195 protein-coding genes, 2 tRNA genes and 1 pseudogene (2 of these 198 running past the window's edge) are annotated in these 229,664 nt (G+C 60.9%); 122 read left to right on the top strand and 76 right to left on the bottom strand.

All coding sequences use genetic code 11. From position 1 onward, the window contains the following. The 5 genes in view from C0V76_RS10440 to C0V76_RS20215 are tightly spaced (at most 15 nt apart) and all read right to left on the bottom strand, a layout consistent with a single transcriptional unit that may run on beyond the window. A protein-coding gene (locus C0V76_RS10440) for a methyl-accepting chemotaxis protein (RefSeq protein ID WP_254048221.1) crosses the window boundary here: on the bottom strand, positions 1-1,567 show its 5' portion. 59 nt of this gene lie to the left of the window's left edge; 1,567 of the gene's 1,626 nt are visible here — the first part of the coding sequence; its start codon is at positions 1,565-1,567; its stop codon lies beyond the left edge, outside the window. A gap of 15 nt (positions 1,568-1,582) precedes the next feature. After that, entirely contained in the window at positions 1,583-3,607 is a 2,025-nt protein-coding gene (locus tag C0V76_RS10445) for a chemotaxis protein CheA (protein ID WP_101942349.1), read from the bottom strand. Continuing rightward, the gene (locus C0V76_RS10450) at positions 3,604-3,909 is read right to left on the bottom strand and encodes a lipid asymmetry maintenance protein MlaB (protein WP_101942350.1); all 306 of its coding nucleotides are present in this window, start codon (positions 3,907-3,909) and stop codon (positions 3,604-3,606) included. Before C0V76_RS10450 ends, C0V76_RS10445 begins: the two co-directional genes overlap by 4 nt. A gap of 14 nt (positions 3,910-3,923) precedes the next feature. After that, the gene (locus tag C0V76_RS10455) at positions 3,924-4,292 is read right to left on the bottom strand and encodes a response regulator (RefSeq protein ID WP_101942351.1); all 369 of its coding nucleotides are present in this window, start codon (positions 4,290-4,292) and stop codon (positions 3,924-3,926) included. 11 nt (positions 4,293-4,303) lie between these two features. Further along, a complete protein-coding gene (locus C0V76_RS20215; protein WP_101942352.1) occupies positions 4,304-5,455 on the bottom strand; it encodes a methyl-accepting chemotaxis protein in 1,152 nt (383 codons plus the stop codon). 269 nt (positions 5,456-5,724) lie between these two features. Here C0V76_RS20215 and C0V76_RS10465 point away from each other — a divergent pair, with 269 nt between their 5' ends. Then, on the top strand, positions 5,725-7,644 hold the full coding sequence (locus C0V76_RS10465; protein WP_101942353.1) for an ABC transporter substrate-binding protein: 1,920 nt from the start codon (positions 5,725-5,727) through the stop codon (positions 7,642-7,644). A 76-nt stretch (positions 7,645-7,720) separates the two neighbouring features. Here the strand turns inward: C0V76_RS10465 and C0V76_RS10470 are convergent, their stop codons facing one another. The 4 genes from C0V76_RS10470 to C0V76_RS10485 form a co-directional block, all read right to left on the bottom strand. Continuing rightward, positions 7,721-8,878, bottom strand: coding sequence for an oligogalacturonate lyase family protein (locus C0V76_RS10470; protein ID WP_101942354.1), 1,158 nt, complete (start codon positions 8,876-8,878; stop codon positions 7,721-7,723). Between the two features lie 154 nt (positions 8,879-9,032). Beyond that, positions 9,033-10,715 carry a TRAP transporter large permease gene (locus C0V76_RS10475; protein WP_101942355.1) on the bottom strand — a complete coding sequence of 561 codons (1,683 nt, stop codon included), beginning with the start codon at positions 10,713-10,715 and terminating at the stop codon, positions 9,033-9,035. Then, positions 10,712-11,317 (bottom strand): TRAP transporter small permease, encoded by a 606-nt coding sequence (locus C0V76_RS10480; protein ID WP_101942356.1) that lies wholly within the window; start codon positions 11,315-11,317, stop codon positions 10,712-10,714. The genes C0V76_RS10475 and C0V76_RS10480 overlap by 4 nt, the downstream gene beginning before the upstream one ends. Positions 11,318-11,390: 73 nt before the next feature. After that, positions 11,391-12,398 (bottom strand): TRAP transporter substrate-binding protein, encoded by a 1,008-nt coding sequence (locus C0V76_RS10485; protein WP_101942357.1) that lies wholly within the window; start codon positions 12,396-12,398, stop codon positions 11,391-11,393. A 902-nt stretch (positions 12,399-13,300) separates the two neighbouring features. On the opposite strand from C0V76_RS10485, the gene C0V76_RS10490 reads away from it, so the two are divergent. The 8 genes from C0V76_RS10490 to C0V76_RS10525 all read left to right on the top strand — a co-directional run bounded on the left by C0V76_RS10490 (position 13,301) and on the right by C0V76_RS10525 (position 24,697). After that, positions 13,301-15,334 (top strand): ATP-binding protein, encoded by a 2,034-nt coding sequence (locus tag C0V76_RS10490; protein ID WP_101942358.1) that lies wholly within the window; start codon positions 13,301-13,303, stop codon positions 15,332-15,334. Beyond that, on the top strand, positions 15,331-15,702 hold the full coding sequence (locus C0V76_RS10495) for a response regulator (RefSeq protein ID WP_101942359.1): 372 nt from the start codon (positions 15,331-15,333) through the stop codon (positions 15,700-15,702). The genes C0V76_RS10490 and C0V76_RS10495 overlap by 4 nt, the downstream gene beginning before the upstream one ends. A gap of 2 nt (positions 15,703-15,704) precedes the next feature. Continuing rightward, entirely contained in the window at positions 15,705-16,169 is a 465-nt protein-coding gene (locus C0V76_RS10500; protein WP_101942360.1) for a chemotaxis protein CheX, read from the top strand. 113 nt (positions 16,170-16,282) lie between these two features. Next, positions 16,283-17,911: a methyl-accepting chemotaxis protein gene (locus C0V76_RS10505; protein WP_101942361.1), complete on the top strand. Its 1,629-nt coding sequence runs from the start codon at positions 16,283-16,285 to the stop codon at positions 17,909-17,911. 89 nt (positions 17,912-18,000) lie between these two features. Beyond that, positions 18,001-20,394 (top strand): DNA topoisomerase IV subunit A, encoded by a 2,394-nt coding sequence (gene parC, locus C0V76_RS10510; RefSeq protein WP_101942362.1) that lies wholly within the window; start codon positions 18,001-18,003, stop codon positions 20,392-20,394. A gap of 137 nt (positions 20,395-20,531) precedes the next feature. Continuing rightward, the gene (locus C0V76_RS10515; RefSeq protein WP_101942763.1) at positions 20,532-21,134 is read left to right on the top strand and encodes a DJ-1/PfpI family protein; all 603 of its coding nucleotides are present in this window, start codon (positions 20,532-20,534) and stop codon (positions 21,132-21,134) included. A gap of 242 nt (positions 21,135-21,376) precedes the next feature. After that, positions 21,377-22,510 carry a pectate lyase gene (locus C0V76_RS10520; RefSeq protein WP_101942765.1) on the top strand — a complete coding sequence of 378 codons (1,134 nt, stop codon included), beginning with the start codon at positions 21,377-21,379 and terminating at the stop codon, positions 22,508-22,510. A gap of 87 nt (positions 22,511-22,597) precedes the next feature. Continuing rightward, entirely contained in the window at positions 22,598-24,697 is a 2,100-nt protein-coding gene (locus tag C0V76_RS10525; protein WP_158239210.1) for a YCF48-related protein, read from the top strand. Positions 24,698-24,894: 197 nt separating this feature from the next. On the opposite strand, the gene C0V76_RS10530 is transcribed toward C0V76_RS10525, so the two are convergent. Beyond that, positions 24,895-25,206, bottom strand: coding sequence for a YkgJ family cysteine cluster protein (locus tag C0V76_RS10530; RefSeq protein WP_254048222.1), 312 nt, complete (start codon positions 25,204-25,206; stop codon positions 24,895-24,897). A gap of 155 nt (positions 25,207-25,361) precedes the next feature. On the opposite strand from C0V76_RS10530, the gene imuA reads away from it, so the two are divergent. The 5 genes from imuA (at position 25,362) to C0V76_RS10555 (ending at position 32,994) form a co-directional block, all read left to right on the top strand. Then, positions 25,362-26,048 carry a translesion DNA synthesis-associated protein ImuA gene (gene imuA / locus C0V76_RS10535; protein ID WP_101942365.1) on the top strand — a complete coding sequence of 229 codons (687 nt, stop codon included), beginning with the start codon at positions 25,362-25,364 and terminating at the stop codon, positions 26,046-26,048. 3 nt (positions 26,049-26,051) lie between these two features. Next, positions 26,052-27,482 carry a DNA polymerase Y family protein gene (locus tag C0V76_RS10540; protein ID WP_101942366.1) on the top strand — a complete coding sequence of 477 codons (1,431 nt, stop codon included), beginning with the start codon at positions 26,052-26,054 and terminating at the stop codon, positions 27,480-27,482. Then, a complete protein-coding gene (locus tag C0V76_RS10545; RefSeq protein WP_305798471.1) occupies positions 27,479-30,664 on the top strand; it encodes an error-prone DNA polymerase in 3,186 nt (1,061 codons plus the stop codon). The genes C0V76_RS10540 and C0V76_RS10545 overlap by 4 nt, the downstream gene beginning before the upstream one ends. A 452-nt stretch (positions 30,665-31,116) precedes the next feature. Then, entirely contained in the window at positions 31,117-31,803 is a 687-nt protein-coding gene (locus C0V76_RS10550; RefSeq protein ID WP_101942368.1) for a bifunctional 4-hydroxy-2-oxoglutarate aldolase/2-dehydro-3-deoxy-phosphogluconate aldolase, read from the top strand. 90 nt (positions 31,804-31,893) lie between these two features. Beyond that, entirely contained in the window at positions 31,894-32,994 is a 1,101-nt protein-coding gene (locus C0V76_RS10555) for a sugar kinase (protein WP_101942369.1), read from the top strand. A 209-nt stretch (positions 32,995-33,203) separates the two neighbouring features. Here the strand turns inward: C0V76_RS10555 and C0V76_RS10560 are convergent, their stop codons facing one another. The 11 genes from C0V76_RS10560 to C0V76_RS19905 form a co-directional block, all read right to left on the bottom strand. After that, the gene (locus C0V76_RS10560) at positions 33,204-33,800 is read right to left on the bottom strand and encodes a PleD family two-component system response regulator (protein ID WP_101942370.1); all 597 of its coding nucleotides are present in this window, start codon (positions 33,798-33,800) and stop codon (positions 33,204-33,206) included. Positions 33,801-33,814: 14 nt separating this feature from the next. Continuing rightward, positions 33,815-38,935, bottom strand: a complete 5,121-nt coding sequence (locus tag C0V76_RS10565; protein WP_101942371.1) for an alpha-2-macroglobulin — start codon at positions 38,933-38,935, stop codon at positions 33,815-33,817. Between the two features lie 161 nt (positions 38,936-39,096). Further along, entirely contained in the window at positions 39,097-39,759 is a 663-nt protein-coding gene (locus tag C0V76_RS10570) for an alpha/beta hydrolase (RefSeq protein WP_101942372.1), read from the bottom strand. Next, positions 39,756-41,510: an NPCBM/NEW2 domain-containing protein gene (locus tag C0V76_RS10575; protein WP_101942373.1), complete on the bottom strand. Its 1,755-nt coding sequence runs from the start codon at positions 41,508-41,510 to the stop codon at positions 39,756-39,758. The genes C0V76_RS10570 and C0V76_RS10575 overlap by 4 nt, the downstream gene beginning before the upstream one ends. Before the next feature lie 20 nt (positions 41,511-41,530). Continuing rightward, a complete protein-coding gene (locus C0V76_RS10580) occupies positions 41,531-42,502 on the bottom strand; it encodes a glycosyltransferase family 2 protein (protein WP_101942374.1) in 972 nt (323 codons plus the stop codon). Next, positions 42,499-42,891: a GtrA family protein gene (locus C0V76_RS10585; RefSeq protein ID WP_101942375.1), complete on the bottom strand. Its 393-nt coding sequence runs from the start codon at positions 42,889-42,891 to the stop codon at positions 42,499-42,501. The genes C0V76_RS10580 and C0V76_RS10585 overlap by 4 nt, the downstream gene beginning before the upstream one ends. After that, on the bottom strand, positions 42,888-43,124 hold the full coding sequence (locus C0V76_RS19615) for a hypothetical protein (protein WP_143707399.1): 237 nt from the start codon (positions 43,122-43,124) through the stop codon (positions 42,888-42,890). The genes C0V76_RS10585 and C0V76_RS19615 overlap by 4 nt, the downstream gene beginning before the upstream one ends. Before the next feature lie 25 nt (positions 43,125-43,149). After that, positions 43,150-44,295 (bottom strand): pectinesterase family protein, encoded by a 1,146-nt coding sequence (locus C0V76_RS10590; RefSeq protein ID WP_101942376.1) that lies wholly within the window; start codon positions 44,293-44,295, stop codon positions 43,150-43,152. A 146-nt stretch (positions 44,296-44,441) separates the two neighbouring features. After that, positions 44,442-46,472: an ATP-binding protein gene (locus C0V76_RS10595; RefSeq protein WP_101942377.1), complete on the bottom strand. Its 2,031-nt coding sequence runs from the start codon at positions 46,470-46,472 to the stop codon at positions 44,442-44,444. 91 nt (positions 46,473-46,563) lie between these two features. Beyond that, positions 46,564-48,609 carry a YgiQ family radical SAM protein gene (locus tag C0V76_RS10600; RefSeq protein WP_216821726.1) on the bottom strand — a complete coding sequence of 682 codons (2,046 nt, stop codon included), beginning with the start codon at positions 48,607-48,609 and terminating at the stop codon, positions 46,564-46,566. Positions 48,610-48,810: 201 nt separating this feature from the next. After that, entirely contained in the window at positions 48,811-50,844 is a 2,034-nt protein-coding gene (locus C0V76_RS19905) for a methyl-accepting chemotaxis protein (RefSeq protein ID WP_158239211.1), read from the bottom strand. Positions 50,845-51,043: 199 nt separating this feature from the next. On the opposite strand from C0V76_RS19905, the gene C0V76_RS10610 reads away from it, so the two are divergent. Continuing rightward, positions 51,044-52,636 carry a rhamnogalacturonan acetylesterase gene (locus tag C0V76_RS10610; RefSeq protein ID WP_101942380.1) on the top strand — a complete coding sequence of 531 codons (1,593 nt, stop codon included), beginning with the start codon at positions 51,044-51,046 and terminating at the stop codon, positions 52,634-52,636. A gap of 67 nt (positions 52,637-52,703) precedes the next feature. On the opposite strand, the gene rlmF is transcribed toward C0V76_RS10610, so the two are convergent. Beyond that, positions 52,704-53,666 carry a 23S rRNA (adenine(1618)-N(6))-methyltransferase RlmF gene (rlmF, locus tag C0V76_RS10615; RefSeq protein ID WP_101942381.1) on the bottom strand — a complete coding sequence of 321 codons (963 nt, stop codon included), beginning with the start codon at positions 53,664-53,666 and terminating at the stop codon, positions 52,704-52,706. Positions 53,667-53,693: 27 nt separating this feature from the next. Further along, complete coding sequence (locus tag C0V76_RS10620; protein WP_254048223.1) at positions 53,694-54,878, bottom strand: PLP-dependent aminotransferase family protein; 1,185 nt, start codon at positions 54,876-54,878, stop codon at positions 53,694-53,696. A 62-nt stretch (positions 54,879-54,940) separates the two neighbouring features. On the opposite strand from C0V76_RS10620, the gene C0V76_RS10625 reads away from it, so the two are divergent. The 7 genes and pseudogenes from C0V76_RS10625 (at position 54,941) to C0V76_RS10650 (ending at position 59,896) form a co-directional block, all read left to right on the top strand. Then, entirely contained in the window at positions 54,941-55,384 is a 444-nt protein-coding gene (locus tag C0V76_RS10625) for a MarR family winged helix-turn-helix transcriptional regulator (protein WP_101942383.1), read from the top strand. 100 nt (positions 55,385-55,484) lie between these two features. Then, the gene (locus C0V76_RS10630; protein ID WP_101942384.1) at positions 55,485-56,591 is read left to right on the top strand and encodes an ABC transporter substrate-binding protein; all 1,107 of its coding nucleotides are present in this window, start codon (positions 55,485-55,487) and stop codon (positions 56,589-56,591) included. Between the two features lie 26 nt (positions 56,592-56,617). Continuing rightward, positions 56,618-57,250, top strand: a complete 633-nt coding sequence (gene upp, locus C0V76_RS10635; RefSeq protein WP_101942385.1) for a uracil phosphoribosyltransferase — start codon at positions 56,618-56,620, stop codon at positions 57,248-57,250. 57 nt (positions 57,251-57,307) lie between these two features. Beyond that, positions 57,308-57,649 (top strand): annotated as a pseudogene (locus C0V76_RS20105) (FKBP-type peptidyl-prolyl cis-trans isomerase); the annotation flags it as partial. Positions 57,650-57,670: 21 nt separating this feature from the next. Beyond that, on the top strand, positions 57,671-58,018 hold the full coding sequence (locus tag C0V76_RS20110; RefSeq protein ID WP_216821727.1) for an FKBP-type peptidyl-prolyl cis-trans isomerase: 348 nt from the start codon (positions 57,671-57,673) through the stop codon (positions 58,016-58,018). A 95-nt stretch (positions 58,019-58,113) separates the two neighbouring features. Further along, the gene (locus C0V76_RS10645) at positions 58,114-58,596 is read left to right on the top strand and encodes an aminoacyl-tRNA deacylase (RefSeq protein ID WP_101942387.1); all 483 of its coding nucleotides are present in this window, start codon (positions 58,114-58,116) and stop codon (positions 58,594-58,596) included. 31 nt (positions 58,597-58,627) lie between these two features. After that, positions 58,628-59,896, top strand: coding sequence for a hypothetical protein (locus C0V76_RS10650; RefSeq protein ID WP_101942388.1), 1,269 nt, complete (start codon positions 58,628-58,630; stop codon positions 59,894-59,896). Between the two features lie 3 nt (positions 59,897-59,899). Here C0V76_RS10650 and C0V76_RS10655 read toward each other — a convergent pair whose 3' ends face one another. From C0V76_RS10655 to zwf, 7 genes are all read right to left on the bottom strand, one after another. Beyond that, the gene (locus C0V76_RS10655) at positions 59,900-60,241 is read right to left on the bottom strand and encodes a hypothetical protein (RefSeq protein ID WP_101942389.1); all 342 of its coding nucleotides are present in this window, start codon (positions 60,239-60,241) and stop codon (positions 59,900-59,902) included. A 115-nt stretch (positions 60,242-60,356) separates the two neighbouring features. Beyond that, positions 60,357-61,448, bottom strand: coding sequence for a DUF748 domain-containing protein (locus C0V76_RS10660; protein ID WP_101942390.1), 1,092 nt, complete (start codon positions 61,446-61,448; stop codon positions 60,357-60,359). 49 nt (positions 61,449-61,497) lie between these two features. After that, entirely contained in the window at positions 61,498-61,875 is a 378-nt protein-coding gene (locus tag C0V76_RS10665; protein WP_101942391.1) for a hypothetical protein, read from the bottom strand. Next, the gene (locus C0V76_RS10670; RefSeq protein WP_101942392.1) at positions 61,872-62,957 is read right to left on the bottom strand and encodes an ATP-binding protein; all 1,086 of its coding nucleotides are present in this window, start codon (positions 62,955-62,957) and stop codon (positions 61,872-61,874) included. The genes C0V76_RS10665 and C0V76_RS10670 overlap by 4 nt, the downstream gene beginning before the upstream one ends. A 158-nt stretch (positions 62,958-63,115) precedes the next feature. Then, positions 63,116-63,538, bottom strand: coding sequence for a DUF4395 family protein (locus C0V76_RS10675; RefSeq protein WP_101942393.1), 423 nt, complete (start codon positions 63,536-63,538; stop codon positions 63,116-63,118). A gap of 129 nt (positions 63,539-63,667) precedes the next feature. After that, complete coding sequence (locus C0V76_RS10680) at positions 63,668-65,113, bottom strand: glycoside hydrolase family 5 protein (RefSeq protein WP_101942394.1); 1,446 nt, start codon at positions 65,111-65,113, stop codon at positions 63,668-63,670. Positions 65,114-65,265: 152 nt separating this feature from the next. Then, positions 65,266-66,744 carry a glucose-6-phosphate dehydrogenase gene (gene zwf, locus C0V76_RS10685; protein ID WP_101942395.1) on the bottom strand — a complete coding sequence of 493 codons (1,479 nt, stop codon included), beginning with the start codon at positions 66,742-66,744 and terminating at the stop codon, positions 65,266-65,268. Between the two features lie 108 nt (positions 66,745-66,852). Between zwf and C0V76_RS10690 the strand changes: the two genes are divergently transcribed. After that, positions 66,853-67,131 carry a cupin domain-containing protein gene (locus tag C0V76_RS10690; protein ID WP_101942396.1) on the top strand — a complete coding sequence of 93 codons (279 nt, stop codon included), beginning with the start codon at positions 66,853-66,855 and terminating at the stop codon, positions 67,129-67,131. Between the two features lie 26 nt (positions 67,132-67,157). Here the strand turns inward: C0V76_RS10690 and C0V76_RS10695 are convergent, their stop codons facing one another. Beyond that, positions 67,158-68,897 (bottom strand): sensor domain-containing diguanylate cyclase, encoded by a 1,740-nt coding sequence (locus tag C0V76_RS10695; protein ID WP_101942397.1) that lies wholly within the window; start codon positions 68,895-68,897, stop codon positions 67,158-67,160. 221 nt (positions 68,898-69,118) lie between these two features. Here C0V76_RS10695 and C0V76_RS10700 point away from each other — a divergent pair, with 221 nt between their 5' ends. The 3 genes from C0V76_RS10700 to C0V76_RS10710 are packed head-to-tail and all read left to right on the top strand — an operon-like array spanning position 69,119 to position 73,140. Then, positions 69,119-71,614 (top strand): ABC transporter permease, encoded by a 2,496-nt coding sequence (locus tag C0V76_RS10700; protein ID WP_101942398.1) that lies wholly within the window; start codon positions 69,119-69,121, stop codon positions 71,612-71,614. An 8-nt stretch (positions 71,615-71,622) separates the two neighbouring features. Further along, positions 71,623-72,372: an EI24 domain-containing protein gene (locus tag C0V76_RS10705; RefSeq protein ID WP_101942399.1), complete on the top strand. Its 750-nt coding sequence runs from the start codon at positions 71,623-71,625 to the stop codon at positions 72,370-72,372. Between the two features lie 3 nt (positions 72,373-72,375). After that, the gene (locus C0V76_RS10710; protein ID WP_101942400.1) at positions 72,376-73,140 is read left to right on the top strand and encodes a molybdopterin-binding protein; all 765 of its coding nucleotides are present in this window, start codon (positions 72,376-72,378) and stop codon (positions 73,138-73,140) included. A gap of 2 nt (positions 73,141-73,142) precedes the next feature. Here the strand turns inward: C0V76_RS10710 and speD are convergent, their stop codons facing one another. From speD to C0V76_RS10725, 3 genes are read right to left on the bottom strand one after another with little or no spacing between them, the layout of a single operon-like run. Continuing rightward, positions 73,143-73,529, bottom strand: coding sequence for an adenosylmethionine decarboxylase (gene speD, locus C0V76_RS10715; protein ID WP_101942401.1), 387 nt, complete (start codon positions 73,527-73,529; stop codon positions 73,143-73,145). 26 nt (positions 73,530-73,555) lie between these two features. Beyond that, the gene (gene bioA / locus C0V76_RS10720; protein ID WP_101942402.1) at positions 73,556-74,869 is read right to left on the bottom strand and encodes an adenosylmethionine--8-amino-7-oxononanoate transaminase; all 1,314 of its coding nucleotides are present in this window, start codon (positions 74,867-74,869) and stop codon (positions 73,556-73,558) included. Between the two features lie 56 nt (positions 74,870-74,925). After that, positions 74,926-75,690, bottom strand: coding sequence for a ParA family protein (locus C0V76_RS10725; RefSeq protein ID WP_101942403.1), 765 nt, complete (start codon positions 75,688-75,690; stop codon positions 74,926-74,928). Positions 75,691-75,837: 147 nt separating this feature from the next. Here C0V76_RS10725 and C0V76_RS10730 point away from each other — a divergent pair, with 147 nt between their 5' ends. Then, positions 75,838-76,284: a hypothetical protein gene (locus C0V76_RS10730; RefSeq protein ID WP_101942404.1), complete on the top strand. Its 447-nt coding sequence runs from the start codon at positions 75,838-75,840 to the stop codon at positions 76,282-76,284. On the opposite strand, the gene C0V76_RS10735 is transcribed toward C0V76_RS10730, so the two are convergent. Both C0V76_RS10735 and pgl read right to left on the bottom strand, forming a co-directional pair. Further along, positions 76,277-77,269: a glucokinase gene (locus C0V76_RS10735; RefSeq protein ID WP_101942405.1), complete on the bottom strand. Its 993-nt coding sequence runs from the start codon at positions 77,267-77,269 to the stop codon at positions 76,277-76,279. The two genes, C0V76_RS10730 and C0V76_RS10735, sit on opposite strands and share 8 nt — an antisense overlap. Next, entirely contained in the window at positions 77,250-77,933 is a 684-nt protein-coding gene (gene pgl / locus C0V76_RS10740; protein ID WP_158239212.1) for a 6-phosphogluconolactonase, read from the bottom strand. The genes C0V76_RS10735 and pgl overlap by 20 nt, the downstream gene beginning before the upstream one ends. A gap of 186 nt (positions 77,934-78,119) precedes the next feature. Between pgl and edd the strand changes: the two genes are divergently transcribed. Then, a complete protein-coding gene (edd, locus tag C0V76_RS10745; RefSeq protein ID WP_371460185.1) occupies positions 78,120-79,937 on the top strand; it encodes a phosphogluconate dehydratase in 1,818 nt (605 codons plus the stop codon). Between the two features lie 19 nt (positions 79,938-79,956). Here the strand turns inward: edd and C0V76_RS10750 are convergent, their stop codons facing one another. The 4 genes from C0V76_RS10750 to panC form a co-directional block, all read right to left on the bottom strand. Continuing rightward, complete coding sequence (locus C0V76_RS10750) at positions 79,957-80,715, bottom strand: hypothetical protein (protein WP_101942408.1); 759 nt, start codon at positions 80,713-80,715, stop codon at positions 79,957-79,959. After that, complete coding sequence (locus tag C0V76_RS10755) at positions 80,712-81,788, bottom strand: hypothetical protein (protein ID WP_101942409.1); 1,077 nt, start codon at positions 81,786-81,788, stop codon at positions 80,712-80,714. Before C0V76_RS10755 ends, C0V76_RS10750 begins: the two co-directional genes overlap by 4 nt. Beyond that, positions 81,785-83,278, bottom strand: coding sequence for a glycosyltransferase family 2 protein (locus C0V76_RS10760; protein WP_143707400.1), 1,494 nt, complete (start codon positions 83,276-83,278; stop codon positions 81,785-81,787). Before C0V76_RS10760 ends, C0V76_RS10755 begins: the two co-directional genes overlap by 4 nt. A 168-nt stretch (positions 83,279-83,446) precedes the next feature. Continuing rightward, complete coding sequence (gene panC / locus C0V76_RS10765) at positions 83,447-84,274, bottom strand: pantoate--beta-alanine ligase (RefSeq protein WP_101942411.1); 828 nt, start codon at positions 84,272-84,274, stop codon at positions 83,447-83,449. A gap of 221 nt (positions 84,275-84,495) precedes the next feature. Between panC and C0V76_RS10770 the strand changes: the two genes are divergently transcribed. Then, the gene (locus tag C0V76_RS10770; protein ID WP_158239213.1) at positions 84,496-86,844 is read left to right on the top strand and encodes a bifunctional diguanylate cyclase/phosphodiesterase; all 2,349 of its coding nucleotides are present in this window, start codon (positions 84,496-84,498) and stop codon (positions 86,842-86,844) included. Here the strand turns inward: C0V76_RS10770 and C0V76_RS10775 are convergent. Both C0V76_RS10775 and C0V76_RS10780 read right to left on the bottom strand, forming a co-directional pair. Beyond that, positions 86,777-87,439 (bottom strand): LysE family translocator, encoded by a 663-nt coding sequence (locus C0V76_RS10775; RefSeq protein ID WP_235943798.1) that lies wholly within the window; start codon positions 87,437-87,439, stop codon positions 86,777-86,779. The genes C0V76_RS10770 and C0V76_RS10775 overlap by 68 nt on opposite strands. A 5-nt stretch (positions 87,440-87,444) precedes the next feature. Next, positions 87,445-88,209, bottom strand: coding sequence for an outer membrane protein assembly factor BamD (locus C0V76_RS10780; protein WP_101942413.1), 765 nt, complete (start codon positions 88,207-88,209; stop codon positions 87,445-87,447). On the opposite strand from C0V76_RS10780, the gene rluD reads away from it, so the two are divergent. Continuing rightward, positions 88,196-89,176 carry a 23S rRNA pseudouridine(1911/1915/1917) synthase RluD gene (gene rluD / locus C0V76_RS10785; RefSeq protein ID WP_371460128.1) on the top strand — a complete coding sequence of 327 codons (981 nt, stop codon included), beginning with the start codon at positions 88,196-88,198 and terminating at the stop codon, positions 89,174-89,176. The genes C0V76_RS10780 and rluD overlap by 14 nt on opposite strands. On the opposite strand, the gene C0V76_RS10790 is transcribed toward rluD, so the two are convergent. Next, the gene (locus C0V76_RS10790) at positions 89,159-89,401 is read right to left on the bottom strand and encodes a hypothetical protein (protein WP_101942414.1); all 243 of its coding nucleotides are present in this window, start codon (positions 89,399-89,401) and stop codon (positions 89,159-89,161) included. The genes rluD and C0V76_RS10790 overlap by 18 nt on opposite strands. Positions 89,402-89,545: 144 nt before the next feature. On the opposite strand from C0V76_RS10790, the gene C0V76_RS10795 reads away from it, so the two are divergent. The 4 genes from C0V76_RS10795 to phaR all read left to right on the top strand — a co-directional run bounded on the left by C0V76_RS10795 (position 89,546) and on the right by phaR (position 93,638). Next, positions 89,546-91,282 (top strand): alpha/beta hydrolase, encoded by a 1,737-nt coding sequence (locus tag C0V76_RS10795; protein WP_101942769.1) that lies wholly within the window; start codon positions 89,546-89,548, stop codon positions 91,280-91,282. 96 nt (positions 91,283-91,378) lie between these two features. Beyond that, positions 91,379-92,119, top strand: a complete 741-nt coding sequence (gene phbB, locus C0V76_RS10800; RefSeq protein WP_101942415.1) for an acetoacetyl-CoA reductase — start codon at positions 91,379-91,381, stop codon at positions 92,117-92,119. 90 nt (positions 92,120-92,209) lie between these two features. Continuing rightward, positions 92,210-92,950 (top strand): beta-ketoacyl-ACP reductase, encoded by a 741-nt coding sequence (locus tag C0V76_RS10805; RefSeq protein ID WP_101942770.1) that lies wholly within the window; start codon positions 92,210-92,212, stop codon positions 92,948-92,950. Between the two features lie 139 nt (positions 92,951-93,089). After that, on the top strand, positions 93,090-93,638 hold the full coding sequence (phaR, locus tag C0V76_RS10810; protein WP_101942416.1) for a polyhydroxyalkanoate synthesis repressor PhaR: 549 nt from the start codon (positions 93,090-93,092) through the stop codon (positions 93,636-93,638). Positions 93,639-93,725: 87 nt separating this feature from the next. Here phaR and corA read toward each other — a convergent pair whose 3' ends face one another. Beyond that, the gene (gene corA / locus C0V76_RS10815; protein WP_101942772.1) at positions 93,726-94,829 is read right to left on the bottom strand and encodes a magnesium/cobalt transporter CorA; all 1,104 of its coding nucleotides are present in this window, start codon (positions 94,827-94,829) and stop codon (positions 93,726-93,728) included. 400 nt (positions 94,830-95,229) lie between these two features. On the opposite strand from corA, the gene C0V76_RS10820 reads away from it, so the two are divergent. From C0V76_RS10820 to C0V76_RS10830, 3 genes are all read left to right on the top strand, one after another. Beyond that, entirely contained in the window at positions 95,230-96,819 is a 1,590-nt protein-coding gene (locus tag C0V76_RS10820) for a Re/Si-specific NAD(P)(+) transhydrogenase subunit alpha (RefSeq protein ID WP_101942417.1), read from the top strand. Positions 96,820-96,832: 13 nt separating this feature from the next. Then, entirely contained in the window at positions 96,833-98,251 is a 1,419-nt protein-coding gene (gene pntB / locus C0V76_RS10825; protein ID WP_101942418.1) for a Re/Si-specific NAD(P)(+) transhydrogenase subunit beta, read from the top strand. A gap of 241 nt (positions 98,252-98,492) precedes the next feature. After that, positions 98,493-100,103, top strand: a complete 1,611-nt coding sequence (locus tag C0V76_RS10830) for an NAD+ synthase (RefSeq protein WP_101942419.1) — start codon at positions 98,493-98,495, stop codon at positions 100,101-100,103. Here C0V76_RS10830 and C0V76_RS10835 read toward each other — a convergent pair. The 4 genes from C0V76_RS10835 to hrcA all read right to left on the bottom strand — a co-directional run bounded on the left by C0V76_RS10835 (position 100,085) and on the right by hrcA (position 104,126). Further along, positions 100,085-101,569, bottom strand: a complete 1,485-nt coding sequence (locus C0V76_RS10835; protein WP_101942420.1) for a tetratricopeptide repeat protein — start codon at positions 101,567-101,569, stop codon at positions 100,085-100,087. The genes C0V76_RS10830 and C0V76_RS10835 overlap by 19 nt on opposite strands. Continuing rightward, on the bottom strand, positions 101,566-101,937 hold the full coding sequence (locus C0V76_RS10840) for a phage holin family protein (RefSeq protein ID WP_101942421.1): 372 nt from the start codon (positions 101,935-101,937) through the stop codon (positions 101,566-101,568). The genes C0V76_RS10835 and C0V76_RS10840 overlap by 4 nt, the downstream gene beginning before the upstream one ends. Then, positions 101,934-103,031 carry a ferrochelatase gene (gene hemH / locus C0V76_RS10845; RefSeq protein ID WP_101942422.1) on the bottom strand — a complete coding sequence of 366 codons (1,098 nt, stop codon included), beginning with the start codon at positions 103,029-103,031 and terminating at the stop codon, positions 101,934-101,936. Before hemH ends, C0V76_RS10840 begins: the two co-directional genes overlap by 4 nt. A 66-nt stretch (positions 103,032-103,097) precedes the next feature. Beyond that, positions 103,098-104,126, bottom strand: a complete 1,029-nt coding sequence (hrcA, locus tag C0V76_RS10850; RefSeq protein WP_101942423.1) for a heat-inducible transcriptional repressor HrcA — start codon at positions 104,124-104,126, stop codon at positions 103,098-103,100. A gap of 240 nt (positions 104,127-104,366) precedes the next feature. Here hrcA and C0V76_RS10855 point away from each other — a divergent pair, with 240 nt between their 5' ends. From C0V76_RS10855 to C0V76_RS10865, 3 genes are all read left to right on the top strand, one after another. Further along, positions 104,367-111,293: an S-layer family protein gene (locus tag C0V76_RS10855; RefSeq protein ID WP_101942424.1), complete on the top strand. Its 6,927-nt coding sequence runs from the start codon at positions 104,367-104,369 to the stop codon at positions 111,291-111,293. Positions 111,294-111,391: 98 nt separating this feature from the next. Beyond that, complete coding sequence (locus tag C0V76_RS10860) at positions 111,392-113,206, top strand: hypothetical protein (protein WP_101942774.1); 1,815 nt, start codon at positions 111,392-111,394, stop codon at positions 113,204-113,206. Beyond that, complete coding sequence (locus C0V76_RS10865; protein ID WP_158239214.1) at positions 113,196-114,884, top strand: FkbM family methyltransferase; 1,689 nt, start codon at positions 113,196-113,198, stop codon at positions 114,882-114,884. The genes C0V76_RS10860 and C0V76_RS10865 overlap by 11 nt, the downstream gene beginning before the upstream one ends. Positions 114,885-114,923: 39 nt before the next feature. Here C0V76_RS10865 and C0V76_RS10870 read toward each other — a convergent pair whose 3' ends face one another. The 3 genes from C0V76_RS10870 to C0V76_RS10880 are packed head-to-tail and all read right to left on the bottom strand — an operon-like array spanning position 114,924 to position 117,524. Next, positions 114,924-115,580 (bottom strand): FkbM family methyltransferase, encoded by a 657-nt coding sequence (locus C0V76_RS10870; RefSeq protein ID WP_101942426.1) that lies wholly within the window; start codon positions 115,578-115,580, stop codon positions 114,924-114,926. 29 nt (positions 115,581-115,609) lie between these two features. Continuing rightward, positions 115,610-116,350, bottom strand: a complete 741-nt coding sequence (locus C0V76_RS10875; RefSeq protein ID WP_101942427.1) for a hypothetical protein — start codon at positions 116,348-116,350, stop codon at positions 115,610-115,612. Positions 116,351-116,363: 13 nt separating this feature from the next. Further along, a complete protein-coding gene (locus tag C0V76_RS10880; RefSeq protein ID WP_101942428.1) occupies positions 116,364-117,524 on the bottom strand; it encodes a glycosyltransferase in 1,161 nt (386 codons plus the stop codon). Positions 117,525-117,669: 145 nt separating this feature from the next. On the opposite strand from C0V76_RS10880, the gene C0V76_RS10885 reads away from it, so the two are divergent. The 10 genes from C0V76_RS10885 to C0V76_RS10930 all read left to right on the top strand — a co-directional run bounded on the left by C0V76_RS10885 (position 117,670) and on the right by C0V76_RS10930 (position 127,798). Beyond that, complete coding sequence (locus C0V76_RS10885; RefSeq protein ID WP_101942429.1) at positions 117,670-118,557, top strand: NAD kinase; 888 nt, start codon at positions 117,670-117,672, stop codon at positions 118,555-118,557. Positions 118,558-118,584: 27 nt separating this feature from the next. Further along, positions 118,585-120,255 (top strand): DNA repair protein RecN, encoded by a 1,671-nt coding sequence (gene recN / locus C0V76_RS10890; protein WP_101942430.1) that lies wholly within the window; start codon positions 118,585-118,587, stop codon positions 120,253-120,255. Between the two features lie 99 nt (positions 120,256-120,354). Next, entirely contained in the window at positions 120,355-121,269 is a 915-nt protein-coding gene (locus C0V76_RS10895; RefSeq protein ID WP_101942431.1) for an alpha/beta hydrolase, read from the top strand. A 17-nt stretch (positions 121,270-121,286) separates the two neighbouring features. After that, positions 121,287-121,784, top strand: coding sequence for a heme-degrading domain-containing protein (locus C0V76_RS10900; RefSeq protein WP_101942432.1), 498 nt, complete (start codon positions 121,287-121,289; stop codon positions 121,782-121,784). Positions 121,785-121,853: 69 nt separating this feature from the next. Continuing rightward, positions 121,854-123,086 (top strand): MFS transporter, encoded by a 1,233-nt coding sequence (locus C0V76_RS10905; protein ID WP_101942433.1) that lies wholly within the window; start codon positions 121,854-121,856, stop codon positions 123,084-123,086. Between the two features lie 395 nt (positions 123,087-123,481). Next, the gene (locus tag C0V76_RS10910; protein WP_101942434.1) at positions 123,482-125,074 is read left to right on the top strand and encodes a GDSL-type esterase/lipase family protein; all 1,593 of its coding nucleotides are present in this window, start codon (positions 123,482-123,484) and stop codon (positions 125,072-125,074) included. Between the two features lie 149 nt (positions 125,075-125,223). Then, positions 125,224-125,299: transfer RNA gene (locus C0V76_RS10915), tRNA-Glu, on the top strand. 66 nt (positions 125,300-125,365) lie between these two features. Further along, a tRNA-Asp gene (locus tag C0V76_RS10920) sits at positions 125,366-125,442 on the top strand. Positions 125,443-125,565: 123 nt separating this feature from the next. Beyond that, a complete protein-coding gene (locus tag C0V76_RS10925; protein ID WP_101942435.1) occupies positions 125,566-127,200 on the top strand; it encodes a site-specific integrase in 1,635 nt (544 codons plus the stop codon). A gap of 298 nt (positions 127,201-127,498) precedes the next feature. Continuing rightward, a complete protein-coding gene (locus tag C0V76_RS10930) occupies positions 127,499-127,798 on the top strand; it encodes a helix-turn-helix domain-containing protein (RefSeq protein WP_101942436.1) in 300 nt (99 codons plus the stop codon). Here C0V76_RS10930 and C0V76_RS20445 read toward each other — a convergent pair. Further along, on the bottom strand, positions 127,743-127,916 hold the full coding sequence (locus C0V76_RS20445) for a hypothetical protein (RefSeq protein ID WP_371460187.1): 174 nt from the start codon (positions 127,914-127,916) through the stop codon (positions 127,743-127,745). The genes C0V76_RS10930 and C0V76_RS20445 overlap by 56 nt on opposite strands. On the opposite strand from C0V76_RS20445, the gene C0V76_RS20335 reads away from it, so the two are divergent. Then, positions 127,875-128,000 carry a hypothetical protein gene (locus C0V76_RS20335; RefSeq protein ID WP_256376404.1) on the top strand — a complete coding sequence of 42 codons (126 nt, stop codon included), beginning with the start codon at positions 127,875-127,877 and terminating at the stop codon, positions 127,998-128,000. The genes C0V76_RS20445 and C0V76_RS20335 overlap by 42 nt on opposite strands. Before the next feature lie 123 nt (positions 128,001-128,123). Here the strand turns inward: C0V76_RS20335 and C0V76_RS10935 are convergent, their stop codons facing one another. Beyond that, the gene (locus C0V76_RS10935) at positions 128,124-128,450 is read right to left on the bottom strand and encodes a helix-turn-helix domain-containing protein (RefSeq protein ID WP_371460134.1); all 327 of its coding nucleotides are present in this window, start codon (positions 128,448-128,450) and stop codon (positions 128,124-128,126) included. Positions 128,451-128,483: 33 nt separating this feature from the next. Here C0V76_RS10935 and C0V76_RS10940 point away from each other — a divergent pair, with 33 nt between their 5' ends. From C0V76_RS10940 to C0V76_RS19630, 6 genes are all read left to right on the top strand, one after another. Beyond that, complete coding sequence (locus C0V76_RS10940; protein ID WP_101942438.1) at positions 128,484-128,969, top strand: hypothetical protein; 486 nt, start codon at positions 128,484-128,486, stop codon at positions 128,967-128,969. Between the two features lie 1,308 nt (positions 128,970-130,277). After that, a complete protein-coding gene (locus C0V76_RS10945; protein WP_143707402.1) occupies positions 130,278-131,135 on the top strand; it encodes a hypothetical protein in 858 nt (285 codons plus the stop codon). Between the two features lie 179 nt (positions 131,136-131,314). Further along, entirely contained in the window at positions 131,315-131,629 is a 315-nt protein-coding gene (locus C0V76_RS20030) for a hypothetical protein (RefSeq protein ID WP_173893988.1), read from the top strand. Between the two features lie 227 nt (positions 131,630-131,856). Further along, positions 131,857-132,915, top strand: a complete 1,059-nt coding sequence (locus C0V76_RS10955; protein WP_143707403.1) for a SagB/ThcOx family dehydrogenase — start codon at positions 131,857-131,859, stop codon at positions 132,913-132,915. Beyond that, positions 132,912-133,973, top strand: coding sequence for a SagB/ThcOx family dehydrogenase (locus C0V76_RS10960; protein ID WP_101942441.1), 1,062 nt, complete (start codon positions 132,912-132,914; stop codon positions 133,971-133,973). The genes C0V76_RS10955 and C0V76_RS10960 overlap by 4 nt, the downstream gene beginning before the upstream one ends. After that, positions 133,966-134,559, top strand: a complete 594-nt coding sequence (locus C0V76_RS19630; protein ID WP_143707404.1) for a carbon starvation induced protein CsiD — start codon at positions 133,966-133,968, stop codon at positions 134,557-134,559. Before C0V76_RS10960 ends, C0V76_RS19630 begins: the two co-directional genes overlap by 8 nt. A gap of 190 nt (positions 134,560-134,749) precedes the next feature. On the opposite strand, the gene C0V76_RS20450 is transcribed toward C0V76_RS19630, so the two are convergent. Beyond that, entirely contained in the window at positions 134,750-135,022 is a 273-nt protein-coding gene (locus tag C0V76_RS20450) for a transposase (protein ID WP_101942442.1), read from the bottom strand. A gap of 6 nt (positions 135,023-135,028) precedes the next feature. On the opposite strand from C0V76_RS20450, the gene C0V76_RS20455 reads away from it, so the two are divergent. The 9 genes from C0V76_RS20455 (at position 135,029) to C0V76_RS11000 (ending at position 145,153) form a co-directional block, all read left to right on the top strand. After that, positions 135,029-135,619 carry a hypothetical protein gene (locus C0V76_RS20455; protein ID WP_143707405.1) on the top strand — a complete coding sequence of 197 codons (591 nt, stop codon included), beginning with the start codon at positions 135,029-135,031 and terminating at the stop codon, positions 135,617-135,619. 8 nt (positions 135,620-135,627) lie between these two features. Beyond that, entirely contained in the window at positions 135,628-136,362 is a 735-nt protein-coding gene (locus C0V76_RS10975; protein WP_101942444.1) for a class I SAM-dependent methyltransferase, read from the top strand. A gap of 24 nt (positions 136,363-136,386) precedes the next feature. Next, complete coding sequence (locus C0V76_RS19640; protein ID WP_143707406.1) at positions 136,387-138,165, top strand: hypothetical protein; 1,779 nt, start codon at positions 136,387-136,389, stop codon at positions 138,163-138,165. A 235-nt stretch (positions 138,166-138,400) separates the two neighbouring features. After that, positions 138,401-138,961 carry an aspartyl/asparaginyl beta-hydroxylase domain-containing protein gene (locus C0V76_RS10980; protein ID WP_101942445.1) on the top strand — a complete coding sequence of 187 codons (561 nt, stop codon included), beginning with the start codon at positions 138,401-138,403 and terminating at the stop codon, positions 138,959-138,961. After that, entirely contained in the window at positions 138,958-140,025 is a 1,068-nt protein-coding gene (locus tag C0V76_RS19645) for a hypothetical protein (protein WP_143707407.1), read from the top strand. The genes C0V76_RS10980 and C0V76_RS19645 overlap by 4 nt, the downstream gene beginning before the upstream one ends. After that, the gene (locus C0V76_RS10985; protein ID WP_101942446.1) at positions 140,000-140,503 is read left to right on the top strand and encodes a GNAT family N-acetyltransferase; all 504 of its coding nucleotides are present in this window, start codon (positions 140,000-140,002) and stop codon (positions 140,501-140,503) included. Before C0V76_RS19645 ends, C0V76_RS10985 begins: the two co-directional genes overlap by 26 nt. A gap of 166 nt (positions 140,504-140,669) precedes the next feature. Next, a complete protein-coding gene (locus C0V76_RS10990; protein WP_158239215.1) occupies positions 140,670-141,230 on the top strand; it encodes an aspartyl/asparaginyl beta-hydroxylase domain-containing protein in 561 nt (186 codons plus the stop codon). A 42-nt stretch (positions 141,231-141,272) separates the two neighbouring features. Beyond that, positions 141,273-142,904 (top strand): hypothetical protein, encoded by a 1,632-nt coding sequence (locus C0V76_RS19650; RefSeq protein WP_158239216.1) that lies wholly within the window; start codon positions 141,273-141,275, stop codon positions 142,902-142,904. A gap of 29 nt (positions 142,905-142,933) precedes the next feature. Further along, positions 142,934-145,153 (top strand): peptidase domain-containing ABC transporter, encoded by a 2,220-nt coding sequence (locus C0V76_RS11000; protein WP_101942449.1) that lies wholly within the window; start codon positions 142,934-142,936, stop codon positions 145,151-145,153. Here C0V76_RS11000 and C0V76_RS11005 read toward each other — a convergent pair. After that, positions 145,107-146,360 carry an HlyD family secretion protein gene (locus C0V76_RS11005; RefSeq protein WP_101942450.1) on the bottom strand — a complete coding sequence of 418 codons (1,254 nt, stop codon included), beginning with the start codon at positions 146,358-146,360 and terminating at the stop codon, positions 145,107-145,109. The genes C0V76_RS11000 and C0V76_RS11005 overlap by 47 nt on opposite strands. Before the next feature lie 72 nt (positions 146,361-146,432). Between C0V76_RS11005 and C0V76_RS11010 the strand changes: the two genes are divergently transcribed. After that, the gene (locus tag C0V76_RS11010) at positions 146,433-148,367 is read left to right on the top strand and encodes a cysteine peptidase family C39 domain-containing protein (protein ID WP_101942451.1); all 1,935 of its coding nucleotides are present in this window, start codon (positions 146,433-146,435) and stop codon (positions 148,365-148,367) included. Positions 148,368-149,022: 655 nt separating this feature from the next. Here C0V76_RS11010 and C0V76_RS11015 read toward each other — a convergent pair. Continuing rightward, a complete protein-coding gene (locus C0V76_RS11015; RefSeq protein ID WP_101942452.1) occupies positions 149,023-149,673 on the bottom strand; it encodes an FMN-binding negative transcriptional regulator in 651 nt (216 codons plus the stop codon). Between the two features lie 34 nt (positions 149,674-149,707). After that, positions 149,708-150,325: a DJ-1/PfpI family protein gene (locus C0V76_RS11020; protein ID WP_101942453.1), complete on the bottom strand. Its 618-nt coding sequence runs from the start codon at positions 150,323-150,325 to the stop codon at positions 149,708-149,710. Positions 150,326-150,416: 91 nt separating this feature from the next. On the opposite strand from C0V76_RS11020, the gene C0V76_RS11025 reads away from it, so the two are divergent. The 20 genes from C0V76_RS11025 to C0V76_RS11120 all read left to right on the top strand — a co-directional run bounded on the left by C0V76_RS11025 (position 150,417) and on the right by C0V76_RS11120 (position 172,569). After that, the gene (locus C0V76_RS11025) at positions 150,417-151,751 is read left to right on the top strand and encodes a PLP-dependent aminotransferase family protein (RefSeq protein WP_101942454.1); all 1,335 of its coding nucleotides are present in this window, start codon (positions 150,417-150,419) and stop codon (positions 151,749-151,751) included. A gap of 100 nt (positions 151,752-151,851) precedes the next feature. Further along, entirely contained in the window at positions 151,852-153,549 is a 1,698-nt protein-coding gene (locus C0V76_RS11030; RefSeq protein ID WP_101942455.1) for a GspE/PulE family protein, read from the top strand. Between the two features lie 11 nt (positions 153,550-153,560). Beyond that, entirely contained in the window at positions 153,561-154,781 is a 1,221-nt protein-coding gene (locus C0V76_RS11035) for a type II secretion system F family protein (protein ID WP_101942456.1), read from the top strand. 1 nt (position 154,782) lies between these two features. Continuing rightward, on the top strand, positions 154,783-155,250 hold the full coding sequence (locus C0V76_RS11040) for a hypothetical protein (RefSeq protein ID WP_101942457.1): 468 nt from the start codon (positions 154,783-154,785) through the stop codon (positions 155,248-155,250). A gap of 30 nt (positions 155,251-155,280) precedes the next feature. Then, the gene (locus tag C0V76_RS11045) at positions 155,281-155,754 is read left to right on the top strand and encodes a type II secretion system protein (protein ID WP_101942458.1); all 474 of its coding nucleotides are present in this window, start codon (positions 155,281-155,283) and stop codon (positions 155,752-155,754) included. Positions 155,755-155,815: 61 nt separating this feature from the next. Next, the gene (locus tag C0V76_RS11050; RefSeq protein ID WP_101942459.1) at positions 155,816-156,289 is read left to right on the top strand and encodes a Tfp pilus assembly protein FimT/FimU; all 474 of its coding nucleotides are present in this window, start codon (positions 155,816-155,818) and stop codon (positions 156,287-156,289) included. Then, positions 156,279-156,836, top strand: coding sequence for a prepilin-type N-terminal cleavage/methylation domain-containing protein (locus tag C0V76_RS11055; protein ID WP_101942460.1), 558 nt, complete (start codon positions 156,279-156,281; stop codon positions 156,834-156,836). Before C0V76_RS11050 ends, C0V76_RS11055 begins: the two co-directional genes overlap by 11 nt. Continuing rightward, the gene (locus tag C0V76_RS11060; RefSeq protein WP_101942461.1) at positions 156,820-157,632 is read left to right on the top strand and encodes a type II secretion system protein; all 813 of its coding nucleotides are present in this window, start codon (positions 156,820-156,822) and stop codon (positions 157,630-157,632) included. The genes C0V76_RS11055 and C0V76_RS11060 overlap by 17 nt, the downstream gene beginning before the upstream one ends. A 40-nt stretch (positions 157,633-157,672) precedes the next feature. Then, a complete protein-coding gene (locus C0V76_RS11065) occupies positions 157,673-158,125 on the top strand; it encodes an agglutinin biogenesis protein MshP (RefSeq protein WP_101942462.1) in 453 nt (150 codons plus the stop codon). After that, complete coding sequence (locus C0V76_RS11070; protein WP_101942463.1) at positions 158,122-161,016, top strand: DUF6701 domain-containing protein; 2,895 nt, start codon at positions 158,122-158,124, stop codon at positions 161,014-161,016. The genes C0V76_RS11065 and C0V76_RS11070 overlap by 4 nt, the downstream gene beginning before the upstream one ends. A 51-nt stretch (positions 161,017-161,067) precedes the next feature. Then, positions 161,068-162,009, top strand: coding sequence for an agglutinin biogenesis protein MshI (locus C0V76_RS11075; protein ID WP_101942464.1), 942 nt, complete (start codon positions 161,068-161,070; stop codon positions 162,007-162,009). Further along, positions 162,006-162,623: a PilN domain-containing protein gene (locus C0V76_RS11080; RefSeq protein ID WP_101942465.1), complete on the top strand. Its 618-nt coding sequence runs from the start codon at positions 162,006-162,008 to the stop codon at positions 162,621-162,623. The genes C0V76_RS11075 and C0V76_RS11080 overlap by 4 nt, the downstream gene beginning before the upstream one ends. After that, positions 162,620-163,282: a type II secretion system protein GspM gene (gene gspM / locus C0V76_RS11085; RefSeq protein ID WP_101942466.1), complete on the top strand. Its 663-nt coding sequence runs from the start codon at positions 162,620-162,622 to the stop codon at positions 163,280-163,282. The genes C0V76_RS11080 and gspM overlap by 4 nt, the downstream gene beginning before the upstream one ends. Further along, positions 163,267-163,620: a hypothetical protein gene (locus C0V76_RS11090; RefSeq protein ID WP_143707409.1), complete on the top strand. Its 354-nt coding sequence runs from the start codon at positions 163,267-163,269 to the stop codon at positions 163,618-163,620. The genes gspM and C0V76_RS11090 overlap by 16 nt, the downstream gene beginning before the upstream one ends. Beyond that, complete coding sequence (gene mshL, locus C0V76_RS11095; RefSeq protein ID WP_101942468.1) at positions 163,617-165,308, top strand: pilus (MSHA type) biogenesis protein MshL; 1,692 nt, start codon at positions 163,617-163,619, stop codon at positions 165,306-165,308. Before C0V76_RS11090 ends, mshL begins: the two co-directional genes overlap by 4 nt. Next, positions 165,305-165,982 (top strand): tetratricopeptide repeat protein, encoded by a 678-nt coding sequence (locus C0V76_RS11100; protein WP_101942469.1) that lies wholly within the window; start codon positions 165,305-165,307, stop codon positions 165,980-165,982. Before mshL ends, C0V76_RS11100 begins: the two co-directional genes overlap by 4 nt. A 40-nt stretch (positions 165,983-166,022) precedes the next feature. Continuing rightward, complete coding sequence (locus C0V76_RS11105; RefSeq protein ID WP_101942470.1) at positions 166,023-170,405, top strand: response regulator; 4,383 nt, start codon at positions 166,023-166,025, stop codon at positions 170,403-170,405. Positions 170,406-170,415: 10 nt separating this feature from the next. Continuing rightward, on the top strand, positions 170,416-171,576 hold the full coding sequence (locus C0V76_RS11110; protein WP_101942471.1) for a two-component system response regulator: 1,161 nt from the start codon (positions 170,416-170,418) through the stop codon (positions 171,574-171,576). 200 nt (positions 171,577-171,776) lie between these two features. After that, entirely contained in the window at positions 171,777-171,968 is a 192-nt protein-coding gene (locus tag C0V76_RS11115; protein WP_101942472.1) for a hypothetical protein, read from the top strand. 202 nt (positions 171,969-172,170) lie between these two features. Continuing rightward, on the top strand, positions 172,171-172,569 hold the full coding sequence (locus tag C0V76_RS11120; RefSeq protein ID WP_101942473.1) for a hypothetical protein: 399 nt from the start codon (positions 172,171-172,173) through the stop codon (positions 172,567-172,569). Between the two features lie 62 nt (positions 172,570-172,631). Here C0V76_RS11120 and C0V76_RS11125 read toward each other — a convergent pair whose 3' ends face one another. Genes C0V76_RS11125 through moaC form a run of 3 tightly spaced genes read right to left on the bottom strand, consistent with a single transcriptional unit; the run spans position 172,632 to position 175,076 of the window. Next, positions 172,632-173,084 (bottom strand): histidine phosphatase family protein, encoded by a 453-nt coding sequence (locus C0V76_RS11125; protein WP_101942474.1) that lies wholly within the window; start codon positions 173,082-173,084, stop codon positions 172,632-172,634. Between the two features lie 19 nt (positions 173,085-173,103). Then, positions 173,104-174,594 (bottom strand): CYTH and CHAD domain-containing protein, encoded by a 1,491-nt coding sequence (locus C0V76_RS11130; RefSeq protein WP_101942475.1) that lies wholly within the window; start codon positions 174,592-174,594, stop codon positions 173,104-173,106. Next, positions 174,594-175,076, bottom strand: a complete 483-nt coding sequence (gene moaC, locus C0V76_RS11135; protein ID WP_101942476.1) for a cyclic pyranopterin monophosphate synthase MoaC — start codon at positions 175,074-175,076, stop codon at positions 174,594-174,596. The genes C0V76_RS11130 and moaC overlap by 1 nt, the downstream gene beginning before the upstream one ends. A gap of 80 nt (positions 175,077-175,156) precedes the next feature. On the opposite strand from moaC, the gene C0V76_RS11140 reads away from it, so the two are divergent. Genes C0V76_RS11140 through C0V76_RS11155 form a run of 4 tightly spaced genes read left to right on the top strand, consistent with a single transcriptional unit; the run spans position 175,157 to position 178,836 of the window. After that, positions 175,157-176,617 carry a M48 family metalloprotease gene (locus C0V76_RS11140; RefSeq protein WP_101942477.1) on the top strand — a complete coding sequence of 487 codons (1,461 nt, stop codon included), beginning with the start codon at positions 175,157-175,159 and terminating at the stop codon, positions 176,615-176,617. 24 nt (positions 176,618-176,641) lie between these two features. Then, on the top strand, positions 176,642-176,869 hold the full coding sequence (locus tag C0V76_RS11145) for a sulfurtransferase TusA family protein (RefSeq protein ID WP_101942478.1): 228 nt from the start codon (positions 176,642-176,644) through the stop codon (positions 176,867-176,869). 16 nt (positions 176,870-176,885) lie between these two features. Next, positions 176,886-177,428: a YaeQ family protein gene (locus C0V76_RS11150; protein ID WP_101942479.1), complete on the top strand. Its 543-nt coding sequence runs from the start codon at positions 176,886-176,888 to the stop codon at positions 177,426-177,428. A 1-nt stretch (position 177,429) separates the two neighbouring features. Then, a complete protein-coding gene (locus C0V76_RS11155) occupies positions 177,430-178,836 on the top strand; it encodes a DNA recombination protein RmuC (protein WP_101942480.1) in 1,407 nt (468 codons plus the stop codon). A 150-nt stretch (positions 178,837-178,986) separates the two neighbouring features. Here C0V76_RS11155 and C0V76_RS11160 read toward each other — a convergent pair whose 3' ends face one another. Both C0V76_RS11160 and C0V76_RS11165 read right to left on the bottom strand, forming a co-directional pair. Continuing rightward, complete coding sequence (locus C0V76_RS11160) at positions 178,987-179,220, bottom strand: DUF1653 domain-containing protein (RefSeq protein WP_101942481.1); 234 nt, start codon at positions 179,218-179,220, stop codon at positions 178,987-178,989. 47 nt (positions 179,221-179,267) lie between these two features. Continuing rightward, positions 179,268-179,993, bottom strand: coding sequence for a ParA family protein (locus C0V76_RS11165; protein ID WP_158239217.1), 726 nt, complete (start codon positions 179,991-179,993; stop codon positions 179,268-179,270). A gap of 436 nt (positions 179,994-180,429) precedes the next feature. Between C0V76_RS11165 and C0V76_RS11170 the strand changes: the two genes are divergently transcribed. Further along, positions 180,430-182,280: a polysaccharide lyase family 1 protein gene (locus C0V76_RS11170; RefSeq protein WP_254048225.1), complete on the top strand. Its 1,851-nt coding sequence runs from the start codon at positions 180,430-180,432 to the stop codon at positions 182,278-182,280. 99 nt (positions 182,281-182,379) lie between these two features. On the opposite strand, the gene C0V76_RS11175 is transcribed toward C0V76_RS11170, so the two are convergent. Next, positions 182,380-184,140 carry an ATP-binding protein gene (locus C0V76_RS11175; RefSeq protein WP_158239218.1) on the bottom strand — a complete coding sequence of 587 codons (1,761 nt, stop codon included), beginning with the start codon at positions 184,138-184,140 and terminating at the stop codon, positions 182,380-182,382. A gap of 92 nt (positions 184,141-184,232) precedes the next feature. On the opposite strand from C0V76_RS11175, the gene htpG reads away from it, so the two are divergent. Both htpG and C0V76_RS19910 read left to right on the top strand, forming a co-directional pair. After that, on the top strand, positions 184,233-186,152 hold the full coding sequence (htpG, locus tag C0V76_RS11180) for a molecular chaperone HtpG (RefSeq protein ID WP_101942484.1): 1,920 nt from the start codon (positions 184,233-184,235) through the stop codon (positions 186,150-186,152). 211 nt (positions 186,153-186,363) lie between these two features. Beyond that, the gene (locus C0V76_RS19910) at positions 186,364-186,513 is read left to right on the top strand and encodes a hypothetical protein (protein WP_158239219.1); all 150 of its coding nucleotides are present in this window, start codon (positions 186,364-186,366) and stop codon (positions 186,511-186,513) included. A gap of 155 nt (positions 186,514-186,668) precedes the next feature. Here C0V76_RS19910 and C0V76_RS11185 read toward each other — a convergent pair whose 3' ends face one another. Both C0V76_RS11185 and C0V76_RS11190 read right to left on the bottom strand, forming a co-directional pair. Further along, positions 186,669-186,917 (bottom strand): SemiSWEET transporter, encoded by a 249-nt coding sequence (locus tag C0V76_RS11185; protein ID WP_101942485.1) that lies wholly within the window; start codon positions 186,915-186,917, stop codon positions 186,669-186,671. A 70-nt stretch (positions 186,918-186,987) separates the two neighbouring features. Further along, the gene (locus tag C0V76_RS11190; RefSeq protein WP_101942486.1) at positions 186,988-187,599 is read right to left on the bottom strand and encodes an HNH endonuclease; all 612 of its coding nucleotides are present in this window, start codon (positions 187,597-187,599) and stop codon (positions 186,988-186,990) included. Between the two features lie 469 nt (positions 187,600-188,068). Here C0V76_RS11190 and C0V76_RS11195 point away from each other — a divergent pair, with 469 nt between their 5' ends. Then, positions 188,069-188,296 (top strand): energy transducer TonB, encoded by a 228-nt coding sequence (locus C0V76_RS11195; RefSeq protein WP_101942487.1) that lies wholly within the window; start codon positions 188,069-188,071, stop codon positions 188,294-188,296. Positions 188,297-188,311: 15 nt separating this feature from the next. Here C0V76_RS11195 and C0V76_RS11200 read toward each other — a convergent pair whose 3' ends face one another. Then, the gene (locus C0V76_RS11200) at positions 188,312-189,493 is read right to left on the bottom strand and encodes an ATP-binding protein (RefSeq protein WP_101942488.1); all 1,182 of its coding nucleotides are present in this window, start codon (positions 189,491-189,493) and stop codon (positions 188,312-188,314) included. 1 nt (position 189,494) lies between these two features. Continuing rightward, the gene (locus C0V76_RS11205; RefSeq protein WP_101942489.1) at positions 189,495-190,178 is read right to left on the bottom strand and encodes a response regulator transcription factor; all 684 of its coding nucleotides are present in this window, start codon (positions 190,176-190,178) and stop codon (positions 189,495-189,497) included. A 244-nt stretch (positions 190,179-190,422) separates the two neighbouring features. Between C0V76_RS11205 and C0V76_RS11210 the strand changes: the two genes are divergently transcribed. Together C0V76_RS11210 and C0V76_RS11215 are read left to right on the top strand one after the other, a co-directional pair. Then, positions 190,423-190,935, top strand: a complete 513-nt coding sequence (locus C0V76_RS11210) for a Spy/CpxP family protein refolding chaperone (RefSeq protein ID WP_158239220.1) — start codon at positions 190,423-190,425, stop codon at positions 190,933-190,935. A gap of 479 nt (positions 190,936-191,414) precedes the next feature. Then, positions 191,415-192,053, top strand: a complete 639-nt coding sequence (locus tag C0V76_RS11215) for an EF-hand domain-containing protein (protein ID WP_101942491.1) — start codon at positions 191,415-191,417, stop codon at positions 192,051-192,053. 78 nt (positions 192,054-192,131) lie between these two features. Here the strand turns inward: C0V76_RS11215 and C0V76_RS11220 are convergent, their stop codons facing one another. Beyond that, on the bottom strand, positions 192,132-193,766 hold the full coding sequence (locus C0V76_RS11220) for a methyl-accepting chemotaxis protein (RefSeq protein WP_101942492.1): 1,635 nt from the start codon (positions 193,764-193,766) through the stop codon (positions 192,132-192,134). Positions 193,767-193,854: 88 nt separating this feature from the next. Next, complete coding sequence (locus tag C0V76_RS11225; protein WP_371460146.1) at positions 193,855-194,547, bottom strand: NUDIX hydrolase; 693 nt, start codon at positions 194,545-194,547, stop codon at positions 193,855-193,857. On the opposite strand from C0V76_RS11225, the gene C0V76_RS11230 reads away from it, so the two are divergent. The 18 genes from C0V76_RS11230 (at position 194,524) to C0V76_RS11315 (ending at position 213,594) form a co-directional block, all read left to right on the top strand. After that, on the top strand, positions 194,524-196,104 hold the full coding sequence (locus tag C0V76_RS11230) for a diguanylate cyclase (protein WP_101942494.1): 1,581 nt from the start codon (positions 194,524-194,526) through the stop codon (positions 196,102-196,104). The two genes, C0V76_RS11225 and C0V76_RS11230, sit on opposite strands and share 24 nt — an antisense overlap. Before the next feature lie 108 nt (positions 196,105-196,212). Next, a complete protein-coding gene (locus C0V76_RS11235) occupies positions 196,213-198,168 on the top strand; it encodes a diguanylate cyclase (RefSeq protein WP_101942495.1) in 1,956 nt (651 codons plus the stop codon). Positions 198,169-198,468: 300 nt separating this feature from the next. Beyond that, on the top strand, positions 198,469-198,783 hold the full coding sequence (flhD, locus tag C0V76_RS11240; protein WP_101942776.1) for a flagellar transcriptional regulator FlhD: 315 nt from the start codon (positions 198,469-198,471) through the stop codon (positions 198,781-198,783). Between the two features lie 17 nt (positions 198,784-198,800). Beyond that, positions 198,801-199,346: a flagellar transcriptional regulator FlhC gene (flhC, locus tag C0V76_RS11245; protein WP_101942496.1), complete on the top strand. Its 546-nt coding sequence runs from the start codon at positions 198,801-198,803 to the stop codon at positions 199,344-199,346. Between the two features lie 231 nt (positions 199,347-199,577). Further along, the gene (gene motA / locus C0V76_RS11250) at positions 199,578-200,432 is read left to right on the top strand and encodes a flagellar motor stator protein MotA (RefSeq protein ID WP_101942497.1); all 855 of its coding nucleotides are present in this window, start codon (positions 199,578-199,580) and stop codon (positions 200,430-200,432) included. 33 nt (positions 200,433-200,465) lie between these two features. After that, a complete protein-coding gene (gene motB / locus C0V76_RS11255; RefSeq protein WP_101942498.1) occupies positions 200,466-201,524 on the top strand; it encodes a flagellar motor protein MotB in 1,059 nt (352 codons plus the stop codon). A gap of 16 nt (positions 201,525-201,540) precedes the next feature. Further along, the gene (locus C0V76_RS11260) at positions 201,541-201,954 is read left to right on the top strand and encodes an Hpt domain-containing protein (protein WP_158239221.1); all 414 of its coding nucleotides are present in this window, start codon (positions 201,541-201,543) and stop codon (positions 201,952-201,954) included. Positions 201,955-202,081: 127 nt separating this feature from the next. Beyond that, the gene (locus tag C0V76_RS11265) at positions 202,082-202,951 is read left to right on the top strand and encodes a CheR family methyltransferase (protein WP_216821719.1); all 870 of its coding nucleotides are present in this window, start codon (positions 202,082-202,084) and stop codon (positions 202,949-202,951) included. 7 nt (positions 202,952-202,958) lie between these two features. Further along, on the top strand, positions 202,959-204,023 hold the full coding sequence (locus C0V76_RS11270; RefSeq protein ID WP_101942501.1) for a chemotaxis response regulator protein-glutamate methylesterase: 1,065 nt from the start codon (positions 202,959-202,961) through the stop codon (positions 204,021-204,023). 120 nt (positions 204,024-204,143) lie between these two features. Continuing rightward, positions 204,144-204,449, top strand: a complete 306-nt coding sequence (locus tag C0V76_RS11275; protein ID WP_101942502.1) for an STAS domain-containing protein — start codon at positions 204,144-204,146, stop codon at positions 204,447-204,449. 320 nt (positions 204,450-204,769) lie between these two features. Next, the gene (locus C0V76_RS11280; protein ID WP_101942503.1) at positions 204,770-205,735 is read left to right on the top strand and encodes a chemotaxis protein; all 966 of its coding nucleotides are present in this window, start codon (positions 204,770-204,772) and stop codon (positions 205,733-205,735) included. A 19-nt stretch (positions 205,736-205,754) separates the two neighbouring features. After that, entirely contained in the window at positions 205,755-206,702 is a 948-nt protein-coding gene (locus C0V76_RS11285; protein ID WP_101942504.1) for a chemotaxis protein, read from the top strand. Between the two features lie 17 nt (positions 206,703-206,719). Next, the gene (gene cheY, locus C0V76_RS11290) at positions 206,720-207,109 is read left to right on the top strand and encodes a chemotaxis response regulator CheY (protein ID WP_216821720.1); all 390 of its coding nucleotides are present in this window, start codon (positions 206,720-206,722) and stop codon (positions 207,107-207,109) included. A gap of 83 nt (positions 207,110-207,192) precedes the next feature. Then, positions 207,193-208,089 (top strand): protein phosphatase CheZ, encoded by an 897-nt coding sequence (gene cheZ, locus C0V76_RS11295; protein ID WP_101942505.1) that lies wholly within the window; start codon positions 207,193-207,195, stop codon positions 208,087-208,089. Between the two features lie 62 nt (positions 208,090-208,151). Beyond that, positions 208,152-210,080 (top strand): chemotaxis protein CheA, encoded by a 1,929-nt coding sequence (locus C0V76_RS11300; RefSeq protein ID WP_173893989.1) that lies wholly within the window; start codon positions 208,152-208,154, stop codon positions 210,078-210,080. Positions 210,081-210,221: 141 nt separating this feature from the next. Beyond that, complete coding sequence (locus C0V76_RS11305) at positions 210,222-211,487, top strand: RsmB/NOP family class I SAM-dependent RNA methyltransferase (RefSeq protein WP_101942506.1); 1,266 nt, start codon at positions 210,222-210,224, stop codon at positions 211,485-211,487. A gap of 12 nt (positions 211,488-211,499) precedes the next feature. Next, the gene (locus tag C0V76_RS11310) at positions 211,500-212,738 is read left to right on the top strand and encodes a mechanosensitive ion channel family protein (protein WP_101942507.1); all 1,239 of its coding nucleotides are present in this window, start codon (positions 211,500-211,502) and stop codon (positions 212,736-212,738) included. Between the two features lie 25 nt (positions 212,739-212,763). Beyond that, the gene (locus C0V76_RS11315) at positions 212,764-213,594 is read left to right on the top strand and encodes a mechanosensitive ion channel family protein (RefSeq protein ID WP_101942508.1); all 831 of its coding nucleotides are present in this window, start codon (positions 212,764-212,766) and stop codon (positions 213,592-213,594) included. Between the two features lie 72 nt (positions 213,595-213,666). Here C0V76_RS11315 and leuA read toward each other — a convergent pair whose 3' ends face one another. Both leuA and C0V76_RS19915 read right to left on the bottom strand, forming a co-directional pair. Beyond that, complete coding sequence (leuA, locus tag C0V76_RS11320) at positions 213,667-215,310, bottom strand: 2-isopropylmalate synthase (RefSeq protein WP_101942780.1); 1,644 nt, start codon at positions 215,308-215,310, stop codon at positions 213,667-213,669. 210 nt (positions 215,311-215,520) lie between these two features. Further along, positions 215,521-215,661, bottom strand: a complete 141-nt coding sequence (locus C0V76_RS19915; protein WP_158239222.1) for a hypothetical protein — start codon at positions 215,659-215,661, stop codon at positions 215,521-215,523. A gap of 131 nt (positions 215,662-215,792) precedes the next feature. Here C0V76_RS19915 and C0V76_RS11325 point away from each other — a divergent pair, with 131 nt between their 5' ends. The 5 genes from C0V76_RS11325 (at position 215,793) to C0V76_RS11345 (ending at position 221,570) form a co-directional block, all read left to right on the top strand. Beyond that, positions 215,793-216,248, top strand: coding sequence for a MarR family winged helix-turn-helix transcriptional regulator (locus C0V76_RS11325; protein ID WP_101942509.1), 456 nt, complete (start codon positions 215,793-215,795; stop codon positions 216,246-216,248). Then, on the top strand, positions 216,245-217,330 hold the full coding sequence (locus C0V76_RS11330; RefSeq protein ID WP_101942510.1) for an HlyD family secretion protein: 1,086 nt from the start codon (positions 216,245-216,247) through the stop codon (positions 217,328-217,330). Before C0V76_RS11325 ends, C0V76_RS11330 begins: the two co-directional genes overlap by 4 nt. Before the next feature lie 25 nt (positions 217,331-217,355). Then, positions 217,356-218,876 (top strand): DHA2 family efflux MFS transporter permease subunit, encoded by a 1,521-nt coding sequence (locus C0V76_RS11335; RefSeq protein WP_101942511.1) that lies wholly within the window; start codon positions 217,356-217,358, stop codon positions 218,874-218,876. 85 nt (positions 218,877-218,961) lie between these two features. Next, positions 218,962-220,374: an MBOAT family protein gene (locus C0V76_RS11340; RefSeq protein ID WP_101942512.1), complete on the top strand. Its 1,413-nt coding sequence runs from the start codon at positions 218,962-218,964 to the stop codon at positions 220,372-220,374. A gap of 152 nt (positions 220,375-220,526) precedes the next feature. Beyond that, on the top strand, positions 220,527-221,570 hold the full coding sequence (locus C0V76_RS11345; protein ID WP_254048236.1) for a DUF459 domain-containing protein: 1,044 nt from the start codon (positions 220,527-220,529) through the stop codon (positions 221,568-221,570). Between the two features lie 15 nt (positions 221,571-221,585). On the opposite strand, the gene C0V76_RS11350 is transcribed toward C0V76_RS11345, so the two are convergent. Then, positions 221,586-222,644 carry a hypothetical protein gene (locus tag C0V76_RS11350; protein WP_101942514.1) on the bottom strand — a complete coding sequence of 353 codons (1,059 nt, stop codon included), beginning with the start codon at positions 222,642-222,644 and terminating at the stop codon, positions 221,586-221,588. Between the two features lie 70 nt (positions 222,645-222,714). Further along, positions 222,715-222,921 (bottom strand): cold-shock protein, encoded by a 207-nt coding sequence (locus C0V76_RS11355; RefSeq protein WP_101942515.1) that lies wholly within the window; start codon positions 222,919-222,921, stop codon positions 222,715-222,717. Between C0V76_RS11355 and C0V76_RS19655 the strand changes: the two genes are divergently transcribed. Continuing rightward, positions 222,920-223,198, top strand: a complete 279-nt coding sequence (locus C0V76_RS19655) for a hypothetical protein (RefSeq protein ID WP_143707410.1) — start codon at positions 222,920-222,922, stop codon at positions 223,196-223,198. The genes C0V76_RS11355 and C0V76_RS19655 overlap by 2 nt on opposite strands. Here the strand turns inward: C0V76_RS19655 and rquA are convergent. Continuing rightward, complete coding sequence (gene rquA / locus C0V76_RS11360; RefSeq protein ID WP_216821721.1) at positions 223,167-223,910, bottom strand: rhodoquinone biosynthesis methyltransferase RquA; 744 nt, start codon at positions 223,908-223,910, stop codon at positions 223,167-223,169. The genes C0V76_RS19655 and rquA overlap by 32 nt on opposite strands. A 154-nt stretch (positions 223,911-224,064) precedes the next feature. Here rquA and C0V76_RS11365 point away from each other — a divergent pair, with 154 nt between their 5' ends. After that, positions 224,065-226,293, top strand: coding sequence for a PhoX family phosphatase (locus C0V76_RS11365; RefSeq protein ID WP_101942516.1), 2,229 nt, complete (start codon positions 224,065-224,067; stop codon positions 226,291-226,293). Between the two features lie 47 nt (positions 226,294-226,340). Here C0V76_RS11365 and C0V76_RS11370 read toward each other — a convergent pair whose 3' ends face one another. Next, complete coding sequence (locus C0V76_RS11370; protein WP_101942517.1) at positions 226,341-228,812, bottom strand: ATP-binding protein; 2,472 nt, start codon at positions 228,810-228,812, stop codon at positions 226,341-226,343. Continuing rightward, positions 228,809-229,664: the 3' portion of a TRAP transporter substrate-binding protein gene (locus C0V76_RS11375; protein WP_101942518.1), read on the bottom strand. Its footprint extends 161 nt past the window's final position; the window shows 856 of its 1,017 coding nt (coding positions 162-1,017); the start codon falls outside the window, past its right edge; its stop codon occupies positions 228,809-228,811. The genes C0V76_RS11370 and C0V76_RS11375 overlap by 4 nt, the downstream gene beginning before the upstream one ends.

The raw sequence follows: 229,664 nt of genomic DNA on the forward strand, positions 1-229,664 counted from the left end.
TCTCGCTGGCGCTGCGCGGTATGTCGATGCTCGATTCGGGTTCAATGAAGCTGGACACTTCATGCCTTAGTTTGAAGAACTTCACGGCATGCTGCAGCTCGACGGCCTGGCTGCTCATCTCTTCGGCTGTCGAGGAGAGCTGCTCGGAAGCGGCCGCGTTGGCCTGAGTGATCTGGGTGAGCTGGTTCATGGCCATGTTGACCTGGGCCACGCCATTTTGCTGCTCGCCCGAGGCTGCGGAGATTTCCCTGACCAGGTCGGAGGTGCGGGCGATCTCGGGCACCATTTCGCCTAGCAGATGGCCGGCGCGTTCGGCGAGGCCGACACTGTTGCTGGCGAGCGCACTGATCTCCTCGGCGGCGGCCTGGCTGCGGTCAGCCAGCTTGCCGACTTCGGAGGCCACCACGGCGAAGCCCTTGCCATAGTCACCGGCGCGGCCGGCTTCGATGGCGGCGTTCAGCGCCAGCAGATTGGTCTTGTAAGCGATGCTGTTGACGATGCTGATCTTCTCGGCGATCTGGCGCATTGCCGCAACGGTATCGGCGACCGCATCGCCACTGAGCTTGGCGCCGTCGGCGGATTTGGCGGCAATGGTGTCGGTGACCTTGGCGTTCTCGGCGTTCTGCGACACGGTGGCGGAGATTTCTTCCATCGAAGCGCTGGTTTCTTCGACACTGGCGGCCTGGTTGCCGGAGTTCTGGGCCAGCGAGGAGGAGGATGCGGCAAGTTCCTCGGAGGCGGAAGCCAGCGCATCGGCCGAGGAGCGTACTTTCTGCATGATCACCGAGAGGCGCTCGACCATCAGTTTCATGGCCCCGAGGGCGCTGTTCTTATTCTTGGCATTGACCTCTACGGCGAGATTGCCTTGGGCCACCTGGCGGGCGATTTCGGCCACATAAGCGGGTTCGCCACCGAGCGAGCGGAGGGTGCTGAGGGTGACGAAGGCGCCAATGCCGAAAACGGCCAGCAGGCAGATGCTGGTCACTAGCAAGGAAACGTTCTCAGCACTTTCACGAACCTTGAGTGCTTCGGCGGCCATGTCTTTGCCCATTTGCGCGTTGTAGTTGAGGATCTCGTCAAAGGCCTTGGAGAGCTTGGCGGTGTAGGTGGCGTGCTCCTTCATCAGGCTGACGAGCTTGTCGGTCTTGTTCAGGCTGTCGGCATTGGTGGCTTTGACCTGTTCGACAATCTTGTTCTTGAAGCCGAAGTATTCGTCGAAGGCGTCTTTCAGGGCCTTGTGCAGTTTGGCGTCGTTGTCGTTGGAGACGACTTTTTCATAGTCAGTCAGTGCCTTGTTGATCTGCTTTTCGTTGGTGAGCATGTCACTCTGCAGCTTTTCGCGATCCTTGGGGTCGGTGGAGATGGCCAGGCGCCACAGCAGCACACGGTTCTTGGCATAGGGATCGATGGCGTCGTTCAGGATCAGCAGCGAGGGCACCGTATTTTCATTGGCGTAATTGGCGCTCTCGAAGACTTTGGTGGTCTCCTTGCCGGAGAACCAGGCGAGGAAGACGAGGCCTGCAAGGGCCGCGACGACCAGAAGCAACATCTTGTGGATCAGTTTCATGGCAAATCTCCTGGTTCAGGACAGCTGGATGGTGCGGGGGGCGCGCTCGCCACCCTGTTCGGCCAGACGCACGCGGCTGGCTTCGACCTGCGAGGTGCGGTCGAAGAGGGCCGGTACATCGAGAATCAGGGCGACCTTGCCGTCGCCCAGGATGGTGGCGCCTCCGAGTCCGTGAATGCCGGACAGGAGATAGCCCAAAGGTTTGATCACCGCTTGCAGTTCGCCGACGAGGCGGTCGACCAGGATGCCGGCGCGGCGTCGCCCGCTCTGCACGATCAGCATCGAGCGGTATTCGCCGCTGCTGTGTGCAGGAATGCCGAATACATCGGAGAGCTTGACGAAGGGCAGCGGCTCGCCGCGCAGGTTGATGATGTCCTGTGCGTCCGGCTCGTCCTCGATCTCGATGCACTCGAGAACCAGTTCCAGCGGAATCACGAAGTTGCGCTCGCCCACCATCACGCGGAAGCAATCGATGATGGCCAGGGTGAGGGGCAGGCGGATGCGGAAAGTGCTGCCCTGTCCGAGCACCGACTCGATCTCGATGGCGCCGTGCAGCTCGTCGATATTGCGGCGCACGACATCCATGCCCACGCCGCGTCCGGAAAGATCGGTGACCTGTTCCGCGGTTGAGAAGCCGGGTTTGAAGATCAGGCCGAAAGTGGCCTGTTCGTCGAGCTGGGCATCGGGTGCAATCAGGCCGTTCTCGATGGCCTTGGCACGGATCCTGGCCGGGTTGAGGCCACGGCCGTCGTCGCGCACCTCGATCACGATGCCGCCCGAATCCTGGAAGGCATTCAGGCTCAGCCGACCCTCGGCAGGCTTGCCGGCTTCGAGGCGCTGCTCAATGGGCTCGATGCCGTGGTCGATGGCATTGCGCACGATGTGCAGCAGCGGATCGGCGAGTTTCTCGATCATGGATTTATCCAGCTCGGCTTCGGCGCCGCTGATCGAGAGCTCAATCTTCTTGCCCAGATCCTTGGCGACGTCGCGCACGATACGTGGGAAGCGCTGGAAAATTTCGCCAATCGGCGTCATGCGTAGATTGAGGCTCTTGTTGCGGATCTGCTCGACGAGCTTTTCGATCTCGCCCATCACTTCACCCACGGCCGAAAACTGCTGCTGGCGCACGAAGAGCTGGCCGCTGGCAGCGGCAATCACCAGCTCGCCGACGGTATTGATGAGTTCATCGAGCTTGCGTGCCTCGACCTTGACGAAGGTCTGCTCGCCAGTGGCACGGCGCGGTGCGCGCGGGGCACTGGCGCCTGGGGCGGCGGGCTGGGCGGTGGTTTCGCTGGAGCCAGGCTGCGGTGCCGGCGCCTCGATGCGCTCGATGCGGATGTCGCTGCCCTCGGCCACGAAATCAAAAGTGGCGGAAATCTCCTGTTGGCTGGCAATCGAATCGAGCAGGATCGAGAAGCGCAGGTAACAGCATTCAGGATCCATGTCGGCAAGTGCCGGCAGGCTGTCGCTGTCGGTATGGATGGCCACGATCTCGCCGAGGCGCGCGAGGTAGTGGATGAAGGACAGCGGATCCATGCCATCGCGCAGCACTTCGGGATAGAAACTGAGGCTGATGCGCCAGTGGTGCAGCGCGTTGGCAGTGCTGACCGGGGCGTTGCCGGTGGCCGTGCTGGCGCTGGTGGCCGGTTTGCCGAGGCAGGTGTTGAGGGCTGCGAGCAGATGCGCGCGCTGGTCCGGGTCTGGCTCGCTGTGCTCATGGCCTTGTTCGAGTTCGTCGATCAGGCGGCTGATGTAGCTGCCGCAGTCGAACATCAGCGAGAGCAGGGTGGCATCGGCATGCAGCGTGCCCTGGCGGACCTGCACCAGCACGCTTTCCATCACGTGAGTGAAATCCACGATCAGTTCGAGGCCGAAGAGGCCCGCCGAACCCTTGATGGTGTGCGCTGCACGGAATACGGCGTTGATGTCCTCCGGGTCCGGTCCTTCCTGCTCCATGCGCAGGAGTGCCGCATCCATGGCGGCCAGAAGTTCGCGCGATTCTTCGATGAGCGCGGCGCGGGCGCGGTCCAGATCGATCATGCGAGGGCCTCCTGTTGGCAGGCGCTGCGCAGCGGTTCGAGCTGCAGCAGTTCAACGGTCTGCACGAAAGCTTCCGAGGGGGCCGTGATGCGCACCGGATGGGATTCATGCAGCAGGGCGGTGAGGATCTGCAGGCCGGCTATGTCAATGCTCTCCAGGCCGGAGAGATCCAACTCCAGTTGTTCGGAGGTGGTGAGTGCCAGCGCCAGGGCGTCGCGCAGTTCGGCGGCGTCGGCGATGCTGACTTCGTCGGCCAGCGCGATGCGCCGCTGCGGGCCCGGATCAAGAATCGTGAGTTCCATCGGAGCTTCTCCGGTCAGGGGGCGATCAGTTTGGAGACGGCATCGAGCAGGGCGGGCGGCTGGAAGGGTTTGACCACCCAGGCTCGCACGCCGGCAGCCTTGCCATCCGCCATCTTGGCCGGATCGCTCTCGGTGGTGAGCATGATGATCGGGGTGAATTTGTAGGCAGGCAGTAGCTTGGCGGCTTTCACGAAGGTGAGGCCGTCCATGTTCGGCATGTTCACGTCGGAAACGATCAGGTTGTATTTGCGACCGTCGAGCTTGGTGAGCGCATCCTTGCCGTCGCAGGCTTCCACCACTTCGTAGCCGGCACCCTTGAGAGCGATGGCGAGCGTGATGCGCAGGCTGGATGAGTCGTCGACAATCAGGATGGTTTTGGCCATAAACAGGGTCCTCAGAAAAATGTGATCGCCGGCGCGGCAGTGGCGGCTGCCGGGCTGGCCTCGCCGCGGTGCACGCGGTGTTGATCGAGCATGGTGTAACTCTTGGAGAGCTCGGCCTGCCACTCCTCCAGCGAAGGCATGTCGACGGCCTGGAATCCGCGTGCGGCGATGTCTTGCGAAACTTCGTCGAAGCGGCTCATATCGATGCACACGTGATCCATCACCTGGTTGATGCGGTCATGCGTCTGCATGCGCACCAGCACTTCTTCAACATGACTGCGCACGGTGTTGCGCTCTTCCTGCAGTGCCTGCATGGAAGCCTGCATGCGCGAGGTGACGGCGTTGAATTCCTCGACGATGTCGTGCGCGGTGGCGGCAGATTCCTTGCGCATCAGCTCTTCCTGGGTCGCGGCCTGTTCGGAGAGCTGCATCGCGGTACTCATGGCATCGTTGATGGTCTGCACGGTGCGGGCAATCGATTTGCCGGTGTCGGCCGATTGGGTCGACAGCTTGCGTACTTCGTCGGCCACCACCGCAAAACCGCGCCCTGCTTCACCCGCGCGTGCGGCTTCGATGGCGGCATTGAGGGCCAGCAGATTGGTCTGGTTGGCAATTGCGCCGACCTGGGCAGCCATCGAGCGCAGGCCTTCCATATGGCTGGCTACGCTGGCGATCTGGTTGATGAGTGCCGTGGTGATTTCGTGTTCACGATCGATGGTGCTGCTGATCTGTCGCAGGCCGCTCTCGGCGCGCTGCACGGCGGCAATCGCCGCCTGGCTGTCGTCTGCACCGCTGACCTGGCCCAGCAATTGGCTGATACCGGAGAACTGGCTGGCGAGCTGGGCGGAGGCTTCATCGAGTTGCTGGCGCACCGACTGGATATGACGCAGCCACAGCGGCACGACACCATGGGCGACGGCGAAATAGCGTTCGCGCACATGCTGCTCGGGCCCGCTGGGTGGGCTGCTGACGAGCGGCTCACTGAAGCTCAGCGGCTGGGCGGGGCTGGTTTGATCGGTGCTGGCGAGTAGCCACAGCATCAGTGCGCCCATCACCAGGCCGACAATAAAGCCCACCCACCCGCTGCTGGCAAGCAATGTCATGGCCAGCAGATTGGTGCCGGCAAGGGCGCGGACGCGCACACTGGCTGTTGGAGCGGACATGCTTTCCCCCGATCAGATCAAGTCCGCACGCGGCAGAAAGAGTCCGCCCGTGCAGGAGCCATAACGGTTTTCCTGCCTTGTGGCTTGATGGACCATGTACTTTTGGGCAGGGCTTTTGCGTAGCCTGTATCAGTCTTTTACGAAGTGGTGCCCGAAGTGCTTTGTGGCGGAGCAGAAGTGCTTTCTGCAGGGGCAGAAAACATAAGCCGGGCCGGCAGATTTGATCGGGCAGAATCCCGCCTGCCAATGAATGGCAGGGGGAGACCACTATGAAAAAACTGAATCCACAGCGTGCCTGGCCACGCGTGGTGGCAGGCTTGTTGATCGCCGCCGGAATGTGGGCCGGGGCGGCCTGGGCGGGCGAGGCCCCGGAGCTGGCCGCACAGGTGGTGGCCGGCAAGTTGCCGGCGCTGGCCCAGCGTTTGCCGGAGAAACCGGAAGTGATCAGCCAGGGCAAGCCCGGCCAGTACGGCGGAACGATTCGCTCGGCCCTGCGCGGCAATGGAGATGGCAATGCGATCCTGCGCATGATCGGGGTGCAGGGGCTCGCCCGCTGGAAGCTGGATTTCTCTGGTGTGGTACCGAATCTGGCCGAAAGCTGGAGTACTAACGCCGATGTTTCCGAATACATCTTCAAGTTGCGCCGTGGCCTGCGCTGGTCGGATGGCGCTCCTTTTACCAGCGACGACATCCTGTTCGCGGTGAATGATCTCCTGGCCAACAAGCAGTTTCTCAACGCGATGCCGGCGCAATACCAGATCAACGACAAGCCGATGCAGGTCGACAAGATCGACGAGCAGACCGTGCGCTTCAGGTTTGCCGGCACCTATCGCCAGTTCGTCGAGCAACTGGCAACTCCCTTGGGTCAGCATCCGGTGATGTTCCCCAAGCACTACTGCAGCCAGTTCCACCCGAAGTACAACCCGAAGGTGGATGAGCTCATCAAGGCCGCCAGCGCCAAGGATTGGGCCCAGCTCTTGCGCATCAAGTGTGGTGAGCCTGAGGCGCCCACGCGCTGGGGCAATCCCGACAAGCCAACGCTGGACCCGTGGGTGGTGAAGGAGCCCTACAGCGGCGGCGCCACCAAGGTGCTGATGCAGCGAAATCCGTATTTCTGGCAGGTGGACAGCAAGGGCCAGCAACTGCCTTATGTGGACAAGGTCCAGTTCCAGGTGATCTCGGAGATCGAAACCATCGTGCTGGCCGCGATCAATGGCCAGCTGGACTTTCAGGTGCGGCATATCGATGCGATCCAGAATCGGCCGCTGCTTTCCGAAAATGCCGCCAAGGGCAAATACACGATCCTGAATCTGGTGCCCACGCCGACCAATTCGGGTGCCTTGTTCCTGAACTACACGACGAAGAACGCCAAGCTGCGCGAGCTGATCCGTACCAAGGATTTCCGCATCGCCCTGTCGCTCGCACTCAATCGCAAGGAGATCAACGACATCGTCTATCTGGGCCAGGGCGAGCCCTGGCAGATCGGGCCGCTGCGCCAGCATCGGCTCTACAACGAGAAGCTGGCCAAGCAATACACCGACTATGACCCCAAACAGGCCAACGCCCTGCTCGACAAGCTGGGCCTCGCCAAGCGGGATGGCGATGGTTATCGCCAGTATCCGTCGGGCGGCCGGATCAGTCTGTATCACTCGGTGATGGTGTCCTCCAGTCAGGCCATGGAAAACTCGGAGCTGATCCGCAAGCACTTCAAGGATGTGGGCATCGAACTGGTGATCCGCCCGGCCGAGCGCACCCTGCATTACGACCGCGCCAAGACCAATGATTACGATACGGTGATCGAAGGCCTCAACGGCGGCATGGATCCGACGCTGGACCCGCGTGGCTACGTGGCCGTGCATGCCACCGAATCGCGCCAGGGACTGCCCTGGGTGCGCTGGTACGAAACCCATGGCAAGGAAGGCGAAGCGCCGACCGAAAACATGCAGAAGCGCCTCAAGCTTTACGACCAGTGGATCGGTGCCCGATCGGATCGCGAGGCTGACGAGCTGTTCCGCCAGATCCTGGCCCTGTGTCAGGAAGAGTTCGAGATCATCGGCACGGTGCGCAATCCGCCCACCACCGGCATTCGCAACGCGAAGCTGATGAATGTGCCCGAGCGCTTCCCTTACGGTTGGACCTACGCTTCGCCCGGCGCCACCCTGCCGCAGCAGTTCTATTACGTGAAATAGGGCCGGGCTGCGCACATGAAAATGGCGACCCGAGGGTCGCCATTTTTGTCGCTCAGGAGTGCAGGCGCCGAGCAGCTTAGTTCGGCAGATCCGCCAGATACAGCCCCGGTTTGCCTTCTCGGTCGCTGCCGAAGAGCACCTGCTTCTCGTCCGGCGTGAAGGACGGGTGCGGATGGGTGGCCTGGGTGTTGCCCTTGTATTCGGCCCAGGTGCTGTCGTGGCGACAGATCTTGCGGTGGCTGCGACTGGCCATGTCGAAGAGGTGGATGTAAGGATCGGCCTCGAAGGCGTGGCCGTCCTTGTCTGCCACGTCACCGAGCTGGCCGGCGCCGTCGCCCACCAGCAGGCTGCCGTTGAAATTGCTCATCAGGTGCGCGCAGGGCGGCATCGCCATGATGTTCTCATTGACGAGCGTCACCGGGTCCGCTGCGCCGATGAAGCGATCCTGATCGCCCTTGGTGTAGCTCACATACATGAGCCTGGAGCCGTCCGGCACCCAGAATTCGTGCATGCAGGATTCGTGCGGCGCGTGCTCCTTCACCTTGCGCAGGTTCGTGCCGTCGGAATTGATGAACCACATGCGTGCATCGACCAGATCGTGCGGGCCTTCGTGGCAGAAGCCCATGATGCTGTCGTCGAAGGGGCGGAACATCGGGTGCCCCATGTGGCGGCGCTGGTCCAGCACCACGCGGGCTTCGCCGGTGGCGATATCGATATCCATCAGGCGCTGGCGCGGATTGACCTCGAACTGCTTGCGAAAGCGCTCCCAGCCACTCACGCCGGTCACCACATCGGCCTGCAGGATTTCCATCGCTGCGATGTGCGTACAGGCGGAATTGGGCACCCAGGTGCCGGCGCCTTTCCACTCTGGCGGCACGGTATAGATGATTTTCTCTTCGAGGGTGGCGAGATCCACCCGGCGATGCTCGCGCCCGCTCTTGGTGTAGAAGAGGTACTGATCGTCGGGCGAGAGATAGGCGCCGTGATAGTTATCGCCCGTACCCTCGGTGATCTGGCGGGCGAGGCCCGTATTCAGATCCAGCATCCAGATGTTGAACACCCCGTCGAACTCGCCACCGAAGTGCAGTTTGCGACCATCGTTGGTGAAGCACTTCTGATAGAAGTAGTTGCGCGGGCAGGCTACGTCGGGCGGTGAGAGGCGGGTCACGCGTACGCCGGTGTCGGGGTCGCGGAATTCTTGGAAGTGAAACTGGATGCTGCGGCCTTTAGGCATGAAAGACTTCCTCCAGAGATGAAGGGGGCATTCTACCCTTGTCTGCCAAGCTGTTTTTTGGGCGGGGCTGCTACGGAATTTTCTGTACTGTCATGAAAAACGGGCGGTTCTCCGTAAGGAGACCCGCCCGTTTTGAGTGTGTGAAGTGATCGATCTACATCATGCCCAGCGTTTTCGGCAGCCACAATGACAGCGGCGGCCAGTAGGTGACCAATACCAGGAAAGCCAGCATGGTGAAGAGCCAAGGTCCGGTGGCTTTGGTGATTTCGGTGAGCCCCATTTTGGCGATGCCGGAGGCCACGAAGAGGTTCAGCCCTACCGGCGGTGTGCACATGCCGATTTCCATATTCACCACGATCAGGATGCCGAAGTGGACCGGATCGATGCCCAGCTTCACCGCCACAGGGAACAGGATGGGCGCCATGATCAGAACGATGGAGGAGGGTTCCATGAAGTTGCCGGCGAGTAGCAACAGGATATTGACTGCCAAAAGGAACGCGATCGGGCCCAGCCCCATGCTCATCATCCAGTCGGCCAGTTGCTGCGGCACTTGTTCGTTGGTAAGGATGAAACTGAACATCACCGCGTTGGTGATGATGTAGAGCAACATCGCACTCATATTGGCCGACGACAGCAGCACGCCCGGCACGTCCTTGAGGCGCAGATCCTTGTAAACGAATACTGCCACCACGAAGGCATACACCGCGCTCATGGCGGCGGCTTCGGTGGGCGTGAACAGGCCCGAATAGATGCCGCCCATCACCACGATGATCAGTAGCAGCCCCCAGATACTGTTCCAGTAGGCGCGCCAGACTTCGAGCGACTCCCACATCAGCTCGAACCTGAAGGTCGGCGCGATCTTCGTGTAGGCGCCACAGGCCTGAATCAGCGTGAGCCAGCCGAGCATCAGTGCGACCGGGATAAAAGCGGCATAAAGCGTGGGCAGATCGCCAAAGGTCTGGATAAGGGCCACGCTGGCTGCGACCGGCACACCGAGTACGATCAGACCTACATAGACAATGCGCGTGACCCATTTGTTTTTCGTCGTCCACGGAGCGAGCGCAAGCCAGAACGTAGCGGCTAGAAACCAGCCGAAGCCTCCTAGCTTGGGCGCCAGCGCGGCAACGAAGCTGCCCAGGATCAACGGCGGCACGACGGTGAACATCAGCGCATAGAACACGCCAAACAAGCTGCCAATGGTGGCTTGCAGACCGTTGCGTTCCGGGAAGGCCATGATGCGCGGCACATTCAGGCTGCGCGCGCGCCACCAGGTCATCAGCCCTAGGAGTAAGGCCAGCACCGCACCGGGAATCACGCCGGCCATGAACAGCGCGCCGACTGAAGCATTGGTGGCCACTGCATACATCACCATCACGATGGAGGGCGGAATCAGAATGCCCAGCCCGCCTGAAACAGTGATCACGCCAGCGCCGAAATTTTTTGGAAAGCCCGCTTTCACCATTGCCGGCATCAGGATCGAACCGATCGCCACCACGGTGGCCGGACTGGACCCGGAGACCGCTGCGAACAGCGCACAGGCCATCACCCCGGCAAGCCCCAGGCCGCCATGCCAGTGGCCGACCAGCGAGGTGGCGAAGTTGATCATGCGTTTCGCCACGCCGCCGTGAGTCAGGAAGTTGCCGGCGAGGATGAAGAAGGGGATCGCCATGATCTCGAACTTCTCGATGCCGGTGAACAGCTTCATCGCTACCGATTCAATTGGTACCTGGGTCATGGTGTAGAGGAAGGTTAGCACCGTGAGGCCGAGCGAGATCGAGATTGGCATCCCGGTGAGCATCAGGGCCAGCAGCAGTCCGAAAATGATGGCGGCGTTCATGCGCGGCTCCCTTCTGCTTCGTCGTCAAGTCCGGCGACCGCGCCGTGATCGTGATGCGGCAATTCGCCGCTGCGCCAGAAACTCCAGGCCACCTGCAGGAAGCGGAAACACATCAGCGCCGAGCCCAGCGGTACGGCCAGGAACACCGCCCAGGTGGGCCATTCCAGATCCGGCGTGACCGGACCTTCCGGCACGAATTCGGTGCTGCCGATCAGCTGGTTGTATTCGTAGTTCAGCCCGTTGCCCCACACCAGACGCGAGCCGAGCACGCAGATGATCGCGGTGAAGAGCGCGCCGGCGAAGAGGCCGAAGAGGATGAAGCGGTTGCGGATCCGTTCGGGCAGGGCGTTGATCGCCACATCCACGCCGACATGGATGCCGGTGCGCACGCCGTAGGCGGCGCCGAACTTGGCCATCCACACGAACATGATGATCGTGAGCTCTTGGGCCCAGCCAAGATGCAGGCTGAGCAGCCAGTCTTGCAGATAGGGGATTTCGATGCCGGCGAGGTAGCGGTGCACTACGGCGAGGAAGATGATCAGGGTGGCTGCACCGATCAGACTGGCGATCAGCCACTCTTCAAGATGATCGAGGATTTTCATGCGAGGCTCCTGAGCAGGGGCGAAGGGAAAAACACGAAGGGGGCTTGCGCCCCCTTCGTGCTGTGCGGCTTGATCAGGGTTTGGCCGGGTCGAAACCGGTTTCCTTGTAGACTGACTTGATCAGCTCGGTGCCGATGCGCGATTCCTGCTCTTTGTGCACCTTCACCATGACCTTCTTCAGTTCGCTGCGCTCTGCTGGCGAGAGAGCCACGACCTGGGTCTTGCCAGAGGCCTTCACCGCATCAGTGGCGTCGGCGTTTTCCTTCAAGGCAATCGCGTTGGCATAGCGAGTGGATTCATCCATGGCGCTGGAGACGATCTTCTTCAGATCGGGCGAGAGTTCGTCCCAGAACTTCTTGTTGATGATCACCGCGTAGCCCAGGTAGCCGTGGTGCGATTGCACCATGTACTTCTGCACCTCGTGCATCTTCTGGGTGTAGAAGTTCGACGGCGGGTTCTCCGTGCCATCCACCACGCCGGTCTGCAGCGCCTGATAGACCTCGGAGAAAGCCATCACCTGCGGGATCACGCCGAGGCTGCGCATCTGCGATTCGAGCACCTTCGAGGACTGGATGCGCATTTTCAACCCTTTGAAGTCCTCGGGCTTCTTGGTCAGCCTGTTGGCCGAGAAATCCTTGAAGCCGTTGTCCCAATAGGCGAGGCCGACGATGCCCTTGGGCTCTAGCTTCTTGAGCAGACTGGCACCTACCGGGCCGTTGGTGATTCGATGCAGCGCGTTGTAGTCATCGAAGATGAAGGGCAGATCGAAGAGTTCGAACTCGCGTACCCCCAGCGGGCCGAACTTGGCCAGCGACGGAGCCAGCATCTGCACAGCGCCAAGCTGGATGGCGTTCATTTCCTCGCCGTCCTTGTAGAGCTGGCTGTTGGGATAGACCTCGACCTTGAGTTTGCCTGCGGCGCGTTCATTGACGAGCTTGGCGAACTGGTCGGCCGCCTTGCCTTTGGGCGTGTCCTTGGCCACGACGTGGCTGAACTTGATGACGATGGGTTGTTGTGCGAAGGCCAGCGGGCTGGTGGCAAGTGCCATGAGGCCCAGCAACAGGGTGCGGCGGATATTCATGATGCGGTTCTCCTCTGGGGGCAGGCGATGAGCCTTCCCTTGTTTATATGCAATGCGGGCAGACTTGCATAACGCAGCTGCAGCAAGGCCTGCCGTCGGGGGTGACACAAGGCTTGATGGCAAGGATGGCTGCCAGCCCGCTTGTGCGCGGCACTTCGGACGTTGAGCGTACGAATGCGCGCAGTGTGCTCTGTGACAGATGCCGCGTGGCATCGGGGTTTTCCTGACGTGTCCCTGGTGTCACGTACGCGCGCCAGGCGAGGTGGGCGCAGAACTGCCTGTTCAGGCGGAAGAATGAGTGGTAAGCGCACAGGCTGTGCAGGACCCTGGTTGTCCGGCGGGCTGCGGTATGGCTTGGTGACAAAGGGCAGGGGGGCTGAAAGCCTTTCTGTCAGGGCTGTTTGCGCGCTTTTCCGATAGCCTGGAAAGCGCTCCTAGATCGAGCGCTGCGCGCGTTTGAAAATGCTTTTGTCCTGAGTGTGGCTGCCCTTCTGGCCCGATTCCGGTGGCCTGTTGCGCGCCGTTTCGGAAGCGGGCGCGAGCCGACTGTGCGTGGGGCTGCAACATTTGTTGACGAATCTTGCCGAGCACGAGTGCGCGTGCAGGATGAGAAGGCTGCCTGCCACACTCCTCGTGAAGGCTGCGGGTGTCTTCTATGCCCTTTCGCCACGAGACGTAGATCGAGGCCTTGCAGGAGGTAATGGTTGAGCGCCGTCTGTAAGACCGACTCTTACGCGCAGCTTCTGGTTTCTCCCCAAGCCGGTGCGTGTATGCACCGTTGAGGGGTGAAAAACGACCATTGGCGGTGTGTAAATCGCCGTCTGGCAAGGTTTGTGGCGTCCGGGCCTGAAATTTGCACTGTCACGGTGCCGGCACAGCTGGCCATAAACGGAGACAGAACAATGCAAACCCCCAAACGCGCCGAGAGCCTTCTCGGCAAGTACCGCGAAATCGTGCTCGCGGTCGCTTTCTTTCTTGTGTTCGACCTCGCAGTCCTGGTCCTCAACTTCTACACCTCCTATCAGATCGCGGCGGATGCCGTGGCCATCAACCTTGCCGGCCGCCAGCGCATGCTTTCGCAACGGATGGCCAAGTCCGCCCTGATGCTGGAGGCCGGGCGTCGCGAGCAGAGCATGGAGGTGGCTGTGGCGCGCGAGCTAGGTGATGCGGTGGCACTCTTCGAGCAGAGCCTGAACGCCTTCGCCGCAGGTGGTGCGGTGAAGGGGGCGGATGGCAAGACGGTGCGCCTTGATAAGGTGAGCGATATCGATGGTCAGCGCATTCTGGGCGAGGCCAGGGCGCTGTGGCAGCCGTATAGCCAGGTGCTGCGCACGGCGGCCGATACCTTGGGCGAGACGAGCGTGATCGCCGCTGCCAGTCAGGCCCGCACCCACAATGCCCGTCTGCTGGGGCTGATGAACGAGCTCACGGTACGCCTCGAAGCCGTGGCTTCGCAGAAGGCCCAGTGGCTGCGTGAGGTGCAGACGGCCGGCATCATCTTGGCCCTGCTCAACTTTGCCTTCATCCTGGTGAAATTCATCCGCCGCCTGCGCGAGAGTGATGCGCGCTCTGCCGCGGCCGAGCGCGAAACCGCTGAAATCCTTGGCACAGTGCGCGAAGGCCTGATCCTGATTGACCGTGAATTCCGCATCGGCGGCCAGTTTTCGGCCTCTGTTTCGGGCCTGCTCGGGCGCACGGTGAGCGAGGGCGATGACTTCCGCATGATCCTGCGCGACATCCTCAGCCTGGATGACCATGAGCAGGCCATTCAGTACGCCCGCCTGCTGCTCGGGGATCGTGTCAAGGAAGCCCTGGTGCGCGAGCTCAATCCGCTGCGTGAAGTGGGCGTGCTCACCGAAAAGGGTGCCCGCTACCTGAACTTTGAATTCACGCGCGTGATGGTCGATGGCAAGCTGATCCATCTGCTCGTGACGGTGGCCGATGTGTCCGAACTGGTGGCGCTGCGCGGCGAGCTCTCCACCGCGCGCAGCCATGCCAACGAGCAGCTCAATGTGATGCTGCGCCTGGTGCAGATGCAGCCGGCCACCTTGATGGGTTTCATTGCCGAAGCTGAAGGGGGGCTACTCGAGATCAATGATCGCCTTAAAGCCGTCAATGGCGGCCCCGGTGACTATCGCAAGCTCACCGCACAGATTTTCCGCGTGGTGCATTCGATCAAGGGCAATGCCTCGATGCTGGGGCTCGATTTTGTGGTGCGGGATGCCGATCAGTTCGAAGACTTGCTCGCTCGTCTGAGGGGGCGCGACGAGCTGTCTGGTGATGAACTGATCGGCATCTCCGTCGCCCTGCAAAAGCTCTTCGAACGCATGGGCTGGCTGCGCGGCATGGCATCCAAATACGCCGAACAGCCCGAGCAGCCACCGGCCGACTTCTGCGCCACCATCGAGGATCTGTGTAAGCGGGTAGCTAATGATTACAGCAAGGCCGTACAGGCGCGCGTTCATCTTGATCCGCTGGACATGCTGCCTCAGCAGGCGGCCAGCGCGCTGCGCGTGATTGCCGCGCAGCTGGTGCGCAACGCGGTGGTGCACGGGATCGAAAGCCCGTCTGAGCGCGCGGGTGCCGGCAAGCCCACCGCCGGTGAGATCCGCATCGAGCTCTCCACCAATGGTTCCGAGCAATTCACCCTCTCGGTGCGTGACGATGGCCGCGGTCTGTGTGCCAAGCGCCTGCGCGAGCAGCTCGAATCCAGCGGCCAGCTATCTTCTGCCGAGCTCGCCGAACTCTCCGACAAGCAGGTCATCATGGCCATCTTCCGGCGCGGTTTTTCTACTGCTGACAAGGTCGATTCGCATGCCGGGCGAGGTGTAGGCCTGGATGTCGTCAATCATGCCGTGCAGCGTATCGGCGGACGCTTGCGCCTGCTCACCCAGCCCGGGCGTTACACCGAGTTCCGTGTGGAGTTCGCAGCATGATGAAACTGCTCGTCGTGGATGATTCTTCGGTGATCCGTAACCGCATCGCCCAACTCGCCACCCATCCGGATCTGCCGCGCCTCGAACTCGTGGGGACGGCCCGCCATGGCGTTGAAGCCCTGGAGCTGGCGCGCAAGCACCTGCCGGACGTGGTCACCATGGATCTGACCATGCCCAATATGGATGGCGTCACCTGCATCAAGGGGCTCGTCAAGCTCTCGCCCGAAATGCGCATCCTCGTCGTGTCTGCCCTGGGGGATCGCAAGACGGCGCTACAGGCCATGACCAACGGTGCGCACGGCTATCTGCACAAACCCTTCACCAGCGAAGAACTGGTCGAGGGGCTCAAGGAATTGTTAAGGGACTGAACATGCGTGCCATCCAGGAACAGGAACTCAAGGCTTTCGTCGAGTCCGTCGCCCACTACTTCAAGCACTCCACCGGCGACCGCGCCGAGGTGCGCTCAGCCTTTCTGGCGGATACCGATCAGTACCTGCCTTTCTTCGACTATGCCGGCATCGTTGACGTGAGTGGCGACTGGAGTGGCAGCCTGTGCTTTGCCGCCCCGCGCGGCATGCTCTCGCACCTTCTGGTGGCGAGCGGCATGGACACCATCACGGATGCCGATCACCTCGATCTGGTGGGCGAGATCGCCAACATGTTCTCCGGCCGTGCCCGCAAGGAGCTGGGTGAGGGGCTGGAAATCTCGGTGCCGCGCCGTGCGGCCGGTATTGCCTTCAAACCGTCCAGCGAACCGCGTCCTTATGTGGTGCCGCTCTCCTGGCATGGCTTTGACGCCATGGTGGTGGTGGATCTGAAGACCGGGCGGCAATGAGCTGACATCGCCTTAAAGGGCAAGGGTAATCCCGATGCTTTAAAAGCAGCACGGGTGTCCGTTAAAGCAGAAAGGTGCTCCGCCTGAGCGCCTATCTGACAAGGGATCCTTTGATGTCCGATGTGCCACGCGCAAATCCAAGCTCGCCCGTATGGGTCCGTCTGGTGGGTTGCATCGGCCTGATGATCCTGTTCGCTTGGGCTGTGAGCATCTACTGGACGCATGCCGAGCAGCAGGCCATGGCTCAACGGCAGGCCGAAAAATTTGCCGAAAGCGTGCATCAGATGACCATGGCGGCACTCACGGCCATGATGATCACCGGCACCGTGGGGGAGCGTGCGGCTTATCTTGATCAGGTTGCTAATGCCCGAGATGTGAGCCGTTTGCGTGTTATCCGGGCGGATGCGGTGGCCCGGCAGTTCGGGCCCGGCACAGCTACGCCTCTCAAGCCTGACGCAGATGAGGCCGCTGTTCTTGCCAGTGCTCAGCCACTCTACCGGCACGATCCGGTGGCTGAGGAGTTGGTGGCTGTGCTGCCTGCCATTGCTCAGCTTGATTATCTGGGCAAGAACTGCCTGAGCTGTCATGCATTGGCCAAGCAGGGGGAGGTGCTTGGGGTGGTGAGCATGCGTATTTCGCTGAAAGAGGCTGGGCATACCGCGAATCTTTTTACCGCCAAACTGATCGGGCTCGCTCTTTTGCTGGGTATTCCCGTTCTGGGGTTCGTCTATTACTTTGTACGGCGCGTGGTGAGTCTTCCGCTCGCGGCCATGACCCAAGGCCTGAACACCATCGCCAGTGGGGATGCTGATCTGCGGGCACGCCTGCCGGTAGGGCGAGAAGATGAAATCGGCCGGGCCGCACTGGCTTTCAATCAGCTCATGGAAACTTTTCAGGGCTTGATTCGCTGCACCGGAGAGGTCGCCGGGAAGGTTTCACAGGCGTCGCGTGACTTGGCCAGTCACGCTTCGGACCTGATGGATGCAGCACATGCCCAGAACGAGCGCTCTCAGGAGGCGGCCAACTCGGTCGAGCAGATCACGACTCAGGTTGAAGTCGTGTCTGCCAGCGCGGACCGTGTGAGGCAGGATTCGTTGGCGAGCCAGTCCGAATCCCGGCAGGGCAATCAGCGGGTCCGTACCCTGGTTCAGGATATTCGTACCGTCGAGCATGCGGTGAGCCAGATAGCCTCTGCCGCAGATGAATTCGTGACCAGTACTGATGCAATCACCCATCTCTCAGGTGAGGTCAAGGAAATTGCCGAGCAGACCAACATGCTCGCCCTCAATGCTGCGATCGAAGCGGCACGCGCCGGGGAGCAGGGGCGTGGCTTTGCCGTGGTGGCCGATGAAGTGCGCAAGCTGGCCGAGAAGTCGGCCCATGCGGCTTTTCAGATCAACAAGGTGGCAGGCGGGATTGCTGAGCGTTCAGGCACGGTGCGTGGTTCCATCCGTGACGGAGGCGCGCGCCTGGCCAGCAGCGTGCAGGCTCTGGATCAGGTGGCTGCGGCGCTGGCTACCGCGAGTGAAGGGGTGGATCGTGTGTGCTCGGGGCTGAACGAGATCTCCGCCGCATCCCATGAACAGCTTGCCGCATCGCAGGCCATCAACCAGGTCATGGATGAAATCGCCTCAAGTGCCCGCAACAACGATCAGTCCATTGCGGATACGCTGCGCGAGACCCGGACACTGGAAGTTCTGGCGGGCCAGCTGCAAGGCGAGATCGGGCGCTTCCGGTACTGAGCGGTCATCACGAGCTGCTCTGCCGGATCGCCGGGCCGGCCTTCCGGGCTACAATCGGCAGCCTGATTCACCCCCTGCTGCGCTGTGCCATGAGCCTCCCCATCGACCAAGAACCCGACATGTTTGCAGACGAGCCCGTTCAGGCGCCTCATGCTGAGGCCCCGGCCGAGCCCGCCGCACCGCCTCCGCCGCCAGCCCTGCCGACACTTGCCGAGCTGCCGGACGATCACCTGCCGATCGCGGCCTTTGCCGAGCGTGCCTATCTGGCTTACGCCATGAGCGTGGTGCGTGGCCGCGCTCTCCCGCAGGTGGAAGATGGTTTGAAGCCGGTGCAGCGGCGGATCCTGTACACCATGCACCGCATGCGTCTGGCGCCCGGCAGCAAGCCGGTGAAGTCCGCCCGCGTGGTGGGGGATGTGATGGGCAAGCTGCATCCGCACGGCGATTCCTCGATCTACGACGCTTCGGTGCGCCTGGCGCAGGATTTCTCGCTGCGTTACCCGCTGATTGATGGCCAGGGTAACTTCGGCTCGCGCGATGGCGATGGCGCAGCAGCGATGCGTTACACCGAAATGCGCCTCACGCCGCTGGCCGAGCTTCTGCTCTCCGAGATCGAGATGGGTACGGTGGATTTCGTGCCCAACTACGACGGCGGCGACGAGGAGCCCAAGCTGCTGCCGGCGCGTCTGCCGATGCTGCTGCTCAATGGCTCCTCCGGCATCGCCGTGGGCATGGCCACCGAATGCCCGCCGCACAACCTGCGCGAAGTGGCCGCAGCCGCCCAGCTGCTGATCAAGAAACCGGAAGCAACGCTGGACGAGATCCGCGCTGTGCTGCCAGCGCCGGATTTTCCCGGCGGCGGCCAGATCATCTCGCCGGATTCGGTTATCCGCGATGCCTACGAATCCGGTCGCGGCTCGATCCGCATGCGCGCGCGCTGGCGTGTCGAAACCTTGGCGCGTGGCGCTTGGCGCGTGATCGTCGAAGAGCTGCCGCATGGTGTGTCGAGCTCGAAGATCCTGTCCGAGATCGAAGCGGTCACCAACCCGCAGCCCAAGGCTGGCAAGAAGGAAGTCAGTCAGGACGAGAAGAACAACAAGGCGCTGCTGCTTGGTGTGCTCGATGCCGCGCGCGACGAGAGTTCCGATCTCGCTCCGGTGCGTCTCGTGCTGGAGCCGAAGACGCGCACCCAGACGCCCGAGGAGATGATGCGTGTGCTGCTCGCGCATACCAGTCTTGAAGCCTCTGTCTCGATGAACTTCACGGTGATCGGGCTGGATGGCCGCCCGGCGCAGAAGGGGCTGCGCACCCTGATCCGCGAGTGGATCGAGTTCCGCTTCACCACCGTCGAGCGCCGCACGCAACACCGCCTGGGGCAGGTCGAACGTCGCATCCACATCCTTGAAGGCCGCCAGATCGCCTGGCTGCACATCGATGAAGTGATCAAGGTGATCCGCGAAGCGGACGAGCCCAAGGCTGAGCTGATCGCGCGTTTCGGCCTCTCCGAGATGCAGGCCGAGGACATTCTCGAAATCCGCCTGCGTCAGCTCGCCAAGCTCGAATACATCGCCATCGAGAAGGAACTCGCCGGTCTGCGTGATGAAAGCGCCGGTCTGCGCGAGATTCTCGAGAACCGCAGCGTCATGACCCGCCTGATCCTCAAGGAGATCAGCGAGGACACCAAGAAGCATGGCGACGAGCGTCGCACCCTGGTTGAAGCTGCCCTCTCCGTGGCCGCTGTCGAAGCCCCGGTGCTGGATGAGCCGGTCACCGTGCTGTTGTCGAAAAACGGCTGGGTGCGTACCCGTCAGGGTCACGGCATCGATCCGCAGACGCTCTCCTGGAAGAGCGGCGATTCCGCCTTCCTGGTGGCCGAAGCGCGCACCCCCTGGCCCCTGATCCTGATCGACACGACCGGCCGGGCCTATTCCGTGCGCATCAGTGATCTGCCGGGTGGGCGTGGCGACGGTGTGCCGCTCACCACCCTGATCGAGCTCCAGCCTGGTGCCCGTGTGGCCCAGGCGATTGCTGCCGATCCGGCGAGCGACTGGTTCTTTGCCAACTCCGGCAGTTATGGCTTCATTGCCCGGCTTGAAGATCTCGTCACCCGCCAGCGGGCCGGCAAGGCCTTCATGACGCTCGAGGATAAGGAAAGCGTGCTCGTCCCGGCCCGCGTCGAAGGCGACTGGCTGGCCGCAGCTTCCGGCAATGGCCGGCTGCTGTATTTCCCGCGTGCCGAGATGAAGGTGATGCCGCGCGGGCGCGGCATGATCGTGATGGGGCTGGATGAGAAGGAAGAGCTCTGCGCCATTGCTTGCCCGCCGACCGACGCTGTGGTCGTGATCGGCTCCGGTCGCGGCGGCAAGGATGTCGAGCTGCTGGTAAAGGGCGTGGCGCTCGAGGCCTGCCGTGGCAAGCGTGCGAGGAAGGGTGGCACGCTCACGCCGAAGGTCAAACCGGTCGCGCTCAAGAACCCTGCCTGAAGCCGCTTCGCCCGCAGCTGACCGGGTTTGCCGGGCCTGCGGGCGTTGCGGTTTGAGGGTCTGGCAAAGCCCGCTTGCCGGATTTCGGCGATGCGTTCAGAGTCGAACGCTCCTTCGCCTCTTCCTTGCATCACGCCATGACTCTTGCCGTTGCCATCTACCTGTTTCCGGACGCTGAAGTGCTGGACTTCGCCGGGCCATATGAAGTGTTCACGACGGCCAGCCGCGTGCACAAGCGCCGTGTGCCGGAGGCTGAAGAGTTGTTCCGGGTTTTCACGGTGGCGGCCACGCCGGGCCTGGTGCGAGCGCGGGCCGGCATGGAAGTGAAGGCGGATTTTGGGTTCGACACCCATCCGCCGCTGGACCTTCTGATCGTGCCCGGCGGCGTGGTGACGCAGGAGCTGGAGCGCCCCGGCCTCACTGAATGGATCCAGCGCAACCATGCCATGACCCGGATTACTGCCTCGGTGTGTACCGGGGCCTTCCTGCTTGCCCAGGCCGGCTTGCTTGAAGGTTTGCAGGCGACGACGCACTGGGAGGATGTACCTGATTTGCGTGCGATGTTCCCGGCGCTGCAGGTACTGGAAGGGCGGCGCTGGGTGGATCAGGGGCGGGTGGTGACTTCAGCCGGCATTTCGGCGGGTATCGACATGAGCCTGCATCTGGTCGAGCGCCTGGCAGGGCGTGAGCTGGCCCTGGCGACGGCGCGGCAGATGGAGGTGGATTGGTCTCAAAACTGAGTCTTCGGGTTTTACCGGATAACCCGTATGGGTATGGTTCTCGGTAACACCTTCGTGTGGAAAGGCTTTGCCCGACCAGTGGTGCTTATGAACCTGTTGGCTCCCGACGAACTGCGGCTGACAGGCTGATCTGCCTTGCTAGGATGCAGGGCCGCTTTTTCTCCGGGAACGAAGTGGAGGGCGAAGTGGCGCAGCACAACAAGACTGAGCATCAGCTTCCGCATTTCTTCAGGAGACAATCCATGCACGTTTCAAAACTTGCGCTGGGCTTCGCGGCCTTTGCGCTCATCGGTACGGCTTCGGCCGCCAATCGCCCGAGCGGCTATGTCACGATCTGTTCCGAGGGCAAAACCTGTTCCGTGGACGCGACGACAAACGTGGCTTTCGGCCGCGCGGACAAGTTCTTCTACAAATCCATCAGCGGCAGTTTCGCGTGTAACGAGGCCACTTTTGGCGGCCGTATTGCGGGTGGCGTGAATGAGTGCTCGGTGCCCTCCGGCTCCGCCTCCAGTTCGAGCAAGTCGAGCGCAGCTTCGTCAGCCAGCTCCTCTGTCGCTTCCAGTGCGGCCTCTTCGGCCGCTTCGAGCAAGTCCAGCGTCGCTTCGTCGGCGGCCAGTTCCGCCACTTCGAGCAACGCTTCGGTGCCGATCCCGGGCTGGACCGGCCCGGTCAACGTCTGTGAGCCGGGGGCGCTGGTCTACAACACCACCCTGGATTGCGGCGGCAAGCGCATCGGCCTCGCCTGTGCCGGCAGTAGTGAGACTCAGCCGGCGGTGATGACCGTGATCAACGCCACCCTGAAGAATGTGGTGATCCCGGCGGGCGGCGGCTCGGACGGTATTCACTGCGGTTGGGGCAGCCTGGGCAATGGCCGTGGCACCAACGTTCAGGGCGGTACCTGCAACCTCGAGAATGTGGTGTGGGAAGCGGTGTGTGAGGATGCAGCTTCGATCGGCAACGGTCAGAAGGGCACCGTGATGAACATCAAGGGGGGCAGTGCGGCCAATGCGAGCGACAAGGTGTTCCAGAACAATGGCATCAACTCGACGCTGAACGTGGATAACTTCACCACTACCGGTTCGATCGGCAAGCTGTCGCGCGCCTGCGGTGATTGCACCGACAACGGTGGCCCGCGTTTCTTCAACATCAACAACGTGAAGATGGAGAAGGTCTCCACCGTGATCGGGGTGAACAGCAACTATGGCGACAAGGCCACGCTGCGCAACGTCCAGATCAAGGGCTACAAGGTCGGCAGCCCGAAGGTGTGCGTGACCTATGTGGGGGTGCAGAAGGGCAATGGTTCGTCCTCAAGCATCGGTGAAGAGTGGAACAGCGCTTCCTGCGATGTCTCCAAGACCGATGTGACCTCCTACTGAGCCTTGCCGCGTGCGGGTGATCCGCTCACCCGTTTGCAGACAACCCCCGGCTCATGTGAGACGGGGGTTTTTCTTTGAGGGGAAGGCTTGATGATCTGTTTGCGTGGTGTACTGGCCATGTTGATGGGCTGTTTGCTGGCGCCTGGCATTGCGCAGGCCGAAGCCGTCTTCAACAGTCGCCCGGTGCTCAATCCGTCCTTGTTCACCGGCTTGCCGCTGGTGCGGAGTGGCAGCCTGCTGATTGCCGGCAGCGATGGCAGCCTCCTGCGCAGTGCCGATGGTGGTCAGCACTGGCAGGCTGCGCAGCGCCCGCCACTGAGCGAGGCTATCGTCAGGATCGCGCAGGACAAGGCTTCTGCAACCCTGATCGCGGCGGGTGCGGCCAGTGGCATGTTGCGCTCGACGGATGATGGCCGCAGCTGGGCCTTGCAAGCGGTGGCGCTGCCGGCGCGCATGCGTGCCCTCGCGCAATCGCCCCGTACCGGAAGCTGGATCGCGGTGGGCGAGGGCGGGGCGATCCGTTCTGCCGATGGTGGCCTCCACTGGCAGCGTCTGCCTTTGCCTCGGCCGGAAAAGCTCGGTGAGGTGCTGGTCCTGCCGGAGGGCAGCTATCTCGCAGGGGGCGAGAACGGAGTGCTGCTGCGCTCGGTAGATGATGGCCTGAACTGGCTGCTGGTGCGGGGGGGAGGTCAGGCGGCGGTGGTGAGCCTGCAGCATGTGCCGGCCTTGCGCACTACCCTGGCCCTGCTGGCCGATGGCAGCGTGCTGCTGAGCCGTGATGGGGGCCGTCGCTGGGCGCAGGCCCGGAGTGGTGTCACCGACTATCTTTCCGGCTTTGCCTGGGATCCCGTCCGCAAGCGTCTGCTGATAGCCACGGCGTCAGGCAGCGTGTTGCGCTCGGACGATGCGGGCCGCAGCTGGCAACAGGCGGCGACCGGTGCCGGGCTCTATATCAATCATCTGGTGTATGTGCCGGTCAATGGCGCCTTGCTGGCAAGCGGTGAGGCGGGCGCGCTGCGCCGCTCGGAGGATGGCGGCGTCAGCTGGCAGCAGGTGATGTTGCCGACCCGTGATCGCCTGAACCATATTCTGGTGGCGGATCAGATCCTGATCGGGCTGGGCGAATTTGGCGCTGTGCTGCGCTCGGCAGATGCCGGGGCCAGCTGGCAGGAACTGCAGCCGCCGCTGCGCATGTATGTGCACGATGTGCAGCGCTCGGCTGATGGCCGTGCCCTGGTGGGGGTTGGCCCGCAAGGCTGGGTCATCCGTTCGGAAGACGATGGGCGCAGCTGGCAGCCCTTGCCGCTGGGGCTGGGGCTGGATGTCTATCTGCTGAGCATGGCGAGGGACCCGGCTTCCGGTGCGCTGATCGCTGGTGGGCCTCCGGGCAGCCTGATCCGTGCCGAGGGTGATGGCCGCGATTGGCTGTCGGTGTTGGCCATCAATAGTGCAGCACGCGGCTCTTTCCAGAAGCTGCTGGCCCATCCACAGGATGGCAGCCTGCTAGCGCTGGCCAGCCCCGGCACGGTGATGCGCTCGGCCGATGGCGGGCGCAGCTGGCAGGCGACGGACGCGCGCACCGAACCACATTTGTACGACGTGGCGGCCTCCGCGCTGGATCGCAGTTGGGTGGCCGTGGGGCGTGCCGGCAGCATCCAGTTCAGCCGCGATGGGGGCCAGCATTGGCAGGCAGGGGACAGTGGGGTGAGCACATCACTCTTTGCCGTGGCTTTCGTGGCCGGCCCGCCGGGGCGTGAGGGCGAAGGTTTTTTCCTCGCCGCAGGCGCCGATGGCCGGCTGTTGCGCTCGGCTGATGCGGGCGTCAGCTGGCAGGCGCTGGCTTCAGTCAGCCCGGCTGCGTTGCGTTACATCCTCCACGATCGTGCCTGTGACCTGCTGATCGTGAGTGGGGATCAGGGCACGCTGTTGCGCTCGGCCGATCGTGGTATCACCTGGACACAAATCCCCAGCGGAACCGATCAGGCCTTGCGCCAGCCTGTGCTGGATCGCAGGGGCGCAATCCATGTGCCGGGGCGGGGCGGCGTGCTCTTGAGCTCGGCGGATGCAGGTTTGGGCTGGCGCCGGATTCCGACTTCGACGGCCGCGCACCTGAAGGGCGTATTCGAATTGCCGGGCGGGGAGGGGCTGCTGGTCTATGGTGACCGACTGCTCCGGATCGAACCCTGAGAGGCTGTTCACGATCTGTAGCGAGAGGCCGCCAGCGGGGTGAAGAGCAGCGCAGGGACCGGAGTTTATGTCGATAAATGAGCGCATGAGCCCCGATCACGGCCTCGCAGTAAGATCATGAACAGCCTCTGAGCGCTGCGGGGCGATCTGTCGTCTCATCCCTGGCGGCATGAAAACGCTGGGGCATGAGCGGGTGCTCAGAAGGGCCCGCGTAGGGGGTGTTCGGTCCTGGGAGGCGTATCCAGATGGGCACGCTCCTCGCGGCAAGCCAGTCCGCCCATTTCGTATTCGCGGCACACATCCGGGCGGCGTTCGTAGATCGTGCACAGCAGCGTGTCGCGGTCGAGCGCCACGCACCAGCCATCCTCCAGCCGGCGCATCACTTCGCCCCCCCATTCGTCTTCATGGGTCAGGTGGCGCGGCACGTTGTCATCGCCCATCAGGATGACTTCGAGCTGGCAACAGCAGGCCCGGCAGGTGGCGCAAGTGATTTCCGGCGTGGCATTCATGGCCGGCATTGTCCCACGCAAGGCGAGTCGCCGCCGCGCTGTGGCGGGTGAAACTCAGAAAGGGCTGGCGCAAGGCTGTTTACTGTATAAAATTACAGTTACTCGTCCTTCGCCTGTCTGCCGCCGCCGTCTTTGTGAGGGCGGGATTTGTCGCCATGTCCATGCCCGTTCCGCTCGATGAAGTCCTGCTGCGCCCCGATGTCTGGCGGGGAGATCGCTTTGCGCCCAACGAGGCCGGCGAAGTGGCCAGCGGCTTCGCAGCGCTGGATGCCGAACTTCCAGGCGGGGGCTGGCCGCGCGGCGCGCTCACCGAGTTGTTGCCAGCGCAGCGTGGCATTGGCGAGCTGGCCCTTCTGCAGCCGGCTTTGCGCAGCTGTGCCGAGGACGCGCCGGTGGCGCTGGTGGCGCCCCCCTGGCTGCCGCATGCTCCGGCCTGGGCGGCGGCGCTGCCGCTGGAGCGCTTGCTGCTGGTGGAGGCAAGCGGGCGCGAGGCCGCCTGGGCCGCCGAGGCCTTGCTGGCCAGCGGCGCGCTGGGTGCGCTGCTGCTGTGGTTACCGGCTCAGGTCGATGCGCGCAGCTTGCGTCGCCTGCAACTGGCGGCCGAGGGGCATCGTGCGCCGGCCTTCGTTTTCCGCCCGCCGGCGCTGGCGCGCACAGCTTCGCCGGCACCACTGCGCCTGACCCTGAGTGCCGCGCCGCAGGGGCTGCAGATCGATCTGCTGAAGCGGCGCGGCCCGCCGTGTACCAAGCCTCTGCTGCTTTCGGTGCCCCGCCCGGTGGCGCCGCGTCCGGTGCCGCAGGCCGAGCCGATTTCATTGCGGCCGCAACGGGTGCGGGTGTGAGCCATGCTGTGGTTGTGTCTGCGTTTCCCCTGCCTCGCGCTGGAGGTCTTCCCTCCCGAGTCTGAACCTGCCGTGGTCGTGGCGCTGCAGCGGGTACAGGCAGTCAACGAGGCCGCTCAGGCAGCCGGCATCCAGCCCGGTCTGCGTCTCGCCTCGGCACTTGCGCTGGCGCCTGGCCTGCAGGTGCATGAGCGCCAGCCGGCGCGCGAAGCGGCGTGGCTGCATATGCTGGCGTGCTGGAGCGAGGCCTTTACGCCGCAGGTGAGCCTGGCGGCGGAGGATGAATTGCTGCTGGAGATTGGTGGCTGCCTGCGCCTCTTCGGTGGCTTGCCGGCCTTGCGCGAACGGGTACGGGCCGGGCTGGTGGAGCAGGGCAGTTTTGCGCTGCAGGGGCTGGCGCCCACGCCGCTCGCAGCGCAGTGGCTGGCGCGGGCCGGCGTGGAAGCGCCATGCCTTGGCGCCGACGAATTGCCGGCGGCGCTGGGGCCGCTGCCGGTACAGGTCATCGACGGTTTCACGCAGGCGCAGCAGCGTACTTTGGCGGCACTGGGCGTGCGCAGTCTGGGCGATCTGCTGGCCTTGCCGGCGGCGGGTCTGCAGCGTCGTTTCGGTGCGGGTCTGCCGCTGCAACTGGCGCAGGCGCTGGGCGAGCGGCCAGACCCACGTGAGGCCTTCGTTTTTCCTGAAGTTTTTGCCGAGCGCCTGGAGTTGCCGGCCAAGGTCAGCGAGGCGAGCATGTTGTTGTTTGCCTTGCGCCGCCTGCTCGCTGCACTGGCCGGCTGGCTCGCTGCCCGGGCATCGGGCCTGAGCACTTGCCGGATCCTGCTGGAGCACGAAGACAGCTTGCCCGCCAGCGTGCTGGCGCTGAATTTCGCCGAGCCCACGGCCGATCTGGCGCGCTTCGAGCGGGTGCTGCGCGAGCGGCTGGAGCACTACCGCCTGAGCGCGCCGGTGTGGCGCGTGCAACTGTTGGCGGATCAGGCACAGGCGCTGGCCGGGCGCAGTCTGGGGCTCTTCGGGCAGGAGGCCGCGCAGGCGCTGGCGCCGGTGATCGAGCGCTTACGCGCAAGGCTGGGCGAGGCGGCCGTACATGGTCTGGCCTGTGTGGCTGATCACCGCCCGGAATGCGCCAGCCGCGCGGTGCCCGAGGCGCAGGCCAGCGATGCAGCCTCGCCGGCGGCAAGTGCGCGACCGCTGTGGCTGTTGCCGCAGCCGCAGGCGCTGGGCGAGCGCGCCGGGGTGCCGCAGCACGAGGGTGCGATTCTGCGTCTGGCCGGCCCGGAGCGCATCGAAAGCGGCTGGTGGTCTGATGCCGGGCAAGGCGACAAGGGCGATGTGACGCGGGACTATTTCGTCGCCAGCAACCCGCGCGGCGAATGGCTGTGGGTGTTCCGCGACGCACAGGGCTGGTGGCTGCACGGGGTGTTTGCGTGAAGCTGCCGGATTACGCCGAGCTGCACTGCCTGACGAACTTCAGCTTCCTGCGCGGTGCCTCGCATCCGGCCGAGCTGGTGGCGCAGGCACGGGCGCGGGGCTATGTGGCGCTGGCGATTACGGACGAGTGTTCGCTGGCCGGCGTGGTGCAGGCCTGGCAGGCGATGCGCGAGCTGCGGGCAGAGGATGCACGGGTGGCGCGGGAAGCGGCGGAGGCGGGCTTGCCCGCGCCACCCGTGCTGCTGCCGATGCCGAAGCTGGTCGTGGGCAGCGAATTCCGTCTCACCTGTGGCTTGCGCCTGGTGCTGCTGGCGCAGAACCGCGAGGGCTACGGCAATCTGGGCGCGCTGATCACGCTGGCACGGCGGCGTGCCGAGAAGGGGGCTTATCACCTGACGCGCGGCGATCTGGCTGGGCTGACGCCGCACGGCGCCGTGCCGGATTGCCTTGCGCTGTGGCTGCCGGGCGATTCGCCTGAGGAGGCCGATGCGCGCTGGCTGGCCGGGCGTTTTCCGGGGCGTCTGTGGGTTGCCGCCGAGCTGCTGTGCGGCGCGGATGACGCGGCCCGGCTGGCCCGTTTGCAGACCATTGGCGCGGCCTGTGATCTGCCGCTGGTGGCTACGGGCGATGTGCACATGCATGTGCGCGGGCGCCGTCCGCTGCAGGACACGCTGACCGCGATCCGCCTGCGCAGCACTCTGTTTGAGGCCGGGCTGGCCCTGTTCCCGAACGGCGAACGCCATCTGCGCACCCGGATGCGCCTGGCGCGCTTGTATCCACCTGCGCTGCTGGCCGAAACCCTGCGCGTGGCGGCCTTGTGCAATTTCGAGCTGGGCGAGTTGCGCTATGAATATCCGGACGAGATCGTGCCGCCGGGCCATACGCTGGCGAGCTATCTGCGCCAGGAAACCGAGGCCGGTCTGCTGCGGCGCTATCCGGATGGCATTCCGGACAAGGTGCGCGCCGATGTGGAGAAAGAACTCGCTCTGATCGGCGAGAAGGCTTACGAGGCCTTCTTCCTGACCGTCTACGACATCGTGCTGTTTGCGCGCAGCCAGGGCATCTTGTGCCAGGGGCGTGGCTCGGCCGCCAATTCGGTGGTGTGCTATGCCTTGGGCATCACGGCGGTGGATCCGATGCGCGCCAGCCTGCTTTTCGAGCGTTTCCTGTCGCGCGAGCGCGATGAGCCGCCGGACATTGATGTCGACTTCGAGCATGAGCGGCGCGAGGAAGTCATCCAGTACATCTACGCCAAGTACGGTCGCAATCGCGCCGCGCTCGCTGCTACGGTAATCCGCTATCGGCGCAGGAGTGCGCTGCGCGACGTGGGCCTGGCGCTGGGCTTTGGCGAAGAGCAGATCACCGCGCTGAGCGCCTCGCTGGCTTGGTGGGATGCGCGCGAAACGCTGCCGGAGCGGCTCGCTGCCATCGGCATGCGGGCAGAGAGCCCGCGGGTGCAGAAATGGCTAGCGCTGGCCGAGGCGATCCACGGTTTTCCGCGCCACCTCTCGCAGCATGTGGGCGGCTTTGTGATCTCGCAGGGGCCGTTGGCGCGCCTGGTGCCGGTAGAGAACGCAGCCATGGCGGAGCGCTCGGTGATCCAGTGGGACAAGGATGACCTCGAAGCGCTGGGGCTCCTGAAGGTTGATGTGCTGGCGCTGGGCATGCTCAGCGTGATTCGCAAGACGCTCGAACTCGTGTCGGCACGCCATGGCCGCCGGCTGACGATGAACGACATCCCGCCCAAGGATGCGGCTACTTTCGACATGATCTGCCGGGCTGACACCATCGGCGTATTCCAGATCGAGTCGCGTGCGCAGATGAGCATGCTGCCGCGCCTGCGGCCGCGCGAGTTCTACGATCTGGTGGTGCAGGTGGCGATCGTGCGGCCGGGTCCGATCCAGGGCGGCATGGTTCATCCCTTTCTCAAGGGCCACGCCGAGAAGAGGCCGGTGCAGCAGATCAGCCCCGAGGTGGATGCGGTGCTGGCGCGCACCTGGGGCGTGCCGATCTTTCAGGAACAGGTGATGCAGCTCGCCGTGGTAGCGGCCGGCTTCACGCCGGGCGAGGCGGATCAGCTGCGCCGCGCCATGGCCTCGTGGAAACAGAAAGGGCATCTGGAGCGTTTCAAGGACAAGCTGCGCGCCGGCATGGCCGCCAAGGGGCTGAGCGCGTTCGCCGAGGCGCTGTGCCGGCAGATTGAGGGCTTTGGCGAGTACGGCTTTCCTGAGTCGCACGCGGCGAGTTTTGCGCTGTTGGCTTATGTGTCGGCCTGGCTCAAATGTCATGAGCCGGAGGCTTTCCTGTGCGCGCTGCTCGATAGCCAGCCGATGGGCTTCTACGCGCCGGCGCAGTTGCTGCAGGACGCGCGCCGGCACGGCGTGGAGGTGTTGCCGGCCGATGTGCAGGCGAGCGAATTGTGCTGCAGCTTGTTGCCGCGCGAGGGCCGAAGGCCGCAGGTGCGGCTCGGCTTGCTGCAGGTAAATGGCCTTTCCGCCGAGGCGGCGGAGGCCGTCGTGGCCGCGCGGGCGCAGGCACCGTTCAGCGATGTGCAGGATCTGGCCGCGCGGGCCGGGTTGGAGAGTACCGTGCTGCGCCGGCTTGCCGAAGCAGATGCCTTGCGTTCGCTGGTCGGACATCGACGCCAGGCGACCTGGCAGGTCAGCGGGGTGCTGCGCGCGCCTGTGGCGGCGAGCCGGCAGGGGCAGGGCGATCTGTTCGCGCAACAGGCCGCACCCGAGGCCGCCGTGCGGCTGGCGGCACCGACGCTGGGTGAGGAGCTGGTGGCTGATTACGCCAGCCTCGGCATGAGCCTGCGCCCGCATCCCCTGAGTCTCTTGCGTGAGCGGCTGGCCGCGCGCCGCTTCCTCAGCGCCGCGGCCATTCGCCGGGCTGGCGACCGGGCGCTGGCTCGTGCGGCTGGCATCGTCATCAGCCGCCAGCGGCCGGGATCGTCCAAGAGCGTGTTTGTGACCCTGGAGGACGAGAGCGGCATGGTGAACGTGATCGTCCACTCGGCACTGGCCGAGCGCCAGCGCCGCGAGCTGCTTGGCGCACGTATGCTGGGCGTGTATGGCCAGTTGCAGGTGGAAAGCGGGGTGGTGCATCTGATCGCCCAGCGCCTGGTGGATCTTTCCCTCTGGCTGGGGCGGCTGGATACGGTGAGCCGGGATTTTCACTGAGAAATTGCTCGCGATCTGACTGCGAGGCCGCCCATTGATAACTGAGAGGGCTCATGCGCTGCTCGGCATCCTCATTGACCAACATAAACTCCGGTTCCTGTGCGGTGCTTCCCCACGGTTTGCTTTGCACAGCAAACAGGCTGCGGCAGCGCAGAGCAGGCTCTGCTAAACCCTGCCTCGTTCCTGCTGACGGCTTCTCGCTACAGATCGTGAACAGCTTCTGAGTGGATGTTGCATTGCGGCATTCCACCCCGCTTGCACTGTGTCAAACGTCCGTCACGCCCTGCGTGGCATGATCCGACGGCTTTTTTCGGGTTTACCCGGGAAGATTCCCCCTTTGCGGCCAGCCTTTACCTTGATAGTTGGCCGCTATTGCGGGAAAATCGCCGGCTAGCTGGACCACGCGCCGCCATCCCTCTGCGGCGTTTTCATAATTTCTCAGGAGATTTGCAATGGCTGCAAAAGACCGTATGGCCGTTCTGGCCGCGATGATGGACCAGGCTGTGATTCCGGTGTTCTACGATCCGGACGTCGAAGTTTGCAAGAGCGTGATCCAGGCTTGTGCCAACGGTGGCGCCAAGTGCATCGAGTTCACCAACCGCGGCGATTTCGCTTCGCACGTGTTCTTTGAAGTCACCAAGTATTTCGCCAAGGCTGACCCGTCCGTGATCATGGGCGTGGGCTCCATCGTTGAAGCCCCCACCGCTGGCATCTACATCGCCAACGGCGCCAAGTTCATCGTCGGCCCGCTGCTGAACGCCGATGTGGCCAAGGTCTGTAACCGTCGCGGCATCCCCTACAGCCCCGGCTGTGGCTCCGCCACCGAAATCGGTGACGCACAAGAGCTGGGCTGCGAAATCGTCAAGGTGTTCCCGGGTTCCTCCGTGGGCGGCCCCGAGTTCGTCAAGAGCGTCATGGGCCCGATGCCCTGGACGCGCATCATGCCCACCGGCGGTGTCGAGCCGACCGAAGAGTCCCTGCGCAAGTGGTATGGCGCCGGCATCGTAGCTTGCGGTATCGGTAGCAACCTGATCACCAAGAAGCTGCTCGACGCCAAGGATTACAAGGGCATCGAAGAAAACGTTCGCAAGACCGTTCAGCTGGTCAAGACCATCAAGGCCGAACTGGCTGCTAAGTAATCAAGTTTGAATCCTGCCGGGCCGCTCAGCGCAAGCTGTGCGGCCCGCAGTTCAAGAAATCGACTCCATCCACATCCACAGGATTAGAAAATGTCTGAACTGATCATCAAATCCGCCGCCGAGACCAAGTGGGACTGCGTGTCCTTCGGTGAAGTCATGCTGCGTTTCGACCCGGGCTTCGGCCGCGTTCGCAATTCGCGTACCTTCCAGGTGTGGGAAGGCGGCGGTGAGTACAACGTTGCTCGCGCCATGCGCAAGTGCTGGGGCAAGCGCGCCGCTGTCGTCACCGCTCTGCCGAAGAACGATCTGGGCTGGCTGGTTGAAGACTTCATCATGCAGGGCGGCGTGGATATGTCCCACGTCATCTGGCGCGATTTCGACGGTCTGGGTCGTAACACCCGCGTTGGCCTCAACTTCACCGAGAAGGGCTTTGGCCCCCGTCCGGCACTGGGTTGCTCCGACCGTGGCCACTCTGCCGCTTCGCAGATCAAGCCGGGTGAAGTGAACTGGGAAAAGCTGTTCGGTGAAGAAGGCGTGCGCTGGTTCCAGACCGGCGGCATTTTCGCTGCGCTGGCCTCCAACACCGCTGAAGCCGTGCTGGAAGCCGTGGAAGTCGCCCAGAAGTACGGCACCGTCGTGGCTTATGACCTGAACTACCGCGCTTCCCTGTGGAAGAGCCAGGGTGGTAAGGAAGGCGCTCAGAAGATTAACCGCGAAATCGCCAAGTACTGCGACGTGATGATCGGTAACGAAGAAGACTTCACCGCCTGCCTGGGCTTCGAAGTGGAAGGCGCCGACGAGCACCTGACCAACATCGAAACTGACGGTTTCAAGAAGATGATCGAGACCGCTGTTAAGGCCTTCCCGAACTTCAAGGTGGCGGCTACCACTCTGCGTAACGCCAAGACCGCTTCGGTCAATGATTGGTCTGCGCTGGTCTGGTACGACGGCAAGATCTACGAATCGATGAAGCGCGACAACCTGGAAATCTATGACCGCGTTGGCGGTGGTGACGGTTTCGCTTCCGGTCTGGCCTATGGCTTCCTGGAAGGCAAGGGCCCGCAACTGGCCGTCGAGTACGGCGCAGCTCACGGTGCGCTGGCCATGTCGACCCCGGGTGACACCTCCATGGTGCGCGTGGAAGAAGTTGAAGCTGCAATGAAGGGCAAGGGCGCTCGCGTCATTCGCTAAATTTGCGCAGGGTGTTAGTGCGCGGGAAAGGCTTGTATCAGCTCGACCCCGCTCACTACGCGCCCAGCACAAATCTGTTGCTTGAGTAGAGAAAATAAAAAGCCCGCAGGTCGCAAGCCTGCGGGCTTTTTGCTTTTCGGGCCTTGTACGAGTGACACAAAAAAGCCCGCAGCGTTTTCGCTGCGGGCTTGTTCTTACAGGTAGGAGACTCAGAGCGCCTGTTGCTGGAGCAGGTTCTCGACCGGGGCCAGCATTGCCTCGCGCGAGGGCGGGGCGGAGACTCGGCGTGGGATCAGCTCAGCGTCGAGCAGGCGCTCGATGCGGGCAAAAACTTCGTAGCGTGAGAAGGGCTTCTTCATGAAGTCGTCGGCGCCGATGCGGGTACCGAAAAACTGCTCGGTGGCCTGCTCGTTGCCACTGATCATGATCACCGGAATCTCGCGTGTGAGCGGGTCACGCCGCAGGTGGCGCAAGGCGGCGAAGCCGTTCATGCCAGGCAGCACAATATCCAGAAAGATCAGTTCCGGTTTGTCCCTGCGTGCGATATCTAGGCCTTGTTCGGCATCCAGAGCCTCCAGCACCACGTAGCCAGCGGTGCGCAGGATCTTGCGGAACACGGCAACGATGGTCGGTGAGTCATCAATGATCAGCACTTTTGTACCGTCACGGGCATTCACGCGCGGGCGGGTGCGGCGCTCCAGTGGCAGTGGCAGGATCTCGGCGCCGGCGGTGTTGCTTTCGGCATCCGGCGAAGCTGGTGCCGGAGTTTTGGCTAGGATGGATTTGAGGGTGTCGAGAATGCCCATGGTGGTGTTCCGTTTCAGTCTGCAGTCGGTGTCTTGTCCGCGGTCTTCGGGTCGATAACCCGGATGACCGGAGAACTGTTGCCCACCCCGCGCAGCTCGGGGCGGTACATGTCTTCAGCGAAGCTTGTGGGGACACCGTAAGTGCCCGGTGTCACCACGCGCAACAGGTAGAAGAGCGTCAGCTTGTTGGCGCCCAGCTTCACGGCGGCGACGAAGCGGTCATCGCGGAACTCGCGGTGACGGATGCGCTCGTCGCTCATGGCCTCGGCCACGTTCACGCCGCCCACGCTGAACTCGGAAGCCTGTGGCCCTTGTGACAGGTTCAGGTTCTCTATTTCCAGCCCGGCCGGAATGTGGTCGATGATCATGCCGTCCTCGATCGTCTGCCAGGCCGTGGCGGTGATCCGCGCGATGAGCATGTCACCGGTGCGCAGCGGGCCACCCTTCCAGGCGCTCCCGTCGGTATTGAACCACTCACGGCTGAGCTTGATCTGGTCGTCCTTCGGAGCGGGCGGCTTGAGCGGATAGCCGGCGGCCTCGATTTCGATGAAGAGTGGTGCGCTGCCCTTGTTCTCGATCGCAATGCCTTTGGCCAGCGCGGCGATATCCAGGCTGCGCATCTCGTCGCGCTTCGAGCTGAGGGTGTCCGTGCGCTCGCCTTGCCTGAGCAGCGCCGTCCATTCGCCACTGCCTTCCGCCGTGCCCTGGGACTGGGCAGCGAGGAATAGCGCGAGGCGTTCCTGCGTCGACAAATAAGAACGGCCGCCAAGGCTGTCGGCAAGATCGAAGAGCAGGTTTTCGCGACGTGGATGGGCTACTTTATGGCGAACCAGCAGGGCGTAGCTCAGAGCCAGGTCGCGGCTACGACTGCCATAGTCGCCGAGCCAGGGGCTGTAGTTCTCGGGCTGGATGCCGTAGCGGCGATTCACGGCTTCATCCAGCGCCACCTTGGCCCTTGCGGCGTCACCCATCTGCTGCAGGGCCAGCGCAAGGTGGATCAGGGGCAGGGGGGACTTGGCGCGATCGCGGTACTGGTCGTGCAGGATGCGCAGGGTGGCCAGCGGCGCTTTCTGCTCACGTGCCAGCATGTAGGCTAGATGTGCCATTTCGGCAAAGCGCTGGTGGCTGTTGCGCAAGAGCTCGTAGTCCTGATGCTTGTAGCGGCCGTTCTCGTCCGGCTTGAGCGTGGCAGGCAGGCTCGGGAAGTTGTTCGGTGCGCTTTGCAGGGTGGTGAGCATCCAGTCCTGCGCGTTCTTGAGCATCGCGTCGGGCACCGTGAAGCCCTGAGCGCGGGCGTCCAGCAGGAAGCCGCTGACATAGGCGGTGAGCCAGGTTTCGTAAGGCCCGCTGCCCCACAGGTTGAAGCCGCCCTTGGCGCCCTGCATGCCGGCGATGCGGCCGATGGCGCCCTCGATGAAACGGGCGCGCTCTTCACGGCTGCGCGGCTCGATGCCAAAAGCCTTGCCTGCCACTTCGTCGATGAAGACATGTGGATAGGCCGCACTGGTCGTTTGCTCAAGGCAGCCGTAGGGGTAGTTCAGCAGACCCTTGACGATGCTGTTCACGTTCAGCGGCGGCTTGGCTGAGACGGTGATCGAAAGCGTGCTGGAGCCGCGGAAATACTTCTCGACCAGAGCCGGGTCGAGCTTGAAGTTGCCGTCCGGCTCGATCTTCGCGCGCCGTACTTCGCGCATCAGCGGCAACGGAGGCTGCACCTGCAGGGCGGCTTCACGCACGATGCTGATGGGCTTGGCACCACTGCCCTTTACTTCGAGGCGGATACGGGCGAGCCCGATGGCGTCGGTGGGCTCGGCAGTGAAGCGCAAGGTCTGGCGCTGCTTGTCGCGCAGGCTCAGCTTGCGTTCGCCATCGCGGATCGCCAGTGGGCTGGCGGCGGAAAGGCGGATACTGATCTCTTGAGCGCTGCCCGAAAGGTTGGTGACATCCAGCGCAATGGTGGCCTGATCGCCCGGTGCAATGAAGCGCGGCATGGCGAGCTCGGCCACGATGGGCGCGGCAACGATCATTTCGCGCTCGGCGGCGCCGTAGTTGTCGGCGGTGGAGGCTACCGCCATCAGGCGCAGGGTTCCGTTGAAGTCCGGAATGTCCAGCGTGATGCTGGCTTCACCCTTGGCATCGAGCAGCACCGGCCCGGAGAAAAGATCCACCAGCTTGACCTTCTTGGGCATGCTCTGGGTGTCGCGCTTGCCGGCGTCACCGCCCCATTTGAGCTTGCCGCGATCGCCATCCATCTTCTCGATCAGCTTGCCGTAGAGGTCCAGCAGATCGGGCGCGTAGCGATGCTTGCCGAAGAAGAAGTCAAAGGGGGCGGGCGTCTTGAAGTTGGTGATGTTGAGGATGCCGACATCCACGGCCGAGAGCGTGACCATGGCCTGCTTGCCGGCGGCGCCCTCGACCTTCACCTTGACCGTTGTCTTCTGTTCGGGCAGTACCTTGGCCGGTGCTGTCAGGGCCACTTTCAGGCGCCGCTCCTCACGCTGCAGGGGCAGGTGGATCAGGCCCAACGCGCGTGCCGGGGTGACGCGGTCGCCCTGGCTGCCGGGGCGGAAGGCCAGTACCGAGATGTAGAGGTCGTGGCGGCTCCAGCTCTTGTCGACCGGAATCGTGAGGCTGCTGCCGCTGGCGGAGACGCTGATGCGGCGGCTCCACAGCACCTTGTCCGCTTCGACCGTGACCAAGGCTTCACCATCGTGTGGTGGCACGATGTTGAGTTTCACGCTGTCACCTTCCTTGACCGGTGCGCCTTCAAGCTTGAGCTGGACGCGGTCCGGTCGGTTGCCGAGATCCTCGGCTTCCTGAGCGCCCCAGCCAGCGTAGAAGCGATAGCGCATCGTCATGCCGGTGCTGGCGTCCGTTACTTCCAGCCGATAACGGCCATAGCCGACCGGTAGGGAAAGCTTGCCAGGCTGCTTGAGCGCCAGCTTGCCGGCCTGTTCGAGCTCTTCGGTTTCGGTAAAGCCGGAGTGCCAGCCTTTCTGGTCATCAAAGCGCCAGTAGTATTGGCGATCTTCACGGTAGAGGCGGAATGCGGCCTCGTTGAGCGGGGCGAACTTGCCATCCGTGCCGACGCGGATCAGCTCGAACTCGGCCGGGCTGCTCTCGCGGGCTACGTTGCGATCGAAGGCGGGGCGTACGCCGATCAGCTGGGCGGCCGGCCACCAGGTGCGCTCGATCGAGCGAACCACCGGGCGGCCACCGGATTCGAGCAGGCTGAAGCTGGCACGCACGGTGAGTGGCGAGCGCGCGCCGCTGGCATCGAAGGGCACCTCGACGCTGGCCTTGCCCTGCTCGTCGAGGGCACTTTCGTCGAGCTCGGCACGGCGTTTGCGGCTGTCGTCGGCGAAGTCGCCGAAGATGAAGTTGGGCCATTTGGCGGCGAGCGGATTGAGTTCGCGCTCGGTGGCCACGCTGCCAAGCAGGCGGTTGCCGGCGGCGGGTGCGCCGAAGAGGTAATCCCCCTGTACGGCGACCTTGAAGTCTGCGTCCCCCAGCAGCAGGGGCTGATCATTGCGTAGCTGAAGCTTCATGCGCTCGGGCAGGAATTCCTCGACCTGGAAGCTCCACACCTTGTCGGCCGCCTTCGCGGCCGGGTCGCTGCGCAGGGCCAGCGTCCAGCTGCCGGTCTGGGCATCGGCCGGCAGGCTGACGCGCTGGCGGAAGTAGCCGGGCAGCTTGCTGTCCGGCTGCCAGCTCTGGGTCAGCACGCTCTTGCCGTCCGGCCGCATCAGGGTGGCCTGCAAGGGTTGCGGCGGCTGCACATGGCCATCTGCATCGCGGGCCAAGATGGAGACCTCGAAGCTCTCGCCGGGGCGGTAGAGATCGCGTCCGGCATACACGAAGAGCTTGTTGCGATTGGGTTGATGGCCGCCGGTGTCGAACTCCGAGAGATCCAGTGCGGGTTCCTGCAGGGCGACCAGTGACATTTCCTTGCCGCGGCGGGCCAGCAGCAGGCGTGCATCGGTCGGTACGCCGGCCAGGGCTGCGTGACCATCGCCGTTAACGCGGCCATTGGCGACGCGTTTGCCGTTGGCGTCGAGCACTTCCACTTCTATGTCCCCGAGCGCTTTGCCACTGGCCAGCGAAGTGGTGAATACGTCCAGCTGCTGCGCATTGCGGCGTGCGTGCAGGCCGATGTCGCTGACGTAGAAGTAGGTCGTCTGGTAGTCATCACGGAAGCGGCCGGGCTGGCTCATCACCGCAATGTAGATGCCGGGCTCCTGCAGCTCCTTGATGGTCTCGACCGGCAGGTGGGTTACCTTGCGCGCGTTGGGCTTGTCGCTGGTCAGAAAGCGGCCCATGTACACGCTGCTGGACACCTCGCGCAGGCGGTCGAGCTGGTAACTCCAACTGCGGCCCTTGAGCTTGCTGTTGTCGCCCTCATAGCCATAGCAGTCGTAGCACTCGCCTTCTTCGTCACCATCGTAGCTCGGACCCTGATGGCGTATGCCCAGAACGGTTTCGATGAAGCGCGGCATCTGTGCTGGTTCCACGCGCAGAAATTGCACGTCCACCTCCGACACGTTCACTGTCACCACCGGCAGGCCGCCGTTCTGTTTTGCGGGCAGTACCGTTCCCTTGCTGGCGAAGAAGAAGGAGGGCGGCATTTCTTCGCTGGCAACGTCACACTCCTTGGCTGCCACGAGCTTGGCGCCGGCGGCGGCTTTGAACTCGGCGGCGATGCGGATGCGGTAATTACGTTGTGGCTTGATGTAGGGGAAGAACAGCACGCGCGGGTTGCTGCCGATTACCCAGCTGCCGGGGAGGATTTTCTCGTTGCTGCTGGCCTTGCCGTTCTGTGCCGGACCCTGATTGGAGCTTTGTTCGCTGCTGCTGTCTGCTGCGCCATCAATGCGGCCCAGATCCACCACCTGCAGCAGCTTGTCGAAGGCTTGACCGCTTGCCACCGGTTCCGAAAACACGACAGCCAGGGCGGGCTGGTCTTCGAACAGGCGGGATTGGCAGGTATTGGCTTCAAAGGGGCCATCAGCCTGGGCGATCACGGCATCGCCACCGATCATCTGAGGGGGTCGCTGCGTTTTCCACCACCAACCGGCCATCGCAGCCAGGGCAATGAATGCGGCCGCAATTGCGGCGAGGAGTTTGTGCCTGGTCATGCTGGAATCCCCGGGAGGCGTGCCTGGATCGCTACACGTGCGGTCAGGGCTGTGTTGTGATGGCAGAATTCTGCCATCCGGACCAAAGGCGGAACGGGGCCGGAAGGGCAGGAGTGGCAGGCGTGCGACGGATGGCGTGTCAGCGTCGTTGGCGCGTTGAATCAGGCATCCGTTCTGGGGATTTCGCCATCCAGCTGGCCGCTTAGAAAGTCGAGAGCATCCTTGAGCATGGCCGGGCTGATGGTGTGGCCTGTGGCGTACTCCTTGAGGTCTGCTGCCGCACCTTTTTTCGAGAAATACTTACAGGCTGTGACCGATTCGGAGCAGGCCACAACTTCGTCCTGGCTACCGTGTTGAAGCAGCAGGTTCAAGTGCTGCATGGCCGTGGCCGGTGCCGCTTGCGCTGTGCAAGCGGCAAGCAGGCGTCCGGCAATGCTGACGACGCTCTGCACCATCCGTGGCTCGGTGAGTGCCAGAGCCAAGGCCATGGCGCCTCCCTGGCTGAATCCGAGAATGTGTACTTGTTGCGGGGCCGCGCCGGAGCTTGTGACCAAATCTGCTATGTGCTGCACGAGCCACTGTCGGCTGGCCTCGATCTCTTCTTCATCAAAGATGCTGCCATGAGGGGAGTCAAAGCGTTCGTACCAGCGGTAATAGCCGGGAGCCATTTCGTGTGGGGCACGCAGGCTGATGACCAAAAAGCGCGGATCGACATGGCGTGCCAGAGCGAACAGGTCGTCCTCGTTGGCCCCCTTGCCATGCAGCAGGACCAGCAATGGAGGGTGCTGTGTGGAGACTTCGGGCGAACGCAGTCTGAAGTTCATTGCTCAAGATGGAAGCGAGGATGAATCCAGTCAGCATGGTCACTGCGATTCTCTCCGAGCGCGTCCGTAACTAAGGTGAGGGTTTTCGCGTTACGCACATCTACCTGAGCGTTGACTGCACTCTTGCCGCCGCTCATGGGACCGCTCTTCCAGACCAGTGCGTTGTCAGCCAGGATGCTGAACTCGGCGTAGCCGCCTCCTTCTGTAGCGTCATCAATGCCGGCACGAGTACTGAAGCTGATAGCTTTCTGCGGCACGGGAATAGTGATGCTTGATGCAGCATGTGTGCCAAAGCCGCTTGCGAACTTCTCTCCGCCGACGCGCAGGGCCCTGCCGGAAACTGCGGCGTTCAAAGCCAGATCACCCCACTCCTGCTGCACCATACGTCCCTTGATGCTGGTGGCGTCAATCCATCCCTCGTGGCTTGGCAGGGCGCGATTGACATGGAACCCGGTCGTGGCCAGCCATGAGCTGAACGCGAGAATCAGCCAGGCGCTGATCGGAATGCGCGCATAGCAGGCGCGCCAGTGGATGCTGGCCCAGAGTCTGGGTGCCAGCATCCAGAGCACAAACAACACAGTAAGCGCCGCCACTGCGTATTCGAGGGCGATTCCGCGTGGAGGCAGCAGGAGAAGGATGTTCGCGGCCGACAGCAGGCTGATCCATACGGCATGGACTGCGAATTGCCGGTTGCAGGCTGCGGCTACCAGGGCGATGACCGCCGCCGGGAACATGTAACGCTCATGCATTGCCGGCAGAAGAAGGAAGAAGGCACAGGCCGAGATGATGGCATTCCGCCAGTGAGTGGATTTTTGTTGTGTAAGGAAGGAACTGGTCGTCAGCACAAGACCAAGCGCAGCATAGAAACCCATGCCCAGATATTTCGGCGTAAATAGCCTGTACCAGCCCTCCGGGCTGGCCGCCCAGTCGAAGATAACCAGACTGTCCGGTCGCATGTTTAAGCCAAACAGGTACCAGAGATTGGCCCCGTTCATCGTGGCATAGGGGTACAGGCTGGACGCCTTCAGGTAGGTCTGATCAAACATTGACCCTGTGCTGCCTGCAAGGAAATAGGGCAGCAGCAGGAGCACCGCGATACCAAGTGCGGGAACAGCTCCGAACCACAGGCGGTGGCTGTGCCGGCGATGCCACAGGAGCGGCAAGATGACCGGGGCGACGCAGATAGTCTGGAACTTGGTCAGCACCGCGATCACGAGAATGGGCAGGCTCAGGATCAGGTAGCGGCCTTCAATCAGCGTATAGAGCGCCAGCACCAGCAGGAACGAGAACAGCAGGTCGACCTGTCCCCACAGCGGGCCGTCGATGAGCAAGGCAGGGTTGAGCGCGGCAAATCCGATAACGATATTCCACTCCAGATCATTCGCAACGGACCGCTTGAGGCAACGATCCAGCAGTAGCAGCAGCAGCCCGTGTGCAAGAACGATGGGCGCGTTGCACAGGTGGCGCAAGAGCAGATTGGCTTCCGGTGTGATCTGCAGGCCACTCATGAATTTGCCGACTAGCCAGAGCCAATGCATGTACAAAGGCGGGTAGTTGGCCTCCAGTTTTTCGAAGCCGTTGCGTTGCAGTTGTCCGATCCAGTCCACCCAGAATGCGATGTCGCTGCCGAAGCCATCCGTGCTCGCCAGCAAGATGTTCACAATGGTGACGACCATGAGCCAGAAGCCCAGAGGGCGCTCGCCGCTATGGCTGAATACGGACGGGTATTGTGTGGCGGAACGCTGCGGCATGATCGGCGTCGGGATAATGGTTAGGTGTCTTTTCTGCTCTTGAAGGCGCAGCCTTCCAGACGGTCTACTTGAAAGCGTGGTCGATTCTTTGCTTCGGTGTAGATCTTGGCGACGTATTCGCCTATCACGCCAAGGCTCAGCAGTTGCACGCCTCCCAGAAAGTACATCGGGATGACGGTGGAGGCCCAGCCGGGCAGGGCTTCATCGGTGAACAGGCGAATGACCAGACCCCAGCCGGCGAGCGCGAGGCTGACGATGGAAATCAGGATGCCGATCGAGGTGATCAGTCGCAGCGGGTAGGTTGAGAACGAAGTGATGCCCTGCCACGCGAAGGACAGCATCTTGCTCAGCGGGTATTTCGACTCGCCGGCGAAACGCTCGGCGCGGTCGTATTCTACGGTGGCGCTTTGGTAGCCCAGCAGGCGTACCATGCCGCGCAGGAAGAGGTTCACTTCCCTGTATTCGGACAGCGAATCAAGCGCACGACGCGAGAGCAGGCGGTAGTCGGCGTGATTGAAGACGATGTCGACTTTCATCGCGGCCATCAGCTTGTAATAGCCTTCGGCAGTGAAGCGCTTGAAGAAGGTGTCGGTGTCGCGACGCTTTCTCACGCCGTAGACGATCTCACAGCCTTCACGGTAGTGGCGAACCATCTGCGGGATGACGTCCAGATCGTCCTGCAGGTCTGCGTCTACGCTGATCAGGGCATCGCCTGGGGCGGTCATCAGGCCACAAAAAAGCGCGTTCTGATGGCCGCGATTGCGCGAGAGCTTGATGCCGCAGACTTCCGGGTGTGCGGCGGAGAGCTCCTGAATCAGGGCCCAGGTCTTGTCGCGGCTGCCGTCATCGACATAGAAAATTGCACTGGCTTCGCTGACCAGACCTTCCTGACGCATGCTGGCCAGAAGCGGAATCAGCCGGCGGGTGGTTTCGCGCAGCACTTCCTCCTCGTTGTAACAGGGAATGACTAAGCCGATGGTGGGCGTACTCATGATGGATGCCTCGAACGGAAAGACCAGATGGCGTTGATGACGTAATTCCAGACCAGCACGCAGCCGGTGGCCAGGATCTGAGCGGCTGCAACAGGCAGGCCCAGCGCGATCAGACCGAGCAGGACCAGCTGGTTGATCCCCAGACCGGCTGCCGCGGTGAGCAGAAAGCGGGGGAGACTGTCGCGGTGCCGGTGGCTGCCTCCGAAGGTGAAGCGCGCGTTGGCCCAGTAGTTGTAGAAGGTGCTCAGGCTGTAGCCGGTGGCCGAAGCTGTTGCTGCCGTGCACAGGCTGGTGGCCAGCAAGGCGGCCATGATCAGGTAGTGCAGCGCCGTGGCACTGCCGCCAACCAGCAGGAAGCGCAGGAAAGAGCTGGGGCCGAGATGCGTCATCGTGTGGCGATGGAAAAGAGGAAGAACTGCATGGAAAGCATTGCCAAAAACCTATTTATCTGCCCATAAGGGAAGTGTTTGCCATCATAACGGCTTGTCACTGTGTTGCGGCGGGGCAGATAGGCCTTCTTTGTAAGATTTTTTCTGACAGTTGCAAATATGCCGAGACGAAAAAAAGCCTGGTGATTTGGGGTCACCAGGCTAACCATCTGCTTGGCAGCAGGAGGAGTCATCGGGACGTGGCTTGCGCCACGATGATCAGTTGCCGCTGCCGGTTCCGGAATTGTTGTATTCCCAGAAACGGGCGGTTGAGCTGGAATAGGCCGCGCCATTGGTGCCGGCCGCCCAGGGATCGGTGATGCGGACATGCGCGCTGATGGCTGTGTCACGTATCACCAGTTGGCCTTTGGCGCCCGATTGCGCCCAGTTTCGACCCAGATAAGTCTTGCCGGTGCCCGCGCTGCCGGTGGAGTTCAAGGTGCTGTTGGTGACCAGGAAGCCGTAGCTGTTGGTCGACTGGGTGCTGGGGGCAAAAATGTAGCTGGTGGCCGAGGCGCCCAGACGCGCGCCGGTGTACTGGATGGTGCAGCCATAGAAGGCGGCGGTGCCGTGACCGAAGATGAAGTCCACATCCCCCTGCACGAAGCTCGACTTGAAGAAGGCGCGGATTACCGTGCTGTAGCTGGTTGAGCCAATGAACAGGGTGTCCTGATTGCCGATCACCTGCACGTTCTCGAAGATCGCCTTGTCGCCGCGCACCGATAAGGCCAGGGCGGACTGGTTGCTGCCGCTGTAGCTGCCCTCGGTGTAGCTGTTCTTGAACGTCAGGTTGCGGGCGCGGAAGTCTTTGGACATCACCGTGAAGCTGGCACTGTCACTGGTGCCGACAGTGGTAGCCGAGGCGTTGCTGGCGCACTTGGAGGTGGCGGTGCCGGTGGCTTTTGGCGTCAGGTTGGAATTGTTGTAATGAAGCACTGTGTTGCCAGCGCTGGCGTCCAGACCGTAGAGCGTGATCGGTGGCGCGGAGGCGGGGATGCACACCACTTCCTTGTAGGTGCCGGCCTTCACGCTGATGTACTTGCGGCTCGTGCCGCCAGCCGATACGGCGGCGTTGATGGCAGCCTGGATGGTGGTGTAGCTGGCGCTGCCGTCGGCGGCGACCTTGTAGTTGGCGGTGAAGCCACTGATGGCGCCAACGCCGCCAGTGGGATCCCAGTTATCCGTCGTGAGCGAGCCGATGGTGCCGGCCTGGGCCATGTACTTCGAGATCGTGTAGCCGGCCGCTGCCGTACTGCTCAGTTGCGGGCGGGCGGTGGTGGAGCTGACGGCGAGGGCACCCGGGCTGGCCAGCAGGCTGGCAGCCATGAGCGCCAGCGCGCCGATAAGGCGGTGGCTTGATTGCATGTTTGTCTCCAAAAGTCCGTTGTGAAACGTGATTGGCCTTTTTCAGGCTCTGGGCCGGATGTTTCCGGTCACGCGATTATAGTTCTGATATCGGTAACAAATGGAGTCTTTATCGGTTTTTGCAGGCTTGCCCGGGGGCGGCGGGCTCAGGCGCCGGGCAGGCGGATGTGGAATTGGCTGCCCGTGCCGGGCGTGCTGCGTACTTCGATTTGGCCGCCCAGTGTGTCTTCGACGATGTTGCGCACGATATCGAGACCGAGTCCGGTACCACCCTGGCCGGCGCGCGTCGTGAAGAAGGGTTCGAAGATGCGCGCCTGGACTTCTGGGGCCATGCCGCTGCCGTTGTCGCTGATCTGCAGGCAGGCGCAGCCAGTTTCATCCCGCCTGGCTTCGATGCGGATCTGCTGCGTGCCGTCGCCGACATTACCGGCCGGAAAGGCATGGGTGAGGGCATTGCTGACCAGGTTGGTGATGACCTGGGCCAGCGGGCCGGGGTTGGTGTCGAGCTCCAGATCTGGCGGGATGTTGAATTCAAGACGTGTGCCACGTCCCTTGAACATGGGTGAGAGGGTGTAGCCAAGCTGCTCTAGCCAGCTTCGCAGCATGATTTGGCGGCGCATCGAGGTGGCTTGATCCAGCGCCATGTCCTTGAAGCCTTCGAGCAACTCATGGGCACGCTCGAGATTGCGGTCGAGCAATTTGCGGGCTTCGCTGACGGTATCGAGGAAGTCGCTGAGATCGCGCTGGCGCAGGGTGCCGTCTGCCTGCTTGCGGCGAACGCTGGCGAGGTTTTCATCCAGGATGCCGCTGGCCATCCAGCTGTTGCTGATCGGGTTGCTGATGTCATGAGCGAAGAGCGCCACCAGCTTGCCGAGGGTGGCGAGTTTTTCGCTCTGGGCAAGTTGCAGATGGGTGGATTCGAGGCGGGCGAGGGTTTCGCGCAGGGACTGGTTGGCTGCCTCCAGCTCGCGGGTTCGTTCGGCCACGCGTTCGCTCAATGAGGCGTTGGCTTCCGAGAGTAGGCGGGCATTTTCGGCGTGTGCGGCGAGCAAGGCCTGCTCGGCCTGCTTGCGTTCGGTGATGTCCTGATGCGTGCCGGAGAGGCGCCGCGCCGTGCCATCTGCGGCACGTGCAGTGACTTCGCCACAACTCTGGATCCAGCGATATTCGCCACTCTTGCAGCGCACGCGTATGTCCACGCGGTATTGCTCGATCTGGCCTGAGCTGAGGGCCTGGGCTGCGCTCATGAGGCTGGACAGGTCATCCGGGTGGACCCGTGCGGTGAAGGCATCGACCGACTCGTCCATTTCTTCGTCGGTATAGCCGAGCATCTGTTTCCAGCGCGCATCGAAACGGTTGCGGCCCGAGTCCAGCTCCCATTCCCAGCAGCCCAGGCGCCCAGCGGCCAAGCTCAGTTCCAGGCGCTGCTTGGCTTCGCTGAGTTCCTGGGTGCGTCGGCCGACTTCGTTTTCTAGGCCTGTATTCAGCGTCGACAGGGCCTGTAGGCTGGTGTCGAGACGGCTGCGCGCCTCGGCAAAAGCGGCCAGCAGACTGCCCAGTTCATCACGGTGTGGATATGTCGGCTGGGCCATTTCATCTGCCGCGCCTTTGCGCCAGTGGCGCAAGGCTTCGGCCATGGCGGCCAGTGGCTGCGATAGCTCGCGGTGGATGATCCAGTAGAAGAGGGCCCACAGCGCGGCGGCCATGACGAAGGAGTTGAGCAGGGTGGCCAGAAGGCTGTAACGCATCTGCGCGAGCATCAAGGCGTGACTGGAGTACAGCTCGAAGTGACCGACCGTGATGGTGTTTGTGCCGGGCGCTGCGTGTTCCAGCGCTACGCTCAGCGGTGGCATTCCAGCAGGTTGGCGGGCATCGAGATTCCCTGCCCAGATCAGCACGCGGCCGACTTCGTCGCTGATACGGATGGCGCTGACCACTGGTGAGCGCTCAATGCCGGCGGCGAGATCGGCCAGCTGGCGTCGGTCCATGGCCCACAGCGCTTCGCCCAGACTGGGTGAGAAAGCGCGTGCGAGGTAGTTGAGCTCGCTATCAATGGCCTGGCGGGTGGAGACGTACAGAGTGAACAGTTGCAGCGCGGTGAGTGCCGCCGCCAGCAGCAGATAGGCAGGCAGGAGCTGGCGGAACAGGCGGCGGGCGAGTAGATGCGGCGAGCGCATGCGGAGTCCAGAAGTAGCGACGCCCCCAGTCTAGCCGCGGTTGTTACCTGCCCGATTCGCTTTATGTGTTAAATGCATCAAATTCTGCAATTCATTTGCGAAGTCTGTGATTTTTTACCGCACTTCCTGGGCGCTGAGGCGCTTTGCCGGGTACTGGGCGCTGAAGCATGGCGCTGGCGCGCGGCACCAGATGATGCGGGCTATTGCCGATCAGGTCGCGACGATTGATGTCGACGAGAAACTCGCGGATCAGCTCATGGTTATCCGGGTCGTGGTAGCGGAGCAGCGCCTTGTGCAGCCTGCGCTGTTTGGCCAGGCGCGGCGTCTCCACGTCTTCCGAATCCTGGGAGACTTTCCTCAGCGGATTCTTGCGCGAGTAGTACATGGCCGTGGCCATTGCTAGTGGCGTGGGCGTGAAGGCCTGAACTTGATCCGGGCGGAAGTTGTTCTGCTTCAGCCACAGCGCCAGATTCAGCATGTCTTCATCCGCCGTGCCGGGGTGGGCGGCGATGAAGTAGGGCACCAGATGCTGGGTCTTGCCGGCTTCCTTCGAATACTTGTCGAACATCTTGCGGAAGCGCTCAAACGTGCCGATGCCCGGCTTCATCATTTTCGAGAGCGGGCCTTCCTCGGTGTGCTCCGGCGCGATCTTCAAGAGACCCGAGACGTGGTGCGTCACCAGCTCCTTCACATACTCCGGCGAGCGCACGGCGAGGTCGTAGCGTAGCCCCGAGCCGATGGTGATCTTCTTCACGCCGGGAATCGCGCGCGCCTTGCGATACAGCTCGATCAGCGAATCGTGGCTGGTGTTGAGGTTTTCGCAGATGCCCGGGTACACGCAGGACAGGCGCCGGCAGGAGGTCTCGATCTTCGGGTCCTTGCAGGCCATCCGGTACATATTGGCGGTCGGCCCGCCAAGGTCCGAGATATGCCCGCGGAATTCCGGGATCTTGTCGCGGATCTCCTCGATCTCTTTCAGGATCGATTCGTGCGAGCGGCTCTGGATGATTCGCCCTTCATGCTCGGTGATCGAGCAGAAGGTGCAGCCGCCGAAGCAGCCGCGCATGATGTTGATCGAGAAACGGATCATCTCCCAGGCCGGGATGCGCGCCTTGCCGTAGCTCGGGTGCGGCGCGCGGGCGAAGGGCGCGTCGAAGACGTAATCCATCTCCTCCGTACTGAGCGGAATCGGCGGCGGATTCAGCCATACGTCGCGCTCGCCATGTGTCTGGCGCAGCGCGCGAGCATTGCCCGGATTGGATTCGAGGTGGAAGACGCGCGAGTTGTGGGCGTAGAGCACGCGATCCTCGACGATGGCTTCATAGCTCGCCAGGCGCACCACGGTCTTGGCGCGCTGCGCCTTGCGGGCCGCCACGCGGGCGGCGGCGGGCACGATCTGCACCGGCAGCGAGCCGTCGGCATTCGGCGCGGTGGCGGTCTGCTGCGGCTCCATGGCGTAAGGGTCGGGATGCGGATCGACGCGGCCGGGCTTGTCCAGACTCAGCGAATCGATCTCGCTCCAGTCCGCGTCCGGTAGCCAGTCTTTTTTGACCATGAAAGCCGTGCCGCGCAGATCGCGGATTTCGCTGATTGGCTCGCCAGCAGCCAGTCGGTGCGAGAGTTCCACCAGCGCACGTTCGGCGCTACCAAAGATCAGCAGGTCGGCCTTGGAATCCGGCAATACGGAGCGGCGTACCTTGTCGCTCCAGTAATCGTAATGCGCGATGCGGCGCAGGCTGGCTTCGATGCTGCCGATGATCACGGGCACGCCGGGGAAGGCCTCGCGCGCACGCTGGGCGTACACGGTGACGGCGCGATCCGGCCGCTTGGCGGGCGCGGCGTCCGGCGTGTAGGCGTCGTCCGAGCGCGGCTTGCGATCCGCCGTGTAGCGGTTGATCATCGAATCCATGTTGCCGGCAGTCACGCCGAAGTACAGGTTCGGTTTCCCAAGGGCACGGAAGGGCTCGGCCGAGAGCCAGTCCGGCTGGCTGATGATGCCGACGCGAAAGCCCTGGGATTCAAGCAGACGCCCGATCAGCGCCATGCCGAAGCTGGGGTGATCGAGGTAGGCGTCGCCGGTGACGAGGATGATGTCGCAGCTGTCCCAGCCGAGCGCATCCATTTCCTTGCGACTCATCGGAAAGAAGGGGGCGGGCTTCAGTTTCGGGCGGTGGCGCGGCCAGCTGGCGAGGGGGCGGGGATCGGTTTGCATCAGGCCGAGATTCTACCCGTGAAAGCCTTGCAGGAAGCCCTGCGCAAGGTGTGGACTCTTGTCACGCCGGCGCATGCCAGCACGGGGCTCAGCCCCGTGGCGCCGGATGATTTCGCAAGGGTCGCTTCAGCGTGTGCGCACGCGGAAGTTTGCAACGGAACGCAGCAACTCGTCGGCGAGCTTGTTGAGCTCGCTTGCGGTGCGGGCCGCTTCACTGACCTCGGCATATACGTGCTCGGACATGCGGGCGATGTGTTCCACGTTCTGCGCCACGCTTTCGTTGGTGCTGCGGTGCTCGCGCAGGGCCGTGTTGATCTCGGCAACTGAAGCCAGCACGCGATCCGCGCTGCTGCATACGGCCAGCATGCGGTCCCCTGAGGCTGCGCTGAGCTGGCTGCCCTGCTGCACGCGGGCGACGCCCTGTTCCATGCCTGCGGCGGCGGCGGCCGTATCCTGGCGGATGGCATTGACTGTACGGACGATCTCGTTGGAGGCCTGGGTGGTGCGTTCGGCGAGCTTGCGTACCTCGTCGGCCACCACCGCAAAGCCACGCCCTTGCTCTCCCGCACGGGCAGCTTCGATGGCAGCATTGAGGGCCAACAGATTGGTCTGGTCGGCGATCTCGCGGATCACCGAGATCATGTGGGCGATCTCTTCGGAGCGCTCGCCCAGCTTGCGGATCGAGGCCGCCGAACCTTCGACCACGCTGGCGATACTGCCCATTTCGGTGACGACCTGGCTCACCATCTGATTGCTTTCGGTGGCTCGCTGGCGTGATTCGGAGGAGGCCGATTCGGTATCCCCTGCGTAGTGTGAAATCTCGCCCAGACTGACCGACATCTGCTCCACCGCAGCGGCCATGGCGGATGCCGAGCTGGATTGCTGTTCCGCGTCATCGCTGACTTTGGCCGCGCCTGCAGTGAGCGCAGCAGCGGCCGTCTGCAAGTGTTGGGCGTCGTTTTGCACCATTCGCAGCACATCTTCTACCCGGTCGCACATGGTGTTGAAGCCAGTGGCCACACAACCCAGCTCGTCGCGGCTATCGAGTGCCATGCGTTGGGTGAAATCGCCCTGGCTCATGGCCTGGGTGCCTGCCGAGAGTTCGTCCAGCCCTTCACGCAGGCTGTGATAGAGCGTGGCCAGCCCAAGTAGCAGCAGCAAGGCGCCGGCCCCGCTGCTGCCGATCACCAGCAGCATCATGCGGCTTGCTGAACTGGCCCGCGCGTCGAGCTGCTCGCGCAGGCGCGGCAGGTAATAACCCTTGCCGTCCTTCACCAGCAGCCCGATCGAGTCGGTCAGGCGCTTCCACCACTCGGCTGGCTCGATGCCGAAACGTGCGCTGAGCACCTCTTCGCGGGTGAGTTTGCGGGCTTCTGCCACTTCTGTGTCCATCTGCGCAGAGAAGGTCTCGAAGTGCTTGCGCGCGTCAGCATCCTGCTGGCTTGCGAAGTGCAGCGCGGAGCGCATCTGTTGCCACATCAGTGCGAGCTCGCCCGACAGGGCCGAGAGGGCTTCGCGTTGGCTATCGTTGATCTGCTTGGCGGCGAGGATGCCGTTGGCGGCGCCACGCAGCTTGCCCAGGCGTTCGGTGACTTCCGGCATGTACATGGTCAGCGCGGCAATCGCGTAGTAGGTGTGTGCTTCCGGATCGAGCGCCAGACCGGATACATCATTGAGTTGTTGCACCAGCTTGATCAGGGCGTTGATGGTCTGGGTGTGGGCAGCAAAATTCTGCGGACCGGGCAGGGCAAGGCCGCCTTCACGCAGCTTCTGCCAGTCGTCCATGATGGTTCTGGCCGGTTGTTGCAGCGCCCATGCGGCTGGGGTGGCCTGGGCAGCGCTGGCAAAGGCACGTGCGGCTTGCTCGACTTCCGGGGTTTTCTTGTCGAGCCCTGCGCGCATGCCGGCATTGCCGCCGAGCGCCCCGGCGCTCATGCCGCGGTGTTGCTGCAGCAGGAGCAGAAATTCCAGGGTAGGCTCGAACATCGCGAGGCCTTCGCGCTCGGCCTTGGCGGTTTGCCAGGTACGGAACTCATGGCTGCTGGAAAGGCTCACCAGCAGAACCATCACGATCAGGGCAAAGCTGCCCACGATGGCGAACTTGAGATTCCAGTTCAGGTGCTTGAACAGGCGCAGCAGTGGCGCGAGCAGGGTTTTCATGCGCAGGGCTCCGGCAGCAAACAGGGATACATCTGCTTTAACGGCCGCCGTGGGAAAACCCTGAGCCAGTGATTCGGGCGGAATTCTCTGGCCTGGAGTGGTGTTTTGGGGCACTCCGCAATTTTCATCAAGCCGCAGCCGGCTGGTCTGAGGCATCATTCGCGATCATCTTCTTTAGCGCCCTGCCGGAGGAAACCTCATGAAGTCCATGAATGCCTGCCGTACCGCCCGTGCCAGCCTGCTGGCCACGGCCCTGCTTGCTCTGGCCGGCTGCGCCGGAATGGGCTTGCAGAAGCTCTCCGGTACCGTTGTGCAGGGCGTGGTGTCGCAAGGCGGGCCACTCGCCAAGGCCCGGATTGTGGTGACCGATGCGCTGGGCCAGAAGAAAACCGCCAGTGCTGATGCGCAGGGGCACTACGCCTTGAACGTGGACGGGATGCAAGCTCCGCTGATGCTGCTGGCAGTGGAGCCCGGCAACAACAACTGCACCGATAGCACCAAACCCTGGGCCAAGTGTTTCGGCGCCTTGCTGCCGGAGCTCAAGGCCAATGCGAGCAATACCGCCAACATCAACGCCCTTTCTGATCGTGCCGTGAGCAGTGTGGCCAGTGCGCTCAAGCTCAAGGGGCCACAGGAATTGCTCGAAAAAGGCAGCACAGAAGGAATCGAGGCTGCATTGATCCGCGATCGCAGTGCTGGTGGGCGCAAGGCCGTGCTGCAGGCGCTCAAGGATGCTGGAGTGCCGGATGCCGAGAGCTTTGATCCGGTGACGACGCCGATGCTGGCCGATGGCAAGGGTGTGGATGCCGTACTCAGTGCGCTGGTGCATAACCGGGGCTACGACAATGACACCGGAGTGCCCGGCGGTACCGCGATACTGGATGCTGACTATCGCTACGTCGGCAACGAAGAGCCGCTGAACCTGGCGCGCGCCCAGGCGGCGCTGGCACGTGCCAAGGATCCGGTCTACACCCGCGTGATCATCGTGGGCGATTCCACGGCCAGTACTTACGAGGGCTTCCGCCTGCCGCGCATGGGCTGGGGCCAGGTTTTCGAAGAGCTTTTCAAGCCCGAGGCCAAGGTCAAGGTGCTCAACAATGCCAAATCCGGCCGCAGCTCGCGCAACTTCTACAATCAGGGCTATTTCCGCCAGATGATGCAGTACGTGCGCCCCGGCGATTACGTGATCATCCACCATGGTCACAACGATCAGAACTGTGATGCTGCCAAGGCCAAGCGCGGAGCGGCTGATGTGGCCAATGCCTGCACCTATCCGAACGATGCGCAGGGCCGCAAGCAGTTTCCGCAGGGCAAGCCGGAGCTGAGCTTCCAGAACTCGCTAGAGGTCTATGTCAAGGAAGCGCGTGCCAAGGGGGCTATCCCGATCATCATGACGCCTACCACCCGCGTCTGGAACAAGGATCGCAAGGAGGGCTTCCCGGTGGTGCCGAATCACTTCACCTCGGCCGGCCAAGGCAATAACGGCTTCGCCTTTGTTGGCGATTACAGCCAGACCATTCGTGATACGGCGCGGGCCAGCAAGCTGCCGCTGATCGATATCGAGGCCAAGACCATTGCCTTCGTCAACGCCCATCAGGATGACTGGAAAAAGTACTGGCTGGCGGTAGATCCGGCGCTGTACCCCTTCTATGCCAAGGAACCCAGCGGCACCCTGGCCAAGCCGGATACCACGCACTTCCAGGAAGCGGGCGCACGTGCCGTGGCCCAGATGGTGGCGCAGGGCATCAAGGAAACGCCGGAGCTGAAGGCGCTGGCTGACAAGCTGAAGTAAGCGGCGGGGATCACACAGCAAAACGCCCACCTTTCGGTGGGCGTTTTGCCTTGTGGCGTGGGCGCTTTTAACGCCAGCGGCTGCGTGCCCAGCGCTCCATGTCGGCTGTGCTGTAGAAGCTCCAGGCCACGGCGCGGCTGATTTTCTGGCCTTGGGCCATGTCCAGCGTGCGCATGTTGCGGGCGCCGATGCGCTCGATCTGGGCGTAGATCTGCGGCAGGTTGTCCTGTTTCGAGACGAGCGTGCTGAACCACAGGATGTTGTCGGCCAGCGGCCGGCTCTGGCTGATCATCTGGCGAATGAACTCGCGCTCGCCGCCTTCGCACCACAGTTCATGGCCGAGACCTTCGAAATTCAGCAGCGGTTTTTCGGTGACTTCCTTGCCGATGTTGCGCAGCTTGCGCTGGCTGCCGGCGGCCGCTTCTTCGGCTGAGGCGTGGAAGGGCGGGTTGCACAGGGTGAATTCGAAGTACTCGTTTGAGTTGATGGCGCCAGCGAGGATGTCGTCCGGATGTGTCTGCTGGCGCATCTCGAGCGCACCGGCGAGATTGGCGTTGTCCGCGAAGATCTTCTCGGCGTTCAGGAGGGCCGTCTGGTCGATCTCGGTGCCGACGAAGTTCCAGCCGTAGAGCGTGTGGCCCAGCATTGGGTAAATGGCGTTGGCTCCGCAGCCGATATCCAGTCCGCGTACCTTTTCGCCGCGCGGGAGCGTGCCACGGTTGCTGGTTGCGAGCAGGTCGGCCAGGTTGTGCAGGTAGTCGGCGCGGCCCGGGATCGGCGGACACAGATAGCCCGGCGGCAGATCCCACGCGCGGATGGCGTAAAAGTGGGCCAGCAGCGCCGCGTTGAGCGTCTTGACGGCTGCCGGGTCGGCAAAGTCGACGCTCAGATCGCCGTGCGGGTTGGGGCGCACGAAGGCTTGCAGCGTCGGGTGGCTGGCGATCAGTGCGGGGAAGTCGTAGCGCTCGCGGTGCTGGTTGCGCGGATGCAGGCCGCTCTTGGCCGCCGGAAAGGTCTTTTTATGAGGCATGGCGAAGCTTAGCAGGAAGCCCCCGGATTACGCGCCGCGGATGCAGCCCGCGAGGGTGGCCAGCCCGCGTTCCATTTCTTCGGGCGTCGAGCGGCTGTAATTGAGGCGCAGATACTGGCGGCCTTGCTGCGGGTCCGGAAAGAAGGCTTCGCCGGGCATGAAGGCCACGCCTTGTGCCAGAGCCTTGTCCAGCATTGCGCGGGTGGCGCTGAGTTCGCCGCGCAGGCGCAGCCAGAAGAAGAGGCCGCCGCGTGGCGTCTGCCAGTCCGCGATGTCGCCAAAGTGGCGCGCCAACGCGGCCTGCATGGCGTCGCGGCGTAGCCGGTAGCCACTGCACAGCTTGCCGAGATCGCTGGCTTGGGTGCCGCCAGCCAGCCAGTGCGCCACGGCGGCCTGGCCCGGGCGCTGGGTGTGCAGGTCGGCGGCCTGCTTGAGGCGCACCAGATGCGGCAGCAAGGCCGGGTGGGCGGCGAGGTAGGCGATGCGCAGACCCGGCCAGAGGATCTTGGAAAAGCTGCCCAGATAGATCCAGGGCGCGCGTTTGAGCAGCGCGCAGATCGGCGTCATCGGGTGATCGACGTCCAGTGCCACGCTGCGATAGGGCTCATCTTCGATCAGGGGCACGTTGTAGCGGTCCAGCAGTTCGGCGATGCCGGTGCGGGCGGCCGGGCTGTAGCAGGTTCCGGATGGATTCTGGAAGCAGGGGATCAGATACACACAGCGCGGTTTGCGTGTGGCCAGCAGCGCTTCGAAGGCGGCGAGGTCCGGCCCTTCGGCGCCGAGTGGCACGCTGGCGATATCAGCACCGAAGAGTTCGAATACCTGCAGCGCGGCGACATAGGTGGGCCCCTCGACGAGCACAGGGCTGCCCTCGTCGATGAAAAGCTTGGCGGCAAAATCCAGCCCTTGCTGTGAGCCGGACAGGGCTAGCACCTGCTCGGCGCTCACTTCCAGACCCATGCTGCCGATCCACTCGGCTACTGCTGAGCGATAAGCCGGTTCGCCTTCGCTCGTGCCGTACTGGTGGAGGGCCGAGTTGGCAAAGACCTCCAGCGGCAGGGTGGGCATCAGGTCCGCCGCTGGCAGGCCACCTGCGAAGGAGATCATGCCGGGCTGCGCAGCCGCGGCGAGGATGTCGCGCACCAGCGAGGATTTGAGGCGGGCTGTGCGGTGGGCCAGTTCGAATTCGGGCTGAGTGGGGGCGAGGGACACGGCAGACTCCAAGTAAGTCATGTATATTGACCAATATCCTTGAGTGTCGAATTAAAGTCAATATGCTTGACGTAAATTCTCCCGAGCGGGAAGCTGAGCTGTTTGCCGCCATCGAGTTGTTCTTCTATGCCTTCCGGGCCTTCACGGCCAAGCCGGATGCGATTCTCGCCGAGCGCGGATTGGCGCGTCTGCATCACCGCATCCTGTATTTCGTGGCGCGGCGCCCGGGTCAGCGCGTCAGCGATCTATTGGCCACCCTCGGGGTCAGCAAACAGGCGTTGCACGGGCCGCTCAAGCAGTTGGTGGAGCTGGGGCTGGTGCAGGTGGCAGCCGATGCCAGCGATGGCCGCGCGCGTTGTTTGTCGCTGAGTGCTGCAGGGGCTGAACTGGAGGCACGCCTGTCGCAGACCCAGCGCGAGCTGATGGCCGGGATATTTGCTGTACAGGGCAGGGCCGCCGAGCAAGCCTGGCGCGAGGTGATGGCAGGGTTCGCAGAGCAGGTTTGAGGGCAGGATTTCCGGCCTGGATCAAGGCAAGTCCAGCTGCTTGGGTTAGGATGCTACGGCGAATGGCGCGTGCCTTCGTCGGTTCAACAGGAGCAAGTGGATGCGTGGTTTGAGGGGGGTGCTGGCGCTGCTGGTCGTGTGTGCTTTGAGTGCCTGTGGCGACAGCGACAAAATCCGCATCGGTTTTCTCGGCGGTCTCTCTGGCCGCTATCAGGATCTGGGTAATGCGGGCCGTGATGGCGCGACCCTGGCCGTGGAAATGCGCAATGCGCAGGGTGGGGTGGGCGGGCGTCTGATCGAGCTGGTAGCGCGCGATGACGAACAGGATGCGACCCAGGCACGCCGTGCGCTGGATGATCTGGTGGCCATGCAGGTTGCGGCCGTGGTCGGGCCGATGACCAGCAGCGTGGCGGTGGCGGTGGCACCGCGTCTGGCCCAGACCGGCACCGTGATGCTGGGCGTGCATACCACCACGACCGAACTCACCGGCAAGGACGACATGTTCTTCCGCGTCATCGACGACACCAACAAGTATGCTTCCGAGGTCGCACGCTTTCACTACCAGCGCCGCAACGTTCGCCAGGTGGCGATTCTCTACGATCTGGCCAATGTCGATTACTCAGCGAGCTGGGTAGCGGACTACAAGCGCACCATTGAGGGCCTTGGCGGTGCCGTGGTGCGCTCGATCAGCTTCGATTCGCACTACGAGCGCAAATACGACGACATGGCCCGCACCCTGCTCGACGTGGCGCCGGACATGGTGGTGATCGTGGCCAACGCGGTGGATACCGCTGAAATCGTCGGCAAGCTGCGCGGGCAAAACGAGCGGGTGCAACTCGCCGGCTGTGGCTGGGCCAATACCGAGCGCCTGCTGGAGAACGGCGGCAAGCAGATCGAGGGCCTGCTGCTCGAGGAATATGTTGACCTGGAGGACTTCTCCCGTGTCTATCAGGATTTCCGCGAGGCCTACGTCCAGCGTTTCAAGAAAGAACCCAGTTACGGCGCCTCGATGGCTTATGAGGCTGCCAACATCGTGATGGATGCCCTGAGCCATAACCCGGACCCACGCCAGCTCAAGCAAACCCTGCTGTCTGTTGGCAGCTTCCGTGGCGTGCAGGGCAATATCCGTTTTGATCCCTATGGCGATGTGCAGCGCTCGGTTTTCTTTGCCGAAGTGCGCGATGGCCGTTTTCAGCGTTTGCGCTGAGTTCCCCCAAAGAGGAGTCTTTTTTCATGCCGGTCATTGCCGTCAAACACCCCCTGGTTCAACACAAGATCGGTCTCATGCGTGAGGCCGATATCTCGACCAAGAAATTCCGCGAGCTCACCGCTGAACTCGCGCGCCTGCTGGCCTACGAGGCCACCGCCGATTTCGAGCTGGCCCCGGTCGAGATCGACTGCTGGAGCGGCCCGACCGTGGTGCAGCAGATCAAGGGCAAGAAGGTTACCGTGGTGCCCATCCTGCGTGCCGGCCTTGGCATGCTCGATGGCGTGCTGGACATGATCCCCAGCGCCAAGATCAGCGTGGTGGGCCTTGCGCGTAACGAAGAAACCCTGCAGCCCGAGCATTACTTCGAGAAATTCGTCGGTAATCTCACCGAACGCACGGCCCTGATCATCGATCCGATGCTGGCCACCGCCGGCTCCATGATTGCCACCATCGACCTGCTCAAGCGCCGCGGCTGCAAGGATGTGCGTGCGCTGGTGCTGGTGGCCGCGCCGGAAGGTATTGCGGCGATCGATAAAGCCCATCCGGACGTACGTTGCTGGACGGCCTCAATTGACAGCCACCTGAATGAAAACGGTTACATCATTCCGGGCCTGGGTGACGCGGGCGACAAGATTTTCGGTACCACTTCCAAGTAATCCCGGTCGCGCAGCCGAGGGCTGCGCGGCTTTCATTCCCCCGCAAGAGAGACAGACATGAGCAATTCCATCACCACGGCCAGCGGCCTGATCTATGAAGACCTCATCGCCGGCAGCGGCGAAGCCGCTCAGGCCGGCCGTTCGGTGCGCGTGCACTACACCGGCTGGCTGATCACCGGCGAAAAGTTCGATTCCAGCGTGGATCGCAATGAGCCTTTCGGTTTCCCGCTGGGGGCCGGCCACGTGATTCCGGGTTGGGACGAGGGCGTGCAAGGCATGCTGCCGGGCGGCAAGCGCAAGCTCACGATCCCGCCCCATCTGGCCTATGGCGAAGATGGCGCAGGCGGCGTGATTCCGCCGAATGCCACCCTGGTCTTTGAAGTTGAATTGCTCGAAGTGGAGCCGGGGCTCGACATGACGATGCGTGACCCGATTACCACGGCCTCCGGCCTCACTTACGACGACAGCATCCTCGGCACGGGCGCCGAAGCCAAGGCCGGCAAGTATGTGTCGGTCCACTACACCGGCTGGCTCACCACCGGCGAGAAGTTCGATTCGAGCAAGGACCGTGGAGACCCTTTCAGCTTCCCGCTCGGTGGCCGTCGTGTCATCGCAGGTTGGGATGAGGGTGTGCAGGGCATGAAGGTGGGCGGCACGCGCAAGCTGCTGATCCCGGCCGAGCTGGGCTATGGTGCGCGCGGCGCAGGCGGCGTGATTCCTCCGAATGCCACGCTGGTGTTTGAGGTCGAACTTCTGGACGTTCAATAAGGCTTTGAATGGGCGTCATCCCCGCGAAGGCCGGGATCCAGTGGCTTGCGAGTGTCGCTGGGTTCCGGCTTTCGCCGGAATGACTGAAAAATGACATGAAAGACAGCAAAGCCCCCGTTACCGCCGCGATCCGCGTGCTGCGCCAGCACCAGGCCGAGTGGTCCGACCATCTCTACGACTACGAGGAGAAGGGCGGTACAGCGGTCAGCAGCCGTGAGCTGGGCGTCGATGAGCATGCCGTGATCAAGACCCTGATCATGGAGGATGACGCGAAGCGCCCCTTGATCGTGCTGATGCATGGTGATCGCGAAGTCTCCACCAAGAATCTCGCTCGTCATCTCGGGGTGAAGGGCATCACACCCTGCACGCCTGAAGTGGCCAATCGTCATTCGGGTTATATGGTGGGTGGCACCAGTCCCTTCGGTACCAAACGTGCGATGCCGGTCTATCTGCAGCAAAGCATCTGCGCGCTGCCGCAGATCTATCTGAACGGTGGCAAGCGCGGCTATCTGATCGGCATTTCGCCGCAGGCGGTTGTGGCTATACTCAAGCCCGAACTTGTCGATGTAATGGCCTGAACGAGCAGGCCGCTTTAGGAGGAGTGTCGGGGTGCATCTTCTGCTTGGTCTGCTGTTTCTGGGTGTTTTGGCCTATCTGTTTCACCGGATCTTTCTTGCGCCAGCGGCTGTTCAGACTTCGCTGCAGCAGGCTGAGGCGGGGCGCAGCGAGCGCGGTTTTGCTTTCCTCTCGAATGGCCTGTTGTTCCTGCGCCCGCACGGTGGCGAACTGCAGCAACTGCACAGCCCCTATGTGCAGGAGGCGATTGATCGCCGCGAACGGGCACGTGATCGCCACAGCTGGAAGCAGGGCACCAGCTTCGGGATCTCGGCGGGTGGCAACATGCGCAACTTCGAGGCGGGCGACAAGCCTGTGCTAGCCACGACTGCGGCTTTCGAGGCGAATGGCGATCTGCTGTATTTCCTGAAGGATGAAGGCATTGGCGGCCTGTTCCGGCGCGAGGCTGGCAGCGGCAACGAGCTGCGGGTGCTGCTGCGTCAGCATCTGCATCTGGAAGACCTGAGCCTGTCGCCCGATGGTTCCACACTGGCGGCGTCTTCACGCCAGTCCGCCGGCATTGCCAATCTCGCATTGTTCAATCGCGACGGCAGCGCTTTCCGCGAGGTCACCGGGGGCGATACCGTGGATGCGGCGCCGGCCTGGATTCCGGATGCGCCGCGGCGCCTGCTGTTCCAGTCCTCAGGGCTGGCACGCGACGAGAATGGTTACATCGTGGCGCAGGGCAATGCGAGCATCCAGATGCTGGATATGGATACTGGCAGCGTCGCGCCCATTCTCGAGAATCCGCGTTTCGATTTTCTCAAGCCGCGCGTGAGCCCGGCGGGTGACCTGCTCTTCATCCGTCGCCCCTATGAGCTGCCGCGCTACGGCAGTGCGAGCATGTTTGTGGATACCTTGCTGTTCCCTTTCCGCCTGTTGCGGGCGGTATTTCACTACCTGAACTTCTTCTCGCTGATGTACACCCGCAAGCCGCTGACCAGTGCATCCGGGCCGGCGGTGCAGGCCGATCTGAAGAGCATCCTGTTGCAGGGGCGGCGCATCGATGCGGATAAGGCCCTGCGCAGCGAGCGACCGGTGCAGGGCGTGGCGTCGCTGGTGCCAAGCAGCTGGGAGCTGGTGAGCCGTACCCGGGCGGGACAGGAAACCGTACTGGCCACCAATGTGGCCTCTTACGATCTCGGCACGGATGGCAGCATCGTCTATTCCAATGGCCGCGGAGTGTTTGTCATCGGGCCCGATGGCCGGGCCGGGCTGGCCCTGCGGGATCAGCTGGTGGCCGAGGTGTTTGCCAGCGCCTGAGGCTCAGTGGCGGGTCGGGCGGCTGGCTGACCGACCCTGGCGCGAGCTTCGCACCGAGGCCATGAAGCCATCGAGAACCCGTTGGCGCTGCTCGATGCTGGCGGCCCCGAGGAGCGGCATGGCTTCGTCCGGCAGACGTACGCTGGCGCGGCGGTCATTGCGCACCGGGATCACCCGCCAGCCGGCCAGGAGCAGCCAATCCCACAGTTCCACACTGCAGGGCTGGGTAACCTTGATCTTGTAACCGTTGCGGGTGATGTAGGCGCCCACCTGGGGTGCCGGGGTGACCGGCAAAGCCCTGCGCTTGGTGCGAATCCCGAACAACGTCCTGAAAAAGCTCTTCATTTCTATCCCCTTGGCCTGTTTTTTCGCGACCCTAACGAGGGCAAGGGGGCGCCGCCAAGTGCTTTCTTCCTGACGTGATCCTGCGCGCGTCGAACGGCGCGCGAACAGTCGGGGGCTATTTGCCGAACCAGCCCTTGAGGGTTTCGCCCAGCCCACCACCCGAGCTGCTGCTGCCGGAGCTGCTGCCCAGGCCGATCAGCTTCAGTGCGGCCAGGCCGCCCTGGGCATAGATTGCGTCGTTCAACGAGAAACGCGCATCGTCCAGATTGCCTTGCAGGGTGAAGTCCATGTCGACTGGCCGCCGGGTGTCCGCGTCCAGCCCCTTGGCGCGGGCAAAGGCGGCTGCGGCTTCACGGGTGAGGCCGGCAAGGCCGCCGATTTCGAGCTGGCTCAGGACCATATGGCCCGGCGCCTTGAGCTGGCGCTGCGCCACTTTTGAGTGCAGATCCAGGGCCAGGCTGCCGCGCTTGATCTCGCCGGCCTTGCCCTTGAAGAGATAGGGCTCGACGAGCTTGAGTGGCACGTTCGCGAGTTTGAGTTTCAGGTCCGAGTCCATATTGGCTGGCACCAGATCGCCCTCGAGTGCCAGGCTGCCCTGGCCTGCGACACGGGCCTGCAGATGCAGGAGGGCGGTCTCGTCCATGGTCGGCAGAAGCAGATTTTCAAGTGACAGCTCGATCTGGTCGAGCGGGATGTGCAGGGGCTTGGCGGCGACCGTGGCATCAAAGAAATCGACACGGCTGTTGGCGAGCGTGATGCGTTCGATGCGGATCTTCGGCCCGCTCGTGCTGGCTGCGGGCGCTGCTTCCGGCTTTGCGGCGGGTTTGGCGGGTGCCTCGAGCAGGGCCGGCAGAATCTTGAGGCCGGCGCGGCTGCGTAGCACGCTCAGGGCGGCATCCTCGATTGCGATCGAGCGGACCACGATGGTGGACGAGAGCAGGCTGCGTAGTGCCGGGGTGACGCTCACACGTTCGGCGCGTAACTCGTCGGCGGCCGGCCAGCCGGGGCGGCTGGCCTTGATGCGCAGTCCTTCGATCTCGATATGGGCGAGGCTGATGCGGATCTCGCGCACTTCACCGGTGGTGCCCAGCGCGGCGACAATCTGCTGCTTCAGGATGTGCAGCGCGGCAAAGTAGCCGGCCACGAGCAGCACGGCCAGCAGTGGCAGACCGATCAGCAGGGAGAGGCGGAGTTTGCGGGATTTCATGATTTCTGTTCCTGATCGGAAGGAGTTAAGCCTGGCGTTTTCAGCGTGATCATTTCCATAGCACTTCTACTCGGTTGGGCATCTCAGGCAGAACTCGAACCTGAAGAATGCTGCCGATGCTGATCTTGTGCCGCCTGACTTGCGGCCCGGACTCACAGATTGTCGTGACAAAGGGTGGCACGCCGTCATTGCACTGGATCTCGACGCACAGATTTACCCATGTGGTGTCGCCACTGAGGTTTCCTGTTTCATAGAGACTCAATACCCTGGCGCTCGCTGCTTGCGCGTTGGCCTCGAATTTCATGCGCTGCCTGAGACTGCGGAGCCCCGTTTTCAGAAGATAAAGGGCTATGAGTACGCCGGTTGCAGGGCCGATCCAGGGCGTGATCTGCTGGATGATTTCAGGGATGTCTGCCCATGAAGTCATGCTTGCGTATCTCCTGCCAGGGCTTGCAGCCAGTGCGAAAAACCGGGGTCGGAAATTTCATATTGCCCGCGCTCGCGGCGGGTGATGATTTCGTCGCGCAGCAGGCGTTCGGCGGCGGACTGTACGGCCGTCGTGCTCGGGGTGGCGGCGCCGAGGGTGGTGCCCATGCGCGCCCGGGTGTCTTCGGCGAACAGCGGCGCGCTGGCGAGCACGGCCTGCAGCACCAGCCGGTCGAGGATGGGCAGCGCCTTGAGAATCTTGGCGTACTGAGCTTCGTCGTGTACGTCGTGCAGTTTCAGGGCTACCGCTTCGGCCAGGCTCAGATCAGCGTTCAGCACCATGGCTTCGACCACTGCGCGCAAGCGCCCTGGCACATGGCCGGTGGCCTGGAACTCTTCCCACAGACGCGATTCATCCAGCGCACGGCCCGTGGAGCGCGTGAAAGCGGCGGCCAGATGGCTGCAGAAACCGCGATCCAGGGTTGGCAGCTCGATATTGGTGCCGAAGTGGAAGAAGGGCGCGCGCGCTTCCGAGAACATGCGCCGCAGGCCTTCGCGTGAGGAGCCGGTGAACAGCACCTTGAGCTGATCCTTGTTTATATCGAGGCCGGTGCGCAGGCCGCCGAGCAATTCCTCGTTGCGCGGCAGGCGGGTGAGGATCTGTGCTTCGTCCAGCAGCAGCAGGCAGCGCCCGCCACTGGCCAATGCCTGTACGACCTCGGTTAGCGAGTGCGGCGCGCTGGCGGGCTGGCTGCCAAGTTCTGCTTTCACGCCCAGTAGTTCGGCCGAGACGCGGGCGGTGAGCGGTTTGAGCCAGCGCTTGAGGCGGCCCGCTGCGAATTCGGCAAGAGAGAGGCGGAAAACTTCGCCGGCCTCGTCGCCATCGGTCATGAAGGAGTGGTAAAAAACCCGCCAGCCGTGCTCCTCGGCGCGCGGCGCGAGATCCTGCAGGAGGAACTCGGTCTTGCCCATGCGGCGTGGGGCGAACATTGTCAGGGCATGGGAGAGGCCGCTGTCGAAAGCCATCAGCACCGAGTCGGCCAGTGCGCTGCGAGGATAGTGCCAGTAATCAGGAGAGGCCATGTCGAGCCCGCTTTACGATCAATTATGTGGATTGATCATAATTACGCGCGCGCCCGAAATCCAGCCTGAAGCATCGGCTCAAGCCGGCCTTCCGTCGTTTTCGCAAAGAAAAAGCCTCTCCCGGCGCATACCGGGAGAGGCTTCTGGCTGAGGCGCGTTCAGTGCTGGCCGCGTAGCTGATACCAAGCGCTATAGGCCCAGCAGGCCACGCAGAAGGAGAAGGCCCATTCCAGGAAGGAGAATACGGCCAGGACGGTGAGCGGCACGATCCACATTCCGCTGCCGGTCAGATAGAGGCCCGTTGCCACCGTACTGGCGATGAACAGCAGTTTGTTGGCAAACATCTTGGCACCCGCGTTTTCCTTCTTGCCAGCCTTGCCGAGCTTTTCGAGCAGGGCCGCGTAGAGGCGATGCGAGGGGCACTTGTAGTGGCCGATGAAGCCTCGCACCAGACCTTGTACGATCAGCAGCGGCACCAGATAGGGGAAGCCCGCCAGGGCGATGACGGCGATGATGAAGGTGGTGAGGCCATCGAGGCGGGCGGCGTTGGACCACACCGGCGGTACGTCGAAGCGCAGCATGGGGAGCTCCTGAAAAGCGTGGGTGAGATCAAAATATATAACTACATAGCGATATAGTCAATACGGTTGTCTGGAGAAAAAACGGGCCCGTCTTGCAGGACGGGCCCGTTGTACTGCCGACGTGATGATTTACTTCTGATATGCGCACTTATTGGGGTTGCCGCCCGGGTTGCTGCCGAAAGCGGCGACGCTGCAGGCAATGCTCTTGCCGACACCGACATTTCTGGCTACCCATTTGCCTTTGCGGCCGAACGCGACCCAACCGGTGCCGGTGGGTACCGTGCAGGTGGCGTCCTCAGCCGAGCACTTGGAAAAGCCGGTGGGGTAGTCGCCGGTGCCGAGCAGGGCGGGCGTGGTGCTGGCCGAAGAGGTGGCTGAGGAGGCTGCTTTGGAGGAACTGGCAACCGACGAAGCCGCTGCAGAGGAGGTGCTGGCTGCCGAGGAGGCTTTGGATGAGCTGCTTGCTGCGCTGCTGGAGGCTGCCGCCTTGGATGAACTGGCCGTCGATGTGGCAGCACTCGAGCTGGCGCCGCTCATCGTGGAAGCGCCCTGCATGATGGCGGTGACGATTTCCGGATAGGTCCAGCTGAGCGTGCTGCGATTGAGCAGACCAAAGGCTTCGCCGCCGGTGGTGAAAATATTGTTGTCCCACACGATGACCGGGATGCCCAGTTTAGCGGCGGCTTTTACGTAGTATTCGGCGTGCTTCACGCGTTCGGTGTAATTGCCCTTGTTCGTCGTACCCCATTCGCCCATCACCACCGGAATGCCCTTGGCAATGAAACGGGTGTTAAGGCCGGCGAACACGGAATCGACCAGTGCCGTATCGGTGAAGCTGCTGCTGCCCGGATATTCCATCGCGAAGGAATACGGGATGTAAGCATGGATGGAGGCGGCCAGCATGTTGTCTGCCGGCAGGCTCAGGGCATTGATCTGCACGTCCCACGGGCCGGCCACATAGGTCGGCAGCATGACCAGGCGGCTGGCATTGTTGCCTCCGGTGGCGCGGATGGTGCTCAACGCTGCGGCGTTGAGTGTATTGACCACGGCGTAGTTCTCGGCGGTGCCGGTCCAGTCCTCGCCGCTGCGCGGTTCGTTCATGACTTCGAAGATCAGGTGTTCGTCGTAGCCCTTGAAGCGGGTAGCAATCTGTTGCCAGAGCTTGCCGAGGCGATCCTTGGCCGTACTCTGGTTGGCATAGGTGGGGGCTTCCCAGCCATTGTGGTGATGCACGTTGATGATCACGTACATGCCGTTGGCAAGGCCGTAGTTCACGACCTCCTCGACCCGGTCCAGGCGGGTGCTGGCAATGCTGTAGCTGCTGCCCGAGGTGTAGTCATCCCAGCTCACCGGTACGCGCAGGCTCTTGAAACCGGCGCTGCGGACCTTGTCGATCATGGCCCGGGTAGTCTTGGGGTTGCCCCAGTTGGTTTCACCGCCGATGGCATCGAGCGCGTTGCCGAGATTCCAGCCCGGCATCATGCTGCGGGTGATCTCGGAGGCACTGGCGGCGTGTGCTAGCGACGAGGCGAGGGTGCAGCCGGCGAGCAGCAGGCTGCCAAGGATTTTGTGCATGAAAATACCCGCTCAGGAATGGCTCCGCCGAGCGGAGCAAAACGTCGAGTATTCAGGCTCTGACGGGCGGCGTAAATCCTTCAGGCAGATGCCCTTCCGGACGGCTTGCGCGCCGGCGCTGGCGGTCGTCCGGGAGGGTTGAACGGCGCAGCCTATTCCGAGTCTTCAAGCCAGGTACGGCCGTCGCGCTCGATCAGGGCGATGGCTGCAGAGGGCCCCCAGGTGCCGCCGGCGTAGGTGTGCATGCGTTGGTCATTGTGTGCCCAGGCAGCGTGGATCGGATCCACCCACTGCCAGGCGGCTGCGACTTCGTCGGCGCGCATGAACAGGGTCTGGTTACCGCGAATCACGTCCATCAGCAGGCGCTCGTAGGCATCCGGATTGGAAACGCCGAAGGTCTCGACAAAGCTCATGTCCAGCGGGATGCGGCGCAGGCGCATGCCGCCGGGGCCCGGATCCTTGATGGTGACTTCCAGCGTGACGCCTTCATCGGGCTGCAGACGAAGGATCAGGCGATTCTGACTCAGCCGTCCGGCGGTCGCGTCGAAGATGTTGTGCGAGATCGGGCGGAAATTCACCACGATTTCCGAGGTGCGCTTGGTCAGGCGCTTGCCGGTGCGCAGGTAGAAGGGCACGCCGGCCCAGCGCCAGTTGGCAATTTCGGCGCGGATGGCGACGAAGGTCTCGGTCGAACTCGTGTCATTGCCCAGATCCTCGAGATAGCCGGCAGAGGGCTGACCGCCGACCGAGCCAGCACGGTACTGGGCGCGTACGGTCATATGCTCGGCATTGCGCTCGTCGATGCGTTTCAGTGCCTTGAGCACCTTGAGCTTCTCGTCGCGCACGGCGTCCGCCTCAAAGGCGTCCGGCGGCTCCATCGCAGTGAGGCACAGCAACTGCATGATGTGGTTCTGCAGCATGTCGCGCATCGCGCCGGAAGTGTCGTAGTAGCCGCCGCGATCGCCCACGCCGATGTCTTCGGCGACGGTGATCTGCACATGATCGATGTGAGTGCTGTTCCACAGTGGCTCGAAGAGGCGGTTGGCAAAGCGCAGGGCCATCAGGTTCTGCACCGTTTCCTTGCCCAGGTAGTGATCGATGCGGTAGATCTGGTGTTCATTGAAGACCTTGCCCACGGCTTCATTTACTGCGTGGGCGCTCTCGCCGTTCTTGCCGAGCGGTTTTTCCAGCACTACGCGGCTGTGGTCGGTGATCAGGCCGAACTGGCCGATGCGCTCCGAGATCGGTGCGAAGAGATCGGGCGAGACCGCGAAATAGAAGCAGCGCACCGCTTCATTGCCGCTGGCCAGCAAGCTTGCGAGCTCAGGCCAGCCCGATTCGCCGGTGACGTCTACGGGGACGAAATGGACGCGGGCGAGGAAGCGTTTTAGCGCCTCGGGCTCCAGTTCCGAAGCCTTCACATAGGTGCTCAGCGACTTCTTCACGAAATCAAGATAGCCGTCATGTCCCAGTGCCCGGCGTGATACGCCGATGATGCGCCCTTCATCCGGCAGCTGACCGGCGCGATCGCGCTGGAACATCGCAGGCAAGAGCTTGCGGGCGGCCAGATCGCCGGTGCCACCAAAGACGACGAGATCAAAAGCGCTGACCTGGATGGTGCGGGAGGACATGGTGAAAACTCCGGGCGAGTGTGCAATGCACAAAGTGTAGCGCCGAACGCCGTGGGCCAGCAGCCGCTTGCTATGCTTGGGCAAAGTTCACAAGGAGGAGGCGGAAAAATGAGCAGTCTGATCGTGGTGGAACGTGCCCTCTCCGAGGTGCGCAAAACCGAGCTGGGCGTGGCTCGTTGGCCAGTTTGGGAGAAGGATGTCTCGCGTTTCCCGTGGACTTACGACAGCTCTGAAACCTGCCTGCTGGTGGCTGGCGAGGTGGTCGTAACACCCGTTGGCGGCGTGCCGCTTACCCTGCGGGCGGGCGATTTGGCCACCTTTCCGGCGGGCATGGCCTGCGAGTGGAACATTACCCGGGCGCTGCGCAAGCATTACCGCTTCGGCTGAGCGCTGGGCGTTTGCCCAAGGCTGCTTCAGCTGCGCCCGAGGCGTGAAGCGCGCTTGCGCTGATACATGTCGTGATCGCAGTGGGCGATCAGTTCATCCGCGCTCTGCCCATGTTCCGGATAGCAGGCAAGACCCACTGCCGCACCGCCGGCCGTGCCACCGGGCAGGCTGGCGAGGTCAATGCTTTCTAGAGGTGCTCGCATGAGCTCTTCGATATGCGTGCGCAGGCGCTCGAGCTCCTGGCGCAGAACCGTCGACTGAACCAGGATCACGAATTCGTCACCGGCGTAGCGGGCCACGCGATCCGTTGCGTGGAGGCTGTTGCGCAGGCGGGTGGCGAATTCGACCAGAACGCGGTCGCCGGCATCATGGCCGAAATGGTCATTGATCTGTTTGAAGTTGTTCAGATCCACAAACAGCACGGCAAAGGGCAGCGGGTTGCCGGTGCGGTGTTCGAATTCGATGCGCCGGCTGATGGCGCGCAGCATCTCGTCGCGGTTGGCGAGCCCGGTCATGCCGTCGGTGCGCAGGGCGTGCTGCATCTCGCGGAAGGTGTTGGCGAGCACGCCGATCTCGTCATTGCGGTGAATATCCAGTGGGGCTTCGAGATGGCCTTCACCGGCGGCTTGTGCGGCTTCGGTGAGGCGCTTCAGATCGCCACCGATCCAGCCCACGATGGATAGCCCCAGCACCACGGCTACCAGTGCGCCAAGCAGGCCGATCAAGGCCGAACGTTTGACGTTGGCCGTCACGCCCTGCATGAAATCGCTGCGTGGCACCGCCACGGCGATGATCCAGTCCAGTCCGGCTTCGTCGCGCACCCGGTCGAAGGCCAGTTCCACGGCGCCCCCTTCCGGCCCGGTGAAGCGCTGGGTGACGGCACCCACACTCACGGTGCCGGCGGCGATGAGCGCCTGCACCTGGGCGTAGGCAGCGCGTTGCAGGGCGTCGTGACTCTCGGCCGCACTGATGCGGGCGTTGCTGCCATCGGGCTGGCGCGCCACGTTGGGGCTGCGCGAAGAGGCGATCAGCTTGCCGTCCGGTTCAATGATGAAGGCGACGGCATTGCGGCTGATCGTGAGCTTGCGCACGAAATCATTGAGGCGCTTGAGGGACAAGTCTGTGGCGACCACGCCCTGCAGCTGGCCGTTGTTGTCCAGTACGCGGCGGGCGCGGGTGGCGACCAGCTCCGAGTTGCGGAAATCGATATAGATCGAGGTCCAGGTGTGCGAGGGACTGCCTTCACCGGCCTTGTACCAGGGGCGCTGGCGTGGCTCGAACATCTTCTGCTCCACTACCGGGCTGCCGGGCTGACCGTTGATGCCGGTGAAGCGCGAGATCTCGCGCGGGCGCTCGGCTTGCAGCTTCACGCGCAGTTCGGCGTCTTCCTGATTGAAGCGCCACAGGCCGAAGAACTGGCCCTGCTGGTTGCCGTAGTAAACGTAGTTGTTCGGATCGATATGCAGCGAGGTGGCGATCCAGAAGCGGGTGCGCAGCGCGGGCAGATCCTTGTCCAGGCGGGGCGGAGCCGCCATGCCGTTCGGAAAGGCGGCTTCCAGGACGGCAGCCGAGCCGAATACATGCCGGTCCACCGCCTGGCCGATCCGTGCAACGGTTTCCTGCAGCAGATGCTGGGCCACCGTGTCGACGGCCTGGCTGCCGGTGCGATAGGAGAGGGCTCCGATCAGGATGGCCACACCCAGCACAAGGGCGAGGTAGGGCAGGGTCAGCCACTGGCGCAGGGAAAGGCGGGCGGTAAGTTTCACAGGTGTCGGATGTGAACGGAGAGGTCAGGCGTTGTGTGACGGCAGTAACGGGTGGTTTAAGTGCCGATACTCATTGTGGCACAGACTTACGGGCGGGCGTTCGGCCAGCGCGTGCGTGTGCCAAGCTGGTCAGGCCGCGGCGGAAAAGCTGCCTGCCGATTGTTTTGAACAAATCCGGCTATCCTGCTGTCTTCCTCCCTGTTCCTTTTGCCTGACTGCCCATGTCGAGTCTCCGCCTTGCCCTACAGATGCTCCGCCGCGATCTTCGCGCGGGTGAACTCAGCCTGCTCGGGATGGCGCTGTTGCTCGCGGTGGCCAGCCTGACCAGCGTCGGCTTCCTGACTGACCGGGTGCGCCAGGCGCTGGACCAGAATGCCACCCAGTTGCTCGGTGGCGATCTGCTGATCTCGGCTGATCGCGAGATACCGCCCGGTTTTCTGCAGGAAGCGCAGCGACGGGGGCTGCAAAGTACCCGCACCATTACCTTCAACAGCATGGCCACCAGCGAAGAGGGCGCGCAGATGGTGGCGGTGAAGGCGGTTGAAGCGGGCTATCCCCTGCGTGGCGAGTTACGTGTGGGGGATTTTTCCGGTGCGCCGGCCAAGCAGGCCCGCAGCGCTGTTTTGCCGGGTGAGGCCTGGGTGGATGAGGCTTTGTTGCCGGCGCTGCAGAAGCAGCCGGGCGATGTTTTCCAGCTCGGTTACGCCAAGCTGAAGATTGCTGCGCGGGTTGAATTCGAATCGGACCGCGGGGTGGGCTTTTCCAGTTTCGCGCCGCGCGTGCTGATCAATGCCGCCGATCTGCCGGCCAGTGGTTTGCTGGTCGAGGGCAGCCGGGCGCGTTACCGCCTCTTGGTGGCGGGTGAGCGTGAGGCCGTGCGTAGTTATGAAAAATGGCTTACGCCGTTGCTTGAGCGTGGTCAGCAGATCGAGAGTCTGGACAATGCCCGTCCCGAAATCCGCGCCAATCTCGATCGCGCCGGCCGCTTCTTGCGCATGGCGGCGATGCTTGCTGTGGTGCTGGCGGCGGTGGCCATCGGTCTTTCAGCGCGGCGTTATCTGGATCGTCACCTTGATGGTTGTGCCGTGATGCGTTGTTTTGGCGCTCAGCGTGGCCAACTGCTGAGCCTGTACATGGGGGAGTTCCTGCTCTTCGGCTTCTTCGTGGCGGTGGCCGGCTGCCTGCTCGGATATGGCGTACAGGCCGCGCTGGGCGGACTGGCGGCTGCGCTGGTGCAGAGTGAGTTGCCGGCACCCGGCCTGGTGCCGGTGGCACAGGGTCTGGCCATCGGCGTGCTGCTGATGGCGGGCTTCGTCGCGCCGCAGTTGTTGCGCCTGACGGCCGTGCCGCCGATCCGGGCGATCCGGCGTGAGTGGGGCCAGCTGGGGGGCGGCAGTATCGCTGCCTGGGCCTTTGGTGCGCTGGCGCTGGCCGGGCTGATGTTATGGATTGCAGGTGAGTGGAAGCTGGGCGGCATCGTGGTGGGCGGTTTCGCGGCAGCGCTGGCCTTGTTCGCAGCGTTGGCCTGGGGGTTGCTGGCGCTCTTTGGTCGGGCACGCCATGCCGCGGGCGGCCAGGGCCGCTGGGGTTTGCGTTACGGGCTGGCGGCGCTGTATCGCCGGCGCACCTCCAGCGTGATCCAGGTAGTGGCGCTGGCGCTGGGGCTGACTGCGATCCTCTTGCTGACCCTGATCTCGAACGATCTGCTGGCCGGCTGGCGCGCCAAGCAGCCGGCGGATGCGCCAAACCGCTTCATCATTGGGATCCAGCCCGAGCAGCGTCAGCCGATTGCGGATTTCCTTGCTGCGCATGAGATTGCCGTGCCGCTGCAGCCCATGATTCGGGGCCGCCTGGTGGCGATCAATGATCACGCCGTGAAGGGGAGTGATTACGAGGAGGAGCGCACGCGCAATCTTGCCGAGCGGGAATTCAATCTCTCATTTGGCAGCGAACTGCAGGCCGGCAACCGGGTGGTGGCGGGTGAGTGGCATGGTGCGCAGCAGGCGCCGCTGTTCTCGATGGAGGAGGGCATCGGCAAGCGCCTGGGCGTGAAACTGGGCGACGCCGTAACCTTCGATATCGCCGGCCAGCGCGTCACCGGCAAGGTTTCCAGCGTACGCAAGCTGGACTGGGATTCGATGCGGGTGAATTTCTTCTTTACGGCGGCCCCGGGCTTGCTCGACAAGATGCCGGCGAGCTACATCACGAGCTTCCATCTACCGGCGGACAAAGCGCCGCTGGTGCGCGAGCTGGTCGCCCAGTATCCCAACATCACGGTGATCGACGTGGCCATGGTGCTGGAGCAGGTGGCCAGCCTCACCGAGCGGTTGGCGCAGGTGGTGCGTTTTGTTTTCAGCTTCGCGCTGGCGGCTGGCATTCTGGTGCTGCTGGCGGCACAGCGCAATACGCATGACGAACGCGGCTACGAGGTGTCCGTGCTGCGTGCCCTGGGCGCGCGCCGGCATCAGGTACGCTCGGCCTTGCTGGCCGAGTTCGCGGCCCTGGGCGTGATTGCGGCGCTGCTGGCGGTGGGCGCCTCGACGGCTATCGGTTACCTGCTGGCTGAATATGCACTGGAGCTGGACTTTCAGCCCTCCGTCGCTGCGCTGAGCGGTGCTGGCCTGCTGGCGGTGCTGACCATCGTGGTCTTTGGCTGGCTCGGTGTGCGCCGCCTGCTGGCGCAAACCGTGATCGAAGGCATCCGCGAGACGACCTAGGAGTTTTCATGCAACGCATCCTTCTCGCCGCCGGGCGGGCTCTGCGCAGCCTCGCCGAGCCCGGCATGCTTTGGCATCTGCTGTGGCCTACCCTTGTCGCCCTCCTGCTGTGGGGCGGGCTGGCCATCGGATACTGGAGTGAGGCTGCACAGGCCTTGTTGCAGCTGATGCGCGGCTGGCCACTGGTGGGGGGCTGGTTCGGTAGCGGCCACGAGATCGCCAGTGGCCTGTTGAGCTTCGCCCTGCAGGTGGTGATGCTCCTGCTGATGCTGCCGCTGGTATATGTCACGGCGGCCATGCTGGTGTCGGTGTTTGCCATCGGCTTCATGCTCGAGCGGGTGGCGGCGCGGGATTATCGCGAGCTCGAACAGCGCCGTGGCGGCAGCCTGATCGGCAGTGTGACGAACTCGGCCGGCGCTTTTGTCATCTTCCTGTTAGTTGCACTGGCTACGCTGCCGCTGTGGTTTGTGCCGGGCCTCGGCCTGGTGCTGTCGCTCACGCTGGGTGCCTGGCTTAACAAACAGTGTTACGCCTATGACGCTTTGATGAATCATGCGGATGAGACTGAGCTTGCCCGCCTGCCGCGCGAGCGTCGCAATGAAATGTGGCTGCTGGCGCTGGGGTGTGGCCTGCTTGGTTTCGTGCCCTTGCTGAATCTGCTGGCGCCAGCTTTTACGGGGCTGTACTGCGTGCATTACCTGCTTGAAGCCTTGCGTCAGGAACGTGGGCGGCCGATCAAAGACATTTCTGCGGAGTAAGACATGGCATTTGGCGTACTCATCATCGGTGATGAAATCCTCTCTGGCAGGCGGCAAGACAAGCATCTCGCCAAGGCCATCGAATTGCTCGCTGCACGCGGCCTGCAACTGACGTGGGCGCGCTATTGCGGTGATGATCGCCCGCTGCTGACCGAAACCATCCGCCAGACTTTTGCGACCGGCGACATCGTGTTTTCCTTCGGCGGTATCGGTGCCACGCCAGACGATCACACCCGTCAGTCCGCCGCCGCCGCCGCCGGTGTGGCGCTCGCCCTGCATCCGGAAGCCGAGGCCGCCATGCGTGAGCGCTTCGGCGCGGAACTTACGCCGCAGCGCCTGAAGCTGGGCGAATTTCCACTGGGCAGCCGCTGCATTCCGAACCCCTACAACCGGGTGCCGGGTTTTGCCTTCGGTACGCATCACTTCCTGCCGGGCTTTCCGGAGATGTCCTGGCCGATGATGGAATGGGTGCTGGATAACTGGTTTGCCGGGCTGCATCACCAGCGTGCGCATGCCGAGCAATCGATCCTGGTGTTCGGGGCTCGTGAGGGCAATCTGATCTCCTTCATGGAGGCGCTGGAAGCGCGCCACGGGGTCACCATCTTCAGCCTGCCGCATCTGGGCAGCGAGAGCCTGCGCCAGCATATCGAGCTGGGCGCGAAAGGTGAGCCAGCTGCCGTGCTGGCTGCGCTGGATGAGATCCGCGCCGAGATGACGCGGCAGCGCTTCGAGTGGCTGCCGGCCGAGGATACGCGCCCGGCTGCCTGAGCTTAGTTCCCCGGAGAGGGGGCTAAGCCGCGTTGCAGTGAATGTTGCTGCGTCTGCCCGGCCGCGAATTCGGCGCTCAGCGCAGCCATCAGGTGATGTGCGCGTGCCGAGTTGTCGGCGCCGAAATTGCAGACATAGACGTCCAGCGTCACGGCGCGCTGCTCGGGCCAGGTGTGGATCGCGAGATGGGATTCGGCCAGCAGCAGCACGCCTGTCACGCCGCCTTGCCCGAGCACCCCCGGGAAGGCGTGCCACACTTCATTCACTACCGTCAGCCCGGCCGCCTCTACCCGTTCGCGACAGCGCGTGGCAAGCAGCGTTGCGTCGGTGAGCAGGGCGTCGCTGCAGGCGCATTGATGCAGATCGGCGGTGAGATGAAGGCCTTGCATGGCGTGCGAGCTTCAGAGCGGAGTCGTCATTCTGCCAGTGCCTTCTCAAGCGCTGCCAGGGTACGTGCGCCGAGCCAGGCGCACAGCGTTTCGTCCAACACATACGGCGGCATCCAGTACACCGTGTTGCCGATCGGGCGCAGCAAGATGCCTTCGGCCAGCGCGGCGGCGTGAAAGCGGCGGGCGAAGCCGGGCGTAGCCTCCACATCGAAGGCGAGAATCATGCCCTGCTGGCGCAGATGGTGTACCGCCGGATGGGCCGCGATCGGCCCGGCGGCCTGGGCGAGCCAGCTGGCGCGTTGCTCGTTTGCGAGCAGCACATTGTCATCGCGGAAAATTTCGAGTGTTGCCAGTGCTGCCGTGCAGGCCAGTGCGTTGCCGGTGTAGGAGTGCGAATGCAGGAAGCCGCGTGCCACCTCGTCGGCGTAGAAGGCCTGATAGATCGTGTCGGTGGTGAGCACCAGGGACAGTGGCAGGTAGCCGCCGGATATGCCCTTTGACAGGCATAAAAAGTCGGGCCAAATCCCAGCGTGTTCGACGGCGAAAAACTTGCCCGTGCGGCCGCAGCCCACCGCGATTTCGTCGGCGATCAGATGCACCTCATATTGGTCGCACAGGGCGCGGGCGCGGCGCAGGTATTCCGGGTCGTACATGGCCATGCCGGTGGCGCATTGCACTAGGGGCTCGACGATCAGCGCAGCGGTTTCGTGATGATGTTCGGCGAGAAAGCGTTCAAGCTCGGCGGCGGCGCGGATCGCTACATCCCGCGCCGATTCGCCGGTTTCGGCCGTGCGCGCATCGGGCGAGGCGACTGTGGCGGCGGCGCGTACCAGCGGCGCATAGGCTTCGCGGAACAGGGCGATGTCGGTGACGGCCAGCGCGCCCACGGTTTCACCGTGATAGCTGCCGGCTAGGCTCACGAAGCGGGTCTTGGCCGGGCGGTCGCTGTTGCGCCAGTAATGCACGCTCATCTTTAGCGCGATCTCGGTGGCCGAGGCGCCGTCTGAAGCGTAGAAGGCGTGGCCCAGCGCGTGGCCGGTCAGCGCGGCAAGCTCTTCCGAGAGGCGCACCACCGGTTCATGCGTGAAGCCGGCGAGGATCACGTGTTCGAGCTTCTCCATCTGTTCGCGCAGGCGTTGATTGATGTGCGCATTGCAGTGACCGAAGAGATTCACCCACCAGGAACTCACTGCGTCGAGATAGCGTTGCCCGTCCTCGGCTACGAGCCAGGGCCCTTCACCGCGCTTGATGGCGATCAGGGGCAGGGTTTCGTGCTGCTTCATCTGCGTGCAGGGATGCCACACGGCAGAGAGCGAGCGCTGGAGCAGGGAGGCGGACATGACGGGGCTGGGCGGCGGCAAAGCGCGCAGTCTACCCGCGAAGCCGGCCGTGCGGCTTATGCCAGGTGATCGTGCAGGGCGACGAATTCCTGGGTCAGCTTGTGGCGTGCATCCAGATGGATCATCGGGCGTGCCAGCTGATGGCTCTCGCGGATCTTCACCGAGGCCGAGAGGAAGGTCGGCAGGATCGGCAGGCCTTCATCGACGAGTTCCTGCACCAGGCGCTGTGGCAGGCTGGCGCGCGGCTGGAACTGGTTCACCACGATGCCTTCGACCTGCAGCTCGCGGTTGTGGTCGGCACGGATTTCCTCGACGTTTTCGAGTAGGGCGTAGAGCGCGCGGCGCGAGAAGTCGTCGCAGTCGAAGGGGATCAGGCAGCCGTCGGCGGCGATCAGCGCCGAGAGGGTGAAGAAATTCAGCGCCGGTGGGGTATCGATGTAGATGCGGTCGAAGTCGTCTGCCAGCTCGGCTAGCGCTTCGCGCAGCTTGTAGATCTTGTGGCGCGATTCGAGCTTGCTCATGAGTTCCTCAAGGCGTGGCGAGGAGGCCATCACGCTGAGGTTTTCGAAGGGAGTGGCAACGGCGTAGTCAGCCGTGGCACGCGTTTCAAAGCGGATGGTGAGGGTCTGCTCGAAGAAGTCCGCCAGTGTGTGCTCGACTGTGGTGACAGCTTCGCCGAGCAGGTAATGCGTGGAGTTGCCTTGCGGGTCGAGATCGATCACTAGGGTGCGCAGGCCTTGCGCGGCCGAGATGGCGGCCAGGTTGCAGGTGATGGTGGACTTGCCAACGCCGCCCTTCTGGTTGAACACCACGCGCTTCATGATCCGCCTCCGTTACTTGAATTGCTGCACTGCACATATTGTGCCAAAAAGCCGCAGGAAGTGGCGGCGCGTGTCCATTTCGCCACGCTGCAAGCCCGGTTTCATAGGCCTCGCGGCTACAATGCGGCTTCTAGCCGAGGGGACATAATGAAAGCACGCAAGCTGTTGGCCGCCCTGCTGGCCGCATCGGGTTTTGCCATGCCGGCCGGGGCCGCCGAGTTCATCTCCGTAGGAGGTTTCTCCTACCATTTCGAGCGCGATCTGGGCCACAACGAGTTCAATTACGGACTCGGTTATGAGCGCGATGTGAATGAGGAATGGACCTGGTCTGCCGGCGTGTACAAGAACAGCCTGCGCCGTGCGAGTTTCTATGGCCTGGCCAACTGGTATCCGCTGAATCTGGGCGCGGGCTTCCGTGCCGGCCTCACCGGCGGACTGATGACCGGCTATCACGATTCGCCGGTGATCGCGACCCTGATGCCAACCCTCGAGTGGCGCGGTGAGGTGCTGGCCCTGCAAAGCTATGTGGTGCCGACCATCAAACCCTATGTGGATGGTGCCGTGGTGCTGCAGTTCAAGTTCGCCTTCAGGTAGGCGGGTTTTCGTTCAACGCCTGCTGCAGGGCAACGGCTGCACCGGTGAGGGCTGGATTGCCGGCCGTAATGACCCAGGTTGGAATCGTGGCCAGGTAGGTGGCAAACCGCCCCTTGGCCTCAAAGCGCGCGCGGAAGTCTGAGCGGGCAAAGTAGTTGCCCAGTTGTGGCACGATGCCGCCACCGATGAAGACGCCGCCTTGTGCGCCGAGGGTCAGGGCCAGATTGCCGGCGGTGCTGCCGAGCAGGGCGCAGAACATCGCCAGGGTATCGGCACAGAGCGCATTGCTGTTGTCCAACGCCTGGCGCGTGATGGTGGCGCCATCGAGTTGTGGCTCGGCCAGGCCGCGCACCCGGGCAAGGGCCCGGTGCAGGGTCAGCAAGCCGGGACCGGATAGCACCCGCTCGGCCGATACATGGCCGTATTCACGTAGTAGCAGCGCGGTGACGGCGAACTCTTCATCCGTGTATGGCGCGAGGCTGACATGACCGCCCTCGCCACCGATCGGAGCGTACTGCCCCTTGACCGGCACCAGCCCGGAAACCCCTAGCCCGGTTCCTGGGCCGATCACGCCGATGGCCGCACCGCGCAAGGCCTGACCGGGACCAATCTGCTGCAGTCCGGCCGCGTCCAGATGCGGCAGGGACAAAGCCAGCGCGGTGAAATCATTCACGAACACCAGCTCACCCAGGCCCAGCGCTTCACGCAGCGCGCGGATCGAAAACTGCCAGGGGTTGTTGGTCAGGCGCAGCTCGTCGCCGGTAATCGGATTGGCGATACCGATGGCGGCGTGGCGCGGCTGGATGCCTCCCTGGGCCGCAAGGTAGCTGCGGATCGCTTCGAGCGGGCCCGCATGCTCGGCGCAACGCAGGGTGACGATTTGGCTGATGGCTGCACCGGGCGCCGTGATCAGGCCAAAGCGGGCATGGGTGCCGCCGATGTCGCCGACCAGGCGGGGATGACTTTCAGCGTGTCCAGAAAACATGTTTCTCCGGTCCTTGGGCGTGCAGAAAATGGCTCACCGGCAGGGCCGGATTCGTGTGTTGCAGGGCTTCACCGAGAACCTGCCATTTGCGCTGACCCGTGATGTGCAGGATCAGGTTGCGGGTCGCCAGCAGGCGCGCGGCGGTCAGCGTGATGCGCTCGCGCACTGGCGCTGCGCCGATCACCTCCAGGCTGGCGTGGCCCGTCGCATCGTACAGTGCGGCTTCACGTTGCGGGCTATGCGGAAAGATCGAGGCCGTATGGCCATCTTCACCCATGCCCAGTACCACCGCATCAAATTGCGCAGGCAGGGCGGCGAGGCGCGCGTTGCGTTGTGGCGGGGTTTCGTCCGCCAGATACAGTGGCAGGAAGCGTGCTGCGGCTGCCGGCCCTTGCAATAGATGAGTGGCCAGGCTGGCGGCGTTGCTGTGGGGGCTCGCAGGCTCGCAGCAGCGGTCGTCTGCAAGGGTTACGAAAATACGTGACCAATCCAGAGAGGCCGCACTCAGTGCGCGGAAGAACCCGGCCGGTGTGCGTCCGCCTGAGAGCGCGAGGGCGGCCTGGCCATGTTCGGCAAGGCCGGCACGCAGGCAGCCAGCGACCAGGGTGGCCTGGGCCTGATCCAGCTCGGTGGCGCTGGCGAAGGTGTGGAGCGACAGGTTCACGGCTAGATGGCTACGGAAAGCGGGTTCTCGAGTGTAGGAAATTGGCGTGCGGAAGGCTAGCGCTTGCAAGGGTGGCGAGCGGCACGAATTTTCATGGAGGGCATTGTGAAGTCCGATGCTTGTGCGTGAAGCAGCATTGGACTACTTTCTGAAACTCGACCCCCGCCAGAAAATACCATCATGCCGATTCATCCGATTCTCAACGCGGTGACTCACCGCATCGTTGCCCGCAGCGCCGAAACCCGAGGCCGTTACCTAGCCCGTATCGAGGCCGCTATTCCTGGTGCCCCCTATCGCGGCCAGCTCGGCTGTACCAATCTGGCGCACGGTTTTGCGGCCAGTCCGGCGGAAGACAAGCTGCGCATCAAGACCATCAAGGTGCCGAACATCGGCATCGTGACCGCTTACAACGACATGCTGTCGGCTCACCAACCCTACGGCGTCTATCCTGACATCATCAAAACGGCCGCGCGCACTGCGGGTGCCACGGCTCAGGTGGCTGGCGGCGTGCCCGCCATGTGTGACGGCATCACCCAGGGTCAGGACGGTATGGATCTGTCGCTGTTCTCGCGCGACGTGATCGCCATGAGTACCGCGATTGCACTGTCCCACAACATGTTCGATGCCGGTCTATGCCTCGGTGTGTGCGACAAGATCGTGCCCGGGCTGTTCATGGGCGCGCTGCGTTTCGGCCATCTGCCCTTCATCTTCGTGCCTGCCGGACCGATGCCCACCGGCATCTCGAACGATCAGAAGGCCAAGGTGCGGCAGAAGTACGCCGCTGGCGAAGTCGGACAGGAGGCGCTGCTGGAGAGCGAATCACAGTCCTACCACGCACCGGGAACCTGTACTTTCTACGGTACCGCGAACAGCAACCAGATGATGATGGAGATGCTGGGCCTGCATCTGCCGGGGGCTGCCTTTGTGCCGCCAGGCACGCCTTTGCGTGAGGCGCTGACGCGGGCCGCTGCGACCCGCGTGCTGGAGCTCACCTCCAGCCGCGCAGAATTTACGCCGCTGGGTCGCATGATCGACGAGCGCAGCATCGTCAATGCACTCGTTGGCCTGCTGGCTACTGGCGGCTCCACTAATCACACCCTGCACCTGGTGGCGATGGCGCGTATGGCAGGGATCCTGATTGACTGGAGCGATTTCGAATCACTCTCCAAAGCGGTGCCATTGATTGCGCGCGTCTATCCGAATGGTGCGGCCGATGTGAACCAGTTCCATGCGGCGGGCGGCATGGCCTGGGTGGTGCGCGAGCTGCTGGCGGGGGGGCTCTTGCACGAGGATGTGCAGACGGTGTTCGGTAAGGGGCTGGCGGCCTATGCCAAAGCTCCGGCGCTCGACGAAAGCGGGGCGCTGGTGTGGCGCGAAATTCCCGCCGAGAGCGGTGATCCGGCGGTACTGAGCCGCGTGGCCGAGCCTTTCAGTGAGGATGGCGGTCTGCGCCTGCTGACCGGCAACCTCGGTCGGGCGGTGATCAAGGTGTCGGCAGTGAAGCCTGCGCAGCGTGTGATCCGTGCTCCGGCCATCGTTTTCGAAAGCCAGGATGCACTGCTGGCCGCGGCCAAGGCCGGGCGTCTGGAGCGTGATTTTGTGGCGGTACTGCGTTTCCAGGGGCCGCAGGCGATTGGTATGCCGGAGCTGCATCAGCTCACCCCAACGCTGGCCAACCTGCAGGACAAGGGTTTCAAGGTCGCACTGGTGACCGATGGGCGCATGTCTGGTGCTTCCGGCAAGGTGCCGGCGGCGATCCACGTCACGCCGGAGGCGTTGGCGGGTGGCCCGCTGGCCCGCGTGCAGGATGGTGATGTCATCGAGCTGGATGCCGAGGCCGGCATCCTGAGGCTGGAAACGGCCGGGACAGATTTTGCCGGACGTACCCCGGCTAAATTCCGTGGCACGGGTCAGAGCGGTATGGGGCGTGAACTGTTTGCTCCAATGCGAGCGGCCGTGAATGGTGCCGAGCAGGGCGCGACTGTGTTCTCGTTTGAGGAGTGAGAGGTCGCAGGCGCGCGGCTTAGCCCGCGTGATGCCGCCAGGTGATCGCCCAGGCATACAGGGCGCTCACGCACAGGATGTCGAAGGCTGGGCCGAAGACCAGGAACAGGGTCGGCATGGCGAGCGGACTCATGAATTGCAGCAGGGCGGCGTGGGCCAGCAGCTTCAGTGGCAGGCTCAGTACGAGGAAGGCCGCAATCATCAGTGTGGCCAGCAGGCGGCGCTCATGGCTGCGCTCCACGATGTAATGGGTGGCAGCCATCACCAGCGGCAGACTCAGCAGCAGGCCGATGCTGATGACTGCAAGGTGGTGGGTGTGCTGGGCTACGTCGTAGTCGAGCGGGCTCGCCGCCTGCAGCAGCAGGGTGGCGAGATGAAAGCCTGCCAGCGCGCGCACGACCGAGCGTAGGGCCGGGCGCAATAGGCTGGCTAGCAGGAACAGCAAGGCCGCTCCTCCCAGATTGCCAAGCCAGGCCTGGGAATCCGCAGCGGCTAGCCAGAGCTGGATCGCAGGCGTTTCGAACTCTCCCCATAGCGGCAATTCCAGGCTCATGCGGCCGGCCATCGCGTCGCTCAGTGGCAGCCAGCTCAGCAGATGCAGCAGGGCCGCATCCCAGAAACGCAGCAAGGCTGGCAGCAGTCGGAAACTCAGCCAGGTGAGGCCGGCGGCCATCAACAAGGCGACCAGTGCTTGGCCGAAGCGACTTGCGGCAAAACGTTGCAACAGGCTCGGAGGCGTGGTCGGACTGGTGGCGAGTGCCGCATCAGGCAGATTCATGTGCTGATCCTCGCGTCGATGACTTCGCCGCGCCGGCCCGCTCGGACCGTGCCGTATGCCACACACCCCTCGCTGACGAGGAGTTCATCCGCTGCCAGGGTAGAGGGTTCGTCCGGTTTGCCGACCCGGCTGCAGGGCCCCAGGCGCAGACTGGAGGCTGAGATCAGCGGGCCGCTGACCAGACAGTTGGCGCCTGTGCTGATCGGGCCGTCGGCATACACCGCGCCTTCGATCTGCACATCCTGACCCAGCACGATGCCTTTGTCGGCGCGTAGCTGGCCGAAAATCCGGCAGCCATCGCCAATCTCCAGCAAGCCGGCCACGATCAGATCACCACGTACGGTATGGCCGGGCGGGATGACGAGATTGCGTCCGTTGCCGAGCTGCTCACCGCGCCGTGAGGGCGGATCGAAGCGGGCTACCGGGTCTTCAAGGGCCGGCCGGGCCGGGCTATCCGGTTGGCGTCCGAAGCTGATGCGTGGGGCCTCGAGCTGCTCGAAGCGGGTGCGGCGGGCCAGTGCGATCTCGATGCCGGCACTGGCAAAGCCCTTTACGCTGCCGCCCTCGGCCACATCCAGGCGGCGATCACTGCGTACCCAGCGGGTGACTCGGGCACGGATGCCGATGGCGATGTCGCGGTGGGACAGTACGGATTTGACGACGGCATTGTGGGCAACGTTGATGCGGCCCTCGGCGAAAATCTCGCGGTCACACACCAGTTCGCCGGGGATGTCGAGGTGCCCGGCTGAGAGCACCAGGCTGCGCAGGCGTCGTGTTGCGGGTGGGATGCACTCGGCTAGATGCTTGTTGAAGCCCAGCACGATGAAAGGCCGGCCGCTTTCGTTGGCGCCCTGAATTGGTTCGCTTTCGCGCACGACTTGCAGCAGTTGCGCAAACTGCTGCGTCACCATGCCACGGAAAGCTTCGATCCGCGCCGGCGCATCCTTTTCAGCCTCCGGTGCTGGATTGCGGGCCTCGGGCCGGCGCAGGGTCCGCAGTGCCGGCAGGAAAGGTAGCAACAGGCCGAAGGCGCAGAGCGCAACGAAAGCCAGCCAGGCTTGCAGGGGACTCAAGCGACCGCTCCTTCACTGGCGGGCGTTTCGATGGGCTGAGCATGCTCGCGGCGTCGTGGTGTCCGCGTGGTGGCCAGCAGATTGATGCCGCCGAGCAGGCGATGTGCAAAGCCCACCCAGCTCAACGGCAGCAGGCGGATTTCTTCGCGGACTCCGGCCATGCGCGCAGCGGCCGCGATGCGGAAGGCCGGGCCTGGATTGCCGTGCGGGTCGAAACTGCAGGCGGTGCATAGCAGGATGGCCAGTCCGGCAAGCAGCGGTGCGCCGGTGAAATAGAGCGCGATGCCGCAGGCGAGGTTGATGAGCCAGACCAGGGGAAGAGCTGCTGTGAAGAAAGCCGCCGCGCCCTGGCGACGAGCCCCCGCGGGCAGGCGCGGGTCCACCAGCAGGCTGGCCAGTCGCAGGCTCTGCAGAACCAGCGCCGGATGCAGGCGAGGTGAGCGGATCTGGTCGAGCAGATCTTCACTGTGGTAGCGGGTGATTTCGCCGAGCAGGCTGGATTGCCAACCCAGCCGGGTGAGATCGAGGATCAGACTGGCGCCATCGGGGGCGTGCAGGAGATCGGGCGCGTGCAGGCTCTTCATGGCCTGGCGGCGCACTGCGCGGATGCGCGCCTTGCCACATAGCAGCAGGTTCAGCGCATCGTTCTGGCTGGCCAGCAGCGTGTCGGCTTGGTCGGCAAGCAGGTCCAGGCGGGCGGAGAGTGCTCCGTCTAGCGGGGTGAACACGGCCCGGGTGAGCACGCAGCCGATGGCCGGATCAAGAAGTGGGGTGATGGACTGACGCAACCAGTTACGGGCCAGCGGCAACTCCTGATCGAGCACCACCAGTGCGGTGCCGATGGAGTTGGCGACTGCAGCGTGCAGCGCCGTGGCCAGCGTGGTGTTGGGACCGGCCATCATCGGCAGGGGATGGACCCGGCCCGGGCAGGCTCGCTCAAATGCTGCGACCGCTTCGACAAGCCCGGTTTCAGCGGGGTCGAACATCAGCACGAAATGGATGCATTCGGCGGGGTAATCGAAATCCATGCCGGCCAGGGCTGTCAGGCGTTCGATCTGTTGTGCGGCTTTGCCGTGTGATGGCACCAGGATCGAAATTGTGGGCCAGCGGGCATGGCTCAGGGCCAGCGGACGCGGCGGGCGCAACACACGCAGGCGCAGCACGCGTAGCCATTCGCGTAGCAGATGCAGACCCAGCAGGGTCGAGGTGAGGAGCCAGAGCCCCTGCAGGGCGGACTGCAGCAGCTTGCTGTGGGCAGGCGCTTCTGTCGGCGCTAGCGAGGCCGCTTCGATCGGGGGTGTGAGTTGCAGATCGGGTGGGGTGCTAAGGATCTGCGGACTGAGATTCAGCGGACGCTCGTTCTCGTCCGCCGAGCCCTGTGGTACTGGGGTGGCAGGGGGGGCGATCTGAGTCGAACCGATATGCGGATCAAGCTGCAGGTGAGGGTCGGGGCTCGATGCTGACGTGTTTGTGCTACATGCGAAAAGCATGAGCAGGGCAGCACACGACGAGCGGAACGACGGGATCGACTGCATTCTTGTAGGTATGTCGCCTGGGTTCAGAAGGCCGTCTGTTGCGCCGTCATGTCTCCCCCGGCCGGCCTCATGAGCAGGGATTCTAGCCCGGTTTGCCGCGCTTGCGCGTGCTGCGCGGCCTCCTCAGTTGATCTCCAGATTGTCAATCAGGCGGGTGCTGCCCAAGCGGGCAGCAGCCACCACGACAAGCGGCTGATTGTCCTGTGGTGCCTGCAGGTCGGATTGCTGGCGGATGGCAATGTAATCGGGCTGCCAGCCGTGCGCGCGTAGCTGTTCTACGGCTTCGGCTTCGAGGACTGTGTAGTCCTGACGACCGGCTTTCACGGCTGCCGCCAGTTGCTTCAGGCAAGCGGCGAGGCGAGGCGCCTCGGCACGCTGTTCGGCCGTCAGGTATCCATTGCGGGACGACAAGGCGAGCCCGTCCGGTGCGCGCACGGTGTCACAGCCGATGATGGTGATCGGCAGATTCAGTTCGCGCACCATGTTGCGAATCACGATCAGCTGTTGGTAATCCTTCTTGCCAAAGAGCGCGATCTGCGGCTGGACGATATTGAAGAGCTTGGTGACGATGGTTGCCACACCACGGAAATGTCCGGGGCGGGATGCGCCTTCAAGGATTTCGTCATGGCGTGCGGCAGGCTGTACGAAATAGCTTTGAGCCTGCGGATACAGCTCCGCTTCATCCGGGGCAAACAGGTGATCGACTCCCACCGCAGCCAGTTGTTCACAGTCGGCCTGGAAGGTGCGCGGATAGCGGTCAAAGTCTTCGTTTGGGCCGAACTGGGTGCGATTGACGAAAATGCTGCTGACCACGGCATCACCATGTGTACGTGCAGTTTGCATGAGGCTCAGATGGCCGGCGTGCAGGTTGCCCATGGTGGGGGCAAAGGCGATGCGGGTGGCGGAGGCAAGGGCTGCGCGCAGGCTTTCAATGCGAGTATGGATCTGCATGAGGGGAGGGCGGCGAGAGGCGGGCTAAAAACAAGTCGGGCAGGATGCACCAAGCGCCTCGCGCAGGCAATCTTTGCAGTTCAGCCTGTCTGCCCCGACGGGCAGAGCTTGGGTCGCATCCTGCCTAGACGAGCATGGGCCGGGGCGGCTCTGCCGAACTGACCTACAAACACGATGACTGGCCGTTTCGCATGGTCGGCAACGGTGGCAGAGGGACAGGAATGCAAGGTTTCAGGCCGTTTTTCCGCTCAGCTTCCCTTCACTACGCCTTGCGGGTAGTCGCGGCGTATTTCGCGATTGCCGCGCTGTGGCTGGGTTTGCTTGATCATCTTGTGGCCTGGTCGCAGGTCAGCCCGGCATTGCGCGCGGAGATCCTGCGCTGGCAGGGCTGGGCCTTTGTGCTGTTCAGCGCGGCTTGTCTTTTCTTGGCGCTGTGGTGGAGCCGCGGGCGGGTGGAGCATCGTCTGGAACAGTTGCGGGCCAGCGAATTGCGTTTCCGCTCCCTGTTTGAGCGGCTGCCCGCCATTGCGGTACAAGGCTACGCTGCGAATCATGAGGTGATTTTCTGGAATGCGGCCAGTGAGCGGCTGTACGGTTATCGCGCCGAGGAGGCGCGCGGACGTTTGCTCGAAGAGCTGATCGTGCCGGTGGAGTGGCGTGAGGCGGTGCGACAGCAGATTACGGATTGGCTGGAGAAGGGGCAGGCCATTCCGCCAGGTGAACTGCTGTTGATGCGCAAGGATGGCTCGCGGGTGCCGGTCTATTCAAGCCATGTGCTGATCGAGAATGTCCGTGGCGAGCAGGAAATGTACTGTCTGGACGTTGATCTTTCGGCGCTCAAGCAGGCGGAGGCCAAGGTCCGTTTGTCCGAAGCCGTATTCAACGACTCGGCAGAAGGCATCCTGGTGACCGATGCGGATAACCGGATCGTGTCGGCCAACGATGCTTTCTGCCGCATCAGTGGTTACAGTCCAGAAGAGGTGGTGGGGCAGACGCCCAACATATTTAGCTCCGGCCGCCACGACTATGGTTTCTACGCCTCAATGTGGCGCAACTTACTGGAGAAGGGGCGCTGGCACGGCGAAATTCTCAACCGCAAGAAGAATGGTGATGTTTATCCGGCCTGGCTGGCGATCAGCGCGGTGGAGGATGAAGAAGGCAGCATCTCGCATTTTGTGGCCATCCTGTCTGACTTCTCCGAACGCCGTGCTTTTGAGGAGCGTCTTGAGTTCGTCGCCAATCACGACGCGCTGACTGGGCTGCCTAATCGCGTGTTGCTGCGCGACCGCGCCGAACGTGCGCTGATGCTGGCCGCTCGCGATGGTTTCAGCCTGGCCATGGTGGTGCTGGATCTGGACCACTTCAAGATCGTTAACGATTCGCTCGGGCATGCCAGTGGAGATCGCCTGCTGCTGGCCGTGGTTGATCGCCTTCAGTCCTGTCTGGCCGAGGCCGACACCTTCTGTCGGCAAGGGGGGGACGAATTCATTCTGCTGATTCCTGCGGATGCCGGGCGTGAGCAGCTGGGTAGCAAATTGCAGCACATGCTGGCGAGTCTGGCCCAGCCATTCGATATCGAGGGGCATTCCTTGATCATCACGGCTTCGATGGGCGTGGCACAGTTCCCGGATGATGCGCACAGCGTCGATGAACTGCTGCTCAAGGCGGAAACCGCGATGTATCACGCCAAGCAGGCTGGCCGGAACGCCTACCGTTTCTTCTCTGAACAGATGAACGCGGATGCTCACGAGCGCTTGGCCCTGCAATCGCGTCTGAGTCAGGCTGTTGAACGTGGCGAGTTGCTGTTGCATTACCAGCCTCAGATTGATCTGCGCACGCGGCGCATCATCGGTGCCGAAGCACTGGTGCGCTGGCGCGATCGTGAGCTTGGGTTGGTCTCTCCAGCCAAGTTTATCCCGGTCGCGGAAGAGAGCGGACTCATCATCCCGATCGGTGAGTGGGTGCTGCGCGAAGCCTGCCGTCAGGTTCAGCTCTGGCGCGAGCAGGGGTTGCCGGAGTTATTGATCGCTGTAAACATGTCTGCCCTGCAGTTCAAACGCAGCGATCCGGTTGAAACCGTGCGCCAGATTCTGGAAGAGACCGGGCTGCCCGGTCACTGTCTGGAGCTTGAACTGACGGAGTCAATCCTGATTGATGACGCCAACCTGATTCTCGAAACACTCCGGCGTCTCAAGGCGTTGGGGGTACAACTGGCGATCGACGATTTTGGTACTGGCTATTCAAGCCTGGCCTATCTCAAGCGCTTCCCGATCGACAAATTGAAGATCGATCAGTCCTTCGTCAGAGATATCGTTGATGATGCCGATGAGGCTGCCATCGTGCACACCATCATTCAGCTAGGCCGCAACCTCAAGATGCGTACCCTGGCGGAAGGGGTGGAAACCGAGTCGCAGCTGGCCTTCCTGCGCGTCGAGGGCTGTCGTGAGGCGCAGGGTTATCTGTTCAGTAAGCCCTTACCGCCAGATGACTTTCTTGCCTTGTTCAGACAGGGGCGCGCACTGGCGGGGGGCTCAATTCAGTCAGTGCCAAGCGCAGTGCCAGTGCAATGAAAAACACGCCGCTGAATCCTTGTAGCCAGTTATGCAAGCGTGGATGAGCGTGCAGCAGGCGTCCTAGGCTGCCCGCGCTCAGCGCAATCATGCTGAAGACAGCGCCTGCAGCTAGCGTGAAGATCAGGCCGAATATGGCGATCTGAGTGGCACTGCTCCAGTTGCCGGGGCGTACGAACTGCGGCAGGAAAGCAAGGAAGAAGAGTGCAACCTTCGGGTTGATCGCGTTGGCGATCAGGCCTCGCCTGAAGTGCGCCAGGAAAGTTGTTTCGCTCTGCGCAGTACTGGTCAGGGCGCTGCTCTTGGTGCATTGGCGCAGGCTTTGCAAGCCGATCCAGCCCAGATAGGCGGCCCCGAGTCCCTGCAGCAGTTGCAAGGCTAGTGGCGAGGTTGCGAGCAGGGCCGTAATGCCCAGTACGGCTAGCAGGGTGTGGTTCAGACAGCCCGCCGCACAACCTAATGCAAACCCGAGGCTGGCGCGGCGGCCGGTGGACAAACCCAGCGCCAGCACACCCAGGTTGTCTGGCCCGGGCGTGGCGGCGATCAGCAGGGCCGTGGGTACAAACAGCAGTAATTGCCCTGCGTCCATCCCCATGATTTTTACTTGCTGGCCAGGTAGCGGCTGTTCGGATAGTTCTGGCGCAGGACGCGTTCAGTGTCCAGGCGCAGAGTTTCAAGTTGTAGCTCACGATAGCTCTGGATCATCAGGCCCAGCGCATCTTCAACCGACTTCGAAGTGGAGTAGGTTTTCACCACGGCTTGCGCCCGATTGGCTGCAGCCAGCGGTGCCCGACGTTGCAGGTAGTAGCGGGCTGCATTCAACTCATGGGTGGCCAGCGCTTCAAGCAGGATGTTCATGCGCAGGTGAGCATCTGCGGCATAACGGCTGTCTGGAAAGCGCTGATAGAGCTGCTTGAAGGTTTCAAACGCGTTCTGTACGCCTTTCTTGTCCCGCTCCGAGAGTGGTTGCTGGGGCAGGAAGGGAAGCCATTCATCGCGCTTGGTGTTTTCGTAAGCGAGGCCCTTCAGGTAGTAGGCGTAGTCAACATTCGGATGATTCGGGTGAAGCCGGCTGAAACGCTCGGCGGCACCAATCACAGCATCCATTTCGCCCATCTTGTAGTGCGCATAGGCGGTATCGAGCTGCGCTTGCTGGGCGTGACGACCGTATGGGAAGCGGGCTTCGAGCTGCTCGTAAGCCGTGATGGCAGATTCGTAAGAACCGGCATCCAGAAACTCCTTGGCCTCGGCATACGCAGACTGCGGGTCTTTCGCAGTGGAACCCGGCTTGGGTGCGGTTGCACAGGCGGTGAGCAAGCACAGCAGAGCGACTGCCGGTAAACTACTGAGGGTGAACTTGAACATTCCGACACCATCCGAAAGCAATGCCGCTGATTATAGCGGAAGCCCTGCGGCCGACTGCCGCATTCTGCATGTGCCGGCCGAACTGGCTGGGCAGCGACTCGACGCAGCACTTGCGCAGCTCATCAGCGAATACTCGCGCAGTCGCCTGCAGAGCTGGATTCGCGATGGTCTGGTGAGTTGCGAAGGCCGTTTGCTGGCGGACCCCAAAATGCGCCTGAATGGTGGTGAAAGCCTGCGAGTTGAGCTGGCCCCGCCGCCCGAAGCGCTCGCTGATGTGCCGGAAGATATTCCGCTGGACGTGATCTTCGAAGACGAGCACATCCTCGTTCTGAACAAGCCAGCCGGCCTCGTGGTACATCCGGGCAGTGGCAACTGGAGTGGAACCCTGCTCAACGCGCTGCTGGCACATGCCCCAGCATTGGCCGAGGTTCCACGAGCCGGCATCGTTCATCGTCTTGATAAAGATACCTCTGGCTTGATGGTGGTGGCCAAGACTTTGGCGGCGCAGACTGATCTGGTGCGCCAGTTGCAGGCACGCACCGTAAAGCGGCACTACGCGGCCGTTGTGATGGGTGCCCCACCGGCACGTGGCACTGTGGATGAGCCGATTGACCGGCATCCCGTGCAGCGCACGCGCATGGCCGTGGTGCCGGGCGGGCGCGAAGCGCGCACACATTTCCGGGTGATCGAGAAACTGCAGGGTGCGTGTTGGGTGGAATGTGTGCTGGATACCGGACGTACTCACCAGATCCGGGTCCACATGGCGCATCTGGGGCACCCGCTGGTGGGGGACCCCGTCTATGGCGGGCGTAAGATTCTGGCGCCAGCATCGGGCTTCAAACGCCAGGCTCTGCATGCTTTCCAGCTTGGCTTGCGGCATCCGGCCAGTGGTCAGGAAATGCTCTGGCAGGTACCCCTTGCAGATGATCTGCAGACACTGATTGCCGCCCTAAGAACTGCCTCCTGATCTGTTTTCCGGGTGATCGCCCTTGCCGCTGGCAGGGCTGGTCTCGTTCCTGCTTTGTGTTTCGCGCTTGCGGCGCAATCTTGCGGGGGTGCCGATGAGCCATAGCAGCAGGCAAAGTGGCAGCAGACCCCAGAAGAAAAAGCTCAGCAAACCAGCGATCCAAGAGGCTTGGCTGATGGCAATCAGGCTGGCTGTAAACAGCCATGCAATGGCGACGATGTACATTGGGGCAGCGCCTTGACGTGCGGTTTTGTGCAGGGCAACAATGCCTCGCAAGCCCCTATTGTCGCGGCAGCCCGGCCCGTGCTGCAATCTGTTTGAGGCTGTTTCGCTGAACCGCAACCCCGTTTCCAGGAGAGAGTTTCAATGATGACCCCCGAGCAGTCACGTGCAGCCGTAGAGGGCTGGATGCGCGCCAGTCAGGATTTCATGCAGGGCTTCATGCAGCAGGTGAGCCAGGTTCAGGCATCTCAGCCGGGTTTGCCGCCTTTTGCGGCCTTGCCTGCATTGCCTGGTCTGGAAAACGAGAAAATGGCTGCGCTCCACCGTGAGCACGCGGAATTGCACGCGAAGCTGTGGAGCTCGCTGGCTCAGCGCAAACCCGGTGATGAAAGTGAGCCGATCATGGCTCCGCCGCCTGGCGATCGTCGTTTCAATGCGCCGGAGTGGAGTAGCAGCCCCCTGCACGACTACATGCGCCAGGCTTATCTGATCAATGCCCGCTTTCTCAATGAGGTGGCTGAAAATCTCCCGATCACTGACAAGCTAGCGCGCAGCAAGCTGCAGTTCGTGATGCGCCAGTATGTGGATGCGATGGCGCCTTCGAACTTTGCTGCCACCAATCCTGAAGTCGTTCAGAAGGCACTCGACACAAAGGGTGAAAGCCTGACTCAGGGCCTGCTGAATCTGATTGCGGATGTGGAAAAAGGCCGCATCTCGATGACCGACGACTCAGCTTTCGAAGTTGGCGGCAATCTGGCCACTACCGAGGGCGCGGTGATCTTCGAGAACGAGTTGATGCAGCTGATCCAGTACGCGCCGCTGACCGAAAAGGTCTGCAAACGCCCCTTGCTGATCGTGCCGCCCTGCATCAACAAGTACTACATCCTAGATCTGCAACCGGAGAACTCCTTCGTGCGCTATGCGGTGGAGCAAGGGCTGACGGTTTTCCTGGTTTCGTGGCGAAATCCCAAGGCTGAGCAGAATCATCTGGGTTGGGACGACTATCTAGGTGAGGGTGTGCTGCGCGCACTGGAGGTAGTGCGTGCGGTAAGCAAACAGGATAAACCTAATGTCATGGGTTTTTGCATTGGTGGCACCTTGTTGGCTTCAGCCTTGGCGGTGGCGTACGCGCGCGGGGAAGACCCGGTCGAAAGCGTGACTTTCCTGACGTCCATGCTCGATTTTGCCGACACCGGCGAGATCGCCTGTTATATCGACGAGACTTCAGTAGCGTCGAGCGAAGCCACCATAGGCAAGGGCGGCCTGATGGCCGGCAAGGAGCTCTCGCGCGTCTTCTCCAGCCTGCGTCCGAACGACCTGATCTGGAATTACGTGGTCGATAACTACCTCAAGGGCAACAAGCCACCAGCCTTTGATCTCCTCTACTGGAATTCGGACAGCACCAATCTGCCCGGCCCCTTTGCCGCCTATTACCTTCGCAACACTTATCTCGAAAACAATTTGCGCGTGCCGGGCAAGCTCACCATGTTGGGCGAAGCGGTTGACCTGGGGCGGATCTCCTGCCCGGCCTATTTCCTTGCCACTCGCGAGGATCACATCGTGCCCTGGCAGACGTCCTATCTCGGGCGCCGCTTGTTGGGCGGGGAGTCCACCTTCGTGCTGGGCGCCAGCGGCCATATCGCGGGGGTCATCAATCCTGCCGCCAAGAACAAACGCAGCTTCTGGACCAATGTAGCACCCGCCTCCACCAGTGGTGACTGGATGGACAGTGCTACCGAGCACCGCGGCAGTTGGTGGCCGCACTGGATCGATTGGCTCAAGACGCGCAGCGGTGAACTCGTTGCGGCCCGCAGCAAGCTTGGCGCCAAGGATTACAAGGTATTGGAGGCCGCCCCCGGCCGTTACGTGAAAGAACGTGCCTGACCTGACAGAGAAGTGGCAGCAAGCGGCTGGCGCCACTGCCCGGAAGCGCCAGCCTTGATAACGACCGGGTATGCCTGATGACAAAAGGAGAACTGAATGCCTCACGTAGCACTGATCACCGGCGGTATGGGCGGCCTGGGTGAAGCCATCTGCATGAAGATGGCGGCCCTCGGCTACCGGGTGGTGACCACCTACTCCCCCAACAACACCTCGGCAGAAGAGTGGCTGACCAAGATGCATCACTTGGGCTATGGCTTTATCGGAGTGCCCTGCGATGTCACCGATTTCGATTCCTGCAAGGCTTGTGTGGCCCAGGTGGAGAAGGAGGTCGGTCTGGTTGATGTGTTGGTCAACAACGCCGGCATTACGCGCGACATGACCTTCAAGAAAATGACCAAGTCGGACTGGGATGCCGTGCTGCACACCAACCTGGATTCGGTTTTCAACATGACCAAGCAGGTCATGGACGGCATGATGGCCCGCAAGTGGGGACGCGTGATCAACGTGTCTTCGGTCAACGGCCAGAAAGGCGCTTTCGGTCAGACCAACTACTCCGCTGCCAAGGCCGGCATGCATGGATTCACCAAGGCACTGGCGCTAGAGGTGGCCAAGCACGGCGTGACGGTGAATACCATTTCGCCGGGCTACATCGGCACCAAGATGGTGACGGCGATTCCCAATGAAATTCTTGAGTCCAAGATCCTGCCGCAGATTCCGGTGACTCGTCTGGGTAAGCCGGAAGAGGTTGCAGGGCTGGTGGCCTATCTGGCCTCTGATGAAGCGGCTTTCCTGACCGGAGCCAACATTTCGATCAACGGTGGTCAGCACATGTATTGATGTCGTGCCGCGGCGGTTGCCACGGTGCAATAGAGTTGGGGCGCGAATTCCTCGCGCCTCCCTGGTTTTCAACTAGAGAGGTGAATGCAAATGGCTAAGAACGTGGCTCTGGTAACCGGTGGCATGGGTGGTCTGGGAACAGCAATCTGCAAATCGCTGGCAAATGATGGCTGGAAAGTAGTCGCCAACTGCCTGCCAGCTTTTCCACCTGCCGCAGAGTGGGTCGCCAAGTGCAAATCCGAAGGCTATGACTTCCAGATCGCAGAGGCTGATGTAACTGACTACGATCAATGCGCCGCGATGATCAAGAAGATCGAAGCCGAGATCGGCCAGATCGACGTATTGGTCAACAACGCAGGTATCACCCGCGACGCAATGTTCCGCAAGATGGACAAGGGCCAGTGGGATGCCGTGATGTCCACCAATCTGGATTCAGTGTTCAATGTGACCCATCCCTTGCTGCCGCTGATGGCCGAGCGTGGTTTCGGGCGTGTGGTCAATATCTCATCAGTGAATGGCGTAAAGGGGCAGTTTGGCCAGGCCAACTACTCCGCCGCCAAGGCCGGTATCCTCGGAATTACCAAGGCGCTGGCGCAGGAGGTGGCCAAGAAGGGCGTGACGGTGAATGCGATTGCCCCGGGCTACATCGGTACCGAGATGGTTATGGCCATCAAGGAAGAAGTACGCGAACAGATCGTTGCCACGATCCCGGTGGGGCGCCTTGGCCGCCCGGATGAAATCGGTGATCTGTGTGCCTACCTTGCTTCCGACAAAGCCGGTTTTATCACCGGCGCGACGATCAATATCAACGGCGGCCTGCACATGTGTTGAGCGGTGTGTGGCATTGCGCACAACAACCCCGCAGCTTCAGGCGGGGTTGTTTTTGTGCGCTGCTATAATCCAGCGCAAGGTTCCGGTGCCGGATGCGGAACCTTCTGCCCATACACATACAAGCAGGGGACAACGCAACATGGCCGAACAGCTTCGACTGATCAAGAAATATCCAAACCGTCGTCTCTACGATACGGCTTCCAGTTGTTACATCACCCTCGCAGATGTGCGCGATCTGGTACTCGGCCAGGAAACCTTTCAGGTTGTGGATGCCAAGTCCGGCGAAGACATTACCCGCAGCATCCTGCTGCAGATCATTCTTGAAGAGGAAAGTGGCGGGGCGCCGATGTTCACCAGCGACCTGCTGGCCCAGATGATCCGTTTCTATGGCAATGCCATGCAGGGTTTCATGGGTCGTTACCTGGAAAACAACATCAAGTCCTTCTCCGACATGCAGGCCAAGCTGCAGGAGCAGACCAAGGGTCTGTATGGTGAGAACAGCCCGATGAGCAAGGATATGTGGACCCAGTTCCTGAATTTCCAGGGTCCGGCCATGCAGAGCATGATGGGGACCTACATGGAGCAGAGCAAGCGCATGTTCTCGCAGATGCAGGAGCAGATCGAGAGCCAGACGCGCAGCATGTTCACTACCTTCCCGTTCCCGGGGAACGACGCAGACAAGAAATAAACTGAGCAATCTGTTGCGTACTTGTGACTGCCGGTCTCTGTGAGGAGACCGGCAGTTTGCGTTTACAGCATTGCTGTCGCGACAGCGTCAGGCATTGGTGCGCACCCACCAGCGCCGCCAGAAGAGGGCCAGGATCAGGCCGGCACCGGCGACCGCGATCATGATGAGCACTATCAGCCAGCCTTCGTGATCTTCCAGCAGCGGCAGGTAGTGGAAATTCATGCCGAAGAAGCCCGTTAGTAGGGTGGCGGGAGCGAACAGGGTGGTGATTACGGTGAGCATGCGTACTTCTGCATTCAGCCGGTTGCTGACCGAGGACAGGTGAATGTCCATCAAGCCACCGATCAGTTCGCGCATTGAATCGAGCTGCTCAATGACGTGCACGGCGTGATCGTAGACATCACGGAAGTACAACTCCGTATCCTTGTTCAGAACTGAGCCAGGCATCCGCAACAGGCTGCCTAGCACTTCACGCAAGGGCCACACGGCGCGGCGGATTTCCAGGGTTTCGCGCTTGAAATGGTTGATGTCTTCGATCGAGTGCTTGCCGGTCCCGGCGATCAGGCTGTCTTCAAGATCCTCGATGTCGTTGGCGAGCGATTCGACGACCACGAAATACTGGTCGACCACCGCATCGATGAGGGCATGCAACAAGGCATCCGGGCCGCCGCCACGTAAGGAACCGATGCTCTTGCGCAGGCGGTTGCGGATCGGGTCGAAGAGCCCGGACGAGCGCTCCTGGAAGCTCAGGACGAAATCCTCACCCACGATCAGGCTGATCTGGTCGGAACAGGCATCGTGCTGTGTTTCGTCGTAGCGGAAGCTGCGTAGCACTATGAAGGCATAGTGTTCGTAATCGTCGAGCTTGGGGCGCTGGTGGGTATTGGCGATGTCTTCCAGCACCAGCGGGTGCAGATTGAAGCGGCGCCCGATCTCCTCCATCACCGCCGGCTCGTGCACGCCGTGCACGTTGAGCCAGATCCACCTGTTTTCACGCTTCTGCTGGCGGGACTCGTCCAGTGTGGAAAATGAGATTTCGCGCAAGGCGCTGGCGTCGTAGTCGAAGACGCAGAAGCTGGTCTGATCAACCTTGACGTCACCGATATGAACGATACTGCCCGGCGCCAGCCCGATCTTGCTGGCGTAAGGCGTACGACGGCGTCTGGTTTTGCGTTCGCTCTGTTTGTGCATGGCATCATCCGGATTCGGCATTGCACAGTATCATGCACGCCTTGCAGCCCTGTTAGCATCAGGGGTTTTTTGGGGGTTTTCAAGAAGGGTGTGACAGGCAGGCGGGAAGACTGAGGCGCTGACTTTACTGGGCAGAGTATGCATGCCAAGAGTGAAGCTCGAAAACCCTCGTCTCCAAGGCACTGCATCTTGAATGTAATGGCGTCGCAGCCAAGAGTTGGAACAAGCATGGCCTGAGTTTTGCCTTCGTTCAGTATTGTCAAAAGCTTGGTTTGACGATCCGCTGGCAAAGCAGGCGAGTACATCGACTTTGTGGTGTGGGTGCGGATTGCCGCATGCCGGCCCAGTCGCCAAGGTGAACGGGTTTATTTTCTATCTGGACGTTAACGGAGAACAGAGCATGTCACTGCTTATAGGGGTGCCTCGGGAAGTTTTTGCAGGGGAGAAACGCGTCGCGACTGTTCCAGATGTCGTAGAAAAGCTGATCAAGCTGGGCTTCAGGGTTGTTGTTGAATCGGGCGCCGGTGAGCTGGCGAACTTCAGTGATGATGCCTACCGTGCCTCGGGTGCCGAGATCGCCGGAAGCGCTGCCGAGCTGTGGTCAGAGGCCGATATCGTGTTCAAGGTGCGTGGCCCGAACGATGCGGAAGTCGAGCTGATGCGCGCAGGCAGCACGCTGATTTCCTTCATCTGGCCGGCGCAGAACCCCGAGCTGATGCAGAAGCTTGCCGCCAAGAAGGTCACTGTACTGGCGATTGACGCTTTGCCGCGCCAACTCTCCCGCGCGCAGAAGATGGATGCGCTGACTTCGCAGGCTGGCGTCGCGGGTTATCGTGCCGTAATCGAGGCTGCCAACGGCTTCGGGCGTTTCTTCAACGGACAGATCACTGCCGCCGGCAAGGTGCCGCCTGCCAAGGTCTTCATCGCCGGTGCCGGCGTGGCAGGTCTGGCGGCCATCGGTACCGCGGCAGGTCTGGGCGCCATCGTGCGTGCCAACGACACGCGCGCCGAAGTAGCCGATCAGGTGAAGTCGCTGGGTGGTGAGTTCGTCAAGGTCGATTACGAGGAAGAGGGCTCGGGTGGTGGCGGTTACGCCAAGGTCATGTCCGAAGGCTTCCAGCAGGCGCAGCGCGAGATGTATGCCAAGCAGGCGCGTGAAGTAGACATCATCATCACCACCGCGCTGATTCCGGGCAAGCCGGCACCCAAGCTCATTACGGCCGAGATGGTGCAGTCAATGAAGCCGGGCAGCGTGATCGTCGACATGGCGGCCGAGCAGGGCGGCAACTGTGAGCTGACCGTGCCGGGCGAAGCCGTGGTGCGTCATGGCGTGACCATCATCGGTTACACCGATCTGGTGAGCCGCTTGTCCCGCCAGTCTTCGACGCTGTACGCGACCAACCTGTTCCGCCTGACCGAAGAGCTGTGCAAGACCAAGGACGGCCTCATCAACGTCAACTTTGAAGACGATGCCATCCGCGGCCTCACCGTCATCAAGGATGGCGAAATCACCTGGCCGGCTCCGGCGCCGAAAATTCCCGCCGCAGCGGCCAAGCCGGCGGCTGCAGCGGCCCCGGGGGCGAAGAAGTCCTCGCATGGTCACGGCGAGCCGTCCGAGCCGATGTCGCATCAGAAGATGGCGGTCACGTTCGGTATCGCAGCGGCCCTGTTCTGGATCATTGGTGCCAATGCACCGGCGGCCTTCCTTGGGCACTTCACCGTTTTCGTGCTGGCCTGCTTTGTCGGATACATGGTGGTGTGGAACGTGAAACCGGCGCTGCATACGCCGCTGATGAGCGTGACCAATGCGGTCTCCAGCATCATCGCGATTGGCGCCCTGGTGCAGATCGCGCCGCCGCTGACGGCGGATATTTCCCGCCCGGATGAAGTGATCCGCTGGCTCGCCGTGGGCGCCATCGTGCTCGCCACCATCAATATGTTCGGCGGCTTCGCCGTGACCCAGCGCATGCTGGCGATGTTCCGCAAATAAGGAGAATTGAAGAATGTCTGCAAGTCTGGCTACGGTCTCCTACCTCGGAGCAACCATTCTCTTCATCCTGTGTCTGGGCGGTCTGTCCAACCAGGAAACCGCACGTCGCGGCAACCTCTACGGCATGATCGGCATGACCATCGCGGTGCTGGCAACAGTGTTCGGCCCGCGTGTGGCTTCGCTGGGCCTACCCTGGATCATTGGCGCGATGGTCCTCGGTGGCGTGATCGGGGTTTATCTGGCGCGCGTCGTCAAGATGACGCAAATGCCCGAACTCGTCGCGTTCATGCACAGTCTGGTCGGTCTGGCAGCCTGTCTCGTGGGTTTTGCCAGCTACATCGATACCTCCATCGCCTTTACCGGTGCTGAAAAGGCCATCCACGAAATCGAGATCTATGTCGGTATCCTGATCGGCGCCGTCACCTTCTCGGGTTCGGTGATTGCCTTCGGCAAGCTCTCGGGCAAGATCGGCGGAAAACCCTTGCTGCTGCCGGGGCGTCACTTCATCAACCTGATCGGTCTGCTGGTCGTGATCTATTTCGGCTACGCCTTCCTGCATGCCGAAACCGTGGAAGCCGGCATGCTGCCGCTGATCGTGATGACGGTGGTGGCCTTGCTGTTCGGCATCCATATGGTGATGGCCATCGGTGGCGCTGACATGCCTGTTGTGGTGTCGATGCTCAACAGTTACTCAGGTTGGGCGGCAGCGGCGACCGGCTTCATGCTGTCGAACGATTTGCTGATCGTGACCGGCGCGCTGGTGGGCTCCTCAGGTGCAATCCTGTCGTACATCATGTGTTCGGCCATGAACCGCAACTTCATCAGCGTGATCGCGGGTGGTTTCGGTTCCGATGGCGGTTCGCCCGCCCCCAAGGCAGCGGGTGCCAGCGCCGAGCCGGTGGGTGAGGTGAGCCCGATCCTGGCAGGCGAAACGGCTGAACTGCTGCGCGAAGCCAAGAACGTGGTGATCGTGCCGGGCTACGGCATGGCCGTGGCGCAAGCCCAGCACACGGTGTTCGAGATCACCTCGTACTTGCGTGAAAAGGGAGTCAACGTGCGTTTTGCGATTCATCCGGTGGCGGGCCGCATGCCAGGCCACATGAACGTGCTGCTGGCGGAAGCCAAGGTGCCCTACGACATCGTGATGGAAATGGATGAAATCAACGAGGACTTCCCGGAAACGGATGTGGCCATGGTGATCGGCGCCAACGACATCGTGAACCCGGCTGCGCAAGAGGACCCGACGAGCCCGATCGCCGGCATGCCGGTGCTGGAAGTCTGGAAAGCCAAGACCAGCATCGTGATGAAGCGTTCGATGGCTTCCGGTTACGCCGGCGTGGATAACCCGCTCTTCTACAAGGACAACAACCGCATGCTGTTCGGTGACGCCAAGAAGATGCTGGACGAAGTTTTGGTCAGCCTGAAGTCCTGATCCGCATCGGCATGACTCACGGAAAGCCGGCCTTGTGCCGGCTTTCTGCTTTTTTTGGGGTATGGCGTGGGTAGCTGGGATACAGGCGCAGCCGGAGTCCGGGGCGGGCCTTGCGTCGCAGTTCCCGGATTCCGCTGCACTGCATCCAGGCTACGGTGTTCGAAGGGCCGGCTTTATGCTTTTGGGCGGGCAGCAGGCGCGCTATAGTTCCGCCCTGGTTCCACGCTGATCTTCACCGAAAATGACTCTTCGAATCGCCGTCGCCCAGCTCAATTGCACCGTGGGCGATCTCGCCGGCAATGCGGCCCTGATCCGTGAGGCAGCTTTGTCTGCGCGCGCAGCAGGTGCCCATCTTGTGCTGACACCGGAACTGGCGCTGTGTGGCTATCCGCCGGAAGACCTGCTGCTGCGCGAGGACTTCTACTTTGCCAGCGAGCGCGAATTGAGCGCGCTGGCCGAGGCCTGTGCCGGCATCGATGTGCTGGTCGGCCATCCGCTGTTTGCCGATGGCGAGGCCTATAACGCGGCGTCGCTGCTGCGCGATGGCAAGGTGCTGGCGAGCTATCGCAAGAATCGTCTGCCGAACTACGAAGTGTTCGACGAAGTGCGCTACTTCGCCCCCGGTGAGGACGCCTGCGTGGTCGAGGTGCAGGGCGTGAAGGTAGGCATCAACATTTGTGCCGACGTGTGGGAGGCCGGCACGGCCGCCGCGGCGCGGGCCGCGGGCGCCGAAGTGCTGCTGGTGCTGAACGCGTCGCCTTACCACATGGAGAAGCAGGCTCAGCGCCACGAGGTGCTGCGCGAGCGGGTGCAGGAGGCTGGCATCGGCGTGCTCTACTGCAACCTCGTCGGCGGGCAGGACGAACTGGTCTTCGACGGCGGCTCCTTCGCGCTGGATGCGAATGGCGCGCTGAGCTATCAGGCGCCGGCCTTCGAGGCGCGCGTGGATATCGTCGACTTCGCGGGGGGCAAGTTCGCGAGCAGTGTGAAGGTGCCGCGGCCTTCGGTGGAAGCCGAAGTGTATGAGGCCTTGAAGCTCGGCGTGCGCGACTATATTGGCAAGAATCGTTTCCCGGGCGCGCTGCTGGGCCTCTCCGGTGGCGTGGATTCGGCCCTGACTCTGGCCATTGCTGTCGATGCGCTGGGTGCTGACAAGGTGCGCGCGGTGATGATGCCTTCACCCTACACGGCGCAGATGAGTCTCGACGATTCGCGCGAGATGGTGAAGCTCCTGGGCGTGCGTTATGACGAGCTGGCAATCCAGCCGGCCATGGACACTTTCGAGACCATGCTGACGCCCTTGTTCGAGGGCCGCGGCGCGGATACGACGGAAGAAAACCTGCAGGCGCGCATCCGTGGCATGAGCCTGATGGCGCTCTCCAACAAGTTCGGCAGCATCGTGCTGACCACCGGCAACAAGAGCGAGATGGCGGTGGGTTACGCTACGCTGTATGGCGACATGGCCGGCGGTTTCGCGGTGATCAAGGACATCCTCAAGACCTTCATCTATCGCCTGTGCGAATATCGCAACAGCATTTCTCGGGTGATCCCCGAGAACATCCTCACGCGTGCGCCTTCCGCCGAGCTGAAGCCCGATCAGAAGGATCAGGACTCCCTGCCGCCGTATGAGGTGCTCGACGCGATCATCGAAGCCTACATGGAGCGCAACGAGTCGCCGCGCGATATCATTGCCGCCGGATATTCGGAGCACGACGTGCGCCGCGTGATCGGCATGTTGCGGCGCAATGAGTACAAGCGTCGTCAGGCGCCGGTGGGCATTCGCGTGACCCAGCGTGGCTTCGGCCGCGACTGGCGCTGCCCGATCACCAATCGCTACGCGGACGAGTTCTGAGCCCAGCTTTGCGACAGTTCCTCGCACAGCTGTGAGAGGAGCGGTTTCCAACTGCCTTCAGCGCTGTCCTTCCAGTGCAGTCGAGCGCTCGGGTAGAGCGCGCAGCTCGGGCTGCCGGGCTTGCCCCAGCGCCATTCGAGGCCCGGCACGAGCAGGATGTGCACGGGGCAACCCAGTGCGCCTGCGGCGTGGGCGACCGAGGTGTCCACCGCGATGATCAGGTCCAGCTCGCAGGCCAGCGCGGCGGTGTCGGAAAAGTCCTGCTGCATGTCGCCCAGCGGAATGATGCCGCCGCGGCAGAGCTGATCCAGTTCGCCTGAGCTGGCGTCATCTTTCTGCAGGCTGAAGAACATGGCCTGTGCGCCGAGCCGGCGCGGCAGTTCGAGAATTTCTTCCGTGGTGATGGAGCGCATGCGGTTGCTGGCATTGCCCGCCGCACCGCGCCAGGCTACGCCGATCTTTTTCTTTTGCCCGGCCCATTCGGCAAGCTGTTTGCGCCAGTGCTGGCGCTTCTCCGGTGCTGCCTGCAGATAGGGATATTGCCAGGTTCGCAGCGGGTTCTTGTCGTCCAGATGAAGTGGCAGGCTCAGCAGTGGCGACCAGTAGTCGAAGTGCTCTGCTACGGGTGCTTCGGCATGACAGGCTTGCAGTCCCGGCGCGGTGCCCAGCAGGCCGCGCAGGCCGGCGCGGCAGACCAGATCGACGTGTGCGCCGCTGGCCGCCAGCGGTTCGATGAAGCGGGCGAACTGGATCTGGTCGCCCAGTCCCTGTTCCCCCATCAGCAGGATGCGCTTGCCTGCCAGCGCTTCGCCTTGCCAGCGTGGCCATGGATAGTCGGTAAAGCGTACGGCGTCATGGGCCGGCAGGCTGCTGTCATGACGGGCTTCGTAATAAGGCCAGGCCTCAGCGAAGCGGCCCTGGGCGAGCAGGGCCATGGCGAGGTTGGCACGCGCCCGGGCGGAGTCATCTATCTCCAGTGCCCGACGGTAGGCGGCCTCGGCGGCCTCGGGCTGATTCAGGTAGAGCCGGGCGTTGCCCGCGACCTGCCAGAGGCCGGCTTCCTCCGGCGAGCTGGCGCAGGCCGTCTCGGCTTTCGCGCGGGCCTGCTGCAGGCGGCCTGCGGCCACGAGCTGCTGCAGGCGCTCCACCTGCAGGGCGGGGCTGGCTTCTTGTGCCAAGGCCTGACGGTAGTGCATGTCGGCTTCATCGGTCCGGCCAAGCTGAGCCAGTGTACGGGCCAGGTTCATGCGTGCCGGGCGGAAGCCGGGTTGGTGGCTCAGGGCCTGCGTGTAGAAATTGAGGGCTTCCTCGGGCTGGCCGGCGCGCACGCAGATGGCGCCTAGGTTGCTGAGCGCTTCGACGCAGTCGGGTTGCTGTTCAAGTATGTTTGCATATGCCGCTACTGCGGCTTCGAGATCGCCGCGCTCTTCGGACTGCACGGCGGCCAGCAGGTCGGCTCGGCTCACAGGCGCGGCCCGCCTCTGCGCTGCGATGGCTTTTCGCCCAGCGCCAGGCTGACCAGCCAGGTCAGCAGGCTATAGATCAGTGCACCCCACATCGCGGACCAGAAACCGCCCACCTGGAAGCCGCCGACGAGCTCGGAAGCAAGCCAGAACAGCAGGGCGTTGATGACGAGGATGAAGAAGCCAAGCGTCAGCGCGGTGATTGGCAGGGTCAGCAGAATCAGGATCGGGCGCACCAGCGCGTTCAGAAGGCCGATGATGATGGCGGCGATCAATGCGGCGGTGTAGCTGCTCACCTGAATGCTGCTGACAAGCTCGGGCACAAGCATCAGGGCGACGGCATTCAGCGCCCAGCGCAGCAGGGTCATCATTGTGTGGCTCCCAGAGCGTGAGCGCAGGCTTTGCTGGCGGCGAGGGTGGTGGGGGATGGGGCTGGCGTGGCAAGCCAGTCCTGCATGTGGCTGCGGGCAATGTTGCGTAATGCACCGATGAAGTCTGGCTCTTCATTGAGGCAGGGCACGTAGCGGAATTCCTTACCGCCGGCGTTCAGAAAAGCGGCTTTGCATTCCAGGGCGATTTCTTCAAGGGTTTCGAGGCAGTCGGACACGAAGCCGGGGCAGACCACGTCCACGCTCTTCACGCCTTCCTTGGCTAGTTTCTGCAGGCTGGGTTCGGTATAGGGCTGCAGCCATTCGGCGCGACCGAAGCGGGACTGGAAGGTGACGAGGTATTGCTCGGGCTTGAGCGAGAGGTATTCGGCCAGTAGGCGCGCGGTCTTGTGGCACTCGCAGTGGTAGGGGTCGCCTTTGTCGAGCGAGAAACGCGGCGTGCCATGGAAGCTCATTACGAGCTTGTCCGGCATGCCATGCTGTTGCCAGTGCGCGGCGATGCGCTGACCCAGCGCACGGATGTAGTCAGGATGGTCATGGAAGCTTCGCACGAAGCGCAGCTCGGGCAGATTGCGGATCTTCATCCCGGCTGCAGCCACTGCATCGAAGGCACTGGCGGTGGTGCTGGCGGCATATTGCGGATAGAGCGGCAGCACCAGTATTCGGCTGCAGCCACGCGCCTTGAGGCGCATCAGCGCCCCCTCCACGTCTGGCTGACCGTAGCGCATGGCCCAGTCGACCTGAACGTCCGGATGCCCCGCCTGCAGCAGGTAGCCGGCGAGCAGCTTGGCTTGTTTTTCCGTATGAACCCGCAACGGCGAGCCTTCCTTGCTCCACACCGTGGCGTACTTTGCGGCTGACTTTTTGGGGCGAGTATTGAGGATGATGCCGTTGAGGATTAACCACCATAGCGCGCGCGGAATTTCGACCACACGCGGGTCGGAGAGGAACTGCTTCAGATAGGGGCGCACTGCCTTGGCAGTCGGCGCGGCCGGAGTGCCGAGATTGATCAGCAGCACGCCGGTACGTGGTGTGCTGCCATGCGTGAATTCAGGCTCTTGCAGAAAGCGGGGCATGGTGATCCTGTGCAATCGATTGCCTTTATGCCGGCAGTTGCCGGAGTTTGGCGTTTTCGCGGGGAGTCAGGTGTTGCTCGACAAGGCGCTGGAAAGCAGTCGTGCTGTGATGTCCACAATCGGGATGACGCGTTCGTAAGCCATGCGCTGCGGGCCGATCACAGCCACGGTGCCGACGACCTGGCCGTCGACCTCGTAAGGCGCGGTGACCACACTGCATTCGTCCAGCGGGCTGATGCCGGATTCGCCGCCGATGAAGAGCTGCACGCCCTCGGCGCGATTGGAAATATCCAGCAACTGCACCAGGCCAGACTTCTGCTCGAACATTCGGAACAGCTCGCGCAGGCGGTTCATGTTGGAGGAAATGTCATCCACTTCCAATAGCTTGCGTTCGCCGGTGATCAGATAGCCCGAGTTCTGTTCCTCCATGGCTTCCTGGCCAACAGTAATGGCGGCCGACATCAGCTCGCTCATGTTCTGCTGCAGCTGCACCAGCTCACCGCGCAGGTGATCGACCATTTCGCCAAAAGCCAGCCCGGCGCAATGGTGGTTCAGGTAATTCGCAGCGGTGACGAGTTCGGAGGCTGTGTAGGCGCGTTGGGTGAACAGGATGCGATTCTGCACATCGCCGCTCATAGCCACGATGATCAGCAGCACGCGGGTGTCCGACAGGCTCACGAACTCGATCTGGCGGATTTTGGTGGCTTCGCGGCGTGGCGCGGCGACGATGCCGGCAAAGCTGGTCAACTCCGAGAGCAGGCTGGAAGCTGCAGAGAGTACGCGGCGTGGCTCGTCCGGATGGATGTGGTGTTGAAGTTCGCGAACTTCGGTCTGCGCCAGCGGTTTGACGGTAAGCAGGGTGTCCACGAACAGACGATAGCCACGTGCGGTAGGGATGCGACCGGCAGAGGTATGTGGGCTGGTGATCAGGCCCAGCTCTTCCAGATCCGACATCACGTTGCGGATCGTAGCGGGCGAGAGTTCCAGCCCGGACTGCTTGGAGAGCACGCGCGAACCTACGGGTTGACCCTCGGCGATATAGCGTTCGACGAGCGTTTTCAGCAGGAGTTGGGCACGTTTGTCTAGCTGGGGCATGGCTGCATTGTAAGGGCTTGGCAGGAGCTTTGGGCAGATCCTGCAGCCTGGCCCAAACAGCAGAAATGGGGGGCATTTAGCCGGCTCACATGCCGCTCCACGTAGGCAAAAACTTGCAAAAATTTGCTAAACCTTTGTTCTGACTCGCCGTTACAGAACGCATCGGGCTCCGACTGAAGCGGCTTGCTGCTGACTGGAACCTATAAAACTAGAGAAACGCATTTCCGTCAGGAGTTAGCCATGCCAACCGTTACCGGACTGTCGGCCTCACAGATAGCCGCACTGACCACAACCCAGGTGGCCGCACTCACGACCGCGGATTTCAAGGCGCTTTCCCAAACCCAGATCGGTGCCTTCAGCGCAGAGCAGATTGCGGCGATGGAAACCCAGGATCTGGTGACCCTGACCGGGGCCCAGGTTGCTGCGTTCACCCCTTACAACGTGGTGGGTTTCACCAGTGGACAGATTCAGTCGCTGACTCAAACCCAGTTTCAGGGCATGACGGTTGAGCAACTCAGCTCCCTGAGTTCCGATCAGATAGCCGCCATGGAAACCCGCGATCTGGCGGCCCTGTCGGTGACGCAATTGCGCGGGCTGACGGTGGATCAGATTGTCGGGTTTGGTACGAGTCAAATCCGGTCTTTGAGTGCCACACAGGTCGCTGGCTTCTCTGCCGAGCAGATCGGCTCCTTCTCCACCACGCAGATTTCCGCCCTGTCGACTTCGCAAATCAAGGTTTTGACAACAGGGCAGGTGGCTTCTCTGGGGGCTGAACAGGTTGCGGCGCTGACCACGGCCCAGGTGAGGAATCTGACTGTTAGCCAGGTCCAGACCTTGTCCGAAGACCAGCTCAATGCGTTGGAGACTAGTGACTTCAGTGCTTTGACGGCAACCCAGATCCAGGCACTGAAGACCAACCAGATCAGTGCCTTGTCGGAATCCCAGATTGCGGCTTTGACGACGCAGCAGGCTGCCAGTCTCACCCAGGCCCAGATCCAGGTGCTCTCGCCGGAGCAGATTCAGGCCATGAAGACGCAGGACGTTGGCGCACTGGCTGTATCGCAGCTCAAGGGGCTGACAACCGAGCAAATCGAATCCTTGTCGTCGGCCCAAGTGGCGGCAATGACTTCTGGCCAGTTGGCCAGCTTTAGTGCGAATCAGCTCAAAGCGCTCACGACGGCACAGGTGTCGGCCCTTGAAACACAGGATCTGGCCGCGCTGCTTGCAACCCAGATCAGCAGTTTGAAAACGGATCAGCTCGCTGCGCTGAGCACCACACAGATCCAGGCCTTGCAGGCTACCCAGGTTGCCGCATTGAGTTCCGCCCAGGTACGTGCTTTGAGCAGCACCCAGATCGCGGCGATGGAAACTCGGGATCTGTCCGCCCTGTCTGCCACGCAGATTGCAAGTCTGACCAATGAGCAGGTGTCTGCCCTCGGCACACAGCAGTTTGCGGCCCTTTCAGGCGCGCAGATCAAGGGGCTGACGAGCAGCCATATCCAGGCGTTGACGACGGGCCAGATCGAAGCACTGAACTCGGTGCAGGTACAGAGTCTGTCTGCGACCCAGGTTTCTGCCATGTCATCCGATCAGATCGTGGCGATGGAAACCCGCGATTTCTCGATGCTGAGCGCTACGCAATTGCGCGGATGGGATGCCAGCCAGGTCGGCACCCTGACCACGAGTCAGATCGTGGCCTTCACGGCCATGCAGATCGCTGGTTTGACCACCTCCCAATTGTCGGGGCTGAGCACGGGGCAGGTCAGTGCGATCGAGACACGTGATCTGGTTGCCCTGACGGCAACCCAGATCCAGAAGCTCTCGACGGATCAGCTGAGCGCTTTGAGTTCGACCCAGATTCAGAGTCTTACCGCCCTTCAGATCAAGGGCCTGGATGCTTCGCAATTTGCGGGCTTCTCAACTGAGCAGATTCAGAGCCTGACGACTGCTCAGTTCAGCAACCTTTCGGCTACTCAGCTGGGAGGGCTCAATTCGAGTCAGATCGCTGCAATTGAAACCAGCGATCTGCGATTGTTGTCCGCAACCCAGCTTGCCGGGCTGAATTCTGACCAACTCAGCGCGCTGGGGACGGACCAGCTGGGGGCGTTGAAGACCAATCAGATTCAGGGTTTGACCACTACTCAGCTGGCTGGGCTCACGTCCGATCAGATCGAGTCACTGACGACCGATCAGTTCAGGGCCATGAGTGCCAAGCAGATCAGCTCTTTTTCGACTACCCAGATCGCAGCTCTGGCGACCGATGATCTGACATCCTTGACGACCGCACAGTTCAAGGCAATGAGTGCAACCCAGCTGGCCGCATTGACGACCAGCCAGATCACCGGGCTGAATGAAGAGCAGATCAGCGTGCTGAGCTCGGCGCAGCTGGCTGGCCTCGAAACCGCCGATCTTTCGGTCATGAATGCCACGCAGTTGCGGAGCCTGACGACGGCGCAGCTGCGCCAGCTCTCGACTGATCAGGTGGCTTCACTGACCTCAGCTCAGGTCGCAGGTCTTGGTGCCGCTCAGATTAGCGCCTTGAAGACGGATCAGATTGCAGCGCTCAACTCCGAGGATCTCTCGGCGATGAGCCGGGTGCAGATCCGCAGCATGACAACTGCGCAGCTGAACGTACTGACGACGGATCAGTTCTCCGGGTTGGACTCCTCCCAGATCACGGCTTTGAGTGCCGCACAGGTGGGCTCACTGCGCACGGATCAGATTCGCGCCATGACGGTGGACGAACTTGGCGCCATGAGCCAGAGCCAGGTGCAGGGTTTTGTCACCTCACAGATCCGCGCAATGACGACCGAGCAGGTCAGTGCCCTGACGAGCGCGCAGATGTCCGCCATGAGTTCGGCTCAGCTTGCCGCACTTGATTCTGCCCAGATCGGGGCCATCGGTACCGGGGATCTGGCGGCTTTGAGCGCCACCAAGGTGCGGGGCTTCACGACAGCTCAGATGCAGGCGCTTACCAGTGATCAGATCACCGCCCTGACGACCGGGCAGATTGCCGGGCTGAGTACGGCTCAGGTTGCCGCGCTTGAGACCGCTGACCTGCAGGCCATGAGTTCTCAGCAGATTGCCGCGCTGACCAATACTCAGGAGCGTGCACTCACCAGCCAGCAGGTGGGCGCTTTGACGAGTGACCAGATCGGCTCACTGTCTGCAAGCTGGGTTGCAACGCTCGCAACGAGCCAGATCGCCTCCTTGAGCTCCGAGCAGTTGAACAACCTGACGAGTGCCCAGATTCAGGCGCTCACGACCGGTCAGATCGCAGCCTTGTCGTCCAGCCAGATTACTTCGATGACGACGGAGCAGCTGTCTGCCTTGCGTTCGGCCCAGATGACGGGCTTTGAAACCGGCGATCTTACGAATCTGACCACCGCACAACTGGCCAGCCTGACGACGGCTCAGCTGGGCGGCTTGAGCAGCACCCAGATTGCTGCGCTCAGCACTACCCAGATCGGGCGGCTGAGCACTGATCAGGTACGGGGCTTGAGCAGCGCTCAACTCCAGGCGCTGACCACTACCCAGATGAGTGGGCTGGGGTCTGATCAGCTGGCGGCGCTGACGACCGCCCAGTTCGCTGCGCTGGAAACGGCAGATGTGGCCGCGCTGAGCACCGAGCAGCTGGCTAATCTGTCGACTACGCAGGTGAATGCGCTCTCTACTTCCCAGGTGGCAGGACTCCAGACTTCGCAGATTCGCGGCTTGACCTCGGCCCAGGTTGCTGCGCTGAGCACCGGCCAGATCAAGGCATTGACTACGGCCCAGGCCGCTGCCTTGGGCACTGCGCAGACGGTGGGTCTGGGGACTACCCAGATTGCAGCGATGGAAACCCGTGATCTTGCCGCGCTGAGTTCTGTTCAGCTGGCTGGTTTGACGACAACCCAGGTCGCTGCATTGGGCACCCAGCAGATTGCTTCGCTGACCACCACTGAATTGCAGGGGCTCACCAGTGCCCAGGTTCAGGCACTCGATAGCACCCAGATTCGCGCACTGACGACCGGCCAGATTGCTTCGCTGACGACCAACCAGACCAATGCGCTCACCACAGCCCAGCTGCTGGCCCTCGAGACGGCTGACCTGGCTGCGCTCACCACGACGCAGGTGTCGCAACTCGCAGCAGGGCAGGTGGCTGCCTTGACGACCAGCCAGATCCGCATTCTCTCCTCTGCACAGATCGGAGCGCTGAGTGCCGAGCATATCAATGCCATGTCCACGGATCAGGTGGTGGCGATTGAAACGGCAGACATCGGGGCGTTGAGCAGCACCCAGATCAGGAACTTCAGTGCAGACCAGATTGCCAGCCTGACGAGTGCTCAGGTCGCGGCCTTGAGCACCGATCAGATCCGCTCGATCGAGGCGGATGATCTGGCTGCGGTGAGCAGCACGCAAATTTCCAGGTTGTCGACGGCCCAGGTGGCTGCCCTGACGACCCTGCAGGTTGTGGGTCTGGAAGAAACCCAGGTTGCTGCTTTGAGCAGCGCCCAGATCCAGGCCATGGGCACCAGCCAGATTGCAGCACTGGAACTCAATGACCTTGCTGCCATGAGTACCGCGCAGCTTGCCGCATTCTCCACCGCGCAGATCGCCGGTTTGACGACGGCCCAGGCGACAGCTTTGACGACCGCCCAGATTGCAGCCCTGAGCAGCGCTCAGGTGCGCGCGCTGGAAACGCGTGATCTGGTCACCCTGAATGCTGATCAGATTGGTGCGCTGGATACCCGGCAGATCGTTGCCTTGAGCAGCACACAGGTTCAAGCGCTGACGGCTGAGCAGTTGGGCGCCTTGAGTTCCGCTCAGGTTGGGGCACTTGAAACCTCTGATCTGGCGCTGCTGAGTACCACACAGATCCGCAATCTCTCGGCTGAGCAGATCGCAGGCCTTACAACGGCCCAGATTCAGTCCCTGAGTACCGATCAGGTCAAGGCTCTCACTGGGGCGCAGATTGCTGCCCTGAGCTCTACCCAGCTTGTGGCTATTGAGACCCGTGATCTGGAAGCGCTGGGTGTAGGCCAGGTCAGAAGCTTCACCACGGATCAGGTTTCTGGGCTGACCAGTGCCCAGATCCAGGCCTTGAGCACCACTCAGGCCCAGGGCTTGAGGACGGATCAGATTGCCGCACTGACCACTGCACAGGTTCGCGCAATGGAGGTCGCCGATGTATCGGCCTTCACCACGGCTCAGCTCCAGGCCATTGAAACGGCGGACTTCGCCGCATTGAGCTCGGCACAGGTCCAGGGCCTGAGCACCGCTCAGGTAGAGGCCATGACAACGGCTCAGGCTGGCGCGATGACCGCGACTCAGGTTGGCAGCATGACGACGGCTCAGGTGGCGGCAATGCAGACGGCCGACCTGACACAACTGGGCTCCAGCCAGATCCAGGCGCTGAGCACTGCGCAGGTTGTTGCCTTGGGCACGACACAAGCTGCCGCGCTGCTGACCAGCCAGGTGTCCAGCCTCACTGCGGCCCAGATTGGCGCCATCGAAACCTCCGACCTCGTCGCACTCGATACCAGCCAGTTCCAGGCGTTGAGCTCCGCGCAGATCCAGGCGCTGGGCACTGGCCAGGTGCAGGCCTTGAAGACCACGCAGATCGAGGCGCTGACAACGACCCAGGCCGCCGCGCTTACAACGGCGCAAGTGGCTGCGCTGACCACCACGCAACTGGTGGCCGTAGAGACCAGGGACATCGCGGTATTGGGCGCCGCCCAGATGACCGCGCTGAGCAGTGCGCAGGAAGTGGCGCTGACCAGCGCCCAGGTGGCCGTGCTCTCCAGCGTTCAGATTGGCGCACTGTCCGGCGACTGGGCGGATGCGCTGGGAACGACCCAGCTGGCCGCACTGACCAGTGCTCAGACCCTTGGCATGACCACTGCCCAGATCCAGGTACTGGATTCGGCCCAGATCGTGGCCCTGACGAGTACCCAGGCTCAGGCGCTGACCATCGAGCAGCTCGCCGCCATGAGCAGTGCTCAGGTCGCCGCACTGGCGACGGACGATCTCGCCGTATTGAGTGGCAACCAGATCCAGGCGTTGGGCACGGCTCAGACCCGTGCGCTGACTTCCGCTCAGATCCAGGCGCTGACGACCACACAGGTCCAGGCGCTCACCGCAGAGCAGCTTGGCGCTTTGAGTTCCGATCAGATCGCTGCCTTCGAAACCTCCGACCTGGCCGCCATGACAACGGCGCAGGTGCGCAGCCTCTCCACAGCGCAGATTGCCGCGCTGACCACGGCCCAGATCTCCGGGTTGAACACCACGCAGGTCAGTTCGCTGACGGTGGCTCAACTGGGCGCGTTCGAAACCAGCGATCTGCAACAGCTCACTTCCTCGCAGATCCAGGCGCTGACCGCACTCCAGATCACCAACCTGAGTACTGCCCAGACCCAGGTGCTGACTTCGACCCAGATTGCGGCGCTGAACACGAGCCAGATCCAGTCGCTGACGGCAGACCAGCTCGGAGCCCTGACCTCGGCGCAGTTTGCCGCGATCGAAACCGGCGATGTGCAGGCCCTGACGGCGATCCAGATCCAGTCTCTGAGCACCACGCAGATCGCGGCACTCACGACCTCCGCTGCTGGCCAGCTCGCAGCACTGACGACCAGCCAGATCCAATCGCTCACAGCGGCTCAGGTGGGTGCGTTGAGTACGGCACAGGTCTCCTCGCTGACGACCAGTCAGGTCACCGCGATCGACCCGACGGATCTGGTTTCGCTCACCACCGCCCAGATCGATGCGCTGAGCAATGGTCAGGAAACGGCGCTGAACTCCAGCCAGCTCGTGGCACTAAGCAGCCAGCAGATCGGTGCGCTCTCCACGACGTGGGCTGGCGCTTTGAGCACGACGCAAGTCGCACAGCTCACGGCTACCCAGATCACTGGCCTGACGACTTCTCAACTCGCGGCATTTGGCAACAGCCAGATTCAGGCGATCGAGGTGGTGGATCTCATGCAGATGAGCACGACCCAGATTACCAATCTGGCCGACAGCCAGCTGCAGGCCTTCAGCACTACGCAGATCCAGAACCTGACCGAAGGCCAGATCAGCGCACTGAATACGGATCAGCTGACCGCACTCACTGCATCGCAGGCTGCCGCAGTGACCGAAACCCAGCGCGCCGCCCTGACGACGGCTCAGATATCCGCCCTGGATTCCTGAGTAATGATCTGATTTGGCACCCCGAAACCGGTTTATTCCGGTTTCGGGAGCAGGCCAGGAGGCATTAATCTGCAGGCTACCCGTGAAAGGATGTAGCCGTGGCTGAGTCTGGAACAGATTTAGGGAGTGTGCTGCTGCGTGCCTGGCAGGGTCAGCTTGATCTGCTGCAGCTCTTCAATGCTGCTGCGGGCTTTGATGCGCAAGGCCTGTTCCCACTCTCGGCCGTGCTGTACCAGACCTGGCTGCAGCGCAATCATTCCGATCGTCAGCAATACGTCTACTTCAATCTGGGTTCTGCCTTGCTCAATGCGGGCGATCTGGAGCCTGCCCAGACTGCCTATCAGAAGGCTGCAGAGCTGGATGCCGGATTCATCCAGCCACGATTCAATCTGGGTATTGTGCAGGAGCGGCTTGGGCGCATCGCGGATGCACTGGAGATGTGGCGCTGGGTAACGGTCAATGTGAACCCGGAGGACCCTGAGCAGCGCGAGATGCTGATCTCGGCGCTGAATAACATCGGGCGCGTGCAGGATGCTGCCAAGCAGTATGGCGAGGCACATGATTGCCTCACACGCAGCCTTCAACTCAAGCCCGATCAGCCTGATGTGCTGCACCACTGGGTCTTCATTCGGGCACGGCAGTGTGCCTGGCCGGTGTATTCAGCGATCCCCGGCGTGAGTCTTGAAGCCATGCGTGCGAATACCTCGGCGTTGGCCATGCTCAGTCAGAGTGATGATCCGCAGGCCCAGCTGGAGGCTGCGCGCAACTATGTGCGCAAGAAACTTGCGCCGCTACCGCCTCCGCTTACGGATGGCAGCCGCTATGCACATGACAAGATTCGTGTGGCCTACTGCTCGTCGGACTTCTGTCTGCACCCGGTAGCGATGCTGACGGTCGAATTATTTGAATTGCATGATCGTGAGCACTTCGAGGTCTACGGATTTTGCTGGACGCGCGAGGACGCTTCGCCGATTCGCCAGCGTATCGCCAAGGCTTTCGATCATTTCATCCGTATCGATACGCTGGATGACGAAGCTGCTGCCCGCCTGATCCGCGAACATGAAATAGATATCCTCATCGACCTGCACGGGCAGACACTCGGTGCGCGCGCCAACATGCTGGCCTGGCGGCCGGCGCCGGTGCAGATCACCTATCTGGGCCTGCCGGCCACCACAGGGCTGCCATCGATCGATTACGTGATTGCTGATCGCTTTCTCATCCCGGAGGAAAGCGCTCCGTTCTACTCCGAAAAGCCGCTGTACATGCCGGACATCTATCAGGTCAGTGACCGCAAGCGGCTCTGTCTGCCGCCGCCGAGCCGTGAGAGCTGCGGCCTGCCGGTGGATGCCTTCGTGTTCTGCTCCTTCAACAACAATTACAAATTTACACCGGCCGTGTTCGAGGTCTGGATGCGCATCCTGCAGCAGGTGCCGCATGGAGTGCTGTGGCTGCTCTCGGACAATCCGTGGGCCGAGGCCAATCTGCGTCGTGAGGCGCTGGCACACGGCATCAATCCGGCCCGTCTGATCTTTGCGCCGCGTGTCGCACCCGAGGCTTACCTTGCGCGCTACATGGCCGCTGACCTGTTCCTCGATACCTTTCCCTTCAATGCCGGCACCACTGCCAACGATGCGTTGTGGGCGGGCTTGCCGGTGCTGACTTGCCCCGGGCGGACCTTTGCCTCGCGCATGGCCGGCGCCTTGCTGACCGCAGCAGGCTTGCCCGAGCTGATCTGTGCGGATTTTCCCGCCTACGAGCGCAAGGCCATCGAACTGGCCAACGACCCGGCCACCTGTCGACGCCTGCACGAACACCTGCTGCAGCAGCGCGAACATGGTCCCTTGTTCGACAGCCCGCGCTTCGTACGCCACCTTGAGCAGCATTTCCGGAGATTGGTCCATCATGAAAATTAGCCTGCCCTGGGGGCGCCTGTTCCGCAGCGCTGACGCCATGCCTGCCGAACCGTCTGCAGCGTCCGCATCGAGTGTCGCTGCGCCCGCGCCTGCCATCCCGGTGCGGCGCTTGGTCTGCTATTGCGATGGCGGCTTTGGCAATCGCTTCAATGCGCTGGTCACCGGCCTGATCCTGGCGCGTCGTGCGGATTTGCCGCTGGAGGTGGTATGGCCGGTCAACAACTGGTGCGGGGCGCGCTTTGGCGAACTCTTTGATAGCCCGCTGACGGTGATCGAGCGCGAGCTGGCGAGCTTCGTGGCCGAGAAGGACGAGTACCAGTATCTGATGACCGAGGATCACCTGCAGCAGGGTGTGAGCTTCCGCTCGCCGCTGGGCTTTGAGCAGGAAAGCGAGTTGCTGGCCTGTGTGAGCGGCGATGACAAACCGGTGTTTCTCTATACCCCCTTGATTCCCGCCTGCCTGCCGCCGGACGAGGTGCTGGCTCAGGTACGCGCCTTGCAGATTCGTCCGGAAATCCAGCGCCGAGCGGAGGCTTTCCTGGTTGCAAAAGGTTTGCAGGGCGAGTTCTTTGGTCTCCAGATCCGCAAGACTGATTTCGGCGCCAATGCGGCGGACGACGAGAATCTCTTCAATCTCGTCAAATCCTTGCCGGATCGGCGCTTCTTCGTCTGCTCGGACGATGCCGGTGTCGAGCAGCGGTTTGCCAGCCTCGCCAATGTGGCCGTGCATGCCAAACAGGCTTATGTGGAAAAGCTCAATCCGGGCGACTGGATGGATCCGACCCAAGACTGCAGTGGCCGCATCTATCACGGCAACATCAATCGCAGTGCCGCCAGCGTGATTGATGCGGTGGTGGATCTCCTGATCCTTTCGCATTCAAAAGTGGTGCGCACTTCGGGCAGCACCTTTCTGAGCACCGCCTTGCTGCTGCAGGCGGCACGCACTGACGTGGCTACTGCGCCGGTTGTGCCGCAGGCGGCGGCCGCAAGCGTTGTGCCGGCGCAGGCCTACAAGATGAGCCTGCCCTTGTTCGATACGATCCGGGCTCTGGGCTTGCCTGCCCCTGCTGGCATTCTGCAGGTGGGAGCCAGCTATGGTCAGGAGATGCAGTATTTCCTCGAGAACGGCATTCGCGCGGGCCTCTTCATCGAGCCCCTGGCGGAGCCTTTTGCCCACCTGGCGAGCGTGTGTCGCCAGGTTCCGGGCTATATCGCCATGCAGGCCTTGTGTGCTGACACGAGCGGGCAGACGCATACCTTTCATGTCGCCAGCAATGGCGGCATGAGCAGCAGCATCCTCAAGCCGGCGCAGCATCTGCAGGTATTCGATTATGTGAAATTCCCCACCAGCGTCGAACTGGTCTCGCATACGCTGGATGAAGTCATGGCCTTCGTGCGGGAGTCCGGTCACGGTGATGCGCTGGACAAGCTTGATACGCTCTACATGGACACTCAGGGCGCCGAGCTCAGGATCATGGTGGGTGCGCCGCAGACGCTGCGGCAGATCAACTACATCTTCACCGAAGTGATGCGCGGCGAGATGTATGAGAAGCAGGCATCCTTCCAGAGCGTATGCGCTTGGCTGGATGTAATGGGCTTCACCCTGAACAACGTGTATTTCGGCCCCGGCCATACTGGCGACGCGCTCTTCATCCGCAAGAGCCTGCTCGGCTTGTGAGGGGTGCGGGCAGGGCGCCGAGGCGCGCCCTGATGTCCCTCAGCGCGCGTACACGTCACCCCACAGCAGACTTTCGCTTGAGGCACTGTTGCACAGGATCTGGATCAGCTGATAGAAGGGCAGCCATTGCTGGAACTGGAAGTTTTCCTGCTCTCCGAGTGAGAGATTGAACTCCTTGTAGCCCAGGCAGATCAGGCGCTCGATCACTTCCATCGAGCGCGGCATGAACTCCGCCGTGAATTCGAAAGAGAGGATGCCGATTTTCGAGTTCAAGCCCTGGATGACGTTGCTCTCGTAGCCTTCCACGTCGATCTTGCAGTAGCGCGGCACGCCGTACTCGGCAACCAGAGCGTCGAGCGTGGAGATTTCGACTTCGGCGGTCTTGTCCCACACGACATTGGCAAAACGGCCGGTCTTCCAGTGTTCGGCCAGCGTGCTCAGTACCGGGGATTCGGAGCAGATATTCATCGTCATGCGCCCGGGCAGCTCGCCGAGGGCTTTTTCGACGACGGCCGCATCAAGCTGGCCGCCGAAGCGCTGGCGCAACCGGGCCGCCATTTCGGGTTGCGGCTCCACGCAGACCACGCGTGCCTTGTGAGCCAGAAAGACCGCCGCCTTGTCACCCAGATTGGCACCGATATCGAATACCAGATCGCCCGGATTGAGCAGCTTGAGAACTTCGTGTTCATTGGCCATGTTCGGGGCTCCGTACACACTTGCAGGGGTCAGAAGGGATTCAGGCACAGGTCGGCCTGGAAGGGGTGGTTGGGGCGATCCAGCGGGCCGGGGATGGGCTCGCGGGAATAACCGGCAAAGCCATCCAGATCACGGCGCAGGTAGCTCAGTTCCAGTACCTCGGGGATCGGCACGCCTTCCACCATCACGAAGCCCTTGTAGTTGTTGGCGTGCAGATGAATCGGCGCATGGTGCTTGCCCAAGCATTCAAGCAGATGCTTGACGCGGTTGAAGAACAGCGGGTCGGCAAGCTTGTTGAAATCATGCAGCTCGCAGCAGATCACCTCGAAGGACAGCAGGGCGTCCGGGTTCAGTTGCTCGAAAATCTCGTATTCACCGCCTTCGATGTCGAATTTGAAGAGAGGGTGTTGTGGTGTCCCTTCAAGTTGAGCGCAGATGTCCTGCAGGGACAGAAAATCTCCTTCCGTGCGTGGCCCCCAGCCCTTGCGAAAGAAACGGAAAAATGGGTGCTCGACCGGCAGCTTTGCAACCGTGTGATCGAACTGTATTACCTTCGCTCCGCGTTGGGCCAGCGCCAGATCGAAGCTCACATCCGGCCCCACTCCGATGGAGACCACCGCGTCGCAGGCGAGGGCGCAGTCGGGCACCACGTAGCCTCCGTCGTAGTGATTGCCCAGGCGCACCTTGCCATGTCGACGCATGGCCAGTGGGCGCATCAGGGCGAGAAGTTCGAGCACTCGGTGCTGCTGGCGGACGTCATAAAGTTGCATGAGCTTTTTCCTGTCAGGACTGAAGCAGGGGAATAAGGGGAGCGATGGCGTGATCCCAGTCGTGGCGGCTGGCGTGTTCGCGTGCGGCCAGACGGGCCGGCGCATCGGCGCCCAGCGGGCCGGCCAGGGCCGTTTCGCGCACCAGGGCTTCGAGGCTGGCGAAGTCTGGTTCCAGCCAGCAGCTTTCTTCGGCCTCGCGCAGCACGCCGCGCTTGAATACCGTGGCGATCTTGCGGGTGTCCGTGCCATGGCAGAAGTCGTCGGTCGAACCGCCCGAGCTGACGATCACCGGCGTGCCACAGGCTTGCGCTTCGAGTACCGGCAGGTTGAAGCCTTCTGCCCGGTAGGGTGACACATAATGATCGGCGAGCCCGTAGAGCTGGCGCAGTTCGGCTTGGGAGAGATTCTGTGACACGACCAGGATCGCGTTCAGCACATCCTGATTGAGCAGGCCCGGGTGGCTGGCCGCCACCTGCTGCAGCACGCTGTCGACCGGCAGGCCGTACAGCGCCCGGGCATCCTTGAGGATCAGGCGGATGTTGGGCTGGTGCTGATGCGCCAGGGCGAAGGCGCGTAGCAGGAGATCTATGCCCTTGTTCCAGGTCGGCACGCCGACGTTCAGAAACACCACCGCATCTGCCGGAATTCCTAGTGCGGCTCGTTGGCTGGCCAGCTCTGCGGCCTCGAGTGGCCGGCAGCTGTGCAGATCGACGCCATGCGGCACCACGCGCAGCTTGTCCTCCGCAAAGCCGAAGTCGAGCAGGCGGTCGCGTGACCAGCGCGAGGGCGTGACTAGCAGGTTGTTGCCCGCGGTGATCTGCTCTGGCGACGTGGCCGGGTCTTTCAGATTGCTGCGCTGGTAGCCCAGCTCCGTCACGGCGAAGCTGAGGGTGCGGCGGGCTGCCGGATCGGGGGTGTGGAGCGGGGCGCAGATGCGATACACGCAGTCTGCTGCGGCCTCATCCAGCGGCGGCAGCCCCATGATCAGCGCCTCTTCTGCCGGGTGGAAGCCCGATGCGTGGTCGCGGGTGTTCCAGTGCTGGAAGAACCAGGGCATGTCCCGGTGAAACAGCTCAAAGCCGCCGTGGCGGGCCAGCGCCAGGATCTGGTGCTGGTTGACCATGGCGAAGGAATGACTCACGCCACGCCAGCCGGCAATCAGGATGCGTTTCATCGGGTGCCTTCAAGGGGATCGGCTCGTATCAGGCAGTATGGAGGAGGGCCGCGCTTGAAAAGACCGGATAAAGGGGAATTTGTCCGGTCAAACCCTGTGCTTGAAGCCATCCGCAGCTTGGCCGGCTGTGGTTTAATCCCGGCCCATGGATGATGAATTCAAGATTGTTGCCCTGGTTGGAAAGTTCCGTAGCGCGGATGTGGCCGAGTCGGTCATGCGCATGGCGGCATTTCTGGCTGGGCGCGGGCTGGAGGTCTGGCTTGAGGCAGGCACTGCCCATGCCGTAGGCCATACCGGCACTGAGCGCGTGCTGAGTTTTGAAGAGATTGGCGAAGGTGCTGATCTGGTCATCGTGATGGGGGGCGATGGCACCATGCTTACCGCCGCGCGTGCCCTGGGGGTGCATCAGCTGCCGCTGGTGGGGGTGAATCAGGGGCGCCTGGGCTTCCTGACCGATGTGTCGCACGAAGAAATGTTCGAGCGGGTCGGCGAGATCATTGATGGCCGTTACCTGCGCGAACGTCGCTCCCTGCTGGAGATTGAGCTGTGGCGTGCAGGTGAGTGCATCCATTCAGGCATGGCTCTGAATGACGTCGTGCTGTCGCGTGGCGAGATCGGCCGCATGATTGAGTTCGAACTCCGGGTGGATGGCGAGTACATCTACACGCAACGCTCCGACGGCATGATCATTGCCACGCCGACAGGCTCCACTGCATATGCTTTGTCGGCTAATGGTCCGATCCTGCACCCGCGCTTGGCCGGCATCGTGCTGGTGCCCTTGTGCCCGCACGCGCTGACCTATCGGCCGCTGGCGCTGGCGCAGGACAGCGTGGTCGAACTCAAGATTCTCGGCGAGCGCGATGCGATGGTGCACTGTGATGGCCAGACCATCTTCGAAGCCACGCTGGGTGACAGCATCCGCGTGCTGCGCTCGCAACAGGGCGTGACCTTGCTGCATCCCGAGGATTACAGCTATTTCAATGTGCTGCGCGAGAAGCTCCACTGGAGCGCGTTGCCGCCCCAACTTAACTGATCTGTTGCCAAGCGAAGAAACCAAGCCATGCTGCGCCGTCTGCTGATTCAGGATTTCGTGCTGGTTGATCGTCTTGAGCTGGATTTCCGGGTGGGCTTCGGTGCGCTGACCGGCGAGACCGGTGCCGGCAAATCTATCCTGCTGGATGCGCTGTCTTTGCTGCTGGGTGAGCGTGCCGATGGTGGCGTGGTGCGTAGCGGGCGTGACAAGGCCGACCTGGTGGCCGAATTCGATCTGACTGGGGACTCCCCCGCCATCGAATGGCTGGCGTCGAATGATCTTTCCGGCGATGAAGGCGTGCTGCTGCTGCGCCGCGTGGTGGATGCCGGCGGTCGTTCGCGTGCCTATATCAATGGCCTGCCTGCCACGGCCACCCAGTTGCGCGAGCTGGGCGATTTCCTTGCGGACATTCACGGTCAGCACGCACATCAGGCCTTGCTGCGTGCGGATGCCCAGCGCGATCTGCTCGACAACCACGCTGGCCTGCGTGGCCTGGCGCGCGAAGTCGCCGGCCTGTGGCGTGACTGGCAAGGCGCCCGCAAGGCCCGCCTGGAGGCAGAGCAGGGCATGGAAGCCTTGCAGCATGAGCGCGATCTGCTCGCTCATCAGGTCGAGGAATTGCGCGCGCTGGCTTTCGAGGTGGCGGACTGGGAGGCGCTGAATGCCGAGCATGCCCGCCTTGCCAATGCCGCGGGCCTGATCGAAGGTGCGGCGGCGGCACTGGACGCCCTCAGTGAAGGTGAGGCGCCGTTGGGTGCCGAGACCGAACGTGTGGCCGCGCGCCTGAGTGAGCTCGCCGGCTATGACGCTGCGCTGGCGCCGATTGCCGAACTGATTTCCGAAGCCGCGATCCGCATGGACGAAGCGGGTCATGAGCTGCGACGCTATCGCGATCGCCTTGAGCTGGACCCGGCCAGTCTGCAGCGGGCTGAGCAGCGCATCGAAGCCGTGGTGGGCATGGCGCGCAAATACCGGGTGTCGCCTGAAGGTTTGCCGGAGTTGCTGAGCGGGGCCTCTTTGCGCCTGGCCAGCCTCAGCGCGCTGGCCGATCCGGCCGCCCTGCAGGCACGCGAAGCCGAAGCACGCAGCGCCTATCTGGAGGCCGCCTGGCGCCTCTCGGCCGGGCGGGAGAAGACGGCTGCCGAACTGAGTGGGGCCGTCACTGCCGCCATGCAGGATCTGGCGATGGCCGGCGGGCGTTTCGAGATCGTGCTCTTGCCCGAGCCGGAAGGCTCCGCCGTGGGGCTGGAAAAGATCGAGTTCCAGGTGGCGGCCAACCCTTCCCAACCGCAGCGCGCGCTAGGCAAGGTGGCCTCTGGCGGTGAGCTCTCGCGGATCGGGCTGGCAATCCAGGTCATTACTTCCGAATCACAAGCCGTGCCGACCCTGATCTTCGATGAGGTGGATTCCGGCATCGGTGGCCGCGTGGCCGAGATTGTCGGCCGCCGTCTGCGCGAGCTGGCACAAGCCGGGCAGGGCCGCCAGGTGCTGTGCGTGACGCACTTGCCACAGGTTGCCGCACAGGCCAACTGGCAATGGCAGGTCAGCAAGCAGACTACGGCGGGGATCACTACGTCGCATCTGGTCGAACTCGATGAGGCCGGCCGGGTAGAGGAAATCGCGCGCATGTTGGGCGGCGTCAATATCACCGACACCACGCGCAGCCATGCTGCCGAGCTGCTCGGCACACGCAGCTGATCGGCTCCGCCGGCCACATGTGGCAATCGCGATCAAGACCGCTGCCGGGCCCGCTTGGCATACTTGCCGTTTCCTGATGACGTTTGAAAAGCAGCGCTCATGACTTCTTCTTTCCCCTTGCAGCACCTTCTGCGCATTCCATTGTGGCCCGGCGTAGCACCCGGTTCCGAGGGCGTTCAGCTCACCGAAACCCTCACTGAGCGCAGCCCCGATCCGGCCGTCTTCATGGATCGCGCCGTAACCGGCATAGCCAGCCCGTACCTGACGGCCTATGTACCGGCCAAGCCGAATGGCACGAGTCTGGTGCTGGCGCCCGGCGGCGGCTATATCCGTGTGGTGCTGGACAAGGAAGGCATCGAGATTGCCGAGTGGTTGAACACCTTCGGCATTACCGTGTTCATCCTCATGTACCGCCTGCCCGGCGAGGGCCATGCTTCGCGCTCTGAAGTCCCGCTCCAGGATGCGCAGCGCGCCTTGCGTCTGGTGCGTGCGAATGCCTCGGTCTGGGGGCTGGCGGCAGACAAGGTCGGCGCCATGGGCTGCTCGGCCGGCGGACATGTGATCGGTGCGCTGGCCACTCTTTTCGAGCGGCCGGTGTATGCGCCGCAGGATGCGGTGGATCGCCAATCAGCCCGGCCGGACTTTGTGTCGCTGCTCTATCCGGTGCTGACCATGGATGCGCGCTGGGCCCATGTTGGCTCGCGCGAAAAGCTGCTCGGCCTGTCGGCTGGCGAGGCCGTGGATCCGGCACTTGAAACCGCCTGGTCGTGTGAAGCGCAGGTCGGTCCGGCCACGCCCCCCTGTTTCATTGCTCATGCTGCCGATGACGCGTCCGTGCCCGTGCAGAATGCGCTGGCTTTCCACCAGTCTCTGCTTCAGCAGAATATCTCGGCCGCGCTGCATATCTTCGAAAGTGGCGGACATGGTCATGGCATTCGCCTTGCCAAAGGCCATCCTACCGAAGCCTGGAGCGGGCTTTTCGAACGCTGGCTGCGTCAGCGCGGCCTGATCTGAACCCGGAAGGAACCTATATGAATCTCGACGCCGATCTGGCCCGCATTGCCCTGCAGGAAGAGCGCCTGCAGTTCGAGTCCTTCGGTCCGGATACGGCCTGGGCGCTGGGCTGCCGCCTGCGTGAAGCAGCCGTGGCTGCGGGCCATCGCGTGGCCATCGAGGTGTGCCAGAACGGCTTCCCGCTCTTCTACAGCGCCTTGGCCGGCTCTTCGCCGGATAACGCAGACTGGATCCGGCGCAAGCGCAATGTGGTCGAGCGTTTTCACAAGAGCTCCTACGCGCTGTGCCTCATGATGGAAAAGCGCGGTTCTACGCTCACTGAGCGTTACGGGATTCCGCTTTCTGAATACGTGGCGGCGGGAGGTGGTTTTCCGGTCCGTGTGCGCGGCACGGGAGTGGTCGGCTTCATCGGCGTATCGGGCCTGGCCCAGCGCGATGACCATGGTTTGATCGTCGAGGTATTGGCCGGAATGTTAGGCGTGGCGCTGGCCGAGGTGGCACTCGCTGCCGAATAAGCCCGGCCGCTTGCGTCGATCTGCTGGCTCTGCGAGGCTGGCAGCACTTTCTTTGCGCCGGACTCTGCCATGACTGACAAGGACGCACGTCTTCCCGCCTGGTTCTGGCTCACCCTGGCCGCTGCGGCAATGCTGGCGATCACCATGGGCGCCCGCCAGTCGCTGGGCCTCTTTCTCTCTCCACTCAATACGGCGACTGGCCTTGGCGTGGCCAGCATCAGCTTCGCCATGGCCATTGGCCAGTTTGTGTGGGGCGCGGTGCAGCCGGTGGCGGGGGCGGTTGCTGATCGCCACGGACCGGGACGGGTGCTGGTGGCGGGGGTGCTGATCCTGGCCGCCGGGCTGGCGGTTACGCCTTTCATGGCGTCGACCTGGGGCTTGAGCCTGAGCCTGGGCTTGCTGATGGCGGCCGGCTCCGGCGCGGGCAGTTTCTCGGTATTGATCGGTGCCGTCGCGCAGCGCCTGCCGCCTCAGAATCGTGGCATGGCCTCCGGGATCATCAATGCGGGTGGCAGCTTCGGCCAGTTCGTGTTTGCGCCGGTGGTGCAGGGGCTGATCCTGCTTCTGGGCTGGATGGGTGCCCTGTGGGCGCTGGCCCTCATCACCCTGGCGGCCTTGCCGCTGGTGCGTGTGCTCAAGCGTCCGGTACATGATGAGGCGGCTGTCGCCAGTCATGCCGCTGCGATGGCGGAGCCACTGTCGGTGGTCTTGCGCGGCGCCTTGCGCGATCGCAGTTATCTGCTGCTGCACGCAGGATTCTTCACCTGTGGCTTTCATATCGCGTTTCTCGTCACTCATCTACCGGGGGAGGTGAATCTGTGCGGGCTGCCGGCCGGCGTGGCGAGCTGGTCACTGGCATTGATTGGTCTGGCCAATATTTTCGGCAGCCTGTTTGCCGGCTGGTGCGTGCAGCGCTATCTCAGCAAGATGATCTTGTTTTGGATGTACGCCTCGCGGGCTGTGCTGATCCTGATCTTCCTGGCTGCGCCCAAGAGCGCGCTGACTTTCTATCTCTTTGCCATCGGCCTGGGTTTCACCTGGCTGGCGACCGTGCCACCCACGGCCGGGGTGGTCGGCAAGCTTTTCGGCACGCGTTATCTCGGTACGCTTTTCGGACTCACGCTGCTGTCTCACCAGATTGGTGGCTTTCTCGGTGCCTGGCTGGGCGGTCTGGCGTTGGCGGGGTGGGGCAGTTTTGCCCCGATGTGGTGGGCGGATATCGTGCTCGCTGCGCTGGCGGCGCTGCTGAATCTGCCTATCCGGGAAGCACCACTGCAGCCTGTTGCGCGGAGGGTGTCCTGATCACAGCTTGCCCTGCCGTTAAGTCTGTCGTAACCCCCGGTCGCGGCGGGCATCTGGCCGGTTGTCGGCATGTAAGACAAAGTCTTACAAAGACTCTTCCAAAAGTTCGATTTGACTGCTAATTTCCGCTCTGGGCTGTGAAGTAAGTCACGGTTTGCGGCCCGTACAAAAACGAGACGCCAAGTAGCACCCAGGAGTCCGGAGACAGGCGGTAGCGCACCTTCCGGTGCGGTGTCGGGCGGGAGACGGGTGCAAGCCTGCCTCCCGGTTGACATGTCGGGTCACCCCTTGCGGTCTTCCCTGACCTGATTCAGAACAGCAATCCCCATCAAGTAGCGTTGCATGCCCTGAGGCTAAGCTCGCCGGAACAATTGTTCTTCCGAGGAGCTCTTTGCATGATCACGCGCCGCACCCTTCTGGCCCTATCCATCTCCGCAGCCTGTGTCGGTCTGGCCGGCTGCGCTACATCCGGGCTGGACAATCGCCCCGAACTCGCCGGAGTGGTCGCCGTAGGCGGCCCGTTGGCACATGCCCGGGTCAGCATCGTGGATGCCAAGGGCCTGCGCCGCAACGTTCAGGCTGATAGCCGTGGCCGCTATGAACTGGACCCGAGCGGGCTGACCGCACCGCTGCTGATCTCGGCCATCGAGGCCGGTAACAACAGCAATTGCCGTTACAACGCCACCCTGCGCGCGCGTTGCCTCGCTTCGGTGCTGACCGAGCTTTCCCCGGGCCGCAACATCGCCAACATCAATCCGCTGACTGATCGCATCGTGTCCGATGTGGCAGTGGGGCTCAACTACTACGGCCCGCAACAACTGGTCGATGCCGGCAAGGCGGCGGACATCACGCCGGCCGCTGTGGCGGCGGCTAAGAAAACCTCACTGGAGGGATTCGCAGCCGCCTTGAAGGCCGCCGGTGTCAGTGAGGTCGAGCGCTTTGACGCGGTGACGACCCCGATGCAGGCCAATGGCAAGGGCCTGGATGCGGTGCTGGAAGTGGTGAATCACAACCGCAATTACCATAACCCGAGCAGCGAGTCCGCCTATACGGTGCTGACTGACATCAGCTTCCGCCCGATCGTTGGCCTCAATGGCAGCGGCCCTTACGAGGCGCTGGATTTCAAGCGCGCACAGCAGGAGCTGGCTGCGATCAAGGCGGCCAAAGTCCGGGTATTGGTGGTCGGCGATTCGACGGCGGCCACCTACGAACTGGAGCGCATGCCGCGCATGGGCTGGGGTCAGGTTTTTGAAGCGAATTTCCGGCCCGAAGCTAGCGTGAAGGTGCTTAACGCCGCACGGGCAGGGCGCAGCTCGAAGGATTTCTACATGGGCGGCTGGTATCAGCAGATGGCGCGTTTCATGCAGCCGGGGGATCTGGTGCTGATCAATCACGGCCATAACGATCAGAACTGCGATGGCAGCAAGAAGGAGCGCGGCGCAGCTGATGTGGCCGGGTTGTGCAGCTACCCGAACGACGCCCAGGGGCGGCCGCAGTTCCCGTCAGGCAAGCCCGAGATGAGTTTCCAGAATTCGCTGCTGCGCTATGTGGACATGGCTCGCGCAGCAGGTGCCACACCGGTATTCCTGACACCGACTACGCGCGTCTGGAACAAGGATCGCAAGCCCGGCTTCCCGGTTGTGCCGCAGCACCTTACGACGCAGAACAGCGCCCAGGGCTTTGCCTTCGTGGGCGACTACAGCCAGACCGTAAAGGACGCAGCCCGTGCGAGTGGCGTGCCGCTGATCGATCTGGAAGCGAAAACCATCAGCTTTGCCAATGCTCACCAGCAGGACTGGCAGAACTACTGGCTCGCCATTGGTGATTTCAAGGCCTGGCCCTGGTACGCCACTCAGAGTGCCGGCACCGCGAAGAACCCGGACACTACGCACTTCCAGCAAGGGGGCGCCGAAGCTGTCGCTGCGCTGGTCGCGCAGGGCCTCAAGGAGACGCCCGCGCTCAACAGTTACGCTGTGCTGCTCAAATAGCGCGCGGACCCCTGTCTTGTCTCATTGCCCGGCACCCGATTCAGGTGCCGGGCTTTTTTTCGCGTCTGCTGCAGTCTGCCGGGCGAGTCGTGCTAGTATCCGCGCCTCTCGCAGCGGTGCCGCCAGGTTCGGTTTGCGGGAGACGTCCGGTCCCCATCGTCTAGAGGCCTAGGACACCGCCCTTTCACGGCGATAACCGGGGTTCGAATCCCCGTGGGGACGCCAGATTCGAGGAGGCTGCGCAAGCGCAGCTTTCGGCAGAGCAAGGAGTGCAGTTCAGGCTGTACTCATGGAGTGGTAGTTCAGTTGGTTAGAATACCGGCCTGTCACGCCGGGGGTCGCGGGTTCGAGTCCCGTCCACTCCGCCAAAAAACATTAACGCCTTGTAGAATCGTGGTTTCCACGGGTTTGCAAGGCGTTTTGTTTTGAAAGTGCTACACAAAGGTGTTACACAAGGCGAGAAGAAGGACGGACTCCACGAGGAGCCCGAAGTGCCTGCACTGCCAACCAATCTTGCGCGAGTCGGCGCGATCTACAAGTTTCGCGCGCGCATCCCGACCGACTTGCTGCGCTTCTATCACCCGAAGCGCGAAATCACCGAATCCCTGCGGACCAAATCGCTGAGTGAAGCGCGTCGGCTGCTGCCTGCCGTACAGCTCAAGTACCAGCAAGAGTGGGCGAATCTGCGTGCGGCCGCGACTGATGGCTTCACCGACCTCACCCTCAACGATGCAGGCATCGCCTACGTCGTCGCCATGGTCGAGCACGAATCGCTGGCCGGTGACGAAGCCATCCGGAGCGCCGGCCACTACGACATCGAAGAAATTCGTGAGTACCGAGAGCGCTTGGCCGACAGCATCAACACCCTGCGGGATGCGGCCGCCATCCGCGACCTCGCACTGATTCGGCCGGCCGTCGAAGAATACCTGCGGCTCAAGAAGCTCAATCCTGTCGGACGCCCCGAAGACTTCGACCGTCTGGCCCTAGCCTATCTGCACGGTGCCATCCGCACGAATGAAACCCTGCTAGCCCGCATGCGCGGCGACCCCGTTCCCATTAGCAGCGCACCGCCGCCACCGCCGAATCGCGCGCTTCCCGCGATCCCCGCGCACCCGAGCACACTCTCCGGCGGTGCAGGCAACGGCACCTCGCTCTACAGCCTCTTTGAATACTGGCGCGACGCCGTGCCCGGCCGGCCGCAACGCACCATCGACGACTTCGAAAAACGCGTGCGTGCCTTCGACGCGCTCACCAAACATAAACCTGCCGAACGGCTGCTCAAGGCCGACTTCGTCGCCTACCGCGACGCCCGCCTCAAGGAAGTCTCCCCGGCGACAGTCGAAAAGGACCTCTCCTTCCTCAAGGCCATCATGCAGTTCGCCTTCGACTCCGACAAACTCCCAGCCAACCCGGCTGCAGGCATCAAGGTCGCCAAGAACGAAATGGACAGTACGCGACGGGATCTCGAAGTCGAAGACATCAACACACTCCTCGCGTCACGCATCTACACTCAGTCTCATCGCCCGCGCGCAGGCGGCGGTGAAGCCGCGGCCTGGCTACCCCTCATGGCTCTCTACTCCGGCGCCCGACTCGAAGAACTGTGCCAACTCACGCTCGCTGACATCAAGACCGAAGCCCGTATTCCGCACCTGCGCATCCTCGACCTCAAGGACGAGAAAGCCGACAAACAAATCAAGCGGCTCAAGAACGTCGGCAGCCGGCGCGAAATCCCCATTGCCCAGAAGTTGATCGACCACGGCTTCCTCGACTACGTCCGGTACCTTCGTCAGCAGAAGCAAACCTGGCTTTTCCCTGAGCTCAAGCCCGACCCCAAGTACGGCCGTCGCGGCGCCAGCTGGGGCAAATGGTGGGGACGCTGGCGCACGGCCCTCGAAGTGGGCGGTCGCGAAAAGTGCTACCACGCCTTCCGGCACGTCTTCAAAAGCGCCTGCCGCGCAAGCGGCGTGGGCGAAGACATTCATGACGCCATCACCGGCCACTGCACGAATCACATCGGACGCGACTACGGCAAATTCCCACTCGAAGCCCTCAAGCCTGGCATCGACCTGGTGGCCTATCCCGAGCTCAAATTTACGTGGGTCTGGACGCCACCGCAGAGCAAGTAGCCGGTCTTGGGGAGGGGGAGGGGCAGGCCTTCGTCTGATCTACGCCCAACACATACACGGGGCTCGCCTGTCCGAAGGAGCGTTTGCAATGACAGTGCTGTAAAGGCCCCTCAGCAGCTGGTAGGCGGTTCTGTCATGTGGGGCGGGCTGATTCCATAGTTGAGGAGGCTTGCTGTGATTGGCCGCCGGGCTGGACAGGTGCCTGTTTGTGCAATCGGCTTAGGCCTGAAGCCTTCTCATACTTAAAAGCTAGTATTGTGATACTTAATGGCCAATACTCTAGATAAGTCATATTATTATGCTTTTTGTTCTCTCGACCTCGGATGAGATTTCTCTGGAGTTAGCGCGCCGTTTGCGAGAGCACCGGCTTGTTCAAAACATGACGCACAAGGAGCTTGCGGAACGTGCGGGCCTATCCAAAGGGATGGTGGCGGCCTTCGAAAAAACCGGAAAAGCTTCGCTGGGGAATTTCATCAAGTTGGTGATGACTTTGGGACTGGTCGCCGAATTCAACGAGTTGCTGGTGTACAAGGTGACCACCATCAAGCAAATGGAGGCGCTGAGCCAGAAGCGGCAACGGGCAAGGGGCAAACGTTAAGCAACAAGCCGGGTGTTCGGGCTCCTGCTGAAGACTCCGCCATCCGACCTAGCAGGCGATCGCGACGGATGACCTGATGATAGATGGTAGCCAGCAAATGGCCCGCGACCAGAGCCATCAAGAGCTTGCCGACCACGGCATGGACGGTGTGCGCGCTCAGCGCGTCGAAACTCAGCGGTATGAGGGGCAGGCCTTCGTCTGATCCACGCTCAGCACATATCACTGGGCGCGGTGCCAAGGACCGTGGCTTGAAGCTCTTCAGCCCAGCTGGAAGCTTACGGCGTCCAGCGTCGCCGCGAAACTGGCGAACGGAGCACTTAGAGTGCTAATCCCTGTCTGCAAGCAAAGCCCCTGGCGTAGTCCCCAATGCGGTCGCCAGGCGTTCGATGTTGTCGATGGAGATATTCCTCACCCCGCGCTCAACGTGCGCAACGAAGGTGCGGTGCAAGCCGGCCTCAAAGGCCAAGGCCTCTTGCGACCAGTCTTTTTGCGAGCGAAGCGCTTTGATGTTCTCCGCGAGGATTTGCCGCGCCGTATGCACCGTATCCGCCCATCGCTCCATTGATATGTGCGAATAGTCTTCGGATGCATCTTTTGCGTCAGCCGTGTTTAAGTCACAATCGGATTTCGACCATTTTCGAGCGAGATCCATATGCCGCTGAACACCCTTGCTGGAGCATTCCCCATGGAGCCCTTCATCCACTATGAGGAATGGTGTGTCTGGGATTTATCGGACGAGGTCATCCTGCCGGCGATTCCACGTGAGCTGCCTTGTCTGGATGGTGTGTACCTGCTCGAAGGCCAAGTCGATCCGTTCTACTTCGGGTCCAGCAAAGATGTTTGCCGGCGTATCAGGAATCATCAGCAGCATTGGCAAGATGGCCTCTGTATCACGCGTGGCAGGGACATGCTTGAAGAAGAGGAGCGTCAAACCCTGGAGTTCGTTACAGGCTTGATGCTGCTGCTGACGGGGGCGGCGACCCGGAATCGCCGGCTGGACTACCCGTTGCCCGGTACCGTCAATGCAGACTTCGCCATCTCATTTTTGTACAAAGCGCTGGTGCCGCTTTGGCGTGAATTCGGTCAACAGATTGGCCTGCCGAAGGGAGAAATTCTTGCGGTGGCAAAACAGGTCGCTGCGCTGATTGCGTGTGGAAATTTCCTGCGGTGAGGCCCCACTGCAAGTACAGCACGCCCCACATTGGTCACGACGACTACAGCCACTTTCCCCTGAAGTCATCAAGCCGGGGATCAACCTGACGGCCTGTTCCAAGCTCAAGTGTTCCTGGATGTGGGCCACCGAAGACTCAATAGTGCCACGAGCAAATGGAGGGCGATCTATACCGGTTTTAAGGCGGAAGAGGGCAGGCGACGCCGCCAGTATTGGTGTGAAGGCCTGAGTATCAGGCGACCCAAAAGACAACGGCCACCTTCGGTGGCCGTGCATGCGAGGTTCTCTTTCCATAAGGATACCCACTCCAGGTGGGGCTTGGCAGGGCCAAGCGGCACTACGTTTTTACACTCGCCGACGTAGCTTTTCGGAGAGAAGTTTAACCCGCGCACCGGTCGGCATCAACTGATTCCAGCCTCGCGGCAGGGGCTTGGCCTTCATCTTGAGCGCGAAGGCTGGGTCAGAAAATCGTCAGGCCGCCAGCGTAACAGCCGCAAGAATCGTCACGCCAGGGGGCGCCGACCACGACGCGAAGCGGCCCCACCGGACCGAGCGCAGCGAGGGAAAGGGCCGCGTAGTCGTCGGGGTCGGGGGGCGGAATCGCCCCCGGGTCGAGGGCAGTCGCCCTCGTGGGTCCAGGGCAAAGCCCGGTGGGGGAGCCGCTCACAAAAGCCCACCCCCCGGACTGAGCGTAGCGAAGGAAAGGTGGGCGTTGTGAGTGGGGGCGAAGCCCGCGGCCGAGGTCCCACCAGCGCAGCGGGCGGGCCACCGGGTTTTGAGGGCAGGCGAAGCCCGGACCGGGGAACTGCGCAGCAGGAACCAGGGACGCCGAAAAAGCCGGTGGCCCGCCCGCAAAGCGCCCCTTGGGGTGACCGCAGGTCAGGTGGGGACTTGGCCGCCCACAAGACGCCGCAGGCGACGCTGTAGCCGCAGCGCAGCGCGGCGTGAAGGGGTCACCGGCCGTCCAGAGCGCAGCGTCGGCAGGTGGCCGCAAGGGGGCGCCAGCCACCGCGCAGCCGGTCCAAGGGGCCGCAGGCACCCCGGCGAAGTCGTACTGGACTTGTCTAAATCACCTGCGCGCCATAGACGCGTCAATAGACAGGTCAGATGCATGCCTGATCGCGCTATACGGAATGGGCAAGGTCGCCCGGACGTACGGAGCAAGACATGGCGACAGGGTTTGAACAGCGCCACGAGAATGACGTAGCGGGGCTGCTGTGGATACACCGCTTCGGGTGGCAGCGCAGCGTAGAACTGGGGCGACTCATGTGGCCACGCGACAACTACTCACGTACACGCGCTGACAGAGTGATCCGCGGATGGCTGGAGCGGCGCCTTGTCATCGCCCGTCAGCTCCCCGATGGCGCCCGCCGCGCAGTCGCCCTCTCGGAGTCTGGCGCGCGGCTGCTGCAGGACGCAGGCTACACCTCCGCCAGAAGCGGCAAGGACTGGGGCGAGACCGACGGCAAGCGCTGGTGGCCGAACCACACCTGGCGGCACGACCTGATAGCGGCAGGCATCCTCAGCCTGCTCTTCGAAGACGGCTACGCCATCCATTCCGAGAAGATGCTCCGGCGTGACAACCCGGGCCTCACGAAGATTCCCGACGGGATGGCGTTGAAGGGTGACCGCATCATCTGGCTGGAGGTTGAATCCACACGCAAAACAGGCAAAGCGATGCGCGAGCTCGCTAGCGCCCTCCAAACTGTCGCGATCGGCGAATGCTGCGCTGTCAGCGGCGTTCAGCCGAACGTCGCCATGGTGGCCTATGTGGAGTCCGCCCGCGACGAACGCGGGCATGGATTGAATCACCGCCAGCGCGTCACCTCGGCTATCCAGACAACATCCCGTCAGGATGTCGAGGTGAGTTGGGCTCGGTGCCAGCTTGTCGGCTGCGGCGTTGCGAACGTTACGGACGAGAAGGAATTGGTTCCTGTCGACAAATCGAGCCGCATCCTGAAAGTGCTGGATGCCAGCGGCTGGACGGAGGAGCCCAATGGCCTTCTTGTCGCCACCTATGAGGGCACCCGAGCCATCGCATGGGAGGATGAAGTCATGGGCTGGTCCTATCTGCTCGAAGGCGAAGATGTGCCGTATTCCGCTCACCAGGCCGACAACATGACCGCCGCCAAGCGTGGCTGTGCGAGTCTGTTGGCGGCACGGTGACCCCGTACCATTCCACACAACTCATACGGCATGCCCTAAAGGGTGGTTTTTGACTCAGGTAGCCACAATCTGAACGGCAACGTCTGAATCTACATCAATGCTGTGTTAACATTATTCGCCTGCATTATTGATGCAAGGCAATTTATATTGTTTTTAATATGCCTTCAGAGAGGTGTTCAATGTCAGATCTATTGAAGAAATTGCTTGAATTGCGTGCACTAAGCAATGAAGAGTTGATGCAGATTCGCGGCGGCGACGGCGACGGCGACGGCGACGGCGACGGCGACGGCGACGGTGACGGTGACGGTGACGGTGACGGTGACGGTGACGGTGACGGTGACGCTGGCGGCGAAGGCGACGCTGGCGGCGAAGGCGACGCTGGCGGCGAAGGCGAAGGCGAAGGCGAAGGCGAAGGCGAAGGCGAAGGCGAAGGCGAAGGCGAAGGCGAAGGCGAAGGCGCCATCGGCGGCAGCGTGAGCATCGGATGCTGGTAAATAAGTTAAAAAGGAATAGTCATGAATAAATCTCAAAAAAAATCGACTGATAGTGCAAAAATCGCAAAGGAACAGACTTCAGTTCCGTTAATTGTGAAGGTTCAGGGTCCCTTGCCTGCTGCTATTCAGAACGGAAGTCGTCCATCCGGTTTTTCTATATCCGGGAAAAAGTAATATAGAAATTTAAAAAGGGGACTAGGTCCCCTTTTTTGTATATCACAGAGATCATGACAGCCATTTATTCAATAAATCCGTTACTGCTAATTTTTCCGTGTACGCCTCAAGGCGTTGAGAATAGGCAAATTGTCGGGGAGTTAGCTTGTGCTGCCCCCCTTGCAGCGATATCCAGTCCGGTTGTATTGGAGGCGCTATCTGTAGTTAAAAAATCTTTTACAAAAAAAGAGTTTATCAAGACGACTGAATCCATTTTTGGCGCTGCCGAAGCTGCTGAGTCGGCATTTTTGGCTCTATTAGAACACCAAATATTAGTTGCGACCGCCGCTGCGAGCAGAGGATCGTGGGATGAGCATCAGTGGGCAGAGGCTTGGATGTATCACCGAGGAACTCGATCATACCCGTTTATTGACATGGGAGATGAGTCCGGCGCTATCGAGGATCGAGAGCGAATGCGTGAGTATTCAAAAATTTCCCCCCCTCCATCCAATTATAAGGTGATGCAGGGGGAGCGTATTGAGCTTGAGAAAATATCAAGAAATGATTCTATCCAAAACAAGCTTGACTCAATGCCGATTTCGTTAAAGCGTAAGCTTCCGGGTTTAAGCATGTTTTTCGATGTTTGTTTCGGAGAACGCGGGAAAGTAAGTTTTGAAAATCAGGGTAAATTTCTCCAAAAAAGCATTCCGTCCGGCGGTGCTCGGCATCCAACAGAGGCTTATCTTGTGTCTTTTGAAGATGAGGAATTGGCTCCGGGGGTGTATCACTACAATGTTCAAGAACACTGTCTTACGTTAATAAATAAAGGGCAGTACTTTGATCTATGCAGCGAGGCTACTTTCGACTTGTTTAAAAAATATAAAAGAAAACCAAAACACTTGTTGATACTGACAAGCATTTATGAACGAGCGATGTGGCGATACAGAGACTCTCGATCATGGCGTGCCATCCCGATGGACGTTGGGCATGCATTAATGCTATTTCGGGTCATGTCCGAAGCAATTGGATATGATTCATATACGTATCAAAAATTCGATGATGATGCTTTAGAAAAGCTCCTTTGCATTTCAAAAATCTCCGAGACTCCACTGTTTGTAGGCACGATGGTATGAAAAAAAAATTCGTAACCAGTCCATTTTTTATGCTTGAAGCATCTGATGGAACTTTAACGGCAATTGACTTGGTTAGAAATGTTAAATACAAATTATTGGATCCGAGGTTTTTTGACATTATGCATTTATGCGTCAATCCTGTTGATGAAGAATGTATGGTCGAGAGATATTTCGACCAAAATTTAATAGACACGGCTCTTGATATTGGATTGCTTCTAGAAACACCAAGCAAAACCTATGCAGAAACGAAAGTTTGGGAAAATGCATATTGGTCGAGAGCTGCATATTTAACTTTTTCTCAGTTAAATTTAGCGTATATAGAACCTGACGCTAGCAATACTGCGCTTTCTGAGTTGTCTGAGTTTCGTCGGAATCATATGAAGTCACTTCAAGATGACAGCGCATATCCTGCACGTCTCTGGCATGGAAAAGAGTCTGTTTTTTTACCAAAACCAACAGGCACAGGACGGATTGACTTCGACTCACTGCTCAGACGAAGAAGTCACAGGACATTTCTAAGAAAACCAGTGTCGCTTGAAGTTTTATCAAATGTTCTGCATGAGTCTACGCAAAGCTATCGGGATGGAGAAAAAAGCAAAGAGAGTGGTGACACGCTTTTTTATTTGAATTCATTTTATACTTGGTTGAATATATATGTATTAATTCAAGGGGTAGATGGATTTTCTCCGGGGGTGTACCAATATGATCCGATCAGTCATACGCTTGGCGTTATTAAGCTTGGAGATTTTAATTCTGAAATAAAAGAATGTATCGCAAATCAAGGTTGGATTGAGGGTGGCGGGTTTTGCATATTCATAGGTGTGCAATGGGAACGCTATAGCTGGGTGTATAGACATTCGAGGGCATACATAAATTTGCTTGTTCAAATCGGAGAGTTCGGACAAGAGCTATTAATGCACTCTTATAAATATGGGCTAGGTGGATGGATGACTCCGGCTGTAAACGAAGTCAAAGCGGCTTGGCTGCTGGGGATTGGTGAGGAAGAAGACGCAATGTATTTTATGAAGTTTGGTTTGTATCGGAAATCTGATGCTTGATTTTATTGTCGAAGTAGAAAAAAAGGGGTACTTGGTCCTAGATGAAGCGAATCTCCTGACACTTGCAAAGTGTGAGAAATTTACAATAATTAGAGATGTCATTATTAGTGACGCTGATAGTGCGGATACTGAATTAGTCGCGTCAAGATGCGAATTTCCGTTTCATACCGACGGTACTTTTTTAACCATTCCGCCAAAATATGTCGTAATAATTGTAAAAGAAGCGCAATCTGGAGGTCAGATTTCACTGTCAAATATTGACTCGACGTTAAAAAGAACCATTATAGGTATGCGCGCAAAATACAGATCAAATACGTCCGTTTTTGAAAGCCCTATATACAACGAGTCACTTTGCATGTTCAGATATAGAAGAGATTTTATGTCTCCGACTAATGGAATGCTTGATTCTGAGTTTCAGGATATGCTAGACGATATCGAATCAAAATTAACTAATAGACAGATACTCGTTGGCAAAATAGATCCTGGTTATGGGATTATTTTAAACAATCATAATTTTGTGCACAAAAGGAGTGAATTTGCTGGCAGGAGAGTAATTAGGAGGATTTGGCTGGATATTAACTCATAATTAGCTGAAAAATGACTCATGCAGCATGGCTAATATATTGATGTGTGAAGTACGAACTAATCTGCTCAGCCTGGTTTTTCGGGCATCGCAGATGCCTGAGAAGCTTGCTTTTCAACGCATCTGGCGTGCGGGCGGTCATCCACGAATCTATACGCGCCTTCCTGTCGGCATTCAGGTAATCATCTGGATTTCACACCGGCGAGTAGCTCGGCGAGTAAATAAGTTCAATATCTTCCTCGGGTTCGGCCTGCCACGCGGTTACCAACTTGGCGTGAGGAACGCACAGGTTGTCGGAGATCGGGAGGGGCTTTTTTCCTGCATACTTGCACAACCGCTCTCGAGAATTAATAAAAATATCCGCGCCCAGCGTTTCATGGCGGAGCAAAAAACGCGGTGTTCCTTGGTGGGTGACCGCAGAAATCAGATTGATCCGGCTACGTTTCGATCGCGACAACGTCGGCATCTTGCCATGCTAGGCGTAGCCTCGCGCGTGGTGCTGCGCGCAGCAATTCGCCGTTATCGCTGCCAACTCGTCGTCGGCGCTTTCGGCTTTGGCTTTTGTCTGGGCGACGATGGCTGGGTATTCATCCTGGAGGCCCCTATCAACCGCCCCGGGGTGCTGTTTGTTGACGCTTTTGATCGGGTGTTTCGGCGCGAAGCCCCAACACTCCAGATATTTGCGAACCGTACAAAACTGAAATCCCACCGGAAATATCTTTTTGATCGTAACGCGTACGGCTTCGGCTCACCACAATGCAACACCAGATTCAACTGGTTAGGCGTCCAATCCACCAATTCTTCCTGTGCAACCTTCAGGGCGGCCACGTTGGCTGTCTTCAAAGCCGTTGCACCGCCCTCAGTATGGGATTTCACTAGCCTCAACTGCCAACCAATTGAGTCAAAATTAAGCGAAAACGGCTATTTGGCTATGGGAGCGCCTCAGCATGCGAATCATCACTCGGCGCATCTGATAGAACACCGACGGATAGGCCTTCTTGATATTGCTTGTCCATGTCAGAAGCGTACGGGTGTTTTGTTTTTCACAAATTTAATTGGGTAGATTAAAAAATGACGGACGCTATTTCCTATGATTATTTTGCTGATATTTATTCCAGCCTTTTTGATGAGTCCTTTTTAAGTCAGTTTAGGCCTTGGCTTGAGTTTAATCTGAGACAGATTGAAAAAGAATCAAAAGTACTGGATTACTCATGCGGAACTGGTTCTGTTGCCAACTATTTAAGCGAAATGGGTTTTCAGGTTATTGGCGTAGATCCTTCAGCTGAAATGATTTTTCAAGCAAAGAAGAAGTACCGCGGAATAGATTTTAGATGCGGAGATGTTAAATCGCTGGCAGATGTGCGTGGCTGTGCGTTGGCGTTGTGCAATTACGACAGTTTAAACCACGTGGAGTCTAAAGAAATCCTTGAAGAGGTTTTTAGAAAAATTTTTCTTACGCTTAAAGACGGAGGTGCATTCGTTTTTGATGTAAATACATCAATTGGTCATTTCGAAAGATGGAAAGGAGTTTTTTGTGCTAGCAATGAAGAGTTTTATTTTTCAGCTAGAGGGCGGTACGATCAGATGGTTAATTTAGCCACTTACGATTGCGTAACCTTTAAAAAATTTGATGGCCTGGAGTGGAGGAGAAATGATTTTAAAATAACTCAGAGGTCAATTGAGGTTTCAGAGATCCGCGAGATTGCTCGGAACTCTGGTTTTTATGACCTGAAAATTTTTAATTCGTTAGATTCGTTTGGTGTCAAAAACGACACTGGCCGTATTTTTGTTGTTGCAAAGAAATAAACAAATAGGAAGATTGCAATTCCTATGAATAATTATATTAAATGCGCCGTGGTTCCGAGTGATGGGTTGTTGTTAGGAGCAAACGGCGAGGCGGTGTTTCCCATTAGAGATTTCGAAGAGTTAAACTGGTTTAGTAAAATTGTAAATGAATTTGGTGCTCAGGTTGTAGTTCAAAGTGAATTCCGTGAGGTTGCTGTTTCAGAGCTGACATCCGGTTCAAGACAGGCATTCGGCTTGTACAAAACTGACGATAAAAATTATGGTCTATATTCTTTGTACTCACACTTAACCGGTCGAAGGATTATTAATTTTATTTCTAAAACAGAACTAATAGCCTCTCTAGCACAATTGGAAGCCTTGGCTTTACCAGAGTCTGAATTAAACGTAGAGATTTTAGATCTTATTTCATTCCGAAATGAAAGCGTTATTGGGATTTTTGTTGACATATATAATTCGGAGTCGCTTCGGAAAAGGTTGCTGGTTTCGGCTGCGGCGCTAACGATACGTGCTTTGCCAAGCTCTAACATTACTCATATAGACGGGACGGCGTGGAGTACAGATGTTGTTGGGGGTGTGAAAACATACGCGATGGGGGCTTCTGCTAATGATGTTAGAAAGGCGTTTCAAGAATGTACCAGTATTCTTGCTTTGACATCTCACTCCGATGGAATTGACTCTCCAGTATCAGTTAACGCCATTCTTTGCCCCGTTGATGTAAATAAAACCAATGCTGATTTAAGATGCCTCAAAATTGGGGTCTGCTATCGCACCGGAAAGCCGGTTTCAGAGAAAAACAACTCACTTATTCCGGTAAGTGAAATAAATGCAGCATTAGTCTATTTTAATTGTTGCTATGGATTTCCTTCGTACCGGCATTCTCATGGTGTTTCATTGTCAATATTGGGTCAGTTTTTTAATAATCCGAGAGTATTGACGGTAGTTACGCATTACGAAAACGCTTTTGTTACACCTTTGACGGCTCAGTATCTATTAAAAACGCTACTAAGCGGAGACTCTGTTTTTGATGGTTTGAAAAAACTTTCAAAAATTGAAGTTTTCAATAAATATCCACATAGGCTTGTTGTGTTTGGTGAGCCGGGTATAAGGTTTGAAAAAAAAGTACACTCTCCTGAAAGAATAGCCACGCATCTCAGTCCCCTAAAAGCAAAAAATAATGCAGTGCCAACTGTGATTAGATTTTTAAATGAAGCACTTGAAATGGATGGGAGTGCTAAGCACACTGCTGTAAATGCGATTGAATCTTATTATAATTATGCAAAGGCTGACAATGATAGTGGTAGTCGAAAGTTAGAATGCTTTGAGTTGAACCTGATTGAGCATTTAAAAGTCAGGAGGCATGCCTGGAGTAAATGGATTTCGAATTGGAGCAGAGCGTCTGTTCTTTTAGATGAGTTTGTTGATAATTGTCCTCGCTGTAAAAACAAAACAAGAAGAGTGGGTGTGTATAGCATATTTGAACAAAAACGAGTGCTAATGAGATGCCCTGTTTGTTATTGTTCTTGGGATTCCTTTGATAAGGATACTCTATTCTTTTGTGATGATTTTTTTAATATTGAATTTCGAGGGGACGTGCCTGATGGTGGGTTGAACTGTTTAATAAAAATTGACTACGTTGATTTTGGTAAAGAGTCTATAAATATTCCGTGGGTTATTAGTAACAGCGGGAATTCACGGATGTCTGTCAATACGGACTTGATTTCTTCTGGCGGGATTTTTTTATCGATTGCTTATATCGACCAGGGGGATCCGTATTTTTACTGTCAATCTATTGTTTTGGATTAGCATGTAGATAAACATATGGAAGCCTTTGGGTGTGATGTTTTTTAGTATGAATAAATAATTTTTTGTTTGCTTTGTATGTGGTTTTTTTTGCTCTGAATATTTGTGTTTTTTAAGGTTCTGTTTTACGAGAACGGCTGCGAACGGATCTTATGTAATAAATGCATTAGGTATTCACGCGAATTGTTTTTTGTGATTATATTTCTGTATTAAATTGCCAGTTAAAGTTGAGGTGTGCATGTTGAACTTCGAATTGCAAGAAGCGTTGATTGATGTGTCGGAAATAAAAAATGAGCTTAAAATAAATGACGAATCATGGAAGTTTGATGTTTCTAGGCAGGCGAAAATTAAGGTTCAGCGCGAAACGGAAGCGATTTTTTTGCGAGCCGCGGACAGAGGTGATGCAAGCGTAGCGACAGAGGAGGTGCATGCATCAAAGGATAGCCCGCTAGCGCCCTTGTTTCCGAATACGATGCATTTTCTGAGTACGCAGGCTGAAATCCGCAATGCCGAGCTGGGCAGGGCTCTGTTCGCAAAACTTGAGCCGGGCGGGCAGGTATATAGTCATATCGATCGCGGGAGCTACTACGCTTGCCGGGACCGTTACCATTTGGTTATTAGCAGCGCCGATGGGAGCCCGATGGTGTGTGGTGATGAGGAAGCTGTCATGCGAGAGGGGGAACTGTGGTGGTTTGATAACAAAAAACCGCATGAAGCATTCAATCGTTCTTCCTCATCCCGCATTCATTTGATATTCGATCTTCTTCCAAAGAGTGATCCTGCATCACAATTAGAATGAATTTCATTGAAAGCAATAGGTCATTATTCGGCCTGACAGGAACAAACAATATTGTTAGGGGGGCTTTTTCGCCAAACGTAGAGAGCATCGTTCGCCATGAATTCTACGGCGCAACCAGATTCGGATTTGATGGCGATATGGGCTGCTTTAAATCTCACCAGAGCGCTCGCTATTGGGTGGACTACCAACCTCTTACACGCCGACCGGATACGTTCTGGAATGAATTGCTGCGCGCCCTGGACGCCGCAAGCGCGAAAGTAGATGTTCTGGGGCTGTGTGGCGTTGCGACGCTACCAAATCAGGCGCTGCATGCTGCGGCGCTTGAGACTGGATTGCCATTCGAATTGGTGGTGCTTTCAATCGATGATGAGGCGCCTGACGCAATAACTGGATCTAGAGTGGTTTCTGTGCAATGGCCTCGGTTCGAAGATTATTGCCTTCAGTTTTCAGCCTGTACCGGGTCTGCCAATCCTTGGGTAGCACTTCAGGCGTTTTACGGAGAGTTATCCGCAGGAGTGCCGGTTGATCCGTCCGGTATGATTAAAATTGTTTCGAACAATTTTGATGAGGAAATGCGGAAATGCGTAGGCCCGGCCAGTTGGTCGGTTGTTGATAAGGAGGATGACTCCGCTTTCATTCGGTGGCTTTCGCACAAGTGCCGAAAAGGAGTGCCCAAAATATTCAGACAGACGCCAGAGCTGGTAGCGGCCGCAATCGAAACGGTTCATTTCAGATCCTGGCTTGCGTCGTGTTCGGTATCTCCGATAGAGAAAATCGCGCAAGCCAGTTCCGATAGAGCGTGGATTGCGGTTTTTAAATCATGCCTGAATGATTTTAGCTATCCAGTAATCTCTGATGTTTGGGGGTTAAAGAATGCCTGGTCAAAGACATCCCTTCCAGAAAAGATGGGAAATTTACGACAAAAGCTTGTGTCGCTTGGCGCGAGTGCTGACGGAGTTCACCTAACGCCGCTGTCACGATTTTTAGAGGTCTACGACAATCCATACGATTTTTACATTGGAGAATACGAGTCTATTTATGGATCAGTCAGAAGACAGGCCTGAGCCGGAGTTCAAGATCTTGCCTTTTCAAGAGTGGCGCAAAAAAATAGCTCCGCTTTGGAATAAGGAGTCTCGCGTTGAGTCAATCTATGCGTTCTTGAATGCAAATGGGCAGATGCAGTACGTTGGAAGCGAATTGTTTTCAAAAGTACTTTTGTTTCCGATTGCTGCTTGCATCAATGGAAAGCAGGTCGGTTGGACTTCCTGTTACAACATTTCTGATAGCTGCGTCAGAATTCGCGGGTTGTATGTATTGCCTGGTTATCGTGACCAAGGAATCGGGTTCGCTTTGGTCCAGCATGCAATGAAACTATGGCCTTCGCCGTGGAAAAGGTTTTTCATGGTGGCCCGACTTTCCAATCATCAGCGCTACCGCCGATGGGGGTTTGATACCTCTCCCGGATTTTCGCCTCGTACGTTTTATACCGGCAAAGAGTTGGGCGAGCCGTACACTGTATTGATGCAGCATGATCGTGCCTAGCCGGCTGCGCAGCTTAAATTCGCAGCGACTACCTTAATACCACGGTGGTCAGTAAGTGGTTATTGCGGCTTTTCGATACATGCTAACGCTGAATTGCAGAGTCGATTTGGATGAGGGGGTTGTCGATTACGTCGATGCGCCCACGTTAAAACAACGGAGAGAAGAGATGTGCTATAAGAATTTTAAAAAATTGAAGAGTGACCTGGATCTGTCTGTAATACGGGAAGAACTTGCGACAACGCCTTTCTGGGTTGATATGTCCATGCGCGCGAGTGTGAAGAAGACGCAGGTCAACACCCATCGGATTCAATTGCGAACCAATGCGCAAGTTCCCGGTAAAACGTATTTCGACATTCACCAGACAGTAGATCTTGACGCATGGCACGCTCTGATCTCAGTGAGAAAATTTGTCGAAACTTTCGTCGCCGAAGTCGGGGGAGCTGTTGGCCACGTGCGCGTTGCGAATCTTTTGCCGGGATCGGACATCACGCCACACATAGACATTGGCGAATACTGTGCAGTGCGCGATCGTTACCATCTCGTCATCAACTCGGATCAGGGTACCGAATTCGTTGTAGAAGACGAAACGGTGGTCATGCTTGAAAACGAGTTATGGTGGTTTGACAACAAAAAAATGCACTCTGTTCGGAATCTAGGGGAAAAGCCTAGGACCCATCTTGTTTTTGACGTTCTACCGCAACCAATGCTCCATTTTATTGAAAAGTGACGGGCTTGTGACATGCTGAACTGCGTAGCATCTGAGACTAAATTGAATGGCACTGAAAGTATTGTTGTTGATGCACTTAGATTTTCAGAAGTAACCGACCGCAGTGATCTTGAGCGAGTTTCAAAGGGCGCTTTGTTTTGCCATTGGATTGTGATTGGCGATGGTAATACATTGAGTTCTGGATGGATTGAGCCTTGGTGCATTGAGCGTTTCTTGGATATGACTCTACCGTCAGGCGCGGCTCAGTTAGATGTTTACTTTGGGCGCGAGGAGAAGGATCTCGACTTGGACAACTCGTCTCTACCCGGGCAGATAGCAATCGGAGTTCGAGGGGTTTCTATCCGTTCCGAACGTTGCACATTGCGTGCGAGCCCTTTCGATATGCTCAAGAACAGAGAGGGGTTTGCGGAGGCGGCGCTTCGTCTTGCTCGGCAGACGTATGATAGTTCACCCAATTCTACTTCGTCTGCGACGCTGTCATTATTTGATGCTGACCTATATTGTTTGCCGCTACGAAATGCTTTGAAGGGACGATGGGCCCCTTCATTCCGGCATAAACCAATTGTCAGGATCGAAGAGGTTACTCTTGAACGAGTTGAGTCGCTGGCGTTAGACCTCGCTAATTGGTTGAAGACTCACGTTAGCGAGGCCGGACAACTCACCTACTCATATGATCCTGTGAAGGACGCAGTCAATCCGGGAGGAAACAGGATTCGGGAGTGGATGGCTATCTACGCGTTGCTCCAGGCGCACGAGGTATATCATGACGAGTCATATGCCAATGCGGCATCGAAAGCCGTGGGTTGGCAGTTAAGCAAGCATTACCGCAGCCATGGTGACATGGCATACATTGCTGAAGGGAAAAAAGTCAAACTCGGCGCGGTTGCCTTGGCAGCCTTGGCGCTCAATACCCCTCAATTACGTGAAAAGTATCCTGAATATTTGGGCCGCTTGTTTAAGTTCACCGAGTACCTCTGGGAGGATTCTGGTGGCTTTCATACTTTCTGGCGGCCTGCAGATCGTGACGGTGACTGCCAGAACTTCTATCCAGGCGAGGCGCTTTTGTTTTGGGCGGTTCGGTGGCTTGATAGCAGAGATCATGCGCTTTGGGACAAGATCTATCGGAGTTTTGAATATTACAGATCATGGCACCTAAATAATCGCAATCCGGCGTTCGTTCCGTGGCATACACAGGCGTATTCGCTTCTGTGGCGTGAAACGCGTGATGAGGAGATGAAGTCCTTCATCTTTGAAATGAACGACTGGCTCGTTGATGTCCAGCAATGGGAAACCGTTGCACGGTATCCAGACGCCATGGGGCGATTCTATGATCCAACACGACCTTTCGGCCCACCTCATTCGTCCTCTACGGGGGTTTATCTGGAAGGACTCATTGACGCTTATAGTGTGGCTCAATCGTTAGGCGATGATATGAGAATGCTGCGCTACGCTCGCGCAATAAAGAGGGGATTTAGAAATGTTATTCAACTTCAACTGAATCACTCGGTTGAACTTTCTCGCTATCCAAACGCGGGCCGAGCTTTTGGCGGTGTGCGAACGACGGAGTATGATGAAACTATTCGTATTGATAACGTGCAACACAATCTGATTGCCGCTTTGAAAATTGTTAGTCGTAAGTCGCCCTTAAGCTACATATTTTCACACGACAACTAAAGGTGCTCGCTAGCTAACTAGATGCCGCCATGGAAAATATTCGCCACCTAAATTTTTCATTTAAGAAAAGTTTTAAAGAAACTCCGGCTCATTCTGTTTCTGAGAGTGGCGTGGTCTGCTTGTCATTACTCTCGGATTATTATGGAAACACGGTTGAGCTCGAGCAATTGTTTAGGATGTTTTCAAGTGCCAGAGAAGGGTTGCAGGCTGAGGACCTTGATGCAATCTGTCAGTATTTGCAACTCGTTCCTCGCGTATTGAACATTGGTTTTCACATTCTTGATCAAGTACGCACTCCTTGTATCATTTCCGGGCTTAACAATTCATTTCATTTACTAAAGAAGGTAAGCAGGCGTGGATTTCTGGTTAGTTCGCCAGGGGAAAAGGATATATACATATCTCCAGATGCGCTGCGGGGAGTCTACACGGGTACTGTAATTGAAGTATTTCCTACGCTGAAATTTTCTGCCGAGAAAACGCCGCAGAAAATTAGGTGGCGAGCAATCGTTGGAAAGTTGGTTGGTCTAAAAGCTTCAACAATTCAAGTTATTTCTCTGGCTTTGTCTATAGAAATGCTCGCTCTGGTTTCGCCACTATTTGTTCAGCTTGTAACGGATCACGCGCTGCTTTCTGGCGACAGAGAACTCGTCATTGTACTAACAACTGGGTTCTTGTTGATTCTTGGTATCCAACTTGCGCTTGAGGGGGCTCGAAGTTGGGCGTTGATGGTTTTGGGAACTACTTTGAATGTGCAGTGGCGTGCAAACACCTATAAGCATTTGCTGAATTTGCCCGCTGGTTTTTTCGATAAGTTCAGTACTGGGGACATGGCATCGAGATTGGCCGTTATTGACAGCATTCAGGGAAGGCTTACGAATGGATTTGTTGAGACAGTACTTGACGGGGTGTTGGCGGCGGCGACCATACTCATCATGGCGTACTATAGCGTCCAGTTGTCATTGATTGGATTGATTTCTGCAGTAATTTATTTGGCGATTCGGACGTTTTGCTACGGAGCCCAGCGTGCTTCATCTATTAACACCATCACTTTATCCGCGCGCGTTCAATCCTCGTTTATCGAGATGGTTGGCCACATGCAAACAGTCAAGACGACGAATTGCGCGACCAATCTTTTAGCGAAAATCGTCGATGACACATACGATGAAAGCAATTCAAAGCTGAAGTCTGATCGTTTGGCTTGGGTAACCCGCATATCAAAATCACTGGTAGTGGGGGCCGCCTCTATTCTGCTTGTTGGGTTAGGTGCGTTGGGAGTTCTGGAAACAGGTCTTTCAATTGGTATGCTTTTGGCTTTCTACGCTTATCATAACCACTTCATGAGCAGAATTTGTGCTCTCGTGGATCGCCTGTTTGAATTTAAGATGATCGAAATTCAGGGCGTGCGCTTGGGAGAGTTGATGCTTGCTAAGACAGAGCCCAATCTTGCTGGGACGCTGAACGATGTCATTCCTGACAACAAGACGTTGAGCGTAAAAAATTTGCGTTACCGATATCAGGATTCTTCGCCGCTCGTTCTGGATGGCCTGAATTTTGTGCTGAAGGAGTCGGAATGCTTGTTAATTACTGGGAAAATTGGTTCTGGAAAAACTACTCTCGCCCGGACTTTATCTGGTGTTAATCTTCCTCAGGGGGAGGTGCGTTTCGGGGGGCTATCATTTCGGCAATTTGGCATGCATCGTTTTCGTGCAAATGTGGTTGCCGTCTTGCAGGATGACGTTCTATTCGCTGGAACCGTGCTGGATAATATCGTAGCGTTTGCTCATGATGCGGATTTCGATAAAGCGATTTCTTGTTCAAAGATCGCTCATGCACATTCTCAGATATCTTCTTTGCCGAATAAATATAATTCAGAGGTTGGAGAGGGCGGAAAGGGAATATCCGCAGGCCTTCGTGCACGCATCATGCTCGCACGCGGTCTGTACCAGGCGCCTAGTGTTTTGATTCTTGATGAAGCTCTTTATTGCCTCGGCAATGAAGAGCAGGATGGATTTATAAAGCAAATAAAGAAGAAAAAAATATCCTGCATACTACTTAGTACTAATGATCGCTTGGCTGATGTCGCCGATCGCCATTTACTCCTCGAGAAGGGAAAGCTCGTTGAGGCCGGCCTCAAGCCAAAGTCCGATATACCATCTCCACCTCCACTAAGGCTGATCGAAACGCCGCAAGACGGTTTTTCTTTTACAAAGGAGCCCCTGGCTGAACTTGTGTCGACAGGTGCCCCTTAGCGCTGTAGAGAGGTTCCAGTAACCATTCATACAATTTTCGAGTGTCGACAAGTACGTCTGCTTCAACCTTCATTCCGTCTTGAAGGCGCATTTTATGGCCATACGCTATAACATGCTGCTGCGTCAACTCGACTCGAATCAGGTAGTAGTTGGCTTCCACCGGACCGGCCAACTTTAGTTCATTTGAACGTACGGTTGTGCTCGAAATTTCTTTAATAGTTCCAGAATACTGTCCGAATTTTTGGTATGGATAGGACTCATACCTGATTAAAACGTTTGCGCCTGGAGTTAAGAATCCTATCGCGCGACTTGGGACGTATAACAAGACCTCAAGCTCAGCACCTTGCGGGACTGTTGATGTAAGGATCTCCCCTTCTGAAACCGCCTGCCCTTCTTTCGCGAGGATGGCTGTAATTTTTCCAGCCTGCGATGCTTTGATTATCTGCTCTCGCTTTGACTCATTTCCCAAGGATTCTTGCGTCAATGATGCATTGGAAGTCTCAAGCGATGAAATCTGGTTGTTAAATTTTAACGGCAGCCGCTTCAACTCGATGTGCAAGTCTACGATTTGCTGACGTAATTCAGCTTGTTCGCGAGTTAATCTATGAAGAATGGTAACTTGTTCCAGATATTTCTGCTGCCTCTCTTCCAGTTGAAAGGTAGGCGCAAATCCCTGAGACACCAGATTCTCGAAGCGCTCGTATACTGATTTGCTCAGGGTGACTTGCTTGGTTTGAATTTCGATTTGATTCGATATTTCGGTAGATGATTTTTCTAATGACTTTATTTTTCCTGTTAAACCGTTTTTGTCCTCTTCAAATAGGGCGGTAAGGCGGTTGCGCTCTTGAGAAATGAACTCTTTTTTAAGCTCAAGTTGCCGGTACATGCCCGCATAAATTTGCTCATTGTTGGAAGAGGTTTTTTCGCCTGTAACTGTGTAGATTGGATCTCCAGGCGCGACTACTTCACCTTCTTCGACATGTAGCTTGCTGACTATGCCGGTAATAGGAGCTTGAATTTTTACGACGCCCTGACCGAATGTTACAATTCCATAAACATGTTCTTTGCGCGTATACTCAAAAAAAGTTATAAACAACAGAACCAATAGAATGGCGACTGTGCCTATGACGGAAAACAAGCGCAGAGAAAGAGGCTTGGCGAGCAGGATCTGCCGATCCTGATTTGAGGGGATTAGGCTTTTTTTCATCAGGTAGTTGAGTGCTCAGTTTTTTCAATCATGAGTAGGCCGCTTCAGCCGCTGCCTATGACATAGCCTACTATGCCATACCTGAAATGGATTATCACGCTTGCGCGCGGAGTAGTTGCGGTTTCTCGGGCATTCAAGTTTGAAGCTTTTTTTCTCCAGAAACGCGGCGGAGAGTGCGCGCTTGCATGCCTGGGTTTTGTTGCTTGCGAACTCGGGATCCGCATCAGCCTTGACGAAATGCGCGATAGATTTCGCTCTATGGCCAAGGGGGCAAGCCTGGCCGATCTATGCGGCGCCTCTTCGGCGTTAGGCATGCAATGTGCCGCTTTTTCCGGGAAGTTGCCAGATTTACTCGCGGATACACGTTATGTTCTGCATTGGAATGACAATCACTTTGTGGTGTTGTTGTCATTTCTGTGTGGGCGCTATTATGTATTCGACCCGCGCATTGGTGTGGTTTGCTATTCCACTGAAGACTTTTTGGCTTCCTACGGAGGGCGGTTTGTTGCTGTTCATCGAAGCTCTGCAGCCGAGGGCTTCGGTTCTGGCCTCAGGAAATTGGGCTTGTGCGATCGCTTTTCGTTCGCGAAATCCGATTTGAGTTTGTTCGTCGTCGGCTTGACCGTGCCGTTGTTGGCTGTTTCTTTTTTTCGCGTACGTCCCGCAGGCGCGAGTTCGTTAGCGTACGCCGTCGAACACTCCTTGGCGCTTTTGGGATTTGTTTTCGGAGCGCTCCTGTTTTTAAGGTTGTTTGTCGAATACAGGGTTTTAGATGTTGGGCGCTGCGGTTCTGATAACGACGGGGTCGAGCGCGGATTAGGATATTCAGCCTCGCATTGTCGTAAAGAAATAGTGTGGGTTGTTTTGTGCGGCGCGTGGCTTGGATTTTTTTCTTCAGCTGTTGTTGTGGCTTTTGTTGTGTCAGTGCAGGTGTTATTCGCGTTTTGTTTGCTTTTTGTAGTGCATGCCTTGGCTGTTTGGTGCTGTGTGATACAGAAGCGCTGTTGTGTGAATTTGATTAGCAGGCTGAATTCTCAGTACGAATGGCTGCATGGGCAGGTTTGTAGTTTGGATGTTAGGGCCGTTTCTGGCCTGAGTCGTTCAAATATTGAAAGACGAGTCGATGAGCTGAATTGTGAGTATTTGGCTGCTCGTCGTAAATTGTTGCGGCTGAGTGTCGTCCGATGGGCTTGTTATTTATTGTTTTTTTTTGGTTTTGCGTTGTTTTTTTATTTTATTTCGTGCAGAGGATTGGCGGTTGATGGTTTGGATGTTTTGTGGATATTTTTGTTGTTTTTCCTGACGCAGGATCTATTTGTTGATTCGTGTCTGGATGTTATTCGGGGGGGGGGGCGTCAGATTGTGAATGGGGGGACATGCGCCCCTGTGAGTCGAGATTTGGATTTAATCACGCTTGGCTCTGCGCCTCGTGCCGTTGTTGCGGTCGGCGATGCGGTCAGTATGAATATGCTGATTAATTTTTTTTCGACATGCAAATTTATCGTTTCTGAAGACGAGGGCGTTGAAGCCGTCTCTGCTGTTGGCGCCGAGGGGGATTGCGGGAGTGATGTCCGTGTCTCGCGTGAGATTGAGTCTGTTTTTGTAAAAGATGAGTTCAGATTCGTACGGCAGAGTGTGCTGAAGCTTGTTTCTGGCTTCGAAAAACTTCCTGATGCAGACAGAGTTAAGGACGTTTTGAGAGGCCTGGGAGTCTGGAGCGAAATAGATGCTCTTCCACTTGGGTTTCATACCGAAGTAACCCGAGAATGGTGTCGCAAAAATCAAAAATTGGCCTGTGCAATTTTTTTAGCAGGTGCTGTTTATGAACGTATTCCAGTGGTCGTACTTACGGGGAAGGCTGTTTTTCAAGTTGCGCAACTCAATTTGTCTTCACTAGAGATTGCCAAAACAAAGGTCGTGGTAGTTTCTGGTGTCAAAGATTTGCCGAAATTTGATTCGTTCCAGGTTGTTTGGTACAAATCGGCTTTGGTGCGCAAATCAGCCTGAAGGCTCCCTGACCCCAGACGGATTTATGCCAAGCCCACCGTTTGAAGCGTACTGAGTCGCCGCTGAAGAGTCAGACACTCCCCCTGGCCTGATGAAATTGCAGTGCTTACGTGCTCGCGATCATCCTGGTGGATGGCGCCATTGGCTGGCGAGCCACGCATAGAGAAGACGCAAAAAAGCCCACAGGCGGTTGAGCAAGAGGCGCAGGTTGTTGCCGGCGCTGCACAGCACAGCGTGCATCGCGTCTCGTTCAGGCCGGATCGACCACATTAACGTAGACACCAGCCGCGATGCGCGTGATTTCGCCGGCCTTGGCGGGGCGAGGCGTTGCGTTGCGTCGTGTTGTGGCTTATAAAGCGGGCTTTCAAGGGGCCTTTGTTGTGCACAATTCAGTGCCCTAAAGCTGTTGTGCTATCCTTACGGCCAACACGCAATGGTGTTACACAAACCGCTTCGCCGAGAAACGTAACACATTGATTTTTAGAATTAATTTTTTTGTGGGTGGTGTCCCGTCCACTCCGCCAGCAATGTGCAAATGCCCTGTAATCCTGTGGTTTCCACAGCATTGCAGGGCATTTTGCTTTCTGGCGTTACACACTGGTATTACACGCGGCGCGAGCACGATAGGTCTTGCGTCCTTCGTCTGCTGCGCTTTCTAAAGCTGCTTTGAGATGCCGGCGTATTCGACCAGATCCGCGACAGCTTCATTCCTGTGGGGATCCTGCCCGTCGCGCAAACCTCTTGTCACGCCGGCCCGGTCCGCAGCATTGCGGTTCTGGCTCAGCTTGAATTTGCCTTCAATGCGCTGGAGGGGGATTTCGATGCCGATGATTGCCTTGAGCTGGCCGGCCAGATAGTCGTCCGGCAGATCACGCAGGGCCCATGGCTCAGGCCGGCGCTGCTCGTGCTGCTCCGTTAGGTCCTTGAGCTGGCGCAGTAGCCAGGCCGCGTCTTCGGTGACTTCCGGCCTGCCCCAGGCATGGACCGCGGTGTAATTCCAGGTTGGCACTGCCCGGTGGGTTTCGGCCTTGCTCGGATACCAGGATGGTGTGACATAGGCTTGCGGCCCCTGGAAGACCACCAAGCATTCGAGGAGCCCCTGCAGATCCTGCCAGTGAGGGTTGGCTCTGGCCAGATGCGCGCGCAGTACGCCGCATTCGCCTTCGTCCGGATACAACAGGAAGGGCAGGGGAGAGGCTTGCAGACCGCTCGGGCCGTGAGTGATCAGCAGACCCAGTGGATGAGCCTGCATGAAGGCGTGCAGGATTTCGCTGCGCGCTTCGCGGAAGGAAGCGGGGATGTACATCTGGGGATTGTCCGTCAGTGAGCAGGCTGCAGTTTCAGGCAAGCGTGGCCGTGGCGTCCAGATAGGGCGCGATATTGCGCTGCATGCGGGTGATGTATTCCTCCTTTTCGCCCACCGGCGCGACATAGTGGAGTGCGCTGCCGGCTGCTTCGATTCCGATCAGCCTGGCGATCACCCAGCAGGCGAGGTACTGCGAGGCCAGACAGCCGCCGGCCGTGGCCAGATTGCCGCGTGCGAAGAAGGCCTGGTTGAGTACGGCCACACCAGCTTCCTCTACCCACGGTCGGGTGGTGAGGTCGGTGCAGGCCGGCACCGCATCGAGCAGGCCCAGTTTCGCCAGCACCAGGGTGCCCGAGCATTGTGCGCCCAGTAGCTGGCGCGACGGATCGAGGCGTAATTGCGCCATCAGGGCGGCATCCGCAACGATCTCGCGGGTCTGCATCCCGCTGCCGAGGAGCACAGCATCCGCCTCGGCTGCTTCGGCCAGCGAGGCCTGTGCTTCGAGCAGCAGGCCGTTCATGGAGCGAACCTGGCGGGTGGGGCTGGCGATGGAAACGCGCCAGTCCGGCCGCTTGATCCGGTTGAGGATGCCAAGCGCGATGAGCGAGTCGAGCTCGTTGAAACCGTCGAAGGTGAGGATGGCGATATGCATGGCGTGGTTTTCTCCGGGAGTCGGTGAGCGATGAATCATCCTAAGTACAATGTTCAATACATTCAAAAAATTGTCATGAATACATTCAGGCATGCCTCAAGCACGTTACAAACAGTTGGTTGACGCATGGGCGGCGGATATCCGGGCTGGCCGCCTTGCGCCGGGGACGCGTCTGCTCACGCATCGCCAGCTCGCTGCGCGTGAGAAGATTTCCCTCGCCACGGCCAGCCGTGTGTATGCGGAGCTGGCCGCGATGGGCCTGGTCAGTGGTGAAACCGGGCGCGGCAGTTTCGTACGCGAAACGTCTCTGCCGCAGGGCTTGGGTATTGATCAGCAGGCCGTGGCAGCGGGCATGATCGATTTGAGTTTCAACTACCCTTCGCTGCCGGGGCAGGCCGAATTGCTGCGCACGGCGTTGCGTCAGCTTGCCAGCGCGGGGGATCTGGAGGCCTTGCTGCGCTACCAGTCGCATGGCGGGCGCCTTCACGAGCGGGCAGGCATTGCCCGCCATCTTCTCAGTCGTGGGCTGGCGGTCACGGCGGAACAGGTCTTGATCGTCTCGGGAGCCCAGCATGGGCTGGCGACGAGTGTGATGGCCCTGCTGCAGCCCGGTGATCTGGTGGCGACGGATGCATTGACCTATCCCGGCTTCAAGGTGCTGGCCGAGGCGCAGCGCCTGGAACTGGCGGCGATTCCGGCCGCCGCTGGCAACATCGATCCCGACGCACTGGAGCGCCTGTGCCGGCAGCGGCGGGTGCGGGCCCTGTACCTGATGCCGACCTTGCACAACCCGCTGGGCTGGGTGATGAGTGCCAGCAGGCGCCGGCAACTGGTGGCGATTGCGCGCCGCCATGATCTGCTGATCATCGAGGACGCCGCCTATGCCTTCCTGGAGGAAGCTCCGCCACCGCCGCTGGCCGCCTTGGCACCGGAGCGCAGCGTGTATGTCTCCGGCTTTTCGAAGAGCGTGGCCACAGGCCTGCGTGTGGGTTTCGTCGCCGCGCCGCCGGCCTGGCTGCCACGGCTGGAGCGTGCCATCCGGGTGAGCACCTGGAACACCCCCGGCGTCATGACAGCGATTGCCTGCAACTGGCTGGAGGAGGGGCTTGTCACGCGCCTCGAAGCCGCCAAGCGCGCGGATGCGCGAGCGCGTCAGGCCATCGTCTCGGACGTTTTCCAGGGCCTGGACTGTGTGCGTCATCCGGCCTCTTACTTTGTCTGGCTGCCCTTGCCGGAGGAGGCGCGGGCTGATGCTGTAGCCCGGGCACTCATGCAGGAGCGGATCTCCGTTTCCACGGCGGAACCCTTCGCCATCTCCGCCTCGGTGCCGCATGCCATCCGTGTGGCCCTGGGTTCGGTGGATCTTGTGGCCTTGCGCGCGGCCTTGTTGACGGTCCGCCGTGTGATCGACACCTACCGCTACTGAGCCTGCCCTTTTGCCCGCAGCCCCTACAGTTCCGGCACCGTACTGCCGTTAAAGGTCTCGTACCCGGTAAGCCGGGTGTTGGGCTGGTCGGGGGCAAGGCATGGGAAAACCGCAGAAATATCGTCTGGGTGAGTTGCTGGTGCAGCAGGGGCTGGTGACCGAAGCCCAGCTTGAAGAGGCATTGGCGCAGCAGAAGCAGAGCGGGCGCAAGCTCGGCCGGGTGTTGGTCGAAAGCGGCGTCGTGACCGAAGAGCTGATTGCCACGGCGATTGCGCGCCAGCTCGGCATCGAGTTCCATGATCTGCGCGAGAAGGATGTTGAACCCGCGGTGGCCAGCGTGTTGCCGGAAACCATGGCGCGGCGCTTCCGCGCGCTGGTGCTGGCCGATGAGGGGCGCAGCTATCTGGTCGGCATGGCCGACCCTTCGGACGTGTTCGGCTACGACGAGATTGCACGCACCCTGAAGAAGGACGTGAGCCTCGCCGTGCTGGCCGAGGGCCAGTTGCTGGGGGCCATCGACCGCCTCTACCGCCGCACCCACGAAATCACCGGTCTCGCCAATGAGCTGCAGCGCGACCTGGGCAACGCTTACGTCGATTTTGGCGGCCCGGCGCTGGAGACCACGGCAGACGATGCGCCGGTGGTGAAGTTGCTGCAGTCCATCTTCGAGGATGCCTTCCAGATCAAGGCGTCGGACGTGCATATCGAGCCGCAGGAGCTGCGCCTGCAGATCCGCTTTCGCATCGATGGCGAAATGCATTTGCAGACCGAGGTGGATAGCCGGGTTGGCCCGGCCCTGGTGCTGCGCCTGAAGCTCATGAGCGGGCTGGATATTTCCGAGAAACGCCTGCCGCAGGACGGGCGCTTCAACGTCAAGGTCAAGCAGCAGTCGGTGGATGTGCGCCTGTCCACCATGCCGACCCAGTATGGTGAGTCGGTGGTGATGCGGATCCTGGCGCAGAACAGCGGCCTGCTGGATCTGGATCGCATCGGCATGCCGGCGGAGATGCTGGCTCACTACCGGCGCATGATCAACCATTCCTACGGCATGATCCTGGTGACCGGGCCGACCGGTTCGGGCAAGACCACCACACTCTATGCCACCCTGGCTGCACTGAACGCCCCGAGCACCAAGATCATCACCATCGAGGATCCGGTGGAATACCGCTTGCCGGGCCTGTCTCAGGTGCAGGTGAACGACAAGATCGAACTCTCCTTTGCCCGCGTGCTGCGCTCTACCTTGCGGCACGACCCGGACATCGTGCTGGTCGGCGAAATGATCGATCAGGAAACCGCCCAGATCGGCGTGCGCGCGGCCATGACTGGCCACCTCCTGCTCTCCACCCTGCATACCAACGATGCCGTCAGCACGCCGGCGCGCCTGCTCGACATGGGCGTGCCGCAATACCTGCTCGCCACCACCTTGCTGGGCGTGATCGCCCAGCGCCTGGTGCGGATGATCTGCCCGGCCTGCAAGACGCCGGCCAGCCTCGATGCGAACGAGCAGATCTGGCTTGAGCGGGAGGCCAAGGGGGCTGCGGCGCAAGCCTGGCACGGGCGGGGCTGCAGCCAGTGCAACAACTCCGGCTTTGCCGGCCGCGAAGCCATCTACGAGATGCTGGAGATGACACCGCCGCTGGCCGAGGCTCTGAGCCGCAACAGTCTGGCTGACTTCAGCCGCCTCGCCCGCAGCCAGCTCGCTGGCAAGACCATGCGCGCCCATGCGGTGGCTCGCGTGCTGGCTGGTGAAACCACGGTGGCCGAAGCGATGCGCGTGTCCACCCAGATTGACGAATAGGAAGCGTGCGCATGGCTAGTTTCAATTACCGCGCACGCGATGCCCAGGGGGGGCTGCTTGAGGGCCTGATCGAGGCGCCGGAGAAATCGGCCGCCGCCGACCTGCTGATCTCGCGTGGTCTGGTGCCGGTGGAGATCAGCCCGGAGGCACAGCAGAGTCGTCTCTTTGCCCAGTTCTCTGGTGCGCGGCGGCGTATCAGCGATGAAGACATCATGTTTTTCAGCCGCCAGATGCACACCCTGATCAAGGCCGGAGTGCCCATCCTGCAAGCGCTCTCCGGCCTGCGCGATTCGGCCACCCATCCAGGCTTTGCCGCCATGCTGGGGCAGCTGCGTGACAGCCTGGACAGTGGCCGCGAACTCTCCATCGCCATGAAAGATACCGGTGCTTTCAACCCCTTCTACATCAGCATGGTGCGGGTGGGGGAGATGACCGGCAAGCTCGATGCCATCTTCATGAGTCTGTTCGAGCACCTGAATTTCGAGAAGGAAATGCGCGCCAAGATCAAGGCCGCGCTGCGCTATCCGATCTTCGTCGTGATCGCCCTGTCTGGTGCGCTCGTCGTGATCAACTGGATGGTGATCCCGGCCTTTGCCAAGGTTTTTGCGAGCTTTCGCACCGAGCTGCCGCTGATGACGCGGATCCTCATCGGCTTCTCGGATTTCTGTGTGAATTACTGGTGGGTCGTGCTGGGCCTGGTGCTGGCCCTGATCTTCAGCGTGCGCGCCTTCGTCCGCACTCCGGGCGGTCAGCTCTACTGGCATCGTCAGAAACTGAGCCTGCCGATCATTGGTGAAACCATCCGCAAGGCCACCCTGGCACGCTTTGCGCGCAGCTTCTCGCTGTCGCTCGCAAGCGGCCTGCCCGTGATCCAGGCGTTCACGGTGGTGGGGCAGGTGGTCGATAACGCCCATATCGCGGCCAAGCTGGATGACATGCGGCGCGGCGTCGAGCGCGGCGAGAGCATCCTGCGCACCGCCGCGGCGAGCCGCGTATTCACGCCCATCGTGCTGCAGATGATCGCAGTGGGAGAGGAGTCCGGCTCGATTGACGATCTGCTGATGGAAATTGCCGGCATGTACGAGCGCGAGGTGGATTACGAGGTGGACAACCTCTCGGCGCGCATCGAGCCGATCCTCATCCTGTGTCTCGGCGCCATGGTGCTGGTGCTGGCCCTGGGGATCTTCCTGCCGATCTGGGATCTGAGCTCGGCCATGCTGGGCAAGCACTGACATGCGCAAGGATGCCTTCGGCTTGCCGCTGGGCGAATTGCTGATGTGGACGGTGATCGCCGGCATCGCGCTCGGTGTGCTGGGCCACAGTATCCAGATGGTGCTGGAGCTGACCGAAAAAACGGCCGTGGAGACAGCGGTGACGCATATGCGCAGCGGCCTGCGCCTTGAAAAAGTCCGGCGCATGGCGAATGGGCTGCCCCTCGGTGATCTGCCCGGGCGCAATCCGCTGGAGTTTCTGGCCAGCACAGGCCCGAGCAGCCTGAATGCGCTGAGCGAGCAGATCCGACCGCTCGACTTTCGCTTCGATCCACAGCGCCACCAGCTTGTTTATCACCCGGAGCGCCAACGTTTTCTAAAGATGCAGCAGTCCGGTGCCGATAAGGAGCTGACATGGCAGACCCGCGCGACGCAGCCCGATGGCAGTGATGTGGAGCTTGTGCTGCTGACCCCCTATGAATGGTTCTGATTGTTGATTGACTGCCGAAGGAGAAATGGAATGAAAAAAGCCCGTGGTTTTACCCTGATCGAGATGGTGGTTGTGATGGTGATTCTCGGCATCCTTGCCGCTGTGGCCCTGCCGAAGTTTGTCGACATGACGACTCAAGCGCGTCAGGCCAAGATGAATGGTGCTGTTGGGGCTGTTCAATCGTCCATTACCCTGATCCATGCCAAATGGCTGGCTCAGGGGTCGCCGACCGCAACAGCCGCGGGCACAACTGTCGCATATGAAGGTGGCACCCTTGATGTTTTCACGGACATGGCTTTCGGCTACCCGAAGGCATCGGCGTTCCTGCTCAGTGGCAAGAACCTTGCGGGCATGGATAGTTCTTACGCTACATCGGGAACCACGACAGTAACCATTACCGACAAGGACAAGACGACCTGTGCGTTTACCGTTGCAGATGCGACCGCTACGGGCACTCCTCCACTCGTGACGACTACCGCCATCACGACCAGCGGTAACTGCTAAACATGTCTGACTCAGGGGATGAGCTCTGTTTCACCCCCTGACCCATCGAGGCGTGTCAGGCATGCCGGCCATTCCTCGCACTCATGCAGACCGGTTTCGGGTGGGGTTTACTCTGCCCGAGCTGGTCGTCACCATGGTGGTGATCGGCATTCTGGCCGCTGTGGCGGTGCCGCGCTTTGCCACGCGGGCCGAGTTCGATGCCTTCGGCTACAGCGAGGCGCTGCGCCAGGCGCTGCGCTTTGCGCAGAAGTCCGCCGTCGCCAAACGTCGCCCGGTGTGTGTGGCCATCAGCTCCAGCAGCCTGAGTCTCACCCTGGGGGCGAGTTTTGGTGCGGCAAGCTGCACCCTGAGCCTGCCTGATCCAGCCACTAATACGGCTTACCTGCTGGCCGCGCCGGCCAGTGTCACGGTCAGCAATGCCAGTTTCAGTTTTGATTCCCTCGGTCGCCCCTCTGCCGCGCAGAGCATCACGGTGAGCGGTGGTTCCAATGTGCAGACGATCCAGGTTGTGACGGAGACCGGCTATGTGCGCTGAGTCCTGCCCTTGCAGCCGGCGTCAGCAGGGCCTGTCGCTGATCGAGCTGATTGTCTTCATGGTGGTGGTGAGCGTTGGTCTGGCGGGTGTGCTCGGCGCACTCGATTACAGCAACCGTGTCAGCGTTAATCCGATGCTGCTCAAGCAGCAGGTGGCCATTGCTGAATCCTTGCTCGAAGAAGTCTCCAGCAAGCCTTTCACCTGGTGCGATCCGGACGATCCGAATGCCGCCACGGCAAGCAGTGCAAGCGGCTGCACGGTGGTGCAGGGCCTTGGCCCCACGGCAGGAGAAACACGCAGCAATTTCGACAACGTGGGCGATTACCACGGCTATGCCATGAACGCCGGCATTCTCAATCCGGTGAGCGGCACAGTGATCAGCGGGCTGCAGAGCTATCGCGCCAGTATCGCGGTGAGCCTTGCCGGCAGCGCGCTGGGGCTGGCCGACAATAGTGCCGCCCTGCGCATCGATGTGAGTGTGACAGCGCCGGATGGCAACCTGATCACCCTCACCGGCTACCGGAGCCGCTATGCGCCGAACATCTGAGCACAGGGCTGCGGCAGGCTTCACCCTGATCGAGATGATCGTGGTGATGACCATCACGGCCATTCTGGTGGCCATTGTGGCGGTGTTCATCCGCCGGCCGATGGAGGGGCTGGTGGACACCACCCGCCGTGCGGCGCTGGCCGATGCGGCCGATACCGCCTTGCGCCGCATGGCCCGTGAAATCCGCGCGGCTCTGCCCAACAGCCTGCGCGTGGCGCAGAGTGGCAGCACCTGGTACATCGAATTCCTGCCGGTGCTGGCCGCCGGCCGCTACTGCGAGCAGAGCGACTGCGGTAGCACGCCACTGGATACGGTTGGTGGCAATGCCAGCCTCTCCTTTGCCGGACCTGCGCCGGCGCTGAGTCCGATTCCCGCCGGCACCGAGGCCGTGATCTACAACCTTGGTGTGACGGGCCTGGATGCCTATGCCGGTGGCAATAGCGTGGGTCTGGCCAGTATTGGTGCCAGCAGCATCAGCTTCTCGGCGAGCAAGATCTTCACCTATGCCTCGCCGGGGCGGCGCGTCCAGCTGATCGGGCCGCCGGTGAGCTATGCCTGCAGCTCGGGCGGCACACTGAGCCGGATCTGGGGCTATACCAAACAGGCCAGCCAGCCGGTGGCCGTGCCGGCGAATGCCAGCACGGCCGTGCTGGCCGATTTCGTGGCCAGCTGCGCGGTGGATTACACCCAGTCAGCCATCGACCAGAACGGTCTGCTCTATCTCTCCCTGCAGCTGGCACGTGCCGGCGAAACCGTTTCCGTGAGCCATGCGATCCAGATCAATAACACGCCCTGACTTCGGCGCCGCGCCTTGCCCCTCGTCCAGAGCGCTGCGAGTGCGACGTGGGAGTGACAGGCAACAGCCCCTGGGCTTCGTTCTGCCGACCGCGATCTTCCTGATCGTGATCATGGCCAGCCTTGCCGTGCTGGTGGCCCGACTCGGCACGGCCAGCCTCGCCGCCAGTGGCCAGGATGTGCAGGGCGCGCGGGCACTACAGGCGGCGCGGGCCGGCATCGAAGCTGGGCTGTATGCCGTGCAGATCAATGGCAATTGCCCCGGCGGCACGCTCAGTGGCCTGGCCGGGCTGAATGGTTTCAAGGTCAGTTGGGCGTGCGCCGCCTATGCCTTCAAGGATGGCTCGGCCGATGGCAGCAATAACCGCAGCATCTGGCAGATCACCGCCACGGCTTGCAGCACCAGTGGCACGGCTTGCCCCTCAAGCAGCACCACCGAGCAGCAGAGTGCCGATTACACCGAACGCCAACTGGTGGTGGTGACCGAGCGATGAAGCTGCGCCACCTCCTGCTCATGGTGTTGCTGTGCGGGCTGGGCATCGGGCCGGGTCAGGCCGCGATCACGGTCACCTATGGCAGTGCCGACCAGACCGGGGGGCTGGGGGACTACACCCTGACGCTCTCGCCGCCCGCCGGTACCCAGTCCGGCGATGTGCTGATCGCCCAGATCGCCACGCCGGGTAATCAAGTGACTTCCTTCAGTCCGCCCGCTGGCTGGACGCTGATTACGCCGGCCAGCAACACCAGCGGCGCGGCGATCCAGCAGCGCATCTACTACCTGAACCTGTCTGCAGCGGCGGCCGCTAGTTACACCTGGACAATCTGGGACTGGAGCTATCGCAGCGTCGGCGTGATCTATGCGCTGCGCGGCGCCAAGGCGCTCAACTGTGGCAGCGCCAATACCACCAACTGCGCGGGCAACCTGCAGTCCGGCGGTGGTAGCGGCATCACCGCGCCGAATGTGCACGTCACGATGGAAAACGGCAGTCTGCGCATGGCTTTTTTCGCCGACCAGGATGGCTCGGCCACCATTACGCCCGGGCTCGAAAACGGGGCCACCGCCGGGGTGTATTACCGTGGCGGCTCCGGCGATACCGGCATGGGTATTCACGGCAGTTACTTCACCATGAGTGCTGCTGGCAATGGAGACACCCAGAGCGCCAACCTCAACCGCAGTGAGAACAATATCGGCAGCACCTTGTTGATCGCGCCCGCCGTGGCGGCGGCTAGCCTGGATCATCTGCGCATCGAGCTCACCGGTACGCCGCTCACCTGCACCCCGTCCACGGCCACCATCAAGGCCTGTGCCGACAGCAACTGCAGCGCGCTGGCGACGAGTGCCACCACTGCCACACTGACAACCACCAACGGTAGTTGGGGGACGAGTCCGCTCACTTTTACCGGCAGTGGCACCAGCAACCTCGCAGTGCGCACCACAGCCACCACGACCCTCGGCGCGACCAGCAGCCCGGCTGCCAGCAGTGCCACACGCTGCTACCTCAACGGCACCCAGCTCACCAGCTGCCAGCTGGCTTTTGCGGATTCCGGCCTGCTGCTGACGATCCCGAGCCAGGTGGCCGGTGTGACATCCAGCGGCACTGCGCGATTCTCGCTGGCTGCGGTGAAGAAGGCGGACAACGGGCTGTCCTGCACGCCGGCCTTTGCCAATGTCACGCGCAGCGTGAAGTTCTGGACCAGCTATACCAGCCCGGCCAGTGGCAGCAAGAGCCTTGCCGTGAATGGCACAACGGTGGCGACCGCCAGCCCCGGCACCGGCGTATCACTGGTCTTCGACTCGACCGGTACGGCCAGCGGCCTGACCCTGAGTTACATGGACGCTGGCCAGCTCACCCTGAATGCGCAATACGACGGCAGCGCCGGCACCGGTGATAGCGGCCTGGTGATGACTGGCAGCGCGGCTTTCGTGACCGTGCCCTATGCGCTGTGCGTAGATAGCCCGGATGCCAACTGGGGCTGCACGGCTGCGGACATCAGTTGCACGAAGTTCACCAGCGCCGGCAGCGCTTTCAACCTGCGCGTCACAGCCAAGGCCTACCAGGCCGGCACCGCGACCTGCGCGCTGCCGACTACGCCGAACTACCTGCAAAACGCCCTGGCGCTCAGCTCCACGCTGGTGGCGCCGAGCGGTGGTGTGAATGCCAGCCTGAGCCCAGCTACGATCAGTATCACCAGCGGCGGTACGGCCACGCAGGCGAGCCAGACCGTGTCCGAGGTCGGCGTATTTACGCTCACCGCGACGCCGCCCGCTGCCGGCTATTTCGGTTTGACAGTGCCTCCCGGCACCAGCGGCAACTCCGGTCGTTTCGTACCTTACGGCTTTGCGGTAACGAACAACACGCTCAATGACCGTAGCGATATCAATACCGCGACAGCGATCGGCAGCAGCGAGAGCTGCGCAAGTGACTTCACCTATCTCGGTGAGCCTGCCCGCGCCTTGTTTCGCCTCACCGCAGTGAGCGCCTCGGGCGGCACCACCCAGAATTACTTCGGCAGCTTCGCGCGTCTGCCACTGAATGTGGTGACCAGCCTGGGCAGCAATGGCCTGCTGTTTGGCGCGCAGTACGGCAGCACACCGCTTTCGCTGAACACCCGTCTGGCTGCCAGCTGTGCCAGTTGCGGCAGTTTTGCGGCCGGGCAGGCCGATGTAGCGGCCGATCTCACCCTGGGGAGGGCGAGCGCCAGCGCGGTGGATGGCCCTTACAACGGCACGAATGGTGTCAGCTTCGGCCTCGTGGCGCGGGATGCCGATGCGGTCGGCATGAGCAGCCTGAACTTCAACTGGGATCTTGCCGGCGCAGCAGAAGGAACCAGACTGCAGCCCGGCTCTACGACGAGCAGCTACTACTTCGGTCGTCTCAAGGTCGATAGCGCCTATGGCTCCAGCTTGCAGAACCTGCCGGTGCCCACCTGGGCCGAGTACTGGAGTGGCAGCGTTTTCGCGCGGGCCGACGGGCAGGCAAGCCGGCCGCTCGATAGCTGCACCCGGCTCACGGTACCTGCCAGTTCCACCATTACCGCCGGCACGGCGGCGGCCCTCTACTGCACTGGTGGAGTAGGGCTGTACGGCAGCTTGGCGGGCGTCACGGCCAGTTTCAACGGCATTTCGTCCGGGGGCACGGCCACCCTTTCGGCGGGAAGTGCCGCTGTCATTTTGAGCAAACCGACGAATAGCGGGGGCGGATACCTTGATTTCGCGCCATCCGTGCCGTCATACCTGAAGTACAACTGGGATGGGACAGACCAATCCGGCGCCGCATGCAGCGCAAGCACCGATGGCGATCTGCATGACGACAACCCGCGGGTGCGCATCCGCTTCGGGGCACGGCGCAACAACGCGCTGATCTATTCGCGTGAAGTGTATTGAGTGGTGGCCCGGGCATCGGGTGTTGAGCGTCGGTAGTTCAGAAAGGTGACGATGTTTTTTGGTGCAGGCAGATCCCGTGAGCAGCGCCCCCTGAATCTGGCGACTTCGCCGGGCCGGGTGGTGGCGGTGCAGCTTGTCAGCGAAGCGCCTGCAGCGCAGCCGCAGCTGGCAGTGGCACGCGTGCTGGATGCTACGGGCAATACGGTTGCGCGCCTTGAGCAGATGTCGCAGGCCCTGTCCCTGCGTCAGAGTCCGCTGCGCTTGCTGCTGGAGCCGGACGAGTACCAGTTCCTGCAGACCGAGCTGCCCAATGTGCCGGACGAAGAACTGAAAACCGCATTGCGCTGGCAGATCAAGGAAATGCTGCGCTATCCGCTGGACGCTGTGACGCTTGAAGTCATTCCACCGCCGCCCGATCCGCTCGGCCAGCGGCGTACCAACGGTTTCGTGGTGGCCGCGCCGAATGATTTGCTGCGCGAGCGCATGCTGATGTTCCGGCCCTGGAGTTCCAGCGTGCGGGCCATTGATGTGATTGAAATGGCTCAGCGCAATCTGGCCGACCGCCTGGAAGAGCCCGGGCGTGGCACCGCAGTGCTGGCGATCACTCCGGGCGGCTGCCTGCTCACTGCCAGCCGTGAGGGTGTGCCGTATTTCGTGCGCGGCTTCGATCTCTCCAGCCTGGCCTTGCAGGCCAGCGAAACGCTGCGCCGCGAGCAGCTCGATCGGCTGGTGCTGGAGCTGCAGCGCTCAGTGGATGTGCTGGAGCGTCAGCTGGGTTTCCTGAACGTTTCCACCTTGTGGATTGCGCCGTTTGCGCATGCCGAAGAATTGCTGAGTCTTTTGATCGATACCCTCTACCTGCCGGTGAAGCTGATCGATCTGGCGACCCTGTTTGACTGTAGCCGCTGCCCGCTGCCGGTTGATCCAGAGGAGCAGGCCGCGCTCTTCCATGCCCTGGGCATGGCCCTGCGCGGGCCGGAGGGCGCGCCATGAAGGCCTTCATCAATCTGGCCAACCCAGCCCTGCTGCCGCCCAAGCCCTTCTTCCAGTTCCGCACCATGATGCTGGCGCTGGGCCTGGTACTGCTGATGCTGATCGGCCTGAGCAGCTTCATCCGCTGGAGCCTGGCGAGCTACCTCGCCGTTGCGCAGCAGGCCCAGCTGCGTGTCACCGCCCGCGAGGCGCAACTCAAGGCCCAGCAGGCCTTGCTGACCGTGCGCGAGAAGAGTCCGCAAGTGGCTCTGGATCTGGCTGCCGCGCACGCCGAAACGGCACGCCTGCGGCAGATTGCCGTCAACCTGGCAGGGCAGGAGGGCGGGCCGCAGGCCTCCGCCAGCCTTGCCGCACTGTCGTCCGCGGTGCTGCCCGGCGTGTGGCTGGAGCAGGTGGCTTGGCAGCGTGGCGCCGTTTCCCTGCAAGGCTATGCCTTGCGCGCGCCTCAGGTGCCGGAGTATCTGGAGCGTCTGCGCAGCCAGGAGGCTTTCCGCAAACAGCGTTTCGAAATGTTTGAACTCGGCCGCAAGCAGTTTCCGGCGCCGGCGGGTGTGGCTGCGCCCGAGGCCCTGGCCTTCAGCCTGCAGGCGCGAACGGGGAGCGGGCGGCCATGAAGAAAGCCTGGCTCTTTGTCGCGGATCGTTTTGATGCCTTGCAAGCGCGTGAGCGCCTGCTGGTCTTTCTCGGGCTGGCGGCGCTGCTGGCCGGCATCTTCATGTTCAGCGTGCTGGAGCCGGCGCTCTCGCGCTATCGCCAGGCCCGGCAGAGCCTGCAAGAGAGTGAGCGCAGCCTGGCCAGCCTGAGCCAGGAGGAGAGCCTGCTGATCGAGGGCAGTCAGCGCGATCCGGATGCTGCAGAGCGTAGCGCGCTCGGGGAGGCGGAACGTGAGATTGCGCTTCTGCACAGTCGCCTGACCGGCCCCGAGGCTCGCCTGCTTGCGCCCGAGCGCATGAGTGCCTTGCTACAGGCGCTGATCGCAGCGCAGAAGAATCTGCTTCTGGTCTCGATCCGCTCTGGCGAACCTGTGGATCTGCTGGCCGCTGCCAGCGCACCGGCTGCCACGCCCGGCGGCTCGAGCCTCTACCGTCACAGCGTGAAGCTGGTGCTGCAGGGGGATTACCCGGCACTGGCCGCCTATCTGCACGCCGTCGAACGCTTGCCGGTACAGCTGGAAGTGAGCGCTTATACGCTGCAAGTGCAGGAGTGGCCGCAGGCCCGCCTGAGCCTGACGCTCGATTTCAACAGTCTGGAGCGCGCATGGCTAGGTTTCTGATGCTCCTTCTCGCCCTGTGGACCCTGCCTGCGCTGGCGCAGACGGACCCGTTACGCCCGCCACCCGGTTTCTTCATGCCTGGTGCTGCCCCGGCGACGGTCGAAGAAGCGCTGCGCCTGCAAGGCGTGCAACTTTCCGCCGGACGCCAGCGCGCCCTCATCAACGGGCGCAGCCTGGCGCCGGGCGAGCGCATCGGCGATTACCGTCTGCTCAGCCTGGATGCCGCTTCCGCCTTGCTGCAAGGCCCTGCCGGTCGCTTGCGTCTGCATCTGCTGCCTGCTTCGCAGGCCGCCCCGACTATCTCATCCCCGCTGCCGCCGGGAGGTCGAACCGAATGAAAACACTCTCCAGTCTCGTCCTTGTGCTCTTGCTGAGCGCCTGTGTTGCCCAGCAGGCAGCCAGGAAGCCGGCTGACACGATCCGCGCCGAACTGGCTGCGGCCGCCGCCCAGCCACCCTCCGCGCCGCAACTCGCGCCGGGCCAGCAGAGCGCTTTCTATCCTTCGCTGCGCCTGGATATGCCGGAGGCCACCGCGCGGGTGATGGAGCCGCGTTTCGATCTGGTGGTGAGTGATGCTCCGGTGCGCCAGGTGTTCCTGAGCATGGTGGCCGACACCCGCTACTCGATGCTTTTGCCCAACGACCTGGATGGCAAGGTGACGGTGAGCCTCAAGGATGTGAGCGTGCGCGAAGCGCTGGATGCGCTGCGCGAACTCTACGGTTATGAATACCGCATCGATGGCAGCCGCATCTTCATCCAGGGGCGCAGCCTGCAGACGCGAATCATGAAGGTCAATTACCTCAACGCAGTGCGCAAGGGCACTTCCGATATCCGGGTGATTTCCGGCTCGGTCAGCGATTCCGCCAGCAGCTCAGGCAGCACTACGGCGGGCACCAGTGGCACGAGCTCCAATACCAGCACCAATTTCGTGACCAGCAAGATCACGACCACCGCTCAGAGTGATTTCTGGGGCGAGTTGCAGGAGGCGGTGAAATCCATCATCGGTACGGCGGAAGGGCGCAGCGTGGTGGTGAGTCCGCAAAGCGGCGTATTGGTGGTGCGCGCCTTGCCTGGCGAGATTGCTCAGGTGGAAGCCTTTCTGGCCGCCTCGCAGCTGACCCTGGAGCGCCAGGTGATCATCGAGGCCAAGATCATGGAAGTGGTGCTCTCCGATAGCTTTCAGGCCGGCATCAACTGGGCCGCTTTTGGCGGCAGCCGCATCAGCGCCGGCCAGCTCACGCCGGGTAGCAGCATCAGCCAGGGCGGGGCGATCAGCACCACACCGATCGGCACCAGCGGGGTAGGCAACATTTCGAACAGCTCCGACGCGGTGGGCGCCATGTTCGGCATGATCCTGCGCAGCAGCAACTTCACTGCGGTGATCAATCTGCTTGAGGAGCAGGGGCGAGTGCATGTGCTATCCAGCCCACGCGTGGCTGCACTGAACAACCAGAAGGCGGTGCTCAAGGTGGGGACTGACAACTTTTTTGTCACCAACATCAGTTCCACGGCCTCTACCACCAGCAACGGCAACCCGACCTCCACGCCCAACCTGACCCTGCAGCCTTTCTTCTCCGGTGTGGCGCTGGACGTGACACCGCAAATCGATGGTGAAGACCGCATTACCCTGCATATCCATCCGATGGTCAGCAAGGTCACGGCGGTAACCCAGGAAATCAACCTCGGTACCCTCGGAAAGTTCAGCCTGCCGCTGGCCTCCAGCCAGGTCAGCGAGATGGATAGCGTGGTACGCATCCGCGATGGTCAGATGGTGGCCCTCGGTGGCCTGATCCGTGAAGGCGCGGCCAACACCGACCAGGGCATCCCGGGGGCGAGCAATCTGCCCATCGTCGGCAATCTGTTCAAGAACCAGAGCATCGAATCGGAGCGGCGCGAGCTGGTGATCCTGCTGCGCCCGACGGTGGTGCAGAACCCCGGCAACTGGTCCGACGACATCCGGCAGAGCAATGCCCGCGTCGGCCGTCTGCTCGATGAGCGTGGCAACCCCAGCGGGGGGCCGCAATGAACGCGTCGAGCCGCCTCGTGAGCGGCGCGCTGCTGGTGTGCTGCCTGCTGCCGGCGTTTGCGGCGTCTGCCGCGGAGCCAGCTCGCGCCAGCCGGGCTGCGCCGGCCAAAGTGCTCAGTGCGCCCGAACAGGCTCGCCAGTACCTGCGCAGCGGCCGCGTGGTGGAGGCCGCCGATAGCCTGCGTGCCCATCTCCAGTTGCAGCCGCAGGATCTCGACAGCCGCCGCCTCTTGCTGCAACTACTGCTTGATGGTGGCCATCACATCGAAGCCGAGGCCCAGTTGTCCGAGGCGCTGGCGCTGCAGCCGGATGTGCCGGATCTGCGCCGTCTGCAGGCCAGCCTGCTGGCTCGGCGTGGCGAAGCCGCGCTGGCGCTCGCCAGCCTGCACCGCTCGGCCAGCTTTGGCCAGCACGCAGGGGATCTGGCTTTTGCCGGCCAGCTGGCCCTACAGGTCGGCCAGCCCGAGGCGGCGCGCGAGCATTTCGAACAGGCTTTGCGCCTTGGCCCGGTGCTGCCGCGCTGGCAACTGGCCTTGGCCGGAGTGCGCCTGAGCCTGGGCGACAAAGCGGGGGCCCGCGCTCTGCTGGAGGCCATACCGGCGGAGAGTTTGGCGGACTATGCTGATAGCTCGTATGCCAAGCAGCTGATGGCTGCGGCCAGACTGACCGACTGAGCCATTGCCGTCCGCAGGGCGTCATTCCGGGGGAGCGCGCATGGGATCACTGTTTCACGCCAGCTCGATCCGCCGCAGCCTGTTGTGGCGCTCCTTCTTCATTGTGCTGCTGGCGCTGCTGGTGTTCGCAGCGACTACCTATTACCTCGTCATCCTGCCCGGGCAGCAGCGCTCGGCTGAGGCACAGATGCAGGCCAGCTCGGCGGAGCTGGAACATCGTCTGCTTCGCCTCCTGCGTCTGGTGGAAACCACCGTACGCGTCAGTCGCACCTGGATCATCGAGAGCCGTTTCGCGCTGGATACACAGAAGCCTTTCGATCAGGGCCTGTCGATCGATATCGAGGCGCTGCGGCGTCTGAACCAGTTCTTCGTGCCGATCCTCGATAACAACCAGGAAGTTTCCTCGGTCATCCTTGCAGACGAATCGGGCGCTGAAGCGCTGACTCTGCGCGATCGACAGGGGCAGCTTATCAATCGTCTGAGCAATCCCGCACGCTGGGGGCGCCAAGTCTATTGGATCACCTGGGACCAAGGCTTGCGCTATCCACGCATTGAGCGGCGTGAGATGGATTACGACGCCCGCAAGCGACCATGGTTTGCCGGAGGCATGGCACTGAAGAGCGATGGCGAGCTGTTCTGGACTCCGCCCTACACCTTCTTCACCACCCGTGAGCCTGGCGTGACGGCGGTGTCACGCCTGACTGCGGCCGATGGGCGCCGCTATCTGATTGCCCACGATGTGAGCCTGCTCGATCTTTCTCATTTCACGCGCGAATTGCAGGCGGGAAAGAATGGGGTCGGCGCTTTGTTCGATAGCCAGATGCGCCTCCTGGGGGTGCCGCGCAGCCCGCATTACCAGAACGAGGAGGCGATCAAGCAGGCCGTGCTTCAGCCGATTGATCGCGAACCGCTGCTGGCCGTGCGTGAGGCCACGCGCCACTGGCAGCAAGCGGGTCAGCCCGACACGCAGCTCGGGCATCTGAAGCTCACCGATGGCGAGGCATGGCTCTACCAGTTTCGCAGTCTGCGGCTGGGCTCCCAGCAGGTGTGGCTGGGCGTGTATGCCCCGGCGGCTGACTACGCCTTGCTTGGCTCGCGTGAGCTGAGTGTGCTGGGCATCCTGACCCTGCTCACTCTGGGGCTGACTGCTTGCGTGATGTTGCCCAGTGCACGTGGCTTTGCCCGCCCGCTCGAAAAACTGGTGGTCGAGAGCGAGCGCATTGGCCGCATGGAGCTCGATCAGCCGGTGGCTGTCACCTCCCGCCTGATCGAAGTACGCCAGTTGGTGGCTGCGCAGGAAGCGATGCGCGAGAGCCTGTTGGGTACCACGCGCAGCCTGGAAGAGGCCAATGCCACGCTCGAAGCCAAGGTGGCCGAGCGCACCCATGCGCTTGAAGAGAGCAGCCGCAGCGCCGAGGATTCGCGCAAGCAACTGATGACCATGGCCAACGCCTTGCCCTGCGCGGTTTTCCGATACGAGGCCGGCGTCGGCGGAGGCGGGCAGTTTGCTTTTGTGAGCGCCATGGCCTGCGAAATATGGGGGATTACGTTGAGCCAGATGCTGCGCGATTTCGAGCAGCGCTGGGGTCGGGTGCATCCGGAGGACGCCGCTCCGGCACGTGCCTCGTTCGAGGCCGCCATCGAGGCTCGTGAGGGCATCGAATCCTTGTTCCGACTGGTCGATCCGGAGGGCGCTGTGCGCTGGATCGAAACCCGCGCCCAGGTGGCGCAGACCGAGGACGGCCGCTGGATCTGGAACGGCTACTGGCTGGACGTGACGGCGCAGCAGGAGGCCAATCGCGCACTGGCCGATCGCATGGAGTTTCAGCGCGTGCTGGTCGACACCATTCCCTATCCGATTTTCTACAAGGGGCCGGACGCCCGTTTTCTCGGCTTCAACCGCAGCTACTGCGAAACCTTCGGTGTGGCGCGCGAAGCCTTGCTCGGCAAGCAGGTGCTGGATCTGGAATACCTGCCGCTAGCCGATCGGATCATCTACCAGCAGGAGGATGAGGACATCATTGCGCGTACCGGCAGCCTGAAGCGCGAGGCCCTGATTCCGTTTGCCGATGGCCAGGCGCACCACACGTTGTATTGGGTATCGGGTTTTCGCAAGGCTGATGGAAGCCCAGGCGGGCTGGTAGGTACCTTTGTCGATATCTCGGCCCAAAAGGCCGCCGAAGCCCAGATGACCCAGGCCAAAGAGTTGGCCGAGGAGGCCGCGCGCATCAAGTCCGACTTTCTGGCCAACATGAGCCACGAAATCCGTACGCCGATGAACGCGGTGATCGGGATGGCTCACCTGATGCAGAAAACCGGGCTGGACCTGCGCCAGCAAGACTACCTTGCCAAGATCCAGCGTTCCAGCCAGCACCTGCTGGGCATCCTGAACGACATCCTGGACTTCTCCAAGATCGAGGCCGGCAAGCTGGAGGTGGAGGAAGCGGACTTCGATCTCGAACGCCTGCTTGAGAACGTGGCCGACCTGATCGCCGAGAAAACCGCCGCCAAGGGCCTCGAGCTGATTTTCGACATTGCCGCCGATGTGCCGCGCCAGCTGCGCGGCGATGCCCTGCGCCTGGGGCAAGTGCTGATCAATTACGCCAACAATGCGGTGAAATTCACCGAGCGTGGCGAGATCACCATTCAGGCGCGCCTGCGCCACTCAAGCGAGACGCGTGCGCTGGTGTATTTCGCGGTGCGCGATACCGGCATCGGCCTGACGCCCGAACAGCAGGCCCGCCTGTTCCAGAGCTTTCAGCAGGCGGATGCCTCCACCACCCGCAAGTACGGCGGTACCGGCCTGGGCCTGGCAATCTGCAAGAGCCTTGCCAGCCTGATGGGGGGAGAGGTTGGCGTGGAGAGTGCAGCCGGGCAGGGCAGCTGTTTCTGGTTCACTGCCAGCCTCGGCCTTGGGGAGACTCAGAGCAGGACGCTGCTACCGGATCCGGATCTGCGTGGCCTGCCGGTGCTGGTGGTGGATGACAACGAGAACGCCCGCACGGTGCTGGCCGAGATGCTCGGCAGCATGAGTTTCCGGGTGGTCACCGCGGCAGGCGGGCGCGAGGCGCTGGCAGCGCTGCGCGAAGCGGCCCAGGCCGGTCAGCTGCCAAGCATCGTGTTTCTCGACTGGCAGATGCCGGGCATGGACGGCATCGAGTTGGCACGGGCCATCGGCGAGCTGAGCCTGGCGCCGGCCCCGCGCCTGATCATGGTGACGGCTTACGGCCGCGAAGAAGTCATGAAAGCCGCGCCGGGCGTTGGCATCGACTATGTGCTGGTCAAGCCGGTGAATGCCTCGCTGCTCTTTGATGCCGCCATGCGCTTGCTGGGCGGCACGCTGGTGGAGCCGGCGCCGGGCCTCACCGGGCTGGATGTTGATGAAAGCCGCCTCGGCAGCATCGCCGGTGCGCGCATCCTGCTGGTGGAAGACAATGATCTGAACCAAGAAGTGGCCTGTGGCCTGCTCGCGGATGCCGGCTTCGAAGTGGAGGTGGCTGAAAACGGAGCCCAGGCGCTCGAGCGCCTCGCTGTCAGTCACTACGATCTGGTCTTGATGGACATGCAGATGCCGGTCATGGATGGTCCGGCTGCCACCCGCGAGATCCGCCGCCAGCCGGCCCTGGCCAATCTGCCGGTGATCGCCATGACGGCGAACGCCATGCAGCAGGATCGCGAGCTATGCGCCGAGGCCGGCATGAATGATTTCGTCACCAAGCCGATCGATCCTGGCGCCTTGTGGGCCGCATTGCTGTGCTGGATTCCCCCGCGCCATTCCTCGGCCGAGGCTGCGCCCTTGGCACGGCCCGCGGCGGCGGAGTCCTCGGTTGTGCTGCCGGAGGTTCTGGACGGCGTCGATATGCAGGCTGGCCTCAAGCATGTGATGGGCAAGCGCGCGCTCTACCTCAGCCTGCTGCACAAGTTTCGCGACGGTCAGCGCGATACGCTGGCCGCACTCCAGGCAGCTCTCGATCTTCAGGATTACGCCAGCGCAGAGCGCCTCGCGCACACCACCAAAGGCGTCGCCGGCAATATCGGTGCGGCCACCGTGCAGGCCTGTGCGGCGGTACTCGAAGCGGCGCTGCGCGAGCAGCGCATGGAACAAGCGCCGGCTGCACTGGCTGGGCTGGCCGAGGCGCTGAACATGGCACTGGCGAGTCTGGATGCGCACCTTGCTGAAGTGAGGTGCGAGGCGGCTGAAAGCTCGCCGGAGGCGCTGCTCAGCCTGTGCCGCGAGCTCAGCGCCCGTCTGGCCGACGATGATTCGGCAGCAGTCGACAGTTTTGAGGCCGCCGCCGGCGCGTTGCGCGCGGCCTTCCCGAGTCGTTTCACGCTCATTGAAGGTGCAATCCGGAGTTTCGACTTCGAGACCGCACTCACGACCCTGCAAGACGCGCTCGCTGAGCGCGGCATTCGCCTGTGAGGAGTTCGCCATGGACCTGATCGAGATCGAGAAAGCCACGGTACTGGTTGTGGATGACACGCCGGACAATCTGAGCCTCATGAGTGGCTTGCTCAAGGAACACTATCGCGTCAAGGTCGCCAGCAATGGTGACAAGGCCCTGCGCATTGCGGCCGCCACCCCGGCTCCGGACCTGATCCTGCTCGACATCATGATGCCCGACATGGATGGCTACGAAGTCTGCCGGCGCCTCAAGCTGGACGCTGCCACGCGCGATATCCCGATCATCTTCCTCACCGCGCGGTCCGAAACCGAGGATGAAGAGAAGGGCCTGGCGCTCGGTGCGGTCGATTACATCACCAAACCGATCAGCCCGCCGATCGTGCTGGCGCGTGTGCAGACCCATCTGAACCTCAAGGCCAGTGCCGACTTTCTGCGTAGCAAGAGCGATTTTCTGGAGCAGGAGGTTGCTCGCCGCACCCTCGAAATCATGGCCATCCAGGATGTGACCATCCTTGCCATGGCCTCCCTGGCCGAGACGCGGGATAGCGATACCGGCAACCATATCCGCCGCACCCAGTTCTACGTCAAGGCGCTGGCCGAAAAGCTGCGCAGCCATCCGCGCTTTGCCGCCTACCTCACCGACTACACCATCGGCATGTTGTTCAAGTCTGCCCCGTTGCACGATATCGGCAAGGTCGGCATCCCGGACCGCATCCTGCTCAAGCCGGGTCGCTTCGAAGCGCATGAGTTCGAGATCATGAAGACCCACACCACACTCGGGCGTGATGCCATTGCCCATGCCGAAGAAGCCCTCGGTACCCGCGTGGAATTCCTCAGCATGGCCAAGGAGATCGCCTACTCCCATCAGGAAAAGTGGGATGGCAGCGGCTATCCGGAGGGCCTGGCCGGGGACACCATCCCCGTTTCAGCGCGGCTGATGGCACTGGCTGACGTGTATGACGCCCTGATCAGTCGCCGTGTGTACAAGGAGGGTATGCCGCATGAGAAGGCGGTGAGCATCATTCTGGAGGGGCGCGGGAGCCATTTCGACCCCGACGTAGTCGATGCCTTTGCCGAAATCCAGGAAGAGTTTCGCGCAATTGCCCTGCGCTACGCAGATTCCGATCTCGATATGGCCCGGAAAACAGACTGTCAGCTCATTTCCGGCATGGGCGCGGCCCCCCGGTAATGCCACCTGAGAAGGCGCAAAGCCTCTTGCGGCAAGGGTTTTGGCGCAGATAAAGAGAGGTGAATGTCTTATATAAGATGGTTATTAAACGGAGCTTATTCCGGAATCCAAACATCCGATTGGATTTGATCTGGCGCAACTCATAGTATTCACACCAAGCACTCCCCCCGGTGCTCAGGTAAATGAAAGAGAGGCTTGAAATGGTTCCCAGTTTTGGTTTGTTTGAATTCGAACCCGCACACAAGGCTTTCGTGAGCAGCGAAGATCAGGAACGTGCAGGTTATCTGGCTGAGGTCGTGCTGAACAGCACCGAATTCGGCGCCGGCAACCACAGCGAATCTGCTGCCCGCCGCAGCGGAATCTCCAGTGCGCCGATGTTCAACCCCTTCTGATAGCGGGTTGCAAGCAGAGTCAGAAACGGCCCGCTAAGTGCGGGCCGTTTTATTTTTTCAGCCGGTTTCCGGCTTTGAGAAAGATTTTCAGCGTTGTGCCTGCCTTGCAGGCTTTTAATTCCTTTTTCACCGCGCTGAAGTCTATTTGCATGACCACTTGATACGCTGGATTTTCCCTGATTCAAGAGAAAGTCCAGCCATCATGCGCATTCCCATTTCGTCTTCCGCCCGTTCGCTGTGTCACGCTGGCGGTGTGCTGGCTCTGCTGAGCCTCGCAGCCTGTGGCGGTGGTACCACTTCGGACGACGAGCTCAGTATTTCTGGCATTACCCAGTCTGCCACCACCGTCGATTGTGGCGCGGCGGCGTATGCCACGGCTTCGGTCAGTTATGACGGCGATGTGACGGCCAGCGACATTGATTACAGCTGGGTGCAAAGCTCAGGTACTTCGGTATCGTTGAGCTCAAGTGATACTTCCAAGGTCTATTTCACCGCCCCTTCGAGCGCCGGCACGGTGGTTCTGAAGCTCACCGTGAGCACCGATTCACTGAGCGATTCGGAGTCGGTCAGCTTCACGGTGTCTGGTTCCAGTTGCAGCTAATGCGGCCAGGCTGAAAATGACAAAGGGCGCCTGCGGCGCCCTTTATTTTTAGTTTGACCCGCTCAGATCAGATCGGCATTTATCACCGTCTTGAGCACGGTCTGCAGCTCACCATTGCGTTCGCGCAGCTGGAACCACCACAAGGCGCCTTTCTTGAAGGACAGGGCGCTATCCTCGTCGCGCAGCAACAAGGACGCGACCTGGCCCAGGGTTGGCTGATGGCCGACCACCAAAACCGCGCCACCGGCTTCCGGCCAGCCAGCGGCTTCGAGCAGGCTTTGCGGCGTGGCGTCCAGGCCGACAGCCGGGTTGATTTCGTAGTCCGAGCGCCAGGCTTCGATGGTTTGCCGTGTGCGGGTGGCCGGACTGACCAGCACCCGCAGCTCGGCCGGGGCGTGTTCATCCAGCCAGCGCGCCATGCGCTGGGATTGCTTCAGCCCGCGCGGGGTGAGGGTGCGGCTGATGTCGGGGCTGCCCTCACCGGCGTCGGCGTGACGCCACAGCAACAGATCCAAGATTTTTCTCCTGTGTCGGCTATTTGCCGGCCGTGTGTTTTTTGCCGAGTAGTTTTCGGCAACGCGGCAGGATAGCGCGGCGAAGTTGCAGGCTTGTTGCAGCTTGCCAGCCCACTACGAAGGCGACTGCTTCAGTGAGCTCGGGCCGACTGCGAGAGAAGTCCGCGAGGCGTGGCATGGCAAGTGCGAGGTCGTGCAGGTGGCCCAGGTCCGCCTGCAACTCGGCCAGGCTGTTGGTGGTGGCCGCCTGTTTCTTGTCCAGGGTGGCGGCGAACAGTTCCTGCCCCAGGCGCAGGCGTCTGGTGGCAATCCGCAAGGCATGCAGCGCTTCGGTGCTGCGCTCGGTGTCAGCGCAGCGGTAGCGGCGCTGAGCCTGGCGCTGCAAGCGTGCGAGTGCTTGGGCGGCGAATGCTTCGAGCGGCATTTGAGCTTCCGCTTGCGGGAGGGCATGCAGGGCTCGGGTGAGGGCCAGCAGGGGCTGGCCTGCGCCGGGCGCGGCGAGGCGGGCCCGAACGGCGGCGTGGGCATGCTGGCGGGCGGCGGATGCGTGGGTCAGCAGGGCCGGCAGGCGCGCATCGCTGTCGCCCTCGGTGACGGCCAGAATTTCGTCGCAGAGCACATCCAGATCACGCGCTTCGGCGAGGCTGGCGGCTTCGCGACGCAGGGTGGCTTGCCAGTGGGCCGTGAAGCTTTCTGGCAGCAACGGCGCAAACAGGCGGATCAGGCTGCGCAGGCGGCGCAGGGCAAGGCGTAGCTGGTGGATGAATTCGGCATTGTCGCTACTGATTGCAGCATGCTGATTGGCGGCCCAGGCCGCAATTTCCGTAAAGGCTGCCGCGCTGAAGGCTGCCAAAGGCTGGGTTTTTGGATTCGCCGGGCTGATCCTGTGGTGCTCGGGAAGGATGGGGTCGCCTCGAAACAGGCGGTAGCCGCGCGCGGCCTTGCTCGGGTCGTAGGGCAGCAGCGGCAGGCTGGCGGCAAGTTCGCTGGCGATGGCCAGCAGATCATCTGCGCTGCCGTGCTCGAGCTCCAGCTCCAGCTCGCTGATGGTCTCGCTGCGGCCGTTGGCGCTGACTTCGCCGCAATCGATCATCACCAGCACGCGCACGTCAGCCGAAGGGGTGAGAAGCAGGGTCTGGCGGCGGAAGTTGGTGGTAAATAGCGGCACGATGGCGTCGCGATGTACTTCGAGCAGCTTGCGCGGCGCCTCGGCATCCACTGCCGAGAAATCGAACTCGCCCGTGAAGTGCTGCTCCCATTCAGGCCGCGACGAGAGACCGCCGAAAGACTCGGCTGCGCATTTCACGGTCTGCAGCCAGGTGTCGCCGATCTTGCGGGTGCGCAGGGCAACCCGGCGTGCAGACAGTGCCATGTCCGGCGTGTCGTAATAGGTGTTGATCAGCTCCTTGGCTGCGCCCAGGCGCTCGGCACGTGCCAGCAGCGGGTGGGAGAGGATGGCCGCGTGGGCGGCAGGTGCAAAGGCCAGCTTGAGTTCGATCTCCCTGGCCATTACAGGGCCTTCCAGTGGCCGGACTTGCCACCTTCTTTTTCGAGCAAGCGGATGGATTCGATCTGCATGCCGCGATCCATGGCCTTGGCCATGTCGTAGATGGTCAGCAGTGCCACGCTGGCAGCCGTGAGCGCTTCCATCTCCACGCCGGTGCGGCCCACGGTTTCGGCCGTGACGGCGCAGTCGATGGCGCTCGCGGCTTCGTCGATCGTGAATTCCACGGCAACTCTGGTCAGCGGGATCGGATGGCAGAGCGGAATCAGCTCAGCCGTGCGTTTGGAGCCCTGAATCGCGGCAATGCGCGCGATGCCCAGAACGTCGCCCTTCTTGTTGTTGCCGGCGAGGATGGTGGCAAGGGTTTGCGGCTGCATGCGGATGCGTCCGGCAGCCACTGCGCGGCGGGCAGTTTCGGTCTTGGCACCCACATCAACCATGTGGGCTTGGCCCTGGGCATCGAAGTGGGTGAGGGGAGATTGACTCATATTGAGGACTCTTTGCAGTTTTTTAGGCGGCCCGTGCGCTGTGGTTTTGAACGCATCAAGCCGGGCAGTATCATAGCCGGATGCAAATTCATTCTGCTCCCTGTCGCCTGTTGGCACGGCTGCTGATTGCCGTGTTGTTGATCCAGCCTGTGGCTGCCCAGCAGTTGGCCAACCGCCTGCCGGATCTGGGGGATCCCGCCCAGCAATCGCTCTCGCCCGCCCAGGAGCGCCGTATTGCCGAAGAGGTGATGCGCGAGGTGCGTTTCCGCGAGCCAAGCTATCTGGACGACCCCGAGGTCGAGGAATACCTCGCGGCGCTTGGGCGCTCCCTCACATCGAGCCCGGTGGTGGCTGGCCAAAACTACCAGTTCTTCGTGCTGAATGATCGCACCATCAATGCTTTCGCCATGCCAGGCGGGGTGATCGGCTTGCATACCGGGCTGATTGCGACGGCTGCCACCGAGTCCGAGCTGGCCTCGGTGATGGCGCACGAGATCGGTCACGTCGAGCAACACCATATGGCCCGAATGCTCTCGCGCCAGGGCAATACCACCGCCATGATGATCGGTTCGCTGCTGCTGGCCATCCTGGCCGGGCGCAACAGTCCGGCGGCGGCTGGCGCTTTGCTCGCTTCTGGCCAGGCGGCGGCAATCCAGAGTCAGCTCTCCTACTCGCGTGACTATGAGCGCGAGGCGGACCGAGTCGGGCTTCAGATTCTGGACTCCTCCGGCTTTGATCCGGAAGGCATGCCGAGCTTCTTCGAGCGCATGTATGCCCAGACTCGCGGCATGGATAACAATGCACCGGCCTATCTGCGTACTCACCCGCTGACTCAGGACCGGGTGTCCGACATCGGTTCGCGCGTGCATCAGCTGCGCGCGCAGCCGCATGCCAGTTCCATCGATTTCGCGCTGGTGCGCAGTAAAGTCGAGGTCTTGCAGGCGGGGGGGCAGATTGCCCTGTCACGTCTGCTGCCGCGCAAGGTGGTGACGGCGCAGGAGCAGTCCTCCCGCTGGTATGGCTTGGCACGCGCCTACCTGGCCGAGAATCAGCTCGACAAGGCCGCTCAGGCGCTGGTGGAGTTGCGTAAGCTGAAGCCGGATACCTCGATGCTGGCCATGCTCAGTGCCGACATCGAGCGTGCCCATGGCCGCTTCGATACGGCCGCACGCACCTGCCGTGAAGCGCGTACGCTCTATCCGATGCGCCGCTCGCTTCTGTATTGCGAGGCGGAATCCTGGCTCGCTGGCGGTAAGCCGGAAGAAGCCCTCAAGGTGGTCGACCCACTGCTGCGGGCGCCGAGTACGGACTACCGTCTCTACGTGCTGCAGTCCAAGGCCAACACTGCATTGGGACGTACCACCCAGGCACATCGTGCACTGGGCGAGGTCTACCTGCTGCAGGGGGATCTGAGCTCGGCACTGGATCAGTTGCAGATTGCCCAGCGTGCTGGTGGTGGTGATTACATGGAGCAGGCGGCTCTGGATGCGCGCCTGCGTGAAGTCAAAAAGCTGTTCGAAGAAGCGATGAAAGATCGCTGAGTCTTCCGGAAAGAGAACAAGATCATGAGTACAAGCGAACTCGACGTGCGCGGCCTGAAGTGTCCGCTGCCCATCCTGCGCACCAAGAAAGCCCTTGCCGGTATGGCAAGCGGCCAGTTGTTGCGTGTTCTCGCCACTGATCCCAGCGCCAAGAAGGATTTCGAAGCCTTCGCGCGCCAGACCGGACATGAGCTGGAAGATCAGAGCGCGGCGGATGCCGCTGAATTCATCTTCGTGATCCGTCGCAAGTAACAGAAAGAAGCAACCCTTGGCCCTGCGTTCCACCGTTTTCAAGGCGGAGGTCGGTATCTCCGACCTCGATCGTCACTATTACGCCGCCCACAATCTGATTCTGGCCCGGCATCCTTCCGAAACTGACGAGCGCATGATGGTGCGCGTGCTCGCCTTCATCTACAACGCCAGCGAGTCCCTAGAATTCGGCCGTGGCATTTCCACCGATGATGAGCCGGCCTTATGGGAGCGTGATCTGACAGGCGCCGTGCAGCACTGGATTGAAGTCGGCCAGCCTGACGAGCGCCTCGTGCGCCGGGCCTGTGGGCGCGCCGACAAGGTCAGCGTCTATGCTTACGGCCGTGGCGTGGAACAGTGGTGGCAGCAGAATGCTGCAGCCTTCGGCAAGCAGGACAAACTCACGGTGTGGCTGGTCGATAGCCGCCAGAGCCAGGCGCTTGCAGCCCTAGCCGAGCGTGGCATGCAGCTGCAGTGCACGCTGCAGGATGGCAACGCGATGGTCGCGGCGGATGCCGATACCCTCGACATCGAACTCAAGCGACTCACCGAGGAGCGCTGAGATGGAGTTCGCGATTCTTGCCGTGTTGGGCTTGCTGGTGCTGGCCGTCATCTGGCTGGGCTTGCGTTTTGCCGCGCAGGCCACTGCACAGCAGGTGCAAAGTGAGGCGCTGCTGGCACGCGTTGATGTGGCGCTGGGTAATAGCCATCGTGCCATGCTCAACGATTTCGCCGCCGGCCTCGATCGCCTTGGCGATCGCATGATCGGGGCCCATACCGACAGTGCCGAGCGCCAGCGCACGCTGGTGGGCGAGGAGTTGCGTGCGACGCGCGAGGCCATGCAGGCACTGCAGCTTGCCCTGCAAGGACTGGTGACGAAGCAGGGCAGTGAAACGGCGCAGAAGCTTGCTGAACTTGCCAGCACCCTGATCGCGCGGCAGGACCAGCTGAAGACCGAGATGCTGGCTCAGACGCTCGAAAAACTTGCCGAGGCCGCCCGAGCCGACCGCGAGCTGCTGCAGGATGGCTTGCGTAAGGCGTCCTTGCAGCAGGCCGAAACCACTGAAAGCCTGACCCGCAGCATGAACGAGCGTCTCGATGCGATCACCGGTGTGGTCAATCAGCGTCTCGACGAGGGCTTTGCCAAGACCAATGAAACCTTCACCAACGTCATGGCGCGGCTGGCGACCATCGATGAAGCGCAGAAGAAGATTGGTGACTTGACCGTGAATGTGGTGAGCCTGCAGGAGCTACTGGGGGACAAGAAGGCACGTGGCGCATTCGGTGAAGTGCAGCTCGAAGCCCTGGTTCAGAACGCGTTGCCGCCGGATGCCTACGAGTTTCAGTGCCAGCTGGCCTCAGGCGTGCGCGCCGATTGCGTATTGAGACTTCCTGAGCCGACTGGCCGGGTCGCTGTGGACTCCAAGTTTCCGCTCGAAAACTATCACCGCATGTTCGAGCCTGGGCTTGGCGAGATCGAGCGCAAGGCCGCCGAAAGCCTGTTCAAGCAGGACATCAAGCGCCATGTGGACGCGATTGCCAGCAAGTACATCGTTGCGGGAGAAACCTCCGATGGCGCGGTGATGTTTGTGCCGGCTGAAGCGGTGTTTGCCGAAATCCACGCCTACCATCCGGATCTCGTGAGCTACGCGCAGGCCCGCCACGTGTGGATCGTGTCGCCCACCACCTTGATGGCGGTGCTCAATACCGCCCGGGCGGTGCTCAAGGATGTCGAAACGCGCAAGCAGATCCATCTCATCAAGGACGCGCTGGGCAAGCTTTCAAAGGATTTCGGTCTCTTCGATCAGCGCATGAAGAAGCTCGCCGATCACATCCGTCTGGCCCATGAGGATGTTCAGGATGTTCACGTTTCAAGCAAGAAAATTTCCGGCCACTTTCAGAAGATCGAAAAAGTGCAGCTCGATGAAGTCAGTGAGCTGCTGAGCGCACCGGACGATGCTGAGGGCTGAGAAGCTGTTCACGATCTTACTGCGAGGCCGTGATCCGGGCTCATGCGCTGCTCGGAATCCTCATTTATCAACATAAACTCCGGTTCCTGTGCTGCTCTTCACCCTGCTGACAGCCTCTCGCTACAGATCGTGAACAGCTTCTGAGCTTCCTCAGCTCACGCGGGCAAAGCGTGGCTGATGCTGGCCGTCGATCTCGATGCTTTCGACAAACATCGCATAAGGCCGCACCCACAGCCCTGTTGCGTTGTAGAGCGGGCGATAGACCACTAGCGCTTCCAGACTCTCGCTATGGCGGGCGACCCCGACAACTTCGTATTCACCCCCCTTGTAATGGCGATAGTGGCCGGGTTCCAGGGCGGGCAGGGGGGGCAGGTCGTGGCTCATGGCGGGGCGGGCTCGCAAAAAGCGTGATTATCGCCCACGCGTGTGAATCAAAGCTGTGGCAGTACCGGGCGCGAGGCGAGGATGGGCTGGCGGGTGCGTAACTCTTCGCGTGAGCCGTGGCTGCCAGGAGTCGGGGCGGCGGCGGCCAGAATGGCATCCAGCCAGGCTGTGATCGGCTGCCACTCCGGCAGATAGGTTTCGACCTTGTTCGGCGGGAAGTCGAAGATCGACAGGCCTGCTTCGAGGCATTTGCTGTAAGCCTGGGCCATGCGGATCGTACCGATGCAATCGAGCGCCTGTTCGCTGGCCCAGGCCTGCAAGGCTTCTGCCTGACGGGTGCGGCCATCGATGCGCATACCCACGCAGGCGATCTTGCAGCGACCGCTGGCCACGCGCGGGAAGGCGCGCAGCTCGCGGATGCTCTCGGCAGCCGAATTACGGTCGAAGATCCCGGCCGCTGCGGGCAGCAGGATCGCATCGGCATACATGGTGACCTTCATCAGGCCGAAGCCCTGGAAGCCGCCGGGGGTGTCGAGCACTACATGCTTGACCCCGGCAGGCGGGCGGGCGAAGTTCTTCTCATCGATCGACCAGCCGTGAATCTTCTTGTAGCGTGGATCGCGCAAGGAGAGCCAGAGGCGCGAGGACTGCAGGCGATCGATATCGCCCAGCATCACTTCCTCACCCAGTGAGGCGAGATAGGCGGCGATATGGGTGGACAGTGTGGACTTGCCCGAGCCTCCCTTGCGGTTAACGACAGCGATCACACTCATGCAGCAGCCTCCGGTAGCGCGCCCGGGCGTCAGGTTCTGCTCGGCAGATGGCCGATAGCCTGCGCAGCAAGAGAGCACGAGCTTCCATTGTAGGAAGCAATCCATTCTGTGCAATAGCCATCAGGCGGGTATTCCGGCCGTATGCGTGCCGATGGCCGGACGTCTCCGCCCCTATTTTTCCTTGCTGCAGTGCGGAATCTGCTGAAGTGGGTAATCTTGCGCCGCAGCATGTTGTTCCAACGCAGAAAACAGTTTCGTGTTTTCGGAAACACGATGAACGAACCTCAGGCTCTCATTGACAGCGCGAGGTCGCTGCACTAGTTTTCTCCTGCTCGTCTATTACTTTTGTAAGAATTTGTCTTACATCTAAAGTTGTAGCACTGGACGAGGTGGCAGGCCGGAACAGGTCTGCGTCATAAATAAGTTAGGAGACACCATGCAAAGTAAGATCCTGGGCGGAGCCGCCCTTCTGCTGTTGGCTGCCAATGTGCAGGCCGCCAGCGACTATCCCACCGGTTACACCAAGTGCGCACAGAATACCGGCGCCACCTGCACGATGGCGGGTACCCGTTCGGTTGCGCTGGGCAAGTCCGGCAGCTTCGTGTATGCCACCAAGACTGACAGCTTCGCCTGTATTGGTTCGGCTTTCCCGACCAACACCTATACCACTTCCGCATGGTGCTCCTATGGCCCGCTGAGCAGCTCGTCCTCCAGTGCTGCCGTGAGCAGCGCCGCAGCCAGCAGCGTTGCCGCCTCTTCGGCCGCTTCCAGCAGCAAGGCCGCCAGCAGCGCCGCCGCTTCGTCGGCTGCAGTGTCTTCGGCTGCGGCATCCTCGGTAGCCGCTTCGTCCGCCGCTGCGAGCAGCGTTTCGGCTGCAGGTATTGACGCTCGCACCCTGACGGGTGCCAGCACTCCCCTGCAGAACGTCAGCGGCAGCTATACCTATGGCGTGCGCAACTATCTGGCGCCGGCCACGATCGATGGTCTGCACAACCCGACCAACTACAAGGCCGCTCCGGTGCTGCCGACCTGGCAATTCGCCACAGTGGATCCGACTGGCGGGGTGCTGAGCTTCGAGCGTGCCACGGCGCCGCAAAACGGCTGGCATACCTGGTCGCGCAAGGGCAAGGTAGTCGTGACGGGTGGTTCGGCTGCTGCGGCCAACCGTGTCTACACCGTGTTCAATGGTCAGCAACTGGTTGCAGCCCTGGCTGAAGCCGGTCTGGAGCCGAAGATCGTGCGCGTGGTGGGCCACATTGATCTGCGCTGGAGTGCCAACAATACGGTGTTCAAGGAATACACCAGCTACATGGATCAGAAGTACGGCGGCTCGATCATGATCCCGTCGAACACCACGCTGGTGGGTATCAACGACGCTCAGGGGCGCACCGCCCGTATCACCGGAACGTCGATCCTGATTGGTGGCGAGCTGGCCAATGGTGCTGCAGATGCTCAGGCCGGTTACAACGCCTGGATCGCCGCCGGCAAGGACAGCGAAGACTATCCGACCTGGACGCGCAACATCATCATCCGCAACCTGCAGATTGATGCGCCCTGGGACGTCAATCCGGAAGATTCTGCCAATGCTTACGCGGACGGCATGACCCTGTCGCGTGCGCAGAACATCTACATCGATCACATCTCGATGGGCGATGGCGATACGCCGGATTCGCTGGCAGGTGACACCCGTCATGATGGACTGCTGGATATCGTGCGCGGTTCCGACTACACGACGGTCACCAATAGCTATTTCTTCAAGCACCACAAGACCACCCTCATCGGCAACGGTGATTCGGGTCGTGCCTGGAGCGATGACGGCCGTCTGCACGTCACCCTGTCCAACAACTTCTATGATCGCCTGGAATCACGCTTGCCCTTGAACCGTTATGGTCAGGTGCATATGTTCAACAACTACATCTATGGCCGTACCGATAGCTCTGTGCCGGCTGACCTGAAGTTTGGCAGTGGTGTGGATCCGCGCTACAAGTCGAATATGCTGGTCGAGAACATGTATTTCGAGATCACGGCATTGGCGACTGACAGCTTCTGCAAGAAGGGTATTGATGGCGGTAACGGAACAAATCCGATCGGTTTTCGTTCCTCTGGTCACCTGATGCTGACCGACAAGGGTGGCAACACCACCCCGGTGGCTTGGGATGGTCAGTGTGGCTATGCCGTGCCGACCGGCGCCAATGTGTGGACCCCGCCTTACGCTTACACGCTGCAAACCGCCGCAGCGGCCAAGGCTTCGGTGATCAGCAACGCAGGTGCTGGCAAACTGAAGTAAGTTTTACCCTCGGGCCGGTCGCACAGGCCGGTTCGATGCAGTCCTGATGAGGCCCGTCACGCAAGTGGCGGGCCTTGTCCGTTAACCCTCGGGGAAGGCCTACTTGCGGCGTCTGCGGATCACCCGGGCGCGCAGGGGCAGGGTGAAAATGAAGCTGGCGCCCTGTTCCGGATCGGCTTCGGCCCAGATCTGTCCGCCGTGACGCTCGATGATGCGGCGTACCGAGGCCAGTCCGATGCCGGTGCCGCCGAAGCCCTGGTTGCCGTGCAATTGTTGAAAGGGCTGGAACAGGCGTTTGGCATGGGCCATATCGAAGCCGATACCGTTGTCGGCGAGCGTAAAGCGAATGAACTCCGCTTCTTCTTCGGCCGTGAAGCTGATTACGGCCGGGCGTCTGCCGCGGGTAAATTTCCAGGCATTGCCGATCAGGTTGGTGAGCGCGTTGCGCAGCAAGGCTTCATCACCCTCCACATGCAGGTTGGCCTGGGCCTGGAAAAGCACCTGGCGTTCCGGGCTGGCGAGGCGCAACTCCTCCACGATGTCGCTGGCGATCAGGGTCAGGTCGAGTTCCTCGATCACCAGAGGGGCACGTGAAACGTTGGCCAGGGCTAGCAGTTCGTCGATCAACTCGCCCATGCGAACGCTGGCGCGGCAGATGCGATCCAGATAGTCGCGTCCCTGATCATCGAGGCGTTCGCTGAAGTCCTCGCGCAGGGCGTGTGCAAAGCCATTGATGGCGCGTAGCGGCGCGCGCAGGTCGTGGGAAATCGAATAGCTGAAGGCGATCATTTCGCGGTTGGATTGCTCCAGTTCAGCTGTTCGCCGGCTGACTCGCTCTTCGAGAGAGGCGTTGATGCGACCGAGACTGGCACGCGCCGAGCGATGGCGCTGTGAGTCGGCGTAAATCAGCCAGGTGAGCAAGCCGAGCAGGCCGATCAGTGCGCCGGCTCCCGTCAGCAGGCGGCGCTTCATGGCGGTAAAGCCAGCCCTTGCCACGGCGGTAGGGCGGGCGGCCTCCACGATCAATGGGTAACGGCTCAGCCAGCGGAAGACGCCGACCTGGCTCTCGCCATCTATTTCGTAAGTGGTGCCGAAGGCCTTGTCCGGGCGCTGGCCGTTGGCTTGGCTGGCCAACAGGCGGCGGAAGTCCGGCATTGGGGCGTCAGTTTCTACAGGCATGCTGGTCAGCAGGCGGGTGTCTCCATCGAGCAGACTGGCCTGGTCTGAGTCCGTCAGGCGGATGGCACGGAAGTACTGCTCTAAGGTGGTCACCTCCAGCAGCGCCACGCCGTAGCCTTGCAGTTCGCCCTGTGCGCCACGCTGTATACGTTCCACCGGCAGGTAGCGCAAACCATCTGCCCCTACGATAGCGGTGTGGATGAGGAGCCCCTGCTGAGGCTGACGGCGGAAAAGTTCCACCGACGGCAGAGGGCTGGAGAGGGTGGTGGCCAGCATGTTCTGCTGCACGCCCATGATTTCCTGCCCTTTTGCCGACCAGATGGAGAGGCGAGCAATGTGTGGGGCTTGCAGCAATTCCTGGCGGGCTAGCTCGCGCAGGTTTTCCGTGTTTGCCGATAGGGCTTTGGCTTGCATGCGGCCAAGGCTGCGCAGGGCACGATCGGCATCTGCCAGATCATGCTCGAGCATTTCGGCGAGCGAGTGAGCGAGGCTGGAGAGTTCAGTTTCCTGGACTTTTTGCTGGCGCACCCAGTCCTGTGTAATCAAGGCCCAGGTGCCTGCGAGGATCAGAACTACCAGCAACAGATAGATCCCGAGGAAGGACCATGCCGATCGCGCCAGCAGATCACCGGCTAGCGGCTCAGCCTGGCTGCTTTCCGGTAGAGCGGGGGGAGGGGCCAAGTGGATGCTCCGCAAAGCGGGGGCTTGAAATTCGGAACCGGCGCCCCTATCTCTCCGAATGCTAACAAATGCATTACCGGAGGATAAAGAGCATGACTGAACGGGCAGCATCCACCACCGAAAAACGTGGTTTCCAGGCTGAAGTGAAGCAACTGCTTCACCTGATGATTCACTCCCTCTATTCCAATCGCGAGATTTTCCTGCGCGAGCTGGTTTCCAACGCTTCGGATGCCTGCGACAAGCTGCGTTTCGAGGCGCTGGACAACGCTGCGCTGTTCGAGAGCGATTCCGAACTGAAGATCCGCGTGCGCTTTGACAAGGCCTCGCGCACCATCACGATTTCGGATAATGGTATCGGCATGAGCCGTGAGGAGGCGATCAACCATCTAGGTACCATCGCCAAGTCTGGTACCAAGGAGTTCTTCTCCAAGCTCTCTGGTGACAAGCAGAAGGACGCCAACCTGATCGGCCAGTTCGGCGTGGGCTTCTACTCGGCTTTCATTGTGGCCGACAAGGTCACCGTGCTGACTCGCCGTGCCGGCGATGCGGCGGATGCCGGCGTGAAGTGGGAATGCTCGATGGCCGGTGACGAAGCCGGCGAATACTCGGTTGAGTCCTATACCAAGGCGCTGCGCGGCACCGACATCATCCTGCATCTGCGCGAAGGCGAAGACGATCTGCTCTCCGGCTGGAAGCTTCGCTCGATCATCCGCAAGTATTCGGATCACATCGTGCAGCCGATCCTGATGCAGAAGGAAGAGTGGAATCAGGAGAAGGCCGAGAACGTGGTGTCCGACGAAGAGGAGACCATCAACCAGGCCAACGCGCTGTGGACCCGCTCCAAGAATGATGTGTCGGACGACGATTACAAGGCTTTCTACAAGCATGTGTCGCACGACTTTGAAGACCCGATGGCCTGGAGTCATGCCAAGGTCGAGGGGCGTCACGAGTACACCCAGCTGCTGTATGTGCCCAAGCGGGCACCGTTTGACCTGTGGGATCGCAATCCGCGCCATGGCCTGAAGCTCTATGTGCGCCGCGTCTTCATCATGGACGACGCCGAGAAGCTGCTGCCGCACTATCTGCGCTTCGTCCGCGGGGTGGTGGATTCGGCGGATCTGCCGCTCAATGTGTCGCGCGAAATTCTGCAGGAGAGCAAGGACGTCGACACTATTCGCGGCGGTTGCACGAAGAAGGTGCTGAGCCTGCTCGAAGACATCGCCGAGAACCGCAAGGATGACTACGCCGACTTCTGGCGTGAGTTCGGCCGTGTGCTCAAGGAAGGTCTGGGCGAGGATTCTGCCAACAAGGACAAGCTTGCCGGCCTGATGCGCTTTGCCTCCACGCATACCGACACGGCGGATGAAGGCGTCTCGCTGAAGGACTACATTGGCCGCATGAAGGAAGGCCAGGAGAAGATCTACTACGTCACCGCCGAAAGTTTCAACGCGGCCAAGAACAGCCCGCACCTCGAAGTCTTCCGCAAGAAGGGCATTGAAGTGCTGCTGCTCTCCGACCGTATCGACGAGTGGGCGATCAGCTACCTGACCGAGTTCGATGGCAAGCAGATCGTATCGGTAGCCAAGGGCGGCCTCGATCTGGGTGCGCTTGAGGATGAGGCTGAGAAGAAGAAGGTCGAAGAGCAGGCTGAAGAGTTCAAGCCGCTGCTGGAAAAGGTGAAAACCTCGCTGGGTGAGCGCGTGAAGGAAGTGCGCGTGACGCATCGCTTGACCGACAGCCCGGCCTGCCTGGTGGTGGACGAGAACGAGATGGGTGCGAATCTCGCGCGCTTGCTCAAGGCTGCCGGCCAGAACGTGCCGACCTCGGCACCGATTCTGGAGATCAACCCGGAGCACCCGGTGGTGGCGCGCCTGAAGAGCGAAGACGGCAAATTCGATGACTGGGCCGCCGTGCTCTTCGATCAGGCTTTACTGGCCGAAGGCGGCACGCTGGATGATCCGGCCACCTTCATCCGCCGCATGAACCAGCTGATGTTGGACATGGCTAAATAGTATGAGGAGGTCCCTTCGCTGGGACTGCCAGAAATGAAACGGGCCGCCTTGTGCGGCCCGTTTCATTTCTGCTGATGCGCTGTGGTGGATTTCACGGGCAAGGGTTTTCTCCAGTGGTCAGGCGTCGTTTTGCAATGCAGCATTTGCACACCAGAACATTCGCCGCGCAAGTGGCGCACAAGCAGGCTACGGTCTGACAATGGAGAGAAGCATGAACCACGACAACGCACACGCACAGCACACGGAAGCCCTTGCCAGCAGTGAAATCGAACTGGAAAGGCAAGCCTATCTGGAGGAGTTGCAGATTGACAGCCTGCAGTTTGGGGTGGGGCGTGGTCTGGAGCCTGTGAAGCAGGCCTGAGAAGCTGTTAACGATCTGTAGCGAGAGACTGTCAGCAGGGCATCGACATGCGCAGGAATCGGAGTGTATGTGGATACATGAGGATTCCGAGCAGCGCATGAGTCCTGATCACGGCCTCGCAGTCAGATCGTGAACTGCTTCTGAGGCAGAGGTGCTCAGCCAAAGCGCAGCTTCATGATCAGGATGAACAGGGCCAGCAGCAAGGTGATGGCGTTGGCCACGATTACTGGCCAGGACAGGATGGCGATGCCATAGACCAGCCAGAGTGCCACGCCGGTCACGAAGATGCTGTACATGCCCAGTGACACCCCGTGTGCCGAGCGGGTCCGCCAGGTCAGCCAGGCTTGTGGTACGAAAGCCAGGGTGGTGCAGAAGGCAGCAAGGAAGCCGATCAGTTCAGTCATGGCGCGGCGGGTGCAGGGCGGCAGGCGAGGGCACGAGTGTATCAGGCTCTCCCGGAGCCCCTTGAAGCGCTCAGCGCAGGCGGCTCTGGGCCGGCAGGTGATGGGCAAGGAAATCCATCTGGTCGGCGAGGATGCTGCGGTTCGAGAGGATCAGGTACTCGGCCTTGTTCGGTACATAAGGCGCGTAGAGCAACATCATCCGCGCCTGCTCGGGGGTGTGGCCGCCCTTGCGTTGATTGCAGCTGCGGCAAGCTGTCACCACATTCATCCAGCTGTCTGCGCCGCCTTGTGAAACCGGTTTGACGTGGTCCCGCGTCAGGCGGGCAGACTGCAGCTCCTGCCCGCAATAGGCGCAGACGTGGCGATCGCGATTGAATAGTTCGCGATTGGATAGTGGTGGCACCTGGCGCAGGGTGCGGCTTGAGAGTGCCCGCCCCTTGATGGCGATGATGCTGTTGGCGGTGATGATCGAGCGCACGCCGGTCTGGCGCGAGATGCCGCCGTGAAAGGTGAAACAGGCATCCCCGGCATCCCAGGCCACCATATTGCGCGCGTAGTAGAACAGGGCGTGCTGCCAGCTTACCCAGCGATGGGGTTGCCCCTGAGTATCCAGCGTGAGGATCAGGGGGCAGCGTTCGCGGGATAGGACACGGACTTCAGGGCGATGCTCGGGCGGACGCATGGAACGCTCCAGAGAATGAAACCTGCATGTTCCTCGGGACTACTCTTCCTACACGCTAACCGCCTTGGCCCGATTAAGCAATCCTTCCTCGCCGCGCGAGTGGCAGCGCCTGTGTCTGGGTGGCCTCGCAGCTTCATTTGTGCTGCACCTTTTGGTGCTGGATCTCTGGCGCGGCATGGGCGTCTCAGGTGAGCGCCTGCCGGTGCCTGTTAAGGCGAAGCTGAGTCTGTATGTGGCGCCGCTTCTTCCTCCCCGCCCAGTGCAAGCTGAAGTGGTCCAGCGGATCGAACCAGCATTGATGCCCGGTAGTGAAGTGCGTGTTCCTGCTACCAGACATGGGCCGGCCGCGCTTGCTGTGGCGCCTGCTGTACCGTCTGAGTCGCCAAGTGTAGTGTCGCCAGAACCAAAGGTCGCCCTACGCACCCTGAGTATGGCGGAAGCCAGAGTGGCTTACCGCCTGGCGTTGCTTATGGCAGACGATGAGCCCTGGCCCGCACTGTCAGAGGCTGGAGTCTTGCTGGAGCTGGCACTGGCCGCGGATGGGCGTCCTGAAGCAGTGCGTCTTCTGCGTGCAAGTGGTGACGCGCAGATGGATCAGGCCTGGCTTCGACGCCTGCAGAGCGCTGCCCGTCGCGCAGAACTGCCGGCAGCCCTGCAGGGCAAGGCTTTTGTGCTGGAGCTTGAGTTCCTGCCCTGAAACCCGCCGGGCGTTTTAAGCGCTTGCCGTATTGGCCTGACTGATGGGCAGGTACATCTCTACGCGCAGGCCACCCTGTTCGCGATTGCTGGCGATGACCCGCCCGCCGTGGGCTTCGATGATCTGCCGGGTGATTGCCAGACCAAGCCCGTAGCCGTCGTTGCTGCGGGCGTCTCCGAGGCGGACAAAGGGATCAAAGATGGTTTCCAGGGCTGACTGGGGCACTCCAGGGCCGCAATCTTCCACCGTGACGCAGAGCTCTTCACCGTGGTTTTCTACGCCGACGCTGAGCGCGCTTGCCGGCGTGGTGTAGCGGATCGCGTTGCGCAGCACGTTCTCGATGGCCCGGTGGAGCAGATCTGCCCGCCCCTTCACAAGACCCTGTGCGTCGCCTCCCAGCGCTACATGGCATTTCTTCGCTTCGGCCTCAAAACGGGCGTCTTCTACCAGCTCACCCAGCAGTTCGGGCAAGTCCACCGTGTCGTCGAGCTGACCACAAGCGCCTGCTTCAAGTCGCGACAGCGTCAGCAATTCCTCGACGAGGTGATCAATGCGGCCGGCTTCGCGCTCCAGCCTGGCCATGCTTTCCGGGGTTTTGTCCGGCTGCTGGCGGGCTAGATCGATGGCCAGCTGCATACGTGCCAGCGGCGAACGCACTTCGTGGGAAACGTCGTGCAGAAGCCGGCGCTGGTTGTGGACGAGCATCTTGAGTTGGGCCGCCGTGCGGTCGAACTCTTCGCCCAGATCTGAAAGCTCATCTTGCCAGTGCAGCTTGTTGCGGGCCAGGCGAATGTCGAAATTGCCACCGGCCACGTCCTTGAAAGCCTTGCTCAGGCCAACGATGGGGCGAGAGAGATGGCGCGCCAGCAAGGCCGCGAAGAGCAGGCTGGCGATCAGGCCGATGACTGCGGGTTGCCAGGGCAGGCCACGTGGCCCTCCGGGGCGTGGTCCAGGCGGGAAGGGGCGCTGGAATTCCTGTGTGTTAGTGCTTGCGCCCGGGGGGCGAGGTTGCGGTCCGCCGGGGGCGAAGGCTGGGGGCGGCCCCTCTGGCCGGGCGCTGCCCGGCACGCTTGCCATATTCGGAGACTGATTCTGACGCGCCGCATGCTCAAGCCAGAACAGGAAGCCCACGCCCCAGCCCGTGAGCAGCTGGGCGAGGAAAATCGCCAGAAAAAGTTTCCAGAACAGGCGCCCCATGTCAGCTCCGAATGAACTGATAACCCTGACGGAAGATGGTCTGGATGACCGAGCGGCCGTCTTCCTGTGGGCCCAGTTTTTCACGGATCTTCGACAGGTGCACCTCGATGCTGCGGTCGAATTTCTGCAAGGGCCGTCCCAGCCCTTGTTCGGACAGCAACTGCTTGGAAACGGTGTGGCCGGCATGGCGGGCCAGCACTTCGAGCAGATTGAACTCGGTGCTGGTCAGCTCGAGAGCCTGATTGCGCCATTGGGCACGGCGCTGGTCTGGCCACATGATGAGCTCGCCAGCGCTGACCGGCAGGCTGTCCGGCTCTTCCTGGGTGCCAGTGCGGCGCAGGATGGCGCGGATACGCGCGGTGATCTCGCGGGCCGTGCATGGTTTGGGGACATAGTCATCCGCGCCTTGTTCCAGGCCGACAATGCGGTCGATGTCATCGCCCTTGGCGGTAAGCATCAGTACCGGCATACGGCTTTGCTTTCGGATGCGGTTGAGCACTTCGATGCCAGACAGGCGCGGCAACATGATGTCCAGCACCGTGATCGCGAAATCGCCGCCAAGTGCTTTCTGCAGGCCGGCCTCGCCGTCGTTCGCGGTTTCCACGCTGAAACCTTCCTGCAGCAGGTATTCCTTCATCATTTCGACGAGTTCCTGATCGTCGTCCACCAGTAGTACCCGGCTCATCGCAAACCTTCTGAATCAATCATTTGATGAACTCATGATAGCGAATGCGGCGTCAGCCGCCTGTTGGTTTGCTATAGCTTTTAATCATTTTTACGAAGCCAGAAGGCCGATTGCCAGAGAGGCTTATGACACCGTTTTTAGTGTTTTTACGGCTGCTTGAGGGGGCTTAACAGTGGTAACGCCGAGAATGCTTTCCATGCCGCCAGCCATGGCAGCCCCGTTAAACCTCTACAAGGAGTCTGTCATGTCTGCAGTCAAAAACCTCTGGCGTAGCCTGATGCTGGCCAGTCTGTGCACTGCCCCGGCTGCCTTTGCCGAAATGCCGCCGATGCGTGCGCCGCACGAAGCCTTCATGCCTGGTATGGGGGGGGGCGCCTTGCCACCGCGTGCTGCATTAGAGCAACTCGATCTGAGTGAGGCTCAGCAAGACAAGTTGTTTCAGCTTCATCACCAGCAGGCACCGGCCATCCATGCCCAGCGCAAGGCCGAGCGCAAGGCGCATGAGGCCTTGCAAGCCTTGATCGGTACGGCCGAGTTCACGGCCGCAAAGGCCCGCGAACTTGCGCAGGCTGAAGCTCAGGCTCGCGCCGAACTGGTTTTACTGCAGGCCCAGGCAGAACATCAGTTCTTGAGCCTGCTGAGCCCTGAGCAGCGCAAGGCGCTCGATTCAGGCAGGGCGCGTGAGCCGGGCAGGCCAGGCGAAGGCCCGCGTGGCGGTGGCAATCAGCCGCCAGCCCCGCGCGACGAAAGGCGCTGAAATTTTCCTGAGCCTCTTCCGGGCGGCTGATGTGTTTCATGCAGGCCCGGGATAGTCTTTTTGGCAAGCTCAGCCCCCACTACTCCTCCCGGTGGGAACTCCCTGTCTTGTCACTTGAGCCATTCCTGCGTTCTGCGTCGGAGTGGCTTTTTTTTCGTCGGCAGTCCTTGCCGGTTACGGCGGGAGCCTGTTCTAAAAGACTGACTGCGCCGGCCGTGCGGATATTGCCGTCCCTCTGGAGAGCGGCAGAAGTTGCCGCCTGAGGCCGGTGCGAAGTGAGGAAGCGGGCCTGAAAGCAGCGCACGAAGCTGTTTTCTTGATGAGTTTTTAACTGGATTAACGCCGTTCGCTAAAAAAATTGCACGTTGCTGGCCGATAACTTGCCATGGGGAAGGCATGTTCACGCCCGTTTTGCGATGGGCTGGGCTGCGCGGCCGGCGTTTGTCGGTCATCTCTTTTGAAGACGCAAGGAGCACATCATGATCAGTGGTCTTGGCAGCAGCATCAGTTCGATGGCCAGCAGCCTGTTTGCGCGGCTGGACACCAAGAGTCAGGGTTATATCGAGAAAACCGACCTGCAATCGGCGTTCGAGCAGATTTCCGGTGCGAGTGATGCCGATGAAATTTTCTCGGCGCTGGATGGCGACAGCGATGGCAAGCTTACCGAGAGTGAGCTGACCTCAAGTCTGACCAAGCTGGCCGAGGAGCTTGATAACCAGTTCAATGCAATGCGCATGAGTGGTGCCATGGCCGGCATGGGTGGGCCCGGTGCAGCGGGCGGGATGCCACCGCCTCCTCCACCGCAAGATGATGAAGGCTTTACGCAGGATGAGCTGAGCGCTCAGCTGGAGGAGATCGGCAGCACCGATAGCAAGCGTTCCAGCCTGATCTCGAGCATTGTTGAAAACTTTGATCAGGCCGATACCGATGGCAACGGCAAGGTGAGCCATAGTGAAGCAATGGCTTTCGAGCAGGAGAGCGGGACGGGCGGCAGCGACTCGACTCAGGCGAGCGGTAATAACGAGTTTGCCGTGATGTTGCGCATGATGCAGCTGGCGCAGGCTTATGGCGCTTTCGGTCAGAGCACGGAAACAGCTAGTGTCTCCGAGGTGGCTTGAGGCCGTTCAGCCTGGCAGGACACAAGAAAAGGCCGGAAGCTTGCCAGGACTTCCGGCCTTTATTCATGGGTAGAGGGTTTAGCGTCCGAGCTGGAAGTGGCTGACCGAGCCCAGCATGTCGCGTGCGATGTCCTGCAGGTTGCGCGCAGCGTTGCCGGTACTGGCGGTGCTGGAGTTGAGCTCTTCGGCGTGTACCGCAACTTGTTCAATCCGGTTGGCTACGTCCGTCGAAGCAGTGGCCTGTTCGCGCAGACCGTGGGAAATTTCTTCCACCAGATCCGCTACTTTGCTGGCCAGCTGACGAATTTCATCGACCGAGCTGCCAGCTTGACCGACCAGTTCTTCGCCGGTATCCACCGAGCCGACGCCGCTTTCAATGCCGGTTACCGCTTCGCGTGTGGAGCGCTGGATATTGGCGATCATCTGGGTGATTTCGGACGTGGAAGCCGCGGTGCGCTCAGAGAGTTTGCGTACTTCATCGGCTACCACAGCGAAACCGCGCCCCTGTTCGCCGGCACGGGCGGCTTCGATTGCAGCGTTGAGTGCGAGCAGATTGGTCTGATCAGCGATGTCCTTGATCACGGTGACAATGTTGGAAATCTTGTCAGACTCGGCTTCGAGGACTTCGATTTTCTGGGACGCGTCGCGCACTATGTGGGCGATGCGCTGGATTTCGCTGACGACCTGATTGAGTTTGCTTGAACTGGCAATCGCTTGCTGGTCGGCAGCACTGGCGAGCTTGCTGGCGTCGTCAGTGCTACGCGAGACGTGGGCGATCGAGACAGTCAGTTCTTCCACGTTTGCGGCAATGGCTGACGCGGCTTCGCTTTGCGTACTGCTGCTCAGCTCGGTTTGCTGAGCGGCTTCCGCCAGTTGCTGGGACGCATGCGAGACGCCCTCGGCCTGCTCGCGCATCCGGTTGACCATGCCGTGCAAGGCTCCGCGCATTTCCTCCATGGTGCTGAGCAGCTTGCCCATCTCATCGCATCCGCGCGCTTCGATGCGGATACCAAGGTCTCCGCCAGCGATGCGCCGGGCGATGCTGACCAGGGATTCCAGAACATGCGAGACCCGCTGGGCGAACCACCATGAAAAAGCAATGGCAATCAGGGTGGCGAGGATGAGCGCGCCCCAGGCCAGACTACGTGCCTGGGTGGCCTCGCGGATGGATTCTTCGCCTTGCTTCTGGCCGGCTTCGAGGACCATGGTGCTGAGGGCATCGGTCTTGTCACGCAAGGCATTGGCCTTGGCGACCCATTCCTTGCGGCGCAGGTTCTGGGCAGCCTCTTCATCACCTGCCTTGATCTTGGCGACGCCTTCCTCGACGACTTTCTTGTATTCACCGGCGCCCACCCGCACTTCGTCGAGCAGTGCTTTCTCTTCGGCGCTGTTCGCGAAGGCCGCATGCGCTTCAATGGTTTTCTGTACTTCACCATCCAGTTGCTGAAGGGATTGTTCCAGCTTGGCGCGCTCCTCCGTAGTCCCGGGCAGCATGTATTCGAGACTGCGCACGCGATAGCGCAAACGCATTTCGCTGATTTTGCCGGCAGATTTCATCGCAGGTACCGAGGTATTAGCAAAGTACGCGACGTCTTCGCCAAGGCCACCGATACGGAAGGCGCAGAAGAGCAGAGCTGCGATTAGGAGGCCGCTGCTGATGACAAAGTTGACTACAAGCTTGTTGCGGAACTGAAGATTTTCAAACCAGCGCATGATGGCTCTCCGTTTCGGGCGTAGCCCGCCGTAACAAGCGGGTTCTTACGCGCTTTACGGCAGAGAGCAGTTCTGGCTTGAGGCCCCATCAGGGCAGGTGGGCTGTGCCGGGCAAAAGCGTTTCTTCTCGTTGGGTGAAGCTGCCGCGGCGGCGATCCTCGAAAAAATTTCGCAAACTCAGGCTGATCGAGCGGAAGGCGATCTCATCCCAGGGAATCTCTTGTTCTGAGAAGAGGCGGGTTTCCAGCGATTCCTCACCCGGGTGAAAACCGGTATCCAGCAGGCGGGCACGGTAAATGACGTGGACCTGATTGATATGTGGAATGTTGACGAGGGTGTACAGGCCTTGCAGTTCGATATTGGCGCAAGCTTCCTCAAAGGTTTCGCGGCAGGCTGCTTCGGCGAGAGTCTCGTCGGCCTCCATGAAGCCCGCAGGCAAGGTCCAGAATCCGAGGCGTGGCTCGATGGCACGGCGGCACAGCAGGACCTTGTCTTCCCACACTGGCAGACTGCCAACAACGAGCTTGGGGTTAAGGTAGTGTACTTGGCCGCACGACGGACACACTTGGCGTGGACGGTGATCGCCGGGCGGAATCTCGGTATTGACCTTGCTGCCGCAAGTGCTGCAATGGATGATGGGAATGTTCATGGCGGGGACTCGATGAATGCGTTCCGGATAGCCGGCCGGCGGAATACCCTGATTGTAACTGTTCGCTAGATCTACAATTTTCAGCTTGTAGCTAAAAAAGCGGGTCGCATGACTAAACGCCGTGATATTCACGATGCCTGGAATGAAATGGTGCTGGCCTGGAAAATGGTCTGGCAGGCGAGTCACGACCTCGAATTCTGGGCAGCCTTCATGCTCCATTGTGATCGCTTGCATGGTCTTGCACGCGAACAGGGTCTGGTCGAACTGGAGGTCGCCTTGCGTCCTTTGCTTGGGATGCTGGCTGGACTGGCAGATCCGGGAGAGGCGCAGAAATCCCAGGCCGACTTGCTCTTGCCCAACGTATTTGCTGCCGTGCGTGATGCTTGCAGCCTGACGCCGCGTCGTAAGCAGAGTGATCTGACGATTGGCGAAAACGAAGGTCTGCCACTGGTGGTCGTGTTGACCCCCGAAGTGGAGAGCATGGCCGAGTTGCTCCTGCAGATGGAGAACTACGGTTACAGTTTCCGGGTGTTTTCCGATTTCATGGGTGGCATGCAGTTCGCGCTGGCGCAGCGGGCGGTGACGGTATTGATCGATCTGCCGGCGTTGGTTGATCTGCAGACCCGGGCCCTGATCCGCCAGGCCAATCAGGCTGGCCTGAAGTGGTTTGCAATGTCGCAGCAAGGGGATTTTCACTTGCGTTTGCAGGCGGTGCGGCTGGAAGCCCAGGGCTTTTTTCAGTTGCCCCTCACGGTCAGCACGCTCGTGGATGCACTTGATCCGCTAGCCTACCCGGCGCGCGAAGAGCCCTACCGGGTCATGATTCTGGATGACTCTGCCACCGTGCTGGCTTCGGTAAAGAAGGCGTTGGAGCCGATGCCTAACCTCAGCTTGCGGGCGATTCGCGAGCCCGACCGGGTGCTCGAGACGCTGCTGGATTTTTCGCCGGATGTGCTGCTGCTGGACTTTCACATGCAGGACTGTACCGGTCTTGAAGTGGCAAAAATCATTCGTCAGAACAAGGCTTTTGAATCCATTCCGATCGTTTATCTGACCAGCGAAACGAGTGTCGAAATCCAGCTCGAGGCGATGCGCCATGGCGGTGATGACTTTCTCACCAAGCCGATCAGTCAGGCCCAGCTCGTGAATACCGTGATGGCCAAGGCTGAGCGCTATCGCAGCCTGCGCAAGATGATGGTGGAAGATAGTCTTACCGGCCTGTTCAATCATGTGAAGACCAAGGCCCTGCTGCAGCAGGCGCTGCTTCAGGGCGAGCGTCAGGCGCTGCCGGTGTGCTACGCGATTCTTGATATCGACCATTTCAAGCGCGTGAACGACAGCTACGGTCATGCCGTGGGTGACCGCGTGCTGCGGACTCTCGCGCGCTACCTCAAGCAGCGCCTGCGCCGCTCTGACGTGGTGGGGCGCTACGGCGGCGAAGAGTTTGCCATCGTGTTCTTCGACGCCACTCTGGAGCAGGCGGAAGAGCGTCTGAACAGCATCCGTGAGGGGTTTTCGCGGATCTATCATGCCTATGATGAAGGCATTTTTTCGGTGACTTTCAGCGCGGGTCTTGCGCATTTTCCGGCCTATACCCATCTGATGGAGCTGATGGTTGCAGCCGATACTGCACTGTATGCAGCCAAACGGGCAGGGCGTAACCGGGTCGGGCGGGCCCCTGCGGGCTAACGGGATTCCGCGGTCAAGCTTCGGCGCATTCTGTCGTTAACCGGATCGATTGCTTGCGCTGGCCATGAGTGGTCGGCTTCAACCCGGTTTGCAGGACTCCGACTTTTCATGGCTCCCCCGATCGACGTTTCCCGTTTCGAACAACTCAAGGCTTCTGGCGATCTGCCCTCACCCAAGGGCGTTGCCCTGGCCGTGATGCGCATGACGCAGCTGGATGAGTGTTCGATGGCGGAGCTCGCCCAGCTCATCCGCACCGACCCCGCTTTTGTCGGCCGCCTTATCAAGGCTGCTAATGGTGTGATCGGCTATGGTCGTCGTCCGGTCGTGTCCGTGCAGGATGCCCTTACCGTGCTGGGTATGCCGGCCGTCCGCAATATGGCTCTGGGCTTCTCGTTGCTCAACAACCACCGCAGCGGTGCTTGCGAGGGGTTCGACTACGGCCGCTACTGGTCGACTTCCTTGCTTTCCGCAGTGGCCCTGCAGGCGGTTACCTTGCGCACCCGGGTTGCCGCGCCGGATGAAACCTATTGCCTGGGTTTGCTGGCAAGGGTCGGCGAGCTGGCGCTGGCGACACTCTATCCGCACGACTATGCCGTCATCTGCCACGATGCGGGGGGCGACATCGCCCGCCTGCTGGCGCTTGAATCGCGTAGTTTTGCCATGACTAATGCGGAGCTTGGTGCCGCCATGCTGGCGGACTGGGGCTTGCCGCGTCTGTTTACGGATGCAGCCTTTTGTGTGGCCTCCGGCCTTGAGAGTTCGCATCCGGAAGGCTCGCGTGACGCGACCCTGAGCCTCTCGTTGAGTCTTGCGCGCCAGATGAGTGTCCTGTGCATGGCGCCCGAGGCTGAGCGTCCGGCCATGATGCAGAGCCTCAAGATGGCTGGTTCGCGCTTGTCCTTTGATGAGGAGGCCGTTGCTGTACTGGCGGATGGCGTGGTGGCTGAGTGGGTGGAGTGGGGCGCTTTGCTCCATGTGCATGCGGAGCAACTGCCGCCCTTCGAGCGCCTGTTGCGTCCGCCGAGCCCTCCGCTCTCTGTTGCGGTTGAAGCCACAACCTCTCCTGACGGGACATCGCCAGTGTCGCGTGCTCTGCGGGTGCTGCTGGTGGATGCGGTGGATGAGGTGCGTCAGGAGTTGCGTCAGGTTCTGCTGGAAGCAGGTTATGAGGTGGCTGAAGCCCGCGACGGTTTTTCGGCGACCGAGCTAGCGCTCGATTTTTGTCCCGACATGATGCTCCTTGGCTGGCAGATGCCTGATGTAAGCGCTACCGAGCTGCTGCTTACCTTGCGCAAGACGCGCATCGGACGCGGTATTTATGTGCTCGTGATGGGCGATTGCAACAGCGAGGAAATGGCGCTGGAGGCTTTTGATGCCGGCGCCGACGACATGCTGGCCAAGCCTGTGGCACATCGTCTGTTGCTGGCTCGGCTGAGCGCTGGCAAGCGCCTTTCGTCCCTAAATGGTGAGATCGAACAGGATCGCGAGGAAATCCGTCATTTTGCGGCTGAGCTGGCGGTGAGTAATCGCCGCCTGCAGGAGGTCGCACTGACTGATGCGCTGACTGGCTTCCCCAATCGCCGGTTTTTCAGCGAGCGCCTGGTGCAGGAGTGGGCGGCCTCGTTGCGAAGCAAGCGCCCGCTGGCCTGCATCATGCTGGACGTGGATCACTTCAAGCAGATCAATGACACCTATGGTCACGACGCTGGCGACTCGGCCCTGCGCCAGGTGGCGGTAGCGATTCGCAGCGCGGTGCGCACTCATGATCTGGTTGCGCGCATGGGTGGTGATGAGTTCGTGGTCCTCTGTCCGGACTCCAGTATTGAAGCGGCCATGGTGTGTGCTGAGCGGGTGCGTCGTGCTGTAGATGAGGCGCAGCTTTCCTCCGGTCTGTTGCATCTGAAGCTGAGCGTGAGTGCCGGGGTGTCCTGTCGGGATGCTGCCATTCCCGATGCCGAGAGTCTGCTCAAGCGAGCAGATCAAGGCCTTTACATGGCCAAGCAGGCTGGCCGGAACCGGGTGGCTGCGCCGCAGTTGCGCCCAGCAGGCAGCGGTATGGCCTGAATGCTGGAAAACCGCCTGTGGCGGGCCGCCGTTTGCGGGCTGGAAAAAATTTCACAGGCTGCCCTAAAGTTCTGCCTGGCCCAGTCGTAAACCCGAACACTAAGGCCGTAAAGTCACTTCGATCTGCCCTTCCGTACCCGTCTGCGCTTGGCATGTAGGTAGCATTCCTACATGCCTGCTGTCGTCTATTGCTACAGCATTTTCCGACGCTGCCTGATTGGTTGTCGCCCCCTTGCGGGCCACAATGCAATCCCATAGAGCCCGAAAACAGGGCTTCTTCAAAACGCAGTGGAGGTGATCATGAAAATGGACGTGAGCAGCGAAATCCGGGAACTCAATCTTTCCTATCTGATGCTGTCCCAGCAGCTGATCCAGGCTGATCGTGCGGGCGCAATGTTCAAGCTCGGCATCGGTGAAGATGTTGCCGACATTATCCAGAACCTTTCTCCGGCGCAAATTCTGCGTATGGCCTCCAGCGATATGCTGCTGTGCCGCTTCCGTTTTGACGACACTCTGTTGCTGAATCTGCTTGGCAATCATGGCCGCGAGAATGCAGCTGCGCGCATTCACGCCACCATTCTGGCCACCACCAAGCCGGTCGAACATCTGGCCTGAGGGCTTGGGAGACTGTCATGCGGATGAAAAGTTTGGTTCAGGATGCGCAGGAAACCCAGCTCGCGATCGAGATGATCGAGCTGGGCGCCCGCATGCAGATGCTGGAGTCGGAAACCGGCCTGTCGCGTGAGCGACTGCTCAAGCTCTACAAGGAGATCCGAGGCGAATCACCGCCCAAGGGCATGCTGCCCTTCTCCACGGACTGGTTCATTCCATGGCAGCAAAACGTGCACGCCTCTCTTTACATGTCACTGCGCGGCTTCGTGACCCAAAACACCGGTCTGCAAGGCCTGGCAGCCACGCTGCAGGCTTTCCGCATGTATCGCGAACAGGTCGAGGCCAACGATCTTGAACAGGTGCTGAGCCTGACCCGGGCCTGGACTTTGGTGCGCTTCTTCGAAGCCAAGATGTTGCAGCAAAGCCGTTGTACGAAGTGTGGCGGCAGCTTTGTCGCTCATGCGTTTGACCCGACTCACGATTATGTCTGTGGCCTGTGTCATGTCCCGGCCCGTGCAGGCAAGGGTAAGCGCCCGATGCGCGACACGCGCAGCGCCGTCGCCTGAGAATTAATCCTCCTCTCTGTTTCCCCGGCTCTGCGCAGGCAGGGCATTGCAAGCCGCTGGCAGGTCCAGCGGTTTTTTTTGCCCATCGGATGCGTCAAGTTTTGTGTACTGGGGCCGATACCCATACTGGTCCGGGCAAGTTTCTGTCGTCCGGGTGATGCGGCAGGTTCGGGGGCGTGTGGTGAGCCCTTCGTCCAGTCGGTTTGATTCGTATCGTACAAGGCTTCCGCGATGCTCCTGATCGTTGGCTATGTGATCATTCTTGCGGCTTCCGTCGGCACTTATGCGGTGCACGGCAGTCTTGCCGCGCTCTTTGTGCCGCTGGAGTACATCGCTATTGTGGGCCTGACCATCGGGGGCCTGGTGGCGGGTAACTCGATGCGCAACACTAAGGCTGCTCTGGCTGCGCTGCCGACCCTCTTCAAACCTTCGCCCTATAGCAAGGCCTTCTACATTGAGCTGCTAGCTATGCTCTTCGAGATTCTGGCGAAAGTGCGCAAGGAAGGCCTGATGTCGATCGAGAACGATATCGAGAATCCGGATTCCAGCCCGATCTTTTCCAAATATCCGGCTTTCCTGCACGACCACCATGCAGTCGAATTTCTCTGCGATTACCTGCGCATGATGGTGGGCGGCAATCTGAATGCTTTTGAGCTCGAAAATCTGATGGACATGGAAATTGAGACTCACCATACCGAAGCGCATGCGCCAGCGCATATCTGGTCCAAAACTGGCGATGCCACACCTGCCTTCGGTATCGTGGTGGCGGTGATGGGGGTGGTGAATGTGATGGGGTCCGTGGGTGAGCCACCGGCGGTGCTGGGCAAGATGATTGGCGGTGCGCTGGTGGGTACCTTCCTCGGTATTTTGGTGTCTTACGGTTTCGTGGCGCCGATTGCCTCGCAGCTGGAGCAAAAGTGCGAAGAGGGTGCCAAGATCTACCAGTGCATCAAGGTGGTATTGCTGGCCAGTATGGGTGGCTATGCGCCGCAGGTTGCCGTGGAGTTCGGGCGCAAGGTCTTGTTCTCGTCGGATCGTCCAGGCTTTTCCGAGCTGGAAAGCGAAATAAAGAGCCGCAAGAAATAAGCGGCATTCCGGCATACCAGGGGCACAGGAGTCATGAGCGGCGACAACCAACAACCCATCATCGTCAAGCGCATCAAGAAGGGCGGCGGCGGTGCGCACGGTGGTGCCTGGAAGATCGCCTATGCGGACTTCGTGACGGCCATGATGGCTTTCTTTTTGCTGATGTGGCTGCTTGGTTCGACGACCAAGGGCGACATGAAAGGTATTGCGGATTTCTTCCAGAATCCGCTCAAGGTCTCGCTGGCAGGGGGGCCTGGCTCTGGTAGCGCGACCTCACCGATCCAGGGGGGGGGGCAGGATCTCACCAAGTCTGTGGGCCAGATTGCCAAGAGCAGCTATCAAGAAAGCAAGAAAATCAATGAAGTGAAGGTCGCTCCGGCTGATTCACAGGCGGTTGCGGGTAATGCTCAGGAGCTGATGCCCGATAGCAAGGCGCAGATGGATAAGAAGGCCATGCAGGAGGCGCTTGAGAAAGAGGAGCGCCTGCGCCTGCAGGATGTGAAGGCCAAGCTTGAAGCGGTGATAGAGGCTTCGCCAGACTTGCGCCAGTTCAAGCGCCAACTCTTGCTGGACCTCACTTCCGAGGGTTTGCGCATTCAGATCGTGGATGAGCAGAATCGGCCGATGTTCGATTCCGGCGGGGCTGAGATGAAGCCCTACACCAAGTCCATCGTGCGGGCGATTGGTCAGGTACTTAATCAGGTTGAGAACAAGGTCAGTATCTCCGGGCATACCGATGCCTCCCAGTATGCCGGTGGCAATCGTGGCTTCTCCAATTGGGAGCTATCTGCCAATCGCGCCAATGCCTCGCGTCGCGAGCTGATTGCCGGAAGTATGGATGAAGGCAAGATCATGCGAGTTGTGGGCCTCTCGTCCACCATCCCGCTGGATCGCAGCGATCCCTTCAATCCGATCAACCGGCGCATCACGCTGATCGTGATGAACAAACGCACCGAAGACGCTATGCGGCAGGAGGGCGGTAGTCTGGATGTTCAGGCTGATCAGCCCTTGGAGCCGGCGCCCATCGTGGAGGGAGCCCGGCAGATTCTGGATCCCGCTGCCGGCATTCCGCAGTTGCCGCGCCGCCGCTGAGAATTGGGGGCTGAGGATGGAAATCGATCTGAGCCGCTACCTGCCTCAGTACTTCGAAGAGTCAGCCTTCTGTGTGCAACGGCTGACTGAGAGTCTTGAACATCTTCTGCAGGATGGATGGGATGCAGCTACGGCGGATGCTGCATCCCGGGCTGCGCATTGCATCAAAGGCAATAGTGGCGCTTTCGGTTTCAACGAGATCGGAGCCCTGGCGGCCGAGCTGGAATATGCCCTACGTCATGCGGGGAAGGGGTATGACACGCAGAATTCTGCGTTCATTGCCGATTGCCAAGCAGCACGTCAGCTGCTGGAGAAATTGCTGGATGCCCGTTTGCGAGGGCTGGGCACCGATGCAGGTGCGGCGCAGGCTGTGGCCATCCAATTGCAGCGTTGGCAACTGCAACAAGGAGTTTGTAATGAACGAGCGTAACAAGCCTGGCCTATCTGGCCTTGGCGGCCTTGCTTCCACCACTCCGGCCCGGGCCAGTGTCAGCGCTACACCGCGCTCTTCGGCGTTGCCTGTCGGGGGAGGAGGGGCTGCCGGTGCGGCCTCCCGAGTGCAGATCAACGATACGCTCAAGCGGATCGACACGGGTGGACGTGAATTCGAGTTTACTGCGCAGGATTTCGAACGGGTACGCAGCCTGATCTATAAGCACGCAGGCATATCGCTGTCGCCCGTGAAGCAGGACATGGTTTATAGCCGTCTTGCGCGACGTTTGCGGGTGCTCAATCTCAAGCGCTTCACCGAATACCTCGATCACCTCGAGCGCAGTGGTGGCCCTGCCGAGTGGGAGGCTTTCGTCAATGCACTCACCACCAACCTGACTTCTTTTTTCCGCGAGGCGCATCACTTCGATCTGCTTGCGGAGCAGATGCGCAAGAGTCCCGATCGCCGACCTTTCCGCATTTGGTGTAGTGCTGCCTCCACTGGAGAAGAACCGTACTCACTGGCGATCACCGCCTGCGAAGTCTTCGGCAACAATCCTCCGGTGGAAATCATCGCCTCTGATCTTGATACCAATGTGCTGGCGCATGGCCAGAAGGGCATCTACACCGCCGACAGAGTTGAACGCCTGAGTCGCGAACGGGTGCAGCGCTTTTTTCTGCGCGGCACCGGAGAGCAGGATGGTCATGTGCGGGTACGCCCTGAACTCACCCGCCTGATTACCTTCCGTCAGATCAATCTGCTCGATCCTAAGTGGGCGTTGCGTGAGGGCTTTGATGCGATCTTTTGCCGCAACGTGATGATCTATTTCGATAAGCCCACGCAGTACAAGATCTTGGAACGCTTCGTTGGCTTGCTGCAGCCAAACGGTTTGATGTATGCAGGCCATTCGGAGAACTTCATTCATGCGGCCAAGCTCTTCCGTTCTCTTGGTCGTACCGTCTATGCCCGCGCGGACCAAGCGGTGAGCAAGCCCTGAGGCGCTCATGACAAGCAAAACCCGCGTGCTGGTGGTGGATGATTCGGCCCTCATGCGTTCCTTGCTGGCCGAGATCATCAATGCTGCACCGGATCTTCAGGTGGCGGGTACAGCGCGTAACGCTCAGGAAGCCGGCACCCTGATCCGGGCGCTGCGGCCCGAGGTGATCACGCTCGACGTGGATATGCCGGGCATGGACGGAATCGCTTTTCTCGAGCAACTGATGCGCAGCGACCCAATGCCGGTGGTGATGGTGTCTGCGCTCACCGAGCGCGACTCCGAAGTTGCCTTGCGGGCACTCGAATTGGGGGCAATTGACTATGTATCAAAACCCAAGCTCGATCCGCTTGCTAACATTCATGCCTGCGCCAACGAAATCTGCGAAAAAATCCGGATAGCTCGGCAGGCCCGCAGGCCTGCCCGGCCTGTTGCGGGAACTGGTCAGCGCCCTGCAGGACGCTCGATACCACTGGATGTTCACCTGCCCGCAAGGGTGTTGCAGGAGCGTCTGGTTCTGATTGGTGCGTCTACGGGAGGGACAGAAGCGCTGCGGGCATTGCTCACGGCGCTGCCTGAGAAAATGCCAGGCATCCTGATCGTGCAGCACATGCCGGAGATGTTTACCGGTTCGTTTGCGCGGCGTCTTGACGGTTTGTGTGCCCTGACGGTGAAAGAAGCTGACGATGGTGAGCCAGTCAAGCCCGGTACGGTTTATATTGCGCCCGGCCACTCGCACTTGCTGGTGCGGCGGGTTGCAGGCGGATTTCGCTGCGAGCTCTCGCGTGAGTCGGCTGTCAATCGTCACCGGCCGTCGGTTGATGTACTGTTCCACGCCGGCGCACGTGAAGTCGGCAAACATGCCGTCGGCGTGATGCTGACCGGGATGGGCAAGGATGGCGCTGCCGGAATGTTGGAGATGCGCAAAGCAGGTGCCTGGAATATCTGTCAGGATCAGGAAAGTTGTGTGGTGTGGGGGATGCCGCGTGAGGCTACGCTGAATGGCGCAGCCAATGAAATAGCCCCTCTGTGCGAGATTCCAGCACGGGTGATCAATAGTTTGCGTGGCACGTAGGCACCCGGCTGGGCATAATGTCTCAAGCTGCGGCGGCAGATGACGTAATCGGCCAGTAGGTACAGGCGCTGTGCGTGCCAAATTTGAATTTGAACAGCTTGGAGTAACGGGAGAATCTCGATGGAAGCTCAAGTCACGGTAAATGATTCGCAAGCAGTGCTGCGACTGGGAGGGCGCTTCGATTTCAAGGCGCACCGTGAATTCCGCGATGCGGTGGATAATCTGCTCGGACAGGCTGGCAGCAAACCGCTGCAAGTGGATCTGGGAGATGTGTCCTACCTCGATAGTTCGGCGCTGGGCATGCTGTTGATGCTGCGCGACAAGGCTAAGGCTGCCAACAAGGATGTGGCGCTGGTTGGCGTGAAGGGCAGTGTACGCCAGGTGCTTGATATCGCTAATTTCTCCAAGCTTTTCTCTATCAGCTGAGCGTCCTGCTCAGTTGAAAGCCTGCCCTGCGGCGAAAGTCTGCGGGGCGGGGCAGTCCTCCTGCCCTGAAGTTCCGGCTGTTTTTTCACTCTCAAGTTGTTTCCGGCGCGACCGATATTCATTCGGTGCGTTGAGCCTTTACGTGCCCGGCGCATCGCACCCGGCGTGGGTGGCTTCATGGCAGGCAAGGCTCGCAGCGCGTTGGGCAGTGCCGCTTCTGACCCACTCAAGTTCATCCGCCGGGTGCCGTAAAACCCTCAGGGGCAACGCTCTGGCTCATCCAGTCAGAACGCGGCGGACAAGAACACGTGGAGAACACCATGTCGGAATTGCTGAAGAACATTGATGCACGTACGCGGCTTGCCGGCACCAACAAGCTGGAAATTCTGCTTTTTTCACTCGGTACCGATATGCGCACCGGGCGCAAGGAGAGCTTCGGCATCAACGTATTCAAAGTGCGTGAGGTGATGCGCACGCCGCCGATTACTGCGGCACCGGAGATGCAGGATGGCGTGGAGGGGATGGTGTCCCTGCGTGGCCAGCTGGTGCCGATTGTGGATCTGGCCAAGTATTGCGGGATTGATCCGGACGGCAAGCGCGAGATCATGATCGTGACCGAGTACAACGGCCACACCCAGGGTTTCCTGGTCGAAGCAGTGGATACCATCCTGCGTCTGGATTGGGAGCAGATGCGCATTCCGCCGGACATGATGACCAGCCGCATGGGGGGGCTGGTGACTGCCGTGACTGAACTTGAAGGCAATCGGCTGATCATGATGCTGGACGTCGAAAAGGTGCTGGCGGAGACCACCAAGATCGACGATGACTATCTCTTCAAGGACATTCAGCCGCTCAAACGCGATTTCACTGTGCTCTATGCGGATGATTCCTCCGTGGCCCGCAAGCAGATCGAAAAGACGCTCGATGCACTGAACGTCAAACAAATCGCAGCGGTCAATGGCCGGGCGGCTTGGGATGAGCTCGAACGCATTGCCAAGCATGCCGAGCTGACTGGCCGCAAGGTGTGGGAGATCCTGCATCTGGTGCTGACAGATGTCGAGATGCCGGAAATGGATGGCTACATCCTCACCAAGAAAATCAAGACCGACCCCCGGTTTGATGGGGTGCCGGTGCTGATGCACTCCTCGCTTTCCAGTAGTTCGAATCAGACGCTGGGCAAGTCTGTCGGGGTGGATGGTTACGTGCCCAAGTTCGAGCCGCATCGCTTGGCGGGCGCAGTTCGCGCCATGCTGGCACCGGAAGAAAACCCTGAGGCTCTGGCCTGATCGATAGCAAGGGATCGTCATGGAAAACGCAAACCCCAATCTGCTCGAAGCCGTAGATGCCCGCACCAAACTGGCGGGCTCCAACCGGATGGAAATCCTGCTCTTCGCGCTTGGTACCAATGAAACCTTCGGTATCAACGTGTTCAAGGTGCGTGAGGTTTCCAAGACGCCTTTCATCACCCGTGCGCCCAATATGCCAACCGGGGTGGAAGGCTTGATCTCCTTGCGCGGCAACGTGATTCCGGTGCTGTCGCTGGCCAAGATCCTTGGTATTGCCAAGCCGGGACAAGGTCTGGGCGGTTCGATGATGGTCACTGAATACAGCAAGCGCACGCTTGGCTTCTTGGTGCATGACGTGGATCGCATCATCCGGGTTGAGTGGGACAAGGTGCGTCAGCCCGAAAATATGGCCGGCACCACTCAGAACTACATTACCGCGATCACCGAACTGGCCGATGGCAAGCTCGTCTCCATTCTCGATGTGGAGACCATCCTTTCGCAGACCTTCGGCGAGGCTCCGGTGGGGCAGATCATGGCGCTGGACCGGGATGTCGAGGTCAACATCTTCTTCGTGGATGACTCGGCGATTGCACGCAAGAAGATTGCTGAAGTGCTCGACAAACTCGGCGTTCGCCACAAGCACGCGCTCAATGGTCTGGAAGCCTGGACGCGACTCGATGGCATGGCCACTCACGCGCAGCAGCAGAAGCGCCGCCTAAGCGACGAGATCAGCATGATTCTGGTGGATGCCGAAATGCCCGAGATGGATGGCTACGTGCTCACCCGCAACATCAAGAACGACCCGCGCTTCGATGGCATCCCGGTCGTCATGCATTCATCCCTCTCATCCGAGGCTAATCGCTCGATGGGCAAGGCGGTAGGGGTGGATGCCTATGTTGCCAAATTTGATGCAGAGATACTGGCCGAGACTTTGCGCCCGTATCTTTTGAAGGCCTACAAGGACTAATCCGGAGAAAACCAATCATGTCCGATCCGAAAATGAAATTCCTGGTGGTGGACGACTTTTCGACAATGCGTCGGATTGTGCGCAACCTCCTCAAGGAGTTGGGATACACCAACGTCGATGAGGCGGAAGACGGCGTCGTAGCCATGCAGAAACTCACGGCAGGGGGGTTTGACTTTGTGGTGACCGACTGGAACATGCCCAACATGACCGGTATCGAGTTGCTCAAGGCCATTCGTGCCAATGCCCAGCTCTCGCATCTGCCCGTGCTGATGATTACTGCCGAGGCCAAGAAGGAGAACATCATCGAAGCGGCTCAGGCCGGCGCTAGCGGCTACATCGTCAAGCCTTTCACGGCGGCGACCCTCTCCGAGAAGCTCGGCAAGATCTTCGAGAAGATGGGCAAGTGAGCCTGCATTCAGGCGATACATCGCGAGCCTGTACGGGGACTCCCCGGCTCGCAGCGGACTGAAAAGACTTAGGAGCCGATACCATGGCCAAACGGCTGAAAGCGGACGAATCTGGTGATAACGACGAACTGCAAGCGCTGTTCGATTCGATAACGGACACTGCCGAGCCGGCTGCGGCGCCGGTGAGCCCGGCGGTAGCGAAGGCAGTTGCACAGGTAGTCAAGGATGAAGGGGATTCTGATGACTTGCAGGCGCTGTTTGACAGTGTTGCGAGTGGTGGTGCGGCTGTCGCAGCCACACCGGCAGATCCGGTAGAGGACGCGGTCAATCTGAAGGAAGTGGTGGCGGCAGCGTCCAGCATGTCGCCAGAGGAGCGGCATCAGCAGGCTTTCCTGCAGATCGGACAGCTCACGCGCTTGCTGCACGACACCATCCGCCAGCTCGGTTATGACCGGATGCTGGAGGAGACCGCTGAGAAGCTGCCCGACGCACGCCAGCGCCTCTCCTATATCTCTCAGATGACTGAGCAGGCCGCTAGTCGCGTGCTGAATGCTACGGACATCGCTAAGCCGATTCAGGATCGCATCGAGACGCAATCCAGCGAGCTTGGTTCGCGCTGGTCGAAGCTCTACAACAAGGAACTGTCCGTGGCGGAATTCAAGCTGCTTGCCGCCGATACGCGCAGCTTCCTTGATCAGTCTGCGAAAGACAGCAAGATCGTCAACGAGCAGCTGCTTGAAATCATGATGGCGCAGGACTTCCAGGATCTTACTGGCCAGGTCATCAAGAAGATCGTGGACATGGCCAGCAAGATGGAGAACGGCCTGCTTAAGGTGCTGATCGACATCATGCCTGAGAGCAAGCGGGTGGCTGCCGAGGATGGTTTGCTCAATGGCCCGGTGGTCAATGCCGAAGGGCGCGAAGACGTAGTTACCAGCCAGGAACAGGTCGACGATCTGCTCGACAGCCTGGGGTTCTGAATGCCGGTCATTACATGTACCGGGCACAGGTTTGATTCATCAGCACACAACCGGAGTCAGCCATGAGCGATTTCGCGGGAATGGAAGATCTGTTGCAGGATTTCCTGATTGAAGCCGGGGATCTGCTGTCCGGGGTCGATAACAAGCTTGTCGACCTTGAGCGCAATCCCAATGATCTGCATCTGCTCAACGAGATCTTCAGGGGGTTCCACACCATCAAGGGTGGTGCGGGTTTCCTCAATGCAGCTGAACTGGTGACCCTGTGCCACCTGACAGAGAACCTGTTCGACAAGTTGCGAACGGGGGAACTGAAGGTCGGCCCCGAGATGCTGGACGTGATTCTCGGTGCCACTGCTGCCGTGCGTGCCATGTTCGGTGATCTTGAGCGTGGCCTGCAGCCTGCGCCGGCTGAGGCTCAGTTGCTCGAGCAACTCAAGCAGGCGCTGGCAGGAACCCTCTCCAGTGCTCCGGCTTCCGCCAAGCCTGTCGTTGCACCGGCGCCGATACCTGTAGCCAGCGTGCCAGTAGTGTCCTCCGGAGGTAATGATCCGGACTGGAATGCCTACTACCATGCGGTGACCGGTGTTACGCCGCCCGGTGAAGCGGGTTTGCCGGAGATTCCTGTTACGGCAACCGCGGAGGATCCTCACCTGAATGAAACGGTGGCAGCCGAAATCATTCAGGCTGCTGTGGGACGGCGTTCTACCGACAAGCCTGGTTATCAAGGCCCCCCGGGAGGGCGTCGTGATGGCGAGCGACAGCGCGACAACTCGATTCGCGTCGACACCTCGCGCCTTGATCAGGTGCTTAACCTCTCCGGTGAGATCGGTCTGACCAAGAACCGGCTTACGGCCTTGCGCAGTGACATTCTCAACGGCAAGAACGATACCGATACCCTGCATGCACTCGATCTGGCGGTGAGTCAGCTCGACTTGCTGGTTTCCGATCTGCAGAATGCGGTCATGAAGACGCGGATGCAGCCGGTGGGCCGCCTGTTCCAGAAGTATCCGCGGATTGCTCGAGATCTGGCCCGCTCGCTGGGTAAGGATGTCGAGATGATGCTGGCTGGCGAAGATACCGAGATCGACAAGACCATGATCGAGGATCTCTCCGACCCGATCATCCACCTGATCCGCAATGCAGTGGATCACGGCATCGAATTGCAAGCGGAGCGCATGTCCTGCGGCAAGCCGGAGAAATCCATCGTGCGCCTGGAGGCCCGTCAGGAGGGCGACCACATCGTGATCGTGGTTGCGGACGACGGGCGCGGCATGAGTGCGGAGCGTTTGCGCGCCAAGGCGCTGGAGAAAGGCCTCATCTCGGATGAAGAGGCCAACACCATGGATGAGCGGCAGAGCTTCAACCTCATCTTCCTGCCGGGCTTTTCGACTGCCAGTACCGTCTCTGACGTATCCGGTCGTGGCGTGGGCATGGACGTGGTACGCACCAACATCCAGAAACTGAATGGCTCCATCGAGATCAAGTCTGTGCTGGGCAAGGGCACCGAGTTCGTTATCTCACTGCCGCTGACTCTGGCCATCCTGCCGGTGCTGCTGGTCTGCCTCGAAGATCAACCTTTCGCGGTGCCGCTGTCGATGGTGCGTGAAATCCTGCCGATCGAGCCGAAGGAAGTCCAGGAGTTGGGTGGGCGCGCCACCATGGTGGTGCGCGGCGAGGTCCTGCCTATCGTCACGCTGGCTGCTTTGCTGGGCTGGCCGCAGGAGCGTGTGCCGGAGTATGGCGTACTGATGCAGTCGGCCGAACAGAGCTTCGTGCTGGCGATTGACTCCTTCGCCGGGCGTGAGGATGCGGTAATCAAGTCGCTGGACGATTTCCGGCCCAAGGGTGTGGCAGGTGTCACCACCTTGTCGAATGGCCAGATCGTGCTGATTCTGGACATGAAGGAACTTCTTGGCGGTATGGGCGAGCAGAAGGTGGCGACCCGTGCGCAGCTTCTGCTGGAGCATCGCCAGATCGCAGCTGCAGCCTGACAGGTCGGACCTGTCCGGACAGGGAGAAGGCGGGCTTGCCCGCCTTCTTTTTTGCCCGGGATTTGCGCGATCGCAGCGGATGCCGGGGGCGATGCGCATCGCGGTTGGCGGGAATGCGCGTACAAATGGGATAATCACGACATGAATACGAATATAACCTCCGCTCAACTGGACGCAGCCTCCGATGTGCTCGAAGACGTGCTGCGTTTCCAATCCCCCGCTGACAGCGTGCTGTCCGGTTTTTTCCGCGCCAACAAGAAGGCTGGCGCACGTGATCGTGCCTTCATTGCAGAGGCCGTGTACGGTGTGCTGCGCAATTTGCGCCAGCTGCAGGCCGTGGTGGGCGAATCAGTGCGTGCCCGCAAGCTCGTGCTGGCCTGGCTGATCCGTGTGGAAGGCTATTCGCAGCGCCACCTGAATCCGCTGCTGTCGAAGAACGAGTCAGACTGGATCATCGAAGTGAAGTCCACCGCCTGGACTGCAACGACGCTGGGCGAGCGAACCAATATGCCGGACTGGCTTGCGATGCGTCTTGAAGCTCAGTTTGGTGAAGAGAAACTGCTGGCTTTGTCCGCAGCTTTTAATCGCCCCGGTCCGCTGGATCTGCGCGTGAATCCGCTCAAGGCCGAGCGTGATGTTGTGCTGGCGCAGCTTGCCGCCGAAGGCATCGTGGCTACGGCGTGTACTTACTCGCCGCTGGGCATTCGTCTGGAGAGCAAGATTTCGCTGCAAAAGCATCCGCTCTTCCTCGACGGCAGCCTCGAAGTGCAGGACGAAGGCTCGCAGCTGCTGGGTTTCCTCGTGGCGCCCAAGCGTGGCGAGATGGTTACTGATTTCTGTGCTGGCGCGGGTGGCAAAACCCTGCTGCTGGGCGGGCTGATGCGCTCCACCGGCCGTCTGTATGCCTTCGATGTGTCCGAGAAGCGTTTGCAGAAAGCCAAGCCGCGTCTGGCGCGTGCGGGGTTGTCCAATGTCCATCCGGCCGCCATCGACCATGAAAACGATTCGCGCATCAAGCGTCTGGCCGGCAAGATGGATCGCGTGCTGGTTGATGCGCCGTGCAGTGGCTTCGGTACCTTGCGTCGTAACCCGGATCTGAAGTGGCGCCAGACTGAGCCCGGAGTGATCGAGCTTACCGAGAAGCAGGCTAGCATCCTTACTGCGGCCTCGAAACTGGTGAAAAAAGGTGGGCGTCTGGTGTATGCCACCTGCTCGCTGCTGGATGTCGAGAACGATGTGGTCGTGGATGCTTTCCTGGCAGCGCACCCGGAGTTCAAGCAGATTTCTGCCGCCGAAGTACTGGCTCAGCAGAAAGTTGTGCTGGATACCGGTGAGCGCTTGCGCCTCAATCCGCTGACGCATGGTACGGATGGCTTCTTTGCTGCTGTGTTCGAGCGCGTGGCTTGAGGATCGTCCTGAATGAATAGTTTGCTGGCCGACGTTCTGAGCCTGTTCCAGCAGCCGGCCGCGTTGCGCGAACTGGGCATGATTGGCGTGTTGCTGGTGACTGCGGCATTGTTCGCGCGCGGTGTGCGCGGGCAGATAAAAGGGAATGCCGCCGCGAGCGGCATGCGTCAACTGGCCTTCCCGCTGCTGGGGGGGCTGTTGTTGAGCATCATGCGCTTCGTGGCCCACCACAATGCTTGGCCCCTGCATTTCGTAGCGGTGGCGGTGCAATTGCTGTGGGCCATGGCGGGTATCCGTATGGCGGTGTTTGCCGTGCAGCATGCGTTCCCCAAAGCTCTCTGGGTTCGCAGTTTCGGGCGCAACATCGCCGCACTGGTATGGTGTGGCGTAGCGCTGGATCTGGTGGGTATCCTGCCTGAGATGATTGCCTGGCTGGATGGCTTTGTCATCCCGCTTGGCAAGAGCCACATCACGCTGTGGGGCGTTTTCCAGGGCGTAGCCTCGGTGTTCGGCTCACTGATTGTGGCGCTGTGGCTGGGTGGTGTGATCGAAGCGCGCTTGATGCAGGCCAGCGGGCTGGATTCGAGCGTGCAGGTGGTGCTCTCGCGGGTGGCCAAGGCGCTGCTGATCCTGGTCTCCATTCTGGTCGGTGTTGAACTGGTGGGGCTGGATCTCACCGCCCTCTCCGTGTTCAGTGGTGCGCTGGGCGTGGGTCTGGGCTTGGGCATGCAGAAGATCGCCAGCAACTATGTGTCTGGTTTCATCATCCTGCTCGATCGCTCGATCAAGATTGGCAACCTAATCCAAGTCGGCAACGAGCGCGGCGAGGTGCTTAACATCACTACGCGCTACACGGTGCTGCGAGCCCTGACTGGCGCGCATTTCATCGTGCCAAACGAGGTACTGGTCGGCTCGGTGGTGCAGAACGATTCCTTCGTGGATCCGAAGACCCGTGTGGCGGTGCAGGTTCAGGTCGCTTACGGAACCGACGTTGAGCGTGTCCTGCCTATCTTGGAAGAGATTGGAAGGAAGCCGGAACGTGTGAGGCAGGAGCCGGCGCCGCAAGCCTATCTGGTGTCGTTTGACGAGAGCGGCATGACGCTTGAGCTCGGTGTATGGATTGCGGATCCAGGTAGCGGTACGCTGGGTCTGCGCTCAGATCTGAACCGAGCCGTGTTACAGCGCTTCCGCGAGGAGGGCATCGAAATCCCCTTCCCGCAACGCGAAGTGCGCATGCTGAATCCGGCCTGATCCTCTAATTACAAGCCCCTTCCTGATGGATAAATCACTGGCCATGCTGGATCAGGTGCAGACGGTTGTCGTGACGCAGGCTGTCAGCTTTGGGCCCAAAGTGCTCGTTGCGGCGATCATCGTCGGTGCCGGTTTCTACGCCGGGCGCTGGGCCGGGAAGATGCTCAAGCGCTCGCTGATGCGCATGAAGCTCGAACCAGACCTTGAGCTGCTGCTAGTGCGTGTGATGCGTATCGCGGTGCTGGCGCTCTTTGGCGTGATCGCGCTGCAGAACCTGGGCGTACAGCTCCTGCCGCTGATTGCGGGGCTGGGCGTGGCTGGGGCCGGCATCGCACTGGCCATGCAGGGTCTGCTGTCCAATCTGGTTGCGGGTCTGACGATCATTTTTACCCATCCGTTCCGGATCGGAGAGTACATCAGCGTTGTTGGCGTGGAAGGTATCGTGAGCGACATCAGCCTCTTCAACACGGTGCTGACGCATGCCGACCAATCCCGCGTGGTGGTGCCCAATCGCAAGCTGGTCGGCGAAATCCTTCACAACTACGGCCATGTACGCCAGCTGGATCTGGGCTTGCAGGTTTCTTACGATTGCCAGCCTGCGAGCGTGTTGGCAATCGTACGTGAAGTGTTGCAGGCCAATCCTGCCGTGTTGGCCGAACCTGCTGCGGTCGTGCAGATTTCCGCGCTGGAAGACAACGGCATCCGGATTGCCGTGCGGCCGTGGGTGGCTGTCGGGGATGTAAGCCGGACCGGCGGCGAAATCAATCAGGCCTTGCTGGAAGTTCTGCGTGCCCGAGCAATCCGGCTGGCCCTGCCGCAGCGCGAAGTGCGTGTACTGGGTGCCGGGCAGGGCTGAAGTGCGCCAGGAATGTCGATTCCCAGAAGCCGGCTGAGGCAGCACCTCATGCCGGCTTTTTTGTGACCTGGTTCAGGCGGCCCGGTTGAGGGCCGAGATCAGTGCGCGCAGGGAAGCCTCAACGATGCTGGTCGAACTGCCCGCGCCGAACAGGGTGCCGGTGCGGCCCGGCACGGTGATCTCGACGAAGGCCATGGCGCGTGCATCCGAGCCGCTGCCAATCGAGCGTTCCTCGAAGCTGTGAATGGCGGCGGCTGAACCGAGGGCGTCCAGCGCGGCGGCCAAGGGGCCATTGCCTGTGCCGGCGAGGCAGCGCGCGTCGCCTTGCCATTCCACATCGAGCGTGATGCCGTGGCGCTCATGGCTCTCGTCGAGACGATGGTTCACGAGGCGCAGGGGCGATTCCGCTTCCAGATATGAGCGGGTGAACAAAGTCCAGATTTCGGCTGGCGTCATTTCGGCGCCCGTGTCGTCCATATGCTGCTGCACCACGCCCGAGAATTCGACGAGCATGCGGCGCGGCAAGGCGAGGCCGTAGGCAGTTTCGAGCAACCATGCGATGCCGCCCTTGCCGGACTGGCTGTTCACGCGGATCACCGAGTCATAGCTGCGGCCCAGATCGCGCGGGTCGATCGGCATGTAGGGCACTTCCCACAAGGCGTCGTCCTTCTGCACCGCGAAGCCTTTTTTGATCGCGTCCTGATGCGAGCCAGAGAAGGCGGTGAATACAAGATCGCCCACATAAGGGTGGCGCGGGTGGATCGGCAGGCGGGTGGATTCTTCGACGATGCGGGCGACTTCGTTGATGTTTGAGAAGTCGAGGCCCGGATCAATGCCTTGGGTGTAGAGGTTGAGTGCAAGCGTGACGAGATCCACGTTGCCGGTGCGCTCGCCATTGCCGAAGAGGCAGCCTTCGACGCGATCCGCGCCGGCCATCACGGCGAGCTCGGCGGCGGCCACTGCGGTGCCTCGGTCGTTATGCGGATGTACTGAAATGATCGTGGCGTTCCGTCGTGTGAGGTGGCGGCTCATCCACTCGATCTGGTCGGCATACACATTGGGCGTGGCGCCCTCCACGGTGGCCGGCAGGTTGAGGATCATCGGCCGCTCGGGCGTGGGCTGCCACACATCAGCGACGGCCTCGGAGATCTCGAGCGCGAAATCGAGTTCGGTGGAGCTGAACACTTCCGGGCTGTATTGGAATATCCATTCGGTTTCGGGGTGCTCGGCCGCGAGAGTTTTGATCTTCTTTGCGGCATTCACTGCGATCTCGATGCAGCCGGCGCGATCCACGCCGAATACAGTGCGGCGGAAGACCGGCGCAGTGGCGTTATACACGTGCACGATGGCGCGCCGTGCGCCCTTGAGGGATTCGAAGGTGCGCTCGATGAGATGGTCGCGGGCCTGGGTCAGCGCCTCGATGGTTACATCCTGCGGGATGCGGTCTTCCTCGATGAGGCGGCGCACGAAGTCGAAATCAGTTTGTGAGGCGGCCGGGAAGGCTACTTCGATTTCCTTCAGGCCCACGCGGCAGAGCATGGCGAAGAAGTCGATTTTGGTGTCGACCGACATCGGCTCGAAGAGGGCCTGATTGCCGTCGCGCAGATCGGTGCTCATCCAGATCGGGGCGCGGGTGATGGTCTTGCCCGGCCATTGGCGATTCGGAAGATTGATCGGGGCGAAGGCGGTGTACTTGCTGGACGGGCTTTTCAACATCGACATGATCTTTTTGCTCCATTGCTGTTTCGGGTGAGGGCGGTGGCCGAAACGGGAAAGCGGGCGGCCACGGCTTCGAGGCCCGCTATCCGGTGCGCAGTCGCAGCAGCAAGGAGTGAAGAGTCATGTCAAAAACCGTGATGGAGGCGTACAAAAGCACAGGGCCTGCGGGGTGCAGGAAGGTGAAGCGCAAAGCGAGGGGAGGGGGTCTTATCTGCGCGTGCGGCGCAGCAGACGCAGGTCTTGACGCAGACGCAGCGGTTGCAGGCGAGGAGCCTGACGCTGGCGATGGGCCATGAAGGCCAGACCAAGGGAGAGAAGCAGAGCGAGGGCGAACAAAAACGTAGCCATGACTGAACCATATCGCCTGCCACGCAGGCGCGTCAAGCGCGGCGCGATTGGATTTTGCAATCTGTTTGATTTGCTGGCTGGACAAATACATGGCCGTGCTTATCATAAGCAAAGCTTACTAATTATTTGCCATGACTCCTCAGGAAGAACGCCTTGGTTTTCTCGTCACCGACGTCGCCCGCTTGATGCGCCAGATCTTTGCTCAGCGAATCGATGGGGATGCCCTGACGCTGGCGCAGGCCCGCGCACTGGTGCAGATCGCACGTGAGGAGGGCTTGCGGCAGGTGGAGCTGGCCGAACGCCTGGATGTGCAGCCGATCACCCTGGCCCGCCTGCTCGATCAGCTAGAGGCGGAAGGGCTGGTCGAGCGTCGTGTCTGCCAGGCAGATCGGCGTGCTTACCGGCTCTATCTGTTGCCCGCCGCCGAGGCGCATTTGACGGAAATCCGCCAGCTTGGTGAGACCCTGCAAAACCATGCACTGCATGGCCTCGATGTGGCGCAGATCGAAGTCCTGTATTCCGCGCTGCGCATCATGCGCAGCAATCTGGCGCAATTGCGCCATCAGCAGAAAGATGATGTTTCATGAGTCAAGCCACTGAGTCCGTCACCGTTTCTTCCGCTACTTCACTGACACCGCAGGAGCGTGGACGGCGCACGAAACGCCTCGTGCTGCTGCTGGGCCTGCCCCTGCTGGCGGGCTGTGTCGCGCTGGTGATTTATCTGAAGGGTGGGCGCGCGGTCGAGACCGACAATGCCTACGTGAAGGCCGACAAGCTTTCGATCAGCGCCGAAGTGGCGGGGCCGGTGCAGGAAGTGCTGGTGCGTGAGAACGACGAGGTGAAGGCCGGCCAGCCGCTGTTCCGCCTTGATCCCGAGCCTTTTAACGTGGCGGTGGCCAAGGCGGATGCGAAGCTGGCGCAGGTGCGTACCGATCTGGCGGCCCTGAAGGCGGCCTATCGTGAGAAGCAGGCCGAGATCAACGTGGCACGCACGCGCGCCAGTTTTGCAGCCAAGGATCAACAGCGCCAGACCGATCTGGCCGCGAAGAATTTCATTCCGGTCTCCAAGCTGGATGACTCGCAGCAGACCGCCGCGCTGGCGTCGCAACAGGTGATTGCGCTGGAGCAGGATCTGCACCGGATTGCCGAAAGTCTCGGTGGCAGCGTGGATCTGCCGGTCGAGCGCCATCCGTCCTGGCTGGCTGCGCAGGCAGAGCTGGCGCAGGCACGACTGAACCTCTCTCGCATTGAGGTGAAGGCGCCTGTGGCCGGCACGGTCAGCAAGCTGCCCAAGCCGGGGCAATATCTGTCGGCCGGCACCACCGCGATGTCCCTGGTGGCCGGTGGTGAGTTGTGGATCGAGGCGAACTTCCCCGAAACCGATCTGACCCATGTGCATCCGGGGCAAGCTGTGCAGGTGAGCGTGGATACCTTTCCTGACCAGCACTGGCTGGGCATGGTGGACAGCCTTTCGCCCGCTACGGGGGCCGAGTTTTCGGTGATTCCGGCGCAGAACGCTACCGGAAACTGGGTCAAGATCGCCCAGCGCGTGCCGGTGCGCATCCGCATCGAGTCGCAGGCCGGGCAGCCCGCCTTGCGTGCAGGTCTGAGCGCCAACGTCGAGATCGAGACGGGTCACAAGCGTCGTCTGCTCGGCTTCACGCTCTGAACAAGTCGCGACCCCCTCGAAGAACATGAGCAGTAGCGCAGCACAGCCGGCGGCGCCGGAAACGACCCATCGCGGCCTGATCACCGTAGCGGTGATGCTCGCTACCATCATGCAGGCGCTGGATACCACCATCGCCAACGTGGCTCTGCCGCACATGCAGGGCGCGATGGGGGCGACGCAGGACCAGATCTCCTGGGTGTTGACCTCTTATATCGTTGCCTCAGCCATCTTTCTGCCACTGACAGGCTTTCTCGCCGCTCGTTTCGGGCGCAAGCGCCTGTTCCTGTGGTCGGTGGTGGGTTTCACGCTGACTTCCATGCTGTGCGGCGCTGCTCAGGATCTGACCCAGATCGTCGCCTTCCGCCTGTTGCAGGGCGTGTTCGGTGCGGCGCTGGTGCCGTTGTCGCAAGCAGTGATGCTGGATACCTATCCGCGCGAGAAAATCGGCGCGGCCATGGCGCTGTGGGGTATGGGCGTGATGATCGGGCCAATCCTTGGGCCGAGTCTCGGAGGCTGGCTGACCGAGTATTACAACTGGCGCTGGGTCTTCTACATTAATCTGCCCTTCGGCATTCTGGCCTGGCTGGGAATCGCGGCTTACGTGAAGGAAACACCGCTGGATCGAAGCCGGCGGTTCGATTTGCTCGGCTTCACGCTGCTGGCAGTCGCCCTTGGCGCGTTGCAGATGCTGTTGGACCGGGGCGAGTCGCTGGACTGGTTCAATAGTGCCGAGATCGTGATTGAGACCGGCCTTACCGTGCTGTGTGCCTATCTCTTCGTGGCCCACATCTTCACCCATGATCATCCTTTCATCGAGCCTGATCTGTTTCGCGATCGCAACCTGTCGATCGGCCTGATCTTTGTGTTCATCGTCGGTGTGTTGCTCCTGTCTACGATGGCCTTGCTGCCGCCTTTCATGCAGAACCTGATGGGCTATCCGGTGATCGACGTGGGCCTGCTGCTGGCGCCACGTGGCTTTGGCACCATGTTTGCAATGATGGTGGTCGGTAAGCTGGTTGGGCGCATCGATGCCCGGTTGCTGATTATTATTGGACTGGGGTTGACCGGTTTTTCGTTGTGGGAGATGACTCATTTCACGGTGGACGCGACCGGCTGGATGATCGTCAGCACCGGTGTCGTGCAGGGTATGGGTTTCGGTTTCATCTTCGTGCCCTTGTCCACACTGACCTTTTCCACCTTGGCCCAGCGCTACCGCACGGAAGGCACCGGGCTTTACAGCCTGATGCGCAACATTGGCAGCTCGATTGGCATCTCGGTTGTGACTACCGCGCTGGCGCAGAATGTGCAGGCCAATCATGCCGCGCTGGCGGGTTTCATCAATCCTTTCAGCGAGTCCTTGCGTCAGGCCGTGGAAGCGGGTGTGTACAACCTGTCGACGCCGGCCGGCCTCTACAGCCTCAATGCAGAGGTCACTCGCCAGGCCAGCACACTGGGCTACCTGCAGGACTTTCGCCTGATGATGTGGGTGACCGTGTTTGCCATGCCCCTAGTGCTCCTGTTGCGGCCGGTGGCACGCAAGTCCTGAAACGGAAAAGCTGGCTGGCCTGCTTGCGGGTCAGCCGGCTTTGGTAAGATGCCGCCTCGCTTCACCTTGCCCGCAAGCCCGCCGCATGCTGTTTCCCACCGTTGAATACGCGCTGTTTTTCCTGCTCTCGCTGGGGCTGGGTTGGGGCCTGCTGCGCTGGCACCGTGCCCACAAGCTGGTGTTGCTGGGGCTGAGCTATGTGTTTTACGGCTTTTGGGACTGGCACTTCGTGCCCATGCTGTTCGTGCTCTCGTGCTGGGCCTGGGCCTGCACGCGCGGCATCCAGAGCCGCAGCCTGCGCCGCCTCTGGCTGATCCTCGGCGTGACCGGCAGTCTGGGGCTGCTGGCGCACTACAAGTACAGCGCCTTCTTCCTCGAATCCCTGGTCGATCTGGCAGCACTCGCCGGCTTCAAGCTGGAGCTGGCGGTGTCCACGCCGATGCTGCCGCTGGGGATTTCCTTTATGACCTTCCACGCCATCTCGCTGATGATGGATGCGTGGCGCAGGAAGCTTGCCGACAAGGTCGATTTCGCCGATTCACTGCTGTACGTGGCCTTCTTTCCGCAACTGATAGCCGGCCCCATCCTGCGCGCTTCACACTTCCTGCCTCAGCTGAAAAAGCGCCCGGACCCCGCTCGCATCGAGACCGGTCGGGCCTTGCTGCTGATCGTGGCGGGCCTGTTCAAGAAGGTGGTGCTCGCCAACACCCTGGCGACTTTGCTGGTCGATGACGTGTTCGCGAATCCTGCCGCCATGAGTGCCAGCCAGGTGCTGCTGGGCATCTACGGTTACGCGGCCCAGATCTATTGCGATTTCTCGGGCTATACCGACATCGCCATCGGTTGCGCCTTGCTTTTGGGCTACCGTTTTCCGCTCAACTTCGATTCGCCCTACAAGGCCGCGTCGCCGCAAGAGTTCTGGCGACGTTGGCACATTTCGCTGTCCAGTTGGTTGCGCGACTATCTCTACATTCCGCTCGGAGGCTCACGCAAGGGCGCTTGGCGGACCCGTCTGAATCTCTTCGTCACCATGTTGCTGGGCGGGCTGTGGCACGGCGCAGCCTGGAACTTCGTGTTGTGGGGCGCCTGGCATGGTTTGCTACTGGCGGGGCATCGCCAATGGGAGGATTTCTGGGGGGCTCGCGCGGCGGACTGGCGACGTTCGGGGTGGTGGAAGTGGTGTGCCCGCCTGCTTTGTTTTAACGCCATCTGCCTGGGGTGGGTGTTGTTCCGTGCGGGCAGCCTGAGCGAGGCGCAAGCGGTGCTGGCACAGCTCTGGCAGGGGGAGTGGTCAATGAATCTACCGCTGGGGCCGCTGCTTTGTGCTGCGGCAGGCATCGGTCTGCAATATCTGCCGGAGCGTTTCGAGTTGCGTCTGCAGATTGGCGTTTTGCGCCTGCAGCCCTTGCTGCATGGTGCGGTGTTTGCGCTGGCCTTGGTGCTGATTGAAGTGTTGGGCCCTAGTGAGCCCGCCCCCTTCATCTATTTCCAGTTCTGAAATCGGCTCATGACCCCAGCGCGAGATAGTGATCGCAGCGCATGCGCTGCTCGAAATTCTGATCGACCAAACTACACTCCGGTTTCTCCCCAGTCCATCGCTGCGTTGAGCACTTCTTGCTACGCTTCATGAACAGATTTGAGTCAATCTTGATGCCACGCCGTTTCGACAAACTTCCGCGCATGTTTCTGACCCTGCTGGCCGCCATGCTGGTGGGGCTCGTGCTGGAGGCCGAAGGCCTCAAGGTATGGGCTGAGCGGCTCGAAGTCGGCCCGCTCCGCAGTGTGGCCGAGCCGGTGACACAGCTCTGGCACGAGACGGCCCAGGTGTTCGGTGCTGAGGTGCCGAGACGTCTGGCGCTGGCCGGCAAGGCGAGTTTGGCAGACGGTTTCAGTGGTCAGCCCACGCTTTTGGTACAGCGCGATACGCCGGAACCCGTCGTTCCCGCAGCGCTGCAGTCCGAGCCCGCTTCACCCATTGCGCAGGCCTCAGTGCCGCTTGCCGCCGCCTCAAAGCCTCTGGCTTCGGCAGCACCCGCCGTGCTGCGCCCGCTTGCTGCACCCTCCGGAACCCAGATCGTGCTGGCCGGGGATTCGATGATGGCCGTGGGGCTGGCCCCCACGCTGCGGCGCGGGCTTGGGGATGGCCAGAGTGTGCGCATCATCAAGGCCTATCGTTCTGGTACCGGCCTGGCTCGTCCGGAGGTGTTCGACTGGCTGGCGCAATATCCGCAGATGCTTGGCGAGACGCGTCCGGCCGTCGTGATCTGCTCGCTCGGTGCGAATGACGGGCAAAACGTGCAACTCGGCAAACAGGTGCTGGAGTTTGGTTCGCCCGAATGGGATGCCTTTTACCGCGCGCGCCTGACGGCCTACCTGGACCTTCTTACCCGGCACGACACCCGGGTGTTGTGGGTCGGCATGCCGGTGATGCGCGCGCCTTCCTTCGCACGCAAGATGCAGCACATGAATGCACTGGTGCAGGATGTGCTGAAGGCTTATCCGATGGTCAGCTGGCTGGATCCCAATCCTGCCCTTGGCCAGGAAAAGGGCAGCTTTGCGCAATTCCGCGCGAATGAGCGCGGCAAGCTGATCAAGCTGCGGGCGGATGATGGCATCCACATGACCGACGACGGAGCGCTCTTCCTGCTGCCCGGTATCCGCAGTTGGCTGGAGCAGCAATTGCCCTCGGCCTGAGGGTTTTCACTGCGCTCAGGAGCAGGGGTCTTCGATCTCGGCTTCCCTGTAGGGCTGGCCCCCCGGCCAGTAACCGAGGAAGCGGTTCTCGGCCGCTTTGCGGCTGAAGAGTTCGCTCGGGAACTCGCTGCCATCCACATAATCCAGAAGACGCATCGTGAGGCGCCAGTAACCGTAATAGTCCAGCAGATTCAGTGAGCCTGAAGGCTCGAACTCGCGGGTGCCGGCAATCTGCTCGGCAACCGGGCGGCGCGAATCCGGAAAGTCATAGCGGCTGTCTGGCGCACCGGGTGAGCCATGGCCGGCCGTGATGCGGCGTTCGCCGTCGCTGTCGGACGGGAACAGGATCAGATTGCGGCGACTGGAGGGTAAGTGACACAGGCGTTCAGCCAGCGCGCGCCCGGTTGGCACGCCGATGCTGGTGTCGGCCGCGCCGGTGGCGATCACCACTGGCAGATCAGCTGGTAGGCGTTCGACTGGGCCAATGATGCTTTGTGCGCGCTCGCCCTTTGCAACGTGATGGGCATCGCCGGGTGCCAGCAGGAGCAGGGCGCGCGGCGCGGGCAGACCGAAACTGGCTGGCTGCAGGGCGATGTTGAGGGAGATGCTGCTCCCCATCGAGAAGCCCCAGTAGAGCGTGCGACTGCGATCAATGAGGCGCGGATAGCGTTTCTCAGTTTCCGCCAGTGCGTTTGCCGCCGCTTGGGCGGCGAGGCGGGTGACGGCCTGTGGCGCGGTCTGGTCACCATCCTGATAGACCGGATAGATCAATACCGCACCACGGCGAACCACAAGATCAATCAGACCGCCGAAATTCTTCGGATTCATGCCCAGCCATCCGTGCTGAAAGAGTACCAGCGGCAGGCCACGCAGGCCGCTCGCGTCCGGCATGAACACATAGGCGCGGGCAGGGCCTTCGCCCACACTGAAAACCTGTACACCGGAGTGGATACGGCGTGTTTGCCAGGCTTCCGGGCTGTAGCGGGCTGCGAGTTCGGGTGAGGCTTTGGCTGGCGTGGCAAGGCTAAAGCCAAGCAGGATGAGCAGGGCGAGTGGCTTGAAGAATTGAGGCATGGTGCGTTATTCCGGTACAAACAAAAAAGCCCGGCAGGGCCGGGCTTTTCAGGCAATCAAGCGTCCGCGATTACTCTTCGGGACGGATGTTCGAAGCCTGCTTGCCCTTCGGGCCTTCCGTGATGTCGAAGGCGACACGCTGGTTTTCAGCCAGGGTACGGAAACCCTTGGACTGAATTGCGGAGAAGTGAGCGAAGAGGTCCTCGCCACCGCCGTCCGGCGTGATGAAGCCAAAACCCTTGGAGTCGTTGAACCACTTGACGGTACCAGTTGCCATGTTTGAAGCGTCCAGAAAAAAAGTACAAAAAACCGGGCCGGGCCCGGCATGGACGAGAATCAAGGAGGAAGGGGATTACTACTGGCGCGCCGCAAGTAGCGGGCACTGCGATAAAACCACTGCAACACTGCTTGAAAATCGTGTCCGGGACTATGGAGATTTTGAAACTGCTTGGCAAGCGTTTTTTCGCGCCCGGCAGATCAATGGCTCCTACTTGCCCGCTTGGGCAGAAAGCTGGGCTGGCCTCATGATTGAGGGGGTTTCCGGCGCACGCTGACGATCTGGTATACCCCGCCGAAGATGCTTTCCTTATGCCAGCTGAAATCAGCGGCTTGGGATGCGAAATGCGAGATCTCGTGATTCCACAGTGCTTCGGCAAAAGGCTCGAGCAGGCGGTTGACCCATTTGAGGATGTAACGGACAGGTTGCCAGCGAGCGGGGCGGTGGTAATCGACGAACAATACTTCGCCATGCTCAGGCATCTGCGCCAGCATGTTGTCGACGATGCGGCGTTTCCAGTCATCCGGTACTTCGTGCAGCAGGAAAAAACTGCAGATCAGATCGTAAGGACGGCCGTCTCCATGATGCAGGGCTGCATCCTGGCGGATCACGCGCGCCCAGGGCAGGGTGCCGATCTTGCGTTTACCGTGGGCGATCTGGATCGGCGTGATGTCGGTCAGGTGGAAGGCGCCCTGGCTGCCAGTGCGTTGCGCCGCCAGCTCAACCAGATCGCCGTACACGTGCGCCACTTGCCAGACCCGCATGCCAGGCTGAATGCGAGAGAGATAGCGACGCATCAGTCGGCGATCGTTACCGAATAGCAGAGTCTTGACCACGAGATTGTGATCAAGCCAGCGCACCCAGGCCGGGTCGACATAGGCCCAGTCATAGACATCGGTCATGTAACTCGGCATTTCGGGAGAGGCTGGCGGGATGTGGCGGGGGCTTGCTGCATCCCGCTCGGCTGTTTCATAGGTGGTATCGATCATAGCGTGAAACCTGTTGCGAACCCGGGAAACGATAGCAGCGGCTAATGAATACAGTCTTGCGCTGGACCAAATCCGGCTGACTCCGGGCTTCATCTGCCTGAAACATGTGGGCCATAGCATCCGCCCGGTTTCAACCCGAACAAAACAGAGAGCCATGAACAAACCTGCAGAACACATTTCGCCGCTGGATCCGGATGACATTGGTTTTAACACCTCTGGCAATGAACACATTCAGGACGTGCTGGGTGCCCGCCGTTCCTTTCTGAAGGGCAGCGCCGGAGCCGCGGTTGCTTCGCTCTTTGGCAGCCTCGGGCTGGCTGCCTGTGGTGGCGGTAGTTCCACCTCGGAAGCGGCTGCCGCTGTCGTCAGTTCTTCGTCCTCTGCCGCTTCCTCGGCAGCTGCCAGTTCTGCTGCAGCGAGCTCTGCGACCACCAGCCTGCTGGGTTTCACACCGGTGGCCAAGAGCTTGGCGGATGTGTTCACCGTGCCGAGTGGCTATACCGCCACGGTGATCTATGCGCTGGGCGATCCGCTCAGCGCTGCGACGCCTGCGTTCAAGAACGATGGCACGGATAGCGATTTCGAAAATCGTGCTGGCGACTGCCATGACGGTATGGAGTATTTCGGCCTTTCGGCTGCGGGCCTGCCGGATCAGAGCAGCAGTGATCGCGGCCTGCTGGCCATGAATCACGAATACATCAACCAGACTTTCCTGCATGCCAGTGGCCCGACCTCGGGCACGCGCCCGGCCGCCGAGGTGGACAAGGAAGTGGCGGCACACGGTGTCTCCGTGGTCGAGATCAAGAAAACAGGGGGCAAGTTCGCGACCGTGCAGTCCTCTTCTTTCAATCGTCGTGTCACTGGCCTGACCGAGATCGAGATTGCTGGCCCGGCTGCGGGCCATGCCCTGTTGAAGACGAAGTTTTCGCTCGACGGCAAGAAGACGCGTGGCACGCTGAACAATTGCGGCACCGGCAAGACTCCCTGGGGCACGCTGCTGACGGGCGAGGAGAACTGGTCCGGTTACTTCAAGCGCGCCAGCGGCGATGATGCCCTGCGTGACGCGAAGAGCGTGACTTCGCTCAACCGTTACGGCCGCAAGCAGAACACCAGCAGCCGTTATGGCTGGGAAACCGCGGGGGCGGACGACAAATATGCTCGCTGGAACATCAGCGTCACGGGTAGTTCTACCGATGGTTCGGATGACTATCGCAACGAGCTCAATGGCCAGGGCTACATCACGGAAATCGACCCCTACAGCAAGAGCGCGGTGGTACGCAAACGCACGGCGCTGGGGCGCTTCAATCATGAGGCAGCGGCTGTTTCGAAGCCTGTCGCAGGCAAGCCTCTGGCGGTATATATGGGCGACGATGCCCAGAACGAGTACGTCTACAAATTCGTGTCGGCCGCCAACTGGGATGCTGCGGATGCAAACCCGCTGGACCGCATTGCTACCGGTGACAAGTACCTGAACAACGGCACCCTGTACGTGGCGAAGTTCAATGCTGATGGTTCGGGCAACTGGCTCGAACTGTCGCTTGGCAACAGCACCGTCAAGAACTACGCGACTTACGCGTTTGCAGATCTGGGCGATGTGGTGATCAACGCTCGTCTGGCGGCGGATGCGGTCGGCGCGACGAAGATGGACCGCCCCGAATGGTGCTCGGTGAATCCGGCCAACGGTGAGATCTACTTCACCATGACCAACAACACGAGCCGTACGGCCGCCACAGTGGATGCGGCCAACCCGCGCGCCTATACCGATACCAAGGGGGCCTCGACGACGCAGAACGGCAACGTCAACGGTCACATCATCCGCATTGCTGAAAGTTCGGCCAATCCGGCTGCCACGAGCTTCAAGTGGGATGTGTATGCCTTTGGTGCCGAAGCGACTGCGGCGGCGGGCGTGAATCTTTCCGGTCTGGATGACAGCAATGACTTCTCCAGCCCGGATGGCCTCGGTTTCACTCAGAGCAGCGGCATCTGCTGGATCCAGACCGATGACGGCGCCTATACGGATGTCACCAACTGCATGATGCTGGCGGCATTGCCGGGCACGGTGGGTGATGGCGGTGATGTGAGCGTCACCAGTGGCAGCACCACGCTTACGACCAAGATGGGTGCCAAACCGGGTACCAAGCTCAAGCGCTTTCTGGTCGGCCCCTACGATCAGGAGATCACCGGGGTATGCGAGAGCCCGGATGGCAAGACCCTGTTCGTGAATGTGCAGCACCCGGGGGAAGGCTCTGTCGTGGCCAATATCGCGGATCCGAGCAAGTACACCAGCCAGTGGCCCAGCAACGCGGGCTATGGTGCTGGCAAGCGTCCGCGCTCGGCGACCGTGATGATCACCCGCAATGACGGCGGCCTGATCGGTTCCTGATCGCAAGCGCTGGTGCAAAGCCGGAGCCTGTATGGGCTCCGGCTTTTTTATTGGTTCGGCGGGCGGAAATCGAGTGCTGTGGCAGTCGCGGGGGCGCCGTGCACATTGATGACATCTTCGTCTGTCAGAGGGGCGACGAGTGGAATGTGGATGTAGAAACAGGTGCCGCCACCAGGTGAGCTGATGAGCTGGATCTGGCCACCGAGCAGGCTGGTGACGATGTTGTAGACGATGTAGAGCCCGAGGCCGCTGCCGCCCTGGCCGAGGCGGGTGGTGAAGAAGGGGTCGAAGACGCGGCTCTGTTTCTCTGGCGGGATGCCAATGCCGTTGTCGGAGAGCATCAGCACGATTTCATGATCGCCCGTCTGGCTGGCCGAAATGATGATTTCGCCGCTCTCGCCCGGTTTGAAGGCGTGCACGGTGGAGTTGGTCACGATATTGCTCACCACCTGATCCAGTGGCCCAGGGTAGCTGTTCAGGCGCAAACCTTCAGGAATGTCGATGGTGATGCCGTGATGTTGTTTGCGCAGGCCCGGTGCGAGTGTTGCTACTACTTCCTGCACGGTCTGGAGAAGATCGAACTCGCGCCGCTGGGCACTGGTCTGGTCGACGGCCACCTGCTTGAAGTTGGACACGAGGGTCACGGCGCGCTCGGCGTTGCGCTCGATCAGCCGGCAGCCCTCTTCGCACACATGCATGAACTCCGCGAGATCCGAGCGGCGCAAGCCGCCAGCTTCGACCAGTTTCTGGATTTCGTGTACCTGGTCGCGCAAGGAACTTGCCGCAACCAGTGCATTGCCCAGTGGGGTATTGAGTTCGTGGGCAACGCCTGCTACCAGATTGCCCAGCGAGGCCAGCTTCTCGCTCTGTACGAGCTGCTCCATGGCCTGCGAGAGCTGCTCGTTGGAGCGTTGCAGTTCGGCGGTGCGCTCGGCGACGCGCTGCTCCAGCGTCTGGTTGAGGCGTCGCACCTCGGCTTCGGTGGCTTTCTGCGCCGAGATGTCCTTGGCCGTGCCGCGGTAGCCGCGAAATTCGCCTTTCAGCCCGAGGATAGGCTCACCGCTGGCCAGCAGATGGATGACCTTGTTGTCCGGCAGAAGCAGCGCGAACTCGAAGTCGCGGAAGGCCTGATGAGCCTCCACCGTGCGCCGATGGGCCTGCCACTCCTCGCGGTAGCCGCTGATGCGGGGGTTTTCCCAGGCACGGATGCCCAGCGAGAGAACGTTGCGGGCTAGCAGATCACCGGCGCGCTGGCCCGAGAAGGCGGTGTACTGGCACAGCTCGTTCTGTTCCCAGAAGAAGTCGCTGGACATGTCCGACAGCGAGCGGAAGCGCCCCTCGCTGTCACGCAGGGCCTGCTCGGCGAGCTGGCGTTGCTGCGAGCTCTGGCGAAAGTCGCGCAAAGCGCCGGCCAGACGCCCCAGCTCGTTGCTGCCTACATCCGGTACCTGCGGGCTGAAATCGCCACCCGAGAAGGCTTCCACGGTGCGTAACAGGGCCGCGAGTGGCTCGCGGATGGAGCGTGCCACGAGGGTGCCGAAAAGCAGGGTGATTGCGATTACCAGCAAGCCGAGCAGGATGGCAATGCTGTTGATGAAGGCCAGCCTGCGGGTGTAGTCGGTCCGCAAGGCTTGCTCGATACCGGCGTAACGGCTGTCGATCGAGCGTGCGGCACTGGCGATCACCGACTGGCTGGCCTCGATCTTGTGTTCCATGATGTTGGCGCGGTTGGCGTAAGCGCGTTGCAGGCTGCCGAGCCCGGAGATCATGGTGTGGACGCGGGCCTTGAGCTCCTGCAGGGCGCGTCGCTCGATATCGGTATCGGCGAGCGGTTCGAGCACCGGCGCCAGCTGAGCGACGCGCTCAAGCGAAGTGCGGGTGGCGAGGCTGATATGAGTCTCGCGTTTGGCGTAGTAGGCGTTCATCTTCAGCAGCGAGTCGTTGAAGGCCTGGATCAGCGACAGCGATGCCGGCCCGATCAGGGTCTGTCCTTTGCGCTGGGTGCTGCTGTTGAGCACCATGGTGAGCAGGCCCGCCGCTTGCTGGCTGGGCTCGAGCAGCTGGGTCTGGTAGGTCTGATCGATCTCGGTGTTGATCTTCTTGAGCTCGTAGTAGCCCGTCATGAAGGTCTGCAGGGCATTGCGCAGCAGGGTGACGCTTTCGGCGTAGTCGCTTTTCTCGCGGGCCTTGGTGTTCAGCTCGATGAATAGTTGTTCGGTGCTGCGATCGATCTGGTGCATCAGCTCATCATCGGAGGAGCCCAGGTATTGCCGGATGCCGGCCTGCAGGCGCGCGGTTTCGGTATTGAAGTGTTGCAACTGGCGTTGCTGCGTGTTGAGTTGCTCGATGGCATTGAAGTAGCCGTCCTTCACGATGCTGCTGAGCAGGCTCAGCAGCAATAGCAGCAGCAGCCCGCCCACATTGAGCAGGGTCAGGTATTGCAGGCGGCGCTGGATGGGCGTGGCACGCAGCCAGACCTGCAAACGTTCGCGAAGTTTATCGGCGATCGGGAGCGTCATTTGACGGCGCGTATCCTCTTGATCAGATCCTGTTGTGGCGGGCTGCCCGTGAATTGAGCGTACAGGGGCTGTACGGCTTCGGCAAACCGGGCCAGCTGCTCGCGTGGCAATTCGACGAATTTCACACCAGCGAGGCGCAGGGTGGCTTCAACCCGCTCCTCGCGCTGCTGCCACATGTCGCGCATCATCGGTACCGATTCTGTGGCCGCGGTCCTCAGCAGGGCTTGCTCAGTGGGCGTGAGCTTGTCCCAGCTGATCCGGGAGACGACGAGGACGTCAGGCGTCATGGTGTGACGGCTGAAGGTGTAATAGGGCGCGTGCTTGTAATGCTCGGTGCTGGAGTAGGACGGCAGGTTGTTTTCGGCCGCGCTGATCAGTCCGTTGCTGAGTGCGTTGCCGGTTTGCGAGAAGGGCAGCTTGACCGGCTTGGCCCCCAGCTTTTCGAACACCGCCATCGACAGATCTGAGGGCTGAACCCTGATTTCCAGATCCTTCAGGTCTTCCAGGCGTTGAACGGGTTTCTTGCTGGAGTACAGGTTGCGGGTGCCTGAATCGTAGAAGGCCAGGCCGATGAGGCCGTATGTACGCAATGAGTCCAGCACTTCGCGGCCGATCGGGCCGTCCAGCACCTTGTGCTGATGCTCGCTGTCACGGAACAGATAGGGCAGCGAGAGCACTCGTGTCAGTGGAGAAAGCCCGTCCAGTGCCTGCGCGCTGATCCGGTTCATATCCAGCTCGCCGCTCTGCACCAGGCGCAGCAGCGGGGCCTCGTCACCGAGCAGGCCAGACGGGAAGACCTGGATGGCGAGCTTGCCGGCACTGTTTCTGCTCACTCGTTGGTGCATGAAGAGC

Source organism: Uliginosibacterium sp. TH139 (genome assembly GCF_002855595.1).
GTDB lineage: Bacteria > Pseudomonadota > Gammaproteobacteria > Burkholderiales > Rhodocyclaceae > Uliginosibacterium > Uliginosibacterium aquaticum.

Coding starts and splice junctions, on each gene's coding strand:
- C0V76_RS10485 (WP_101942357.1), bottom strand. CDS start 12,398: ATGAATATCCGCCGCACCCTGTTGCTGGGCCTCATGGCACTTGCCACC.
- C0V76_RS10565 (WP_101942371.1), bottom strand. CDS start 38,935: ATGACCAGGCACAAACTCCTCGCCGCAATTGCGGCCGCATTCATTGCC.
- bioA (WP_101942402.1), bottom strand. CDS start 74,869: ATGTCCGCCTCCCTGCTCCAGCGCTCGCTCTCTGCCGTGTGGCATCCC.
- C0V76_RS10595 (WP_101942377.1), bottom strand. CDS start 46,472: ATGCGCTCGCCGCATCTACTCGCCCGCCGCCTGTTCCGCCAGCTCCTG.
- flhD (WP_101942776.1), top strand. CDS start 198,469: ATGAAAATGGACGTGAGCAGCGAAATCCGGGAACTCAATCTTTCCTAT.
- C0V76_RS10880 (WP_101942428.1), bottom strand. CDS start 117,524: ATGAAACGCATCCTGATTGCCGGCTGGCGTGGCGTGAGTCATTCCTTC.
- C0V76_RS10610 (WP_101942380.1), top strand. CDS start 51,044: ATGAAGTCCATGAATGCCTGCCGTACCGCCCGTGCCAGCCTGCTGGCC.
- C0V76_RS11015 (WP_101942452.1), bottom strand. CDS start 149,673: ATGTACATCCCCGCTTCCTTCCGCGAAGCGCGCAGCGAAATCCTGCAC.
- C0V76_RS11170 (WP_254048225.1), top strand. CDS start 180,430: ATGCAAAGTAAGATCCTGGGCGGAGCCGCCCTTCTGCTGTTGGCTGCC.
- C0V76_RS19615 (WP_143707399.1), bottom strand. CDS start 43,124: ATGACTCCTCCTGCTGCCAAGCAGATGGTTAGCCTGGTGACCCCAAAT.
- C0V76_RS10570 (WP_101942372.1), bottom strand. CDS start 39,759: ATGAACTTCAGACTGCGTTCGCCCGAAGTCTCCACACAGCACCCTCCA.
- C0V76_RS10515 (WP_101942763.1), top strand. CDS start 20,532: ATGACTCTTGCCGTTGCCATCTACCTGTTTCCGGACGCTGAAGTGCTG.
- C0V76_RS11035 (WP_101942456.1), top strand. CDS start 153,561: ATGGCTAGTTTCAATTACCGCGCACGCGATGCCCAGGGGGGGCTGCTT.
- hemH (WP_101942422.1), bottom strand. CDS start 103,031: ATGCCCCGCTTTCTGCAAGAGCCTGAATTCACGCATGGCAGCACACCA.
- C0V76_RS19640 (WP_143707406.1), top strand. CDS start 136,387: ATGAATAATTATATTAAATGCGCCGTGGTTCCGAGTGATGGGTTGTTG.
- C0V76_RS20110 (WP_216821727.1), top strand. CDS start 57,671: ATGCGTGACCCGATTACCACGGCCTCCGGCCTCACTTACGACGACAGC.
- C0V76_RS10865 (WP_158239214.1), top strand. CDS start 113,196: ATGAAAATTAGCCTGCCCTGGGGGCGCCTGTTCCGCAGCGCTGACGCC.
- C0V76_RS10455 (WP_101942351.1), bottom strand. CDS start 4,292: ATGGCCAAAACCATCCTGATTGTCGACGACTCATCCAGCCTGCGCATC.
- C0V76_RS10475 (WP_101942355.1), bottom strand. CDS start 10,715: ATGAACGCCGCCATCATTTTCGGACTGCTGCTGGCCCTGATGCTCACC.
- C0V76_RS11365 (WP_101942516.1), top strand. CDS start 224,065: ATGAACAAACCTGCAGAACACATTTCGCCGCTGGATCCGGATGACATT.
- corA (WP_101942772.1), bottom strand. CDS start 94,829: ATGCACAAACAGAGCGAACGCAAAACCAGACGCCGTCGTACGCCTTAC.
- C0V76_RS10750 (WP_101942408.1), bottom strand. CDS start 80,715: ATGAATCTGCCTGATGCGGCACTCGCCACCAGTCCGACCACGCCTCCG.
- C0V76_RS11120 (WP_101942473.1), top strand. CDS start 172,171: ATGCGCATTCCCATTTCGTCTTCCGCCCGTTCGCTGTGTCACGCTGGC.
- C0V76_RS10465 (WP_101942353.1), top strand. CDS start 5,725: ATGAAAAAACTGAATCCACAGCGTGCCTGGCCACGCGTGGTGGCAGGC.
- C0V76_RS10500 (WP_101942360.1), top strand. CDS start 15,705: ATGCGTGCCATCCAGGAACAGGAACTCAAGGCTTTCGTCGAGTCCGTC.
- C0V76_RS10530 (WP_254048222.1), bottom strand. CDS start 25,206: ATGAATGCCACGCCGGAAATCACTTGCGCCACCTGCCGGGCCTGCTGT.
- C0V76_RS11020 (WP_101942453.1), bottom strand. CDS start 150,325: ATGCATATCGCCATCCTCACCTTCGACGGTTTCAACGAGCTCGACTCG.
- C0V76_RS11090 (WP_143707409.1), top strand. CDS start 163,267: ATGGCTAGGTTTCTGATGCTCCTTCTCGCCCTGTGGACCCTGCCTGCG.
- C0V76_RS11155 (WP_101942480.1), top strand. CDS start 177,430: ATGGAGTTCGCGATTCTTGCCGTGTTGGGCTTGCTGGTGCTGGCCGTC.
- C0V76_RS11325 (WP_101942509.1), top strand. CDS start 215,793: ATGACTCCTCAGGAAGAACGCCTTGGTTTTCTCGTCACCGACGTCGCC.
- C0V76_RS10905 (WP_101942433.1), top strand. CDS start 121,854: ATGACTGACAAGGACGCACGTCTTCCCGCCTGGTTCTGGCTCACCCTG.
- C0V76_RS10910 (WP_101942434.1), top strand. CDS start 123,482: ATGATCACGCGCCGCACCCTTCTGGCCCTATCCATCTCCGCAGCCTGT.
- C0V76_RS11070 (WP_101942463.1), top strand. CDS start 158,122: ATGAAGCTGCGCCACCTCCTGCTCATGGTGTTGCTGTGCGGGCTGGGC.
- C0V76_RS10585 (WP_101942375.1), bottom strand. CDS start 42,891: ATGACGCATCTCGGCCCCAGCTCTTTCCTGCGCTTCCTGCTGGTTGGC.
- C0V76_RS11310 (WP_101942507.1), top strand. CDS start 211,500: ATGAATAGTTTGCTGGCCGACGTTCTGAGCCTGTTCCAGCAGCCGGCC.
- C0V76_RS10575 (WP_101942373.1), bottom strand. CDS start 41,510: ATGCCGCAGCGTTCCGCCACACAATACCCGTCCGTATTCAGCCATAGC.
- C0V76_RS20445 (WP_371460187.1), bottom strand. CDS start 127,916: ATGGCTCTGGTCGCGGGCCATTTGCTGGCTACCATCTATCATCAGGTC.
- C0V76_RS20335 (WP_256376404.1), top strand. CDS start 127,875: ATGATAGATGGTAGCCAGCAAATGGCCCGCGACCAGAGCCATCAAGAG.
- C0V76_RS10550 (WP_101942368.1), top strand. CDS start 31,117: ATGGCTGCAAAAGACCGTATGGCCGTTCTGGCCGCGATGATGGACCAG.
- moaC (WP_101942476.1), bottom strand. CDS start 175,076: ATGAGTCAATCTCCCCTCACCCACTTCGATGCCCAGGGCCAAGCCCAC.
- panC (WP_101942411.1), bottom strand. CDS start 84,274: ATGCAGATCCATACTCGCATTGAAAGCCTGCGCGCAGCCCTTGCCTCC.
- C0V76_RS11235 (WP_101942495.1), top strand. CDS start 196,213: ATGGCTCCCCCGATCGACGTTTCCCGTTTCGAACAACTCAAGGCTTCT.
- C0V76_RS10895 (WP_101942431.1), top strand. CDS start 120,355: ATGACTTCTTCTTTCCCCTTGCAGCACCTTCTGCGCATTCCATTGTGG.
- C0V76_RS11260 (WP_158239221.1), top strand. CDS start 201,541: ATGGAAATCGATCTGAGCCGCTACCTGCCTCAGTACTTCGAAGAGTCA.
- C0V76_RS19655 (WP_143707410.1), top strand. CDS start 222,920: ATGTTTGAAGCGTCCAGAAAAAAAGTACAAAAAACCGGGCCGGGCCCG.
- htpG (WP_101942484.1), top strand. CDS start 184,233: ATGACTGAACGGGCAGCATCCACCACCGAAAAACGTGGTTTCCAGGCT.
- C0V76_RS11285 (WP_101942504.1), top strand. CDS start 205,755: ATGGAAAACGCAAACCCCAATCTGCTCGAAGCCGTAGATGCCCGCACC.
- C0V76_RS10735 (WP_101942405.1), bottom strand. CDS start 77,269: ATGTTTTCTGGACACGCTGAAAGTCATCCCCGCCTGGTCGGCGACATC.
- C0V76_RS10990 (WP_158239215.1), top strand. CDS start 140,670: ATGTGCTATAAGAATTTTAAAAAATTGAAGAGTGACCTGGATCTGTCT.
- C0V76_RS19910 (WP_158239219.1), top strand. CDS start 186,364: ATGAACCACGACAACGCACACGCACAGCACACGGAAGCCCTTGCCAGC.
- C0V76_RS11165 (WP_158239217.1), bottom strand. CDS start 179,993: ATGAGTGTGATCGCTGTCGTTAACCGCAAGGGAGGCTCGGGCAAGTCC.
- C0V76_RS11350 (WP_101942514.1), bottom strand. CDS start 222,644: ATGCCTCAATTCTTCAAGCCACTCGCCCTGCTCATCCTGCTTGGCTTT.
- C0V76_RS11000 (WP_101942449.1), top strand. CDS start 142,934: ATGGAAAATATTCGCCACCTAAATTTTTCATTTAAGAAAAGTTTTAAA.
- C0V76_RS10490 (WP_101942358.1), top strand. CDS start 13,301: ATGCAAACCCCCAAACGCGCCGAGAGCCTTCTCGGCAAGTACCGCGAA.
- C0V76_RS19915 (WP_158239222.1), bottom strand. CDS start 215,661: ATGGCTACGTTTTTGTTCGCCCTCGCTCTGCTTCTCTCCCTTGGTCTG.
- C0V76_RS10790 (WP_101942414.1), bottom strand. CDS start 89,401: ATGTACATCGTCGCCATTGCATGGCTGTTTACAGCCAGCCTGATTGCC.
- C0V76_RS11205 (WP_101942489.1), bottom strand. CDS start 190,178: ATGAGCCGGGTACTACTGGTGGACGACGATCAGGAACTCGTCGAAATG.
- C0V76_RS19905 (WP_158239211.1), bottom strand. CDS start 50,844: ATGAAAACCCTGCTCGCGCCACTGCTGCGCCTGTTCAAGCACCTGAAC.
- C0V76_RS11210 (WP_158239220.1), top strand. CDS start 190,423: ATGTCTGCAGTCAAAAACCTCTGGCGTAGCCTGATGCTGGCCAGTCTG.
- C0V76_RS10960 (WP_101942441.1), top strand. CDS start 132,912: ATGAAAAAAAAATTCGTAACCAGTCCATTTTTTATGCTTGAAGCATCT.
- C0V76_RS20455 (WP_143707405.1), top strand. CDS start 135,029: ATGCTAGGCGTAGCCTCGCGCGTGGTGCTGCGCGCAGCAATTCGCCGT.
- C0V76_RS10900 (WP_101942432.1), top strand. CDS start 121,287: ATGAATCTCGACGCCGATCTGGCCCGCATTGCCCTGCAGGAAGAGCGC.
- C0V76_RS11160 (WP_101942481.1), bottom strand. CDS start 179,220: ATGAGCCACGACCTGCCCCCCCTGCCCGCCCTGGAACCCGGCCACTAT.
- C0V76_RS10670 (WP_101942392.1), bottom strand. CDS start 62,957: ATGGCCTCTCCTGATTACTGGCACTATCCTCGCAGCGCACTGGCCGAC.
- C0V76_RS10795 (WP_101942769.1), top strand. CDS start 89,546: ATGACCCCCGAGCAGTCACGTGCAGCCGTAGAGGGCTGGATGCGCGCC.
- C0V76_RS10675 (WP_101942393.1), bottom strand. CDS start 63,538: ATGCTGCGCTTCGACGTACCGCCGGTGTGGTCCAACGCCGCCCGCCTC.
- C0V76_RS11305 (WP_101942506.1), top strand. CDS start 210,222: ATGAATACGAATATAACCTCCGCTCAACTGGACGCAGCCTCCGATGTG.
- C0V76_RS11370 (WP_101942517.1), bottom strand. CDS start 228,812: ATGACGCTCCCGATCGCCGATAAACTTCGCGAACGTTTGCAGGTCTGG.
- C0V76_RS10665 (WP_101942391.1), bottom strand. CDS start 61,875: ATGACTTCATGGGCAGACATCCCTGAAATCATCCAGCAGATCACGCCC.
- C0V76_RS11215 (WP_101942491.1), top strand. CDS start 191,415: ATGATCAGTGGTCTTGGCAGCAGCATCAGTTCGATGGCCAGCAGCCTG.
- C0V76_RS10600 (WP_216821726.1), bottom strand. CDS start 48,609: ATGAGTCGCAAGGAAATGGATGCGCTCGGCTGGGACAGCTGCGACATC.
- C0V76_RS11220 (WP_101942492.1), bottom strand. CDS start 193,766: ATGCGCTGGTTTGAAAATCTTCAGTTCCGCAACAAGCTTGTAGTCAAC.
- C0V76_RS11335 (WP_101942511.1), top strand. CDS start 217,356: ATGAGCAGTAGCGCAGCACAGCCGGCGGCGCCGGAAACGACCCATCGC.
- C0V76_RS10760 (WP_143707400.1), bottom strand. CDS start 83,278: ATGCTTTTCGCATGTAGCACAAACACGTCAGCATCGAGCCCCGACCCT.
- C0V76_RS11050 (WP_101942459.1), top strand. CDS start 155,816: ATGCCGGCCATTCCTCGCACTCATGCAGACCGGTTTCGGGTGGGGTTT.
- C0V76_RS10730 (WP_101942404.1), top strand. CDS start 75,838: ATGAAAGCACGCAAGCTGTTGGCCGCCCTGCTGGCCGCATCGGGTTTT.
- C0V76_RS10840 (WP_101942421.1), bottom strand. CDS start 101,937: ATGATGACCCTGCTGCGCTGGGCGCTGAATGCCGTCGCCCTGATGCTT.
- C0V76_RS10445 (WP_101942349.1), bottom strand. CDS start 3,607: ATGATCGATCTGGACCGCGCCCGCGCCGCGCTCATCGAAGAATCGCGC.
- C0V76_RS11080 (WP_101942465.1), top strand. CDS start 162,006: ATGAAGGCCTTCATCAATCTGGCCAACCCAGCCCTGCTGCCGCCCAAG.
- cheZ (WP_101942505.1), top strand. CDS start 207,193: ATGGCCAAACGGCTGAAAGCGGACGAATCTGGTGATAACGACGAACTG.
- C0V76_RS10870 (WP_101942426.1), bottom strand. CDS start 115,580: ATGGCCAATGAACACGAAGTTCTCAAGCTGCTCAATCCGGGCGATCTG.
- C0V76_RS11280 (WP_101942503.1), top strand. CDS start 204,770: ATGTCGGAATTGCTGAAGAACATTGATGCACGTACGCGGCTTGCCGGC.
- C0V76_RS19645 (WP_143707407.1), top strand. CDS start 138,958: ATGAATTTCATTGAAAGCAATAGGTCATTATTCGGCCTGACAGGAACA.
- C0V76_RS10450 (WP_101942350.1), bottom strand. CDS start 3,909: ATGGAACTCACGATTCTTGATCCGGGCCCGCAGCGGCGCATCGCGCTG.
- C0V76_RS10930 (WP_101942436.1), top strand. CDS start 127,499: ATGCTTTTTGTTCTCTCGACCTCGGATGAGATTTCTCTGGAGTTAGCG.
- C0V76_RS10830 (WP_101942419.1), top strand. CDS start 98,493: ATGACTCTTCGAATCGCCGTCGCCCAGCTCAATTGCACCGTGGGCGAT.
- C0V76_RS10940 (WP_101942438.1), top strand. CDS start 128,484: ATGGAGCCCTTCATCCACTATGAGGAATGGTGTGTCTGGGATTTATCG.
- C0V76_RS11075 (WP_101942464.1), top strand. CDS start 161,068: ATGTTTTTTGGTGCAGGCAGATCCCGTGAGCAGCGCCCCCTGAATCTG.
- C0V76_RS10805 (WP_101942770.1), top strand. CDS start 92,210: ATGGCTAAGAACGTGGCTCTGGTAACCGGTGGCATGGGTGGTCTGGGA.
- C0V76_RS10710 (WP_101942400.1), top strand. CDS start 72,376: ATGGCATTTGGCGTACTCATCATCGGTGATGAAATCCTCTCTGGCAGG.
- C0V76_RS10705 (WP_101942399.1), top strand. CDS start 71,623: ATGCAACGCATCCTTCTCGCCGCCGGGCGGGCTCTGCGCAGCCTCGCC.
- C0V76_RS10725 (WP_101942403.1), bottom strand. CDS start 75,690: ATGAAGCGCGTGGTGTTCAACCAGAAGGGCGGCGTTGGCAAGTCCACC.
- rlmF (WP_101942381.1), bottom strand. CDS start 53,666: ATGCCTCATAAAAAGACCTTTCCGGCGGCCAAGAGCGGCCTGCATCCG.
- pntB (WP_101942418.1), top strand. CDS start 96,833: ATGTCTGCAAGTCTGGCTACGGTCTCCTACCTCGGAGCAACCATTCTC.
- C0V76_RS10590 (WP_101942376.1), bottom strand. CDS start 44,295: ATGCAATCAAGCCACCGCCTTATCGGCGCGCTGGCGCTCATGGCTGCC.
- C0V76_RS11040 (WP_101942457.1), top strand. CDS start 154,783: ATGCGCAAGGATGCCTTCGGCTTGCCGCTGGGCGAATTGCTGATGTGG.
- C0V76_RS11345 (WP_254048236.1), top strand. CDS start 220,527: ATGCCACGCCGTTTCGACAAACTTCCGCGCATGTTTCTGACCCTGCTG.
- C0V76_RS10645 (WP_101942387.1), top strand. CDS start 58,114: ATGAAAGACAGCAAAGCCCCCGTTACCGCCGCGATCCGCGTGCTGCGC.
- C0V76_RS11110 (WP_101942471.1), top strand. CDS start 170,416: ATGGACCTGATCGAGATCGAGAAAGCCACGGTACTGGTTGTGGATGAC.
- C0V76_RS11270 (WP_101942501.1), top strand. CDS start 202,959: ATGACAAGCAAAACCCGCGTGCTGGTGGTGGATGATTCGGCCCTCATG.
- C0V76_RS10885 (WP_101942429.1), top strand. CDS start 117,670: ATGGATGATGAATTCAAGATTGTTGCCCTGGTTGGAAAGTTCCGTAGC.
- C0V76_RS11060 (WP_101942461.1), top strand. CDS start 156,820: ATGCGCCGAACATCTGAGCACAGGGCTGCGGCAGGCTTCACCCTGATC.
- C0V76_RS11230 (WP_101942494.1), top strand. CDS start 194,524: ATGACTAAACGCCGTGATATTCACGATGCCTGGAATGAAATGGTGCTG.
- C0V76_RS11130 (WP_101942475.1), bottom strand. CDS start 174,594: ATGGCCAGGGAGATCGAACTCAAGCTGGCCTTTGCACCTGCCGCCCAC.
- C0V76_RS10780 (WP_101942413.1), bottom strand. CDS start 88,209: ATGTTCAAGTTCACCCTCAGTAGTTTACCGGCAGTCGCTCTGCTGTGC.
- zwf (WP_101942395.1), bottom strand. CDS start 66,744: ATGTCCTCCCGCACCATCCAGGTCAGCGCTTTTGATCTCGTCGTCTTT.
- C0V76_RS10700 (WP_101942398.1), top strand. CDS start 69,119: ATGTCGAGTCTCCGCCTTGCCCTACAGATGCTCCGCCGCGATCTTCGC.
- C0V76_RS10660 (WP_101942390.1), bottom strand. CDS start 61,448: ATGAAATCCCGCAAACTCCGCCTCTCCCTGCTGATCGGTCTGCCACTG.
- C0V76_RS10980 (WP_101942445.1), top strand. CDS start 138,401: ATGTTGAACTTCGAATTGCAAGAAGCGTTGATTGATGTGTCGGAAATA.
- C0V76_RS20215 (WP_101942352.1), bottom strand. CDS start 5,455: ATGTCCGCTCCAACAGCCAGTGTGCGCGTCCGCGCCCTTGCCGGCACC.
- C0V76_RS11195 (WP_101942487.1), top strand. CDS start 188,069: ATGGCAGACGATGAGCCCTGGCCCGCACTGTCAGAGGCTGGAGTCTTG.
- C0V76_RS11055 (WP_101942460.1), top strand. CDS start 156,279: ATGTGCGCTGAGTCCTGCCCTTGCAGCCGGCGTCAGCAGGGCCTGTCG.
- C0V76_RS11340 (WP_101942512.1), top strand. CDS start 218,962: ATGCTGTTTCCCACCGTTGAATACGCGCTGTTTTTCCTGCTCTCGCTG.
- C0V76_RS10975 (WP_101942444.1), top strand. CDS start 135,628: ATGACGGACGCTATTTCCTATGATTATTTTGCTGATATTTATTCCAGC.
- cheY (WP_216821720.1), top strand. CDS start 206,720: ATGTCCGATCCGAAAATGAAATTCCTGGTGGTGGACGACTTTTCGACA.
- C0V76_RS11115 (WP_101942472.1), top strand. CDS start 171,777: ATGGTTCCCAGTTTTGGTTTGTTTGAATTCGAACCCGCACACAAGGCT.
- mshL (WP_101942468.1), top strand. CDS start 163,617: ATGAAAACACTCTCCAGTCTCGTCCTTGTGCTCTTGCTGAGCGCCTGT.
- C0V76_RS10540 (WP_101942366.1), top strand. CDS start 26,052: ATGCTGTGGTTGTGTCTGCGTTTCCCCTGCCTCGCGCTGGAGGTCTTC.
- phbB (WP_101942415.1), top strand. CDS start 91,379: ATGCCTCACGTAGCACTGATCACCGGCGGTATGGGCGGCCTGGGTGAA.
- C0V76_RS11005 (WP_101942450.1), bottom strand. CDS start 146,360: ATGAAAAAAAGCCTAATCCCCTCAAATCAGGATCGGCAGATCCTGCTC.
- C0V76_RS10505 (WP_101942361.1), top strand. CDS start 16,283: ATGTCCGATGTGCCACGCGCAAATCCAAGCTCGCCCGTATGGGTCCGT.
- C0V76_RS10480 (WP_101942356.1), bottom strand. CDS start 11,317: ATGAAAATCCTCGATCATCTTGAAGAGTGGCTGATCGCCAGTCTGATC.
- C0V76_RS11315 (WP_101942508.1), top strand. CDS start 212,764: ATGGATAAATCACTGGCCATGCTGGATCAGGTGCAGACGGTTGTCGTG.
- C0V76_RS11355 (WP_101942515.1), bottom strand. CDS start 222,921: ATGGCAACTGGTACCGTCAAGTGGTTCAACGACTCCAAGGGTTTTGGC.
- C0V76_RS10935 (WP_371460134.1), bottom strand. CDS start 128,450: ATGGATCTCGCTCGAAAATGGTCGAAATCCGATTGTGACTTAAACACG.
- C0V76_RS10680 (WP_101942394.1), bottom strand. CDS start 65,113: ATGCACAAAATCCTTGGCAGCCTGCTGCTCGCCGGCTGCACCCTCGCC.
- leuA (WP_101942780.1), bottom strand. CDS start 215,310: ATGTTGAAAAGCCCGTCCAGCAAGTACACCGCCTTCGCCCCGATCAAT.
- flhC (WP_101942496.1), top strand. CDS start 198,801: ATGCGGATGAAAAGTTTGGTTCAGGATGCGCAGGAAACCCAGCTCGCG.
- C0V76_RS10655 (WP_101942389.1), bottom strand. CDS start 60,241: ATGAAGAGCTTTTTCAGGACGTTGTTCGGGATTCGCACCAAGCGCAGG.
- C0V76_RS10955 (WP_143707403.1), top strand. CDS start 131,857: ATGACAGCCATTTATTCAATAAATCCGTTACTGCTAATTTTTCCGTGT.
- phaR (WP_101942416.1), top strand. CDS start 93,090: ATGGCCGAACAGCTTCGACTGATCAAGAAATATCCAAACCGTCGTCTC.
- C0V76_RS11100 (WP_101942469.1), top strand. CDS start 165,305: ATGAACGCGTCGAGCCGCCTCGTGAGCGGCGCGCTGCTGGTGTGCTGC.
- C0V76_RS10580 (WP_101942374.1), bottom strand. CDS start 42,502: ATGAGTACGCCCACCATCGGCTTAGTCATTCCCTGTTACAACGAGGAG.
- C0V76_RS11185 (WP_101942485.1), bottom strand. CDS start 186,917: ATGACTGAACTGATCGGCTTCCTTGCTGCCTTCTGCACCACCCTGGCT.
- C0V76_RS10495 (WP_101942359.1), top strand. CDS start 15,331: ATGATGAAACTGCTCGTCGTGGATGATTCTTCGGTGATCCGTAACCGC.
- C0V76_RS11275 (WP_101942502.1), top strand. CDS start 204,144: ATGGAAGCTCAAGTCACGGTAAATGATTCGCAAGCAGTGCTGCGACTG.
- motA (WP_101942497.1), top strand. CDS start 199,578: ATGCTCCTGATCGTTGGCTATGTGATCATTCTTGCGGCTTCCGTCGGC.
- hrcA (WP_101942423.1), bottom strand. CDS start 104,126: ATGCCCCAGCTAGACAAACGTGCCCAACTCCTGCTGAAAACGCTCGTC.
- C0V76_RS11025 (WP_101942454.1), top strand. CDS start 150,417: ATGCCTCAAGCACGTTACAAACAGTTGGTTGACGCATGGGCGGCGGAT.
- C0V76_RS10985 (WP_101942446.1), top strand. CDS start 140,000: ATGGATCAGTCAGAAGACAGGCCTGAGCCGGAGTTCAAGATCTTGCCT.
- C0V76_RS19630 (WP_143707404.1), top strand. CDS start 133,966: ATGCTTGATTTTATTGTCGAAGTAGAAAAAAAGGGGTACTTGGTCCTA.
- C0V76_RS10820 (WP_101942417.1), top strand. CDS start 95,230: ATGTCACTGCTTATAGGGGTGCCTCGGGAAGTTTTTGCAGGGGAGAAA.
- C0V76_RS10690 (WP_101942396.1), top strand. CDS start 66,853: ATGAGCAGTCTGATCGTGGTGGAACGTGCCCTCTCCGAGGTGCGCAAA.
- C0V76_RS11045 (WP_101942458.1), top strand. CDS start 155,281: ATGAAAAAAGCCCGTGGTTTTACCCTGATCGAGATGGTGGTTGTGATG.
- C0V76_RS20030 (WP_173893988.1), top strand. CDS start 131,315: ATGTCAGATCTATTGAAGAAATTGCTTGAATTGCGTGCACTAAGCAAT.
- C0V76_RS11190 (WP_101942486.1), bottom strand. CDS start 187,599: ATGCGTCCGCCCGAGCATCGCCCTGAAGTCCGTGTCCTATCCCGCGAA.
- C0V76_RS11145 (WP_101942478.1), top strand. CDS start 176,642: ATGAGTACAAGCGAACTCGACGTGCGCGGCCTGAAGTGTCCGCTGCCC.
- C0V76_RS11010 (WP_101942451.1), top strand. CDS start 146,433: ATGCCATACCTGAAATGGATTATCACGCTTGCGCGCGGAGTAGTTGCG.
- parC (WP_101942362.1), top strand. CDS start 18,001: ATGAGCCTCCCCATCGACCAAGAACCCGACATGTTTGCAGACGAGCCC.
- C0V76_RS11030 (WP_101942455.1), top strand. CDS start 151,852: ATGGGAAAACCGCAGAAATATCGTCTGGGTGAGTTGCTGGTGCAGCAG.
- motB (WP_101942498.1), top strand. CDS start 200,466: ATGAGCGGCGACAACCAACAACCCATCATCGTCAAGCGCATCAAGAAG.
- upp (WP_101942385.1), top strand. CDS start 56,618: ATGCCGGTCATTGCCGTCAAACACCCCCTGGTTCAACACAAGATCGGT.
- speD (WP_101942401.1), bottom strand. CDS start 73,529: ATGCAAGGCCTTCATCTCACCGCCGATCTGCATCAATGCGCCTGCAGC.
- gspM (WP_101942466.1), top strand. CDS start 162,620: ATGAAGAAAGCCTGGCTCTTTGTCGCGGATCGTTTTGATGCCTTGCAA.
- C0V76_RS11140 (WP_101942477.1), top strand. CDS start 175,157: ATGCAAATTCATTCTGCTCCCTGTCGCCTGTTGGCACGGCTGCTGATT.
- C0V76_RS10770 (WP_158239213.1), top strand. CDS start 84,496: ATGCAAGGTTTCAGGCCGTTTTTCCGCTCAGCTTCCCTTCACTACGCC.
- C0V76_RS11300 (WP_173893989.1), top strand. CDS start 208,152: ATGAGCGATTTCGCGGGAATGGAAGATCTGTTGCAGGATTTCCTGATT.
- C0V76_RS20450 (WP_101942442.1), bottom strand. CDS start 135,022: ATGCCGACGTTGTCGCGATCGAAACGTAGCCGGATCAATCTGATTTCT.
- C0V76_RS11330 (WP_101942510.1), top strand. CDS start 216,245: ATGAGTCAAGCCACTGAGTCCGTCACCGTTTCTTCCGCTACTTCACTG.
- C0V76_RS11200 (WP_101942488.1), bottom strand. CDS start 189,493: ATGGGGCGCCTGTTCTGGAAACTTTTTCTGGCGATTTTCCTCGCCCAG.
- C0V76_RS10875 (WP_101942427.1), bottom strand. CDS start 116,350: ATGCAACTTTATGACGTCCGCCAGCAGCACCGAGTGCTCGAACTTCTC.
- C0V76_RS10855 (WP_101942424.1), top strand. CDS start 104,367: ATGCCAACCGTTACCGGACTGTCGGCCTCACAGATAGCCGCACTGACC.
- rquA (WP_216821721.1), bottom strand. CDS start 223,910: ATGATCGATACCACCTATGAAACAGCCGAGCGGGATGCAGCAAGCCCC.
- C0V76_RS10630 (WP_101942384.1), top strand. CDS start 55,485: ATGCGTGGTTTGAGGGGGGTGCTGGCGCTGCTGGTCGTGTGTGCTTTG.
- imuA (WP_101942365.1), top strand. CDS start 25,362: ATGTCCATGCCCGTTCCGCTCGATGAAGTCCTGCTGCGCCCCGATGTC.
- C0V76_RS10470 (WP_101942354.1), bottom strand. CDS start 8,878: ATGCCTAAAGGCCGCAGCATCCAGTTTCACTTCCAAGAATTCCGCGAC.
- C0V76_RS10555 (WP_101942369.1), top strand. CDS start 31,894: ATGTCTGAACTGATCATCAAATCCGCCGCCGAGACCAAGTGGGACTGC.
- C0V76_RS10625 (WP_101942383.1), top strand. CDS start 54,941: ATGCTTGACGTAAATTCTCCCGAGCGGGAAGCTGAGCTGTTTGCCGCC.
- C0V76_RS10560 (WP_101942370.1), bottom strand. CDS start 33,800: ATGGGCATTCTCGACACCCTCAAATCCATCCTAGCCAAAACTCCGGCA.
- recN (WP_101942430.1), top strand. CDS start 118,585: ATGCTGCGCCGTCTGCTGATTCAGGATTTCGTGCTGGTTGATCGTCTT.
- C0V76_RS10775 (WP_235943798.1), bottom strand. CDS start 87,439: ATGGGGATGGACGCAGGGCAATTACTGCTGTTTGTACCCACGGCCCTG.
- C0V76_RS11105 (WP_101942470.1), top strand. CDS start 166,023: ATGGGATCACTGTTTCACGCCAGCTCGATCCGCCGCAGCCTGTTGTGG.
- C0V76_RS10520 (WP_101942765.1), top strand. CDS start 21,377: ATGCACGTTTCAAAACTTGCGCTGGGCTTCGCGGCCTTTGCGCTCATC.